Origin of the sequence: Pseudofrankia saprophytica (genome assembly GCF_000235425.2) — a bacterium.
In the GTDB taxonomy this organism is placed as follows: domain Bacteria; phylum Actinomycetota; class Actinomycetes; order Frankiales; family Frankiaceae; genus Pseudofrankia; species Pseudofrankia saprophytica.
In genome coordinates, this window is sequence record NZ_KI912266.1 from 7,758,205 (window position 1) to 7,988,890 (window position 230,686).

The window sequence follows — 230,686 nt, forward strand, 5'->3', positions numbered from 1 at the left end:
GAACGCGGTCGCGCCGGGCGTCGTCGACACCGACCTCGCGCCCTGGCTCGCCGACCCGCAGCTAAGGGAGCGCACGGCCGCCCTGTCGGCCTTCCACCGGATCGGTGAGCCGGTCGACATCGCCGACGTCGTGGCCTTCCTCGCCTCCCCCGACGCACGGTGGATCACCGGTCAGACCATCGACGCGACCGGCGGCACCCTGCTCGGCGTGACCGTTTAGAAACCGAGACGATCATGACCTTGTCGGGTGCGTACGAGCCCAGCCCGTTCCGGCGGATCCGTGACCAGGTCGAGCTCTACGAGGCGACCGACGGGCGTGAGGGCGGCATGCTGGAGGACCGGCCGGTCATCATCCTGACCCACCGGGGCGCGACCACTGGGAAGCTCCGCAAGACGCCGCTGATCAGGATCGAGCACGACGGCGGCTACCTCGTGGTCGCCTCCTACGGCGGCGCGCCCACCCATCCCGTCTGGTACTACAACCTGCTCGCGCACCCGCTCGTCGAGGTGCGCGACGGTGCCATCACCCGCACCATGCACGCGCGCGAGGTATCCGGCGCCGCGAAGACGGAACTGTGGAAGACGGCCGACACGGCCTGGCCGCATTTCCCCGAATACCGCGCCCGCACCGACCGGGAGCTGCCGATGTTCCTCCTGGGCTCCCCCTGAACCCGCACCGCCCTCTCCCTTTCGCCCATGCAGTCTTTCTCCCCGTGCGACCCAGGAGGTCTCCCATGCCGGTTTCCAGCCGTGCCTGGCAACTCGCCGCCCGCCCGATCGGCGAACCCAAACCGACCGACTTCGTGTCCGTCACCACCACGGTCGCCGACCCCGGACCGGGTCACATCCTCGTCCGCAACGACTGGCTGTCCGTCGACCCGTACATGCGCGGGCGCATGGACGAAGGTGAGTCCTACATCCCACAGTTCGAGCTCGGCGAGGCAATGACCGGTCATGCGGTCGGGACCGTTGTCGCCTCCGGAGCCGACAACGTGCCGGTCGGGTCAACCGTGTTGCACTTCCTGGGCTGGCGCGAGTACGCCCTGCTCCCCGCCGCCGTCGAGGTGCTCGATACCCGCCTCGCCCCCGCCCAGGCCTACCTCGGCGCGCTCGGTATGACCGGGCTCACCGCCTACGCCGGCCTCACCCACATCGCCCCGGTCCGACGAGGCGACGTCGTCTTCGTCTCCGCCGCCGCGGGTGCGGTCGGGTCAGTCGCGGGCCAGATCGCCAAGCGCCTTGGCGCCGCCAAGGTCATCGGCTCGGCCGGCGGCCCCGGCAAGGCCCGGCGCCTCGTCGAGGACTTCGGCTACGACATCGGGCTCGACTACCGGGCAGGCGACCTACCCGGCCAGCTCACCAAGGCCGCACCCGAAGGCATCGACGTCTACTTCGACAACGTCGGCGGCGACCACCTCCAAGCCGCGCTCGGCGCGATGAACCTGCACGGGCGCATCGCCCTGTGCGGTGCGATCTCCATCTACAACAGCACCGAACCCCCACCCGGCCCGAGCAACCTGCCGCTCGCCATCGGCAAACGCATCACCCTGCGCGGCATGAACGTCGGCGACCACTACAACATCGCCACCGACTACATCCAACAGGCCACCGACTGGTTGCAAGACGGCTCGCTGCGCACCGAAGAGACCATCGTCGAGGGCATCGATAAAACCGTCGAAGCCTTCCTGTCCATGATGCGCGGCGCTAATACCGGCAAGACACTCGTCCACCTTCCATAGGGTTTTGCCAGGTCGTTGATCGTCTGGATTTGGGGTGCGGGATCTTCGTCTGGTTCGGCGGTCGTTGTGCATCCCTTCCCCGGTAGGGACGACGAATGAGTACGACGACAGACTCCCACGCCGTCAGGTACCACAGGGTGTGGGAACGACGCGTCACCGACCGGAAGATTCCAGGTGAAAAGACCAGCGGACCGCTGTCCTGACGGAAGCCCTGGTGGCCGCATCCTTGGCAGGACGAGCATCCGTGATGCATGTTCTTCCAGCCGCGCTCTCGGCCGAGGACGAGCCGGACCTGTCGTCGGCGCCAGCTGCGTCGTGGCCGACACGTGTCCATCGCTGGTGGCCACGGACCGCTTCGACCGCCCTCCCGCCGCATTGTTCCGCCTTCTCCCCTGTCCGGTTTGGGCCGGGGTTCCGCAGCGCGACGCCGCACGTCGAACGGCGGTGCACGTCAAACAGAAATGTCGTCCGCGTGCGCGAGCGGCTGGTTCGCGGTCTCGCCCGCGAACCGTCCCGCGGGCACGACGATCCGCGAGGCCACATGCTCCGCCTCGGTGGTGGGTACCGGCACGCGGCCGCGCGCCACCCGCACGCAGACCCGGGTCGCGTCGACGAGTACGACGAGGACCAGCAGGGCGAACGTCATCGCCAGGATCCCGTCCACCGTCGAGTTCTGCACGATCCTGTGCATGTCGTCGACGGTCTTGGCGGGCCCCAGAATCCTGCCGTCGTCGAGGGCGGCGGCGTAGCGGTCGCGCTGGGCGAAGAAGCCGAGCCTGGGATCGTCCGAGAAGACCTTCTGCCAGCTCGCGGTGAACGTGACCGCGACATCCCAGGCGAGCGGAATGCCGGTCACCCAGGCCCATCGCGCCCGCCCGCTCTTGATGAGCAGGGTGGTGGCCACCGTCAACGCGATCGCCGCGAGCAGCTGGTTGGCCAGGCCGAACAGCGGGAAAAGCTGGTTGATGCCACCGAGCGGGTCGGTCACCCCAGCCCAGAGGAAGTAGCCCCACGCACCGACCACCAGGGCGCTGCTCAGCCAGACCCCGGGCCACCAGCTCACCCGTCCGATCGGTTTCCAGACGTTCCCGAGCGTGTCCTGCAGCATGAATCGGCCGACCCGGGTGCCGGCGTCCACCGTCGTCAGGATGAACAGCGCCTCGAACATGATCGCGAAGTGATACCAGAACGCGGCAAGCCCGTTGCCGAAGGCGCCGGAGAGGAGGTGGGACATGCCGACGGCGAGCGTTGGCGCCCCTCCGGTCCGGGCAACCAGCGTCGATTCGCCCACCGCCCGGGCCGCGGAGTCGAGCGCGTCCGGCGTGACGGTGAATCCAAGGTGGGCGACCGCGGTCGAGGCCGATGCCGCCGTCGTCCCGACGACCCCGGCGGGCGCATTCATGGCGTAGTAGAGGCCCGGGCTGAGTACCGCCGCGGCGATCAGCGCCATCAGCGCGACGAAGGACTCGGTCAGCATCGCCCCGTAGCCGACCAGCCGGACCTGCGACTCCTTCTGGAGCATCTTCGGTGTGGTTCCGGACGCGACGAGCGAGTGGAATCCGGACAGAGCACCGCAGGCGATGGTGATGAAGAGGAACGGAAACAGGCTGCCGGCGAAGACCGGTCCGTTGCCCCTGGTCGCGAAGGGGCTGATCGCGTCCGCCTGGAGCGCCGGGAGCTCGACGAGAACCCCCACGGCGAGCAGGCCGATGGTGCCGATCTTCATGAATGTGGAGAGGTAGTCGCGCGGCGCGAGCAGCAGCCACACCGGCAGTACCGAGGCGACCAAGCCATAGCCGACCAGGCAGGCGACCAGTGTCTTCGGGCTGAGCGTGAAGGCGGAGGCGAGCCCGGACTCCTGGACCCACCGGCCGCCGACGATGGCCGCGAACAGTGCCGCGACGCCGAGGGCGGTGGCTTCGCCCACCCGCCCGGGCCGCACCAGCCGCACGTAGACGCCCATGAACAGCGCGATCGGGATCGTCATCGCGATCGAGAACGTGCCCCACGGGGAGTGCGCGAGAGCGCTCACCACGACGAGAGCGAGCACCGCCAGCAGAATGATCATAATGGTGAAGACCGCGAGCAGCGCCGCCGTCCCGCCCACCGGGCCGATCTCATCGCGGGCCATCTGGCCAAGACTCTTGCCATCCCGCCGCATCGAGAAGAACAGCGTGACCATGTCCTGCACCGCGCCGGCGAAGATCACGCCGACGACGATCCAGATCGTGCCGGGCAGGTAGCCCATCTGTGCCGCGAGCACCGGACCAACGAGAGGCCCGGCCCCGGCGATGGCGGCGAAGTGGTGACCGAACAGGACTCGCCGGTCGGTCGGCTGGTAGTCGACGCCGTTGTCGAGGCGCTCGGCCGGCGTCGCCCGGCTGTCGTCGACGCGCAGCACCCTGTTCGCCAGGAACCGCGCGTAGAACCGGAAAGCGATCGCGAACGATCCGAGGCCCGCTACCAGTATCCAGGCCGCGGAGACAGACTCGTCCCGGGAAAGCGCGAGCACGGCCCAGCCGATCGCACCGGTCACCGACACCGCGGTCCAGATGATGATCGACCGGAGCCGACGGGCCGCACCGCCGCCGGAGGCGCGGCCAGCGTCGGCCGTGCCGAGGTGGGCGGTCATGCATCGCCCCCGATGACCGAGCCCTCGCGGACCGGACCCGCGGAGACCGAGCCCGCGGGCACCGGACCCGCGGAGACCGAGCCCGCGGGCACCGGACCCGCGGAGACCGAGCCCGCGGAGACCGAGCCCGCGGCAGCCCGGCCGAACAGCTCCGTGAGCCCGATGTCCTGGGGTAGATCGCAGCTGAAGCGCCGAAATCCGAGACGGAACCGGCAATCAACCGCGACATCCCTGCCCAGCAGCCACGGATAGGCGAGCGGGTGAGCCATGGAACTTCCGACCGGATCCGCATCGAGTGAACGAAAGCCGCGATATTTGAGCGCGACGGCCCGTGGCGCCGTGCGCAGCCATGGCTGACCGGTGCAGCCACAGCACAGCCCGAGCGCGGCCCAGTCGAACACGATCACCTCGCCGTCGCGCAGCGCGGCGCACGCCCGCTCGGTGAGCCGAATCATCGAGTGCTTCCCCGCGCCGGGACCTGGTCGTGCAGCCGCCCTCCGGCGACCGTCACCAGCGCCCGGCGCGCGGTCGAAGCATCCAAAACGCCCCGTTCCGGCCTGTCTCCGTGATTTTCGCCGTGGGCCATACAGTCTCCCGTGATCGCGCGGTCGCCCTGTTTATAGCGGGCTGGCCATCCGATCGGTGAATTCCTGTTCGCGACGGTGACGTCGCCGGGAGACTTGTCCCCGCTTGTGGGGGTCCGCGGGAAAGAGAGGCGCCGGTGAATCGTTAGTCCGTGGCCGGAGTGTCCAGGTTGCGGCCAGTGTCGGGATCGAACAGGTGCAGCTGGTGGGTGTCCAGCCAGAGCTCGGCCTGCTGGCCCTCGTGGACCCGGCTGGCCGCGTCGAGCCGGGCGACGATCTGTTCCGCCCCGCTGGAGAGGTCGACGGTGCCGGCGTCGTGGGCCAGCTCCTCGAGGTCGGCGATCCGGGCCCGTCCGCCGGTCACCGTGAAGTAGGCGAAGCTGTCCGAGCCGAGCCGTTCCAGCACGTCCACCGTGGCCGTGAACCGCAGCCCCGGGCGGTCGGTCACCTGCTCCAGCGCGGCGTCCTCGAAGTGCTCGGGCCGCGCTCCGACGATCAGCGACCGATCGCCGGCGGCGCCGCCGTTCCAGGCTTCCAGCAGCCGCCGCTGCCGGTCGTCCGGGGCGATGTTCCCGAACGGGGTGCGCAGCTCGCCCTCCTCGACGGTCGCCGGCACGAAGTTCATCGCCGGCGAGCCGATGAAACCTGCCACGAAGACCGTCGCCGGCCGGCCGTAGAGCTCGGTCGGCGTGCCGACCTGCTGGATCCGCCCGGACCGCAGCACCGCCACCCGGTCGCCGAGCGTCATCGCCTCGGTCTGGTCGTGGGTGACGTACACCGTCGTGGTGCCGAGCTGGTTCTGGAGCCGGGACACCTCGGTGCGCATCTGCACCCGCAGCTTGGCGTCCAGGTTGGACAGCGGCTCGTCCATCAGGAACGCCTTCGGGGAGCGGACGATCGCCCGGCCCATCGCGACCCGCTGCCGCTGCCCGCCGGAAAGCTGCGCCGGCTTGCGGTCAAGGTGCTCGGTGAGGTCGAGCACCCGGGCCGCCTCCTCGACCTTCCGGTCGATCTCCTCCTTCGGCCTCTTCGCCAGCGCCAGCGCGAAGCCCATGTTCTTGCGCACCGACATGTGCGGGTACAACGCGTAGCTCTGGAACACCATGGCGATGTCGCGGTCCTTGGGCGCCAGGTCGTTGACCACCTTGCCACCGATCCGCAGCTCGCCGGAGGTGATGTCCTCCAGGCCGGCGATCATGTTCAGGGTGGTCGACTTCCCGCAGCCGGACGGGCCGACCAGGATGACGAACTCGCCGTCGGCGATGGAGAGGCTCGCGTCGTCCACCGCGAGCTGGCCGTCCGGGTACCGCTTGGTGACGTGGTCGAGAACGATGTCCGCCATGGCCGGGCCTACCCCTTCACCGCGCCGGACGTCAGCCCGGCGACGATCCGACGTTGGAACAGCAGCACGAAGATGATGATCGGGATGGTGATGACGACCGCCGCCGCCGCGATCGAGCCGATCGGCTGGGCGAACTGCGACGCCCCGGTGAAGAACGCGATGGCGGCGGGGACCGTCCGCGACCGCTCCGTCGACGTCAGCGAGATGGCGAACAGGAAGTCGTTCCAGCAGAAGATGAACACCAGGATCGCGGTGGTCACCATGCCCGGCGCGGCCAGCGGGGCGATGACCCGCAGGAATGCCTGCAGCGGGGTGGCGCCGTCGACCTGAGCGGCCTTCTCCAGGTCCCACGGGATCTCCCGGAAGAACGCCGACAACGTGTAGATGGCCAGCGGCAGCGAGAACGTCAGGTACGGGATGATGAGCCCGATCCAGGTGTCGAAGATGCCGATCTGGCGCCAGAGGTTGAACAGCGGGCTGACCAGGGAGATCTGCGGGAACATGGCGATCAGCAGGGCCAGCCCGACGAGCAGCCGCTTGCCCGGGAAGTCGAGCCGGGCGATCGCGTAGGCGGCCATCGACCCGAGCACCACCGCGAGCACGGTGGAGATGATCGCGATTCCGAGGCTGTTCAGCAGCGCCCGGGTGAACAGCGACTCACGGAAGATCCCCCGGTAGTTCTCCAGGGTCCAGTGATGCGGGACGAAGCTGCCGTCGGTGATACTGGCGGGCGTCTTGAAGGACAACGACAGCAGCCACAGCAGCGGCACCAGCGATACCCCGATGATGACGAGGTTCGCGGCCGACCAGCCGACGAGCGCTGAGCGCTGCCCGGACGGCCGGCGGCCGCGCACGGCGGCGCCGGAGGTGCCGGCGGTACCGCCGGCCCCGGCGGGAGCAGAGGCAATGGTGGCCATCAGCGACGGTCCTCCCCACCGGGCGCGGCTGCGCCGAACCCCTTGACGAAAACGAATGCGAGGAGCGCCACGACGAGGAAGATGAGCACCGACAAGGACGACCCGACGCCCAGGTTCAGCGCCGTGAACAGGTTGTCGTAGCCGAGGATCGAGACCGACCGGGTGTCATAGGACCCGCCGGTCAGCACATAGATGCTGTCGAAGATGCGGAACGCGTCCAGCACCCGGAACAGCAGCGCGACGAGAATCGCCGGCTTCATCAGCGGCAGCATTATCCGGGTCAGCCGCTGCCAGGCGCTGGCTCCGTCCATCTTCGCCGCCCGCAGCAGCTCCTCCGGGACCAGCGCCAGGCCGGCGAGCAGCAGCAGCGCCATGAACGGCGTCGTCTTCCACACCTCGGCCAGGATGATCACCGCGATGCCCCAGACCTGCGAGCTCAGTGGGGTGGCGTCGCCGAAAAGGCCGGAGAGGTAGCCGGTGTCCGGCGTCCACGCGTACCGCCAGCCGAACGCGGCGACGACGGTCACGATCCCGTACGGGATGAGGATCACCGTGCGGATCAGCCCGCGACCGACGAGCGCCCGGTGCATGGTCAGCGCGAGCGCCAGGCCGAGCACGAACTGGATGGCCACCGAGATGACCGTGATGATGACGGTCACCGCGAGCGCCTGCCACCACAGCGACGACGAGAGCACGGTCCAGTAGTTCGCCAGCCCCACGAACTTCGAGTCGTCCGGGAACCGCAGGTCATAGCGCCGCAGCGACAGGTAGATCGCGTAGCCGATCGGGTAGGCCGTCACCGCGAGAATGACGATGACCGCAGGTGCGCACAGCGCCCAGCCGAGCCGCCGCTCCGCCCGCGCCCCCGCCGAGAGCGGCGCCTTCCGCGGTTTCGCCGGTGCCGGGTCGCCCGGTGCCTCTGTCACGTTCGTGGTCGCTTCCGCTCCGCTCACAGTCACGGCACCAGTCCCTTCGACTCGATGGCGTCGGAGATCGCGCCGCGCAGGTCGCCGAGCCGGCCGAGGCTCGCGGCCGACGGTGGTGACAAGGTGTGCGCGATCTGCAGCGACACACTCTGGTAGGCCGGCGTCTGCGGCCGGACGCTGGCGTTCTTCAGCGCCTGGTAGATAGCCGCCGCGAACGGGTAGCCACCATCGATGAACTTCTGGTCGGTGTACAGATCTTCGATCGTCGGCGGCAGGCCGCCGTCGACCGCGTCGCGGATCTGGTTGTCCCGCCCGGTCATGCACTCGATGGCCGCGGTCGCCTCGGCGCCGTGCCGGCTGTGGGCGCCGATCGCCAGGTTGTAGCCGCCCACCGTGGTGTGCGAGGGCTGACCGGCGACGAGCGAGGGCCACTGCGTCCAGCCGATCTGCTCCGCGAGCTTCGGGTTGTTCTGCCGCGCAGACGGATAGATGAACGGGTAGTTCAGCTGGAAGGCGGCCGTCCCGGTCTCGAACGCGAGGCGGTTGTCGTCCTCCTTCTGGTTCGACCAGGACGGGTCGGCGGCCGGCGAGTGCGCGAGGGCCCGGATCGCCTCGACCGCCTTTTCCGCCGGCGCGCCGAGCACGACCTTGGTGCCGTCGTCATTGAGGATCTGGCCGCCGGCGGAGGCCACCAGCGAGTTGAACAGGACCGTGTAGCCCTCGTACTGGGCGCCCTGCACCTCGACGTAGTCCGGTTTGCCTTCCGCCGCGAGCTGCTTCGCGTCCGCCAGCATCTCGTCCCAGGTCTTCGGCGGGTTCGGCACCAGGTCCTTGCGATACCAGAGGAGCTGGGCGTTGGTGTTCAGGGGCACGGCGTAAAGCTGGTTGTCCCAGGTACCGGTCTGGACCGCGACCGGCAGCATCCCGTCGGTGAGCCGCCCCGCCTCGGTGGCCGGGAACGGCACGATCCAGCCGGCCTCGGCGAACTCGGCGGTCCAGGTCACGTCCAGCGTGAGGATGTCCATCGAGGAGTCCTCGGCGGCGAGCCGCCGCACCAGCTGTTGGCGCTGCCCGTCCGAGTCGTTCGGCAGCACGTTGGTGCTGATGGTGTACCGGCCGTTCGACGCGGCCGAGCAGTCCGCCGCCGCCTTCGCGAACGAACCGGACGACTCGTTGTACACGTACCAGGTCAGCCGAACCGGGCCTTTACCGCCGCTCCCGTCGCCGGAATCCCCGCAACCGGCCAGCGCGGCCCCGGCGGCCAGCACCAGCGCTCCCACGACGGCCGCCGTAGACCGGCCCTGACGGGCGCCGAAACGCCGGCCAGGTCGACGAGGTCCACGGGGCCGACGGGATTGTCGAATTCTCATGGGCCGTGCTCACCACCCCACGTCGCATTACCAGGGGCGACGCGCGGGCGGAGGCGTTCATGGCCGGATGGTGTCCGTCCATGCCACCGACAACCGGGCCACGTCGTCCCGGATCGTGCATCCACCGGCCAGGTGGCCGACGGTGGCTCCGCCATTCCCAGGCGCATGAACGTGTAAACCCGGCGTCACGGGACTATTTCTAACAGTGTTCCTCTGGTAGCGCTAGGTGTACCGCACAGCCACGGCCGTCCCGGGCCGGCGGATCCCCGCCGCCCCGGGACGGCCGCACGTCGGTGTCGGCGTCGGCGTCGGCGTCGGATGGCGAAATCGGATGGCACAAGCAGTCCCGGCGGTCGGGTCTGGAATGCCGCCACGGCTGGCCGTTTCCGGTCGAGAGGACTCAGCTCCGGCCGGCGGGATGAGTCAGCCGCCGTGGCAGCAGACCTCCAGCTCCATCCCGTCCAGGTCGCGGAAGAACAGTGACCACTCGGACCCGAGCCGCTGGATCTCCCCGGTGTCGGCGCCCAGCTCGCGCAGCCTGTCGCGGGTGGTTTCGAGGGTCTCCAGGGAGTCGACCGCCAGGGCGAAATGGTCGATCGGGCCCCGGCCGCCCGCGCGGCGCCTGTCCCCGAGGATGTCGTCAGCCGGCGCCTCGAAGACGTTGAGCGCGGCACCCCCACCAAGATCGAGGATCACCATGCGCGGATGGTCGTCCCGCGCCGCCATCTCAAACGTCACCTCGGCCCCGAAGGCGTCGACATAGAACTTCACGATCCTGTCCATGTCAGGCGTCATTGTGGCGACGTGGTTGAACCCGGTTGTGATCGGCATCTGTGTCCTCGATTCGGTCTGTACCGGTCTCGATAGCGTCTGCGTGCTCGCTTCACACCGGATCTCAGTATGACGCTAAAACCTCAAGTCACCTTCAGCTCAACTCCGTCGGCGACGCGACGGTGCGACCGCGGGGTCGGGCGATGGACGGCGGGCGGGCCGCCGATGGCGACGGCGGGCGCGGGACGCGCTGTCGTGGCGTCAGCCGAGGGTGGACTCGGTGACCGACGGGCTGCCCGAGCCGAGGAAGAAGATGCCCCGGTAGCCGCGAGTCTCGAAACCCTCACTTGGGTTGTTCCGCAGCGTCGACTTCTCGATCGTGAGAGTTCCGGTGCGGTCGTTGCTGACGAAGAAAACCGCTCCGCCGCCCTCGGCCGCGCGGTTGCCCTCGACGACGCTGCCCGCGATCAGGACGCGGAACAGGTTGCCGTCGGTGTAGATCGCTCCGCCGCTGCCGCCACCCGGCGTGCCGCCGCGAGCCGGGTTCGCGCCGGACCCGATGGCCTCGTTGTCGCGAAACACGCTGTTCAGGACGGTCCACGAGACGCCGATGCTGCTCAGCGCGCCGCCGTTGGAGCAGGACCCGCCGACGAAGGTGCTGGCGACCACGTAGACCGGGCGGTCCTGGAACTGGTCCAGCACCCGGACCGCCGCGCCGCCGAGGTCGGGGCCCGTCTGGTCGCACCGGTTGTCGACGAACGCGGAACGCACGATCCTGAACTGCCCGCCACGAACGAAGATCGCCCCACCGCCGCCGCCCTCCACGTGGTCGCCGGTCGAATTGCCATCGGCGAACGTCAGGTTCTGCACGGTCAGGCTCGGGAGATCCTGGTCGTCGCAGTGCGAGGTGGTCCACCCCTGGGCCTGGTCGCACGTGTTCATGTAGAGAATGCGGTGCCGACCGCCGCCGCTCAGGGTGACCAGGCCTCCGCCGTCGAGGACGACCCGTGGGCTGGCCGCGTTCACCACCTTGGCCGTCGCGGTCATGGTGATGGTGACCGGAGCGGGACCGCAGGCGAAGGTGATGACTCCTCCGGCGGCGACGGCGGCCACCACCGCGTCGGAGGTACAGCTGGCCCGCGTTCCGTTGCCGACCACCCGGGTCGGGTGCGAGGTGTCGACCGCGGCCGCCTCGGCCGGGACGGCCGCCGTCCCGCCGGGATTTCCGACGGCGAGGTTTCCGACGGCGGCGTTTCCGTTTCCGGTGGCCGGATTTCCGGCCACCGGCCCGCCGGGACCCGGCCGGCCGGACGGGTCAGCCGCGGGGGGCGACGAGACCTGAGTGGACGACGAGACCAGCGGAGGGCTCGGGGCCGCGGCCTGCGCCGCGAGAGCCGTCGGAGCGGCCGTCACGCCGGCGGAGAAGGTGACCGCCGGGTCCGCGGTGGCGCCGCCTGAACCGCAGGCACCGACGCAGCCGACCAGCAGGCAGACCAGGACGACGACCGGCCAGGGCGGCGTCCGCGACCTGCCTGCCTTCGTTGCCATGCGCGCACGCTAGTCCGGCGAACGGGACTTCTCGAAGGCTACTTCGATCAACAGATACCCTACCCTAGATTTTCGGCCCTCGGCCGGTGGGCGCCGACGCTCTCGTGTCGTAAGCGGCCTGGGTAGCGGGCGGATGGTGTTTTCGAGGACTCACGAGGCGCGCGGCCGCGGGGATGGCGGATCTCCGAGGGGATGGCAGACCTCGAAGGGCGCGCTGCTGCCGCCCCAGTGCACGACGCGTCCCGACCAGAGCGGGACACAGTCGCCGACGGTCAGAGATCGGATGGCGGTTCCGTCATCGATACCGTTGCCGAAGCACCAGTCGTAATAGACATACGCATCCCTTGTCAGCCCGCCCGCGGCCAGGCGCAGCACTATCCCGGTGTCGCCCCACATGTCCCGCACGCAGGTCTCCGGCGCGTCCGGTCCACCGCCGACCGGCGCGGCCCGGATCGCCGCGAGCAGCGCCGCCGCGCCGGCCCCGCGGAACTGGTGGGAGGCCTGGAGCCCGGGGCTTCCCGCCGGGCGGTGCAGGTCGTACTGGCAGACCGCGATGGTGTCCACGGTGTCCAGCAGAGCCACGTCGAACGGTGCGGGCGGGCGGGCGAACCGGCCGGCCTGGATCGGCGAGCTGACGTCGCAGCCGTAGTGGTCGACAGTGGCCTGGCGGGCCGAGCCGATGATCCGCCCAGCATCGTCGAGGTGCGCGTCGTCCGCCAGGACGAACACCTTCGCCGAGCCAACCGTGCGAACGACGCGGGTCCAGCCGTCGGCGCTCACCCGCCCGTCCGGCGTCTCGTCGACGCCACCCGCCGCGGGGGTGGCGGCGAACCAGACGTGCGGGGCCCAGTGTTCGCGAGGCACCCCGCCGCCGTGCAGATCCAGGTTCTCGCCGCCGGAAACGCAACCGATCAACAGCTCGAACACGTCGCCGCCTCTGGTATCGACGTACGGCTGCTCGGGAAAGGAGGCCGGTTGTCCTCTGTAGGCGCACCAGTCGGCGCCGGGCGCCCGCGCATACCCCCAGGAGGCCGGGACCTGCACAACCATGTCGAGGAACGACTCGAACCGCCATCCCGGATCCGGTCGTGCCATCTCCTGTGGGGATGGTGGGCGCTCGGACCGGGCGGTCTCGCCGCCGTCCGCCCGCCCAACCGCGAACACCGTGCCGCCGACGATCAGCACGATGGCGACCGGTAGCCCCACCATCCAGAGCAGAGCCCGAGGCCCGCCGTGCCGGGCGGCGGCGAGGCGCTGGACCACGGAACGCGGACGCGGCACGCGGATCGGACGAATTCTCATGGCGGCCTCCCCCGCCTTCGACGCGCTGTCGCGAGCTTCGGTTCCAAATTTCAGCCGGCTCGGACGGCGCCGTCACGGCCCGGGGCGGAAGGTGGCAAAGATCCGCCACATCAGGGCCTGCTGGCCGTCCCAGTCGGTCTGCGGCATCCGCCAGCGCAGCGCGTATCCGTGGCCGTTGCGGACGACACCGAGATCCAGGACGTGGATGGTGCGCCCACCCGAGTTGAAGGTGAACTCCCAGATGGCGGCGCTCGCGCCGTTCCCGCCGTCGGCCGGGCGGATGGACAGGAGCCGATAGCCCGGTGACTGCGCCCGGACGCTTCCTTCCAGTGACCGCCAGGCGCCGATGGCGGACGGTCCGGCCGTGGCCTGGGCCTCGACCAACAGCTCCGGATAGCCGCTCGCGGGGGCGAAGACGGTTCGGTCGGCGCCGCGCGGGGAGGTCGACCACTCGCTCGGCACCGCGACCGACCAGCCGGATCCTCCGGAACGCGTGGTGTAGCCCTCCGGCGGCCGCGCCGGGGTGGTACTGGTCGGAATGAGTGCGCCGAGGCTGGTGTCGTAGTCCTGCGCCGGCGCCGCGTTCGTCCGTGGGTCGCCTGAGGCCGCGGAGCCGCCCGCGCTCGAAGGCGGGAGTGACGAGCTCGGTGTCGCCGGTGTCGGCGTCGGCGTCGAGGATGCGATCGGGCCGGACGAGGAAGACACCGGTCTCTGCGATGGCGGGGCCGCGGTGGGCGTGGCGGTGCCGTCGTCGGCGAGCGCCAGGCCCACGGTGGTCCCCACCGCCAGGAGCGCCGCCAGCACCGCCGCCGCGATCACTGACGCCCGTCGGCGCGAGCCGTTTCGCCTTCCATCAAGGGGTACCGGGACGGCGCCAGCGTCGTCTCGTTCGGCGTCGTCCGGTTCGGCGTCGTCCGGTTCGGCGTGGTCGGGTTCGGCGTGGTCGGGTTCGGCGTGGTCAGGTTCGGCGTCACCCGGCTCGGCGTCGGCGGGATCGGTGCCCTGGTCGGGTTCGACGCCCGCGTCGGCATCGGTGCCCGCGCCATGTCCGGCGAGGTCGCCGGGCTCGGCGACGGCGTCGGATTCGGCGGTCGCGTCGGGCTCGGCGGGCACCGCGGGCACGTTCGGTTCAGCAACGGCGTTCGGCTCGGCAACCGCGTTCGGCTCGGCGGTGGCGTCAGCCTCCGGTTCGTCCGCGCTGGCCGCGTCGACCATGTTGACCGTGCCAGCCACGTTCGCCGGGCCGGCGCTGTCGACGTTCGCTCCATGGTCCGCTGCACTGTCGGCCGCCAGGTCCGGTCCGGCGCCATTCGGCTGCCCCGGACGGTGGCTGTCGGCGAGGATCTCCAACCACGGGTCGGACCGGTCGGCCTCGCGGGGACGGGAGGGGCGCCGAGCGAGCGCGGCCCGTCTGGTGTGTCTGCGCCGCCCGCCCGCGGCGGACGCCGCGCCGTCCAGGACCTCGTGAAGATGACCGCGGATCTGCGCGAGCGACGGCCGCCTGTCGGGGTCGGCGTCCAGCATGTGATCGATGACGCCGCGTAGGAAGCCCGCGTGGGTGAACGGGCGCCTGCGGTTCTCCACGACGGCGGTCAGGGTCGCCAGCGCCCCCTTGCCCTCGAACGGGGGCGCGCCTTCGACGGCGGTGAACAGGGTCGCTCCCAGCCCCCAGACGTCGCTGGCGTTCACGGCCCGCGCACCGCGGACACGTTCCGGGGCGATGTAGGCCGGCGAACCGATCAGCGTTCCCGCGTTCGTCAGAGTTGTTTCGCCGTGACTGACCGCGATGCCGAAGTCGGTCAGGCGTGACTGGCCGTCGGCGGTGACCAGGACGTTGCCTGGCTTGACATCACGGTGGATGATGCCGGCGTTGTGAGCGGCCTCGAGCGCGTAGGTCAGGCTGATGCCGATACGGGCGACCCGCTCAGGTGCCAGTCGTCCGGAGTCCGCGATGAGCTGGGACAGCGAGACGCCGTCGATGTACTCCATGACGATCCAGGAACGCCTGTCCGCCTTGAGCACGTCGTAGACCGCCACCAGCCCCGGATGCCGCAGTCGAGCCGCGGCGCGTGCCTCGCGCATCACCCGCTGTTCGGCGAGGTCGAGTTCGGCCGCCGACCCCATGGGCGGTAGCCGAACCTCCTTGATCGCCACCGGGCGGCGCAGCAGAACGTCCTCACCCTCGTGGACGGTGCCGCCACCGCCGCCACCGATCACTCTGCCCAGCCGGTACCGACCGCCCAGATACCCTTCCGTGCCCTGTCCGTCGGGGGCACCGGTGGTCGGCATCGCTTGACCCGCTTTCAGCGATCTTCTTGGGATTTACGGTTCACTTACCCAACGGCACAACGGACAACACGCACGTTACCCAGTCACCGTCGTCGGCATGCGCCGCGCGGAAACGGTGCCCTGGTCGCCGAGACCGTCGCGAACGCGACCCCTCGCCAGGGTCGAACGCGCCCCCTCGCCGGGGTAATGTCTTTCACAGTTCGTCGGGGTACGCCCCGACCGTGACCGTGGAGGACGCCATGCCTGCCCCGGGTTGATACCCGGGTCACCGGCTTCCTTCGGTGTGCCCGGGTTCCGTCTTCGCAACGACCCCGTGATCATGCACACCTCGAACGGAGCACCAGCGTTGTCCGATCCAGACTGGTACCGAACCTTCTTCACCGAACTGCCGAACGAGTTCTGGCGCCGGGCCGCCGCCCCCGCCTGGACCGTCGCCGACGTCGACTTCATCGTGTCCGAGCTCGGGCTGGCTCCCGGCTCGCGGATTCTCGACGCACCGTGCGGCAGCGGCCGGCACAGCCTGCTGCTCGCCGCCCGGGGCCACCGGGTAAGCGGCGTCGACATCTCGACGGAGGCGGTCACACACGCCCGCGCGGCGGCCGCCGCCGCCGGGCTCGACGTCGATTTCACCGTCGACGACATGCGCAACGTTCCACGGACCGGCGCGTTCGACGCGGCCGTGTGCCTGGGCAACAGCTTCGGATACCTCGATCCGGCCGGCACCGCGGAGTTCGTCGCCGCGCTCGCCGGTGCCGTGCGCCCCGGCGGCGGGCTCGTCATCGACTTCAGCGCCACGGCGGAGTCGGTCCTACCGGGCTTCACCGGCGAGCGGGACGTCATGCGGACCGGTGACATCGAGGTCGAGACACGCACCGAGTACGACCTGGCTGAGAGCCGGCTGCTCAGCCAGTACACCTTCCGCCGCGGCAGCCAGGTCCTCGACGCGACGGCAGTGCACCACATCTACACCAGCGGTCAGCTGACCGGATTCCTGCGAGCGGGCGGCTTCACCGTGACCGGCCGGCACGCCGGCCCGGACGGCGCCCCGTACGAGCTGGGCTCTCCTCGCCTGCTCCTCCTCGCCCGCCGCTGACCCACCCCATCGCCGGCCGTGCGGGACACCGTCCCGCACGGCCGGCACCCGGGGCCGTTGCGCCGTGACCGCCAGCCGACATCTGCGCACCGGCGTCTGGACGGACAATTACGATCTCCGACGTGGCAGCGGTCACGGTTAGAACCGGGCGCCGCCCTCGGCGGCGGCCGGTGCCGGCATGGCGGGGCGGCAGCCGGACTCCGGGGGTGTGTTCGCGGGCCAGGCCCGACACCCGGGCCATCGTGGTGGCCGTGCTGGCGTTGTTCGTCGTTACCGCGCTGGCCGCCTGCGGCACCGTGTCGAACCCGGTGCCGGACGTCGCCCGACCGATGGCGGCGCCGAGCGCGCCGGTGCTCGCGGTCCCCGGACCGTCCACCGCGTCGCCGGGGTGCGGGGACCCGACCGCCAGCCTGCGGCCACCGGCCGTCCTTCCGAGCCCTGGCGCGATGCCGCCCGGTTCCTATCTCGAGACGATCGCCAAGCGCGGATATCTGACGGTCGGGGTGCGGCTGGACACGCCGCCATTCGACTCGCTCAATCTCGACACCAATCAGTTCGAAGGCTTCGAGATCGACATCGCGAAGCTGGTCGCGGCGGCCATCTTCGGCCCGGTGGACGTGGACAAGCACGTGAGGTTCCGCGCGCTGACCGCGGCCGAGCGGATCTCCCTGGTGCAGAAGGGGGAGCTCGACCTGACCACCGCGACGATCACCGTCACCTGCGGCCGGCTGGCTCAGGTGGACTTCTCGTCCGTCTACTACCTCACCGCCAAGGCGGTCATCGTCCAGCGCGGGTCGGGTTTCCGCGGGCTGGACGACCTCGGCGGACACCGGGTCTGCGCGGCCAGCGGCACCACGTCGATCCAGCGGGTCGTCGACGCGCCGTCGCACCCCGTCCCCGTACCGGTCGCCAACGCCGCCGAATGCCTGGTGGCGTTGCAGAACGGCTCCGTCGACGCCGCGGTGAACGACGAGATCGTGCTGGCCGGAATGGCCGCGCAGGACCCGGAGACCGAAATCGTCGGCCAGGGGCCCGACGACGTGCCGGTGGCCGCCGCCATAAGCAAGGCGCACCCGGATCTCACCCGGTTCGTCAACGGCGTGCTCGCGGCGGCCACGCGGGACGGCACGTGGACCAGCATCTACAACCAGCGGCTGCTGGCCGAACTGCACCGCCCGGCGCCGGTGCCGCCGGCCACCCGTTACCGGGACTGACGGCCGAGGGCACGGTCGTGTCCGCGCTGCCGCACGAGGGCGGCATGCGGTACCGGGTCGTGGTTCGGGGGGCCGACGGAAAAGGACCTGATCAGGGCACCTCGCCGGCGGCCTACCCGACTCTGTGGGGGCCGGCGGGTGAAACTCCCGCTGGCCACCCGGAATCCGATGCTGGAGATCAGTTTCGGATGGGCAGGATCACCGCCGAGGGGTGGGCCGGGTCGTGGTACACAGATTGATCGGCGGCGCGCAGCGCGGTGGCGGTGGCGTGGGGTTCGCCGGTTCCGGGGTTGCGGGCGTAGCGGGGGAAGGCGCCGCTGGAGACCTGGACCCGGATGCGGTGGCCGCGCTTGAACCGGTACGCCGTCGGCCACAGCCGTACTGACGCACAGGAGATCTGACTGGCGACGGTCAGGCTGGCCAGACCGTCGCAGAGGTTGTGGGAGCGGCCGCGGGGGTCGACGTCACAGAGGCGGACGAAGACGTCCGCGTACGCGAGGCTGGAGCGGAACCAGATCTCGGCGCTGACCTCTCCGATGACCTCGACGTCCTCGTCGAGCGGCGCAGTGGTGTAGGTGAGCACGTCCGGGCGGGCCTCCAGCGCCCTGTTGTCAACGGACCCGCTGTCGCGGGTCATGCGCACCCCGCCGACCGCTGGGGTCGGATCGGCTGGGTCGTAGCGGTAGGTGTCCGCCGCCGATTCACCGGAGGGCTCGGTCGACAGTGCGCCGCCAGGCTGGAGGTGGTATCGCCGTGGTGAGTAGCCCTTCGGCGGCCAGGAGTCGAAGTCGCGCCAGGCACCTTCGCCCATCACGTACAGGCGCACCGGTGCGCGGTCCGGGGACTGCTCGCCGCGCGCATGGGCGAGGCCGAACGTGATGGCCTCCCGCAGCGGCGTGCCGTCGCGGGCCACGTGTACCCAGGGACCGACCGTCAACTGGGCCGGCCGGCCGGCCGCCTGCAGGATCTGGAAGTCACGAAGCTGGCCGGGCAGGAAGATGTCGAACCAGCCGCCGACCGAGCAGACCGGAACGGTCGCGTCGGCCAGCCGGTGCCGGTGGTCGATCCCGGCCCACCGAGGCGCGTCCGGGTCATGGGCGAGGATGTCCTGGAGGTAGTCCGACCGGTGGCCGAGGGCGGCGATGTCGGCGTCGGCGAGCGGAACCGTGGACAGCGCGCGGCGAACCATTCTCGCCCCGAGAAGCTGCCGGACGATCGCCCACCGGCGTTCCTGGCCGGCGACCATGACACCCCAGTTGAACGGCGTCTCCAACGACATTCCGTCCTTCCGCAGGAATTCCAGCGTCAGGGCGGACTCGGTCATCAGCGTGATCATCGCCTTGACCTCGGGCGGGAGACGGTCGGCCACCGCCCACTGCACGTAACCGAGGTAGCTTGCGCCGAAGAGCACGATCGAGCCGGCGAACCAGGGCTGCTTGACCAGCCAGTCCAGCGTCGCCAGGCCGTCATCCCGCTCCTGCCGTAACGGGTCGAACACGCCGCCGGAACCGAACGTGCCCCGCACGCTCTGGATCAGCACCTGAAACCCGCGTTCGGCCAGCGGCCTGGCCATGGCCGAGCCGACTATTCCCCGCCGGCCGTAGGGCGAGCGCAGCAGAGCGATGGGTAAGGACTCGCCCCCAGCACGCGGTGCCCACCGGTCCGCCAGCAGTTCGACCCCGTCCGGCATCGACACCCGAAGATCCCGCTGAACGACCAGGTCCCGGGTAGACGGCGGGGGAAGCTTCAACTGGCGCTGAATGAGACGACTGCTCAGGTTCACTGGCTGCTCCAGGTCATGCGTGGTGGTGGGCCGTTTTTCCCTTTCGCGGGCGCGGTCACGCGGGGAATCGGACGTAGTCGAACTCGACGGGCGTGTTGTTGATCCCATGCTTCGGGGGCGTAAGCCAGCTGGCGAACTGGCCGGGATCGAAGATGGGCCCCATGAGCCCGGACACCTGTGCCATGTCGTCGGCCGTCGGCAGCCAGTCGCCGAGCCGGGCGTGCCAGGCCGCCTCGTCGAGGATCTCGCCGTCCGGCGAGATCCGGTGGCCGACAAACGCGCCGACGGCGCGGTTGAAGCCAATGTGCGGCAGCGTCAGCCGAACGTCGACGCCGGCGTCCGCGAGCGCCGCGTTCCAGCGCCGCACGCCGGTGGCGCAGTCGGCCGCGTATTCATTACGCAGGTCCAGGTTCAAGCCGGTGAGCATCGGCACGGTGCGCGTGGTGAACGCGCCGTCGCGGACCTCCGGCACCTCAAGGATGGCCTCGGTGAGCACGTGGTCGTCGCGGCGGCGGGTCTCCAGCCAGCGGCCCTTGAGCCCGGTGGTGAAGTAGGACGCCACGTTCGACGACGTCTCCGAGCCGAACAGGTCCAGCGACACCGAGTAGTGGAAGTTGATGTACTTCTGGATGACGGACAGCGGGATGCCGCCGTGCCTCCACAGGTCGTCGGTGCCGTGCGCCCGCATCAGCTCAGCGGTCCGCTCCACCACGCGCTGTACGCCGGTGATGCCGACGAACATGTGGTGGGCCTCTTCCCTGAGCATGAACTCGCAGGTGCGGGCGAGCGGGTCGAAGGCGCTTTCCTTCAGCGTGCCGAGCTGGTACTTGCCGTCGCGGTCGGTGAAGTAGGTGAACATGAAGAACGCCAGCCAGTCGGGCGTCGCCTCGTTGAACGCGCCGAGGATGCGCGGCCGGTCGGAGTCACCGGAGTTGCGGCTCAGCAGCGCCTCGGCCTCCTCCCGGCCGTCCCGGCCGAAGTAGGCGTGCAGCAGGTAGACCATCGCCCACAGGTGGCGGCCCTCCTCGACGTTGACCTGCAGCAGGTTGCGCAGGTCGTAGAGGCTGGGCGCGGTCGCCCCCAGGTGGCGCTGCTGCTCGACGGAGGCCGGCTCGGTGTCCCCCTGCACGACGATGAGCCGGCGCAGATCCGAGCGGTACTCGCCGGGAACCTCGTTCCAGACCGGCTCACCCTTGTGCATCCCGAAGCCGATTTTCTTGTCGGGGTCGCTCTCGGCCAGGAAAATACCCCAGCGGTACTGCTCCATCGGCACGTGGTCGAAGTGCGCCCAGCCGTCCCGGCCGACGGCGACGGCGGTGCGCAGGTAGACGTCCCGGGTGGGCAGCGCGGGCCCGAGCCGGCGCCACCAGTCGAGAAACGCCGGCTGCCAGCTTTCCAGCGCCCGCCGCAGGCGGCGGTCGCCGGCGAGGTTGACGTTGTTCGGGATGCGCTGCGTGTAGTCGACCGGGCTGAGCGGCCCGGCGGGCGCCGGCGCGGCACCGACGGCCACGGCCGCGTCGGGAGTGGTCACGATCAGACCCGCTTCCTGTCGTAGTCGGCGCGGCGGCCGGTGCCATAGCGCCCCAGGGCGCCGTTCGGGCCGGCGGCGTTCGGCCGCTGGAAGATCCAGTTCTGCCAGGCGGACAGCCTGCCGAAGATCTTGGTTTCGAAGGTCTCCGGGCCGGCGAACCGCAGGTTGGCCTCCAGGCCCGTGAGCGCGTCTGGGGAGAAGCTGGCGCGTTCGGAGAGCACCAGGCGGATCTCGTCGTCCCAGTCGAGGTCGTCTGGCGTCGCCGTCACGAGACCGGCCCGCGCCGCCTCGGCGGCAGCCAGGTCCGTGCCCGCCGTGGCGAGCGCGCCCTCGAGCGCGGCCGGGTCGCCCCGGAACCGGACGGCCAGCCGGCTGACGCCGGCCGACGTCGGCAGCGGCCCGGCGTTGAAGCCGTCAAGCCGGAGGACAGCGGCGGGTGCCGGGTCGTCATCCTCGGTGAACTCGCCGTCGAGCATGTACTGCCGGTCGGCCGCCAGCGCGAGCTCCAGCAGGCTTCCGACGAAGCAACTACCCGGCTCGACCAGCGCGATCAGGCTGCGCGAGCTGGCGTCCAGGCGGCGAAGTGTCCGCTTCCAGAACTGGATGACCTCGTTGACGAGCCAGTCGTCGCGGTGCGCGAGCAGCAGCTCGTCGACGGCGGCGACCGCCGCCGGGTCGCCCTCGGTGCGCAGCACCCAGGTGCCGACGGACAGCTCGTTGACCCGCAGCCGCAGGACCGCGTCGTCCAACGCGCGGGCGACGGCCAGCGGCCAGCAGCCGGCGCCCTGGGTGTGCACGTCCTCGAGCGAGGCCGGGGTCGCCGCCGGCCCGGTGCCCGGCCCGAGGACGGTCAGGTACGCCGTCGACGACGCCCGGTCGACGACGACCCGCAGGTGGTCGTAGCTGGTCGTGTCCCCGTCGACGGCGCGGCGCAGCGGCGTGAGCCGGATCCCGGCCGCGGCATCCGGCCGGGGCGAGCGGGCGACGGCGGCCTCGACGCGGGCAGCGAGCGCCGCGCCGAACCCACCCGGAGGCACCGCCTCGTCGACGAGGCCCCAGGCGACGGCGCGGGCGCCGCGCACCCCCTCGGCGGTGGTCGCGAAGACGTCGGCGAGGTCGCGGCGCACGGCCCGCTTGTCGACCATCCGGGTCAGCCCGCCGGTGCCGGGCAGCACCCCGAGCAGCGGGACCTCGGGCAGCGAGACCGCCGACGAGCCGTCGTCGACGAGCAGGATCTGCTCGCACGCCAGCGCGAGCTCGTAGCCGCCGCCAGCCGCCGTGCCGTTCAGTGCGGCGAGATAGGTCTGACCCGAGTGCGCGGTCGCGTCCTCCATGCCGTTACGGGTCTCGTTGGTGAACTTGCAGAAGTTCACCTTCCAGGGGTGCGACGACTGGGCGAGCATCCGGATGTTCGCGCCGGCGCAGAACATCCGCTCCTTGCCGCTGGTGACGACGACGACCTTGACCCCGGGGTGCTCGAAACGAAGCCGCTGGGTCGCGTCGTACAGCTCGATGTCGACGCCCAGGTCGTAGCTGTTCATCTTCAGCTCGTAGCCGGGCACGATCCCGCCGTCCGGGTCGACGTTCAGGGCCAGCGTCGCGACCGGCCCGTCGACCGACAGCCGCCAGTGGCGGTACCGGCCGGGCTCGGTGTCGAACGACACCGCCACGGGGCCCGCAAGCTCCGCGGACGGGGTCGCCGCGTCGGTCACGGTCATCCGGCCTCCCAGTTTGCTACACAACTGTGCGCATGATGCACCGATTGTGTAGCCAGTCATCGGGCGGGCGCAAGAGCCCGGTCACGGCCCGCGCCCTCGCCGGCGGCGCTGGAACTGGGGCGGTACCTGGCACGATGGGACGCCCAGAGGAACGAGCCGGCCATGGGAGGTGACGAGATGACCTCGCTGGACGGCCGCGTGGCGCCCACGGAGATCACCCGGCGCCGCGAGGTCGGCACGGCCAGCGCCCGCAGCCTGCTGCTGACCGTGCTCGGCGAGTTCGTGCTGCCGCAGGACGCCCCCGTGTGGACGTCGACGCTCGTCCGGCTGCTCGGCGAGCTGGGGGTCGAGGAGAAGGCGGCCCGTCAGGCGCTCATGCGCCTGGCCGGCGACGGCTGGATCGTCGCCGACCGCCACGGCCGGCGGGCGCGTTGGAGCCTGACACCCGCGGGAGAGCGGCTGCTGGCCGACGGCACCCGGCGGATCTACTCCTTCGCGGCCTCGGTACGCCAGTGGGACGGGACGTGGCTGCTGCTGTCGGTGGACGTGCCCGAGGGGGGGCGCGCCCTGCGCCAGAAGCTGCGTACCCGGCTGGCCTGGGCCGGCTTCGGGCAACTGCCGGGCGGCCTGTGGATCTCGCCGCGGCCCGAGCGGGAGGAGGAGGCGGCGCGGGCGCTGGCCGACCTGGGGCTGGGCGACGCCGCGCTGTCCTTCCGGGCCCGCTCCGGCGCGGTCGGGGCGCCCGACGCGATGGTCCGCCAGGCCTGGGACCTCGAGGAGCTCGCGCACGACTACGACGAGTTCCTGCGCGCCGTTACGTCGCTCGAGCCGGACGGGCCCGGCCAGACGCTCGCCTACCAGGTCCGGCTGGTCCAGGAGTGGCGCCGCTTCCCGCTACGTGACCCCGGCCTGCCGCGCCAGTTCCTGCCGGTCGAGTGGAGCGGCGAGGTGGCGGCCGACCTGTTCCACCGCCGGCACGCCGCCTGGGCCGGCCTTGCCTGGACCGGCTGGCGCGCGCTCGCCGCCGAGTGATCGCGGCGGGTTGTCCCTGGTGGCCACAACCTGCTACACACATCGGAATTTGATCCGTTTACCTGTAGTTCTTTTCCGCCGGCTGCCCTATCCTTTGAGCCGCCATCGTCCGGACGCCCCGTCGCCCTTGCCAAGGAGCGACGCAGGAGGCCAGCGCATGACCACGACGTCCTCACCAGGCCAGTCCGCTCTCGCCGGGACCGCGGGGTTCAACGCCTACGACTGGCTGTTACGCCGGCGCGCCGCCGACGATCCGGCGAGACGGGCCGTCATCGCCGTCGACGCCGCCGGCCGCGCGCGGGAACTCAGCTACGGCGACCTCGACGCCCTGGTCGCCCAGTGCGGGGCCGGGCTCGTCGCCGCCGGCCTGCGCCGCGAGGAGCGCTTCGTCCTGTGCATGGCGGACGGGCCGGAGCTGGTGGCGCTGTTCCTGGCCGGGCTGCGCATCGGCGCGGTCCCGGTGCCCGTCAGCACGATGCTCACCGGCAAGGACCTCGCGACCATCCTCGCCGACAGCCTCGCCCGGCTCCTCGTGGTCAGCGCGGAGTTCGCCGCCACCGCGCACGCGGCCGTGGCCGACCTCTCGGGCGCGGCCACCCCGCCGGTCCGCCTGGTCGTCGCCGGCGGCGCGCCAGCCGCCGCCGCGCCCGGCGCGGCCGCGGCGTCGACCTTCGAGAAGTTCCTCGCCGCGGGCAGCGGTGAGCGGGTGCCGCTCGCCGACACGCGCTACGACAGCCCCGGGTTCTGGCTCTACACGTCCGGCACCACCGGCACGCCGAAAGCGGCGATGCACCGCCACGGGTCGCTGCGCGACACCGTCGACACCTACGCCACCGATGTGCTCGACATCCGGCCCGACGACGTCACCTTCTCCGTCGCCAAGGTCTTCTTCGCCTACGGCCTGGGCAACAGCCTGACCTTCCCGTTCGCTGCCGGGGCGACGACCGTCCTCGCCCACGCGCGGCCGAACCCGACGGCCGTCGCCCGGGTCGTCACCGAGCACCGGCCGACGCTGTTCTTCGCTGGCCCGACGTTCTACGCCGCGCTCCTCGCCGCCGACCTGCCCGCCGACACCTTCGCCAGCGTCCGCCTCGCGGTGAGCGCCGGCGAGGCCTGCCCCGCCGACCTGCTGCGCCGCTTCCAGCGGCGCTTCGGCATCGAGGTCCTCGACGGCATCGGCTCCACCGAGATGCTGCACATCTTCCTGTCCAACCGCCCCGGCCGTGTCCGGCCCGGCACCACCGGAACGCCCGTCGCCGGCTACGACCTGCGCCTCGTCGACAGCGACGGCCGCCACGTCACGCCCGGCGAGCCCGGCCAGCTGATGGTCCGCGGCCGCTCGGCGGCCAGCGGCTACTGGTGCCGCGCCGACATCTCCCGCCAGGTGTTCGAGGGCCCGTGGACCCGAACCGGCGACATATATGTCGAGGACGAGGACGGCTACTACACCTGCCTCGGCCGCACCGGCGACGTCCTGAAGGCGGGCGGCATCTGGGTCTCCCCCGGCGAGGTCGAGGAACGGCTACGGGCCCACCCCGCGGTCGCGCAGGCCGTCGTCGTCGCGGTCACCGACCACGACGGCCTGGAGACCCCGGTCGCCTGCGTCGTCCCGGCCCCCGGCGAGCAGGTCGGCGAGGCCGACCTCGTCGCCTTCTGCCGCGAAGGACTCGCCGCATTCAAGCGCCCCCGCCGCGTGTTCGTCCTCCCTGAGCTCCCCCTCACCGGCACCGGCAAGATCGCCCGCTCCCAGGTCCGCCATCTGGCCACCACCCTGATGACCAACCCGGACGAGCCCACCACGCCCGCCGAGCCGTCCCCGCTCACCACCGCCAACTGACCCGGCGACGTTCCATGAGCGTCCCGCGGGCCGCTTTCCAGTCGAACTACGGGCGCGCTGGCCGACAGCTGACAGCTGACAGCTGACAGCGCGACGTGCCTGCCGTCGCAGTAGCTGTCGCCCGGCGAAGGCACTGCCGTCGACAACACCGTCGTTCCTCATCCCACCTGGGAGCACACGATGACCCACCGATCCGGTCCTGAGATCTCCATCGTCGCGACGCCCCCGGCGACGAGATGGACGATGCGCGGGCAGCATGCGAGGAACCTCCTCGACGGGCTGCCTTCCGTGCGGGCGCGGTATCGGCGGGCGGGCCTGCGCCTGACCGCCTTATCCGCCCTGGCCGCGAGCCTGTTCCTGACTGCCGGATGTGGGAGCGGTGGCGACAACAGCGACGAGAACCCGCCAGCGGACAGCGCCCCGAGCACGGCCGGGGTGCTCGGGCCGGCGGCCCCGGCCCAGGGGACCCCGGTCCGGATCGGAACAATCTCGGACGGCAAGACCCCCTTCGGGGACGTGTCCATCCAGTTCCACGTGGCCGACGCCACCATCAAGTACCTGAACGAGCACCGCTCTGGCATCGCCGGCCGGCCTATTCAACTGGTCACGTGTGAGGCCCAGGCGGACCCGAGCAAGAGCATCGACTGCGCGAACCGCATGATCCAGGAGAACGTCGTCGCCGTCGTCCTGCCCGAGCTGACAGCGATGGATGACGTCTGGAGGACGCTGCACGACGCGAAGATGCCGGTGATGCTCTTCGGCGCGAGCAGCTCGACGCTGCTGGCCGACACCGAGTCGACCTTCACCCTGGGTGATCCGCTGTTCGGCCGGGTGAGCCTGCCCATCCAGCTCGCGAAGGACTCCGGCGCCACCAAGGTGACGGCGATCGTGATCGACGTGCCGGCCGCGCTGAGTCTCTATGACACGATCGCGCCGCCGATATTCGAGGAAGCCGGCATCGGCCTCAAGGTCGTCCGGGTTCCCCCGGGCACCCCCGACATGACGCCCCAGCTGCAGAGCCTGGCCGCCAGCGACCCCGGAGTCGTGCAGATCGTGGGGAACGACGCGTTCTGCATCAGCGCGTTGAACGGTCTGCGGGCGATCGGATTCAACGGCAAGATCACCGCTATCGCGCAGTGCATCACCGACGCGACCCGCCGGGCGGTGCCGGCGGACATGCTCGAGGGGATAGCCGTCGCCGCCGCGACGCCGATCGGAACGGACAACCCGTCGACACGCCTTTACAACGCCGTCGTGGAAACCTACGGCAACGGCATCGACACCAGCTCGGCCGGCGGGGTGAGCATGTTCATCGCGCTCGCCGGCTTCCAGGCGGCGACCGAGGGGATCTCAGGGAGAGACATCACCCCGGAGGCCATCGTCGCTGCAATCAAGGCGATGCCGGAGAAGGAGCTGCCGGGCGCGGGCGGCTTGCGGTTCCGCTGCAACGGCAAGGCCAGCCCGACAGCGCCGGCGATCTGCGTCCGCGGCGGGCTGATCACCACCCTGAACGCCAAGGGCCAGCCCACTGACTATAAGGCGGTCGGTTCCTCTCCCATCGGAGGCTGAGGGGCTCTGTTGTGTTGTCTGGGCGCAGCGGTTGGGCCGACCGGTCAGGCATGATCGCCGCTGGGCGGAGTTCCGGGCCGCGACGCCTGTCGAGGGCGGCGCGCCGGGGCATTAACAGTTTCCCAACTTTGGCACATATGCCGGGCGAAATAGCAGCAGCCAGTAGCATGTGGGACATCTGGGGGCATTCGGGGACCGCGGTCATGACGGCAGATTCCAGAACCGGCTCGGGGGCCGGCCGGTCGTGTGGACGGGCCACCGCCTGAGAACGGCAGAGAGACAGTGGACGACGGCGAACGCGCGCATGGAGCCGGCCCGAAGGATCTCGGTGCCGAGACCGACGCCTTCCTGACCGCGTGGCGGAGCTTTCCGGCCACGTCCCCGCCGTCGCTGGCCGCGCTTCGGCGCCTTGCCGCCCGGCGGCCACCCCCGAGGGCGGCGGCCGATCGCCGTGACGACCGACGTTCCTCACCCGGCGCCGCGCCGCCGTATGCCACGCCGCCGTATGCCACGCCACCGGGCGCCGCACCGCCGGCCCCGGCCCCGGGGCCGGCCGGGGCGCCATCGGGGCGGGCTCGCCCGGCCCAGCCGATGGCGTCGACCCCGCCGAGGCCCGACGACGTGGCCGAACCCGGACCGCCGAACACCTACGCCGCGAACGACGGTGCCACGGTCTTCGTCGGACGGCTCAGCCGGGACGCCCAGTTCCGCGTCCTCGGCCGCCGGGCCGCGGTCCTGGCCGCCGTGCTTCTCCTGGCCGTCGTCGGTTCGGTCACGGCGGCGGCGGTGCTCGTCCGATGAGTCTGAACAACCACCGACAACCCTCTGGGAGAGCGTGTGTCCGAGCAGCCAGTGTCGCCGGCCGAGGTGGCGTGGTTCGCGCAGCGGTGCGACCTGGTCGTCCGCAACGTCGAACGCGTCATCCGCGGCAAGACGGATGTCATCCGGCTGGCTGTGCTCTGCCTCGCCGCCGAGGGTCATCTGCTCATCGATGACGTGCCGGGCGTGGGCAAGACGTCGATCGCGAAGGCGCTGGCGAGGTCGATCGCTGGCACGATGCGCCGGATCCAGTGCACGCCGGACCTGCTGCCGACCGATGTCACCGGCGTCAACATCTGGAATGCCGACACCAGGAAGTTCGAGTTCCAGCCCGGCCCCGTGTTCGCGAACGTCGTACTCGCCGACGAGGTGAACCGGGCGTCACCGAAGACGCAGTCCGCGCTGTTGGAGGTGATGGAGGAACGGCAGGTGACCCTCGACGGAACCGCCTACCCGCTGGAGCGGCCCTTCCTGGTCATCGCCACCCAGAACCCGGTCGAGCACGGCGGCACCTTCGACCTGCCCGAGGCGCAGATCGACCGGTTCATGATGCGCCTCGCGGTCGGCTACCCGAGCCACGAGGCGGAGGTGGACATGCTGGCCAGCCGGTCGGCCGGCCAGTCGGTCGAGGACCTGGCGCCGGTGGTGTCCGCCGCCGATGCGCAGCTGATGACCGCGACGGTGCGGCGCGTCCACATAAGCCGCGACCTGCTCAGCTACGTCGTGACGATCGTGGACGCCACCCGCCGGCGCGGCGAGCTCCGGCTGGGCGCGAGCCCCCGCGGGGGTCTCGCGCTCGTCGTCGCGGCGCAGGCGCACGCGGCGGCCGAGGGACGCGCCTTCGTCATTCCCGACGACGTCAAGACGCTCGCCCCGCATGTTCTCGGGCATCGGCTGCTCCTGCGCCCGGAGGCCGAGCTGAACGGCGTGACCGCCGAGAAGGTGCTCGGCTCGATTCTCGTCGGGATCCCGGTACCCGGCGAACGGCCGGCCTTCCGATGATCACTCGCTCCGGGCTCCTCATGGCCGCGCTCGCGGTGGCCCTGGGTGTCGCCGGCTTCGTCCTGCGCTACCCGGAGTTCGTCGTCATGTCGGCCGCGGCCACGCTGGCGCTCGTCGTCGCCTGCGGCTGGCTGTTCGTGGCCCCGGACGTCGTGATCAATCGTGAGATCCGCCCGGCCGGGGTGGTGGAGGGCGAGCCGGCTTCCGGCGTCCTCACGGTCACCAACGTCTCCGGGCGGCGCTGCCCGCCGCTGCGGGCCGCCGAGCGCGTCGCCGGCACGTCGATCGGCATCGCGCTTCCCAGCCTCGCGGCCGGGGCCGGAACCCAGCGCGGTTACGCGATCCCCACCGGGCGGCGCGGGGTGTTCGAGATCGGCCCGCTGGTCGTCGGCCACAGTGATCCGCTGCGGCTCATCCAGCTGCGCCGGGAGCTGCCCGGGCGCTCGACCCTGCGGGTGCGCCCGCGGGTGCTCGCCGTCGCGCCGCTGCCGACCGGGGGGTCGTTCGAGCTCGACGGGCCGGCGGCGCGTGAGGCACCGCTGGGCGGTGTCGCGTTCCACTCGCTGCGGGAGTACGTGCGCGGCGACGACCGGCGGCTCATTCACTGGAGGTCCTCCGCCAGGGTCGCCAAGCTCATGGTCCGGCAGAACGTCGTGCCCAACGAAATGACCATGATGATCGTGCTGGACACCAGCGCCGCCCCGTACGCCGACGACTTCTTCGAGGACGCGGTGCGGATAACCTCGTCGCTGCTCGCCGCCGGGCTCACCCGGGGCTTCCCGGTCGAGCTGTGGACCACCGGCCGAGGACGCCTCGCGGCCGGCCGGGACAGCGCGGCCGGGGAGGCGATGCTGGACCTGCTCGCCGAGGTGACGCCGCGGGCCGACGACCCTGGCCTGGCCGCGTTGGCGGCCATGGCGCCGGGCACCTCCGGCGTCGCGCTCGGGGTCGTGACGGGTCAGCCGCCGCCGTCGGCGCTGGGCGCCGTGTCGACCGTGCGGCCCCGGTACGCCATGGTCAGCCTCGTCCAGGTCGGTGAGCTGTTCGGCCGGCCGGCGCCGTCGGTGCCCGGGGCGCTCGCGGTCAACGTGCGGACCAGCGACGAGTTCGCGGCCGTCTGGGGTTCGCGGGCGCGCCGATGACCGCGCTGACCACACCGGTCCCGTCCCCCACGCGGACCCAGTCCCCCACGCCGCTCACCACCGGCCGTCGCCTCCGGCCGGGCGACGTGCTCCTGGCCGGGGCGTCGATGCTGCCCGCCGCGGTCGCCCTCGGCGCGCTGTTCGACGGCTACCGCTACCTGGCGCCGCTGGCCGGCGCCGTCGCCGTCGCGGCGGTCGCCGGCGCCGTCGCGGCCCGGCGGCTGGCGACGGTCGAGCTGGTCTGTCTCGTCGGTGCGCTGGGCGGCCTGCTCTACGGCACGGCGGTGACCGCGGGCCGCGTCGACCTGCTGCTGCGGGCGCTGCGCGACGGCTGGCGACCGCTGCTGACCACGGCCGTGCCCGCCGAGCCGAGCGCGCTGCTGCTGGCACCGCTGGGCGCGGTGCTGTGGGTCGCCACGTTCACCGCCGTCGTGCTGGCGGTGCGCTGGCACGGCGCGCTGCTGCCGGCGCTGCCCCCGCTGCTCGTGACGGTCGGGTTCCTGCTGCTGGTCGCCGAGGCCGGGCAGCGCCGGCGGGTCACGCAGCTTGCGCTCACCGGATGCTTCGTGGTGCTCGTGCTCGTGCTCGCGGCGGTGCGCTCGGCGCGCGCGGGGGTGCTCCCCGGCCAGTCCGAGCCGACCGGGGGCGGATGGCGCCCGGGGGCGCAGCCGTCCGGGCATCGGTCCCGGTTGGCCGGGCCGCTGGTGATCGGGCTGCCGGTGGTCGCGACGGTCGCGGTGCTGGCGACGGCGGTCGGCGTCATCGTGCCGATCGACTCCGCCGACCGGTACGACCCCAGGGAACACAGCAGCCCGCCGGTCGACGACGTCGCCCTGCTCAACCCACTCGTGCGGGTGCGCGCGCAGCTGGACACCCCCAAGCCGACGACGCTGTTCACCATCCGGCTGACGCCCCCGGCCGCCGCCTGGCCGCCCGCCGGGCCGGCCACGTCGCCCCGGGTGCGGACGGCCGCCCTCGGCACGTTCGACGGCGCCACCTGGAGCGTCGACGGGAACTTCACCGCGGTCGACAAGGTGCTGCCGGGGCCGGACGAGCCGGTCACGACGACGGTCGCCCGCGCGAAGGTGCACGCCGACGTGACCTTCGACGAGTTCGATGACGCACTGCTGCCCGCGCTCGGCCAGCCGACCGCCATCGACTACGCCACCGCCAGCGGTTCCGGCCCGCGGGCGGGAAGAGGACCGGCGTTCGAGCCGGCGTCGGGAACGCTCGCCCTGCTGTCGCCGCCGCGGGCCGGCGACCGCTTCGACCTGACGGCCGAGGTACCGCAGCCGTCGGACGCGCAGCTGGCCGCGGCCGTCGTCGCGACCGGGCCGGGCGCGGACCGCTACCGGGTGCTGCCGAACCTGCCGGACGACCTGCGGGCCGACCTGCTCGCCACCGCCAGGCGGACGACGGCCGAGGCCGCGACGACGTACGACAAGCTGGTCGCGCTCGCCGCCTTCCTGCGCGACGGCAGCGCGTTCCCCTACGACCTGCACGCGACGCCGGGCCACTCCTACGGCCGGCTCACCCGGCTGCTGGACTCCGCCGACCCGGCGGACCGTCGCGGCTACGCGGAGCAGCGCGCCGCCGCGTTCGCCGTCCTGGCCCGCGCGCTCGGGTTCCCGACCCGGATCAGCGTCGGCTACCTGCTCGACGAGGACGGCCCGAACAACGCCAACAGCGCCGACAGCGCGGCCGACGACGGCACGTTCACGGTCACCGACCACCAGGCACACGCCTGGCCGGAGGTGCTGTTCGCCGGGATCGGCTGGGTCGGGTTCGAGCCGACCGACACGAGCGACCTGTCGAGGGCCGGGTCCCGGCTCACGCCGCCTGCCTCCCCGCCGCGCGGCCAGCAGGGCGACCAGGAGAAGCCGGCGGTCATCGCGCCGACGCAACGCGGCATCACCGTCGACGACGGAGATGACCATGGTGGGCGCCTCGACTGGCCGTTCATCCTGCTCATCGCGCTGGGCGCCCTCGCCCTCGCCGTGCCACTGGCTGTGATCGGCGAGAAGGCCCGGCGCCGGCTGGCGCGGCGGCGGCGCGGCAGCCCGGCCGACCGGGTGCGCGGCGCCTGGTGGGAGGCGCGGGACCGCCTAGGCGAGTTCGGCGTCTCCCGGTCACCGTCACTGACCAGGCGTGAGCTGGTCGGCGCCGTCGCCAGGAACCCGGCCACGGCGCCGGCGGTCGCGGCGCTGCGGCTGCTCGCGGCGCTGGTCGACGAGGCGACGTTCGCCGTGGGCGGCACCGGAGCCGACGATCCCGACCGGGCCTGGGCGCTGGTCGGCGACGTCCGCCGGGAGCTGGGGCGCGCGGCCGGCCGCGCCGGCCGGATGCGGGCGCTCCTCGACCCGCGTCCGCTGTTCGCCGCCCCGGCGGCCGGCGCGGCTGGAACGGCCGGCGCGGGCCTCGCGGGCGTGCCGGGCGCTGGCGCGCCAGGCGCGAGCGCGGCGCCGACGCCGACCGGTCCGGCGATGACGCCCGCCGCCCTCGCGCCGACGCCCGCGAGCCCGTCGGACTTCCTCCTGCACTGGGTCCAGGTGCACGACCAGCAGCGACGCACGATGGTCAACGCCGGCCGGCACGACGACACGCGCGCTGACGCGCGCTGACACGACGGCGGTGCCCGGTGAATGATCACGCCCTCCCGCGTCGGCAGGCGATCCCGCGGCCGTGGCTCCTCTGGCTGCCGCGGATCCTGCTGACGCTGGTGCTCGTCGGCGCGGTCGCCGGGCTCGCGGTCGCCCTCGCGCGGCCGGAGGAGGTCCCAAGGCGGGCGGTCGACCTCGACGACGCGTCGGCGTGGCTGGTGTCGTCGGCCGTGGGCGAGGCGGTGCTCGTCGACGGGATGTCCGGGCAGATCATCGCCCGGGTCGACGTCGGCGGGAACGGGCCGGTGGGCACCCAGGAGGGCACCGACGCGTTCGTCTCGTCGGCCGACGGGACGGTGCGGCGGATCGACGGCACGACCTACCGGGTGGACCTGCCGACGAGCCCGTTCTCGGGCCGCGGCGAGCCGCTGGAGCTGTTCCCCGCGCCGGGCGCGCTGTTCGCCGTCAGCCCGGCGCGGGGGGTCGTCTTCGTCGTCGACCCGCGGACGTTGCGGGTCCGCGCGACCGTCGCCGTCCATGCCACGATCCGCGACGGCGGGGTGCTCGCCGACGCCTGGGGCCGGCTGTGGATCGTCGACGCGGCGACGGGCGACCTGCTGCGGGTGGACGGCGACGGGCGGCAGGCCCGGGTCGGGGCCGTGGACCCGAAGTGGACCAGGCTGATCTCCGTGTCCGGGCGGCCGGTGGCCGTGGACCTGGCGGCCGGGCGGGCCCGCCCGATCGAGGCGGGCGGCGTCACCGGGCCCGGGGTGTGCGTCGACGCCGACAAGGACGGCTCGGTCGTGGTGGCCGGCGCGGGCGCGGCGCCGCCGCCGGGGCAGCTGGGCGCGGACGCGGCCCGCTGGATCTTCCTGGCCAGCCAGCGCAGCGGGCTGCTGTTCCTCAGCGACCTCGCCACCCGGACCTGCGACGACGTGATCGACCTGGGCGTCGCCGGACATCGGCTGGGACAGCCGGTGGAGGCCGCCGGCCTGGTGTTCGTCCCTGACCTCACGGCCAGCCGGGTGATTGTCGTCGACCTCGCCGGGCGGAAGGTCCGGGCCGCCGCGAACGTGCCGGTCAAGCCCGGGCAGCCGTTCGAGCTGCGGCGCGCCGGGTCGGTGATGTTCTTCAACGACTCCGCGGGGAGCATCGCCGGGATCATCCAGCCCAGCGGCACCGTCACCACGGTCGAGAAGTACGGCCCTGCGCCGACGGGCGCCGACGAGCCCGCCGCCGTTCCACCGCCCCCGCCCACGTCCACGTCGCCGACACCCACGCCGTCGACACCGCCGCCGTCCCCGACCGGGCCCGCGACGTCCCCGCCCGCCACGGCCCGGCCCACGCCGCCGAAGACTCCCCCGGTCTCGCCGCCCGCGGCCGCGCCCAGCCCGCCGCCGGTCGTCCCCCCGGTCACGCGGCCGGCGCCACGGGGAACCTCTCCCGAGGCGTCGCGCCCGACGAGGCCGGCGCAGACCACCTCCGCCGCGCCCACCGGACCCCCGGTCGTCGCGCCATCGCCGGCGCCCACCTCGCCACCGCCCAGCGCGCCGCCGGTCGTCGCGACGTCGGCGCCAGCGACGGTCCCGCCGCCAGCGAACCCGCCCACGGCCCGGCTGAACGTGTCGCAGACCAGTGGGCTGGCGCCGCTTCCCGTGCGGCTCGACGCCAGCGGCTCGTCCGCGGCGAACCCGGCGGTGCCGATCGTCAGCTACAACTTCCTGGCGGGTCCCGGCGGTTCGATCACCCAGACGACCGGGGACCAGGCGTCCGCGGTGGTGGACCTGACCTTCGACACGCCAGGCACCTGGCTCGTCATGGTCCGCGTCACCGACGCGGCCGGCAACTCGGCGCAGAGCGCCTCGATCCGGGTAACCGTGAACGGCCCCCCGACGGCCCAGCCATCTCCGACTCCCCCGACGACGCAGCCCCCGACGACGCAGCCGCCGACGACACGTCCACCGACGACAGCGCCGCCGACCACGACGCGCCCGCCGACGACAACTCCACCGGCCACGACGCCTCCGCCGACGACGACTCCACCGCCGGCGACCCACACCGAGGTCACCGGCAACACCGGCTCGCCGACCTTCGCCACCGTGCATTTCGTCGGCCCGAACACCCCGAGGATCGGGGTGAACGTGGCCGTGCAGGTCCGCTGTCGGACGACCGGAGACGCGGTGGAGGACGGGAACACCTGGTTCTATCTGGTCGTGTCCGGGGTGGCGTCCGGCCGGTACGCGCCGGCCGACAACTTCTACAACAACGGCGCGACGTCCGGCCCGCACAACAACGTCTTCGTCGACACGAAGGTCCCGCTCTGCTGAGCCGAAGAGCCCCACGATTCACGTGCTGGCGGTCGCGTAGTACCGAGCCGGCAGGTTCGGTCAGGCGCCCCGGGTTTCACCGTGGCGACCGAGGGCTTCCAGGATCTCGGCGCGGTTCTGGTGGTCGATCGAGGTCGCGCCGCCGCCGGCGATAGCGGCGTCGACCGCCGCCAGCGCCTCGGCGTGCCGGCCGAGGTCGAGCAGGATCGCCGCCCTGACGCTCAGGCCGGTGGCCCGGTTGGTCCGGTCCGGCAGTGAGCCGACTCCCCTACCGGCCTGCTCGATCTCCTGGCCGCGGGCGCAGGCGGCCAGCGCCTCGTCGAGACGGTTCATCAGGTGCAGGACGACCGCCTTGTCGAGGTGGCCGAGCACGAAGTTCGGTTCTGCCCGCAGCGTCTGCTCGCAGATGGCCAGCGCCTCGTCCAGCTGGTCCCGCCGCATGTACAGCCGTTCCAGGTTGAGCAGGGTGCCGAGGTGCGCCGGATCGATCCCGAGGACCTGCCGGTAGGCGTCGGCCGCGTCGTCGGGACGGCCGAGACCGCTCAGCATCAGGCCCTGGTAGAAGTGCGCGTCGATGTAGCGCGGCCGCAGTTCGAGTGCCTCGGTGAACGCGGCGAGCGCATCCCCGTCCCGCCCGGAGCGGGCCAGCTCGTTGCCCCGCTCGACGAGGTCGATCTCGGGCGGGGCGGCCCGGTCCCTGACCTCCGGCCAGTCGGCGGGGTCGAGGAGCGTGCCGAGGCACCGGGGGCACAGCGCCGCGTCGAACCACCGTGCCTTCGCCTGCACGCACTGATAGCAGAACCGGCGTTTGCAGTCGCCGCAGATCATGTGCTGGCCGGCGAACGATCCCGGGTTGGCGCGGGCCACCGGGTTGCCCCCGGGAATCACCGAGACCGAGATCAGCCGGTCGCAGAAATTGGTGGAACAGTAATAGACGGCCACGCTCGCCTCCAGCGGCGCGTCAGGACCACCCACCCGGTGCGGATGCCGCCCGCGCCGATCAACGTGGCAAGACTCGCACGCACCAGAAGTCCCCCACGGCCGGCGTCGGCTGCGCGACAACACGACGCAAGACCGCCTCGTCCACGTCCTGAGCATCGTCCCCGTCCTGGGCGATCTCACCTGACGCTCGCCCGGCACCGGCCCCGGAATTCCCCGATCCTGGAGAAGGTGACGGGAACAATCCCGCACGAAGCGGGACGATAGATGATGGGTGCGTGTGGTCTGGCGATTTCGAGGTGCATCTGACCTGCCCGGCGATGGAAGTGGCGGCGCTCGCGACGTTCGCCGAGCGGCATGGTGCCAAGTTCAGCCACATCGAGCTCGATCAGGGAGCGACCCCTTCGCAGCCGATGCTGACGGTGTTCGGCAGCGGGACCTCAGTCGAGGTCCAGGGGCTGGCCACTCGCTGGCGGGCCCGGCTCGAGGCCGCGGGCCTGCGGGTGCTTCGTCTGAAGATCGAGGCGGCGCCCTGGAATGATGGCGTTCCTGAGTTCGACGCGCAGGCGTCCGCCGATCTGTACTTTGAGCATCACATCAAGGTTCGGCTGCCATCCGGTGACCAGCGGGTGGTGGGCGCGTTGGCCTCGACGGTGCGCGGCCACGGTGCCCGTCCCTCCCGGAACGCCCGCCGGGTCGTTGCCCAGGGCTGCGAGGACAGGTTCGTCACCCAGCGCTGCCGCGGTGTCGGTCGGCGGACCGCGGTTGGCCGGCTCGACGCCCTGCTGGCCGCGGTCCGGGATGGCGGGTTCGAGGTACGGGATGTCTGCACGGAATACGTCGTGTTCGACGACGCGGCGCACCTCGATGCCGGCTGGCTTGAGCGTGAGCTGGTCATCGGCTCGGCCCAGTAGCCGCCGGTTCCCCTCTCGACGCGAGGCGATCAGCTGGCAGCAAGCGCCGCGCCCAGGCGGTTGAGCCAGGATTGGGCGTCGCCGTCGACGTGGGGGTGCTCGGCGCGGAAACGGTCCCAGTCCACCTGGCCGGGCGAGAGCGGTTGGATCACGTCGAGGTGGTCCAGGAGTTCGAGGAGCAGGCCGCAGATGTGAGCGAGCGGCACCTGGCTGTGCTCGGCGAGCAGGACCGCGTCGTAGAGGTCCTTGCCGCGGGCAGGGACGTCGTTGAGCAGCCAGTACACCTTCCAGGCCAGGGAGAGCGCGGGGGTCGCGGCCATCATCCGCGTACCCAACGGCGGGATCTCCACGACGACCGGCTCCTCGACCAGCCGCTCCCCGAACGCCAGGTCGATCTGGAGCACGTCCCGCTCGTCGCCGACGTCGTACGGAAGCAACAGGCGGGTCACCGGCGGCGGGTGGCTCGTTCCGGGCGGCTGGCCCGGCCGTTCCTCCTGGAAGCCGTGGGGCAGTCGCGCCGGTAGCCGTGAACCTGACCGTCGCGGCAGCGTGTCGGCCGGGTACTCGTCAAGGTAGCCGTAGTAGCCGTTGATGTCGTCGACCTCGATCAGGTCCGCGCGCAGACCCGGCACCGGGTCCTCAGCGAGCGCCGCCAGGACGCCGTCCACCAGAGCCTGCTCGCCGATCCGCGCGGTCGGGTGCCCGTCCGCGTCGAGGCCGGGGTGCGTCACGACGAAGTCGATGTCCGCGGGCTCGCGCGCGGGCTCGCCCAGCCAGGCCCTGAGCGCCACGCTGCCCCGCAGCACCAGGTACTGGGCCCAACAGGACGCGGCGAGAACCCGTAACACGTGCGCCACCGCCGCGCGGCGCGCGATCAGCCTGTCGGTCACAACCACGCCGCGATTAGACCATATGTTCGATATCTACTCGACAGCCACCTGGCTCCGTCACCCAGCCGAGGCCGGCGCGAATCACGGAAGGAACCGCCCGGAATGCCGGAACTGGCGGGTTACCCGCTCGTTTGGCGGTCACAGGTCGACGAGCTCGACGGTCACGGTCGCGACGTCACCGGGCTCCAGGGCCTCGGCCTGGCGGACGGCGCGCTTGACAGGCAACACGTAGCCGCGGGTGCTGTCCGGGAAGATCGAGGTCGTCCACGAGCTGCCGCCTACCATGACCCGCACCCGTAGCGACCCGAAGCCGCGACGCAGCCCACCCGCCCGCTCACGGATCTCCTCGGACGCCTCGGCAGGCAGGCTCACGAAGGTCCAGCTGTCCGTACGCCGGGCGTCCCATATCCACAGCTCGCTATCGAAGACGACGACCACCAGCTCAGTGTCACCGCCGAGTCCGACAGTCCACGGCCGTCGGCCGCCAGTTGCCGTCCCGGCGGGTAAATCCGGGCGGCGACAAGGAACACCCGACGGCGACTTCGCCGTTAGTCTCTCCGTCCCACCTGACCAAGCCTCGCCGCCTCAGGGCCGGAAGCTGGCCCGGTATTCCGTCGGAGTGCGGCCGGTCAGCTCCCGGAATGCGGCGTTGAACGCCGACAGGGAGGTGTAGCCGATCGTGTACGCGATCGCGGTTACCGCGGCGTCCCCCGCGGCGAGTTCCTCGATGGCGCGCAACACCCGCATACGACGCAGGACCGCCCGCCAGGTCATGCCCGTCTCCGCCTCGAACCGCCGGGCCAACGTCCGCGGCGCGACGCCCACCTCGTCCGCCAGGTCCTCGAAGCGGACCTCCTCGCCGAGCCGCTCCTCGGTGAGCCGCAAGGCTCGGCGCAGCTCCGGCGATCGCCCCGCCGGCACGACCACCGGACTCGGCTGATCAGCAAGCCGCCAGGTCACCGCGGCGAGCGCGGCGAACAGCGTCTCGCCGTACGCCGTGAGGGGCTCATCGCTCTCGCCCCACGCGCCGCACTCATTCACCAGCGCCCGTGCCAGCGGGCTGAGGTCGAACACCGTCAACGGCGCTGGCGGAACCGGGGCGAAGTCGGTGTCGAACAGCACCGACGCCGTCGTCACCTGCTGCGGGATGCTCACCCGGACCGGCCGGCCCGCCTCGATCAGCGCGGCCCTGGCCGGCGGCAACAACCACGCCTGACCCCGCGCCTCCAGCCGCAGGACGCCGGCGGAGGCGCAGAGCAGGTAGTGGCGGTCGACGCAGAGGTCGCGATCGGGCTCCGGCGCGAACGTCCGGACGAAGCTGTACGCCTTCCGGGTCATCGACGGCCTCGCACGGACCGATCGTAGGAACCCGCCGCTACGCCGGTCAGGCGACCGTCTCCACCAACTCGGCCTGGAATCTCCGGCTGATCGGAACGCCGGTCATCATCGGCCGAAGCACCTCGCCGGAGCGGGCGAATGCCTCCGACCCCAGGTAGCCGCCAAACGACGCCGGGTCGTCCCATTCGTGCACGACGGTGATCCGGGTGTCGTCCTCGCGGGAGGCATAGACCCGGAAGGCGACATTGCCTGGCATGGCGCGGATCTCGTCACGCTCACCGTCGAGCTGGGCGAGGGCGGCCGGCCGATCGGCGGCAGCGGTACTGAAATCGAGGATGGCAATGAGCACCAGAGACCTCCTGGTTCGGGGCGGGTAACCGCCTCGGGCTTGATGCACCCATCTTCAGCCGGTCCCCACCCGCCGACCACGGTCAGCCGGACACGTTCACGCTCCCATCGGACAGGCCCGCTCCGCACCGGCGGCGCGGCGATCACGGTGATCACGGCAGCGCTTCGTCATCTGCCGAGCAGGCCGCGCTCGATCACGTGGACCGCGGCCTCCAGCGTCTGCGTCGGGTGGTTTCTGCCGCCGAACACGTCGAGCAGGGCCATCGCCACGATCGCCTCGGCATGGACGTCACCGAAGCCGCGTGGTTCCAGGAAATGCACGATCTGGCGCCGGCCCCAGTCGAGCGCAGCGGCCGCGTCGGTCCCGAGCGACGCATCGCGGCGTGTCGCGTCGACCCAGATCCGGATGATCCCGGCCTCGGAGGCGTGCATCTTGTTGTATGTGCGCAGCCATGCCCGCAGGTCTGCCGTCGACCAGGCTTTCCCGGACCCGGGTTCGGGCGGCGCGGGGATTGCCGCGAGCGTGCTGGAAAGCGGCTCCATCGCTGTCAGCACGAGAACTCGCGCGAGGTCGGCCTTGTTGGCGAAGTATCGGTAGAAGAGGCCGTGCGAGAGGCCGGCGATCTCGACGACGTCGTCGATCCGCGCGCTGTGATATCCGTGCCTGATAAAGGCCTCGTAGCCGGCGGAGAGCAGCGCGTCATGCGTCGCCCGCGCGGCGCCGACGAGCGCGGAGCGCCGTGTCGATGTCCCGTCGGCCCGGTGGTCGAAGTCGATCGGCGGCGCCGCGACGGCGTCTCGACCGTGCACGTTCACGTCGGGAACGAGCCCGAAGAAGGTGCGGTGGATGATGTCGGCGATCGCGTCGTCGACGCGGGCACGGGGATACGCGTGCGGGGCCGCGTGCCGCAGGATCCTGCCCAGGTAGCAGGCGTGGGCCGTGGCGCCCAGGAGCAGGCCGATCATCGCGTCGGCCCCGCCGGCGGCGGACGCGGCCGCAGGCAGCTTGGACCGGATCCGCGCGATGGTCAGCGCCACCGCGCGGGTGTTCAGCGCTTTGAGGCTCTCCGCCTCCCTGGCCGCGCTCTCGAAGACGTGAAAGACGGCGCCGAAGTGCTCGTAGATGTCCGCGTACTGTGCCACCCAGGCGCGGATCGCCGTCCAGCCGGCGCCATCCGGAGTCAGCGGCCCCATCGCCTCGACGGAGGCGCTGACCTGGTGGGCGACCTGCCCCGCCAGGTGCCAGAGGACGTCCTCCTTGCTGGAGAAGTACTGGTAGAACGTCACGCGCGAGCAGCCGGCGTGCCGGGCGAGGTCGGCGATGGTCGAGGTGTGGTAGCCGCCCTCGCCGAACGCCCGCAACGCGGCGGCCAGGATGCGCTGCCGGGTGCGCTGCCCGCGCTGGCCGACCGCGGGATTACCGGAGAACGGGGCGCGTCGGGCGATCGGCTCCGGCCCGGGCAGTCCCCTGGCCTCGGCGGTGGGTGTCGGCCGCGCGGGCCCGCCCGTCGAGCTGGCCGGATCGCTGATCATGATTTCGCCAGCATCTCAAATCCAGCATCTCCATCGAGGTCCGCCTGCCGGTCGGGGTCTGCTGGTCAGGGTCTGCCGGTCAGCCCCGGGCCGGCCGCATGGTTGCCTGCGATGGCGAACATCCGGCCGGCTCGGTGGCGGCGAGATCGGCGATGCTCCCTGCTCGCGGGACCGTCGTGCTGGTGGGGCCCTCCGCCGTCCACTGCGCGAAGGACCCACCAGCCACACTTCGACCGGCCTCCCGATCGGCCTCTCCGCTCAGGCCGCGGCAGCGAACGGGAGGTTCATGGCCTCGGCCAGGTTGCCGCCCATGACACGAGCGATGTCCTCCGCGGACAGGCCCTCGAGCTCGTCGACGTAGGAGACCGGGTCGGACAGGCCCTCGGCGTGCGGGAAGTCGGACCCGAACACGACGCGGTCGACACCCACGACCTTGATGAGGCCGCGCGGGTCCTCCTCGTGGAACGGGTGAATCCAGATGTTGCGCTTGAACACCGCGAGCGGGTCCTCGTCGAACCGCCTCGGGTTGTGCGCGTAGGCGGTGCCGGCGGCCTCCACGAAGGGCCGAACCCAGCCGGAGCCGTTCTCGACCGGAAGAATGCGCAGCTGGGGGAAACGTGAGAGCAGCCCGTGCCCGATCAGCGAGGCCACCGTGTCGAAGATGCCCCGGCCCTGGGTGTGCATGATCTCGATGAACGCCGACGGTGTGGAGAAGGGAAGGTGCTCACCGTCGGCTCGCCCCTCCCACATGTTGTAGTAGCGGGTCAGACCGTCGTCGGAGGAGTGCAGGCCGACGGTGATGTTCGCCTCGACGACCTTCTCCCAGAACGGGTCGAACTCCGGCAGCGCGAACGACCGGAAGCCCTCGTAGCCGGGAACCGGCGCCGGCCGGATCAGGATGATCTTCGCTCCGCGCTCGAGCACCCACTCCAGTTCCTTGATCGCCTCGCTCACGATCGGCAGCGTGATGACCGGGGTGGCGAAGATGCGGTCCTGGTAGTTGAAGCTCCACTGCTCGTGCATCCACTGGTTCAGCGCGTGGACGACCACGTGGGTGGCCTTCGGGTCCATGCGCAGCCGGTCCTCCAGGAGACTGGCGAGCGTCGGCCACATGAGCGCCCGGTCGATTCCCAGCTCGTTCATGAGGGCCAGCCGCGGCTCCGGCGCGAAGAACGCCTCGGGCGAGCGGATCGGGGCACCCATCAGTTCCCGGGTCGACTTCCCATCCGGATTGCCGTGCTTGAAGAACTCCTCCCAGGCTCCCGGCCGGGCGACGACGTTGAAGGTCGGGTTCGGGATGTACTCGGAGATCACACCCCGAACCGCGATCTTGTCACGCCCGTTGACCTGGACGTATTTGATTAGGCCGTCATATTCCTTGGGAAGAAATCTCGTGAAGGCGTCCACCGTCTCGTACATGTGGTTGTCCGCGTCGAAGACGGGAAAGTCGACGGGGGTTCTGGGCATGACTACCTCCGGTCGCTGGTGGGCCGTCCGGCGGACGTCACTGGGCGGCCGCGCGACAGCTCGTGATCATGCCTGCCTGGCAGCCGACGAGTATCAGCCCCGGTGCGTGACGCCAGACACAGATCGTTCCTAACATCTTCTAACACTGACGTCAACGTTAGTCAGGAGCCGGGACGGCTCGCGACGAGGTCCGCTCGGGTACGGCGCCGTCACAGATGCCGGGGCGAGGGGTCGGATGGCTATCGACTGCCCCAATGGATCGGGTTACGACATAGCCCTCCTCGCGGCTCGCACCAGGCCACTGCCCGGACGACGCGGGCGACGCCCATCCCGCGGCTGACTCCACCGGGGAATCGCCGGGCGAGTTAACCGGGCTGGAGGCGGGGAGGCCTGCGACATGCGCGTCGCGATCGTCGGAGCCACCGGGAACATCGGACACGCCCTGCTCCACACCCTGCTGGCGGATCCGTCCGTCGAGGAAGTCGTCGCGGTCGCCCGGCGCCTGCCCACCGAGCCACTCGGGGCTCGCGTCCGCTGGACGTCGATCGACATCGCGCACCCTGACGCCGCGGCGGCGCTGACCGAGGCCTTCCAGGGCTGCGCGGCCGTGGTCCACCTCGCCTGGCTGATCCAGCCAGTCCGTCGTCCGGACGTGATGCGAGCGACCAATGTCGACGGCAGCGCCCGCGTCTTCGAAGCGGTCCGGGCCGCCTCGGTGCCGACGCTGGTCTACGCCTCCTCCGTCGGTACGTACGCACCGGCGCCCCGGGACGCCCACGGTTCCAAGGCAGGCCGCCTTCTCGCCGAGGACTGGCCGACGACCGGCGTCGTGACCTGCGCCTACAGCGTGCACAAGGCGGCGGTGGAGGACATTCTGGATCGCTTCGAGACGGACTTCCCGCAGTGCCGGGTGGTGCGGATCCGGCCCGGCATCGTGCTCTCCGGGGCCGCCGCCGCCTCGCAGACGCGCTACTTCGCCGGACCGCTGCTGCCCCGCCGCACGCTCGGCCTGCTCCTGCGTGGCCACCGCCAGCCGGACGGGACGGCCGACCCGACGAGCGCCCCGCGCCGGCCGGCGGCCCGATGGTCCACGGGCTGGCGACGCCCCGGCCGGCTGCCGGTGGTCCGGCGGTCAGCGGGCTGGAGTTCCAGGTCGTGCACACCGACGACGTCGCGGCCGCGTTCGCCGCCGCGATCAGGGCGGACGCGCGCGGTCCGATCAACGTGGCCGCGGGCCCGGTCGTGGACCCACGCTCACTGCCGAACATGGTGGGCGGTCAACCGATACCGGTGCCGGCAAGGCTGGTCCGCGGCCTGGTCCAACTGGCCTTCCGGGGTCGCCTCATCCCCATCGACGAGGGGTGGATCGACCTTGCTCTCGCGGTCCCGCTGATGGACACCAGCCGGGCCCATGAGCTGCTCGGCTGGCGGCCCGCGCACGAGGCCGGGTCCATCCTGCGCGAGTGGCTGACCGGCGCCGCGGCCGGAACGGGCCGAGCCACCCCGGTGCTTCGCCCCGTCAACCGGCCAGGCGACCAGGTCGCGGGCGCCGCCCGCGCCATCCGTGGGGACTCCGCCGGCCGGGTATGACGCCGCGCGCCGCGGAGTGGAGTTCCCGCCGACGGGAGCCACCATGTGCGGCGTCGCGCCGAGTTGGCTGACGATCTGCTCTGGGCATCGCGTTTATGGTGACCGCCCTGTCGGGTAAGTGGCCGAACAACTGAAGGTGGGGCCCCGGCCCAAGGCCAGCCCGGGGAGAACTGTGGGACTGGTGTGATCGCATGCGAGGGCCGAGCACGCCGGGTCGACGGGATAGACCAAGGCGACCACCTGTGTCTGGCGTACTTCGACGACACCGAGCAACGCCGGGTGGTCACCGCATATGTGCGGGCCGGCCTGGGGCGCGGAGAGCGGGTCCTGTACTTCGCTGACGAGCGCGCCCCGCGTGAGGTCCTGGGGTGGCTGCGCGAGGACGGTGTCGATACGGCGGCGGTCCTCGCCACCGGCCAGCTGTCCGTGGCCACCGCCGCCACCAGCTACCTTGCCTCCGGGGCGTTCGACGCCCTGGCGATGGTGCGGGCGCTGCGCAGCGAGGTGAACGACTCGTTGTCAGCCGGCTTCGCCGGCGTTCGGGTCAGCGGCGAGATGGGCTGGGCACTGCGTGACGTGCCTGGCGCTGACCAGCTGGGCACCTACGAGACCGCGGTGAACGCGGCGTTCTCCGGCCAGTCGGCTTCGGCGGTCTGTCAGTACGACGCGCGCCAGTTCAGCGCCGCCGCATTGGAGGACCTGCAGCGGCGCCATCCGGCAGCGGTGGAGCTCACGCCGCTGCACCTGAGCAGCCGGTTGCGCATCGTGCCGGCCTTTCGCTGCGGACGTCGGACGCTGCGGGTGGTGGGCACGGTGGACCACAACACCGTCGACGCGCTGGCCGGGGCGCTCGAGGCCGTCCTGACCTGGCCGGAAGACATCTGGGTGGACATGGGCGAGCTGGAGTTCATCGACCTGGCTGGGCTGCGGGCGCTGAGTCATGCCGCGGGGCGGCTGCCGGCGGGACGGCAGATGCACGTGATGAACCTGGCGCCACTGCTGTGCCGCGTGGTCGAGCTGGTCGGCTTCAACAACATCCCCTCCCTGACCGTCACCCCTCGAGACGCCACGTGACGAGCACCGCCGAGCCATGTCCTCCGTCGGAGCGCCACCGAGGTCTGATCCACCGGGCGCTGATCTACGGCAGCGACGCGGAGTTCCTCGCCGCGACGGCGCCGTTCTGTCTCGACGGCATCGACCAGGGCGATTCGCTGCTGGTCGTCACCTCGGCCGTCAACATCGACCTGCTACGGCAGGCGCTGCGCGACGCCGCCAGCGAGGTCGAGTTCGTCGCCGCCGAGGAGTGGTACGACACACCGGGGGGTGCCCTGGGTGCCTGCCATCGGGTTGTCGATCGCTATGCCGCGACGGTTGGTCGCCGGCGGATGCGCTTGATCGGCGAGCCGATCTGGCACGGCAGGGACGCGGTGGAGACCGCGGAGTGGACGCGCTACGAATCGGCGATCAACCTCGCGTTCGCCGCCTACCCGGCGTCGGTCCTCTGCGGGTATGACAGCCGGCTGCTGCCCGAGACCGTGGTCGCCGACGCGCGGCGTACTCATCCGGAACTGGCCTTCGGGACGTCGGCGCACTCCAGCCCCGAGTACGCCGACCCGACGGACGTGTCCGGTCCCTGGACACGGCGGCTCGCGCCCTTGCCCGTCGACGGTGACGAGGCCGTGCTGGACTTCGGCACCGACCTGGCCACGGTGCGGGACTTCGTCACGGCGACCGCGACCGCCCTGGGCGTTTCCCCCGACGGAATCGAACGGCTGGTGTTCAGCGTCAACGAGGTCGCCACCAACGCCCTTCAGCACGGCGGCCAGGGACGGCTGACGATGCGGCTTGTCGGACGCCGTCTGGTCTGCGACATCACGAACCCCAGCCATCGCGCCACCGACTGGTTCCTGGGCTACCGTCCACCCGGTCCCGGTCAGGAACGCGGCTACGGCCTGTGGGCGGTCAGGCAGCTGTGCCACCTGATGGAGATCGACACCCACGACGGACACACCACCGTGCGCCTGCACCTCGAAATCTGACGGCGGCCATCGGACGCGCGAACATTCGACTTCATGGGAGATGGAGATCGCCACCGGCGCGCTCAGTCTTTTCATGAAGGCAGACGACCGAAGGTCGCCTCGGCTATAAAACCTCCGCGAGGACCAGTCAGGACTTGTCGGACCGCTCCGAGTCCGAGCGGGAACGGCGGCCGCGCGTGCCGACATCGGCAGGCCGGCGATGAATGCCCTCGAGGGCCGCGGCACGGTCGTCGGCCACGCTTTGAGCGATGAGATCGAGAGTGCGAGAACGGGTGTTGTCGTCGAGTCCGTCCACCAGGCTGTCCAGGAAACTCACGTTTCACTCGCTTTCATTCTGCAACGCGATGCTTTGGTCGGGTACCCCGATCCCCGCCGACAACCCACCCGCGCCAGCGACGTGACGTGCATCACATCTTGACGCCGATAGCCCGCCTGGCCTTCCTCGACGAGCTGATCACGACGGGTTGAGAACGACCTTGACGCGGTCGTCCGCCTTCGAGGGATCGACGCAGGACCCACGGCTCCCGCGATGGCGCCAGCCCATGCGGGCCGAGCGGAAACGCGGGCTCCGACGATTCACCGGCGCACGGGCGGGAAGGCGATCCGCTGGACGGCGTAACCCAGCCGACGACGGAGGATCGCCATGAAGATCGGGTACAAGCTGGCGACCGAGGCCTTTGGCCCGGCCGAGATCATCCGGCAGACGGTCGCCGCCGAGCAGGCCGGTTTCGACTTCGTCGAGCTGTCCGACCACTTCCACCCGTGGCTGGACAACCAGGGCCACTCGGCCTTCACCTGGACGCTGCTGGGGGCCATGGCCGAGCGCACGGATCGAATAGGGCTCGCGACCGGCGTGACCTGCCCGACGATCCGCTACCACCCGGCGGTGATCGCGCAGGCGGCGGCGACCGTCACGCTGCTGTCCGACGGCCGGTTCACCCTCGGCCTCGGCTCCGGGGAGCGGCTCAACGAGCACGTCGTCGGCCGTGGGTTCCCGGCCGTGGCCACCCGCCACGCGATGCTGCGAGAAGCCGTCGAGATCATTCGGCTGCTCTGGGAGGGCGGCTACCGCTCCTACGACGGCCGCCACCTCCAGCTCGAGGACGCCCGGGTCTTCGACCTGCCCGACTCCCCGCCGCCGATCGCGATCGCGGCCAGCGGCGGCCCGTCAGCCCGGCTGGCGGCCGACTGCGGCGACGGACTGTTCGCCACCGAGGCCGAACCGGAGATCGTCGGCGAGTTCCACCGGGCTGGGGGCACCGGCCCCCGCTACGCCGAGGTGCCCGTGGCGTACGGCCCCGACGAGCACGCCGCCGCCGAGACGGCCCTGTCCACCACCCGGTGGGCGCTCACCGGCTGGAAGGTCATGAGTGAGCTGCCCAACCCCGTCAACTTCGCCGCCGCCACCACGACGGTCACCGAGGACGACATCACCGACCGGTTCGCCTGCGGACCCGACCCGGCCCGCCATCTGGGGGTCGCCCAGCAGTTCGTCGACGCCGGCTTCGACCACCTGGCCCTCATGAACGCCGGACCCGACCCCGACGGCTTCCTCGACTTCTTCACCTACACCCTGTCGGCGCCGCTGCGCGCCCTCACCCCGTCCGCGCAGGCGGCCTGAGGAGGCGGCCGTGGTCGTACCCGCGCGGGCCTGACCGCACGGGCGTGACCGCAGGAACGAAACGGTATGCGCCGACGGCTGGCCATGATCATCCGACGTGCCCCGCCGAGGACCGGCCGCCGGCTTCGTAGACTGCGGGAGACCTGTCACCGGCTGATGAGGGCCCCTGCCGTGCGTGCGCTGCTGCTAGAGAACGTCCACCCGGACGCCGCGACGATCCTCGAGGCCGCCGGCGCGGAGGTCGAGACGATCGACCGGGCGCTCGACCATCGGGCGCTGGTCGCGGCCCTGGCGGGCGTGCAGCTGTTGGGGATCAGGTCGAAGACCGAGGTCACCGAGGCGGTGTTCGACGAGGCGCCGGACCTGCTCGCCATCGGCGCGTTCTGCATCGGTACCAACCAGGTGGATCTCGGCGCCGCGCGCGAGCGAGGCGTCGCCGTGTTCAACGCTCCTTTCTCCAACACCCGCAGCGTGGTCGAGCTCGCGCTCGCGGAGATCATCGCGCTGACGCGGCGGTTGACCCCCAAGAACACCGCCATGCATGCGGGCGTGTGGGACAAGTCGGCCGAGGCGGCCCACGAGGTCCGCGGCCGGCGCCTCGGCATCGTCGGCTACGGCAACATCGGCGCGCAGCTGTCGGTGCTGGCCGAGGCGCTCGGCATGAGCGTGTACTTCTACGACACCGCCGACAAGCTGGCGCTCGGCAATGCCCGCCGCTGCGCCAGCCTCGACGACCTGCTGGCGGTCGCGGACGTCGTGACCCTGCACGTGGACGGACGCGCCGGCAACAGCGGGATGTTCGGCGCCGAGCAGTTCGCCCGCATGCGGCCTGGCAGCCTCTTCCTCAACCTCTCGCGCGGCTTCGTCGTGGACCATGGCGCACTGCGCACGCAGGTGGAGAGCGGGCGGCTGGCCGGCGCGGCGATCGACGTCTTCCCGCATGAGCCGGCCGGGCGCGGCGACGAGTTCCGCTCCGAGCTGCGAGACCTGCCGAACGTGATCCTCACGCCGCACATCGCCGGCTCGACCGAGGAGGCCCAGCAGGACATCGGCCGCTACGTCGCGGGCAAGCTGCGGGACTACCAGCTCGACGGCGGCACGGCCATGAGCGTCAACCTGCCGCACCTCTCGCTGCCGCCGCGGCCGGGCGGGCGCCGGATCGCCCATCTGCATCGCAACGTGCCGGGCGTGCTCGCGAAGATCAACAGCCTGCTCGCCGAGCACAAGGTCAACATCGACGGCCAGCTCCTCGACACCCGTGGCGAGTACGGGTATGTCCTGACCGACATCGCCGTCGACTACCCGGCGGCCGTACTCGGCTCGCTGGCCGCGATGCCAGAGACCGTCCGGGTAAGGCTGCTGGGATGAGCGCGCCGACCAGCGGGCTGACGCCGGCTGGTGGCGTGGCGGCAACCTCCGACGCGGCGATCCCCGACGGGAAGCCGGGTTCCGACTGGGCGTCGACGCCGGCCTCGGCCCTGGCGGCGGAGCTGCGCGCCGCGGTCGGTGCCGCCCATCTGCTCACCGACGCCTCCGTCGTCGCCTCCTTCGAGTCCGACTGGACCGGTCGGTTCCACGGCCGCGCTCGTTGCGTGGTCCGGCCCGCCGACACGACCGAGGTGGCCGAGGTGATGGCCGCCGCGGCGCGGGCGAAGGTGCCCGTCTGCGTCCAGGGCGGCAACACCGGGCTGGTCGGCGGGAGTGTGCCCGTCGACGGCGCGATCCTGCTCAGCACGGCCCGGTTGACGGCTCTCGAACCGGTGGAGTCGGTCTCCGGCCAGGTCACCGTGGGTGCGGGCGTCACCCTGGCCGCACTGCAACGGCACGTCCGCGCCGAGGGCTACGACTTCGGGGTCGATTTCGCGGCGCGGGACTCGGCCACCCTCGGCGGTCTGGTCGCCACCAACGCTGGCGGCGAGCGGGTGCTGCGTTACGGCACGACCCGGGCGCAGGTGCTCGGGATCGAGGCGGTACTCGCCAACGGTTCGATCATCAGCCGTCTCAGTGGGCTCCCGAAGGACAACACGGGCTATCACGCGATGTCGCTGCTCACCGGCAGCGAAGGCACGCTGGGGATCATCACCCGGCTTCGCCTGCGGCTCGTTCCCCTCCTGACCGACCGGGCGGTGGCCCTGGTCGCCGTGGACGACATCGCCGCCGCGCTGTCGCTCGTCCGGTCGGTGCGCAACCGGATGCCGTCGCTGGAGGCCGCCGAGCTGTTCTTCGCCGACGGCCTCGCGCTGGTCCGCGACAAGACCGGCCTCTCGGCCCCGTTCGCCGAGACCTACCCGGCCTACCTGGTCCTCGAGTGCGCCGGCCGGACCGACCCGACCGAGGACCTGCTCGAGGCGCTGGCGGACAGCGATGCCGTCAGGGATGCGACCGTCGCCTCCGACACGCGCGGCCGGCACCTGCTGTGGGCCTACCGCGAGGCGCACACCGAGTCGATCAACGCCGCCGGTGTCCCGGTGAAGCTCGACGTGGCGGTGCCGCTGACGGCGCTGGCCGAGACGGTGGCTTCGCTTCCGGCGACGATATCGGCGGCCTGCCCGACCGCGCGGCCGATCCTGTTCGGGCACATCAACGAGGGAAACCTGCACGTCAACGTGCTCGACGCGACCAGCGAGGCCGAGGCCGTGACGGACGCGGTGCTGCGGCTCGTCGCGGCGCACGGCGGGAGCATCAGCGCCGAGCACGGCGTCGGTCGGGCCAAGCGCGCGTGGCTGGGGCTGTCCCGGTCACCTCAGGAGATCGCGATGATGCGCGCGGTCAAGCGCGGACTCGACCCTGACGGGCTGCTCAACCCGGGCGTCCTGCTCGATCCAGCCTGACACGGTCGGGACGGCCCCAGCCACGGCGGCTCAGGGGGACCAGCGTATGGTTGGCGCGACAGTGGATCGCTGGCGCAGCGTCGACCCGTTGGAGACATGATTTTTCTAGCGGAGCGAGCTCCAGTCCTCCACGGCCCGGCCGCCCCTGAGACGGGACCCGGCGAGGCGGCAGCGCAGGCGGACGCCCGGCTTCCCAAGCCCACGATGATCGCCAGACACGGGCTGCCTCATCTCATCGAGGCGACGGTCGTACCCGCGGTCCTTTTTCTTGTCGTCCTGCACTTCTTCAACTTCACCTTGGCGGCGTTGGCCGCGTTGGTGTGGGAGTACGCCGCGGTGAGCCGGCGGGTGGCCACCAAGCGGCGCATCCCGGCGCTGCTGGTGCTGTCCTCGGTCGGGCTGACCGTGCGCACCGTGGTAGCGGTCATAAGCGGCAGCGCCTTCGTCTACTTTCTTCAGCCTGTCATCGTCGCCGGAATCGTGGGACTGATGTTCCTGCTGTCCGCTCTCTCCCCGCGGCCCCTCGTTCACCGGCTGGCGCGCGACTTCTGCCCGCTGCCTCCCGGCGTGACGGCCCGGCCCGGCGTGCGCAGGCTGTTCCTCGGGCTCACCCTCCTGTGGGCGGCGGTGAACCTCGGGAACTCCGCCTTCACGTACTGGTTGTTGACATCCCAGACGACCGAGGTCTTCGTCGCGGTCCGCGGGATCACCGGCACCGCCCTGCCCGTCGCGGCCACGTTGGTCACCGTCGCCTGGTCGTGGCGGGTCGCTGGCCGAGAAGGTCTCCGGGCGGCCCGCGCGGCCTGACGTCTGACGTCTGACGGAGGCTGCCCCGCGGGTAAGCCCCGCCGGCCGGCGGCCGATGCGCATCGGGTCGGCCCGGTCGCACGGCGGCGACCGGGCCGACCCGACGGCGGCGAGATCCGATCAGCTCCAGGGAATCCAGGCGGTCCGCACGTGGCCGTTGCCGTGGCTGTCGCTGGGCTGGAAGTAGGAAAACATCAGCTTACTGGACGTGCTCGACTCCGGATGGCCGATGTAGGCCCGGCACAAACCTCCGTCGCCGGTGGTGCTGTTACACGGGACGGCCGCGGTGAATCTCGGCGTAAACGGCCCGGTTGGGCTGCTCGACGAGAACACCGTGATGTTCCCGCCGATATCGTCCTGCTCGATCGCGACGAACGGGGACCCGGAGAACGCTGGATAGCGGTGGACATCGAAGCTGGCCGGAGTGATCGGAGTGAAGCCACCGGAGGTGGCGGCCAGTGTGCTGAAGGTGTAGTTACGGGGGTCCAGCCAGCGATGACCACCGCTCCGATTGCTCGCGTTGTACGCCGCGAACGGTGTACTACCCAACGTGACCTTCGCGACCTGGGCGGTCCCAGCGGAGCAGTCACCGAAGACGGAGCTGGTGCACAGACCGGTGTAGAAGTACAGCGAGCCGTTGTAGACCACCGGTGAGCCCAGGGTGCGGTTGTCCGCCAGCGGGCTGCCGGTGAAGATCCCGTTGCCGCCGACCGGGCTGTCGTTGCTGAAGGTGTTCGTCGTGTAGTCGTAGTCGACGATACGGAACGCGAGCGGCCTCGTGTTGCTTCCGTCCAGGCACATCAGCACGTACGGAATGATGAGAAGCGGATTCGGCGAGGACGTCGGGATCGACGCTGTTCCGCTGGCCCAGGCGGCGAGGGTACCGCCGCAGGAGAACCCCGACGGGTTCGGGATGAACTGGACCACGTTGTTGCCCGAGGCGTCCGTGAAATCGCCGAACAGCGACTGGTTCGGCGCGGTGAAGGCCTGCGCGGTACCCGCGGTCGTCCCCCAGACCCGCTGGCCGGTCGGGCTGACCGCGGTGTCACAGAACAGCCACAGCACGCCGATCGTGTTCGCCTGCGGGACACCGGTGAACCCGCAGTCCCGGGAGATCTCGTAGCCCTTGTTCACCTCGAGCGAGGACACGACCTGGCCGATGTCATTGACGGCCCGGGTGGCCGCCGCCGCCGGCGCGGCGGCGCCCACGGTGTACGCCAGAATGACCGATAATGCTGCGCTGATCATAGATAAGATGGAGCCGATAAACTGTCGGCGCGGGCGCACTGCACGCATGGTGCGTCTCCTCGACGGTCGACCGCGACGCGAAAGCGCCGCGCGGGGCTGGACGCCCACCTCGATGGCACTGGTTGCGAAGACAATCGATGGAGCAAGCTCCCGATGATTGACGCGACAAGTTCCCGCAAGGTCAGGCGTCGCGCCTTCCATAATTGGAGGTCGTCGCATCGAAAATGGGGCACGCCGTTCGTCGTGGACCTTAGCATGCCCACCCCTGCGCAATCTATCGAAGCCGATCAACCTCCGCCTCGACAAGGCGGTCGGACAATCTCGGATGACAAACCCGAGGTCAGCGGACCGGAAGGTTTGCCGTCAAGATCTCCATCTTCCGTCACGATCGGCCGAGCTGAGCCCGTTCACCTCCCGGCCTCGGGCACGATGGCGTCATGACTGCCTACTGGATCAGCGTGTACAAGGAGATCGTCGACGAGGGCAAGGTCGCGGCGTACGCCGAGCTGGCCGGTCCGGCCCTGCGTGCCGCCGGCGGCACCTTCGTCGCCCGCGGCCTTCCCGAGTTGACCTACGAGGCCGGGGAGAAGACCCGCACCGTGCTCATCGCCTTCGACTCGGTCGAGGCCGCCCGGGCCGCGCATGACAGCGCCGCCTACCAGGAAGCCCTCGCCGCCCTCGACGGCGGCGCCGTTCGTGACCTGCGCATCGTGCCCGGCCTGTAGGGCCTCGTCGCATCTGGTGTCTCCCCCGACGTGCGCGCGCACGGATGGCGAACCGACGCCTGGCCGGAGTTGTTCGGGCGCGTCCTGACGGTGACGGTGCCGCGGCCGATGAGTGCGCCCTCGCTCCTCGGCCCGGTGCCGCGTCCGCCTGCTCGCCTGCTGGCCGCAGGCGCCGCCGGGGAGATGTCCTACGGTCCTACGGGAGCGACGGAAGACGGAGGACACCATGGGTCACCTGGACAGCGCCGGTCGCTACCTCATCGACGACGAGGACCGTCGCCGGTTCGCGCGCGACGGGTTCGTCCACCTGGCCGGCGTGCTCACCGACGGCGAGGTCGCCGAGATCGAGGTCACCTACGACCGGTTCCTTCGCCGCGAGATCGACGTCGAGGGCAAGGACTTCTGCGACATGGCCGGCGACTATGGACGGGACCCGTCGGAGTACTCGATCGTGAACGTGATGCTGCCCCGTCGGTACTTTCCCGGCTGGCAGGGCAACGTGTACGAGCGGCGGACCGCGGACATCGCCCGGCAGCTCTGCGGCGACGGGATGACGATCGACTACGACCAGCTCCTCGCCAAGCAGCCGCACAAGACCGACGCCGTGTTCGCCTGGCACCAGGACATGGCCTACTGGCCAGCGACCGAGGACCGCCGCACGGCCACGTTCTGGCTCGCCGTCGACGACTCGACCATCGACAACGGCTGCATGCGGTTCGTCCCGGCCACCACCCACGAGACGCACCTGCGGCCACATGCCCCCGTGTACGGCGGGCGCGGCGAGTCCCATGCCCTGGGCACCGAGCTGCGGCCCGACGACGAGGTGATGGTCAGGCCGATCGCGCGCGGCGACTGCACCGTGCACAACGAGCGGGTGATGCATGGCTCGGGCGGCAACCACACCGACGGATTCCGCCGGGCCTACATCCTCGCCTACCGCTCCGAGGCCACCGTGAACATCGAACGGCAGCTCGGCTTCACCCACAGCCACAACGACAAGGCCGACGTCCTCAACGCGGTCGGCGTCGCGGGCGAGACCAACCGAGACGCCTGAGGCCAGGTCACCACGGGACACCGGACGCCGGAAACCGGACGCCGGACCGCGATGCGACGGCCCTAGACCAGTGCGTACACCTCGGCGGGGTCGGCGCCGAGCGCCGCCTTGGCATCGACGGACTCCTGGTCCGCGAGCACCTCCAGCGCGCCGGCCTGGAGGCCGTCGAGTGCCGCCCGCACGACGTCGGCGGGGTCGTTCTTGGGGATGTCCCAGCCGGCCATCATGTCGGTGTCCGTCGAGCTCAGGAAAAGGCCGGTGACGAGGGTGCCCTGCGCCGCGAGCTCCAGGCGCACGCCGTTGGTCAGGCTCCAGGCCGCCGCCTTCGACGCGGCGTAGGCATTGGCGCCGTCGTACGAGAGCCAGGCTAGGCGTGACAGCACGTTGAGGATCGCGCCGCCGCCACCTGCCGCGAGGATCGGCGCGAAGGCGCGGACCATCGCGAGCGGCCCGTAGAAGTTGGTGTCGAGCTCCTGGCGGATACGCGCGAGGTCGCCGGTGACGAGGTTCGTGGCGGTCGAGACGCCGGCGTTGTTGACGAGGAGCGTGACGTCGGGGGCAGCCGCGGCGACGGCGGCGACCGACGCCGGGTCGGTGACGTCCAGGCGCAGGACATGCGCCTCGGGCACGTCGACCGTCTCGGGGACGCGGGCGGTCGCGTAGACCTTGGCCGCCCCGCGCTCCAGGAGCTGCAGCGCGAACTGGCGGCCGAGGCCGCGGTTGGCGCCGGTGATCAGAGCGGTGCTTCCAGTGATATCCACGACGGTCACGCTAAGCGGGCTGGATGCGGCTGTGGATGCGTATCAGCGTCAGATCCATATCAGCCTGCGTCAGACCAGTATGCTTCATGGCATCGACATCCTCTCCGAGATGCTTGCGGTATCCGGTGTCCGCGGGGTCCTCGGCGCCCGGATCGAGGCTGGCGCCGACTGGGGCTGGTGGGCGGCGCCCAGCGCCGGCGCGGCGTTCCACGCCGTCACGGCGGGCACCGCCTGGCTGGCCCGGCGCGGTGAGCCAGCGCGTCAGCTCCTGCCGGGCGACGTGCTGCTGCTCCCCCGCGGCACGGAACATGCCCTGGGCAGCGACCCCGCGGCGGTGGCACGCGCGGCGGCCGGCCGGCCCGACGGCTACGAGCAGACGGGACCGGGGACGGTCCGCATCGGCGCCGGCCCGGTCCGGACCCATGTCCTGTGCGCGCACTACGAGCACGACCCGGCGTCGTCGAGCCAGCCCTTCGCGCTGCTTCCCGAGGTCGTGCACATCGGCGCACAGGCCGGCGGGTCCGGGCTGGAGGACACCGTCCAGCTACTCGGGCACGAGCTGGCCCGGTCGGGGCAGGTCGCGACGGCGCTGGTGCTGGACCGTCTCGTCGACATCCTGCTCGTCCAGCTGCTGCGGGCATGGCTCGCCGGCGATCCCGAAGGCACGCAGCCCTCGGTGCTGGGCGCGTTGCACGACCCGCTGGTCGGCGCCGCGGTCACCGCGTTGCACCGCGACCCGGCCCGCGCCTGGACCACCGAGGCGCTCGCCCGCGAGGTGGCGGTGTCACGCGCGACGCTCACCCGGCGCTTCCGGGCGGTGACCGGTGACACGCCCGGGGCCTACCTGACCCGGTGGCGGCTCGACCTCGCGGCCCGGCGCCTGCGGGACGGCGACGAGGGCCTCGAGGCGGTCGCGCACTCGGTCGGCTACACGTCCGTCTACGCGTTCAGCCGTGCCTTCCGCCGCGCCCGCGCCATGCCGCCGGGCCACTATCGCGTCGCGGCGCGGCAGGGCCAGCGCAGCCAGGCCTGACGCCGTACGCGGCGACCGCGGCGACCGCGGCCGCCGCGCCCACCCGGAGCGCGGCCCCATCAGTGCCGCTTCCGTCAGGGCCTGCCCGGGTCCGAGACCGCGGATCGGCCCAGCCTCCCGACGGGATGTCCCGTCAGCGGTTCCGGCCCGTCGGGAGGCTGAGTGACTCATATCTCAGGGCACGGCTTTCTCAGGGCACGGCAACCTTCTCGAACGGCACCGCCTGACCATGGTCCATGTCCCGGTCCAGATCACTCGGCTTGCGTAGGACCACCAGGCGGTATCGGACCGCGCCGAGGGCCGAGAGCAGAAAGAGAAGGAGCGTGGAGCGGATCGGGACATGTCCACGGCCGGTGACGGCGCGAGCGATGCCGGTCGAGAGCAGATAGAGGTAGGTGGGCAGGGTGAGTTTGGTGACGTCCTCGTTCCGTTCGAGCACGAGCCCGGCCTTGTCGGCCATTGCCTGATAGTCGCCGTCCGACCACTTCGATTGCCGGCCGTATCCCTTGGCGACCTGGTCCTCGAGCCAGCGGCTGACAGCGCTGTCAGCGCCGTCCGGGTCACCGTTGTCCGCGGGCACGAAGTCGGACAGGGAAATCCGCCCGCCGGGCTTCAGGACCCGCTGCGCCTCCCTGAGGAAGGTGAGCCGGGACGGGAAATGAAAGATGCACTCGACCGCGAGAACCGCATCGAACGCGGCGGAGGGCAGCGGGAGCGCGCAGCCGTCCGCACAGATGAACTGGGTCCGGGTGGACTGGGCCCGGGTGGACTGGGCCCGGGTGAGCTGCCGATGATCGATGTTCACACCGACCAGTCGCGCCGCCGGCAACCGTTCCGACAATCGCCCCAGCGTTCCCCCGAAGCCGCAGCCGACATCCAGGACGGCCATGCCATCGGAGATCAGCGCCCCGCCAGCGACCGTGTCATCGAGCCGCTCCTGGGCGGCGACGACATTCCGCCCTCGAATTCTTGTACCGCGCAGCCGTGGCCACAGCCCCCAGTGTATGTGCCGCGAGAAGGCATCCGCCGTCCGATCACCTTGGTCATGGGTATCGAGAAGTACGTCTATATAGGGCAGTTCCACATCCACACCATATACTGAGGTTTGGCATCGAGCAAAATGCCGCGGACAGGCCCGGCAAAATATCTGCCCGGCTACCTGACGTTACCGTAGATGGCGAGTTCGATTGGCCGCGGAACGGCCGACCTAGTATTTAGGACGCTCCCGCCGCGACCGGCTCGCGTATCTACGAAAAAATTGACGCCTCCTCGCGCAGGAAACCGCCGATGCGCCGACGGCTGGATTACAGGGCCGTCGGCGCGGCGATAGACCGACCGCCGGATCGTCGCGTCCGAGACGGCGGTAGCTGGTCAGCGGGCGTCGATCGGCGAGCAGCAGTTGCCGGCCCGCACGATCCTGGCACTTCGACCGCCGACCAACCGTCCGGCATCCCGTCTGAAACGGTCCGCTCGTCGCATGTACTTTGTCTAACACAGACAGCCCGGATCTTTTACCCTCGATCGGGTGTAATCTCGCGATCGGATTTGGTATAGAATTCGCCGCGGGTACGGTTCAGCCCAAGGCAGGATGCCGACCGGCGGTGTCGTTCCTGGTCCGTAAATTCCGGAGCAGGGCGTGGCAGCGCGTGCACTCGGGCGCCGTCGACCCGGAACCGCTCCCCACCCTCACCGGCGTCCGTGCGGCACGGCGTTGGTCACGAGCTCGCTGGTCAGCAGCAGGACCAGGTCGGCCAGCTCGTCATCGACCCCCAGCCGGCGCAGGACCGGGCCGAGGCGAACCCTCGCCTGGCCCGGGCATATGAGGCACCACCCGAGCCTGTCTGGCCGGTCGACCGGGTGGCGCGGAGGTCGAGTCCATAGCGCGGTGGTGGCGGCGACGGTGCCAGGTGTGAGGGTCGGGTGGGCGTCGGGGTCGGGTGGCCGTGGGGGTGATGTCGACGGGCGGCGCTTGAAATCTGCTCTGGCTGATGCATAATTTGTGGCACGGGTGGGGTAGATAGTCGACCGAGAGGAACCACGCGGGAGGTCAGGAGGTGAGGACGATGGCGGTGCTCCTCCCGACAGCTCGAGGCGGCGACTGGCGGCCGCCATGCGCGAGGGAACTGCGCACCATCCGAAGGCGTGCGCGGCGTCGGCCCGGAGTCCGGCGCGCGACGCGGCCGTGACATCCCGTCCGGCCGCCACTGCCTACACCCGTCGCGACCCGCGGCGGTTCGCAAGATCAGAGATCCATTGTTCGTCATGTGGTTGGAGGTTTGTAGCAATGCTGCTGCGATTCGATCCGTTCCATGACTTCGACCGTCTGGCCAGCGAGGCGCTCGGAGCGGCCCGGACGCCGCGGATGATGCCCATGGACTGCTACCGGTCCGGCGACGCGTACTTCCTGCACTTCGACCTGCCGGGTGTCGACCCGGACTCGGTCGACGTCACCGCGGAGAACGGCACCCTGACCGTCCGCGCAAGCCGGAGCCGGCTGGCTCCCGAAGACGCCCAGTACCTGATCTCGGAACGAGGCACGGGCACCTACAACCGGCAGATCATCCTCGGCGACGGGCTGAGCCTGGACAACATCGCCGCGCATTACCGCGACGGCGTGTTGACCGTGATGATCCCGGTCGCCGAACACGCCAAGCCCCGGCGCATCGAGATCGGCCGCGACACGACCGACCACAAGGTCCTCGAGCCATGACGGCGCGCCCCAGACAGACCGCATGACGGTCGGCGGCCGGTGGGCTGACAGCCCACCGGCCGCTGGGCGTAGGAGGGGTGGCATATGACTCGGCACGGCAAAATCGACGACACCAGCTACCCGGCCTTCAGCATGGGTGCGGCCGCCGACCTGATCGGCGTCGAACCCTCCTTCCTACGCGCGCTCGGCCAGGAAGGACTGCTGAGTCCGCACCGTTCCGACGGCGGGCACCGGCGCTACTCCCGCGCCGACCTCGATCTGGCCGTCCGCGCTCGGGCGGTCGTCGACGAGGGCCTCACCGTCGCCGCCGCCTGCAGGATCGTGCTGCTCGAGCACCAGCTCGCCCAGACCCGCGCCGAACTCACCGCACTACGACGCCACAGCAAGCGCCCCGAGAACGGCACCCCACCGCCGCCCACCGGACCCGATCAGAGCTGACAGGGAGCCGACACCCCGGTCAGTACGCGGATGTGGGTCGCGAAGCGTGGACGAGAAGATCCTTCAGGGCCGGCGCAGGGCGCCGGAGTCCAGGCGCGATCCCGCCTGAGGACCCATCTGGAGCATGCCGCCGTCGACGGCTTGCAAGCTGCCGGTCGGGTCATGCGAGCAGGTTTTCGAGGTCGCCGTGGTCGAGACGGTGACAGGCTGGCATCGCGCCGAGTTCACACACGGCCAGCACCCGCTCGGGATCGGCGGCGTGCACGCGGCGCAGTCGGCGACGCCTTCGCCCGCGTTGATCGCGCGGTGTAGTTCGGCAAGCTCTGGCATCCCACGGGAGCCCACACGGAGCCGTGAATGCTCGGCATCCGAGCCGGCGAGGCGACCACCAGACCGGACACCGAACTGGCACACTCGACCCCGGTCGAGACCGGGTTTCACCTTCAGGCTCGGCCGGCAATCGTTGTCGCGCACGGAAAGCCGTCCGCTCATCCCAGGATCCTTACCTTCTCCGCGCATCCCCCTGTCCGGATGTCGTCGGCGCCGCCATCACCGTCATGGCGACAAGGAAAGCAGGTCGATCTTGATCGATTACTGGACACATACGGCATATCTCGATGTCTATGGGCAAATTCTTGCCGGCGGGGCGGGACCGCCGGAACTGCGGGACCGGCTCCTTACCGCGATCAAGTCCGATCCAGGGTCGGCGACGCTCGGGGCCCTGGTCGACCACCTGGTCTGGCACGCTGACGACGACGCGGAGCTCGGCCTGGTCAGGCAGGCATCCGACCTCTGGTCGCGGGCATTGACGATCTACGGCCAGGTTTCGGCGGCCCGCGACGACGTCGAGGCGGCACTGCTCTCGCCAGGAGACCCGGCCTCCCCGGCACGCTTCAATCAGGCAACCGCACAGCTCGTCGCGCTGAAGAACGGCCTGGGGACCTTGCAGGCCCAGATCACGGCGCTGCACGCGGCGCTCGCGCCGATACCGCACCTGCGTCGTCCGCACCCGCGCCAGGAGTCCCGGGACATCGCTTCCTGGCCTTTCGCGGATCGGTTCCTGGCCCGCCGCACCGCCGCCTTCCTACAGAAGCTGCTCTCCGGGGCGACGGACGACGGATCCACCGCGTTCGCCGCCGGCGCGGTCTCCTCCTACCTCGGCAACGCCGCCGGGTCGGCCTACCTGGGAGCCGTGGTCGGCGGGCCGCGCCGCCTGCACCGGGTACGGGACCGGCTGGCCAGGAACACGGTCGGGGCCTGGATCTCGGTCAACCGGGGGCAGCCCTCGCTCACCGAACTGGCCGAGCTCGTCTCGCTCGGCGCCGAACGCGGCGCCGAGACGATCCCTGGGCCCACCCGCCAGTGTCTGGAAGCGGCGCTCGCGGCGGCATACCCGGGCCTGCCGCCCGCGGGGGACCTCGATACCGGTCTGCGGCGGATGGCCGAGCACCTTCGCCTGCTCGACACGTTCGGGCTGCCTCCACTGCCGAGGCCGCTGCCGCCGGCGCTGGCCGCGACCCTCACCCTGGTCCCCGGCAGCCCGGGCGGCGGGGTGAAGGTGCAGTCCTACGGCGACGACCCCAACGGGCCAACCAGCTCGACCACCACGCCGACCACCAGTGACAAGCAGACCGCCGCGGGGAACATCTGCCTGGCGATCCTCGTGCTCCTGGTGGCGTTGCTGGTAGCCGGCCTCATCATCTGCATCGGGCTGCTGGCGGAGGAGGGCAAGTGCACCCCCGAACGTGTCTGGGAAAAGCTCACCGGCGGCGGTGGGCATCCGCCCCAGGTGGCGGTGACGGCCCAGACCCTGGTGACCGTCGCCCAGAACGGCGCCGGCGCCGAGCTGGTCCGGGAGTTCGCCAAGGCACAGGGAGCGCTCTTCCAGGGGCTCCTGCAGGCGCGGACCTTCCTCGCCACGATCGGACTGATCTACCCGACCGGCGGCCAGCTAGGCACACCGTTGTTCGCGCAGTTCACCTCCACCCCGAGCACCGCGCAGAACGGCTGGCCTCGCCGGTCGCCTCCCGACGAGTTCGACTCCTACATCTACGCGCCGACGAGCCCGGTGGAACAGCCGTCCTCGTCGGCGCCGCTGCCTCCTGGTAAGGACCCCGGCTATCTGCTCGACGCCGTCCCCAGCTGGATCAAGGAGCTGACCCACGACATCTTCGGTGAGCCACCCAGCATCGATCTGGACGCCGATCGTGGTCTGCTCCACCGTTGTTGGGACGTGGCACCCGGTACTCGCATCGACGACCAGCCGCTGTCGGTCCACCTACTCGGTTTCCACGAGATCTGAGGGATGACGTGCCGGAACACGAGAACATTGACGAAGCCAAGCCCTGGCTGGTGATTCCCTATTTCGCCGGCGACCTCGGCCGGCAGGGAATCGAACGGGCCCCTCTGCCCCCGCCGGCCCTCGGATGGCTGTGCGAAGGCATCCGGGTCAACGGCGGTCCCTTGCGGGTGTACAACCCGGGCGAGCCGACGACCGTCACCGTGGACGTCCGCAACTACGGCGGCGGCGCCGCGGAAACGCTGGCCACAGTGACCGTGTGGTGGACGGACCCGACGGCGGGCTTCAGCTCGGCCAAGTGGTTCGGCGAGGAGATGGCGCTCGTCGCGTCGAAGGGCGGGAGCGCGACGGCGACCGTCACCGGGGTGATCCCGGTGACGGCTCCGGCCCACGTGTGCCTGCTCGCGAGCGTGGAGGCGGCGTTCGACGACAACCTGCCCGCCACCATCGCGCCCGGCGTCGACCGGCACTGGGCCCAGCTGAACATCGACGCGGTGAAGGCTCCGGGCGGGGCCTTCAGGACGCCCTTCGCCATCGGCAACCCCGGATACACGCGGATCCGTACGCACGTCAGCGCGCGGCTGCTGTCCCCGGAAAGGTCAGTGGCCGCAGCCAAGACCCTGGGGGTGGCGCCCTTCCACCCGAAGACGGTCGAGCTGAAACTGTCGGCGCGACGCGGCGAGGCCCGTCTGGAACACCTGGACGGCGCGGTCGCGGTCGATCTCGCCCCAGGACGCTCCGCCACGCTGGAACTCGCCGGCCACCTAAGTCCGCCGCCCGAGCCGGGCACAGCCGCGCTGATCGAGATCGTGCAGTACGCACCGCACGATCCGGACACGGTCGTCGGATCCCTGGCCGTGGCCGTGACCGGCGGCTGATCCCGGCCGGCGCGCGGCCAGGGGGCAGGCCGGTCTTCCGCGTCCGCGACGTCCCTCAGCCTCGTCCGCGGGCGCTGTCGCACGGGTCGATGTCGCGGAGTTGCCAGGCCCGCGTGTCCAGGGCAGCCGACCTTCAGTCCGTGACTCGACTGGGCTGGTACCGCAGAGCGACCGCCCCCGACCGGAACTCCTGGCGCTCGACGAGCTTCAGCTCGAGCCGCTCGCTCAGGCCGGCGAACAACGTCGGGCCGTGACCCGCCACGACGGGCTGCACGACGAACTCGTACTCATCGATCAATCCCAGATCCGCCAAGGCCAGCGGGAGGGTCACGCCTCCCACGAACAGGCCCGTGCCAGGCTCCCGCTTGAGCTGCGCGACGGCTTTCCCCAGGTCACCCCGCACGAGCTCGGCGTTCCAATCGACCCGGTCCAGGGTGCCCGACACGACGTACTTCTTCGCCCCGTCGATCGTCTGGGCGAAGGGGACCATCCAATCGGCCATCCAGTCAGGCCACGTTCCCGCCGCCGGCCGCCGCCACGCCTCCTCCATCATCTCGTAGGTCACCCGGCCGAAGAGAAGCGCATCGGCCCGTTCCAGACTCGCGGCCCAATAGCGATGCGACTCCTCGTCCGGGGTCATCCCCACCCGGTGGTCGCAGCAGCCGTCGAGGGTGACGTTGATCGAATATCGGAGCGGTCTCATCGGTTGCTCTCCCTTGCTGCGGTCACAGGCATCTGGCGGACCGTAATCAGACCGGCGCCGCCGCCATTTCTCATCGGTCCCTCGTTCGGAACCGCTCGGAGGGCGCGTGCCTTCGAGGCCGAGCCCCGCGACCTTGTTGAACGGTGAGTCCTGCTCGGCGAAGCTCGCGACGCCGCCGGCGACGTGGATCACGAAGCCGGCGGTGTCGGCCCGTCCGCGGCGGGCGGCGCCCGCCGCGGACGGGCCGCGGGTTCGGTCACGGTGCACCTGAAGTCGGCCGCCCGTGACACGCTTATATCTCTTGCTAGGCATATAACCTTCGGGGTATGTTCAGGGCGTGGAGGCAGTGTTCTCGATCGTCGCGGAGCCCAGCCGGCGGCGCATCCTCGACGCGCTACGGACCGGCGAGCGGTCGGTCGGGGACCTCGTCGCCGCACTGGGCATGAGCCAGCCCGCGACGTCGAAACAGCTGCGGGTCCTGCGTGACGCCGGCCTCGTATCCAGCCGGATCGACGCGCAGCGCCGGGTCTACCGGATCGAGCCGGCACCCCTGCGCGCCCTCGACGACTGGCTCGCCCCCTACCGCGCCCTGTGGGCCGACAGCCTCGACGCCCTCGAACGTCACCTGGACGAGGCGGCCCAAGCCGAAAACCAGGACGGCCCGCACCGAGACACCACGGCCAACGGCCACTGAGCACTCAGGGAGGACCGCATGGCGACGACCACCGACCGGCTGGGAACGCTCGAACGCGTCGGAGACCGCGCCCGGCTGCGCTACGAACGGCTGCTGCGCCACCCCCGCGAGCGGGTATGGCGCGCACTGACCGACCCGGAGGACCTGCGAGCCTGGTTCCCCACCGGCATCGTCGGCGACCGGGCGACCGGCGCCGCACTGACGTTCCCGTTCCCCGACCAGGACCTCCCCGCCATGACCGGCGAGATGCTGCGGTTCGAGCCGCCAGCGGTACTGGAGCTGCGCTGGGGTCCGGACGACATCCTGCGCTTCGAGCTCGCCACCGCCGCCGACGACGCCGGCGGCACCGGCTGGTGCGCGCTGACGCTCGTCGCCGAGTTCACCCCGCTGGGCAAGGCCGCCCGAGACGGCGCCGGCTGGCACGAATGCCTCGACCTGCTCGCCACCCACCTCGCCGGCGGCGAGCCCTGGGCACCGGGCCAGCGCTGGGCCCCCATCGCCGCCCGCTACCGCGCCGCGTTCGGCCCCGAAGCCTCCGAGCTCGGACCGCCTGACGGCTGGAAGGAACCCACCGAACCGCGCTGACGGCACACCCATCCGGAAGCCGCAGGTCAGCCTGCGAGCATCCTCTCGAGGCCCAGCGGGTCGGTGAGGTAGACCGAGCCCGCGCCGGCAGCGGCGTCATCGGGCCAGATCACCGTCTGCCCGGCGGCGACGCCGGCGACGATCCGTTCCGCGACCACTCGCGGCGGCGCCTTGACGGCATCGACCCCGGCGAGCATGTCCGTGTCGATACCGCCGGGGTAGGCGCCGACGACCTCGACGCCAGTGCCGCGTAGTTCCGCCCGCAGGGACTGGGTGATCGAATGCGCGGCCGCCTTCGACGCGCAGTAGCCCGCCATTCCAGCCACCGGCGCGAGCGCGATCAAGGTCAGTACGTTGACGATCGCGCCCGGCGCGTTCTCGGTCAGGACGGGCACGAAGGCCTGGCTCACCCGCAGCAGTCCGATCTGGTTGGTCAGCACGTCACGCTGAAACAGGTCCAGATCACCGTCGAGGGCCCCGCCGAATCCGAGAACTCCGGCGTTGTTGATCAGCAGGGTGACATCGGTCGCGGCCTTGGCCGCGGCGTCCACGCTCGAGGAGTCGGTGACATCCAGCGCCAGGACGTTGACCCGCGGGTCGGTGCTCACAGCCGACGTGATGGCGCGGGGGTCCCGCGCGGTGGCGTAGACCTTGCTCGCGCCCGCGTCGAGGAGCTCGCCGACCAGACGAGCGCCGAGGCCCCGGCTCGCGCCGGTCACCAGGGCAATGCTGCCGTTGACGTTCATGTGTCGCCTTCCGGTTGCGATCTGGAACAGATCAACCGTATGGCGCGCAAGGTGAGCTATCGATGCCGGGAAGTCTCAGATTCTTGTCTGATCGTCGCACAGATCAGGGGGTGAGAGGCCTATCGGTAGGCTGCGGGAATGGATCTGCTCGGTGACGTGCTGCGCGTCGCCGGTGTGCGCGGGACGGTCGCCGCGACGGTCCACGCCGGCGATCCGTGGGGACTGCGGCTGTTCCGGATCTCGGCGGCGGCCTTCCATGCCGTCACCGCCGGCACAGCCTGGCTGCGCCTTCCCGGGCAACCGCCCCTACGGCTCATGCCCGGGGATGTCGTTCTCCTGCCCACCGGGTCCGAACACGGCCTGGCCGGCGACCCGGACGGTCCGCTGGAACCGTTCGACCACGCCGTGTCGAAAGCGGCGCTCGCCAGCGATGGTCGCCTGGACGTCGGGACCCTGCCGGCGCGGACCAGAATCCTGTGTGCCTCCTACCGGCACGACCCCGCCGTCACCACCCCGCTGTTCACCCTGCTGCCCGAGGTGGTCCACATACCCGCCGGGACACCCGGCGCCGGGCCGCTCGCCGACACCCTCCGCCTGCTGTCAGGCGAACTCACCGAACCAGGCCCGGCCGCCACGACGCTGCTCGACCGGCTCGTGGACGTCCTGCTCATCCAGGTGCTGCGGGCGTGGCTGCGCGCCGCGCCCACCACACCATCGATCTCCTGGCTACGCGCGCTGAACGACCCCACGATCAGCGCGGCGCTCACCGCTCTGCACTCCGACCCCGGCCGCGCCTGGACACTGACCTCGCTCGCCGACCACGTCGCCGTCTCCCGCGCCACCCTCGCGCGCCGCTTCCCCGCGCTCGTCGGCGAGACCCCGGCCGCGTACCTGACCCGATGGCGGATGGACCTCGCGGCCCGCGCGCTGCGCGACACCGACGACCCGATCGGGGTCATCGCCCACGCCGTCGGCTACACCTCCGAGTACGCGTTCTCCCGCGCCTTCTCCCGCGACCGTGCCATCCCTCCCGGGCGCTACCGCGCCCAGAGCCGAACTCGACCCGCCGCTGGGGCTGACGGATCCGGGGACGCGTCTGCTGTCACCCGCGCAGCGGGTCGCGGGCGAAGGCCGTCATCCCCGCGTCGAAGGTGACCGCCGCCTGGTAACCGAGCAGATCGCGGGCGCGGTCGGAGGACGCGACGATGTGCCGGACGTCGCCGGCCCGGTACTGCCCGGTGACAACGGGCATCGGTCCGCCGAAGGCACGGGCCAGCGCGCTCGCCATCTCGCCGACGGTGTGGGGCTGTCCGGAGCCGACGTTGACCGGCACGAGCCGGCCGGGTGCGCCGTCGTGCCGGAGCGCCGCCACGTTGGCGTCGGCGACGTCACGGACGTGGACGAAGTCGCGCAGCTGGCCGCCGTCCTCGTAGACCCTCGGTGGCCCGCCCCGCTCCAGTGCGCTGCGGAAGATCGACGCGACCCCGGCATAGAACGTGTCCCGCGGCATCCGCGGGCCGTAGACGTTGTGGTACCGCAGCGCCATCACGGTGCCGCCAGTGGCGGTGGCCCAGGCGGCGGCGAGGTGTTCCTGGGCGACCTTGGTGGCCGCGTAGACGTTGCGCGGGTCCAGCGGCGCGCCCTCGGTGACGGGCGTCGAGTCCAGCGGCCGGCCGCAGCGGGGGCAGGGTGGCTCGAACCCGCCGTTCTCCAGGTCGGCGGGCCGTCGGGGACCGGGACGGACGGGCCCGTCCGCGGCGCAGCGGTAGCCGCCCTCGCCGTAGACGACCATCGAGCTGGCCAGCACGAGCCGCCCGAGGCCGCGGCGGGCCATCGCGGCGAGCAGGACCGCGGTACCGAGGTCGTTGTGGGTGGCGTAGGCGGGCAGGTCGTCGAGGTCGACGCCGAGGCCGACCATGGCCGCCTGGTGGCAGACGGCGTCCACCCCGTCGAGCGCCGACCCGACCGTCGCCCGGTCGGTGACGTCTCCGACGATGAGCTCGGCGGCGTCGTTGAGGGCTGGTTTCGTGCGGTGCACGGCCGGCAGCAGGGCGTCGAGCACCCGGACGGAATGACCCGTGTTGACCAGTGCGTCGACGATGTGGGAACCGATGAAGCCGGCGCCGCCGGTGACGAGGACCTGCATGTCCGCGACGCTAGCGGCGCGGGCGCCCGATGGATCTTACGAGTCGCGGAAGCCCGCTCCTCCTGGGAGGTTCAGGCGGCGGGAAGGGCGACGACGAAGCGGCAGCCGTCGTGCTGGTTGTGGACGGTGACGTCCCCGCCATGCGCCTCCACGATGCCCCGGACGATCGCCAGCCCGATGCCGGACCGCACCCGGGGCTGATGTGGATGATCGCCCCCGTCGCCGGGAGTACGCGCGGTCTCCCCGCGGAAGCCGAGGTCGAAGAGGCGCGGCAGGTCCTCGGTGGGGATGCCGCCGCACCGGTCGGCGACCGCGACGATCGCCCGGCTGTCGTCGGCCGCTCCCGCTCCCGCTCCGTCGCCGCGCGAGGCGCCGCCCGTCCGTTCGACCTGGACCTCGACGGTGCCGTCGTCGGGGGTGTGGCGGATGGCGTTGATCAGCAGGTTGATCAGCGCGCGGCTGACCTGGGTGGCATCCACGTCGACGTAGACGGCGTCGTCGGTGCTGCCGGTGACGACGACCCGCCTGGCGCGGGCGATGGGATCGACGACGGCGACGGCGTCGGACACGATGTCGGCGAGGCAGACCTTCTCCAGGGTCAGTTCGAGCGCGCCGGCCTGGAGCCGGGCGAGCTCGAACAGGTCGTCGACCATGCCGGTCAGCCGTTCGGCGTCGGCGAGCATCTGCCGGTGGTAACGCTCCGTAGTTCCAACATCCGTGACCAGGCCGTCCGCGAGCGCCTCCGCCGTGGCCCGGATCCCGGCGAGCGGGGTACGCAGGTCGTGGCTGATCCAGGCCACCAGTTCGCGCCGGCTGGCTTCCAGCGCGCGTTCACGGTCGCGCGACGCCACCAGACGTACGTGTGTCGCGTCGAGCGTGCCCGCCAGGGCGGTCAGCTCGACGGTCGGGAGCCGGCCGGCCCGCTGGTAGGCCGGGTCACCCAGCGTGCCCGCCGCGCGGGTCAGCGAACCGGTGGCCGCGACGACCGGCCGACCAAGGCGCACCGCGGCGGCGGTCGCGACCACCGCGGAGACCGCCACGACGATCAGCACGACCCGCAGGTCATGGTGCGAGAGGAACATGGCGCGGGCGGTACCGGCCACGCCGGCCGCGACAGCGAGGATCGGAACGACGCTCAGCACGACCGCGGTGGCCCACAGCGGGCGTGCGCGCAGCAGGCGAAGCAGCGGCACACCGGTCAGTGCGGCCACCGCCGAGCAGGCGAGGGCGATCCCGACGACCTGCAGGTCCGCGCTCATGCCAGCGCCTCCGTTCTGGCCGACCAGCCGGACCTACTCATCGGCGGCGCGGGACCGGCCCAGAGAATCCGAGTGGTGCGCGGCCGGCGGGTCGTATCGGTATCCGACGCCCCACACGGTGACCAGCAGCCGCGGGGCCGTCGGGTCGTCCTCGATCTTCTCCCGCAGCCGGCGGATGTGCACCGTGACGGTCGACGGGTCGCCGTAGGTCCAACCCCACACCTGTTCCAGCAGCTCCGCGCGGGTGAGGGCGCGGCCGGGGTGGCGGAGCAGGAACACCAGCAGGTCGAACTCGCGCACGGTGAGCCCGAGCGAGCCGCCGTGCCGGGTCGCGGTGCGGGCGGCGGCGTCGACGACGAGGGCGCCGGCACGCAGAATGCCGGAGCCGGCCGGCGGCGGCTCGCTCGCCCGGCGCAGCACGGACCGCACCCGCAACGTGAGCTCCCGCGGTGAGAACGGCTTGGTCACGTAATCGTCCGCGCCGCACTCGAGCCCGGCGATGCGGTCGGTCTCCTCACCGCGCGCCGTCAGCATGATCACCGGGATGGGGCCCCGCTCCCGCAGCCGGCGACACACCTCGATGCCGTCAAGACCGGGGAGCATCAGGTCCAGGACGACCAGGTCCGGAGCGGCCGCCTCGACCATCCGCAACGCGGCCGGCCCGTCCGCGGCCCGGTCGACGTCGAACCCGGCATTGCGCAGATACCGGTCGACGACCTCGGCCACAGTGGCGTCGTCATCGACCACCAGGACACGAGCCACGTCGCCACCATAGAGCGCGGATACCGCCCGCGAGCGACACCGGAACTGCCGTCACGGATTCGTAAGAAGACCCGCGCCGGCTCCGCCGAGACAGTCGCCCACCAGCGGATTTCCTTGTTTGGTAAGGGTCGACGACGGCCGACTGTCACTAGAGTCGCGATCATGCTCACGCAAAGTCACCAGGGGCCGGTCTCGGTGGACGTCGTGCTCCCCTGCCTGAACGAGGCCGAGGCGCTGCCCTGGGTCCTCGAACGGATACCGCCCGGATATCGAGCCGTCGTCGCCGACAACGGCTCCCGCGATGGTTCCCCACAGCTCGCCCGTGAGCGGGGCGCCGTTGTCGTCGACGTGCCGCGGCGCGGCTATGGGGCGGCCGTGCACGCCGGCCTGCTCGCGGCGGACGCCGACGTGGTCTGTGTCTGCGACGCCGACGCGTCCCTGGACCCCGCGCAGCTTCCCGGCCTCGTGGCCGAGCTGACGGCCGGGCGCGCCGACCTCGTCCTGGGCCGCCGCCGGCCGACGTCCGCCCGGGCCTGGCCGCCGCATGCCCGGCTCGGCAACGCGGTGGTCGCCCAGCGGCTGCGCCGTCGCGGCGTCCCGGTCCGCGACCTCGGGCCGATGCGGGCCGCCCGCCGAGCCGAGCTGCTACGCCTGCCGATCACGGACCGCCGCTTCGGCTACCCGCTGGAGCTGCTGCTGCGCGCAGAGCAGGCGGGCTGGCGCATCGTCGAGAGGGACGTCGACTACCACCCCCGGGTCGGGCGGTCGAAGGTGACCGGAACACCACTCGGCACGGCCCGCACCGTACGGGACATGACGGCCGCGCTGGCGGCGCTGCGATGACCGCGCGGTGGCCCGAGGAGCCGCCTGTCGCGGTGACTCTGCTGGTGGTGGCGAAGGAACCGGTCCCCGGCCGGGTCAAGACCAGGCTGACGCCGCCGTTCACCCCGGCGCAGGCCGCCGCCGTGGCCGAGGCGGCCATCGCGGACACGTTGACGGCGGTCAGCCGACTGACCCGGCTTCCCGGTATCGGGCCGGTCCGGGCCGTCCTGGTGCTCGACGGCGCCGTCGGCCCCTGGCTACGCGTGCCGATCGAGGCAATCCCGCAGGCCCGGGGACCGTTCGACACCCGGCTCGCCGCCGCCTTCGACGCCGCCGCCGGCCCAACGCTTCTGATCGGGATGGACACCCCACAGGTGACACCCACCCTGCTCGCCGACGCCTGCCGCGCGCTGGCCCGCACAGACGCGGTGTTCGGCCCCGCCGCCGATGGCGGGTGGTGGGCGCTCGGCCTACGCCGCCCGGACGGCCGCCTGCTGCGCGGCATCGCCACCTCCCAACCTGACACCGGAGCCCGACAGCTCGAACGGCTGACCCAGGCCGGCCTGCGCGTCACGACGCTGCCGGTCCTGCGGGACGTCGACACCGCGGCCGACGCCGACGCGGTCGCGCGGCTCGCCCCCGATGGCCGGTTCGCCGCCGCCGTGCGGACCATCGGGAACGATGCGGCCCGGACCGGCGCGGCCCGCCCGCTGGTCGGGCGATGACGACGGCCGCCGCCGCGGGGCCGCCGGCGACCGTCGGGCTCGGTGACCGGGCCGGGCAGTGGACCCCGCCGGTCATGGAGGGCAGCGCGCCGACGGCGCTGTACGAGGCGGCGCTGCGCTCCGCCGACGGCCGGCTGTGGGTACGCCACCCCGATGGGCGGCGCGAGCCGTTGCCGGTGCCCAGCTGGCGTGGCGGGCTCGTCGCGGGCGACGCGTCCCTGCTGCGGCGCTGCGCAGGTCCGACCCTCGACGTCGGCTGCGGCCCCGGGCGGCTGACCGCCGCGCTCTGCGCCCGCCGCGTGCCGACGCTCGGCGTCGACGTCGCGCCCTTCGCGGTACGCCTCGCCCGCCGGGCCGGCGCGCCAGCGCTGTGCCGCGACGTCTTCGGCCCGCTGCCGGCGGAGGGACGCTGGTCGACGCTGGTGCTGGCCGACGGCAACATCGGCATCGGCGGGGACCCGGGCCGGCTGCTGACCCGCGCCGCCGAGCTGCTCGGCCCGGCCGGCCGGGTACTCGTCGAGCTGCGGCCGCACCCGTCCCCGGCCGGCCGACGGCTGGTCCGCCTGGAGGGGCCGGACGGACAGGTGTCGCGATCGTTCCCCTGGGCGTTCGTCGCCGCCTGCGAGGTCGTCGGCTACGCCTCGGCCGCCGGGCTGCGCGTCACGCAGACCTGGCGCGGCGGCGGCCGGCACTTCGCGGCGCTGGGCCGGTCATGAACCCTCGGTGACCCGCCGCCCCGGCTGATCAGCGGCCGGCGGGTGGTCCGCGCCGCGGGACGGGTCGGCGCGGACCACCCGCGTGCGACGCGCCCGCATCGCCCGGACGGCGATCACGACCGCGGCGCCGGCCCACACGGCGCCGAGGACGATCGCCAGGTTCCGCCCGTAGGGCAGCGGGTTCACCGTCGGGTTGTCGGGCGAGCCGCCGTAGCCGCGCCAGAGAGGCAGGGACGCGAGCGCGACGGTCGCGCTGACCAGGAGCGCGCCCTGCGCGACCGCCCGGTACGGCGCGCGCACGAACCGGGTGAGCAGCAGCCCCATGATGGCCGTGACCGGGACGGCGACCAGGTCGTGCACCAGGACTGCGCCGATCAGCCACCGGGCCGCCTGTGGCGGGTGGGTGGCCCGCGTCATCGTCAGCAGCCCGTGGACGCCGTATCCGATCACGGCCAGGCCGACGACTACGAGCACGCCACGCAGGACCGCGGCGAGGGTCGCCTTCACAGCATCACCACCCGGTGCACCCACTTGGTCTGCAGCACGCCGGGCCGGTTGGGGGCGATGAGCCGGGCCGGGTATCCGTGGTCGATGTCGAGCTTGGCGCCGTTCAGCCCCGTGGCGAGCAGCGTCAGCGGGTCGCGGGCGTGCGGGGGGTTCACCTCGCTGGCGCGGTAGCCGCCGCGCACCTCGAGCGACTCGACCCGGACCGTCGCGTCGGGCGGGACGCCCGCGGCGTCGAGCAGGTCCCGCAGCCGCGGACCATGCCAGGTCGCGTCGGCGGCCCACCCCTCCACGCAGGTGATCGGCAGCTTGGACGTGTGGTGGTCGAATGCCAGCAACTCGTCGAGGCCGAGAGAGAACGGGCGCGGGCCGACGACGTCCAGTCGGTAGCCCGGGTCGCGGGCGAGGGCGACGACCCGCGCCGCGGCCGCGGTCCGGTTGACCGGCAGCCGCTGCGGGCCGGCGTCGGGCCGCCGGGGCGCGAGCAGGTCGAGCCGGGCCAGCCCGGGCACGAACTGGCCGGCGCTGGTGAGGGTGATGACGCCGGCGGCGGTGCCGACCGCGATCCCGAGGCCACGCCGGGACAGTCCCTCCCCCGGCGGTTCCGGCTTGCTGACCCGGTCCGCGAGCGGCGCGCGGCCGGCCCGGCCCGGGCCGACGTTCGCCCGCACCACCGCGAGCTTCGCGGCGACGTGCACCAGCAGCGCGCCGATCGTGATCCAGGCGACCCAGTAATGGGTGACGGTGAAGAAGAACCGGAAGCGGTACCACTGCGCGATGTTCGCTATTCCGGTGGCCAGCTGGAACAGGGCACCCGCGATGAGCGGCACGATCGTCACCCGTTCCAGCGCATGGGCCGCCGAACGCACCGGCGGCCATTCCCACAGCCGCGGATACACCGTCCACAGCTTTACCAGCAACAGCGGAACACTCGCCAGCCCGGTGGCCACGTGCAGACCCTGGGTCAGCCGGTACAACCAGACCGGACGGGCCGGCCAGTCCAGCCACGACGGCGGATGCTGCATGAAATGCGAAAACAGACCCGTCAGGAAACACACCCCGAACGCGATCCCGAGCCAGATGCCGAGCAGCGCGGCCACCCGCGGATCGTGCAGGCGGCTCGGGAAAGCGCCCTCGCGCAGCGGGCCCCGCCGTAGGAAAGCGGGTGGATGCGGGAATCGTCTGGTCAGCGCGCGCACTCACGCACCGTAGGTCTCCTAGACCGGGCATAACGAGTCGCGAAGCCTTACGGAACGGAGAAACCCGGCCCCGGCCTGCCCGCGGCGCCCGGATTGGCTGCCACGCTCGCTACATGCCGACCGCCGTCACCACCTCCCAGAGCCAGCGCGTTCCCGCGCCGCCGGCGACGCGGTCGGGGCCGTGGCGCGGGCGGCGCTCGGCGGCGCTGGTCGGGGCCGGCGTCGGGCTCGCGGGCCTGTTCGCCGTCCAGGTGGTCGTGCTGCGCCAGCCGGGCTACCTGGTCAGCCGTCCCGCCCTGCTGTACCTGACGATGCTGTGGTGGGCGCTCGCTCTGATCACGGCCACCCTGCTCGTGCTGGCCGCGCCCCGCCGGCTCGCGCTTGTCCTGCTGCTCGCCGCCACCGTCGCGATCCCCACCGTGGCCCTCACGCACGGCCCGCGGCTGTCCGACGATCTCTACCGCTACGCCTGGGACGGCAGGGTGCAGGCCGCCGGCATCGACCCCTACCGCTACGGTCCGCTCGACCCCGAGCTCACCGGAGTCCGGGACGGCTGGCTGTTCCCCGACTCGGCCGGCTGCACCGCCGACCACCCCCGCCCGCACTGCACCCGGCTGAACTACCCCCGGGCGCACACCATCTACCCGCCGGTGGCGCAGGCCTACTTCACCGCGGTCCACGTCCTGCCCGGGCCCCCACGCGAGCACAAGCTGCAGCTCTATGCGTCGCTCACCTCGCTGGCCCTGGTCGGCCTCCTCATGGCGATGCTGGCGGCGCGGGGCCGGGACCCGCGCCTCGCCGCCTTCTACGCGCTGACGCCGCTCGCCGGCGTCGACATCGGCTCCGACGCGCACGTCGATGTCCTCGGCGCGCTGCTCGCGCTCGGCGCCATCGCCGTCCTGACCTCGAGTGGGTCCCGGGAGGACGCGGCACCGTCCGCGGCCACGCCGTCCTCCGCGCCCGCGCCGCTGCCCCGGCGGCGGGCGTGGCTGGCGGGCGCGCTGCTCGGCGCGGCCGTGGCGGTCAAGCTCTACCCGGTGCTGCTGCTGCCCGCGCTGGTGGGGCGCGGCCGCCGCCTCCGGCCCGTCAGCCTGCTGTGCGCGGCCGGCGCGGTCGTCGGGTTGAGCTACCTCCCCCACGTCCTGGCGGTGGGAACGGGCGTCCTCGGCTTCCTCCCGCAGTACCTCAACGTCGAGGGATACGACCAGGGCAGCCGGTTCCTGCTGCTCGCCGGGCTCGGCCTGCACGGCAGCGCAGCCAAGGCCGTCGCGGCCGGCGTTCTCGCCACGGTCACCGTCGCGGTGCTGCGGGCCGACCCGGATCGCGTGCCGGTCGAACGGGCCGCGCTGTGGCTCGTCGGCGCCGCCTTCCTGACCGCCACGCCGGCCCAGCCCTGGTACGGCGTCCTGCTGGCCGTCCTCGCCGTCGTCGCCGGCAGGCCGGAATGGCTCGCCGTGGCGGCCGCCGGCCATTCCCTGTACATCTCGCTGTTCACCGACCTGCCCGGCGACGCCTGGACGCTGCGGGTCAGCTCCTACGCCGTCGCCGCGGCCATCGTGCTCGCCGCCACCGTCGCCCGTTCCGCCCGGCGCCGGACATGCCAAGATCGGCCGTCGACCCAGCAGCGGGGCCCGACCCGGCCAGACCCGGTCGCGCGACTCCCGGACGGGAGCGGCGATGGGTCACCTGGCCGGTCTCACCCTGCGAGCGGGAACGGTGAGTCTGTGGCCGGGCCCGGCCCCGCCTAGGCTCCGGTTCGTGGAAGCATGATCATGATGTGGCCTACGCCGGGGGACGCCGGGCGGGCCGCGCGAGGCGCGTTTCCGAAACCGTCAGTAGACCAGGACGGTCGTGCCGATCGCGGCATTGGCGGAGGACCAGAACCAGTCCATCGCCGCGTTGGTCACCCGGATACAGCCGTGGGAGGCCGCCCGGGCCGGCACCGACGCATAGCCGTGGATGGCGATGCCGTCGGTGTGGAAGTACTTCGGCCGGTAGAGGTCGCCGAGGCTGCCGTGGTCGACCCCGTCCACCTGCCGGTAGATGTGCCAGGTACCCGGCGGGGTGTCGGCCAGGTACTGGACACCGTCGTGGTAGTAGATCTCCTCCGTGCCGCTGGAGGTGTTGAAGATGGTCTCCACCTGGCCGTCGCGCACGACCATCAGCAACTGCCTGCCCTTGTCCACCTCCAGGACCAGACCCTGCGTGCTGCGTCCCGCTGGCCGTGTGCCGCGGTCGATCGCGGCTCGGGTGGCCGGGCCGACCATCCCGTCCAGCTCTATTCCCGCGGCCTTCTGCACGGCGAGCACCGCCTGCTGGGTGAGCTGCCCGAACGTCCCGTCCGCGGTTCCCAGCCAGTAGCCGGCCGCCGACAGCTGATGCTGCAGTAGCTCGATCTCCGGTCCGGTCGCGCCCGGCCGCAGGACCGGCACACCGCTTGGCGACGGCGGGACAGGCTGGGACGCAGACGGCTGAGCCGTCGAGCCGGGCTCCGTGGTCCGCGGCGAACTCGGCGTGTCCGTTGGGAATCCCGGGCCACCCGAAGCCGACGGGAAGCCCGAAGCCGACGGGGAGAGAGATGTCGGCGGCACCGACGATGCCTCGCCGTCCGGGCCGCATGCCACCGCCAACGGCGCGCCGACCAGCAGCGACAGGAGCATCATCCAGCGCGCGATCCGGGGTCGACAGATGGCAGACATATACACCATTTGACCACGAGCCGGTCGCGCAACCTGGTTTCGGCCAGCCGCGGGACGCCGCAGATGCTCACCGCGTTACCTGCTGTCATGAGGCGTCGGGGCCCCACAGGTCGGTGTGGTGGGCTTGGACGAGAGCGTGGATACGGGTGAGGACGTCGTCGGCGGACCACGGGCCGAGGCGGCGTCCGTCGCGCAGGCGCAGGGCCATCTGGCCGTCGGCGGCTTCCTTGGCGCCGACGACCCCCTGGTAGGGGACCAGGCGAGCCTCCCGGATGCGCGCGCCCAGACTGCCACGTTCCGGGCCGGCGACCTCGGCGCGCAGCCCCAGGTCGAGGCAGCGTCTGGCCAGGGCCGAGGCGTTCGGCGCCTCGGCCTCGGAGATCGGGAGAATCACCAGCTGGGTGGGGGCGAGCCAGGCGGGGAACGCCCCGCCGTGCTGCTCGACGAGATGCGCGATCGCCCGTTCCACGCTGCCGATGACGCTGCGGTGGACCATGACCGGCCGGTGCTTGGCACCGTCCGCGCCGACGTAGTGCAGGTCGAACCGCTCGGGCTGGTGGAAGTCGACCTGGACGGTGGACAGGGTGGACTCCCTGCCGGCGCTGTCGGTGACCTGGACGTCGATCTTCGGTCCGTAGAAGGCAGCCTCTCCCTCAGCGGCCTCGTAGCGCAGTCCGACGCGATCCAGGACCTCAGCCAGCAGCGCGGTGGAGCGCCGCCACAGCTCGGGCGCCGCGACGTACTTGCCGCCTGGGCCCGGGAGGGAGAGCCGGTAGCGGGTCGCAACGATGCCCAACGCCTGGTACGCCCGGCGGATCATCTCCAGCGCCGCGCATGCTTCGTCGGCGACCTGTTCCAGGGTGCAGAAGATGTGCGCGTCGTTGAGCTGGATGGCCCGCACGCGGGTCAGGCCGCCAAGTACGCCCGACAGCTCCGAGCGGTACATGCCGCCCAGCTCGGCGATCCGCAGAGGCAGCTCGCGGTAGCTGTGGGAACTGGAACGGTAGATCACCGCGTGATGTGGGCACAGACTCGGCCGTAGGACGACCTGCTCACCTCCCAGATCCATGGGCGGGAACATGTCCTCGCTGTAGTGCGACCAGTGCCCGGAAATCTCGTACAACTCCCGCTTGCCAAGCACCGGTGAGTACACGTGCCGGTAGCCCGCCCGCCGCTCCTGGTCGCGGATGTACTCCTCCAAGGTGTGCCGTACGGTCGCGCCGTCGGGCAGCCAGTACGGCAGCCCCGCGCCGATCAACGGATCGGTGCCGAACAGGCCCAGCTCACGGCCGAGCTTGCGGTGGTCATGCATGGTGGTCTCCTCGCGGATCGCGGGCGAGTGACCACAAGCAGAAGCCCCGGGGCACTCGCCCCGGGGCTTCGCATTACGACAACTGTCAGCGCGCCGGGACACACTCCGGCGTCGTCGTCACAGCGGCGCGCTTCATGCCGACCACGGTAGCAGAGACAGGGTGGCTGTCCCACCCGCTTGTTCCGCCGACCCGCCCGTTCGCGGACCCGGGAAACACCGTCGACGGAACGGTCCCGCGGCGGCGGTGAGCGTTGAGCTGCCACGCCCCGTGTCGGCCATCAGATAGCTCTCGTGTCTGCCTTTGACGGCATGAATCGCCACCCGTAGCGTGCGCGGCATGGACCCGTGGACGCCGGATCCGGCCGAAAACCGTTCATGGGCAGACAGGGGGTACGAGTCGGAGAACTCAGCCGACCCGGACGCTGAGTACGACGACGCGGAGTACGACACGGCGTCCGAGGGGCAGAACCCGCCCCCCTCGGACACGAGGCGCGAGTGGCAGGACGCGCCTCGCCCGGTCAGGCGCCACCGAAGCCGCAGGTCGCGGAAGTTCATCACGCTCGTGACGACCGTGGCCGTGGTCCTCCTGGTCGGCGTCACCGCGACCATCGTGAGCGTGGTCGCGCCAGGCAAGAAGAGCCATCCCGTCGTCGGGTTCGTGCCGACGGGGGCCTCCCCCGAGCAGGACGGCGAGCAGATCACCACCGCGTTCCTGAATGCGTGGGGGGCCGGCAGCCTCGGGTTGGCGGCCAGCTACACCGACAGCCCGCAGGCCGCCGAGGCGGCGCTCGCCGCGTACCGTGCGGGCCTCCATCTCGGGACGCTGAGCGGCTCGCCCACCGGCGCCACACAGCTGACCGGCAGTGTGCCTACAGACAGCGCGCCGCCCGAGTCCCCGTCGACGCCGCGGGTCAAGGTCACCATCGCGGTGAACGCCCTGGTCGCGGCCGCGGCAGGCACCGGGACGATCAGTGGTTCCTGGAGCTACCACTCGTCGCTGGTCGCCTACCAGAAGCCGGACTCGCCAGCGTGGTCCATCGCGTGGGCACCTGCCAACCTCGCGCCGAACCTCACCGCGACCACCCACCTCGCCGCCGTCCCGGTGGCGCCGAAGGCGACATCCGTCCTCGACTCCAGCGGCAACAGCCTCACCTCGTATCAGGACCCGGGCCTGAACACGATCGCGGGAGTACTGAAGGACAGCCCACCCAAGGACCTGGGGCAACCGGGACTCGCCGTCGAGATCCAGTCCGCCGACGGCACACCGGTCAAGGGCACCCAGGCAGCAATCACCGCGCCGGTCGACGCCACTCTGGCCACTACCATCAACCCCAAGGCGGAGCAGGCCGCGCGCAGCGCCGTCGCGGAGCACCCGCAAAGTTCGATCGTCGCCATCCAGCCGTCCACCGGCCAGATCCTGGCTATCGCCAACAACGCCGGCTACAACGACTTCGCGCTCACCGCCGCGGTGGCACCAGGCTCGACCGCTAAGATCATCTCGGCCGCGGCGCTGATCACCCACGGGGTCCTCACCGCGAGCACCCCGGTCGCCTGCCCAGCCGTCTACACGGTGCAGGGCATCAGCTACCACAACGACAAGGACGAGTCCGAGCCGGCGTCGACGCCTTTCTCCTACGACTTCGCCCAGTCCTGCAACAACGCGTTCAGCCAGTGGTGGCAGCAGGAGAGCGACGGCCGCCTCGCCTCGGTGGCCAAGGAGTACTTCGGCCTCAACCAGCCCTGGGACATCGGCCTCGGCGAACCCGCCACCTACTACAAGCAGTCGCCAAGCGCGAGCGGCTCCGAGCTGGCCCAGAACATGTTCGGCCAGGGCCACATCACCGCGTCTCCGCTCGCGATCGCCTCAGTCGCGGCCACCGTCGCGGCCGGGACCTTCAAGCAGCCCATCCTGCTGCCCGGAGCCTCGCAGATCGCCGCGACGCCCCTGCCCGCCAGCGTCGACGCGCAGCTGAAGACCATGATGCGCGATGTGGTCACCGAGGGCACGGCCGCCGGGCTCGGGTTCGGCCCGACCGTCTACGCCAAGACGGGGACCGCGGACGTCGACAACCAGGGGCAGCCCAACAGCTGGTTCGTGGCCTTCGACCCAGCCCGGGACGTCGCCGTCGCCTGCCTTGTCCTCAACGCAGGGTACGGCGCCCAGTTCGCCGCCCCGGAAGTTCAGCACTTCCTGGCCAGCTACTAGGCGCTGAGCGAGCACGTTGATCGTCGCCACCGCGGTCACCGCGGCTCAGGTGTGATGCGCGGGCGGGCGAGGTTGATCGACATGGAGTCGTCGTAGTGCTGCCAGCGGCCTCGGCCGTGCCGTTTGGCGCTGTACATGGCCGTGTCGGCCGCACGCACGAGTTCATCGGCGTTGGAGGCCATCGGTCCGGTCGTTGCGATGCCGATGCTGGCGGTCACCGTGATGCCCTGTCTGCCGCTGCTCCGGAGCGCCGCGACGCCGGTGATGATCCGGTCGGCGATGGCTTCGACCGCCGCGCTGGACGTGACGTTCCTGCAGAGCACGGCGAACTCGTCACCGGCGAGGCGGGCGACGGTGTCGTCGGGACGGACCACCCGCCGCAGCAGCGCGGCGACCTCGCGAAGCAGGTCGTCGCCGGCCTGATGGCCGAGGGTGTCGTTCACACTCTTGAACCCGTCGAGATCGATGAAGAGGAATCCGACCGGCGCACGCTCATGGCGCGACTCGGTGATCAGCTGGCCGAGCCGCTCGAAGATCGCCGCTCTGTTGGGCAGCTCCGTCAGGGCGTCATGCAGGGCGCGGTGGCGGGCGTCGGAGGCCATCGTCCGCTCCAGCTCGGCGGCACGGGCGATGGTCGTCGCGGCTGTGATCTGGGTTGCCGCGAGGGTGAGGAAGGTGCGGTAGTCGTCGTCCACCGGCAGTCGGTCGCTGATTCCGGTGACGAGCAACCCGAGCTGTGGGGCGCCACCTCCCTCCATGAGCGGGATGACGATCGCCGACTCCGACGGCGGGGCCGCGGAGGTCCGGCGCAGTGAGAGACGTTCCAGGACCTGGCTGACGACCGCGGTCCGACCGGTCGCCAAGGGGTCCATGAGCTCGGGGACGGCGCCGAGGTCGAGGCCGCCAGGATGGTCGACGGCCTGCGACGCCGGGGCCAGTCCGCTGCTCGCGGCGACGGTCATCGCCCGCGGGGTCCCCGGGTCGGGCACCGCGATCAGGCAGTAGGGAATGTCCGCCGGGTATCGGCCGAGGACCTGCGCGGCCTCGGCGAAGGCCTCCCCCGGGCTCCGTCTGCTTGCCGTGGTGCTGGCGAGATCGCGCAGGCAGGACAGCCGGCGCGTGCCGAGTACCTGCCGGGTGGTCTCCTGCGTCGCGGTCAGCACTCCGACGACGTCGGCGCCGGGGTGCCGGCGGATGGGACCGAAGGAGAAGGTGAAGTAACACTCCTCCAGAAATCCGTGCCGGTTGAGCAGGAGAAGACAGTCCTTCGACCAGGTGGCGCCGTTGCCGGCCAGCACCCGGTCCAGCATCGGAACATAGTCGTCCTCAAGTTCCGGAAATGCCTCCCGGAACGGAACACCGAGACACGGGTGTTTTTGACCAATGTGGGTAATGAGCGCGTCGTTGTAGACCTGGGAAAAATCCTTTCCCCAGAGGACCTCCAACGCGAACCGGGACTCGAGGCATATGCTGACGGCCGTGCGCAGAGTGGGGCACCATTCGCGCACCGGACCAAGCGCCGTCGCGGACCAGTCCATGTCGGCCATCAGCCGGCCCACGACGCCACCGGCCGCGAACACCCGATCCATCTCGTCCACAGCACCGCCTTGGCGACCCAAAGAATCGGCGGCACCACCCGGCGTGACCCGCACGTTTGGCGGTTGTGTTCGAGGTGCCCCAGTGCCCCCCATTGGTCCATGTCCCAGAACTCATACCGCCGATCACAGCGGCGGCGATCCACCTGTGCCGCGGCAGTCCGCCGCGACCGCCACAGGAGGCCGGCCCTTTACTTCCCCTGACATGTCCCGTCCAAACTGGATGGGGCCGATATCAGAATCGCCCATCGCACCACCAGCCTCGTTTAGCGGACATCCGGCCGCCAGGGGCTCGAACCCAATGCCGCGGATTAAGAGGGGTAGAACGCTCGTTCGGTCACCGCTCGACGGAGGCTTGGGCGTGGTGGTTGTGGCTGATCCGGGTGAGGGCGGTCTCCGCCACGATGGCCGCCGCGTTCCACGCCATAACCCAGAGCACCGCGGCGACGACGAGTTGCGTCCAACCTGGCTTGGGGACCAAACCTCGACGGCGCAGGGCGCGCATTAGCAGGTAGAGCCAGGGCCCGAGGAGTGCCCAGACCCAGGGCGCCGGGGCCCAGCCGGCCGCTTGAAGCTGGCGGGTGTCGACGACCCCGAGAGCCAGGGAGGCCAGCCAGCCGGCCAGGACTCCGAGGAACGGGCTGATCGCGACGAACACGATGTTGTGGGAGGCCACGGCGGCGATCACTACCACGACGCCGATGACGGGTGTGCACGCGATCGCCCAGGGAAGCACCGGGCTCGTCGGCGCGCCCGGCAGGAACCTGGCGGGCGGGTAGCCATACGCGGGATGGCCCGGTGCGGGGTGCCCCGGTGGCGGTGGGTAGCTCGCGGGCTGGCCGAAGCGCGGGCCGGCCTGCGTGGTCGGTGCTTCCTGGGCGGCACTCCACACCCGGCCGTCCGACCAGCGGCGCAGCGACGGGTTGCTCGGATCTGGGTACCAACCCGGGGGTGTCGTCATTTGCCTACATAGTGGTGCGCCTCGACGCCACCGGCCAGTCCCAGCGACGTACCGCTCTTCGGCAGCGCCTTTTCATTACTGATCCGAATTCCCCGGCTGTGGATGAGCGGCAGGGCCCTCCCGGGACTCGTCGCAGGGGGCCTGTTGCATCGACCGTCGACACCATGCCGTCATGATCCTTGATGTGCTGTTCGACCAGCTCAGCGCCCCTGACCGTCCAGTTGCACCCCACAGGCCCGCGGCGACTGGGCGGCTGGCCGTGAACGGCTCGCGGCGCGGGTGGCGATGATCGCCGAGCAGGGCCTGTCTGGGCAGGTGGCGTACGTGCGGGCGCACCTGGCCGAGCTGGTGCTGGGCGCCGGCGACCCGGCCCGGGCGCAGCGCCTGCTGGACGCGACGTTGGCTGATCTCGCGGCGCAGCCGGCACCGTCGGTGCAGGCCTGGTGCCTGCTGCTGCGCGCGGACGCCCGCCTGCGGCTGGTCGGCCCGGACGACGCCGCGGACGATGTCGCCGCCGCCCGCCGGGAGGGCGCCGCCTGCGGCAACCTCTGGCAGCAGGCCCTCGCCGACCACATCGCCGGCCGCATCGCCCAGGCCCGCGGCGACCTGAACCAGGCGGCGGCGCTGCTGCGACGGGCTCTGGTCCTGCGCGTGGAGGCCGGCTACCGGCCCGACGCCGCCGACTCGCTCGAAGCGCTGGCCAGCGTCCACGCCGCGCGCCGGGAGGACGCCGCGGCGGCACGCCTGCTCGCCGCCGCCGCGGCCGTGTGGGACGAGATCGGATGGTGCCGCCGTCCCGTAGACCAGGCGGACCACGAGGCCGGCGAGCGGACCGTGCGGGACCGGCTGGGGGACGACGCTGTAGCGGCGACGCTCGCCGAGGCCAGGGCCGCAGGCGCGGACGCGTCGCTGGCCGCGGCGGCCACCGCAGCCAACCGCACCCCCGCACACCGCACGCCGCACACTCCCGAAGGCTGGGACGGCCTCACACCGCTCGAGCGCGACGTCGTGCGGCTGGTCGCACAGGGGCTGTCCAACCCGGAGATCGCGCGGCGCCTGTTCATGGCCCGCGCCACAGTGAAGGTGCACCTGACGCACGTGTTCGCCAAGCTCGGCATCGCCAGCCGCGCCGAACTCGCGGCCGAAGCCGGCCGCCGCGAACACCTCGGCACCTCCTCGTAGGCCCGCCTACCGCGCCGTCCCGGCCAACCCGACCGCGCCTGATGCGAGCCGAAGCCCGCGACGCCGGACAGGCCGCGGGCGCTGTTCTCCGAGGGCTGCGCCAACCGCGCGACGCCATCGCAGGCCGCGAGCTCAGGATGGCCTGCCAGACGCCGCCAGCGGCCTGGGTAGCCAGGTGGCCATGCATGTGGCCGACGACCGGCCGTCCTGTGGATATAGCCAGGTGACGTATACATCCGGCGGCCGGTCATGCGGCACGCTGACGGCGAACCTTGGCTGCCGTGGCCCGCTCGCCGACCGAACCACTCCGTGAAACTCCGCCTTGGCGTTGACATTCCTGCGGTTTCGGGGAGCAGCCGACAGGGCTGACGGCCGTCCAGAGCGCATGGCCAGGTCGAAGGGACGACATCCGGCCTTTCCACGGCATAGCACGGAGGGTTTGTTCATGAATCCCACCCCGCCCATGAATGAGAGTCGCCTGCCCAGAGGACGCCTGGCGGATGTGCGGAACGACGCCGCCGACGGGCGGGCGTCCAGCATTCCCCTGGATAACTGAGGAGAACCTGACGTGGAACTTGGGGCGGGCCCTGCGGGCCCGATAGACGGCAGGGGCTGGCGCCGCCGCGCCAGGCGACTGGCGCTGCTGGCCGCCGCGACGTTGTGCCTGACGGCGGGCGGGATCGCGTCCGCCAGCCAGGCGAGCGCCGACACGGCGGTATCCGGGCCACCGAGCGGTATTTTCAGACTCCACGCCACTTTTCGCACCGTGGATACCTGTCTCGACGACCCGCGCAACAGCACCGGAACCGACAACGTCATCTACGGGGTTACGACCTGCAACGGCACCGCCGCCCAGAATTTCTACCTGATTCCTGGTGCCAGTCCCGGCCTGTATCGCATCAGGCATGGCGGGGCCATCAGATGCCTCGTGCCAGACATCCACAACCCCAGTGTCATCGTCCAGCACGACTGCGAGGCCAACGGTCCTCTGTCGGATTTCGACTGGCAGTATGACTTTACCGTCATCGACACCCAGGTCTATGAACTGCGCAACATATATTATGGGGAATGTCTTGCGGTAAGTCACGCCGACTATCCACGAGTTACGCTGGCTCCGTGCACTTCCGCCATACTGAACGATGCGCTCTGGTTCGCCACGGCGCCCTAGGCAGTCACCACCGAAAGTGAGACAGAGCCGATCTTGAAACGGGCCCCCAGTCCCGCCGCCCGCGACCGGCGAGTCGGCGGCCCCGGCGGAAGAAGTCGACGGCGTCGGCGACGGAGTGCGACTTGTCCCAGGTGAGGAACGCCCCGAAGGGCGCGTTCCAGAACCCGTCCTCGGTGGGCGGCGGTGGCGCCGGCGGGCCGACGTAGAGGTAGGGCTGGGCGACGTACTCGTCGCCGGGCGACGCGCCATAGTTGATGTGGCACTGTTGCATCGAGCCAAGCCTGGCGATCTTGGCTGTGAATTTTCCTGCGACCGGACGCTCAAGTGGCCGCGTAGTCCGGCCTCGCACGGCGCTTGCGGCGTCTGCTTGGCCTCTGTGAGGTGTCCAGACAGGAAGACTCGCGGTGAAGATCGCTGGGCTTCGCTCGATGCAACAATGCCGTCGGTGGTTCGGTTGGCGGTCAGCGGCCCTAGTGACGCAGGCCGTGCAGCCCGGCCGGCTGGCCCGTCCGATCCTCGACTGGGTTGGTTGAGCTGCACCCCTGGCAGCCTCGCTGTTGGCAGGTGGCCGAGCCGGTTGCTGGAGGGAACAGCCGGTTCGCAGTTTCAGCCAGCTGTGCTACCTGTGCGGCAGTCAGCCGTGGCTTGCGGCGCAACACATGGGGCACGACCTCACGCAGCCCCAGGAGGGTCACTCCGTCGATGGTGCCGTCCCGCCAGAGCACGTCGGCGTCGACCGCCACGAGAATCGGCTCCACGGCCGGCGGAGGCGACAGGACGGAGAGGTGGTGGGCGACCTCGGCGGCGAGCGCGGCGGTGGTGGCGAGTACTCCCCGCAGCGGAAGCGAATCCAACCAGGCGCCGTCGCGGCGGTAACGCACCTCGCCACCTCCATCCTGGTCGGTCACCACCTGCACACCGGACGGGCCGATAACGAGATGGTGAAGAACCAGGGTGGCTCCGGGCACCGTACGGTCGTGGAGCACCACGTGACCCGACCGCACCAACTGCCCGAGTACGCGGGCGGTGCGCCGTTGCGCCTCCGTCGCTCGCCGCCACCCCTCGATCTCCGGCACTGTCGCATAGAACCGCCGAGCGCCGTCCAGCATCCCCGTCACCGCGACCAGGCCACCGACGACCAACGCGGCCGGCAATGGGGCTTGTAGCCCGCTTGCAAACAGCAGGCCCATGAGCATCCCGGACGTGGCGGCCACCACGGCCGTCGCCGTGATCACGTATGTGTGACGGTCCCGACGCTCGGCCTTATACGCGACCTTCTCCCGCAGGTACGCCTCGTACGCCGACCCGCCTGGGGTGCCGCCGGGTTCCGCGGTCCGGCGCTGGCGCATTCTGCTGCCGGCTGCGTTCTGTCGCACCCCATCACACAGGGGTTGGACGGCCGCCGATCCAGGCCCGTGGATGGCATCACCGACACTGACCTCGTCCTTGCGCTTCCCCACTGCATCGGCCATGCAGGGAGCATGGCCCGACCGCGCTCGGCTACATCAGCGTCGTGAGCCGCCGGGGCAGCGGACAATAGGTCCTGCCGGCCAAGGTCGGATGGCCCGAATCCACATCGACAGAATCAGCTTCCGCTCCTCCTTTGCGGGAAGCGCACGCCGGGCGACCGACGGGTACGGCGTGAGCCAGTGGTCTTCGTCGCTCATCGGCTGTGCACGGAGCGGGCCGCCGATCGGATCATCCTGATGGACGAGGGCGGGGTGCGGGCGATCGGCACCGGCGACGAAGTGCTGCACATCGACGAGCTCCACGCCCTGCTCACACAGGGCCAGCTCCTCGCCGGCCCGCCCTGGACGGGCGCGGCGCACGCCTGACCAGGCCTGGTCCGCGCGGCGCCGATCCGGCCGCCCAGCGGGTACGGCCGGCCGGAGACCGGACATCGTGGCGGTGCGGCCACCGCCGCGATGTCCGTCCACCGGCCCGCAGCCAGCGCGGGCAGGGCATTCGCCGGGGTGGCCGAACGTGTCGACGCGGTCTCCGACCTGTGTTCGACTCTGTTCGGCGTGATCACGGCGTGGTCGGGGCTTTGCAGGGGGATGACGTGTCGAGGACGATCGATCCGTCAGGTCGTTGGCGCAGCACGCCGTGTTGGAACCACTGCACGGTGTCGTCACCGCAGGCCAGCACGTTTGACGTCGGGAAGCCCAACCGGCTCGTCGGACCGCCGAAATCGCCCTCGTAGACGCGCCAGAACGGCGGGGTAACCCACACGCAGGCCGCAGCGTTCGGCGCACGAATCATGGCGTTCGCGCCGGGCAGCGCCCCGCCGGGAAGGTGGATGACCCGGCCGCCGTTCACCTCCTCCACGGGCCTGTCCATGACCCCCCGTTGCACGGTGATGGTGTATCCGTCCAGGACATCGGTCAGGCACCGGAGATCATCGGGGAGCAGGGCGAATGCGTGGGCTGGGTCCGGTGCGACGATCGCCGCGTCCCGGCCGCTCGGCGTTCTGAACTGTTGCTGTGCGCCGCCACCGACGGCCACGACGTTGTTCGTCGCGCAGCCGAGCGTCGCCTGGCCTCCGGCCAGGTCATAGGCGTTGCGAATCGACCGGGTATAGGCGGGGATGCCGAAGCCGGGCGCGCTGGCACACGCCAGTGCCGCACTCGCGCTGATTTCTGGGCTTCCCTCGGAAGCCGGTAGCACCGGCTTGGTCACGGACTGGCCGGTCTCGGGGCTCCGCTGAGCAGCGGGAATCGTCGGGACGTCGTCGGTCCAGATGGGAAGGCAGGCCAGCGTTACCGCCACGGCCACCGCTGTGAGAATCGCCGCCGCCGGTCGCCAGCCGGGTAGACGGCGGGCGACCTGCCGGCCGCCGAACGCGGAATTTTCCGGATTCTCTCGCCGAGCCACAGCGAGGAGCGCGACACGCCCTCCCTGCTGCAGGCCGTTGCAAAGCTCCTCGGCGACGGTTCCCCAGTACAGCCGGGCAGACTGCCGTCCGTCGCCCATGGGTAGGTCGATCACGGGCAGACCGGCCCGTTGCAGCAGGCCACGGGCCGCGGGCAACGAGCCGTAACTGGCCGCGAGCGCCGCGATCTCCAGCTCGGAAAGCTGCTCCGTGAAGTCCGCCGTCGAGGCGCTATCCATGTCTCGCCGATTCCGCGCCGCAGCGCGCCGCCAGATCACTACTACCCGAACGTGACGATGCCGACGACATCGGTAAGCCCTGTCGGCGTGTCCGCCGCGATCCGCGGTGCGGCTCCGAAGGGATACACGGCACCGGTTTCGTCGGCCAGCCAGTAGCCGTCGCCGAATGCGGTCGGCGCGAGCCCGACCACCTTGGCGACGGGAGGATGCTCGCCGAGCGAGCCGTAGAACTTCACTGCGGCCGGGTCGGTGGTGTTCGTTGGATACGAGAAGACGCCACCGTCGCCGGCGACGAGCCAGTACCCCGACCGGCTGTCCACGGCGGCGATTCCGGTGACGTCCTCGTTCAGCCGACCTGTCACGGTCTCGTACTGCGTCGCGTCGCCGAATGCGTGCGCGCTGCCCTGGGTGTCCGCGATCCAGTACCCCCGGCCCGACATGGTCGACACGATTCCCGCCGCCGGGCCTGTGTGCCGGACCGCGGCGAGCGTTCCGAACACGGGGGCGCTCCCGCGGCCGAGCACGTCACCGTCATCGGTGAGCAACCACATCCCGGGCGGGCGGTCGTCGTCCTCGGCAAGCCCAACGATGCCGGCCGCTATGACGGGACGACGGGCTACCGGGCCCGACAGGCGCAGAGCATCCCCGAACGGCAGGAGTTCGCCGCCACGGGTGACAAGCCAGTAGCCTTCGGCCGTCGCTGTCGGCACCAGCGCGACGATCTCGGCACCGCTGTCCGCCGACGAACCCAAGTGGGGCGCGGCCCCGCACGACATCACCGCACCGCCGGCGGTGACGAGCCAGTATCCGGCGCCGCGGGCGCTCGTGCTGACCTCCGTCGCAGCCGACTCGCTCGCCTGCGGCGTTGAGGTGGTCGATGGGGTGGTCGCCGCGGTGGCGTCCACGTCCGGGGACGATTCGGCTGTAGGACCGCCGGACGCCTCCGCCCCGTCCCCGGGCGACTGGCCCACCGCCCAGCGGATCGCGAAGAAGGCCATCGCGCCGACTCCGGCGGTCAGCAGCGCGCGTCGCCCCGCCCGGGCGGCGGGCTCGAGCCGGTAGCGACGGCCGGCGAGCCAGAGCGTCGCGCCGACAATGAACGCGGCGGCCAACACGCTGGCAAATACCTCGGCAATCATCGGTGAATTACTCCCGCAGCCCGAGAAGCCACGTCCGGGCCATCACGGCGACCGGTATTGCCGGCGTTGCGCGCACCGCCGGCGACCGCGGCGAGGTGTCGTGCCACCCAGGCCGTCATAGCGCTCCATCGCCGCCCGAAAAGTCCATGCCGCACCCGTACCACTAGTGGAACGCCGAACGGCCATGGTCGGTTGCGCCGCCATGCCCGTGACCTGCGATTTTGAGCTCCGCGTGACCCGATGACCGTTTTAGACCGAATCGATTCCGGCAGCGCAGGCGCGGGACTGTTGCAGCTGGCCATCGAGCTGGTCTGCGCCGCGAGCCGGCATGATCGTGTAGTGGCTCGAGATGTCGTGCGCCCACCGGTCCCGGCGTCGGAGTTCGTCGGGTTCCGGTTCCCGCCGGAGGTCATCACGCTGGCGGTTCGCTGGTACTTGCGACTTGCGTTGTCGTATAGGGACGTCGAGGAGCTACTGGCCCAACGTGGCCTCGACGTTGATCACGTCACGATCTTCCGGTGGGTGCAACGGTTCACGCCGCTACTGGTCGTGGCGGCCCGGCCGCGCCGCCACGGCCCAGGCGACAGATGGCATGTCGACGAGACCTACATCAAGATCGCCGGTCGGTGGCGGTACCTGTACCGTGCCGTTGACCAGCACGGCCAGGTCATCGACGCACTCGCCAGCGAACGACGCGACCAGGTCGCGGCCCGTCGGTTCTTCCACCAGGCATTGGCCCACGGCCGTCGACCGGTCGAGGTCACCACCGATAGGGCACCGGTCTACCCGCGAGTCCTCGATGAGCTGCTGCCCGCGGCCTGTCACGTCGATGCCCGGTGGGAGAACAACCGCATCGAGTCCGACCACAGCAGACTCAAAGCCCGGCTGCGACCGATGCGCGGGCTGAAACGCCTACGGTCCGCCCAGACGATCAGCACAGGGCACGCGCTCGTCCAGAACATCGGCCGCGGCCACTACGAACTCGGAACCGACGTCGAACCCCGGCGCCGACTTGCCGCAGCGTTCACCGAGCTCTCCCACGCCATCTGATCACCAGGCCAGTAGCGGCTCGGCATGCCCGACTCCTCACGATGCAACAGTCCCGCTTGGCTCACGTCCATGGCTGCCGGCCTACCGGACGACCCGCCTATTAAGAGACAGCCCTATTAAATGCCAGAACATGCCGAATGATGACGGAAAATGTTTGTACCGCCACGGTTCTCGAATTCCTTGTCGGAGCTTTCCGATATCGGCCCTCGATCCGTGCCGGTCGGTGTCGGGGCGTCCACGCCCACCTCACGCCCACAACGATCATGGCCAGCGCGGGGCTGCCCCATCCGCCGCGTGCGCACATCAGGAACAGCGGCAGCCGACCACACGCGGTCTGCGCCCTCCCCTACGCGACATCGCCTGGCAGCTCGATCAGACGCATCACCCACCTCGCCAGCCTCCTCCACGAATATCAACAAGCCGCGGCTCGGGCACTGACCAGAGAAATCGCATACTTGCACCCCTCGGAGCCGCGCCGGCTTGCCCTGCCCACCGATGACACGATCATGCCCGACTGGCCTGCCAGCCTTGCCCCCCAGCCAATGCGACCGTGCGGGGCTGATCGAAGCCCAGCCGCGACGACGGGGTGCCCACCAATCCGCCTCCCGACCACAGACGGCGAGTCGACGCGACTAGTGATAGGGTTGGCTCCGTTGCAGTTAAGGTTCCTCGAACGTACCGACGCCCGCGGATTCTGGCAGCGGGCGTTTGTCGTGTTCCGGCCAGTTCGGCAGTGGGAGCGATCGCACCGCAGCACCCCGGCCCGCGCCAGGCGGTCCCGGTTCAACTCCCACGAAGGAGAAGCACATGGCTCAGGGCACCGTTAAGTGGTTCAACGGCGAAAAAGGCTTCGGTTTCATCGCGCAGGACGGCGGCGGTCCGGACGTTTTCGTTCACTACTCGGCGATCGACAGCGCGGGTTTCCGCAGCCTGGACGAGAACCAGCGGGTGGAGTTTGACGTCACGCAGGGCCAAAAGGGCCCCCAGGCGGAGCACGTCCGCCCGGTCTGACGCACACCTCTGACGTCTGCGCCTCGAGCGCCTCGAGCGCCTCGAGCGCCTCGGCGTTGATCTTATCGTAAAAACCTGAACAGCTGTGCGGGTTGGTATCCGACCCGCACAGCTGTCCCTGCGTCCGTGCTGTCGGTTTTGCCGCGTCGCGGACGATGAACCCTATGGGTGTGGGGTGCAGGTGGACGGTCAGGGGCGCCGAGCTTGGTCGGGTGACCCGGGGGCGCGATCCCCCGGGCAGCCCCCAACCCACGACCCCGCCACCGTCACCCCACCGGGCGGTTCGATCCACCACCGCAAGATCCTCGGAGGCGTCATCAACGAGTACCACCGCGCCGCCTGACCGAGCTGCAAAACCGCAGGCCAAGCCCCCGAATCGGGTTCTGGCGCCCTACAGGCGTGCGCCGGCGCGTTCGGCTGGCGCTCGCCGCGCTCGCGGAGGTGGGGGCGCTGCAATCGCGGCCGCCCGCCGGTGCTCGCTGTCGCCTTCGCCGAGGTGCGGGCCGGTAAACCACTCAGGTGCCCTCGGGAGCAAGTCATCGCTCGGCGTCGGGGAAATCGGCCTGCTGAACGAGCAACGCGACCTGCACGCGGTTGGCGGCTTGCAGCTTGTCCAGCAGTCGGGACACGTAGGCCTTCACGGTGGCGGTGCTCATGTAGGCGATGTGGGCGACCTCCGCGTTGGACAGGCCTTTGCCGAGCGCGAGCGCGACCTCGAACTCTCGCTCGGTGAGAGCGGAGAGTCGGGCACGGGCGGCGTCCCGAGCGCTGGTGCCGGCGCGGGCGCCGGCGAGGTCCATCAGGCGTCGGGTGACCGACGGCGAGAGCATCGGGTCGCCGTTGGCGACCCTCTCGATGGCGTGGACGATGTCGGCCGGTGGGGTGTCCTTAAGCAGGAACCCGGCGGCTCCGGCTGCCAGCGCCGCGAATACCTCCTCGTCGGCGTCGAAGGTGGTGAGCACGAGCACCTTCGGGGGTTGCGGCATGGCGTGCAATGCGCGCGTCGCGGCGATGCCGCCGACCCGGCACATGCGAAGGTCCATCAGTACGACGTCCGGACGTAGCGAAGCCACGGCAGCCACCACCTCGTCTCCGTCGGCGGCTTCGCCCTGCACCTCGATGCCTGGCGCGGCTCGGAGCATGAAGGTCAGTCCGCTGCGGACCAAGGCGTCGTCGTCGACGATCAACACGCGGATGGTCATGTCGTTCCCTGTTCCGTGGTGGCGCACGGCAGCCAGGCGCGGACCTGGTAGCCGTCGTCGGCGACCGGTTGGTACTCGATCCGGCCGCCGCTGAGGCTCACGCGTTCCCGGAGCCCGGTGAGCCCGGTCCCGGAGCCCGGTGGCGCCGCGCCCGTGGGGGTGACGGGGGAGGCGTGGTTGCGGACCGACAGCTCGATGCCGTCGTCGGTGTCGTGCATCTCGATGCGGACCCGCGCTTGTGGGGCGTGTTTGCGAACGTTCGTGAGGGCTTCCTGCACGACTCGGTAGAGGGCGCCGCCGGTCGAGGTGGGGCTGTGCTCGACGTGCTGGAGCACTCGCGGCGACACCGTGCAGGAGATCTCGAGCCCGGCGCTGCGGGACTCCTCCAGCAGGGCTGGCAGGTCGGCCAGTGTGGGTTGGGGCAGCTGTCCTGCGAGTGTGGTCGCCCGTAGGAGGTTGATGACCTGGCGCAGTTCGTTCAGCGCCTCGTGGCTGTTGCTGCGGATGATCGCCGCTATGGTGACGACCTCCTCGGCCGAGGCGCCGCGGTGGTACTCCAGGGCGCCGGCGTGCACGGCCAGGAGCGAGAGGCGATGCGCCAGGACGTCGTGCATCTCGCGGGCGATCCGTTCGCGTTCCGCGCGTCGGGCGGCCGCGGCGCGTTCGATGGCCCGGTACTCGGCGTCGCGCACCTGTCGGCGCATGGAGTCCAGGAGCTGACGGCGCGCCCGGACGAACATCCCCCAGCCGGTGACCGCGAACGTTGCCAGCGCGCCGACGGTGAAGGCGCGGACGGCGTGCGGAACCGGGTACAGCGCCAGCGCGGGCACGATGCTGATTACGGCCAGGGCGCCGACCGCGACCGCGGTACGCCAGTGCCGGTGCTCCGCGACGGTGAACGCACAGATAAGTCCGATCCCGCCGGCCAGCGTGGACACGACGCCGATCGCGATGGCCGCCGCGGCGAACGCCACCGGGCGGCGGCGCCGCCAGATCCAGATCCCGGCGAAGCAGCCCGCACCCAGGAGCACGTCCGCCGCCCGCAGGGCGACCGGGCGATCGGTGCCGCCGTAGAGGACGTTTTGCTCACTGGTCAGGCCGACCGCCAGGGCCGCGACGGCCAGCCCGGCGTTGATCGCTGCCTCTCGTCGCGGGGCTGTGCTCACCCGGTCAATGTATGAGTCTCGGGTGGACGGGATCGGAGTAGTGGACGACCATCGACCGAAGTCGACGCCCCGACGTCGAAGTGTCGACCGAAGGACACCCGGAAGCGCCGCCTGGCCGCAGCGGCCGGGCTGCCGTCCTTGGCACGGTCGTAGCCATGACCACTACTGACCGCTTCGCCTTTGCCGCTGCGGACCGGAAACTCACCGGCACGTGCGCCCTGCTGGTGTGCACCCTGTCGCTGGTGATGGTGCCGCTGTACTTCGTGTACTCCGGGCCTCCCCCTGCGAGCAACGTGTTGGTCCGGGCCCTGATCACAGTCGTGGTCTTCACGCTTTTCCTGGTCTTCACGACCGGACTGAGGCGGGTGCTCGGCCGTGGCGCCGGACTCGCCGGTGAGATCGCGTGTACGTCCGGTCTCGTGTACGCCGTGATGACCATGGTCGCCGCCTCGCTCGAGTCCGGTGTCGCGCTCGAGTACCCCGACGGGTCCAAGGACCCCACCATCGACGGCCCCCTCGCCAACGGGATGGCGCTGCTGCACGGCCCGATCGCCCGTCTGCTGGTCGCCACGTTCTTGATCGCGCTGGCCGGCGCCGTGCATCGCACGCATTCCCTGCCGCGTCGGATCCGCAACGGGTCGGTCCTGCTTGCCGTGGTCAACCTCGCCTTCGTGCCCTCGCTGTTCTTCGGCATGGACCCGGCGAACTTCTACGCCGCCAACGGCTGGGGAAGCACCGCCAGCATCGGCGCCGTGAACATGTTGTGGACCGGTGCGATCGGTGCCGCGATCCTGCGCCAAGGGCACGCCCCTGCCGACATTCGCGGCCGCGCGCACACCGCCATGTCCGCCGGCTGATCGCGGCCGACCGGTGCCATCGACAGCCCAACGGCATTCGACGGCCGACGCGCACACATCACACCGCCGACACGACAAAGAGAAGACGTATATGGGAAACCAGACGAAACCAACGCGTTCGAGCAAGCCGGTCTGGGCGATCGCGTTGTCCACATCCGGGCCGCGGGGACCCGCCGTGGCGATGAGGCGTGCGCCGTCGCGGACCGAAAGTATCGCTCGGCGCAGGCTCCGGGCATTCCAGGCCAGGAAATCTCGCCACTCCTCACCCTCGGCCGGGATCCGGTCGGTGTGCCAGCACTCGAGGACCTCCGCCGCCACCTCGGCCAGAAGCGCGTCCTTCTCGCCGGAGACCGTATGCCCAGCCATGCTTATCGCTGATTACTTTCCTTTCCGGCTGCAACGGAACCCGACTCGGAGGAACCCATGAGCGACGAGACTGCGTGGAGCGCGGTGGTGGTGAAGAAGTCCCGTGCGCTGTTGGACGGATCGAACCTGTACCGGCGAGTGACGATCCGGCACGACGGCGGACACGAGGAGAAGATCCGAGTCAGCCGTGCCATCTGGAAGCAGGTCAAGGCCGGCGACCGGATGGTCAAGGAGACGGGACAGGACCCGCGTCCCGTGTGACGCCGGCGGAGTCACCACGCCGTGTCCTGGCCACCACGTGGTGAGGACCAGCAGCCGGCCCGGCGCGTGTCCGCGAGCTCGCGGACGCCGCCGACGGCGACACCTACGTCTTCGGCGGCTCTCAGACCGTGGCCGCGCTCGGCGCAGCCGGACTGATCGACGAGTACCAGGTCTTCATCCACCCCGTGCTGCTCGGGACGGGCCGACCGCTATACCCGCAGCTGCCCGCTCGAGCTCAGATGGTGCTCGTCGATTCACGTGTCTTCGACGGCAGCGTCGTCGGTTCTCGGTACGCCCGCAACCAGCAGGAGTCTCCATGACTGAATCAAGCCGGCTGCGCACGACGGTTCAGGGGTGAGGCCGCCACAAGGCGCGGCGCGACCAACTTCCCGCAAGGAGACACCATGACTGCCACGTACACCTTCGACATCTTCTCCACGCTCGACGGCTTCGCCAACCACAACGGCGACTGGGGCGGCTACTGGGGCAAGCAGGGCCCCGAATTCCTCGCGCATCGCGCCGCTGCCTACCGCGACCCGCTGCGCATGGTGCTCGGGGCCAAAACCTACTCGTCGAACGCGCCGTTCCTTAACGCGGGCTTCGACCGCAGCCTGTTCGACGGGTGGATCACGCGCATGTTCGACTCCCCCGTCACGGTGCTCTCCAGCCGGCTGACCGAGCCGCTCGAGTGGCCGGACACGACCATCGAGTCCGGCGATCCTGTCGAGGTGGTCACGCGCCTCAAGGCCGAATCCGAGGTGCCGCTGCGCTCCCACGGCAGCCTGACGCTCAACCGGGCGCTGCTGAACGCCGGCCTGATCGACACCATCGAGGTGACGGTCTTCCCAGTGATCTCCGGGACGACCGGCGTGGACCGGATCTTCGACGGTGCGGACGACTTCGACCTCGAGCTGCTCGAGGCCCGGACCTTCGACGGCCACACGCAGGTGCTGACCTATCAGCCGACCCGGCACAGTCGATCGGCGACGGGGCGGCGTTGAGCCATGCCGGGATCCGCGCGCGAACGCCTTCGCCGAACGCTGGGTGCGCACCATCCGCGCCGAGCGCCTCGACTGGGCCTTGATCTGGAACCGGCGCCACGCCCAACAGGTCCTGTCGATCTACGTCGAGCACTACAACACCGCCCGACCCCACCGCGGCCTCGACCTCGACATCCCCCGACCTGCGGACCCCATCCGGCGATCCGGGCGGCCCGATCAGGCGCATCGACCGCCTCGACGGCCTCCTCCACGAATATCAACGAGCCGCCTGACGGCCGACGCCAAGTACAGGCGCGTGGTTTACCAAGGAGGCATGGGGAGCGCTTGGCCTACGGCGGCGCCTTGGGCGAGGTCGCAGTCCAGCGCTCGGATCGCGTCCAGCTCGGAGGGCGTGTTGACGCCTCGTGCGGCTACGTCCAAGTGCAGTAGGTGTGCGAAGCACACGACGCCGGCGAGTACCGCCGCGGTGGCGTCGCTGTGATCTACGCCGTGTACGTACTGCTCGCTGAGGCTGACGCCGTGAAGCCCAGATGGCAGCTGGCCTGCGGCCATTGCTCGCAGCGGTGTGGTCTCGGTGAAGTCGAGGCGGACCGCGACGCCGGCGTCGGCGAGTTGATCGATGGCGGTGTCGATCTCCCGGCGGTCCTGTGCCCTGAGCTTGTCGGGGATCACGATGCAGAGAGTGAGGCCGTGTCCCGCGGCCGGCGCCGATCCGGTGGTTCGCGCGATGATTCTCTTGCGCAGAGCGGGGTCGCCGAAGCTGCGGGCGGAGAGCCGAATCCACATCTCCCTGGGTGATGTCTTGCGGCTCTCGTCCTGCTGTTTGTCGCCTCTGATCGTGAGGGTCGACGCGGTCATCGGCGTCTGCGCACCCGCGGCGTCGTGCGCATAGCGGATCGCGCTGTCAACGAGCCAGAGGTCGAGGTCGCTGGAGAGTCCTGCGTCGACTGCGATCGGTTCGATGTCTTCGGGTGCCAGCGCACGCCGGGCTGGATGAGGCCAGCAGGGGATCGCCTCCACCGCGACGATCGGGCCGACCTGGCGGGCGATCGGCAGGAACCGCAGGACAAGTCGCCGCTCGCACAGCGCATGTTGTAAGGCGGTGACGTTGCGCAGTCGGGCGGCGTGTACAGCGCGGACTGGTTCGTCGTAACGGACGAGGCATCCGCCGCCTTGCCGCTTGGCTTCGTACATCGCCACGTCGGCGGCAGTGATCAGCCTTTCGGCGTCGGTGAGGCCGGGGCCGGACAGCGCGGCGCCGACGCTCGCGCTCACGTTGACCGGCCGGCGCAGTTCGACGGTGGGCTCGAGAGCCTGGATGACCCGCTCCCCGATGGATTGCAGGTCATCCAGGCTGCCGACGCCCTCGCACAAGACGGCGAATTCGTCGCCCGCGAGCCGGCCGGCGACATCCCCGGGCCGCACCGCGCGGCGGAGCCGGGTGGCGACGGTCGTGAGTAGCTTGTCGCCGGCCTGATGCCCGAGTGTGTCGTTGACCGCTTTGAAGCCGTCGAGATCGACGAACAGGACGCCGGTCCGGGTCTGGTTTCGCCCGGTCCGGCTCAGGCTGCGTCGTAGTGCGTCGAGCAGCGCCGCCCGGTTGGGCAGTCCGGTCAGGGGGTCGTGCAGGGAGCGGAACTGTGCGTCCTGCTCCATGCGGATCCGCAGTACCGCCGATCCGAGGATCGCGGACACGGAGCGGATGAAGGCGGCGTCATCAGAGGTCCGTCGACGCCCGGCTCCACGGAGGCAGATCGTCGCAACCGGCTCGTCTGCGGGTCCTACCGGCACCCGCATGACGGTGCAGGAACGCTCTGTCGCCGGCATCGTGGCGCCGCTATCTGAGAGGACCTGACCCTGCAGTCCGACGTCGTAGTTCAGGTGGGCTGGGATCGTCGGGCTGTATGGGGCCGATGGGTCGGTGCCGACGCCCACGCCTGCGGAATCGTCCGAAGCAGCCCATGCGCCGGGGTGCCGATCCGGCGCGGGCCGACCGCGCACGATCATCACCTCGGCACTGATCTGCTCGGTGAGGGTCCGGGTTCCCCGATCCCACAGCACGTCCTCATCGGCGACTTCCAAAGCCTGCTGCGCAAGATCCGCGAGTGCCGTCTGGCGACTGGTACGGACTCGTAGTTCCGCGCTCGCGCGTTCGTGCTCGGTGACGTCGCTGGCGACGCCCGCGACCGACGGACGCTGCGCCGCGGCACCGGGCAGCGGAACAAGATGGACGTCATACCAGTGTCCACCCGCCGCCAGGACCTCATGGACACGCTCGCCCCGCAGCGACCGACGCACCATTGCCAGCACAGCCGGATGGTCACGGAACGCGGTGAAGACGCTGGAGCCGGTCACCTGTCTAAGCCTTGCTGCAGGCAACTGGTGGGCAGCGCCGCCGCTGGTGAGCACCCGCCCGTCGTGGTCGAGAAGGAAGACCGAGACCGGCGTGTTGTCCAAAACAAGCTGAAGCTGACGATGCGTCGAGACAAGCTCCGTTATGTCCTGAATCTGGCTGAGAAAGCAGCGGTCGCCGTCGATGGTTACCTTGCTCCCGAAGGCTAGGACATGGGTGATCTGGCCGTCGGGCCGGACGAAACGGACCGTGCGCTGCCGCCAGTCGAGGCGTCCGGCCAGAACATCCCCTGGGTCGATAGCACGCAGTTCTTCGACTTGCATCGGGTCGACGAGTTCGTGCCAATTCCTGCCAACGACTTCGCGGGCATCTCGGCCCAACAACTGGCAGGCGAACTCGTTGACCCGTCGCACCCTGCCATCGTCGATACTAGTCAGGGTCAGACCCATCCGGAGAAGGTCGAACAAGTCGGAGAAACCCAGCCCGCCGCGAGGTTCGCTCTCCGACACCGCTCGCTACACCCCCATGACCATCAGCGCGGGGACGCGGCCGGGCACCGTCGGCCACGTCGCCGCCGTTCGCCCATCACTCGTACCCGACACCTCGCTCACCAACCTGATAGCCAGCAGACCGAGCGGGCAGGGGCACTGTTGCATTGAGCCAAGGCAGCCGGTCTTGACCGTAGATCTTCTTGCGATCAAGTCGCCCAGTGGCTCGACCGGCTGCTCTCCGGGGCCCCGCCGACTCTCCTCAAGGCCTCAAGACCGAAAGATTTACGGCCGAGATCACTCGACTTGGCTCAATGCAACAGTGCCCGCCAGCGCCTTGGACTCGGCGCGCTGGTCGGCAACAATACGGGCTTCATCTTCGCGCGCTTCGGACACGATCTGTGCTGCACGGGCGAGCGCGGCGTCGGCGAACGTCTCGGCGTCGACGCGCAGTTGTTCGGCTTCCTGCCGGGTTTCCCGGGCGGCGCTGAGGATCTCCGCAGCTTGGAACTCGGCGTTGCGAACTTCGAGTTCGGCAGTGTGCCGGGCGATTGCCACGATCTCTTCGGCATGATGCCGTGCCGCGTCGACCACGAGGGCAGACTCCCAGCTCAAGGCAGGTGGCCGAGTTCTGGAACCCCATAGGGTCAGCGCGGGAGGACGGCGAGAAGGCCGGTCCGGCCGTCGGGGAGCAGGGTGGTGATATGACCGGCGGCGATCCCGGTGGCGAGAACCGTGCCGCCGGTCGGCCAGACGGCCAGCGCGGCCGGGGCGGCCAACGCCGCCCGGCCGCGGTCGACCGCGGCCGGCGGGGTCGTGACGCCGCCGCCCGGCCCGGCGTGGAGTGGCAGGGTCACGACCCGGCCGGTCATGGGGTCCGCGACGAGCACCAGGCCGTCGGGCAGGACGACGAGTGACGTGGGCGCCCGCAGCCGCGACGCGGCGGAGCTCGGGCTGGCCGCGGGCTGGTATCGGCCGCCCGCCAGCGGGGTGATCTGCCCAGATGGCGCGACGGCTCGCACGCGGCCGTTGCCTGTGTCGGCGACGAGGACTCGCCCGTCGCGCAGCGCGGCCACGCCGGCCGGTCGCAGTAGCCGGGCGCGGACGGCCGCGCCGCCGTCACCGGCGTCCCCCGGCTGCCCGGTGCCGGCCAGGCGCCGGGCCTCGCTCGCGCCCGGGCGGCCGGGGTCGGTCGGCTGGGCGAGGGTGAGCCGCAGGACGCGGTGGTTGCCGGTGTCGGCGACCAGCAGACGGCCCTCGGGATCGAGCGCGACGGCGCGGGGTCCGCGCAGCACGAGCTCGGCGGGACTGAGCTCGGTCCAGCCGGCAGGCTCGGCGCGGACCGGCCCGGAGTGGTGGCGACCGGCGGTGAGCTGCCCACTGCTGGCTCCGGCGACCGTCTCGACAAGATCGGCTGCCGCATCCACTCGGCGGATCAAGCCATTGCCGCTGTCCGCGACATAGAGCGCACCGTCGGGACCGCACCCGAGGCCGTACGGGGTGTCGACCCGGGAGTGCCGCCCGGACCCCACCTCGCCGGAGTACCCGGCCTCGCCGGTGCCGAGGACGGGCACCGCGGGGCCGTCGGGATCGACGCGCAGGACGAGGTGACGGGTGGGCACGCTGACGTAGACCGTGCCGTCCGGCCCGACGGCGATTCCGTGCGCGCCGGGCACGGCGACCGGGGTCGGCTCGGCGCGTCGCCGGCCGGGAATCCGCGACACGCTGGTAGGACCAGTCGTCGTCCCATCCAGCCCGAGGTGCCGGCCGTCGGGCAGCAGCGCCACGAACCGGGCGGCGGGCGGCCGCGTCGCGACCGGAGCGTGGGGCGGCGGCACCGGGACGGCGGCGGGTGCCCGGGCCGTGGGGGCCGTGGGGACTGCCGGAGCGGACTGCGCCGAGGGAAGGAGCGGGGTCGACGGGGCAGGGGCAGGCGCCTTGGCGGCCCGGCCGCGGAAACGGCGGCCGGCCGGCGCGGCGGGTGGCGGCCGGTCGGGCGGCGAGCTGATCACGGTGCCGGCGTCGGCCACGACGGTCCATGGCGCGGTCGCGGTCCCGTCCGGCGCGAGCGCCGGAAGGGCGACGGCTGTCGGCGGCGGTGCTGGAGCAGGAACGGCTGTCGAGGAGTCGGCCGGGGGCCGGTCGCCGGCGGGCGGCCCCAGCTGGCGGCCGCGCAGCTGTTCGTCGATGTAGACCGGCACGGCGCAGCGAGCCACCCAGTCGGGGCCGTAAAGGTGGGCGGCCGCGGCGAAGAGCGCGACCGCGAACTCGCGGCCAGTCTGGTAACGCCCGGCCGGATCCTTGTGCAGCGCGCGCAGGACGACCTCGGCGATCGGGTCCGGCACCCGGCCGGTGAGCGGCGGGGGCGCGAGCTCGCGGTGGGCGTGATGCAGCTGTTCGAGGGCGCCGCGGAACGGCGGCGCCCCGGTGAGAATCTCGTAGAGGGTGATCCCCAGGGCGTAGACGTCGGCCGCGGGGGTGATCGGCGAGCCGTCGAGCTGTTCCGGCGGGGCGTAGACCGGGGTTGCGATGTTGGTGGCAGGGCTGAGCTCGTCGCCGAGGATCTTGGCGACGCCGAAGTCGGCGACCTTGACCGTGCCGTCGGCGGCGACCAGCACGTTCTGCGGTTTGATGTCGCGGTGCACGATGCGCCGGGCGTGCGCGGCCCCGAGTGCGGCGCCGATCGCCACCCCTGCGGCGCAGGCGTCGAGGATCGACCGGCTGCTGGCCTGGCCGAAGTAGCGGCCCAGGGTGCCGTCGAGCCGCTCCATGACGAGCAGGTGCAGCTCGCCGTCGGTCTCGTAGTTGTAGACCTCGACCAGGTGCGGGTGGCGCAGGCTGGTCAGCATCCGGGCTTCCGCGCGCAGCCGGGCGGCCAGGTCGGCCCGGGCTGCCGGGGTCAGGCCGGGGCGGGCGGTGTCGATCCGCTTGATGGCGACGCGCTGGTCGATGTCGCGGTGACGACCGCCGAGGACGATGCCGAAGCCGCCGCTCCCGAGCACCTCGGTGATCTCGTAGACCCCGTGGAGGAGCGCTTCCTCGCGTTCGAACGCCACCGCGACCTCGGCTGTCGGCTAGCTGGTGGACGCCGGCGCCCGGCCGCACGGCGCGCGGTAGGGAACGTCGTCCAGGTAGGTTTCCCATTCCTGCTCGGTGACGGGGTCGCCGATGTTGGCGCACAGGCGCTCAACGTTGCGTTCGATGTTGAGATCGACGAGCACCGTGTAGGGATCAACTCCGGGGAAGGCGAAGGCGGCCATGAGGTAGTCGCCCGCGCCCTGGAACGCGCCCGTGAGGATGACCCCGGCCAGCGTGGGGAACGACAGGAACCATTGGGGGCTGCGTGGCTGGGACACGTCCCAGATCCGGGTCTGCAGCGAACCGCCGGCGACGAGGCGCCGCCCGTCCGCGCTGAAGGCGAGCACGTTGGCCCCCGAAGCCTGCCTGGTGGTGGTGCCGACGACCCGCGGCCTGGCCGGGTCGGACACGTCGACCAGCCGGATCTGGCCGTCCTCACCGCCCAGCGCGACGATGTGGCCATCGGGGCGGAACACCGGCGGCGAGACGAGCTCGTCGCCGAGGTTGAGCGTGCCCTCGGGGCCGCCGGTGAGATTCCCGGCCACCGGCCACACCTTGAGGGTCTGGTCGTTGCTGGTCGCCGCGAGCCGCGTCCCGTCCGGGCTGAAGGCCACCTGCGCCGCCCCGGTTGGTTTGAAGGCATTGGGCTGCGTGCCCAGCATCGTCGGAGCCCGGGGATTCGTGATGTCCCACAGTTCCACCCCGCCGAAGTCGCCGATCGCCAGGCGGCGCCCGTCGGCGTTGACGGCGACGCTGACCGTCTGGTCCACCTCCCGCGGCAGGACAGCCAGGGGGGCGATCGTCGGTGGCGGCTTGGTCGGGTCATAGCGCGGCCAGCCGGCGATCGCCCGGTCGGACACGTCCCAGATACTGATCTTGTCGCTGGTGTTGACGGCGAGGATCCCCCCAGAGAGCGAGAGGCTGGCGCCCGCGACGGCGTACGGCTCGTCAGGAAGATCGAGCGTCACGGCTGCCCGCAACCGCTGGTCCGGCGGGAGGCCAGCCTTGATCACGTCGTCGTGGACGAACAGATCGCGCAGTTCGGTGATGGTGATCGTGGAGCTGGCGGAGCGGGGAAGAATCGCCACGGGCGTGGTCCGTCGGAACGTGGGCGACGGCGTCGAGTGGAGCCAGCGCAGCGCCCCGTCGGAGCCGCTGACGACGATCCAGGACCGGTCGGTTGGATCGACCGCGAGCGACCAGGGCGTGGCCCGCAGGCCTATCTCCTCGAGCGTGCTGGACGCGTCGTCCGTGTTGTCGCCGGCCGTCTGGACGCCGATCGGGAGGGTGGCGACCTCGTTGGCGGCGGACGCGACGGCGAGCACGTGCGGCGAGAGGTAGGTGACCGCGGTCAGCTGGGAGTCCAGCGTCGTCTGCCGTCCGATGCGGGTCGCCGTGCCGTTCTTGACGGCGTACCGGATGAGCGCGTCGTAGATGGTCTCGACCACGAGTTCGTCGCCGGCCGGGCTGAACGCGAGCGCCCGGATCTGCGTGGTCTGCGCGAGGTCTTCCCGCGGGGTGTAGAGCACCTGGGGCAGGCCCGGTGCCGCCGGGTTGGTGACGTGCCAGAGCAGCGCACGGCCGTCCTCACCGCCGGTCGCCAGCAGGGTGCCGTCCGGGCTGAAGGCAACGGCGCGTACCGAGGCGCCGGCGTCCAGCGCGCCGGCGATCCGTGGCGCGCCGGGAACCGACACGTCGAAGAGCGCGACCGCGTTCCCGTAGCCACCGGCGGCGAGCAGGTCGGCCTTCGGGCTGAAGGCCAGTCCGAACACGCCGCCGGCGGCGAGCGGCGCCGGCAGCAGCGTGTCCCGAACCCGGGGCGCCGCTCGGTTCGTCACGTCATAGATCCGCACCTCGCCGTTCGAGGTACCGACGGCCATCAGGCGCCCGCTGCGGTCGAACGTCACCGCCTTGACGGCATGTGCCTGCGTCGCGGTGCCCTGGCGCAGCGGCGCGCCCACCGGCCGTGCCGCGGCCGAGGTGCCGACGGTGACGTCCCACAGCTTGACGACGCCGTCGTCGGAGCCGCTGGCTACCGTCCGGCCGTCCGGGTTCCACGCGACCGTCCCGATCGAGCCCTGGTGCGCGTGCAACAGCCGGGACGGAGTCTGGGCACCGAGGACCGCGGTCCGCGCCTCCGGCGTGTCGGCGATGCGCTCCGCGACGAGCGCCATCTGCGCGCCGACCTCCGAGTTGTCGCCGGAGATGCTGTCGGCGATGTCGGCGACGTGGGCCGACGAGGCCCTGTTCTCCGCAGCTGTCGCGCTGTTCTTCGCGGCTGTCGCCCCCGCGCGGCTGACGAACGCGACGGTGGTCATGCCGGCGGCGACGAGGGCGACGGCGGTGAGCGCGGCGACCAGCGCCAGCAGCCGACGTGTCCGCCGGCGCATCTGGTCGGCTTCGGCCCGCTCGCGGGCGACGGAGGCGTCGTAGTAGTCGGCCGCCGGGCTCGGCAGCGGCCGGCGGCGCCCGCCAGGCTCGGCCCACTCCCGGGCCGCGGCGAGCCGCTGGCCGCGCAGCAGCAGCGCCGGGTCACGACCGTTGTCCTCCCAGTCCTGGCCGCCGTCATCGAGCCGCTGCCGGACCAACGCCCCCGCCCGGTCCAGTTCCAGCCACTCCCGCAACCGCGGCCACGCCCGCAGCAACGCCTCATGGGTGATCTGCACCCGGTCCTCGTCGGCCTCCACCAACCGCAGCTCACCGATCAACTGGTCGAGAACCCCGGCCGCCCCCGGCGCCTGCACCTCGGCCAGCAACGCCGCCCGCTGCCGTGGCCGCCGGGTCGTCTCCCCCAGCTCACCCACCCGCACCAGCCCGAGCAGCAACGCCCGTGCGCTCTCCTGCGCCGCCGCGTCCAATCCGGTGAACCAGTCGTCGGCGGTCTTCGTCAACGCCCCGGCCAGCCGACCCACCCGCCGGTAGGCGTCGACGGTGAGCGTCCCGGAGGCACGGAGCTCCCAGGTTGCCCGCAGCGCGTGCGCGAGCAGCGGCAACGACCCGGAGCCGGACCCGGCCATGCTCTCGTCGAAGAGGTCGTCGAGGACCAGCTCGACCAGGGCCGGCTCGACGGCCAGGCCAACCGCGCCCGCCGGGCGGACGACCACTTCCCGGATGTCCTCGGGCCGCATCGGACCGATGACCACCTGCCCCCGGGCCAGCGCCTGCGCGAGCAGCGGATGGTCCACACACGGCAGGTAGAAATCACCCCGCACGGTGATCAACACGACGGCCGGCCCGGGTCTGCCGTCCGGCCCCGGCGTCGCCAGCGACACCAGCGCCTCGATGAACGCCGCCCGCTCCCCCTCATCGGCACAGAGGGTGAACGTCTCCTCGAACTGGTCGACCGCCACGACAAGGCGCCGGACCACGGCCGCGCCGCCGATGGTCGGCTCCACCGGCGTGGACGTGAGGTCCAGCGAGGTCATGGCCGGGCCGCGCAGCGCGCGGTGGGCCAGCAACTCGCCGACGAGACTGGCGAAGCGCGCCGGCTCGTCGCGGACGGTCTGCAGGATCGCGCCGCTCAGTCCAGGGGCCGAGATCTCCTCGAGCACCCGGGTAGTCAGCACTGCCAGCGGGTGGTATCCGGGAGTGAGTACCACCTGGACATGATCCGCGGACAGGCCGGGCAGCTCGCCCCGACGCAGCGCCGGCAGTACGCCGGCCCGCAGCACCGAAGACTTCCCAGCCCCCGAGGCGCCGACCAGCACCAGCGGCCCGGCGTCCACCGGCCGGAACCGAAGCGCGCCGAGCACATCGTCGACGGTCTCCGACCGGCCGAAGAAGAACTGCCGGGAGTCGGCGTCGAACGACGCCAGGCCCGGGTAGGGGGAGCGCGCCCCGGCGCCGGTCGTGGCCAGACCCGAGGCTGCCGGGACCGGACCGCTGGCCCCGCGGTCGGGCAGCACCACCGTCGGCTCGGCCCTGGCCGGGTCGGTCGGGGTCAGCCTCGCGATGTTGCGCGCGATCGGCGTGTCCGCCGCACTGCCTGCCAGGTATGCCGCGCGCACCCCGTCGGTCGGGTCGAGCAAGGTCTGGGTCGCCGCCAGAACGCCGCCGACCGTAAGCGATTCGGGGCCGTTCGGGTCGCCGCTCGCCAGCAGTCGGCCCAGGCCGGCGACCGCGGGTGGGAGGGGGCCCGCGGCGAACACCGGCTCCGCCTCACTCACCGCGACCAGGAGCTCCAGCCCGCCGTCCTGACGGGCAGCCGCTGTGAGGAGCGCGTCCGCGACATCGTGGCCGGCGCCGTTCGCGCGCCAGCCGTCGACGAACACGACCCGATGCCGGGCCGGGGACGCCGCGACGAGCGCGAGCAACTGGCTGAAACGCAGCGCGCCCGCCTGGCCGCCCGCAGTCGGGTCACCGACCAGCAGCGGCTCCCCACCCGAGGCGCCGAGCAGACCCAGCCAGCAGACCAGCAGCAGCTCCGTGGGGACAGTACCGGCGCGGGTCAGCGCCAGCGCGACGTCGACTGCGGCACGCGGCCCGTCGAGGATCTCCACCCGGCTATCGACCAGGCCGCCGGGGCCGGTCAGATACCGACGCAAAGCATCCGCGCCGCGCCGCGCGACCGCCGCGCCCCCGTTGCCGACCCCACCATCCGGGCAGATGATCAAGCCGAAGGAATCTGCCGGCAAGCCTGCCGACGCGAGTTGATCTGACATTCCCACCCTCGGACCTGTGCATCCCTGTTATATCGCGGCGAACATCAACGCCACAAACCTGGAGCCGACCGCGCTGCATGCAGATCCTACTGTGTGGGCGCACAATAAACCGCCGATGACCTGGTGCGGTGAAGCCGGTCCAGACCCGGAATTGTTGTCAGTTTCAAAGAAGCGGTAAAGACGCGAGGAGAAAGTCGCGTAGCTGACAGCGCACCGGCACCGTGCGGAATCTGAACGCACGGGTGCGGGCGCTTTTCAGCGGCCGACGCGCGACGGTACCGCCGACCTGTCCGCCGGGCGACACCGCCGGAATCCCAGCGCCGGATCGCGCGGCCGTATACTCCCCCTCCCACGGAGGCGCACCGGCTTCTTCCGGCACGGTTGCGTTCGCCGGGCGGAGCGGCTGGGGTGACCGGTCGGGCATGATCGACTGAGGCGCCGTCGTCGTGTTCGTCTGCCAGTCCGACCACCGACCGCGTCCGACGTACGGGCGGTCCTCGACGCGGCGAACGAACAGCGCAACGCGGCCCGGTGGTCGATCGCACTGGCGCAGCAGCCAAAACCCCAGGTCAGCGCCCACGATCGAATATCGGGCACCCACAGGGTGCCGATCAGGGTGCACAACCCAAGACAGTGGGCCTGGTCAGCGAGCGCGGTCTCGACCTGGCCCGCGAGCAGGTGCTGCTGGAGGCGGGCGAGGACCTGGTGAGCCTCGGCGACCCGCAGGCTGGCGCTCAGCGGCGTGAGATCGGACCACTCGAGCACGCTGGCCTTGTGGACGGTGGGGCGGTGCCGTCCTCACGGCGTCGGGCGTTGGGCAGCCGTCTTCCCCTGGCGCTGCGCGGTCGCGGTCGTCAGCTGGGCAGGAAGTCTGTGCGGTGGGTTTCGATCCAGGAGCGGAAAGATCGGGCGGGGTGACCGGTGATTCGTTCAACTGTGTTGGTGACCGGGGCGGTCTGGCCGATGCTGGCCGCGGCGACGTCGAGCAGGGTTTCCACAATCGGGCGGGGCATTCGACCCTGCTCGCGTTCGAGTGCCTGGTCGCGGGTCAGATCGTCGACGGGGAGCTCGACGCCGAGCACGTCGCCGATGGTCGCGACCGCCTCCCGCAGGCGCAACGGCTGCGGTCCGGTGAGGATCTGCATCCGGGCGCGGAAAGTGTCGCGGGTGAGCAGGTCCGCCGCGACCTGTGCGATGTCGTCGGGATGAATCGGCGTGACGGAGGCGTCCCCGAAAGCCATCGCGACTCGGCCGGTGGTACGGATCTGGTCGGCCCAGTCGCGCTGGGCGTTGGTCGCGAGCCAGCTCGGGTAGAGCACGGTGTGTTGCAGGCCGGAGCTGGCGACGGCCCGCTCGACCGCGCGGTGGACCAGCCCGATGGGCCGGGCGAACTCGCCGGCCTCGTAGGCCGACGGCGAGGACAGCAGCACCAGGTAGCGCACGCCGGCCTTCGCGGCCGCTTCCAGGAAGCCGTCGATAGGGCCGCGGACCGGATAGAGGAAGACGGCCTCGACGCCGCGCAGCGCGTCCGCCGCGGCCGGCCCTGGGTCGGTGAGGTCGAGTTCGGCCGCCTCGGCGCCGGCGGGTAGCCGTAGGGTCGTGGCGTCGCGGGCAGAGCCCCGAACCGGCCGTCCGGCCGTAGCCAGGGCGGTGAGCAGGCGCGATCCGACGTTCCCGCGCGCGCCGGTGACAAGGATGGTCACGACACTCCAGAGTGAGTCGACGAGACAGGGATATTGCCTTTGCTAGCAAAGCATCTTTGCATGCAAAGCAAAATATGGCGAGGAGGGTGATGTCAACCCAGCCCGGGCGCGGGGGCGAACTTGATGTGGACGAGGCCGTCCGTGCGCTGTTGCTGCTGATGCCGCAGCTGATCGGGCGGGCGAAGCGGACGCCGCCGCCAGCCGAGCTGGCCGGGTTGGCCCTCGGCCCGCGGCACCTGTCGCTGCTGTCTTACCTGCTGTTCGACGGGCCCATGACCGTCAATGAGCTGGCTGCGCGGCTGGAGGTGGCGCCGACGACGGTCAGCCTCATGACTGCCGACCTCGGCCGGGGCGGGGTCGTGGAACGTCGCGAGGACCCCGACGACCGCCGGCGACGGATCGTGAGCATCACCGACGCCGGCCGACCGGCGATCGAGGGATGGCTCGGCCCAGGCGCCGCCGCCTGGCGGGAGGCCCTCGGGCCCCTGACCTCGGCCGAGCGCCAGCTGGTCGTCGACACCCTGCGCGCCTACGAACGCGCCGCCAGCGAGCGGTCCTCACCCGCAAGCTAAACGCGCGTCCACCGTCCCCTGCCGGCCGGTGGCCGGTCGGGACGGTCGACATTGAATTTCGACACGGCTTGTCGACGCCTCGCAAGGGGTCTATGGGTAACCGTCGGGTGGTGTCGACAGACGACCGTTTGCCGACAAGATCGAAAGATGCATCTGGCTACTGGGTGCTGGTCGGGCAGGCGTTCCGGTACGGCTCGTCGGCCAGGTAGCGGGTTCATTCCTGCTCGTCCAGGCCCCGGCCGGCGCGTTGGCAGCCCACCTGGACAGCGGCGTTCCACAGGTCTTGGAGCACGCCAACGTCCCACAGCCACGCGGTGCCGTCGTCGCTGCCGGAGGCCAGCAGGCCGCAAGATCTCGCGTGGTCGTCACCGGCGCCCAAGTAGTGCCGTTCTGGGGTGGGGCGGGGTGGGATGATGTTCGCCTGCGCGACGGGTCGTACCGTTCGGGTGGGCTCGGGCTACCGGGGGGTGCCGCGTGAGCGAGAGTTTGTCGGCTGGAGAGATCACCGCGTTTGCTGAAGTCTTCGCTGATCCGGTCTCGGCGCGAGAGGTGCTGGAGGCAGCCGGGTTGTCCCGGAGTCGCCATCCGTCGTGGGATTCGGACGCGCGTGGGTACTGGTCTGGGGTATCGCGTCTCCTGACGTTCGGCGCGCTAGTCGATGGGCGGGGCGCCTTGCTGGCTGTGGCACATGCATTGTTCCCGGCAAATCTAGTGTTCGCGTCGGGTTCGGGAGATGGTCTGGCCGGTGGCGGCGAAGTGGTTCTGCCGGTGTGGGAAGTGCCATGGCCGCGTAACCCGAACTTCGTCGGCAGAGGGGAGGAACTGGAGGGGTTGCGGCGCCGCCTGACTGGGGTCGGGTCCGCTTCGGTGCTGCCGCAGGCGCTACACGGTCTGGGCGGGGTCGGCAAAACGCAGCTCGCGGTGGAGTACGCCTACCGGTGGCGGGACGAGTACGACGTGGTGTGGTGGGTGGCCGCCGAGCAGCCGGGTGAACTAATAGCGGGGCTCGCGGAGCTCGCGGGTGCTCTGGGTGTGGCGGTGGTGGGCGCGGCGGCCGAGTCGGCCTCGAGGGCAGTGGGGCTACTGAAAGCGCGGCAGGTGGCTCGCCAGTGGTTGGTAGTGGTCGACAACGCGGGGGCGCCGTCGGGTCTGCATGGTTTGCTGGGCGCGGCCGGGGCTGGCGGGCACGTTCTGGTGACCTCGCGGGATCCCGACTGGGCGGGGCTGGCGGCGGCGGTCGCGGTCGACGTGCTGCCGCGTGCCGACGCGGTGGGTCTTCTGCGTCGCCGGGCGTCGCGGCTGACCGAACCGGAGGCGGACACCGTGGCGGAGCTTCTCGGGGATCTTCCGCTGGCGGTGGAGCAGGCGGGGGCATGGCTGGGCCAGACGTCGATGACGGTGGCCGACTACTGCGGGCTGGTGACCGAGCGGGCTCGGGAGATCCTCGCGGAGGGTACGCCCGTGGGCTACCCGTTGCCAGTCGCGGCGACGTGGACAGTGGCGGTGGACCGATTGGACGATCCGGCGGCGGTGTGGCTGCTGCGGCTCTGGGCGTACTGCGGGCCGGAACCGATCCCGCCAAGCCTGGTCGTCCGAGAGGTAGCCGCGCTGCTACCAGCGCCGTTGGAGGCGGTGGTGACGGACCCAGTCCGGTTCGGACGGCTGGTGCGGAAAGTGACCGCGCTCGGGCTGGTTCGTCTCACCACCGACGGGGTGGTGGTACACCGTCTGGTGCAGGCGGTGCTGCGCAATCACACCCCGCAACACGACCGGGAGGCGGTACGGCGGACCGTGCATCGGCTGCTGGCCGCGGCCGACCCCGGCTCCCCGGACCATCCGGACTGCTGGGCGCGATACGCGGCGCTGCGTCCCCACGTTTCCGCCACAGGTATGGCGGACAGCGGCGACGAGGTGTGCCGGCGTCTGGTGTGGCGGCTGGCCTGGTACCTGAACGCCGCCGGCGACTACCCGACCAGCCTCGCCCTCGCCGGCGAAACTCACTCCCGCTGGCGTGTCCGCCTTGGAGAGGACCACCCAGACACGCTGACCGTGGCCGCCCACCTCGCTGCCACGGCGCGGGCTATGGGTGATTACCCGGCCGCCCGCAGCCTCGAGGAAATGGTCTTGTCCCGGCGTCGGGAGATTCTTGGTGAGAATCATCCGGATACGCTGACGGCGGCCGCCAGCCTCGCCGCCACGCTTTGGGCTATGGGTGACTACCCAGCCGCCCGCAGCCTCGAGGAGATCGTTTTATCCCGGCGTCGGGAGATTCTTGGTGAGAATCATCCGGACACGCTAACAGCGGCCGCCAGCCTCGCCGCCACAGTACGGGCCATGGGTGAATACGCCGCCGCCCGGAAGCTGTTCGAGAGCGTGCTGGCCCGGCGCCGGGAGATCCTCGGCGAGGACCACCCGGCCACGCTAACCGTGGCCGCCAACCTCGCTGCCACAGTACGGGCCATGGGTGAATACGCCGCCGCCCGGAGCCTGGAAGAAATGGTCTTGGCCCGAAGCCGAGAGATCCTCGGGGAGGACCACCCGGACACGCTAACGGCGGCCGCTAACCTCGCTGCCACGCTTTGGGCTATGGGTGACTACCCAGCCGCCCGCAGCCTCGAGGAAACGGTCTTGACCCGAAGCCGAGAGATCCTCGGCGAGGACCACCCGGACACGCTAACAGCGGCCGCCAGCCTCGCCGCCACAGTACGGGCCATGGGTGAATACGCCGCCGCCCGGGAACTGTTCGAGAGCGTGCTGGCCCGGCGCCGGGAGATCCTCGGCGAGGACCACCCGGCCACGGTCGCGGTTCGTCGTGCCCTCACTAACCCTCTAATGACCCGCCAGTTCGACGAGTGACCACAGACGGTCTCGCCCCTGGCAGGCCAGGCGGATCGGGCTGCCCGGTGCGGCGGTCACGGACCAGGCGGCTATCTCAGAGCGGGGGGTGGGCGTCGATGTTGCCGCTGCGGATGACGAGCAGGTCTGGGCGGGTGGGGTAGAACGGGGTGGAGCGTCGTTCGATCTCGGGAATGCGGTCTGCGGGCCAGCGGGTGGTGAGTTGGGACCTGTGGGGTGCGGAAAGTCAGCCTGGACCCGTGAGCTGGGCCGATGCGCCGGGCCGGCCGTCGGCATGATGGTCACCTATGTCCGTACACCTGCTCTACCTGATCTTCGCTCGGGTGTGTGGCTGGCTCGTCCTGCTCAGCCGGTCGTCCGCCTCGAAGGACATCGAACTGCTCGTGCTTCGCCACGAGGCCGCGGTACTGCGCCGTACCCAGCCATCGCCGAGATGGGACTGGGCCGACCGGACCCTGCTCGCCGCCCTGATCCGGCTCCTGCCGCGAAGGCTTCGACTGCACCGGCTGATCACCCCTGGCACGGTTCCACGATGGCATCGACGCCTGGTCACCAGGAAGTGGACCTACGCGCACCGGACCGGACGACCGCCGCTCGCCCCGGAGATCGCCGCGCTGATCGAACGGCTCGCGACCGAGAACCGAACCTGGGGGTACAGGCGGATCCAAGGCGGGCTTTGTTGCGTTGGCGGGACACAGCGGTCGAGCCATCCGCTCAGGCATGATCGAGTAGTGCATCGTCGGCGTGTACAAGCTGTCGTCCCGGCCTCGGAGTTTGCCGGGTTCCGCTTCCGCCAGAGGTGATCGTTCTGGGCGTCCGCTGGTACCTGCGGTTCGCCCTGTCGTGCCGCGACGTCGAGGAACTGTTGGCCGAACGCGGCCTCGACGTCGATCACGTCACGATCTTCCGGTGGGTGCAGCGGTTCACGCCGCTGTTGATCGACGCGGCCCGGCCGTGCCGCCACAGCCCGAGCGACAGGTGGTTCACCGATGAGACGTATGTGAAGGTCGCCGGGCGCTGGACGTACGTGTACCGGGCGATCGACCAGTTCGGCCAGGTCATCGACGTCCTCGCCTCCGAAAGACGCGATCTGGCGGCGGCGCGCCGGTTCTTCACCCGGGCACTGGCACACGGGTGGCGGCCGGTCGAGGTGACCACCGACCGAGCCGCCGCCTACCCGCGAGTCCTCGACGAGCAGCTCCCCGCCGCCCACCACGTGGATGCCCGGTACGCGAACAACAAGGTCGAAGCCGATCACGGCCGGCTCAAGGCCCGGCTGCGGCCGATGCGAGGGCTCAAACGGCTACGCTCCGCCCTAGCGATCGGCGCCGGGCACGCCTTCGCCCAGAATCTCCGCCGCCGCCACGACGAACTCGGTACCGACGCCGAAACCCATCACCGACTCGCAACAGCGTTCACCGAACTCGCCCTGGCTCTGTGACCACGCAACCAGCCCGCCCGAGCCTTACCCCGGACCAGCTCAATGCAACAGAGCCCGGCGAGGTCCCTGAGCGTCGGCCCGGCACGGCCGACGCGCAGGATCGGGGTGACATCACGGTCACGACCGCTGCGGAGGACCATGGCGTGTCGCTGTCCCGCTGGCCGGCCTCGACCGACCACTACCAGCCGGTGGTTGTCGATGAGTCGTTCGATGTACGGCTGGTTCAGGGCGACGCCCTGCCCGAGGCCGCCGATCGCCCCGGCTCCGACTAGCTACCGGGTGTCGTGGCGCAGTAGGCCGTGTTGATAGGCGAAGATGACGGCCTGAACCCGGTCGCGTAGGTCGAGTTTGGCGAGAATGCGGGTGATATGAGTCTTGACGGTCGCCTCGGATAGCACCAGGCGCTGCGCGATCTCCGCATTGTTCAGCCCGGCCGCGATCTCGAGGAGCACTTCCCGCTCCCGCCGGGTGAGCGCGTCCGTCGGGTCGGCTTCCGTTGTGGCTTCGTCGCCGAGGCGCAGGCTGGCCGCGTGCTGGTTGAGAAGTTCTCTGGTGACCCGGGGAGAGACAACCGCGTCGCCGGCGGCGATGGCCCGCACGGCGTCGAGGAGTTCCTCCGGGCGCACGTCCTTGAGGAGGAATCCGCTTGCGCCGGCCCTGAGCGCGGCGAACGCGTATTCGTCGAGGTCGAACGTGGTTAGGACCAGGACCCGGCTGGCGGTCGCGTCCGCGCAGATCCGGCGGGTGGCCGCCACGCCGTCCGTGCCGGGCATCCGGATGTCCATGAGCACGACATCCGGCGCGAGCTCCTTGGTGATGGTCACCCCGGTGGCCCCGTCACCGGCCTCGCCGACCACCTGGATGTCGGGGCTGGCGTTGAGCAGCATCCGGAAACCCATCCGTATCAGCGGCTGGTCGTCCACGAGGACGACGGTGATGGTCACGCCGCCGCCCGGTCCAGTCGCATGGTGGCGCGCAGCTCCCAGCCGCGCGGCCATGCAGGCCCCCAGGTCAGGCTGCCGTCGTACAGGGTGACGCGTTCGACCATGCCCCGCAGCCCGTGGCCGCCGGGCGTCGTCCCGACCGCCCGCGGCACCCCGTCGTCGCGGACCGTGATGCCCACCTCGTCGGGCTGCCAGCACAGCTCGACGTCGACGTGGGTCGCGTGCACGGCGTGCTTGATGACGTTCGTGACGCTCTCCTGGACGAGACGGAAGATGGTGGCCTCGGCCGTGTCCAGCAGCTGGGGCGGGGTGCCTGTCGTGACGAGCCGGATGGGAAGCCCGGTGGCGCGAATGTCGTCAAGCAGTTTCTCCAGCTGGTCCAGCCGAGGCAGCGGCGCCAGGTCGATGACGGGGGGCGCGCCCGACGGGGTCGGCTCTCGCAGGACGCCGAGTAGTCGGCGGACCTCGGTGAGCGCCTGGCGACTGGTGGTCGCCACCTGTTCCATGGCGGTGTTCGCCTCGCCGTGGTCGGTCCCGTTGACGGCGACGGCGGCGTCCGCCAGCCGGATCACCACGGACAGACTGTGCGCGATGACATCGTGCATCTCCCGGGCAATGCGAGTCCGTTCGGCGACCGCGGCGAGCTGCGCCTGCTGGTCACGCTCCAGCTCCGCCCGCCGCGCCCGGTCCTCCAGCGAAATCTGGTATCGACGGCGGTTGCGCACGGTCGTGCCGAGAAAGAACGCCGCGGCGACGATGCTGTTGAGGAACACCAGGGAGCCGACCAGGCTTCCGCCGAGCGGCCTGAGCTGGATCGACGCGACGACGACGACGGATTCGACCAGCACCGCGCTCGCCGCCCGGAAGCGATCTCTTCCGTGCGTGCCGATCGTGTAGACCGCGACGAGCAGCGCGTAGGCCGCCGTCAGATGCACCCGGGTCAGGTCCTGGACGACGACCAACGCGGCGATGACGGTGAACACCGCCAATGGGTGGCGCCGACGCAGGAGCAGCGGCATGATCAGCGCCTGTGCCAGCAGCCAGGCCCACCAGGGAAATCGGTGCTGGACCCAGTCGGCGATGGTGTCGAGCTCGAGGAACCCCAGGATGGCGACGTCGGTGAGCCACGGCCACCGTCTCTGCGCGGTCGCCCACCACCTCGCCCCGCCGTCCATCCGAAACCCCTTCTGAGTCGGCCCTAGCGGGCGACCATCCGCCGGCACGTCAGACCGCCGCCGAGCAGCCTATGCGTCGCGCTTGCGCAGCAGCAGGGCTGCCGTGACGGACGCGACGACCATCCATACACAGAGTGTGACGAACCCAGCTCCCGCAGACAGAGAGTTGTCATACGGGTGCATCGCGTAGGCAGCGTTGCCGGCGTTGGTCGGCAGGAACGGCAGGAGCTCGTTTTGCCAGCTCTGCGGGAGCACCGCTCCCAGAACAGGAAGCACCAGAAGCAGCCCGAGGACGGCGGCGATGCCCCCAGCGGTCGAGCGGACGATGAAGCCGACCGCGCCTGCGAACACAGTGATCGACATGAGGTAGAACGCGGAACCGAGCAACGATCTCACGGCGTCCGAGCCGTCCAGCGCGCCGTGCGAGCCCAGCAGCGCCTTGCCGACCAGCAGCGCCACGATGCCACCGGCGACACTGACCGCCACCGAGAGCGCCCCCGCCACGACGAGCTTGGCCGCCAGCATCTTGAGCCGGCGCGGAACGGCCGACAACGAGGACCGGATCATCCCGGTGGAGTACTCACCGGTCACCAGCAGCACACCGAGGACCGAGATAATCATCTGGGCGAGCGCGACGCCGGTGAGGCTGGTGTCGACGGCGCTGAACGTGGCCCGGTTCGCGGCGCTCATAGAACCCCAGTGGGCGGCGCCGACCGCGGCGGCGATCGCCCCGATCCCGACCATCCCGATGACGGTCGCGACGAGCACGTACCACGTCGAACGCAGCGTCGATATTTTCACCCATTCCGAATGAATGACGTGCTGGATCCGGACAGGCTTGACGGGAACGGGCCTCCCGACTCTTCCGGTGATGGTCTGAGCGGTCACTTCTTTGCCTTTCGGTGAGCCGGGAGGCGAACGCCGATGCGCCGAGCTCTGGCATGCTGAGCGTTGGTGTTCTGCGCACCGGCGTGAAAGTCCGTGGCGTCGGCTGTGAGCCTCAGGAAGACTTCCTCAAGAGTTTCTCGCCGGGGTGTCAGCTCGTCGAGGACCAGGCCGAGGCTGGCCGCGGTCTTGCCGATCTGGTGCGAGGTGAGCCCGGCGATCTCAAGCACCTGGCGCTCGCTCGACGTCACCGTCACGCCCGGCCCGGCGACGGCCTGGCGCAGCCGTTCGGCGTCCGCGGTACGGACCAGCACATCGTCGGTCGCGGCCGCGCGGTGCATCTCCTCCATGGACATGTCGGCCAGCAGCCGGCCGCGGCCCACGATGATCAGATGGTCGGCGGTCAGCTCCATCTCGCTCATGAGGTGGCTCGACAGCAGCACCGTGCGGCCCTCCTTCGCGAGGTCGCGCAGCAGGCTCCGAACCCAGCGCACGCCCTCGGGGTCGAGCCCGTTGACCGGCTCGTCGAGCATGATCACGGCGGGATCGGCGAGCAGCGCGGAGGCGATGCCGAGCCGTTGGCCCATGCCCAGCGAGAACGCTCCGGCGCGCTTGTGCGCGACCTCGCTCAAGCCGACCTGGTCGATCACCTCCGAGACCCGCCAATCCGGGATGGCGTGTGTCGCGGCCAGCGCCCGGAGGTGGTTGTAGGCGGACCGTGAGGTGTGCACGGCCCGTGCCTCCAACAGCGCGCCGAGCTGCTTCAGCGGCGTTGGGTGCTCGACGTAGGGCCGGCCGTTGACCGTCACGGTGCCGGACGTGGGGTGGTCCAACCCGAGGATGAGGCGCATCGTCGTCGACTTCCCGGCGCCGTTCGGCCCGAGGAAGCCGGTGACTCGGCCTGGCCGGGCGGTGAACGAGAGGTTATCGACGACCATCTTCTCGCCATACCGTTTACTTAGCCCGCTGGCTTCGATCACCGAATCCTCCGCTGCCTGTCTTCGCATCCGTCTTTTTCGTGCGGCTGCTCCATTAACGCCCAGCCGCGACAGACCCCGCGTGGTCCGGAGGGCTGATTTCCTGCGGCCGCGTACGACTTCCGATGTACCTGCTCAGGGCAGGATCGACACGCCAGCGCTGGACAAGCTCGTATGCAGCTCTAGCCGTTGGAGCGTGGTCTGCTCGGGAACGTCGAAGCCGAGCGTGCCGTTGATGAGCCGGGGCTCACCGGTCTCCAGATCGTCTCGCCGGGCTCGTACAAGCGTGCCGCGAAGTCGGCCGTGTGCCGGCCGCCCGCCGAGTCGAAGCCGTACTGGTCGGAGCTCCGCAGCTGCGGGGCGGCGGAGTCGACGTCGCGGGCTGTCACGGCGACGAGACAGAACTGGCCGTTGGGACGCCAGGCCAGGAAGCCCTCGCCGAGTTGCGTTACCCCGCACTCGACCTTGTCCACCGTGAATTCCAGCGGCCCGTCCTGGAAGGCGCCGGCCGGCGCTGTCGCGCTCGGCGCCGCGCCGGCCGGCGTGAGCCTCGGGCTGGCCGACGGGCTCGCCGCTTCCCTGGTGGGCGCGTTCGAGGGCCGGCCGCCCAGCGCGATGGCGGACAGCCAGCAGGCCGCCATCGCCAGCACCAGCAGAGCGCCCACCAGCGCGCGGCGACGCCAACGTCGCCTGTCCGGTCCGACAGGCGGGGCGGGCAGCGCAGGCTCGGGCTTCTGAACTTCTCCGCACGCCGTACGACTGCCGCTGTACAGCGCACGCGGTAGCGGTCCGGGACCGGCGCGAGCAACACGTTGGGCCTGCTGGAAGAACTGCTCCCGAGAACAGGTGGGCAGTCTCCGGCAAGACTCCGAGATCGGCTTCAGCGCGCCCTGGCCCGGCCGGATCGTCCGCTGGTCCAGGAACACCGCATACTGGTCGCCCGGCCGGGCCCGCGTTCCGAAGGTCCAGGTCACCGCAAGCGGCAGCGTCGATACCGTCGACGAGGCGTTCAGGCTGTTGATGTGCAGCTGACTCCCGCCGTGGACAAGGCCGGAGACCCGGCAACCGGTCAGGGCCCACCGCGGCCAGGCGTCGCGACTCGGTGATCATCGATCACGGCCGGGGCTACGAAGGCCCAGCCCGAGCAGTGCTCACCTCGCATCAGCACGACCGGCGGCCACTCGGTGCGGGATCCGGGTTCGCGCGGCCGGCGCGTGCGCTTCGGCCAGTCAGTCCGGCAACCGTGCCGGAGCGGCCGGCTGCCGGCAGGGCGCTGCTAGGCCGCCCGCGAGGAACTCGACCAGATCGCCGAGGAGGTCCCGGACCGACGCCTGCGCCGTATCCGTGCGCATGCTGATCTGGTAGCGGGACAGCGTGTGGACGGTCGTCGTCATCACGAGCATCCAGCGTTCGTCCAGAACGGGCCGTTCATGTCCGGGCAGTAGCTCGTACAGCAGGCTCGTGAACGCCTCGACCGTGGTCGGGGAGACCACTCCCTCGAGGCCGGCGTACCCGCCGCGCTCCACGATGTAGCGTGAGAGGAACCCGAGGTAGTGATTGTCCTCCTCGACGTGACCGGCCAGCGACCGGACGAACGCGTCGACGAGGTCGTGAACCTGCGGCTTCCCGTCGCCGGCCAGCAGATCGGCGAGTGCCCTGACTCGACTCGCCTCGCTCGCCGCGGCGCGGTACGAGGTGATCTCGCGTAGCAGGCTTTCGCGATCACCAAAGTAGTACTGGACCGCGGCGTTGTTCCGCTGGCCTGCGGCGACAGCCACGTCGCGCAACGGGACCATCGCGATTCCGTGCTCGGCAAACAACCGCTCGGCCGTCTCCAGTAGCACCTGGCGGGTCGCGGAGCCCTTGGCGTTGAGCCGGTCTCGGCCGCCCGGCCGTCTCTCCCCCGAGATCGGACCGCTCGAGATTCGACGTCGAGGTTCTGGCATCGCACATTCCCAGACAGTTGAACGGACGACTCGGCGCGGCCGCAGCGTATCAGGCCGCCATTTGCCGACGATGTTCAGACGCTCTTCGCCCGGCGACGAGCACCAGGCCCCCTCGACTGCCGCGCGGGTTCTGGGGCGGCGCCCGGCGCCCCTAGAGTACCGCCTGCCGCGACCGGCGGGCGCACCTGGCGTCGGCCGATCCGTGCGCCACCGTGCTCTTAAAGCTCGACGCTTAAGAGTTGTTGACACTCCGATCGGCGGCGCCTAAGGTCCATCTCATCGGGTCAGCGCCACCAGCGGCATCTGTTTCCGGCCGATACCAGCCCCGCTCGGCGGGCCGAGCCGAAACGCCCCGCCGTGCACGGACAGCACCCTCGACCCCGCCATATATGATCTTGATGACCGCCTGGAGTCGGCCTGAACGCATGACGTGGACGCGCTTCGATCGAATCGAGGTCTCATTTTCCGGCCCCATTTCCGGGCATATCCGCACAGCTGGATTTGGTTTCTCGGAAAAGAGAATCTGGCGTGCGACCGATTGCCGCCGCGCCGCCAGGAAGGCGACCGACGTCGACGCCCGGCTCGGCCGGGCAGCGTTTCCCGTCCAGACGACAGCAACGGAGCGAAACATGGGAAGCATCTACTTCGAGGCGGTCCTCGATATCCCCGCCGAGCTGGTGTGGGACTTCGTGGATCGCTACACCCGCTCCGAGGTCCATGTCTTCTCAGCCTGCGTGGCCGAGCGGCGGGAGGGCGAGTACCGCGTTGTCACGATCCCCGGCGGGGAGGAGGTGTGGGAGCGCAACCTCACCGTGGACCCGGTACGCCGCCGGGCGTCGTACACCGTGCCCGCGCTGAGTGGCGCCGAGTACCACCATGCGGAGATGCGGGTCGACGCCGTCGGTACTCGGTCGGCCCGGCTGACCTGGGTTACCGACTACCTGCCGCACCGGCTCGTCGACGAGCGGGCGGAGGTCTACCAGGTGATGTTCGAAGAGCTGGTCGCGGCCGTCACCTCGCACGCCACCAGTCAGGCCGGGGCCGGGTCCTCCTGACGGTCGGGGCGCCCGCGGCCGCGGGCGCCCCGGGACCAAACCGATAGATCGTTCACTTTGGCAGCCGTCGACCGTAACCCAGACGCTAATGGCAACCGCCCGAGGCTCGACTAGAGGTCAGACGAGCCTCAGGCACACCCGGCCACCGGTGGAGAACGCATTTCCACATCGACGCTCCATGCCCGATTCGGCTCTCCCATGCCGGGGTCCGACACGACTCCCGCGACACTCGGGCCATCCGCCGCCAGGAGTACCCAGTGAATGTTGATGATCTCATTCTTGTGAGTGTCGACGATCATGTCGTCGAACCGGCTCATCTTTTCCGCGGCCGGTTGCCCCGGAAATATTCGGACAAGGCGCCGCTTTTCGTCCGCCGCGACGACGGCACGATGGCCTGGCGCTACGAGGGCCTGGAGATCCCGAACGTCGCGCTCAACGCGGTGGCCGGCCGCCCGATGGACGAGTACGGCCGGGAGCCGACCACGATCGAGGAGATCCGGTCCGGCTGCTATGACATCGGCGCCCGGGTGCTCGACATGAACGCCAACGGCGTGCTCGCATCGATGTGCTTCCCGTCGTTCCCGCGGTTCTGTGGCCAGCTGTTCGCCGAGGCCGGCTCGGACCGCGACCAGGCTGCGGCGATGGTGCGTGCCTACAACGACTGGCATGTCGACGAGTGGGCTGGGACCTATCCGGGCCGGATCCTTCCGCTGGGCCTGCCGATGATGTGGGACGCACAGGCCTCGGCCGAGGAGGTCCGCCGGCTCGCTCACAAGGGCTGCCACGCGGTTACGTTCTCCTCCAACCCGCACGCTCTCGGCCTGCCCAGCCTCTACACCGACTACTGGGACCCGTTCTTCGCCGCCTGCGAGGAGGAGGGAACGGTCGTCTGCATGCATCTGGGCTCGTCCTCCACGGTGCCCACGACCTCGCCGGACGCCCCTATCGAGTGCGTCTACTCGCTATCCCCCGTCAACCTGATCGAGGCGGCGGCAGACCTCGTCTGGAGCCCGCTGTTCCGGAAGTTCCCCGCGCTGCGGGTTGCGCTCTCCGAGGGCGGCATCGGCTGGATCCCCTACTTCACCGAGCGCATCGACTACATCTACCGGCATACCCGGCACTGGTCGGGGATGGACCTGCGCGACGCGCTCCCGTCCGAGATCTTCAACGAGCATGTCATCCTCTGCTTCATCGACGACCGCGTCGGCGTCGAGAACCGACACCATCTGAACCTCGACAACATCACCTGGGAGTGCGACTACCCGCACTCGGACACCACCTGGCCGCACTCACCCGAGCGCGCCATGGAATACCTCGGCGGCCTAGCCGACGACGAGATCAACAAGATCACCCACCTGAACGCGCTGCGCCACTTCGGATTCGACGCGTTCTCCCACGTTCCGCGCGACCGGGCGACCGTCGGCGCGCTGCGGGAGCAGGCCGCCGGCTGGGACGTCAGCATAAGGTCGACCAGGCAGCTGCGGGCCGGCGCCCGGAGCGGGTTCTAGTGCGCGAGGTCCTGCGCGGCGTCAAGGTGGTCGAGGTCGCGCAGTGGTGGCTCGCGCCGTCCGCCGCGACGCTGCTCGCCGAGTGGGGCGCCGATGTCGTCAAGATCGAGCACCCGCTGCACGGTGACCCCCTGCGCGGTCTGACGACCTCGGGCATCCTGCCCGGCGAGTTCGGGATCAACTTCATGTTCGAGCAGGCGAACCACAACAAGCGCAGCTTCGGGGTCGACCTGGCCCAGCCGGAGGGGCGCGAGCTGCTGGATGGCCTTATCCGCGAGGCGGACGTCTTCGTGACGAGCTTCCTCCCGCAGGTCCGCAAGCGCCTACGGCTCGACGTCGATGACGTGCGCGCGACCAACCCTGGCATCATCTACGCCCGGGCGCACGGCGCTGGCGACCGCGGAGCGGAGCGCGAACGCGGCGGTTACGACTCAGCGCTGTTCTGGGCACGCGGCGGGATCGCGCATCACCTCACGCCGCCGGGCGCGACGGCGCCCGTCGGACCGCGCCCGTCGTTCGGCGACGGGATCAGCGGCCTGTCGCTGGCGGGCGCGATCGCCGCGGCGCTGTTCGGCCGGGAGCGGAACGGTGAGCCGTCGGTCATCGACGTGTCTCTGCTAGGTACCGCCGCCTGGGTGATGGGACCGGACATCGGCGCCGCGGCGCTCACCGGTGACGGCCTGCCGCCACTGCGCCGGCAGGAGGCGGTCAACCCACTCAGTAGCTGTTTCCAGACGGCCGACGGGCGCTGGATCTGGTTCGCCATGCTGCAGGCCAACCGCTACTGGCCCGAGTTCTGCGCATGCCTGGACCGGCCCGACCTGGCCGAGGACAGCCGTTTCATCACGGCTTCGGACCGGGCGGCCAACGTCGGGGCGTGCATGGCCGAGCTGGACGAGGTGTTCGCCTCCCGTCCGCTGCACGAGTGGCGCGCGCGCCTCGACGGCCTGACCGGCGTCTGGGCGGTCGTGCAGTCGGCCTCGGAGCTGCTCGACGATCCGCAGATCGTGGCGAACGGCTATCTCCCGGAGGTCGACTACGGATCGGCCCGGCATCGGCTCGTCGCTGGTCCGGCCCAGTTCGACGAGCAGCCGCCGAGCCTCTCGCCGGCGCCCGCGGCCGGGGAGCACACCGACGAGATCCTGGCGGCGCTCGGTGCCGACTGGGATCGCGTCGTGCACCTCAAGATCAAGGGCGTTGTCAACTGACGTGCCGTGCGCAGACGGCCGGTCCACGGCGGAGGTGACAGCGATGCCAGGTCCAGCCCTGCCTGCCGGGCGACGCAGGAGGGCGCCCGGCCCGCCGGCGGCGGCGCCTTCGGCCACTTATCGAACTCCTAGCGAAGGAGTCATGTGACGTGACACAGCAGACGGCGGTCGGTTCCGGGGCCGCTCGCCCGGTCCCGCGGCCCGACGAGATCTCGCGCTTCTTCTGGGAAGGGGCGGCAGCCGGCCGGCTTGTTTTACAGCGGTGCGTGGCGTGCCGGAAACTACAGTATCCGCCGGACGTGTGCTGCCTGCGCTGCCAGTCCGAGAAGCTCGAGCACACCGACGTCAGCGGTAGGGGCTTCCTTTACTCGTACGCGGTCGTCGCCCGCCCGCTGCACACGGGCTTCGTCGGCGCGGTTCCCTACGTCGTCGCGCTCGTCGAGCTCGTCGAACAGGCCGGCCTGCGGCTGGTCGCCAACTTGGTGGACGTGCCGGAATCAGCACCGCTGACCTGCGGGCTGCCGGTCGAGGTCGTCTTCGAATGGCGTCTCACAGTCTCCCTGCCGCAGTTCCGGCTCGCGACGGCGGCCCGGTGAGCTCGCTGGCTCGTGACGTCGCGGTCGTCGGTGTCGGATACTCCGGGCTGTCGAGGGCTGGCGAGCCGGAGCCTGCGTCGCTGCTGCTGGGCGCGGTGACCAGCGCTCTGGCCGACGCGGGGCTCACCAGCGCGGACGTCGACGGCATCTTCGAGTACAAGTTCGGGCCGGAGTCCCCCGGCGCCCAGGACGCCGCCCGGATGCTGGGCATCCCCGATCTCGCCGCGTTCGCCGACATCATGCCGACGAACCCGTCCGGCCTGGGCGGCGTGCTCGCCGGCGTCATGGCCGTCGCGTCGGGTGCCTGCGAGACGGCCCTGGTCTTCCGGTGCCTGACTAAAGCGGCCGGGCACACCGGCGGGGTCGCCGACGGGCCGCGGGAGATTCCCGGCCGCAACCAGTTCCTCACCCCTTACGGATATCTTGGCGGCATCCTCGTCGAGATGGCGCTGAAGAAGCGGCGCTGGCTGGCCGAGTACGGCCGGTCGGAGGCGGACTTCGGGCACATCGCGGTCAACGCCCGGCGGTGGTCGGCGCTCAACCCGCGGGCGGTGCTTCGTGAGCCGATCACCATGGATGACTACCTGTCGTCGCGGGCCGTCGTCGAGCCACTGCGCCTGCTGGACTGCGACTACCCGATCAACGGCACGGTCGCCACGGTCATCACCACCGCCGAACGGGCCGCGGACCTACGCCAGACCCCGGTGCTCATCGACGCGATGTCGTACGGAACCGGGCGCGGCGCGGACTGGACGTTCCACACCGACTACCTCTACGGCGGCACCTTCGACTGTGCGCACCGCCTCTGGCAGCGTTCGTCGGTCACGCTCGACGACGTCGACGTCGCCCAGGTCTACGACGGCTTCACATCGGTGACGCTGTCCTGGCTCGAGGCGCTCGGCGTCTGCGGCCGCGGCGAGTTCGGCGAGTGGATCGGCGACGGCTCACGCGTCGGGCCGGGCGGCGACTTTCCAATGAACACCGCCGGGGGCCAGCTCGCCGAGGGACGGCTGCACGGGGTCAGCTTCCTCAACGAGGCGGTGCTGCAGCTGCGCGGGCAGTGCGGCGAGCGGCAGGTGCCGGACGCCAAGGTCGCAGTCGTGGCCAGCGGCCTCTACCTCCAGTGCGGAGCCATGATTCTCACCCGCGGGTGACCGGGCGGAGCTGGGACCTAGGCCTTCCCTGCCTGGAGCGGAGTCACCACCGCCGGTCGGGCAGGTGTGACCGGCGGACACGTCGAGCGGCTCGGCCAGCCGGGACCGCGTAAGGAGGATCTGCATGGACGTGGCGGGCAAAATCGCGGTCGTGACCGGTTCGGGAAACGGCATCGGCGAGGCGATCGCGCGACGGCTGGCCGCCGACGGCGCCCAGGTCGTCGTCACCGACATCGAGCCCGAGAGCGTCGAGCGGGTGGCCAGCGAGATCGGGACCGTCGGCCTCGCCACGGACCTGAAGTCGGAGGCCAACGTCAAGGCCGTCGCACAACTCGCGCGCGACACCTACGGGCGCATCGACATCTGGCACTCGAACGCCGGCATCGCGGGCCCGCCGCCGCCGGACAGCCTCCAGAATGACGGCCTCTGGAACACCATGTGGCAGCTGCACGTGCTGGCCCACCTCTACGCCGCCCGCGAGGTACTGCCCGAGATGGTCGCGCGTGGGGACGGCTACCTGCTCCAGACGGCGTCCTCCGTCGCGCTGTCCACCCAGCCGGAGAAGGCGGAGTACGCGGTCACCAAGCACGCCGCGCTCGCGCTGTCGGAATGGCTGGCCGTCCGCTACCGGCCCCAGGGCGTGAAGGTCTCGTGCTTCTGCCCGGGCGCGATGCTGACCCGCATGCTGGCCGAGAGCGGCTTTCCCGAGGACCACCCGGTGATGAAGATGGCGCTCACGCCGGAGCAGGTCGCGGAGGTTGTCGTACGCGGCCTGGCGGACGAGCGGTTCCTCATTCTGACCGATCCCGCGGACGCCCAGTCGCTGGTCGACAAGGGGACCGACTACGACGAGTGGGTGGCGCGCCTCTCCCGCCCCATCCGCTAGGTCCGGGCGTCACCGGGGAAACCGAGGCGGGGATCGCGGCCGCGATCCCCGCCGGTCCCGGCTCCGAGCGCGCGGCTCATCCCGCGTGTCTCATCCAGGGGATGGCGTAACCGCGTCACCGCGCCGTGGTCAGGCCGAGTCCGGCAAGCGCCGCGGTCAGGCCGCCGGCCACCGTCCACCAGATCCCCACGCGCAGCGGACCAACGAACTGGTCGACGACGGCGGACGCCGCGCCACGCAGATCGCCGTCGGACACGTTGCTCACCATGAGCGATCGGCCCACCGTCAGCAGCAGCGCGAGAGCACCGGCCGTGAGCATCACCGCGACGCCCACGACGATCAGCATCCTGAGACGGTTGACCGCGCAGACGACCGCGCCAGCCAGGACGACAACGGTGAGCAGGGGCAGCCCGACGGCCGCGCGAGCCAGCCACAGCGCGGCCTCGCGGGCCCGCCCGATCCCGGGGATGGACCCGACAGTCATTTTCACCGAGATCTCGTCCAGCTGATCGCTGGCCAGCCCCAGGCCGGACAGCTGCTGCGCGACAGCCACGATGACCGGGCTCAGTTCAAGGGTCAGCGTGCCGTCTCCACCGACCGAGAGGATGCTGCCGGGCCTGCCCTTGAGCGCGGCCACCAGCTGCGCGTGCGCCGTCCTGTTGATATCTATCCAGACCGTTCTGAACGCGCCACTTTTCACGAAGCTCAGAACAACCTGGTAGCTCACCTTCTCGACGCCGGTTCCGAGAATCTCGGAAATGGTACCGCGCGACTTCCCGTCTTTTTCCTGGCCGATCTGCTCGCCCAGAGCCCTGGATACCTGGTGGGCAATAGCCTCCTGCACATCGGTGTTACTCGCCAGCGGTGCGATGCTCTTCACATACTGGTTGGTGTTGAGGATCTCGCCGTCCAGCCAGCGCGCGCCGAGCGACACGGCACACAGGAAGCAACCCAGGAGACAGAGTATGACGGCGCCGATTCGCCGGCCCAGGCCGCGGCGCTTGGGCGCGGCGCCGTTGCGGTCCTCCACGGGTGCGGCGGCCGGCCGGTCGGGGTGCGTCAGTGGCAACGGAAGGGGTCTGATCTTCAGCGGGACCGTTTCTGCATCCCGCGGCCTGCTGTCGACCGTCGTAACCGGCGGCCTCACTGTCGGGCGCTGATCGTCGACGTCGGCCACTCTGGTTCCTCTCTCACGGGTACACCCGCGTCTTCGTGGCCGTAGGTCGAGTGGTCGAACGAGGTCGAGATCCAGGTACGCACCACGCGGGCCACGAAGAAAAGGAATCCTGGGATCTCACCCGATCCGCATTGACCTGACCGCTCCCGGTCCCGAGAAAAACTCGTTTTGACCAGGCCATTAACGCCCACCGGCAGTGAGGCGTACATCAGACCGCGGGCTGATCTATTGTGGGAGCGTAAGACCAGCGCTGTAGGCGTCCTGGCGGTTCAGCCACGGCGCTGGTCAGTCGTCGATCCACGGTGCCGCGGAGCCACCGATCCAGCGGCCGCCACGGATACGCGTGGTCGGCGATGGCCGATCAGTTATCCGTCCGGCGAGGTCGAAGACCGCGGGGATCTCGAAGGCGGCCGGCTCCGGCTTCAACTGCCGCGGCAGCACCGCCCCGGCGCGGACTGTGTGGGTGACGCCGTCGGCCGGCGGCCCGTCGGTCGTCAGATGGGACGGGACAGGTAGGAGCCCGACGGAACCGCCGCCAGGAACTCGGTCAGCAGATCATCGCCGCCGCCGTGGCCTGCTCCGACGACAGCGCGCGGCGATCGGAGCCGGGCCTTCCTCACGCGTGACCGCGCCGGCCGTGATCCCTTCTTACGGCGAGGCGGCCGGGCGGCGTGGCGTTGGGGCGCGAGTATCCGTGGTCAGAAGTTGATGACTCCTCGTTGGTAGATGAAGTCGATCGAGGCGAACTGCTCTCCGAGCCGTTTCAGGGACTGGTCCACGAGCACGATGGTCACCGAGTGGTATTCGCGGTTGTCGCCGATCGGGTTCGCCCGAGGAATGCTGTCCAGGACCAGCGCGGGGCTTTTCGTGACCCACACCTTCGCCTGTCTGAGGAACTGCTCGCGGGAGCAGGTGGGTAGGTTTCGGCAGGACTCCGGGACGAGCTTCAGCACGTTCTGGCCCGGCCGGATGGTTGGCTGGTCCAGGAATACCGCGAACTGGTCGCCCGGCCGCGCCAGGTTCCCCGCGGTCCACGTGATCTTCATGGGCAGTTCCGACACCGTCGACGAGGCGCCCGGGCTGGTGATGCGGATCTGCCCGGCGGTGAAGACCAGACCGGTGACGCGGCAGCCGGTGAGGACACCGGCCGCCACGACCAGCGCGAGAGCCAGGGCGGAAGCCCTGATGCGCGACCGCGCGTTCCGGTGGATATCTGTCTGCTGTCGTGCCGTCATGCCGTCGCACTCCCGCGCCTGGAGGTCGTGTCGCGCTGCGTCGCCGTCGGGCGGATCCGCCCTTGCGTCGGGTTTCGTGTTCATCTAGACGGTCGGGGCGATCGCCGTGGAGGGCTGCTCGGAGGCGGTCTCGACCGCGGCCGGTCGGGGTACCGACGACGAACGGTGGAGCACGGTCGCGCTGGCCCCGAGATAGGCGTCTATCACGAGCGGATCGGCTTGGACCTCGTCCGGTGATCCGTCCGCGATCACCGTTCCGACATCCATGACGACGACCCGGTCAGCCATGCCCATGATGAGCGGGATGTCGTGCTCGATGACCAGCATGGTCAGGTCTAGTTCGTCCTTGAGCCGGCGAAGGAGGACGCCGAGCGCTTCGGTCTCGCGCTGGGCGACGCCGGAGGACGGCTCGTCCAACAGCAGCAGCGTCGGCGCCAGGGCGATCATGCAGGCCAGCTCGGTGATCCGCCGAGTGCCGGTCGACAGTTCCTGGATCTGCTTGGCCCGGTAGGACCCGAGCCCCATGATGTCCACCAGGTCGCTCGCTCGTCGGGCCTTCTCCTTTTCCGTCCCGGGCAGGCCGAGGACCGAGAGCGAGAAGCTGGTGGCCAGGCGCGGCTCGAACGCGAGTCGTACCGTCTCGGCGACGGTGAGCGTCGGGAACAGGGCGGCGTCCTGGAAGGAGCGGATGAGTCCCAGCCTGCCCCGCCGCTCGGGGCTTAGCGAGGACACGTCGTCGCCGTTGAAGTGGACCTGGCCCTGGTTCGGGCGGGTGAATCCGCTGATCAGCTCGAAGGTGGTCGTCTTGCCGGCACCGTTGGGGCCGATGAGGCCGACCACCTCTCCCTGGTGGACCGAGAGCGAGACGTCCCGCACGGCGGCGATGCCGCCGAAGCTCTTCCGTAGGCCGCGGACGTCCAGCAGCGCGGTGTGCGGCCTGGCCGGGGCCTGGCGAGGTTCCACGACCACGGCGAGTCTGCCGGCGCGCGCGCTCTCGGAGAGGATCGGCTTCTCGGTGTCGATGTCGAGGCCGTGGCGGGCCGCGGCCCACCGGACGTAGCGCGTTCGCAGCGGTTCGAGTCCCTGCGCGATGCCGCCCGGAAGGTAGAGGATGAGGATCAGCCAGCCGAGGTCGGTCGCGGCGATGCCCGCCGCGTCCAACGGGAGGAAGCGCGGCAGGCCGATGACGTAGAACGCGCCGATCAGCGGTCCGATCAGGAGTCCGACTCCACCAATGACCGTCATGGCGACGGTATCGATGCTCGCCTGCACCGAGAACGTGGACGCGTCGACGCTGCTCAGCAGGTGTCCGTAGATGGCACCGCCGAAGCCGGCGATGAATCCGGCCAGCGCGAACCCCTGGATCTTGAGCCGGGTGACCCGCACGGTGAAGGCGCGCGCGTTGCTCTCGTTGTCCCTGACCGCGAGCAGAGCCCGTCCGAAGGCCAGGCGGCGGACGTTCCAGGCGATCAGCAGCACGATGAGGAAGGCCGCGAGCGCCACGTAGTAGTAGGACCGGCCCGTGTCGAGGGCCTTCCCGAACACGGCGGGGCGCTCTGGTCGCGTCCCGCCGCCGAGCGCCCAGTTCTGTTCCAGTCCCCAGCCGTTTGCCATGAGGGCGAAGCCGAGTGTGGTGACGGTCAGCATGAGGCCCTTGAGCCGGAGCGCGGGAATCCCGATGGCCAGGGATATCGCGGCTCCGCCGAGGGCGGCGATGATCAGGGCCAGGGGGAAGGGCACGCTCGAGTCGAGGTGGAATGACACGACGGCGCCGACGCCGGCCACCGCGAACTGGCCCAGGCTTAGCTGGCCGCTCAGTCCCGTTCCGATGCCGACCGACACGCCCACGATGGCATACGCGATCACCGTCGAGAGGGAGACCGCGCTCGCGTTCGACACCAGCAGGGGGAGGAGCAGCGCCACCACCAGGCCAATCCCGGTGAGTCCCCAGCGGAAGCCTCTGACCTCGGGCAGCCGGGCGACCCTGGCCGGAAGTGGCTTCCAGGACGCGACCGAAGCCCAGCTGCCCTTTTCCTCTGCCCGTCCGCGCGCGCTTCGCTGGCTCAGGAGGACGACGAGGATCAGGACGTAGAACACCAGGTCGGGCAGGCCGTCGGAGTTGGGGTAGTTGAACAGGACGACCTGCTGCACGACTCCGATGAGGACGCCGGCGCCGAAGGCGATCGGCAGGCTGTACATCCGGGCGATGACGCCGGCGGTGAGCGCCCGCAGCAGCAGCGGCGGCCCGAAATCAGTGGACGAGGAGAATCCGGAGGCGGGAATCACCAGCAGCGCGGTCAGCGCGGACAGGACACCGGCCATGACCCAGGACAGGCTGGACATGTTCTGGGTCGAGATACCGGCCAGCCTGGCCGATTCCGGGTTCGCGGACGAGCATCGGATAGCGAGCCCGAAGCGGCTGTAACGCAGGAAGAGGGTGAGCGCCGCCACCGTCGCGGGACCGAGGATGAGCATGGCCGTGTAGGCCTCGTCGATACGCAGGTCGCCCAGGTTGATCACCGGCATTCCGGGAGGGCTTGGCAGGGTCACCCCGCTGAAGGCGCTGGAGTCCACCACCGAGGCGACCTCGGTCAGGAACGCGCCGACGCCCAGTGTCGCGACGATGCTCATGACCGGAGTGGTGTTCCGTAGACGGCGTATGACCACGAGCTCGGTTGCCCCCGCGGCCAGGCCGCCGGCCGCCAGTCCAGGGATCAGCGCCACATAGTAGGGCACATGGTATTTGTGGGTGAGCAGGCTCAGGACCGCGACGCCGAAGGCACCCATCTGGCCGTGCGCGAAGTTGATGATGCGGCTCGTCCGGTAGATGAGGACCAGGCCCACGGCCAGGAGGCCGAACGTCAGTCCGGAGAGCATGCCGAGCACGACAGCCGACAGCGGCAGGTGGAACCCGTGGACCGCTACGTCCGGCAGTGCAGAGATCGATGTCATGCGCCGTTCCCGCCTTGAGAGGCTGCTCCGAGGAACACCGCGCGGAGCAGGTCGTCACGGGCCAGCAGATCCGCCGAGGACCCGTCGAACCGGACCTGGCCCTTCTCCATGAAGTACGCGTGGTCCACGACACTCAGCGCGAGTGAGATGGACTGCTCGACCAGCACTACCGCGGTGCCTGCCGCATTGATCTGGCGAACCATGTCCAGGAGCCGGTCGACGACGATCGGCGCCAGCCCGAGCGACAGCTCGTCGATCAGCAGCAGCTGTGGTTTCAGGATGAAAGCCTTCGAGAGTGCCAGCATCTGTTGCTCGCCGCCGGACAGCGTCAGCGCCGGCTGGTTACGTCGCTCAGCCAGCCTCGGGAACATCTCGAAACATTCGTCGATGGCCGCGTCGAGGCGTTTCCTGTCCCGGCCCAGGCTGAAACCCAGACCTCGCAGGTTTTCGGCCACGGTCAGCGGGCCGAATACGGCCCGGCCGCCCGGTATCTGGGTGATCCCACGGCTGACCCGCTTCTCGGCGTCGACATAGGTGATGTCGTGGCCTCGTAGTCGCACGGAGCCGGCGCTGGGCATTCCGAGGCCGGAGATCACCTTCAGCAGGCTCGACTTCCCCGCGCCGTTGACGCCGAGCAGGGCGAGCATCTCGCCGTCGCGCACGGTGAAGTCGACCGCGAAGAGCACCTGGAGCTGGTCGTACGAGAAGTCGATCCCGCGGCACGCGAGCAGGGGTGCTTTCTGCCGGCCGTTGAGGGCCAGATCGCGAACCCCCTCGTCCTCGAGGATCTCGCCGACGACCGAGTCCAGGTCTCCGGTCACGCTCTTCGCGCTGCGTCCCAGCAGGGCGGCGGCGCCCAGCGCGGGCACGACCAGCGCGGCGATCGCCGCGGCGGCCGAGTATCGGGACTCGATGTCGCCGAGGAGGATGGTGCCGCCCTCACCGCCGACCAGCCCGAAGTAGATCGCCCCCAGCGACACGGCGATCGACCTGGCCCGTGGCCGGACGATCGACATCATGACCAGGCTCAGCGCCGCGACGGCGACGGCCTCGGAGGCGAACACGATGGAGAAGCCGGCGAGGCTCACCCAAAGGACGGGGATCACGGCGAGGACGAGGCCGCCCGCGAGGAACACCAGCGCCCAGGCGACCATCCTGACCAACCGGGCTGGTTCCCGCTGCCAGATCTTCTCTCCTCGACGCGCGTAGTACCACAGCGCTGGCAGCGCCAGAAGCCAGCTCGCGGCGAAGAAGGTCGCGCGCTGGGAGGTCGTCAGGCTGAACTGTTCCTTCAGCCAGAACCCCTGGTAGGTGACGACCGGGTTGACCGCCACCCCCAGCACGGCCCACACCGACAGCAGCCTCCGCACGGTGCGGATCGTCCACACCCGCCGCAGCGCCTCCCAGAACGTCAGCTCGGTGGCGTCCTCCCGACCCGACTGCGGCCCGGACCGGTCGGCCCGCATCAAAGTGGCCACCTGGTCGGAGTCGTGGCGTCCGTAGCCGGGCTCGCGAAGGCGCAGGCCAACGAGTGATGCCGCGAGGAAGACGACGCCGGCCACCAACAGGACGCCGCGCCAGGACAGCCCCACCGGTCCGGCCAGGATCGCGACCAGGGCCGGGCCGAGAATCGCGCCGATGACGCCGGCGCCGCGGTGGAAGCTCAGCGCCCGCAACCGCACCGCGGGCGGATACGCATCCATGATCATCGGACGGTGGGCGGAGTAGACCACCGCGGCCCCGGCCCCCGAGCTGCCGATCACGGCCGTCATCGCAGGCACCCACGTCACGACGCTGCCCAGTACCAGCGACGGGCCATACTGGAATCCCAGGTTCTTGGAGATCATGATGCGCTGGCTGCGCTTGTAGAAGATCGCCGCGAACTGCAGGGCCGTCAGCCCGACGAAGGTCTGGCGCTGGGTCGCCAGCATGGCGTAGGTGCTGGCGTCGACGCCCAGCGAGCTGCTGATGTCGGGGCCGAGCGCGGTGACCAGGTACGCCGTCGCCTCGTCGAGCGCCGCGAACAGGCTCAGCGCGATCAGCAGATACCAGCCGGCACCTGAAGCGGTGATGTCGGCTCCCAGGGGCCGGACCCGCCCGGCCTCACCGCTGGCTCCGGCGATGAGTAGACGTCTTCCCTCGGCTCGCCGTTGGTGCACCTGAGCGATGACGCCCGACATGACGTCGGGCGTGTCGCCGTCCGGTGCCGAGTCCGCGGCGGCGGTGGCGTGCTCGGTGTGGGCCGCGCTCACGACGCCTGCGTCGCCCGTCATCATGCCCAGGCTCCGCGCGGCGCCGACGGCGCCGGGCGGAAGCCGGCCTTGGCGGTCCAGGACGATGGCACCGGGCCAAGTGGGGCGGTGCCTAAGGACCAGCTGTTGCTCATTAGATCTCTCCCGGACGCTCTGTCGCTGCTGGGTGTCGCGGGCATCAGCACGGCGGCGGTCGCCAGCCCGGAACGGGCCGGACGACCGCCGCCGCCCTGCTGTGCTAACTGGTTGCCGTGAACGCGCTGGCCGGTAGTGGCCCACCGCTGTACTGGAAGCACGTGCAGCTGGGCGTGTACTTCAGGAGCTTGGCGACGGTGACGCCGTCGCGGCGGCCGCCGGAGTAGTCGGGCGGTCCGAGCAGCTCCGCGCTCGGGATGCTCTTCGCCTTCCCAAGTCCCGTCATGGCGTCCTGAGGCGTGAGCTTTCCACCCGCGTTCACCCCTGCCGTGAAGACCAAGAGCTGGTCGCACATGTTCCAGAAGAAATGGGCCTGTGACGGGCTCGCGCCCGAGGCCTCCATGATCTTGTTGCACAGGGCGCCCGTGGTGTTGATCGGCGGGTTGACCGTGTCGGCTGACGGGTACCAGCCGACCGCCATCGCGTTCGCGTACCGGACTTCCTGGTCCGGGTCGGTCTTGTTCCCGGCGTACGCCCGCTGCGCGGGCAGCTCATTGGTCGTGAAGCCCAGCTTCGGGAAGTACTTCTGGGTCGACGCGCCCTGGGTGAACGGCCGCAGCGTGCCGCCCTGGGTATCCAGGAACAGGACGTGGTCGATCCCCTGCTGCTTGAAGCGAAGTACGGCGCTGCTGATCGCCTGCTGAGTGGGGCCGATGTCGTTGACTCCCGACGTGGGCTTCACCAGCTGCTGGTCGGTGATCGTGAGGCCGTGGCTGGCGAGCGCGGGCTTCAGCGACTCGTCGATGGCGCGCGTGAACGGATCGGTGTTGTAGCCCACGAGGCCGATCTTGGAGTTCTGCCCGAAGAAGCCGCCCTGGAACAGGCTGTTCACCTGGAGAGCCGCCGCCCGGTTGAGGCTGAGTGCGCCCGCGGTGGCGTACAGCGGGTGCTGTTCGAAGTAGGTGTCGTCCGCGGCGAGGCTTCCGCCGGCGGCGTCAAAGGCGATGACGTTCGCGGACTGCAGGCAGGAGACGATGGTGTCGGTGTGGTTCGGCAGGTCCATCACGGCGAACACGTGATGGTCCTGAGTGAACTGGGTGCACATCTCCTGCTCAGAGGAGTCGCCCGCGGCCCTGGTCGCGTCGAGCGGGTAGAACACCGGCTGGATCTTGCGGCCTAACAGCCCGCCGTGGTTGTTCACATAGTCGGCGAGCGCCCGGTAGTAGGCCTTCGTCTCCTCATCTGTGGGTGCCGCCGCGCCACTCGACCCCAGCGAGCCGCCCAGAAGCTTGGCTAACGCCTGGAGGTTGGAGGGGAAGGGCATGCCGATCTCGATGGGCGCACCCGAGGCCGCCGACGCGGTCCCGCCCGAGCCCGAGGAGGCGTTCCCGGACGAGCCGCAGGCGGTCATGGTCACCGCGGCTGCCACCGCGATGGCGAGCGCGCCGGCCTGCCGGCCACGCATTCGTCGGGACCTCGGCCTCCGGGTACCGCTCCCGACGGGAGACCGGCGGACCGGGCCGCGCCATCGGCCAAGGCGCCTCTTGGCCTCGCCATTGTTGCCCTGATCAGCCATTTCGCTCCGTCCTCGCGTCGAAGACCTCTGTCAATGTGATGCCGGACACTACAAGTGAGAACTCACTCGGTCAAGAAGCGCCGGAACTCCATGATCGAAACTGCGAGAGGATTCATCCGGCGAACGTCGCATCGCAACCGTGGGCACCGGCGGTGTTACAGCAAGTGCCAATGGCCAAGCTAAGAAATCGTCGTGACGCTCTCCGGCGCCAAGTTACCCGCGAGCACCTCTCGTAACAGTGGGTAGCGATGTGCTGCACCCCTAGCTGGCAGGGGGCGACGTGGTCTACGTCAGTCCTCCCCCGCGCCATCGGGATGCGGCTTCGCGGGGTCCATCAGGTGGATGACACCTCCTCGACCGAGTGAGTTCTCACTTGTAGTGTCGGGTGTCGTGGACAGATCGGGCAAGCCATGTCGCGCGAGTCAGGGTTGTCCGTCACCGTGCTGACCACTGCCGAACAGATCGCGTTGAGCAGCGGTGGCGGCATGTGGACGACCAAGGCGGTCGGGCCGGTGCCATCGCTGTTGCTGGTCGACGGGCCTAACGGACTGCGTGTGTCGACCTCCGAGACGGATGTGCTGGGTGGGCCGACGAGACCCGCGACCTGCTTTCCGCCGGCCGTAGGACTGGCGCAGACCTGGGACACCGACCTGGTCGGCCGAGTCGGACGGGCGCTGGGCCGCGAAGCCCGCGTAGCTGGGGTCGACGTTCTTCTGGGCCCCGGGGTCAACATCAAACGAGATCCGCGAGCTGGCCGTAACTTCGAGTACTACTCCGAAGACCCCCTGCTCACAGGCATGCTGGGCGCGGCGTATGTGGGCGGCGTGCAGAGCCAGGGTGTGGGCTGCGCCCTGAAGCACTTTGCCGCCTACAACGCGGAGCACGACCGGATGCGTCAGAGTTCGGAGGTCGATCCGCGGACCCTGCACGAGATCTACCTGCGGGCGTTCGAGCGGATCGTGCGGGCCGCGCACCCGTGGCTGGTCATGTGTTCGTACAACCGCCTCAACGGGACGCCCGTCGCGCAGCATCACGGACTACTCACCGAAGTCCTGCGTGACCAGTGGGGATTCGACGGCGTGGTGGTGAGTGACTGGGGAGCGGTCACCGACCGGATCGCCTCCCTCGAGGCTGGTCTCGACCTGGCAATGCCCGGCAGTGGCGGCGCTGCGGACGCGCGGGTCTCCACGGCGGTGCGCGAGGGGCGTCTCGCGCCGGCTGTGGTCGCCCGGGCCGCGGGCCGGGTGGCCGAGCTCGCGGGGAAGGCGAAGGCGGCCGGCGCGCGTGGCGACTATGACGAGGTCGTTGACTACGACGATCATCACCGCCTCGCGAGGGAGGTGGCCGGACGCGGCATCGTCCTTCTGCGCAACGAGGGCGATCTGCTGCCCTTGCCCGGCCACCGGCCGATCGCGGTGATCGGGCAACTCGCCGTCCGTCCTCGTTTTCAGGGTGGCGGCAGCTCGCACGTCAACCCGACCCGCGTCGACCTTCCGCTCGACGAGCTATGCCGTCTCACCCGCGCCGACGTCGCCTACAGCCCCGGATACGCCCTCGACGGCGGTGGCGACACGCGCACCCTGCGGGCCGAGGCGGCGGGCCAGGCCGCGAGGTCCGACACTGCCGTCGTGTTCCTCGGGCTGGGCGTCGAACACGAGGCGGAGGGCGGGGACCGCGGCGACCTCGATCTGCCGATCGACCAGATCGAACTGCTGCGGGCCGTCAGCGCCGCGCAGCCGCGGACTGTCGTCGTGCTGATGCACGGCGGCCTGGCCCGCCTGGCTCCGGTCGTGGCCTGCGCGCCGGCGGTGCTCGACGCGGCGTTGACGGGCCAGGCCGCCGGCGGTGCCGTCGCCGACGTGCTGCTGGGACGGGTCAATCCCTCAGGAAGGCTGACCGAGACGGTCCCGGCCCGGCTGTCGGATGTGCCGGCGTTCCTAAACTTCCCCGGTTCCGATCAGACGGTGCTCTACGGCGAGCGCCACTACGTCGGATACCGGTGGTACGACGCGCGGGACCTGAGCGTGACGTTTCCCTTCGGCCACGGACTGTCTTACACGACGTTCGACTACAGCGACCTCGTTCTCACCGCCGCCACGGACGGGATCACGGTCTCGGTCACGGTCACGAACACCGGTGCCAGGGCAGGCCGAGAGGTGCTTCAGGTCTATGCCGGCCCACTGGTCTCGCGCGTGGACCGCGCCCCTCACGAGCTGGGTGCCTTCGCCTGCGTCGACCTGGACGTTGGGGAGTCCCGCAGGGTCGAGACGCGGGTCGACCGGGCCGACCTTGCCTACTGGGACGTCCGGGTCGACCGCTGGGTGGTCGAGTCCGGGGACTATGAGGTCGCCGTCGGCGCGTCGAGCCGTGACCTGAGACTGGCCGGGCGGGTCATGGTCGAGGGCGACTCGGTGACGACTGTCCTGACCAGCGAGTCCACCCTGGCCGAGGCACTGGCCCATCCGACGGCCGGCCCGGTGGTGCGCCGTCTGGTCGAGCAGGTGTTCGGCGGCCACGGGGCTGACGGGTCTGGCATGGGAGTCGATCTGATGAAGTACATCGCGTCGATACCGATCGGGCGCCTCGCCAGTGCCAGCGGAGACGATGCTCGTGACGGGGGCCTGCGTGCGCGGATCCTCGCCGCGATCGGCGCCGACGGGGCGCCCAAGTGATCAGGGGCCGGGCACCACGGGCGCCGCCGTCCAGCCATGCCGAGAATCACGGCCGCTGGCGGACCGGATCGGTCAGGAGTCGTCCGAGTCCGACCGGCGGATGCCGTGCAGCATCAACGCGACAATCTCGGGCGCCTGCAGCGGTCGCTGGAAGAAGAGCGGGCTCGATCCAGTCATCGTCAGGACCAGGAACGCCTGACTGGCGACCGCGGGATCCAGGCGCAGATCATCTCTGGACGGTTCGAACAGCGCCGGCAGTATCTCCCGCGCGATGAAGTCACCCGAATAGCGCTGGGGAAGCCGACCTCGGACCTCCTCAAGCTGCAGTGTGCCCGCGAACTCCCACAGCGTCGCCATCAGACCGGTGAGGATCGTCGCCGCCTGAGTCAGCCTGTCCTCCAGGGGAAGCGACCGGTCGATCCGCGACAACCGCTCCAGCGCGGGGGCGGGGTCGAGCGCGGCCCGAAGAGTCGCCAGCAGGATTTCTTCCTTGTTCTTGAAGACGCTGAAGACCGTCCCGTCGGACACACCGGCGGCGGCGACGATCTCCTTGGTCGTCAGAGTCCAGCCTCGTTCCCGCAGGAGCGGAATGGTTGTCTTGATGATGGCGGCACGCCGGTCCTCCGGCGTCTTCGGGCTGGCCCTGCGCCTGCCGGAGGCAGCGGATTCGTATGAGTGCTGACTCATTCGCGTGAGTGTACTGCCGCCAACGACCCACGCCGTTCATGATCCCACCCTCGCGCGCCCCGGTGGGGCGCAGCGCGGACCGCCGCCAGCGCCACGACTGGGGCGGGAGCGCGCCCGACAGGCCGGCGCCGGCACGGCCTGCCTGCCAGGCCGTCAACGGCCCGGGTCGGCATCGGCTGAGTGGGACGGACAAGGCCTGGTTGACCGAGTGAGTTCTCACTCGTAACCTACGGACGACCTTCCCCAATTCACGCCGAGGTTTGGAGAGACGCCGGTGGACGAGTGGATCATCTCGGTGGACGACCATCTGATCGAGCCGCCGAACGTCTGGACGGATCGGCTACCCGCCAGGTACCGCGACACCGGCCCCCGGTGGATCAGCGACGAGCACGGGGAGTCGTGGCTGTTCGAGGACACCAGGCGAATCGCCCTGGACGCCATGGGCACCGGTGGGGCCATCTGGCCGAAGGAAAACCGGCCACCGATGTTCACTCCGCTGTCCTGGAGCGACGTCGCGCCGGCGTGCTACGACCCCAAGGCCCGCGTCGAGGCCATGAACACCGACCGCGAGCTGGCGGCGTTGTGCTTCCCCAACATGGCTGGCTTCGCCGGAAGCCTCTTCCAGCGCGCGAAGGACAAGGACCTGGCGTTCCTGTGCATCCAGGCCTACAACGACTGGTATCTCGACGAGTGGGTGGCCGCCTACCCCGGCCGGTTCATCGGCCTGGGCCTGGTGCCCTTCTGGGACGGCAACCTCGCCGCGGCCGAGGCGGAGCGGGTCATCGCGAAGGGCGCCAGAGCACTCTCGATCAGCCAGGCACCCGACAAGATCGGCTTCCCGCCGGTCATCGACCCGCACTGGGATCCCCTCTTCTCGGTGATGAACGACGCGCGCCTGTCGCTGTGCATGCACCTCGGCAGCGGCATGAGCCCGGCCGAGGAAGACTCCAGCGCCGACTGGACGACGCGCATGCGGGAGGCGATCAAGAACAACGACCTCACCGAGGTCGCCAAGCGCGCCGGCGTCAGCACCGAAGAAATGAACCGGAAGCGAAAAATGCTCCCAGGCACCAGCACCTCGCTCCTCGGCGCGCGCATGGGCTCGGCGAGCCTGAACGACTGGCTGGAGAGCGACAACTTCGAGCGATACCCGAACCTCAAGCTCGTGCTGTCCGAGAACGGCGTCGGCTGGATCCCCTCCGTGCTCTCCCTCGCCGACTGGACAGAGACGCTGAACCGAACGGCCGAGCCCAAGGAGGGGCCGCTGCCGAGCGACATCTTCCGGCAGCACATCTTCGGCTGCTTCATCCACGAACCGATTACGCCGAAGCTCATCGACGAGATCGGCGCCGACAACATCATGGTGGAGACCGACTTCCCCCACACCGCGACCAACTGGCCACACTCCCTCGACCGCGTCCGTGAGTGCATCGCCGGCCTGCCCGCCGACATACAGCACAAGATCATTCGCGGAAACGCCGAGCGGGTCTTCGACTTCATCCCGTCGGAGCCTCCGGCGCTGCTGGCCTAGCGTGAGCCTCGGCCGAGGCCGGGATCGAAATGGCGAGGAAAACCCGGTGAATCAGACACCCGCCAAGATCGTCTGCTTCTCACACCTGGGGATAACGGTCACGGACATCTCCGCCTCGGTCGACTTCTACACCAGGATCCTCGGCCTCGTCCGCCGGTTCACGGACGAGCGGGACGGATGGACCCGCGTCGGGCTAGAGGTAAACGGCACGATGGTCGAGCTGTTCAGTCCCCACGTCAGCGCGGATCTCTGGCACAGCATTGATCCCTTCTACCCGAAGGATCTCGGCCGGCCCAAGATCGCGCTGACCGTCGCCGACGCCGCGGCGACCTATCAGAGTCTGATCGAGGCGGGCATCACCCCGCTGTGTCCTGTCACCACCACCCGCGTCTCGGCGTTCTTCTTCATCGCAGACCCAGACGGGACTCCCATCCAACTGCAGGAGTTCCTCGACGGTCAGCAGCGCGTGGCCGAACTGTTCGCATAGCTCGACGCCACGCCGCCGAGCACAGATCGACTCCGTCCTGCCGTCTGAGCCCTGAGCCCAGGCGGCAAAACCTCGAACTAACGCCCAGCGCGGCGGGCCTCGTTCGTCCAGATCTCCGCACAGGCCACGCTCAATGGCGCCGGACCGATACCTCGCCCCTTGATCAACATTTTGCGGGAGCCCCGTCGGGCGGGGCTTCGGCCAATATCTCACCGAGGGTGGCCCCACCGCCGCTATGCGGCCGAGGTGAGCGATGCTCGACGCTGTGTCTCGGTCCGGACCTCGGCGACAAGCGCTCGTGCGGTGCGGGCGCTGACCTTGAGCCGCTTGCGCAGGACTTCTGCAGAGATGGAGCGGTGGTGCTGTTCCCAGTGCGCGGCGTCCGCTGCGCGGGCAAGGTCCAGCAGTTCCTCGTCCAGGGGCCGAACAGCACGGCTTCGGGCCGGCACACGAGGCGTGTCTCCCAGCACCCGTGCCGCAGGATGGTCCACGGCGGTCCCTAGGACCGCATCGATTCTGTGGCTGGCGGAATCGACGCTGTGTCAGTCGCGCGGTCCTCGATAACTTTCATGTCTCGTAGCAGGCTTGGCCCGACCTCTGCCCAGCCGATCAGGAAGAGGGGGCCGACGGCGTCGAATACGGCCTTGCCGTAGTTGCCTGGATGAGAGGATCGGCGATGTTCAGGGCGAGGGTGACGACGCCGGCGAAGACCATCAGCCTGTGGGGTGCAACTGGACGGTCAGAGGCGCCGATCTGGGCAAATGACGCATCAGGGATCATGACGGCATGGTGTCGACGGTCGTGTTCCTGCTGATCCGGAGGCTGCTCGGCGTGGCCGGTCTCGGGGGCCGTCCTGATGAGAAGGACGTCGAGATCGCCGTCCTTCGCCACCAACTGGTGGTGCTGCGTCGCCACGTCGCCCGGCCGCGGTACGCCCCGTCCGATCGGATGCTGCTGGCCACCCTGGCTTAGCTCCTGCCCCGTCCGCGCTGGTCGGCGTTCCTCGTCACCCCCGCCACCCTGCTGCGTTGGCACCGCGAGCTGGTCCGCAGACGGTGGACCCAGCCACAGCAGCATCGCGGTCGCCGGCTTGAGGACGCGACGATGCAGTTGGTCCTCCGCTTGGCCCGGGAGAACCCGCGCTGGGGCTACCTGCGCATCGTCGGGAATGCCGCAAGCTGCAGGTCCAGGTATCCGCCGCCTCGGTTCGCGCTCTCCTGCGCCGCCACGGCCTGGGCCCGGCACCCCGCCGCGGCGCCGGGCCGAGCTGGTCACAGTTCCTGCGCGCCCAGGCCCGTGGCGTGCTGGCCTGCGACTTCCTCACAGTCGACACCGTCACACTGGCCCGGCTATACGTGCTGTTCTTCGTCGAGCTCGATCGCCGCCACGTCTGGCTCGCCGGCGTCACCGAACACCCCACCGCCACCTGGGTCACCCAGCAGGCCAGAAACCTCACCTACCAGCTCGGCGACGGCGGGCCGTACACGTTCCTGATCCGCGACCGGGACACCAAGTTCGTCGCCGGCTTCGACGACGTCTTCACCGACGAGAGCATCCGGATCCTCAAGACACCCGTCCAGGCACCACGCGCGAACGCCTTCGCCGAACGCTGGGTCCGCACCGTCCGCGCCGAATGCCTCGATTGGATCCTCATCTGGAACCGGCGCCACGCCGAACACATCCTGTCGATCTATGTCGAGCACTACAACACCGCACGACCCCACCGCGGCCTCGAGCTCGACATCCCCGATCGGCCAGCCTCAGTCGGCGATCCAAGCGGCTCGATCAGACGCATCGACCGCCTCGATGGCCTCCTCCACGAATACCAACGAGCCGCCTGATCAAGCTCCTGGCCAGCGGAACCGCATACTTGCACCCTTCAGGAGACGGGCTTCCAGAGAGGGAGTCATGCGAATCCTGGTTTCGTGGAAGGTGTGATCTCGGGCGGGTGGCCGAGCGCCCGCTCGGAGCGCGCTCGCCACCTTCAAAGAGCAGGGCGGACGCGCTCCGCATCGGGTCAGATCGATTTCAGGACTCGGACCCGGTCGGTGATGGCACGCCGCGCGACGTCGGAGTTGAAGGCGATGGAGTCGAACTCGTGTGGGGCACCGGGGTGCAGGTGGAACTCCACCGGCACGCCGGCCCGGCTGAGCTTGGTCGCGTAGGCGGTGTCCTCGTCGCGGAAGACGTCGATCTGGCCGACCTCGATGTAGGCCGGTGGCAGGTCGGTCGCGTCTTCGATCCGGGCCGGGGCCGCCGTGGCGGGGACGTCCGGCCCGCCGGCCGCGTCGCCGAGCAGCGCGGGCCACGCGGTTGCGCTGTCGTCGTAGGACCACAGGGCGAAGGGCGCAATGTACGGGTCCGGTGTCCTGGTGCGGTCGTCCAGCATCGGCATGAGCAGGATCTGGCGGGCGATCTTCGGCCCGCCACGCTCGCGCGTGAGGATTGTCAGCGCCGCCGCCATGCCGCCTCCGGCGCTGTCGCCCATCACGCCGATTCGGTCGGGGTCGACGCCCAGCTCTGCGGCGTGATCGTGCAGCCAGCGCAGCGCGGCGTAGGCGTCATCGAGTGGTGTCGGGAAGGGGTGCTCCGGCGCGCGGCGGTACTCGACCGACAGCATCGGCACGCCGCTGGCGGAGACGTATCGGGATACCGGCCCGTCGAACAGGTCGATGTGGCCGAAGATGTAGCCGCCGCCGTGGAAGAACAGCACGGCGGAACCAGGCGTTGCGCCGTCCTTGACGTACCAGCGCATCTGGATCTGGGCGCCGTCGTCGGCAGTCGCGTAGTGATCGCTCGTCGTGACGTCGGGTGGGAGTGGCTGGGCCGTCCCCGCGGCGCCGATGATCGGCTCCCAGACGTCGCGACGAGCGGCGATGTCGCCTACTGGCGGCGGGGTGAAACCCGCCATCGGGGCCAGCGCCTCGGCGATCTCGGGGTCAAAGGTGAGGGACATGACAGGTCCTTTTCGAGTGTTGTTGTCGCCCGCGGACGGGTGGGTCAGGCAGGAAGGACGATGACCTTGCCCGAAAGGGTCCCCGCGGCGGCCCGGACGTGGACGGACGCCAGGTCCTTCAGCGGGACGCGCTCGGCGACATCGACGGTCAGTTCGCCGCGGTCCACGCGCGCGACGAGTTCCGATAGTTGCTTGGCGTCGCTGCGGACGAAGAGGTCGACGGCCCGCACGCCGCGCTCGTCGTCGGCTGGGGCGGGCATCCACACGGTGGTGCTGACCACGACGCCGCCGTCGCGGACCAAGGCCGCCAGCGCGCTGAACTCGGCGGGGTCGATCGGGGCGAGGTTGAGCAGGACGTCGACCGGCTCGGTCACCGCGGTGGTCGCCGCGGTGGTGGTGTGGTCGATGACCTCGTCGGCACCCGCCGCCTGGACGTGCTCGCTGCTGCGGGGGCTTGCGGTGGCGATCACGTAGGCGTCGGCTGCCTTGGCCAGCTGTACCGCGTAGCCGCCCACGGCGCCGCCCGCGCCACTGATCAGGATCCGCTGCCCGGTCTTCAGCTCGGCGTGGTCGAAGAGTGCCTGCCAGGCGGTGAGACCGACCAGGGGTAGCGCGGCCGCGTCGGCGAGCGGGATGCTTGTCGGAGCCGGCGCCAGGCTCTCGACGGGCGCGAGGACGTACTGCGCCGAGGCGCCGTCATCGACGAACGGTAGAAAGCCGACGACCTGCTCACCGACCTTGAGGCCGCTGACGCCCTCGCCGAGTGCGTCGATCGTTCCCGCGACGTCCAGGCCGAGGGTATGCGGCAAGGTCAGAGGCATCGGGCCCTGCATGAAACCCGCGCGGATATTGCCATCGACCCCGTTGAACGTCGTCGCGGCGACGCGTACTCGCACCTGACCCGTGCTCGGCACCGGCCGGTCGACGTCCTCATAGCGCAGGACGTCGGGGGCGCCGTACTCGTGGAATCGAACTGCCTTCATGGGGAGTGCCTCGCTCTCGATGAAACCTGTGCTTCTCAACTTGAGATGCTGGGCGGGGGGCTGCTGGCCAAGGTGCTGCCCGGTCAGACCGAGGTCCTGCGTCGCCAGCTCTTTCAGCCGCTGTCGCGCGGGGACACGGAGGCGTTGGCTGACGTGCTGTCGCCGGTGCGCGACCACATGCGTTCGGCGGCGCTTCGCCGTCGGCGATGACACCCCCGTCCTACGTCGCGGGCGGGAGCAGGACCTCCATGCCGTACTCCGGCGCGAGTGCTACGGCTCGCCGCAGTCGCACCTCGCGTTCGGCGTTGCTGAGCGACGGGGCCGGGGAGGTGCGGGTTGGGACGAGATCACCGAACTCGGCAAAGTACCGTTCCAGGCCCGCTGGCGCGACGGTACAGAGCAGTCGGGCAGGGACCCGGGCCGCATTGCGGAACGCGTGGGCGGCATTGGCCGGGATGTTGGCTGATTCGCCTGCCTTCAGCCAGATAGGCGGAAGGTCACGCACGCGTACCTCCACCGAGCCCTCGAGGACTCGGAAGCACTCCTCGAAGTCGTGACGGTGCGGCGGAGGTCCACCGCCCGGCGGGATGAGCATGTCCAGCATCGCGAAGCGGCCGGCGGTCTGCTCGCCGGAGAACAGCACGGTGTAGGTGTCCCCGACGACGGCCAGGTGCGTCAGCGCGGGGTCCTCGGGCCGCGCGATCTCCACCTTTCGCACGACGTCATCCTCGGGGGGCGGCGTCACGACACATCTCTCATGTCGATCTCGGCGAGCCTCAGCCGGCCCGTCGACGCAGGCGTCGAACCTCGCGTCTGCGCCAGTTCTGCGATGTCCACCCGGGCCTCTCCTCCCCGTCTTCTGTTCCGGACGAAATCGTCCGGATAGCGGTAACGCTACTTCTGCGACCTGCCACGCCGCAAGCCGCTGCGATGATGTGATCCGTGTCGCCCCCCGCCTCCCGCCAGACTCGTAAGGACGCGCTCCGTAACCGCGATCGGGTCCTCGACGCCGCGACCGAGCTGGTGCGGAGCGACGGGGAGAAGGTGCCGATGGCCAAGATCGCCGAACGTGCGGGCGTCGGGGTCGGGACCCTCTACCGCCACTTCGCCACCCGCGAGGAGTTGCTCGGCGCGCTCGTCCACCGCTCGTTCGGCCTTGCCGTCGACAACGCGCGGGCGGCCGCTGCTCACCCGGGCTCCGCGCTGGACGGCATCCGGCTGTTCTTCCTGGCCACCCTGCGCGATCGCGAGCGCTTCGTCCTGCCCTTGCACGGCGGCCCGCCGGTCTTCACACCTGCCACCCGCAAGCGACAGGCGGACGTTCGCACCGCACTGCGCGGGCTCCTCGAACGCGGCAAAGCCGCCAGGGAACTGCGCGCAGACCTGACCCCCGAAGACCTGATCGTGGCAACCTCGCTGCTGTCCCGACCGCTGCCGGGGACCGGCGACTGGGACGACCTGGCCCGTCGACAGATCGACCTGATGATCAATGGCCTCGGCCCCGGTCCACCTATGGACAAGGGGCAATCGTCCTGACGGTCGCCCGCTTCGGCTCGGGGATCAGCTTGGGCTGATGAGGACGCGGGCGATCGGTCGTCGCGCAAGTCAATGGCGCCGCCGTTGGTCTGAGCAGCTTTATCGCGGACCGACGCCGAGACTGGTCGCTCAGGGTGCAATGATGCCCAGGTGGACAACGGGGGTCCATCTGATGAGCAGCGCCGCGAGCACCACCAGCCGGCTGGCGACACACTCCTGCCGGATGAACTGGTCGTGCTGCTCGCTCGCCTCTTCCCGGATCGGGTTGGAGCAGGCCAGCTGCTCGAGCGCGCGGGTGTGACAGTCGAGCTCCATCCATCCTGGCATGTTTCCAGCCCGCTCGAATTCTGGCGCGAGGCCGCTCGGCTGCTACGAGCCGGGATCGTCCCGAACGGGCCCCGGCGCCTCCTCGAGGCCGCAGTCGCCGAAAGGCCGGAACAACACTTGCTGCGGGACGCGGCGGAGCAGAGTGGAGCGACTCCGCCGGGCCGCTCGGACTTCGGTCCTGTGTCAGGTGAGGTCGAGCATTTCGAAGCGACTCAGGAACTGTCGCGATCTCTCCTCGAGGTCCTCCTCGGCCGGCTGAGCACCGTGGACCTGACAAGCCACTGGGTGGTAAGCCTCGAAGACCACTGGTCCGAGAGCCGCTACGTCGAGCTTGCGGTCAGCTCCGACCGGGACCCAACGTGGGGCGCGGCCACTCTCGACACCGCGCTCGAGCGGCACGACGAGCCGTTGACAGTTCTGGAGGGCGAGGCTGGATCCGGCAAGAGCGTGTCCTTGCGCGAAGTCGCCCGACGACGCTATGACGAAGCGCTCCGAAACGCAGCCCTGCCTGCCATCCTCCCGATTTATGTGAACCTGCGGGAGCTGGCCGCAGGCCAGGCTCTGGTAGATTCCTCGGCCGTCGAGTCCTGCGCTATGGACCAGCTAGCAGCGGGCTGTGAAGGTGACCTGAGGAAGTTCGCTGAGGCAGAGTTCCGACGCAGATCATCCAGCGGTGGCCTGTTCTTCATCTTCGACTCGTTCGACGAGATCGCAGGATTACTGGACGGAGATCTCCAGGAAGGTTCCGACAAGTACAGCAGAGCAATACAGATGTTCCTCGCGAAGTATCCACGATGTCGTGCAGTAATTGCGGCGAGAGAAGTCGAGGGGCCACATATTCGCGGCGTCCCGCACCTCTCCATCCTTCCGATGGACGACTCTCGCAGGCGGCTACTAATCCGCCGCTCGGGGCGAGGGGCGGAATTTGTCAGTGCCCTTCTGAAAGAAGTATCCGCGGCGGACCCACGAATCCGCCGGCTGGCCGGGAATCCGACTTTCCTCGCCCTCTTGTGTCTCCACGCAGAGAGGCACGGAACGCTGCCTGCGGGCGCCTACCGAGTAGTTCAGGAGTTTGTGCGCCTGCGCGCACACAAGGAAGCCGCTAAGCTTCAGCGAATATTCGGGACGACGGCTGACGAGTTACTCGACGACGCGGCGACACTCGCGTATGTCATGTCGTCCTCACCGGAGGCGGGGTTGAACCCACCGCTGGACGTGCTAGGTCATGAGTACGCCGCGCTGGGACACGGCACGGCCGCCGATGTCACCGTGATTACTGAAGCGCTGGTACACCTAGGCCTCGCGGTCCTCGCGCCAGACCAGGGAGGGGAACCCGGGCGCAAGCGGTTCTCATTCCGAGACAGAAGCCTCCAGGGGTATTTCTCCACCGCTTATGTCGAGAAACATGTCGGCTCTGTTGACCCGGGCGTCATGGTTCGCCGAGCCATCTGGCACGACACCGCAGTCTTCCTCCTTGAATCGGCGTCGGTGGCGGCGCCACGACTGGTCACCGAGATCGGGCTCATCCTGTCCTCCGCATCGACGTCAACCAGCAAGTCGCAAAGCGTCACGAAAAGGCAGCCAGGTGACGTCGCGGCCGATCACAGTCCAGCCGAACACGGGATCGATCATTCGCGGCTGGCCGAGGGGCTGCGCGCGATCAAGATACTCGACGAGAGCAGAATCCCCGCGAAGCTGCTACCAGCTGTCCTGGTGCGGGACGCGACGCGGCTACTGTGCGCTCTGTGGGCAACAGGAAACCTGCTGGAGCGCAGGCAAGCCCTGCAGGTCGTCGGTGCCTGGTGCCCCACGGACGGCGCCGTCCGCCTGATCGGTGACGGCCTCCGCAGCGGCAGCGAGGTCCTCCGGGAGATCGCCTTCCAACGCGCCGGGTACCTCCAGCCAGTCCCGCCGGACATTAGAACGGCTATCCGCCGCTCGGTGACGACTCTCGGTGCCGAAAGACGGCTCCGCGCGGGACTCTCAGAACTCACGCCGCGGCTCCGGCGCCTCGGCGACCCGGCCGACTTCACCGTGGTCGATAGCTGGGGCCGCGCATTGTCCTGGATTCTGCCCATCGCGCTGCTGGCCGCGGCGGTGCCGTCTCACGACACGCAGCCCACCAGGCTGAGCGTGCGGCTGCTGGTGACAGCCCTCCTGGTGATACTTCTCCAGGCAATCCGCGGGAGTCCTCCGCTGTCATGGTGGCCAAACCGATCGGTGACGGCGAGGGTCCTAGCCACAAGATTCGCGTCGAACAGACCGCCAACGGTGACCCTCTGGTCCAGCTACCTTCTGCTCGGCGCCTGCACGACCGGGCTGACTTTCGCTGGCGCGACCACCCCTGTCTCGGGCGTGATCTCGGCGGCGGCCGTCGGCTATATCGTTGCCCTGACCCCCTGCCTTCTCCTGGTCCTGGCCGCCGACGCCCGCCCGGCGTGGTACGCGTTCGTCCTGCCCTGGATCGTGCTGGGGCACGCACGGCTGTTCAGGTCGCAGTCGATGGCCTGGATCGGCACAGCGTCAGCCGGCGCCGCGCTGACTCTTCTGTCGGTCGTCCTTCCGCGGAAATATCTGACACCCGACCACACGGCAATCTCGGCGCTCGCGATCGGCTCCGCTCTCACATACCTGCTCCTCATTCGCCCGCTGCTACGGTTCGTCGTCGATCAGCAGGATCGCCAGAAGATCAGGCCGGCGAATCTGGCGCCTCTCCGGTCGGCCTCAGACCTTCTCGATCTCCTTTCCTGCCTGCACTCCGCCACACACTGCGTCACGGCGCTTTCAACCGTTCGTGAGCGGATGATTCTGCAGCCGGTGGCCGAGAACGTCGCCGTCGTGGCGGACCTCCTGGATCTGGTGAGGAACGCGCACATCCAGGGCCGTAAAGCGTGGTCGTTCTGGACGACTCGTTCGAAGGATCAGCCAGTCGGCCGCTCGCCGGCTTCTAGCACCTGGGCCGGATCGCGGCGCGGGCGCCGCTGCCTGCGACGCCTCGGTAAGGACGCCCTCCCAGCCCTTGACGAGCTCGTGCGGCTTTACGACGAGCTCAGCGCCACGCCGCAGACAGCTAGCCGCGTTCCATGGCTATCCCCCGTAACACCGGGAGACCATCGCCGCCCAAGAAGCTCGGTCCGGCAACGGCCATTGATGTTTGGAGTTCAAAGAGTTCGTCAGACCTTCGGCGGCTCCCAGCGGGAGACCGACGAACGTCATCACGGGGGGCGTAGTGAACGATAGCGACGACCAGCAGCCGGGCGCCACAGAGGCGGCCCACCTTCCGGATCCCGACCAGCAGGCTGAATCCAGCGCCGCCGAGCATGGGCGTGACCTCACCGCGGGTAGTACCGACGGCGCAGCATCCACCAGCGGCGACCCGGACGAAGCGGAACCGGCTAACGAGGAGCGGCCACCCGACGACGGGGAACCGGCCGCACCACCCGAGCCAGGCAGTAGGCCACAGCCACAGCCACAGGCGCGGTCGGGAGACCGCACCGAACCCTCGCCTCCGCCCAGACCGATCAACTCCCGGTCACGGCTCCAAGCCGCCCTAGCAGCCGCAGCGATCGTGTTGGTCGCGGTGACCTTCCTGGCGACTCGCGCTGCCTATGTCAACCGCGAGGCGGCGAGCCTCAGCACGCCGACCGCGGAGACCCTGCCGACCATTCCGCCGCCGCCCGTGCTGGACGGCACCACTACTGATCCTGCCGCCGCCTCGCCAACCGAGACACCGGCGGATCCCGGAACACCCAGCCCCACCCCGTCGCCAGAGCCATCACTGCCCTACGAGGAAACGGTGACTCTCAAAGTCGATGATCTTCTGAACAGCCAGATCGATCTCGATGCCAGGCCTCCGGCCCCGGTCTGGACCATACTGTCGTCTCCACGCGGAACCGATCTCTATCTCAGCCTCAACGAGGGTCCGCGCCCGTTTCTGGCTTCCCGTGCGACCGGCACGGTCATGACCCTGTGGGATGGTCCCAACGAACCAGACCTGCCGGGCTGCTTCCAACAGGCTCTCCAGCACGGCATTCGGGAGTTCATCGATCCCAAGCCTGGCCAGCGCGTGTGCCTTGTTACCGAATGCCAGACGCTTGGATACCTGGCAGTGGACAACGCCGACCGTGCCCAGGTGACTTTCCGTTTCATCGTGCTTGATCGGCGCACCGGCGATTGCGAGGACACCGGCGATGCCGGAATCACGAAGCTGTAGCAGAAGTGCTGGCGTGGCGGCGCCCGATGCCATCCCGAACAAGCGAGCCCAGAAGCCCGCGAGGGGGTCGCACGGCCGGTGGCGGCTGGCACTCGCCGCCGGCGGGATCGCGCTCACGATCGTGGCCTCGCTGCTCACGGCCGCCTGTGACACGGGGAGCCGGGCGGCCGAGCCTGTGGGCGCTGGTACCACGACGCTCGCGCCATCGGTCGAATGCGCTGTGCCCACACCACCTCTGCCCGATATCAGGGTCGAGTTTGCCCAACACGCGGGCCTGGGCCTCGGCGCCTTCTATTTTTTCATCTTCCGCCCGGTAAGCACGGGCCACGTGAACAAGCTGACAGTCGCCTTCGCCCCGCCGGCAGCATTCTTTTCCTATTATCATCTTCGCGAGGCCAACCGCCTCGCCCGGATGGACCCGCGCCTGTGCAGAGTGGTCAGCCAGCTGGTCGAGGTGTTCCGTGCCGTATTCGCGCGCGCTGAAGCCCACGCGCTGGATCCGCCCGACATGGAGAAACTCCAGGGCTGGTTCGAGGTGCTGAAATCCGCCGCGGTAAACGCCGGTGCAAGTTTTCAGAGACTACCGGTTTCAGCCGAGGACATATGCGCGATACCCGGACTCCCGGTCCCTTGCAGACCAGCACCCCTAAGCCTCTTCGGAACTGACAGTCCGAACCCGCCCGTCCCCTCTTGACCGTGAGGACCACATCCGCCGCTGAGGACTTGTCCTCAGCGGCGGGTGTGGATGACATGGTAGGGGTCTGTTGCACCGGTCGGGGCCGTGGTGTCCGCGGGGTCCACGGCATGATCGGATGATGGTTCGCTGCGGTCCTCGTCCGCCGGTCCCGGTCTCGGAGTTCACCGGGTTCCGGTTCCCGCCCGAGGTGATCGTTCTGGCTGTCCGCTGGTACCTGAGGTTCGCGCTGTCCTATCGGGACATCGAAGAGTTGCTGGCCGAACGAGGCATCGAGGTTGACCACGTGACTGTGTACCGATGGGCGCAGCGGTTCACGCCGTTGCTGGTCGAGGCGGCCCGGCCGTGCCGGCACCGTCCGGGCAGTAGGTGGTTCGTCGACGAGACGTAATGGGAAGGTCGCGGGTCGCTGGACGTACCTGTATCGTGCGATCGACCAGTTCGGCCAGGTGGGGCTGTTGCACTGGCCGGGTCGTGGCCTCCGCGAGGTGACGGCATGATCGGATGATGGCTCGTCGCCGTCCTCCTCCGTTGGTCCCGGCCTCGGAGTTCACCGGGTACCGATTCCCGCCCGAGGTGATCGTTCTGGCGGTTCGCTGGTACTTGAGGTTCGCGTTGTCGTACCGGGATGTCGAAGAGCTGCTGGCCGAACGCGGCGTTGAGGTTGATCACGTGACCGTGTACAGGTGGGTGCAACGGTTCACCCCACTGCTGGTCGACGCCGCCCGGCCGCGCCGCCACAGCCCGGGTGACAGGTGGTTCGTCGACGAGACCTACATCAAGATCGCAGGTCGATGGCGGTACCTGTATCGAGCCGTTGACCAGCGCGGACAGGTCATCGACGTACTCGCCAGCGAACGGCGTGACCAGCTCGCGGCCCGCCGCTTCTTCCGCCAAGCCCTGGCCCACGGCCGCCGGCCGGTCGAGGTCACCACCGACAAGGCGCCGGTCTATCCGCGGGTCCTTGATGAGCTGCTGCCCGACGCCTGCCACGTCGACGCACGGTGGGAGAACAACCGGATCGAGTCCGACCACAGCAGACTCAAGGCGCGGCTACGGCCGATGCGCGGGCTGAAACGGCTGCGCTCGGCTCAGACGATCAGCACAGGGCACGCGCTGATCCAGAACATCCGCCGCGGCCACTACGAACTCGCCACCGACGCCGATCCACGGCAGCGGCTATCAGTCGCGTTCACTGAGCTCGCCCACGCCATCTGATCACCAGGCGCCGTGGCTCCGCTTGTCCCGGCTCCTCGCAACGCAACAGACAGTGAGGATGTTGGTGAGCCCCGCGCCGGTCGGTCTGACCCGGCAACAGACTGACTGCGGGTCCTGGACGGGATCTGTCGGCCGTGCCGGCGCGGGGCTCGTGTGCACTCACCGGACGGGCGGGTGACCTTATAGGAGCCTGGCCAGAGGCCCCTTCACTGTCTTGTCCGTCGCCCGGCTGGTGCGTGCCGCCCTGTCGGTCGAGGTGATGGCGAAGGGACGGCTGGCGCCCACGATGGCACAGCAGACTGATGAGGTCACGGGTGGTGTCGACACCCACAAGGACAGTCACACGGCGGCGGCTCTCGATAGCGCCGGGCGGCTTCTCGGTGTGGAACAGTTCCCCGCGACCGGGGCGGGTTACGGCCGGCTGCTCGACTGGCTGCGTGGCTTCGGCGCCGTTGGGAAGGTCGGCGTCGAGGGGACCGGGGTATACGGCGCCGGGCTGGCCCGGCATCTGGCGGCGGCCGGTGTCGCGGTCGTCGAGATCGACCGGCCGGACCGCAAGGCCCGGCGCTGGCAGGGCAAGTCCGACCCGGTCGACGCCGAGGCCGCGGCCCGCGCGGCGCTGGCGGGCCGGCGGACCGGGAAGCCGAAGGACCGCACCGGCCAGGTCGAGGCACTGCGTGCTCTGCGGGTGGCCCGTCGTGGCGCGGTCGAGGGCCGCGCTGACGCGCAGCGCCAGATGAAGGCACTGGTCGTGACCGCACCCGAGCAGGTACGTGCCGAACTGTCCGCCCTGACCGCCACGCGCCTTGTGGAGGTCTGCGCCAGCGCCGACATCGCGGTCGCACACGCCGGCGACCCCGCGGTCGCTGTTCGGCTTGCACTGCGCAGCCTTGCGCGCCGCCATCAGCGGTTGTCCGTCGAGATCCGCGACCTCGACACAGTCATCAACCGGCTCGTGGTCACGATCAGCCCAAAACTGCTCGAGGTCCAAGGCGTCGGCCCGGACACCGCCGGCCAGCTGCTCGTCACCATGGGAGCCAACCCCGACCGGATGCGCTCAGAGGCCGCGTTCGCAATGCTCTGCGGCGTCGCCCCGCTACCCGCGTCCTCAGGCCGGACCCATCGCTACCGACTCAACCGCGGTGGCGACCGCCAGGCGAACGCCGCGCTCTACCGGGTCGTGCTCTCCCGCCTGCGCTGGGACGCGAGAACCCGTGCCTACGTCGAGCGCCGCACCAAGGAGGGCAAGAGCAAGAAAGAGATCATCCGCTGCCTCAAGCGCTACGTCGCCCGGGAACTCTACGCGATCCTCACCACCCTACGAGAACCAAACGATCTTCCAGTGATCACTTGACATCCATAGGAGCATCCCCTCCGAACTAATTTATCGATCTTCGGAGATTCCCGCGGTAGGAATATGAGCCCGGCGTCGTACTGGGTGTGTGCCAGACCAGAGTCCGATCGCAGCGTTCGGTCCTTCGGGACGGTGGTCGAGGTGGAGGACTTGCCGCTCATTGCTCGGCTAACGCGAAGCGATGGGATCCCCGTGCGGCACGATGAGGGAATTCCGGGGTGCTGTGGGAGTGATCGTTCGGTGTTCGTTCACCAGGACCGGTAGCGATCAGCGGCGGGGGAACCTGGTGACCCAGCGGCGCTGCCAGGGGGTCTCGACCGCTCGGGGATGGTGGTGTTGCCGGGTCCAGGCGGTGGCGTCGGCGGGGTCCAGTCCGGCCAGGACGGCGAGGCAGGCGATGACAGTGCCGGTGCGGCCGACTCCGCCTCCGCATGCGACCTCGACTGCCGCGCCGGACTGTGCCTGTTCGTGGAGCGCCCGGATGTGCCGGACGGCTTGGTCGTGGTCGCGGGGCAGGAGGAAATCGGGCCAGTCGATCCACGTGCGCGGCCAGGGAAGTGTGGCGTCGTGTCGGTGGCGCAGGCGACGGGATCCCAGATAGAGGCCGAAGTCGGGCGATTCGCCGTCTGGCGCCGGACGGCGCAGGCCGCGGCCGCGGACCCAGGAGCCGTCGGGGAGTTGGAATGCGCCGACGAGGGGCGGAGTGCTCACCGCGCCATGCCCGTGATCTGTCGGCGGGCGCGGTGGTTTGCCACGTTGAGGCGGTTGCCGCACCGGTCGGGCATGCAGTAGCGGCGCTGTCCAGCTCGGCTGATGTCGACGAACACTCCCCGGCAGTCCGGGGCCTGGCAGGCGCGGAATCGTTCGTGTCCGAGCGTCCGGATGACTCCAAGGAGACCAGCACCCACGAGTGCGGCCAGCTCGTCAACGAGCGACGCGCCTGCCACGGTGGGGATGTGCCACTGCCAGCGGTTGGCGGCGTCGCGCTGCAACGTCGGGGCGAGACCGGCCCGCCTGAGTAGCACGGTCGCGCCAGCGACCGCGTGATCCTCGGTCGCGGTCTCCAGGACGCCACGCACCTCGCGGCGCAGAAAATGCACCCGACGGACCTCGTCGGCCGTGGGCGGGAAGCTGTCCGCCCCGGCGGCGCCCCGGTGGAGACCGTGCTCGGCCAGGAAGGCCGCGAGGGCGTCCGGGTCCGGAAGGGCCTCGCCCTCGATAGTCCGCACTGTGGGCGAGGTGTTGACCAGGTCCGTTGCGACCGTCGCCCCCACCGTGTAGTCGACCAGGGGCAGCCGCATCGCCGACCCTCCGATCATGGTAACTGGCATAAGGCGACTATACCACTTACGCGCCTGGGATGGAGGAGGGATCCGTCGGTGCGGTCCGCTTGATCGCCCGGTCGACTCGAGGCAGGACGAGAGCGGGTGGATGATGGTCGCGGCGGACCAGTTGACCGCCGCGGCGGCCCAGTAGGTCGACCGGGTGATCGAAGCGGTGCCGAGCCGGGTCTCCGTGGTCATGGCCCAGTCCATGGGCGTCACCGCGGTGCTGCGGTGGCTCGTGGCCGACGTGAACCGGGACGTCGACGCGATTGTTCTCGTCTCCCGTGCTACCGGGCGGACTCCATGGGGTCCGGACTTTCGGTACTGGAGCGGCTGAGCCTGGACATCCAGCACGCCTCACGCGCGGTGGTGCGAAGCATGTACGGGGAGCGGGTCAAGAACGTCGATCCGGAGATCCTCGACCATATCGCCGGGAAGTTCTACGACCGTGCGGGCCCTCAGGCGATGATGGCCGTGCCACGGCGCGGGCGGAGCGGGCGAGCGGGGCCGTCACGGCCGGAGGATGCGAGGGCTCGGAGGGTGGTGAGGGCGCATGCCCGCCGAGCGGGCACGCACCGCTCCTCCTTGGGCCGGCCGGGTCACTCGGCCACCGTGAAGTAGGCGGCAGGATCAAGGGAGTTGAGTGCGATCCAGCGCTGCGCCGTCGCCTCGGCGGGCGCCTGGCCGCCGCCCGCCGAAGTGCGGAAGAAGCCCTGCACGTCGAGAGCGATGCGGGGATCGCCGTCGATGCGCCGCGCCATGTCGTAGTAGACGGCCAGCTCATGGACGCACCGCGGAGTGGCGGCCGGGCAGGAGCAGTCGACGCTGTCGAGGACCGGTGCGGGCGGATGGCCCGCGTCGGCGATCGCGCGGTACAGATCGTCAGTGAGCAGGGGCTGGATGCTGCTCAGCTGTCGGGAGATCTCGGCCGTCGCCCCCGTGGACATCGGCGCGACCTCGATCGTGACCACCGAGGTGCCGCGGCCGCGGTGCACGACGGCGCGCACGGTCCGGCCGTCGAACGTGATCTGCACCTTCCCGTCGCGCGCCATGCGCCGCGCGCTCGGCAGTTGGGGATAGAGACGGGTCTGGCGCAACGACTCGGCGAACCGGACCCAGTCCATGCCCCACTTCGTGTAACCGTAGTCGTGGTCGGCCATCGTCAGTTGACTCGCTTCCGGCGCAGGACCTCGATGAGACGGTCGTCGTCCAGGCGGGTCAGCTCGGCGACGCTGGACATGTCGGCGATGTCCGACAGCGCGGACTTGTGGTTGTGCATGGCCGCGATGTGCTCCTCGACGGTGGTCCCGGTGGTCAGGGTGGTGACGGTGACCGTGCGGGTCTGACCGATCCGGTGGACCCGGTCGGACGCCTGGGCCTCCACGGCCGGGTTCCACCACCGGTCGAAGTGGATGACGTCGGCCGCGCGCGTGAGCGTGAGCCCGGTGCCCCCGGCCTTCAGGCTGAGGACGAGCACCTTCGGACCGTCGTCGGACTGGAACCGGCGGACGATGTCGGCCCGTTGCTCCTGGTTCAGGCCGCCGTGGAAGAACGGCGTACTGACCCCGAACTGTTCGGCGAAGTGCCGGACCAGCAGCTCACCGGTCTGCCGGTACTGGGTGAAGACGAGGGTCGGAGAGTCGTTCTCCAGGTTGTTGGCCACGATGTCGGTGCACAGGTCGAGCTTGCCCGACCTGCCCGACAGCTCCCCGAAGTCGTCCGTGATCAGGCCCGGATGGTTGCAGACCTGCTTGAGCGAGGTCAGGACCGCAAGCACCTTGGTCTGCCGCTGGGTGCCACCGCCGAAGCCGTCGTCGATGACCTGCTCCAGCAGCCGGTCGTACAGCCGCTCCTGCTCCTCGGTGAGGTCGCAGATGAGATCCGCGTGGATCTTGGGCGGGAGCGACCTCGCGACCTGGGACTTCTTCCGCATCAGCACGACCGGCTCGATGGCCCCGCGCAGCCGGGCGGAAGCGGCCAGGGAGCCGTCCGAGATCGGCCGCACGAAGCGACGGCGGAACTGCGTCCGGTTCCCGAACAGGTACGGTGCGACCAGATTGAGCAGGGCCCACAGCTCGTCGAGGTGATTCTCGACGGGCGTCCCGGTCAGGGCGATCCGCGCGTCGGCCGCGATGGTGCGCGCGGCCTTCGACACCTGCGTACGGGGGTTCTTCAGGCTCTGCGCCTCGTCGAAGACCACGGTGCTCCACTGGATCCCCGCCAGGGCCGGGCTGTGCGTGCGCAGCGTGGGGTAGCCGGTGAGCACCACCGTGCCGTTGTCCACCTCGGGTAGCGGCCCGCCGCGCCAGATCGTAGCCCGCAGGCCAGGTGCGAACCGCGCGATCTCGTGTGCCCAGTTCCCCACCAACGACGTGGGACAGACCACCAGTTGCGGCCCCTCTCGGCCCGTCCGGCGACACAGCCGATGGTCTGTAGGGTCTTGCCGAGTCCCATCTCGTCGGCCAGCACCGCGCCGCCGTGCGTCTCGATGGTCTCGCGCAGCCAGCTCACCCCGCGCACCTGATACGGGCGCAGCTTGGCGGTGAGCGCCGCGCGCATCTCGGCCTCCACCGAGGTGGTGCGGCGGAAGACGCCGCCCGCGTGTTCCGCCGTCGTGACGGCGACACCCGTGGCGTCGGGGACCGCGTGCGCGGCGATCGGCAGAGCCGACTCGCTGCCCGCGATCCACGACCGCCAGACGTCCACCGACCGGCCGGGCGAGTCGAGGGGCACGGCCACGAGCCGGTCCGGCTCGATCAGCACGCAATCGACGTCGGACACCTTGAGCCTGCCGAGGTCCGGCGTCGGCACAACCAGGGGAGCGGTCTCGACGTCACCGACCGCCGGGGCCGCCCCCACGGTGCCGTCGGACCAGGTCCACAGGGCGAACATGTGCCGGTCGGGCAGGTATGTGGCCTGACTGTCCGACCGCGCCTCGGGGGGTTTCTGCCTGGTTCCCATGGCGTCAGCGGGTGCCCACGTCGGCGCCCTCGCGGGCGGTCAGGTCCTCGGCCCCAGCCCGGGGGGCCGTCTCGTCCGCGGTCGGGCCGCCGTCCCGCGCGGGCTCCGGCGCGCCCCCGGCAGTCAGCCCACGGACCGGGTCCGCGAGGGTCTCCAGGGTGGTGCTCAGGACAGTGTTGTCCAGCCAGATCAGCAGTGAACACACCATGAGAACGGCAAGAATCAACTGCTGCCTGGACTTCGGCAACGTGGATGTAGTCATGAAGACCTTCGGACGCGGTCTGGAAAAGCTGACGAGCGGACCGTAGACAACCATCGGGCGTGTGTCAATTCCCGGGCGGCCGGTAACGGTCGGCGATTTTCCGGCGCCCCCGAGGGCATGCCGCCAAGTGCTCTGTCAATTCTTGAAGATGTGAGCGGACCGACGGTTTAGTGCGCCCCGTGGGCATGGCGCCAAGCGCCGTGTCAATTTCTGATCCTGTTTTTTGACTTCGCGCGAATTCCGTGCCCTCACCTTGTGTTCTGCCTCTGCTCTGCGCCCTGTCCCGCCCCGTGTCCCGCGTCGTGCGCGGCACCGGGAGCAGGAGGGGATGGGCGCCAGCGCCTGTGCGGGCCGCTGGCAGATCGAGGAGGACAATGAGATCAACAAACGGCTCGTCGGCCTCGACTCCTACCAGATGCGCAAGTGGACTCCGTGGCACCGGCACGTCACCGCCTGCATGCTCGCCACCGCGTTCCTCGCCGTCCAACGCGCCGCCTTCCCCGACCCCGACCAGGACCCCGAGCCGGAACAGCTCGCCACCTGGGAAAAGACCAGAGGACCAGCGAGAGCGGGGCCACTGGCTGATCCCCGGACCACCGCTGCGGCCCACGGCCCACTCCATCCGCCACTGCCTGGCCGCCGTCCATCTCAACCCGCGCCACACCGCCGAGACGATCAGCTCCTGCGAACTGTGGCGACGCTGGGTGAGTCGCCGAGGGGAGTCTCACCCCTCGGCGCTCGTAGATCCGGACGTGAGACTCTCGCCTCATCCGGCTCCCGTCATCCAGCCTTCGGCCGCAGTCCGAGCTGCCAGTGGGCGAACAGCCCTGGGTCGCGTCGTGCGACCTGTCCCAGGAGTCTGCGTGCCCGTCGCCAGCTGCGGTGCAGCCGTTTGTACTTCCGCATGGCCCACCGGGCAAGGTGGTCGTTGAGGTAGGAGAAGACCCGGACCAGCTCGGACCTACGGAAGCGTCCGTAATAGTTGATCCAGCCCTGGATAACAGCGTTGACCGTCTGTGCCAGGTCGAGGAGAGTCTGCCCGGAACGAAGATGTAACCGCCAGCGGCGCATCTCCTGCCGCATCCGTTTGGCGGCATAATCTGAGACCGCGGGCGAGAAGGCGACGAAACCCATACCCCGACTGTTAACTGCCAGCCGTGGCCGGAACGTGTACCCGAGGAAATCGAACCGCTCATGCTCGTAAGAACCTGAACGGTACGTGCTCTTGCAGTACACGATACGGGTCTTGGTCTCGTTGAGTTCCAAGCCCACATCCGCCAGCCGAGCCGCGATCGCGTCCCGAACGTATTGCGCCTGCCGGCCGGTCCGGCAGTGCACGATAACATCGTCACTGTAACGCTCGAAGGGCACACTCGGATGCTCCCGGGTCATCCAGGCGTCGAACGCATAGTGCAGAAAAATGTTCGCGAGCAACGGTGAGATCGCAGAGCCCTGAGGACTTCCGCGATCGCGTTCGACCAGCGTTCCGTCCGGCTGCCGCAACGGGGCAACCAGCCACCGCCGCACATACAGCAGGATCCAGCGCTGGTCGGTGTGGCGTTCCACCGCACGAAGCAGCAGATCGTGGTCGATGCTGTCGAAGAACGACCGGATGTCGAGATCAATGACCCAGTCACTGCGCCAGCAGCGTTCACGGCACACCCCGACAGCATCGAGCGCCGACCGGTTCGGCCGGTACCCGTACGAGTCCTGATGGAAGATTGGTTCCACCGCTGGCTCCAGGTACATCACCGCCACGGTCTGCGCCACCCGGTCCGTCACCGTGGGCACGCCGAGAACCCTGACCCCATCACCACCCCGTTTGGGGATCTCCACAGCGCGTACCGGCGACGGGAAATAACATCCCGACGACATCCGGTTCCACAGCCGATACAGGTTCCCTTTCAGGTCCTGCTCGAACTGGGCAATCGACTGTTCGTCGACGCCCGCCGCCCCCTTGTTCGCCTTGACTCTCTTCCACGCCTCCCACACCGCATGCTTGGAAATAGCAAATGGCTTCGACCCGCGAGGTGCATCAACTACCACCGGCTCCTCCCACCATCAGACCATGACGGTTGACCGGCCCGCGGGCCTGGACAACCCGCCCCCTTCGCTCCCCCCGCATTACCAGGGTTCACCACTACTACGAGGCGGTCCGCCCCCGTTCTCCAACGACTCGGTACTCTCCCCTCGCGGCATCCACCGCTTGAAGTTCTCCCTCCCACGACCTCGACCAGAGGCCGCAGCGCTGGAGCGACAGGTTCACACGTTCCGCACGAGAGCCCAGACCAGGCTCGCGCCGCCTCCATGCCGGGCACCATCCGGGCAGCACGCAGGCAGCCCCCGAACTCATCCCAGAGCACAAGCACGACCCTGGTTTCGATGCCATCATATTTCTTTCGACACGTCATCAGCGGTTCGCTTTCGCTCGCCTTCCTGGCCCACACCTGACGCACTCACCGGCACGCCTTTTCCGCAGCGCTCAGCACCCCGGCCCTTAACCGACGCACCCTGCGGTGGTTTGCGGCCAGCCCCTGCATGGCCGACCACGGAGGATCCACCTCCATCTCCCGCACAGCACCGCTCCAGAACGGTCTCCGTCTACATCGGAGCCCTCCTTCGTGTTCGTGTCGCACTGCTTGCCGAAAAGTACATTCGGGCTGATCGGGACGGTCGCGGCCGATCCTGGGCCCTCCCGGTGCCTGGTGCCCGTCGGGGGCGGTGACTGCGGGAGGATCCCGCTTCGTGGTGCTTCGACTGACCTACCTCGGTGTCACGAACGTGTTCGCGCTGCTGCGCCTGCTGCCTCGCAGTGATCGTGACAAGGATGTCGAAATCCTCACATTGCGGCACCAGATCGCCGTGCTGCAGCGCCAGCTCGACGGCCAGCGGATCCGGTTCCAGCCCACCGACCGTGCGCTGCTGGCGGCACTCCTGCACGCGTTGCCCCGGCCAACGCTGCGCGGCCTGCACCTGCTGGCGCGTCCGGAGACCGTCCTTCGCTGGCATCGCAACCTGATCGCCCGCCACCACGCCGCCATCTCCCGCCCCCAGCGGCGCGGACGGCCTCGCACCGTGCGCTCGATCCGCGCCCTGGTGCTGCGCCTGGCCCGCGAGAACACCGGCTGGGGCTATCGGCGGATACACGGCGAGCTGGTCGTCCTCGGCGTCACAATCGCCCCGTCGACGGTCTGGGAGATCCTGCACCAGGCAGGCATCGACCCCGCACCCGCGCGGACCGCCACCACGTGGGCCGACTTCCTGCGCTCCCAGGCCAACGCGATCCTCGCCGTCGACTTCCTCGAGACGCAGACACTCACCGGCACGCGTCTGTACATCCTCGCGGTGATCGAACACGCCACCCGGCGCATCCGGATCCAGGGCGCCACCGCGCACCCCACCGCCGCCTGGGTAACCCAAGCAGCCCGTAACCTCGCGATGGACCTCCACGATGCCGGGTCGACCGCGTGGTACCTCATCCGCGACCGCGACGGCAAATACCCCGCTCTGTTCGACGCGATCCTCGCCGACGCAGGGATCACGGTCGTACTCAGTGGTGTCCGAGCCCCTCGGATGAACACGATCATGGAACGATGGGTCCGGACCTGCCGCCGAGAACTCCTCGACCGAACCCTGATCTACAACCAGCGCCACCTCCTACACGCCCTCCGCGCATACGAGGCTTTTTACAACACGCACAGGCCCCATCAGGGCATCGCTTACAACACGCACAGGCCCCATCAGGGCATCGCGAACGCCAGACCCCTGAACCCGCTGCCCGAACCGATCACCGACCCCGACCGGCTCACCCACCTCGACATCCGCCGGCGCGATCGCCTGGCCGGCATCCTGCACGAGTACGAACATGCCGCCTGACCAGCCCGGACGCGTTTATCGGCAGGTACAACGTCAGCAACCACATGCAGATCATCGCCCGCAACGTCGGCCTGTGCGCCACCCTGTCCACGGACGCACCGGCGGGGTCCCTGACGGTCGACGTCGGGCGCCGCCACACGGCCCCCGAGCGGACGTGGACGGTCTACCGCGACCGCGAACCGATCGGCCAGGTCACCGTGACCCGATGCGCCCGCCGCCGCGGCTCGGGCGCGACGCTCACCTTGTCCACCAGGCTCGGCCTCGACCTACGCAAGGGCGACGAACTCGGCGAGGACCTCCTGTCCCGACGCCGGCTGCACGACCTGCGGCACTCCTCCGCGTCCATCCAGCTCGACCAGGGCATCGACATCACCCTGGTCTCCAAACGGCTCGGCCACTCGTCCACGACGATCACCGGCACCCTGTATGCCCACCTGCTGCGATCCACTGGCCAACGGGCCGCCGAAACGGTGGCGAACGCGATCCCACGCCACGCGCAAGATCACGCCCACATCGCGCCCACAACGATCACCAACGAAAAAGACCGGCTCTAGGCCGGTCAGTTCCTGCAGGTCACGGGCCTGCAAACGGGTGCGCCGCCAGGGACTTGAACCCCGAACCCGCGGATTAAGAGAAGAGGGCGGGTCGTCCGCCGACGTCCGCAGCGGTCCGTGCGCGCTGCCCGTCCAACTGATCGATACCGTCGGCGTCCGCCACCGTCCAGCCCTCCTTGTCAGTCTCGGGTGAGACACCTGCTGGGTGCGGGTTGGCTACGGGGGGCGTGATCGGAGATCCTTGTGTTCGTGGAGTCAGAGTCGGCGGAGCGTCCGAGCGGGTCCTCGCCGCGGCGTGATCCGGCGCCGCGTCCGTCGCGGCGGGTGTTCAGCGCGGCGTACAAGTTGCGGATCATCGCCGAGTACGAGAACGCCCCGCACGGAGAGAAAGGCGCGATCCTGCGCCGGGAGGGTTTGTTCTCCTCGCATGTGGTGGAGTGGACCCGGGCCCGTGACGCGGGTGCCCTGGGAGGAACAAACACCGCGGCTCGCGGTCCGGAGAAGAAGCCCGGAAAATCGGCGGAGCAGATCGAGTTGGAGAAACTGCGCAGGGAGAACGAGCGGTTGAAATCCCGGCTCGCGACGACCGAGACCGCGCTGGATATCATGGGAAAAGCACACGCGCTCTTGGCTTGAGATTTAACCATCTCATGATCGAGTTCGGGTTGGGTTGGCGATCTACTGGACAGCTGGCACCCTTCACGTGATCGTGTCTCTTTACTGAGACCAATCCGAGTCGCGTGAAGGTCGTAGAGGTGAGTTTGCTGCGCGAGAACGCCAATGTTGAATTGTTTTTCGCATTGACCCGTTTCCGTGATGGGTTCTACGACTGCCTGGACGCTCGGGCCGACACGCTCTTCGAGCTGACGGACGCGGTGATCTGCACTGAAGCTCCGGTGACCTCCCTGGTCGAGTTGTCACTTGCTTCGGTATTCCGCCGCGGCCACGGAGCCCTGTATGACGCGTTGGCGCAAGGCGCCATCGACGAGGAACGGCTGCGGGATCTGCTGGCCGACCAGCTCCCACCCGACAGCCCACCGATCTTCGGTGTGGACGTGACGACCTTCCCCAGGCCGAACGCCGAGTGCTCACCCGACCGGGGCCTGCACTACGCGCCGTGCCGCTGCGACGGCGACCGCAAGGTCGTACCGGGCTGGGAGTTCCAGTGGGTGACCGCCCTGGAATGGGGCCGCTCCTCGTGGACGCTGCCGGTCGACGCCCGCCGCCTGCCGCAGGGAGCCTGCCCGGTGACCGCCACCGCCGAGCAGATCCGCGACCTCACCCGACGGCTGGGCACCCAGCCCCCGACACCACAGCCCGCACCGATGTTCGTGCTGGACCAGGGATACGCAGCCGCCGCACTGACCCACGCCCTGGGAGACCTTCCGGTCCAGACCCTCGTAAGGATCGCCGGCGACCGTGTCTTCTACGACGGTCGGCCCGGCCCCCGCAAACCCGGCCCCGGCCGCAACGGCATCCACGGCCAGCGGTTCGCCCTCGCCGCGCCGATGAACCTGCGCCGCCCCGACCAGATGCTGATCGTGCCCGACACGACCAACTACGGCCGGGTCGAGGTCCGGGCCTGGCAGCGCATGCACCAGAGGGTGGCACGCTCGGGCTACTTCGCCCGCCTGGGAGACGAGCTGTTCACCCGGCTACCCATCATCGAGGGCACCGTCCTGGAAGTGCGGGTGGAACGTCTGCCCGACGGCCGCAGCCCGCACCGCACCATGTGGCTGTGGCACTCCGGCCCCCATGCACCCGACCTGGACGTGTGCTGGCGGGCCTACCTGCGCCGCTTCGACATGGAACACACCTTCAAGATGATGAAGTCCCAGCTCGGATGGACCGCGGCACGGCTACGCCATCCTGAGCAGGCCGTCCGCTGGACCTGGCTGCTCATCGCCGCCTACACCCAACTCCGCCTCGCCCGTGACCTGGCCAACGACCTGCGTCGCCCCTGGGAACGACGGCCCCGCCCAGGCAAGCCGCTCACCCCCTACCGGGTCCGCCGCGCATTTCGACATCTGCGCGACCGGCTGGGCACCCCGACGCGTCTACCGAAAACCAGCCACCCCGGCCCAGGACGTCCACCCGGAGGCAGAAACACCCCAGCCCGACGCCACCGTCTCGGCTCAGAAATGCGCAAAACAGACATACCCGCGAAGCCGGGAGGCAAGAAGAAAGGTTAAATCTCAAGCTTGGAACAGATCTCCGAGAGCGCGGACACCGAACGGCCGTAGACCAGGTTTTGACCGGTGCTTTCGACCAGCTGCGCGCCGCGGGGGTGCCGGTGAACCGGGCCTGCGTCTACACGGGCCGGTCGAGAGCGACGCACTACCGTCAAGCCGCGCCGGGCGGACGGCGCCATGGGCCGTGGCTGGCGCGGACTCCGTCGCCGGGGACGTTGACCGACGTCGAACGCGCCCAGGTGCTGGCGGTCCTGGCGAGCCCGGCCTACCAGGACCTGGCGATCCCGCAGGTCTGGGCGCGGGAACTCGACGCTGGCCGGTACTGGTGCTCGCTGTCGACGATGTACCGCATCGCGCGTGCGGCCGGGCAGACCCGGGAACGTCGCGCGCTGGCGACCCACCCGCCGCGGGTCCGCCCCGAGCTGACCGCGACCGGCCCCGACCAGGTCTGGTCGTGGGACATCACCGCGTTGAAAGGACCCGAGAAAGGAGTCTGGTACAGGCTCTACGTCGTGCTCGACATCTACTCCCGGTACGTTACCGGCTGGCTGGTGGCCGCCGGCGAGGATGCCGTGGTCGCGAAGGACTTCCTCGCCGCCGCCATTGCCCGGAACGGAGCCCCGCCCCGGGCGATCCATGCGGACCGCGGTGGGGTGATGGTTTCGAAGCCGGTATCCGAACTCCTTGTCAACCTTCATGTCCACCGGTCTCATTCCCGGCCACGGACCTCGAACGACAACCCCTATTCCGAAGCGCAGTTCAAGACTCTCAAGTACAGCTACGACTTCCCCGACCGGTTCGGGTCGCTCGCCGACGCACGGACCTTCTGCGAGGGGTTCTTCACCGCCTACAACCACGACCACCGCCACTCCGGGATCGGGTTCCACACCCCGGCCTCGGTCCACTTCGGCACCGCCGACCAGGTCCAGACCCACCGCCAGGCCACCCTCGACCGCGCCCACGCAGCGCACCCCGAGCGGTTCGCCCGCCGGCCACGGCCACCCCGGCTACCCGAGACCGTGTGGATCAACCAGCCAGTTCCCAGCCAACCGAGCAACGACCAACTGTCTCATTTGACTTGACATCTACCGCAGGGCCGTCCACTGGCTCGGGTACACGCTTGGGTGTAGTACCCATGTGGCTGCCTCCGTGCAGTCCGGAGTGGAGTCCACCCGACACACCCGAGATCAGCGTGACACCCGAAGCCCTCGCCGCATAACCTGCACCCAGGATCGCGGGATGTCACCCTCCGTACACCACGCCGCTGGACGTGACCCAGTCCGGATCGGCTTCCCGACAGCTATCCCAATGCCTGATCACTCGCCCACATCGACTCCGGCGCCGCCCCCGCTACCTGCTCCCCGACCGTATCCATGACAACGTGAAGCATCGCGACAAGCTCGCGGCTGGGAACATCATCTCGATCATCGCTCGCCGCGGTTGGCACATGGTTCCGGCCTGGGAAAGCACCGCTGGCCGGTGGAGCGGACGCTCGGCCGTGGGAACGTGGAGGCGACATCCACAAGGCCTTCCTCAGCCTGGCCTGCTCGATCATCTGCCTGTGAAACTCTACCGGACCTTCTGGAAACGAGGTCTGAGCGGCGAGCGCGCCCCGTCCACGCGTCTGTGGCGGTCCGCGATGTACTCCCACCCAGTTGATCGCTACCGATGGTGTCCACCAACGTCCGACGCCGTCCCCCGGCTCCGTTACGCACAGGGAGTCGTGGCGCTCGCCCGCAGTGAACAGCCGACCGATGTCCCTGTGGCTATGCCGTCCCTGCCTGCTCGTGCGGGCGAGGCGAAGGCGTCACGGTCCCAAACCCTCACGTAACGGCTGCTTCCGACCTTGTCTCCGCTCCTCACGGCGATGGCAGCCATGTCCTCGGCTGGGCCCGAGGCACCCTCTCGAAAGCTGCGCGGACAAGTCGGCCAGAGAAGCCTTTCTTCAAGCAACTGGTGTCAGATGCCGAACAGCACCGACGCGGGTGCATGAGAGGTTGATGAGCGCTTCGTAGGTGGTACGCTACGCGCACGTGCTGGCGATCTCACCGGAGCGGGGGCCATGCGATCGAAGCCGAACACCTCTTGGCGACCGTCGGCGACGACACCCCGACCGCCGCCGTGACCTGCCCGTTCGTCCTCCCACCTAGGACGCACGCCAGCACGGTCCGCGTCCGCGTCGCCGACGCCTGCGACGTCTTTGGCCGACGCACGCCGCTCCTCAGCGGACAGCACGGTCGGCACGGCGGCAGACCTAGGCACGCTCCCATTTCACGATCCACGAAAGAACTGACGACTCAGGACACTAGCCAGTAGCACCGAGGAGCCTTACCGCCATGATCTCCCGGGGCCATCTTCCAGGGCTGGTGAGGACCGAAGTGCCTGTTAGCTCGGCGACATGGGCGCAAGCGAGCTCAACGCCCGTCACATGGACCGCCATGGAGCATCGGGGCGCTTAAGGAGATGGCGACCACGAAGCTCAACCGGAAGCACCTAATCATTACGGCCCTCGTCACAATCGGTTTGATCTCCATCGTCATCCGAGCCGTGCGCGAAGCGGATTACAGCTTGGTTGACGCCGCTTACGGGCTTGCCTATGAGGCCCTCCCGACCGCCCTGTTTTACGTTCTCACCGACAGTCTCATCGGACGCTTCGAGACTCGCCAGCAACGGCGTCTCGATGCGCTTCGCCGACTGCGCGGCGCCCCATCCGACTCCAATGCCGCCCTACTGGACGACATCGCTGTGGGTAACGAACTGCGACTCGCGGATATGATAGGCGCGCAGCTTGAAGGCATTGAAATTAGAGGGAAGCGCATTCCCGAGGGCCGGATTGATGGCGCCAACGCCGACCGATGCCACATCATCGACTGTCGGGTGGCAAACCTATCGGCTAGGGGCGCTTCCCTCCGCCTGGCGGTCTTCGATCAATCTAGCTTCACAGCGTCCTCATTCCACGAGGCAGATCTTAGCGGCGCACTCTTTGCCAGCTGCAATCTCCAGGGACGAGACTACTTCCGCGGCGCATCGATGGCCGATGTCCGGTTCGTTGACTGCTCGTTCGGTCCGGGAGTTCTCGAGCATGTCCCGACAGTAGGGCCCAAGTTCATCAGGTGCACTGGTGCGGCCAGTGGCTAGAAGAGCAGGAATACTTTGCCTCGGAGCGCTCAACGAAGATGAGGTCCATGTCGGTACGGTTCCACGAATCCTAATCGAATTGCTTGCAGACAGCGGAGTTAAATACGCGCCCTACGGGGAGATCGTGCTTCCCGATGAGCTCGCCGAACGAGTTCGATCGCACCTAACAAGTCCTGCGCACTCGCATCTCGGCGGTGCTGCTTTCAATGTCGCCCGCATCCTAGCCTCGCTGATTCCTGAGGTCAGAATCGGCTTCGCAGGAGTCGCAGGGAGGACGCGTGGCGGTGGGCATCCACACGCAGCCTGCCTGGAGCACCTGGGTGTTGATACCGAGTTCTTGCGGCTCAGCGAGCATGAGCCGGCACGATCGATTGGTTTCACCGCTGACGGCGACCGAACACTCCTCACATCGGTCGGAACCAGCAGCGAGGTCTCCGAGTACCTAGTGAGCCGCGAGAGTGACCTTCCACCCTACATTTCCTCCTTCGAGTTCATCCATATCTCGTCCATCTTGGACCCCGAGGTTCCCGAGCTTGTCGCAACCGCTATTGAGCGCGCCATCTCGTTATCCGACCAGTTGGTCGTATCGCTTGACCCCGGGCACTACTGGGCTGTCGACCTTGCTCCAGCCGCCGAGCGCCTGATCGGCTGCGCAAACGTGCTCCATCTCAATGCACGGCAGTTGTCTGCGCTAGGAGGACAACTACGCGTCGAAGATGAGCCGGTCGTCGCGGATCGGATCCTCCGACTGATGCGGACCGGCGTTCGGTACCTAGTGGTCCGGCGGCACGACTCCGCTTCCATCTTCTTCCAGGATCACAGCGGCGACACTTACGTAAGTACCGTGCCCTCTGATACGGTACCCGCCGCCGATATAATGGATGCTTCTGGTGCCGGCGCTACGTTTACAGCCGGATTCCTTGCCTTCCTCGCTTCTCCGCTCCTTCGCGCAATCGCAGGCGCCCGCCTTGGATCTGCACTTGCCGGAGCGAAAGTCCGCCAACTAGGCCCGCTTGACGGCGCATCTCTGGTCGAAGCGGCAGAACAAGTTGCGGGTAGGGTGGGCAAAGTCTTGAACCAGAACAGGTCGCCCAAGCAGGAGGTGTCAGGCTGATGGCCGACGCGTCCAGGGTCAGACCATTCGAGATTTTCGAGCAGAGAATCATGCTCTCGCTGGGACCGCTCCACGCTAACCGGTACTGCACGTACAACTGTCCGTTCTGCTACGTCCATGTTGACTACGATTCATATTGGTCGATGACGCCCCAGCAGATTTCCGCCTGGGTATCAAGGCAAGATCCGCGAGAGTTCGACATAATCTACATCTCCGGCGATACCGACTCCTTTGCCCCGCCGCGTGAAGCAGAGGCCGTGCGCCTCGTCGAGTTGTTGTCTCAGTTCAACGTCGACCTCCTCTTTACCACACGTGCAATCCTAAGCGATGATGCACTTTCAAGACTCGTAGCGATCAGTTCGGTGCTTAACCAGTCAGGAAAGTCGCTGTTTGGCTGCTGCAGCGTCGCCCAGTACACGCTCCCGTCACTCGAACCAAGACCAATTGCGCCACCCAGCGCACGGATCGCGCAACTGCGGCAATTTCGGGAGAGCGGAATTGTATCGGTCTTGGCCATGCGTCCGTTTCTTCCAAATGTTCCTCTTTCCGACTATAGGACGATTCTCGATGAGGCCGACGGCGTCGTCGATGTAGTGCTGGGCGAGCATTGGTACGCAGACAGTCGGGGGGAACTCGAAGCTCGTGTGGTGGCCGCCGCGGGCCCTTTCACGCGTGACGATACACAGACGTCGTCGGGCGGAATGCCGTTCGACAGCAACGAACATGTCTGGCGAATCTACGAAATGCCCAGGTCGGAACGATTCGTGGCCGAGGAATGTTCACGCAGGGGGATCCCATTCTTTATGCGGAGCCGCCCCGCAATTGAGTGGTGGAGAGGGAGGCGATAAGCCTTGGTGGGATCCTTGCCGAGGCCCAAGCGGGTGCGACTCCTCTGCGCACCAGAAGACCGGCCGTGGACCAGCAGATTGGCGACCCTCATCGAGGCTCTGCCGGAACCCGTCATGGTGGAAATCGCGGCCGCCGGCGAGCATGCGTCCTCAGGCACGACATGCGTCATTCTGATATGGAGCCATGTCACGGAGCGCAATGCCGCTGTGTTCCGCGAGATCAACGACTGGGATCGGAACGGTACGCCAATTCACATTCTTCGCGCGGAGGGTGTGCCAGTTTTGGCTTTCCTCAATGATCTCGCATCTACGGTGTCAGTGTACACGGACGAGGCAGAGCTATCGCGCTGGATTCGGGTTGAGGTTCTAGACCTCGGACCAGACGAGGGCGATGGGCCGCGGACTGAAGTGGTCGTTCGTTTCCAAGACGCCGCTGACCGTTACCGTCAAGCGCTCTCAGATCGTTTGTCATTAGCCACGGTGGTCGGTCGGCGTGACAAGGAACGACTCGATTCCTTGTACCTTCAGCTGTACATAGCAGATGCCGATCTGTCGTACCCGTCGACTGATCGAAGCCTAGTGGAGGTCCTGACGGAGACGCACGGCGGCCGGCTTTTCGTGGTCGGACCGGCCGGCGCAGGAAAGTCGACGATGCTCGACTACGCCGCATTGCGTCTTGCGAAGGACGACCTCGGAGCCGCCCGGCTGCCCCTGCTCCTCAGAGCGGCGGACCTCGTCAGTTCTGCGTACTCATCCGTGACCGATTACATTCAGCTCGTGATCAAGGGCGTGGTCCCGCGTTATGGAAAGCAGGCCAGCTATGTCATTTCAAACTCAGAGGACTTCGGCGGTCAGGGTACGGTCCTCCTCGTCGATGGTGTGGACGAACTCCGCCGTGAGCATCGGCCGCGACTGCGCCAGTTGCTCCGGCAATTCGAAATACAGTTTCCGGACGCGACTATCGTGCTCGCAGCCCGGCCGAGCGGCTACGATCGCTCGCTTTGGTTTGACTACAACATCTACGAACTGCGACCGCTGTCGGACGAGCAGGTGTCTGACTATGTCCGGCGGTTCGCTACTGCTGCGGCCCGCGACCAGTTGCTGTCGCTCCTGGCCAACTCCGAGAGAATCAGAGAGCTGGCTAGAACCCCATTCATGCTGGCGTTGATTACGTCATTCGAGGGTGACGCCGGAGCCCTGCCGATCCGGCGAGCTTTGCTAATCCGCGCGTGTGTCAACTCGTTGCTGTCCAGGCGACCATTGAGCGACACCGCTGGCCTATCGAACAGCGACCTTGCGTCGTGCCTGCGGAGCCTCGGCATGCGGCTGTTCAAACTTTCGTCGGCTGGCGGACACAGGGAGGTCGAGGTTCTGTTCGCCCTGGAACAGTATCTGGGCGAGCGTCCCCAGTCGGCCACTCGGTCGGGCCGCGCCTCGCTGAGGGATCGCGCAGTCCTCATTCTCGATGAGGTCATTGATCGTACTGGGTTGCTTCAGCGTGACGGCGACATCATTGACTTCGTCCACCGTTCGATATGGGAGTACTTCGTAGCGCTGGCGCTCGTCGATGAATCCTTGGAAGCCTTGGCCGGCGTCGCCGCGATCCCGGCCTATGAAGAGCCAATCCGTTTGATGGTTGGCCTGCTCGACCACGATGGGGCTGTCACTCGGCTAAGAGCGGTTTGGCGCGTCAACCGCGGCCTCGCCCTCCGTAGTGCAGGAGAGTCGCCATACGACCTTGACGAGGTCGTCGGGCAGCTAATTCGAGATCTTCAGGACGGAGACGCTGCGGAACTCGTGCGTAGCCTGAAGGTTAGTCTCGCGGACCGCACTACGTTGGATGCGGGTGAGAGAACGATCACCGATACCCTCGGGGTCCTACTTCCGCACACACGGTCGTGCGAGACGCTCTGGGAGGGGCTGACAGCGCTCGTCGCGATCAGGCGGCGGCGGCCCGAGGCAGGCGCGCTTCTGGAACAAATCTTCGATACCAACGGTAGCGGGCAACGTCGGGAGCAACTGCTGAACGCCACTGGGATTGAGTTCGTGGCCGTACCAGGTGGTTCGTTCACGATGGGTTCCGATGCGCCAGGGCGGTCCGTCGACGAGCGGCCCAGCCACGGTGTCGAGGTTTCCTCGTTCAATATTACGACGATCACGACGCCGAATGCCGCTCGTGCGCTGTTTCCGTTCAACATCGGTCTGGTGGATGACCCCCGGTCGCCAACGACTCAGCACCCAATCGTGGGTGTCACGTGGTATGAGGCATCGATATTCGCCATGTGGTTTGGCGGCAGGCTTCCCACGGAGGCAGAGTGGGAATACGCCTGTCGCGCAGGCGGTCACGATGATGCGGTGCTGTCGGCCGAGAACTCGATCCCCTCGTATGCTTGGTTTGCCGGCAACGCTGGGAACACCACGCACGTGCCCGGTCAATTGCTCTCCAACTCGCTTGGCCTTTTCGATGTGCTAGGAAACGTGAGGGAGTGGTGCTCAGACTGGTTCGGCCCTGGGTACTATCAGGAGTGCGCCGAGGTGGGGATCGTGAAAGATCCGGAAGGACCTGCTGACGGCATTCAGAAGGTTCTGCGTGGAGGTTGTTTCGATTGGAACACGGCTAACCTCGTTCCAACCTACAGAAATTCCAACTTGCCTAACAACCGCGGCTTTCAGAATGGTTTCCGACTAGTTTGGGGCCTTCCGATCTGGCTTGTAGAGCACTAGGCGAAGTCCCGAGAAAGGAATGCAAGAAATAATGTCAGAGTCACCATTCAAGGTCGGTATCGTTGGGACGGGAGTCGGTATTCGTACCCACTTCCCAGGTTTCGCTGCCGTGCCTGGTGTCGAAATTGTCGGTGTCGTCGGTTCCAACCCGCAACGGGCTGCGGAGTTGCTCTCGAATGCGGGCTTGCCGAGTCAACTCGCGTGTTCCCTCGACGAGCTCATCGCCTCGGGCCCAGACCTGGTTGCGGTCACCACGCCGCCGGCCGAACGAGGAACGTTGGTGGGCGCGCTCAGCCGCAGTTCGTGTGCATTGCTCGTCGAGAAACCCGTCGCTCGGGACGCGGACGAGGCGTCGAGGATCTACCAGAGTATTCTGGGGAGCAGCCGACCCGTGTTCCACGGTGTCCAGCTTCGGGGTCTCCCTGCCTTTCAGTATGTGCGGGGGATTGTCCAGGATGGGTTGATCGGAAGGGCTTTCTCGGTGCGACTGCGGGAGCGGACATCTGCGTTCCGAGCAGATAGCGTTGCGGACTGGGTAGGAGCACGGTCTAAGGGAGGTGGAGAGCGACTCGCTATGGGACCGCACTTGCTTGACCTCGGCGTGTTTGTGTCCGGCCACAAGTTTGACGACGTGCCCCGCCCATTTGGATCAGGGCCACACTTCGGAACTGCCGTAACGCCGCGTGGCACATGGATTTCAGCGCTTGCCGACCGCAAGGATGCCGCGGACGAAGCGTTCGGGTGCGGACTCTTCGTCGGCGGCTGCTGGTCTGAACTCTTCTGCACAGGGGCCGGTGCAGGTCCGCGCCTCCTGGAGTTCGATATCGAGGGCACGGAAGGTTTGATCCAGTTCTCCTTCGTCGACGGTCGTGGACGGCTGGACGTCTTCACCGACGCTGAGGAGTGGCATTACCACCTTTCTGAGGGCGGAAATCTCGTTCAGGCGAGCGGCTCCGAACCACCGAAACTGAATCCTTCGCTGTTCAGAGTCGCTTTCCCGTCATACGCTAATGAGATCGTCGCCACACTGCGCGGCGTTTCTGTAGGCCCCAATTTGGCGACGCTGCGTGACGGCATCGACACGCTGGCAATTCTTGACGCGCTCGGGAGGTAGCAATCATGGGATTGTTTGGGAAAGATCGAACACTCAGCCCTGAGCTGAGTTTGCGCGTATCCACGATTGTTCGTTCGGCGTCTATTGCGTCGCTAGCGACGGTGGGCGGGGAGGGCCCGTCAATCTGCGCGGTGTTCTATGTATACCTAGGCGACGGCAGGTTCGGATTCAAGAGCCGGCGAGCGAGTGAACACATGAGGAACGTGGCCCGCAGCCCGAGCGCCTCGCTCCTCGTCGTCAGCCCGGAGAGTACGTACGCGGCCAAGTTTGGTATCCAGATTCGGGGCCAGGTCCGGGCATGCGCCGACGTCGAAGAGATGGCTCAGGTGATCACGCTTTATAGCAGTGCATTTGAAGGCGCCGGCAAGAAGCTCTCTGACCCGGAGACAATGCTCTTGACCTCGACTGAAAGCACGTTCTTTGTCTTCCAGGCTGAGAGGGTGAAGCTCATAGACGAAAGCCCTAGTGCCAACCGCACAACAACCGAGTACGCCAGTTTCCCCGTCGGATGAAGTCTTCCGAGTCGGCGTCGCATTTCGAAACGGAAGAATGGGCAGCTGGAATTGGCCGACCCCTCGGAGTTAGAATTTCTCAGACGGCTGAACGCGGACGTCTTCGAGTGGTACAAACTCGCCGACTCGAAGGCGCAATTCTTGTTGGCGCTGGACGGCGTGTTCATCACGGTCCTGGGATCGGTATTGTTGGGCGCAAACGCGGGCACGGCTGGTGGGATAAATCTGACGTCGTCTGATATTGTCTTCGCATCTGTCGTTGCTATTGGCGTGATCTCGTCAATAGGCTGCGCTCTGGCATGCCTCTTCTCTCGAATGCGAAATGCGAGAATTGGGAGCCTCTTGCGGGGATTTGGTGTTGATGTCGCCGACATCAGTACCTACTCGCCTCGCGTGGCATGGTGGTTTGGAATGATCGCGGTACTTGAGCCGACTCTCGCTGTGGAATATCTGCGTCGAGCGGACGGACCTTTCGAATCCGAGGCGTTGGCGCAACAGATCGTAATCTTGTCGAAGAACGTTTTACATAAGCACCGATGGGTGAATAGAGGTTGGGTGGCGACTGGTGTTGGGCTCGTCGCCCTACTTTGCGCATTTGCCAGTCATTTTGTGACATCGCTTAGGTAATGTGCCTATGTTCTTTTGTTGGTAAATGGAGGTATGCCTGCGCCGGCCGTCCTGCGGAGTGTGCTGTCCGGCTCGGAGCGGAGGTGTCGGAGGCCTGGGCGCGTCCGCCCAGCCGAAGTAGTCGTCGCGGATCAGGTAGTCGGTGAACCCGTCGCGCAAACCCAGGTCCTTGATCGCCTTCGACGAGCGCGACTGGACCGGGGTGTACCAGGCCCGGGGTCCGTACGGTGACCACGTGCGGGCGGCCCGCCAGTGGTTCCCCGTCACGTCGGTATCCTTGTGCGACAGGTTGACCGGTGTCTCGTGTCTCGTCCGCGCATAGCACCGGCTCGGCGCCAGCGCCGCTTTCATCGCCGCGTCGAACCCGGCGGCGGCCAACTGTTCGGCGAGCTGGGCGTTCGCGCGGGCGACGAACCCGGACGACACTGCCTCCCGCAGCAGCCCGTCGGCCAGCCCCGCGGCCCGCTCGACGGGCACGTTGCCCCCCGAGGCCGGCAGCACCGCCACGCCGTTCAGGTTCGGCCCATAGGCACACGACCTGGCCGGGCGAACGGCGCTTCGGTGGTGGTTACCTTCCCGCAGCAGCAGCAGCACCGCCGCGGCAGCACTTGGTGCACCTTCTCCAGCAGCGCCGGCAGCACGTCCCACACCTGCGCCCAGCCCTCGCCCAGCGGCCAACCCCGATCAAGCAACGGCCCCGGCGTGTCACCTCAACATCCGCCCAACTCAGCAGCCCCGCCAGCCCAACCCGTGAGTGGACACTCTATTCGGCGCTGATGATGAACCGGATTGGCAGGGGCATGGACGCCTGGATACGTCCGCGACCGTTCACGACGGTACGCTTTGGCTTCACCGTAGTTCCGATTTGATGCGGACCGGTCGACGCGCCGGCGAGCACGGCGCGCCAGCGCCGCGCGCAGCCGCCGCGCGGCGCCACCGGCAATCTACGCTTGATCCTAAATCGGACGATTCGGCAGTTGGCGCGCTGCTGCGCGGACTCGCGTGCCGACAGGCCACCGGAGTCGGGCCGTCGGGTCTACTCGGACACGACCACACACGGTCCGTTGTCGGGCGGAGGGCTGGCGAACGACCCCATCGATCGGCGCGGGAATGGGTCCCAGAGCGCGTTTGTCGAGCGCGTCGCCGTCATCCTGGTGCCATGTATTCCCGTGGCTGGTGGCGGTGACGTACAACGTCGTCATGGTGCGGGGAGTTGTGAGACGGGCTGGCCGCCGAGTATGCCGCTGGCGAGTGGGCTACGCGCTCGTCCTACTCTTGGCCGCCGGGGGGCTGGTCACCCTGTGGATCATCGCTCCTGTTCTTTATTTGCACACCGGCGGCGCCAAGGCTGACGCCCGTACCGCCGCCGCGGCGACTACCCGGCTGGGGATCATGACTCTCGCTGCTGGACTGATCGCTTTTGCCGGGGTGACACTTAACCTCCGCGAGACCCGCCAAGCCAACGAACTCACCCGGAAACGGGACCGGGACACCCATCTGCGGGAGCTGGACGAACAACGCACCAGCCGCTACACCCAGGCGATCACCCAGCTCGGCTCGGTCACCCTGGACATCCGCCTCGGCGGCATCTACGCCCTCGCACGCCTCGCCAAGGACTCCCCTGACGACCAGCCCACGGTCGTCGAGGTGCTCTCCGCGTTCGTGCGCACCCGCAGCACCGATCCAGGCCTGCGCCCACTCCCGCCCGCCGACGGGCAGGACCCGCCGCCGCGGCCGGCGCCGGACATCCGTACCGCCGTCCAGATCCTCGCCCGCCTCCCCGGGCTCGATGACGTCCCCCGCGCCGACCTGGATGGCGCCGACCTCGCCGGTCCCGCCAGCCTCGCCCGCCTCGTCCTCACGAACGCCGATCTTCGCAACGTCGTGCTAAGCGGGGCGGACCTCACCGGTGCCAGGCTGGATGGGGCGAACCTCACCGGCGCCACGCTGGGTGCGAACCTCGCCTACGCCCGGCTGGAAGGCGCGAACCTCACCGGCGCCTCGCTATATGGGGCGAACCTCACCGGCGCCAGGCTGGATGGGGCGAACCTCACCGGCGCCTCGCTATATGGGGCGAACCTCACCGGTGCCAGGCTGGATGGGGCGAACCTCACCGGCGCCGATCTGAACCGGGCGAGCCTCAGGGTTGCCAAGCTGCACGGCGCAAACCTCACCGACGCCGAGTTGGGACGGACGAACCTCACCGACACCGAGTTGCACGGCGCGGACCTCAGCGGCGTCCGCCGACTGATGCAGGGGCAGGTGGACGTGGCACTCGGGGACGAGCGGACGCGACTGCCAGAGGAGCCGGACAAGATCGTGCGGCCGGCGGGGTGGCCGCCGCCGGCCCCGGAGGAAGAGGTCTGACGGGCGGGCGGGACCCCCTGGGTGTTCGGATGTTCGACCAGCCGGCGAACCTTCCTTTGGACCACCAGGTAGCCGGTCCGGAGCATGAAGGCCCGCCGTTCCACATCAGATCGACCGTCGGCCATGACCTGGGACGAAAACATCAAACATCAGGCGGAGCTGGACAGCCAGGGCTGTTGCGCTACCGCGACGGATGCCGCCCGGTGAACGCGACCTCGTGGCGGCTGGTCCACCGGTAGGTGTGGCCCTCGCGGCGGAGTTCGAGCAGATGTACGCCGGTGACTGGGACCTCGACCAGTGGGACCTCGCGTCGGAGCGTGGCCAACCTTCGAACGACCTCGGCGGCCGGTGGAGTGGCGTTGCAGTAGGTGACGCTGATGTGGGGCTTGAAGCGGGCTGGCTCGGCGGGGACCTGGTCGGCGCCGAGCTCGGCGGCGATGGACTCGCGGAGACGATCGCGGACCTCGGCGACCGGACGCCAGGGGGCAGCCCGGAGGAACGTGCCGCCGGGATAGGCGGCGATCGGGCCAACGGTCAGCGTGAACGGCTCGATGTCCGCCGTGCGGGCGGTGGCCTGCTCGCCGATGCGGGCGGCGGTGCTGGGGTCGACCTCGTCGGGGAAACCGACGCCTTGGACGGTCATGTGGATGCCGTCCGCGGGGACCGGGTCGAGGTAGTCCAGATCGGCCAATGCCTTCTGATGCGCGGCGACGTGGTCGCGGAGGGCCTGGTCGTCGAAGACGACGTACCACGTCAGGTAGTTGCGGCCGGGGCGGTGACCCGGACGCCAGTACCAGTGGTCGGCCATCCGTTCCGTGTGTTGGAAGGCTTCCCAGTCCTCGGCGTCGACTTGGTCCTCGTGAGGGTGCGGCACTCCGTCAGGCTATGGCCGGCGTGAGTCAGGCGTTGGGGGCACGCCATGCGGCAACAGAGTCGGCGACCTCGGCGATTTCGGGGACGCTCGACCAGGGGGCGGCGCTGGTGACCAAGTCCTGGGCGCGGCGGGCCACGATCTGCGAATTGAGGTTGGCGCCGACGGTCAGGGCCTCGGAGACCAGGGCTCCGGCGCGGTCGGGCTCGGCAGTGCGGCCGACGAGGTAGGTCATGCTGGCGTCCACCAGCGTCAGGGCGTGGCTGGCGGCGGAGTTCGACCGGGCGAAGATGGGAATGGCCTGGTCGGTGAACTCACGGACGCGGTCGACGGCGCCCAACGCGAGATAGGCGCTGGCGGCGTTGCCGGCCAGACGCGCGGCGCCGAACGGCTCGAACGACAGGAAGTAGCCGACCGGGTCGACGTCGTCGGCCTGGGCGTGGGCGGTAAGCGCGCGGCTTACGGCGTCGTCCACGCCGCGACGGTCACCCAGCTTCCCGAGAGTGCGCGCTTCGCCGCTGATCGCAAGGCGGATGGACGCGGGACCGCCCGCGGCGTAGCGCTGCCCGTCACGGGCGTAGTCCAGGGCCTGCTTGTACCGGCCCGCGTAGTAGGCGACGAAGCTTTGGGTCCCGCGCACCCACGCGGCGAGGTCGCGATGGCCGGCGGCCTGGGCCAGGCTCATGGCCTCGTTGCAGTAGGCGCGGGCGAGCAACTCGTTGCCGAGGTCGAACGCGAGGTAGCCGAGCAGGCCGGACAGCTTGCCGGCCACGACGTACAGCTCGCCGCGGTAGCGCGGGTGCTGGTGGCCGTTCATCAGCTCGGCGACGTAACGGCGCTGGCGCAGCGCGGTCGGGTAGACGGAGCTGGCGTCGGATGCCTCGTAGCGGCGGCCGATCAGGTCCACGCTCATGTCCAGCTGCTCGACCGCGGCATCGTCGACGTTCGACGCGGCGAACAGCTGCATGCGGTGGGTGACCTCGTCCAGCTCGTCATCGGCGGCCAGGACCACGCTGGCGGCGGTCGCGGCGAGAACCGTCCGCCGGTCCGGGCCGGTGCGCTCGGCTACTGGCGGTTCGCTGGTCGTTGCCGGCTCGGCGAGTCCGAGCAGGGCGCGGGGAATGTCGAGGCCACGCGCGAACCGCTCGTACATATCCAGGCTGGTGACCTGGCGCTTTCCCCGCAGGATGTGCGAGATGTGCGACTGCGGGACTTCGCAGGCGGTGGCGATCTGTGTTTGGGTCGCGCCGGTCCACCGCTGGTAGATCCTCAGGACAGCGCCGATATCCCTGCTGGCCAGGGCTTGTGTGACGTCGGGGCGCTGCCAGAATCCGGGCGGGGTGACGGGGCGGGGGCTGCGTGGGGTCATGTGCGCGGGCCTTCCGTGCGGGCGGCGGTTCCCTACCGTGTCGGTGGCGGCACTATGCGGAAGTGTAGCCACGGTTCGTATACGTCCGTAGCTCTTTCCGATGCGCACTGATCGCGGAAAGGCTCCGGCCAACCCCGCCGCGCGGTCAACGGCGCCCGATGCGGCGGGGTGACCTGGGCCGGTGAGCGGATCGGAGAGCGACAGATGGTGCAGGACCTGGCGGACGACGCGGAGCAGGGTGGCGGGCTCGATGTGGCGACAGACGGCGGGGATGTGTCCCCATGGAAGAGTGCTTCGCCGGGGGTGGTGGCCACGCCATGGGCAGGGGACGACTGGGCGCTCGTGGTCGGGACGGGCTCGGATCTGGCGGAGCTGTGCGCCCAGATCGCGAAGCTTCCGGCAGGCCTGGAGTTCGTCGAGGCGTTCGGCGACGTCGACCTGGTCCTCGTGTACCGGCCGGCCCAGCAGGCGCCAACCCGGCGGGAGCTACTCGGCGCGCTCGTGGACCAGGTGGTCGAGCACGGCGGGATGCTCGTCGGGCCGGTCGGTCCGGGTGGGCTGTCGGCGGGCGAGCGGTTCATGACCTCGGCGGAACGGGTCGCGTTCGCGGCCGGGCAGGCCGACGCGCTCGGCGCGATGCGCCGCGCGCTGACCGGGATGGGGAAACCACGAACCGACGCGCACGGCATACCGGCGGTGTCGTAGGCGACCGACTCCAGACGGCTGGTGGGCTGGACCTGGCGGGCTGACGTCCGCGGGTCCGGCCCTCGTCATTTCCCGGGCCGTGGGCTCGCCGGTGCCTACGCCGGGGCGAGGTGGCGCGCGATCTGCTCGACGTGACGCTCGATGCGCAGCACGGCGGCGAGGATCTGCGCGGCAGTCTCCGCGGACGTGGGGTCGTCGGCGGGTGGCTCGGCGAGCAGGACACGCAACAAGCGGTCGTCGGGCCAGCCGAGGGCGCGGCAGATGGCGGTCAGGGTGGCGTTCTGGACGCGGCGGCCGGTCGCGCCGCGTTGGAGCGCGCGCACGGTCGAGACAGAGACACCGGCGGCGTTGGCAAGCTCCTGCTGACCGATCCGGCGGGCGGCCATGCGCCGGTTGAGCGCGTCGGCGACTGCCGCCCAGTCCTCGCCGTCGACCGGTCCGCGGGCGGTGTGCGGCCTGGCCGATAGGTTGTCCGTCGTCCCCATGGATCAAGCAAACTCGCCCTTTGGCTCGAAAGCAAACAGCGCCTGGCGGGTGATCGTGGTTTATACCCTGGCGTCATACACAGGCGCATAGCAGGTTGGCGAGCGGTTCATGGCGCGCGCATCGTTAACGCACCCCCAAAGTGTCCGGATGGTCCGGATGCGCGGGTAGGAGGTGTGGCGCGGTGGCGATTCCTCGTCGGATTCCGGTGGCGTTCGGAGACGTGTTCCCGAACGGTGCCTACGTGCTGGGTGTGGAGCCCTCGAACGACTTCGAAAAGGTCCAGGCGGGTGCGCACGACACGCAGGAGCGTGACCCGCACTCGGGTCTGCTCGTGTGGGCGGTGCGGGTCCTGGATGCGGACCCGGCGGCGCGGACGGCGGAACTGAAGGTGAAGATCGCGGCCGAGGTCGCGCCGGTGCCGCCGGACCCCGTTCCGGGGACGCCGTTTCGGCCGGTGGAGCTGGTCGGGGTGCAGGTCATCCCGTGGCTGGACCTGAACGGCCAGCGGCCGAAGCTGATGTTCGCGCTGCGGGCGTCTGGCATGCGGCCGGCGTCGCCGCTGCCGGCCCGTCAGAACCCGGGAGCGGCGGCGTGAGCGGCGACCGCGTGTCCTCGATGACACGGCTGTCGGCGGATCTCACCGTCGGCGGCGGCGCGGTCATCGACCTGCACACCTACCCGCACCGATCTCCAATCCTGTCCCTGCATATGGGCGCGGTGTCAGTCACGATCGCCTTCCCGACCGGCGACCTCGGCGAGGCGCCGATGCGGTTCGTGCGCGAGTTCGCGGACGCTGCCGCGCGGTTCACCGAGGACTGCGAACGCTTCGCCACGACTAAGCGCAACACGCCGGGCGGCTCGGCGCCCGGTCCGGTCTCGGCGGAGATTCCGCCGGCCTCACGCGCGGTCTGAGCGCGCTTTCTCGCGGGCTTCCCGGGGCGCCGGGCCGATAGCCGTCCGGCGCTCCGGGGCCTGCCCGCCTTTCTCTTTCGTGTTTCTGCCCCTGGCTTTGCCGTGCCGTGAAACGGGTGGTGCTTTGTCATGCCGAGAATCAACGGGGATCGTCCGGTCCCGTCGCTGCCGGCGCGGCACGACAAAATCCGGGTCCCGCTATGGGTGCTGCTCGTAGGCCTGGCGGCCCGGCTCGTGGGCCGGCTGGTCCTCCTGCTGATGCGGCACCCGATCGCGGTTGCCGTGTTGGTCGTGCTGACCGCGTTCTACCGGGCAACGGGTCTGCTCGGCCTCGGCACGTTGGCCGCCGCGGTCGTGCTCGTGTCCATGGCCTGGCGGCTGGCCCATCGGTCGTCGTTCAACCAGGCGGCCTGGTGGGCCTGGGGCCGGCTGCGGCTCGTGTTCGTCTACCGGCGGCGGTGGCGGGCGGCGACGGTGCATTGCGGCCTGGCGATCCGGATCCCTGCGTCGAACGCGGAGCGGGTGACCTTCGACGAGTACTTCCCGCGCATCCGAGCGTTCCGCACCTCTCGCCCCGTCGAGTCCCTGCGGGTGGAACTGCTTCCCGGCCAGACCCCGCAGACCTGGGCAGAGCAGGCGGAGGCGCTGCGCCACGTCTACCGGACGCGGGCGTGCCGGGTCCGTGCGGAGCGGGTCGGTTTCGTCTGGGTCGACTTCTACCGCCGCGATTCGCTCGGTCGCACTGTGGCGCCGTACCCGGTCGACGGTCCGGACGCGCCGGGCGCCGGGCTCGAGAACCTGGTCGTTGGCCGGCGGGAGGACGGCCGGCCGTGGCTGCTGCAGCTGCGCGGCTCGCACGTCCTGGTGGCCGGCGCCACCGGGTCGGGCAAGGGCTCGGTGCTGTGGTCGCTGATCCGCGCACTTGGCCCGGCGGTGCGGGACGGCCTCGTCGAGCTGTGGGTGTGTGATCCCAAGGGCGGGATGGAGATGGCGGCCGGCGCACCGCTGTTCGCCCGGTTCGCCTACGACCTGCCCTCCATCGCGGACCTGCTCGACGACGCGGTGACGCGGATGCAGGCGCGGGCTGACGTGCTGCGCGGGGTGACTCGGCTGCACGAGCCGACCCGGGATGAGCCGCTGATCGTCGTGGTCGTCGACGAGATCGCCGCGCTGACCGCGTATGTCACCGACCGGGACTTGAAACGGCGGCTGTCGGCCTCCCTGCCGCTCCTGCTGTCGCAGGGCCGCGCGCCTGGCGTCGTCGTGGTCGCGGCCGTCCAAGATCCGCGCAAGGAGACGTTGCCGTTCCGGGACCTGTTCCCGGTCCGGGTCGCGCTGCGGCTGGTCGAGGCCGATCAGGTCGACCTTGTCCTCGGCGACGGCGCGCACGACAAGGGCGCGCGCTGCGAGGACATCGGCACCGATCAGCAGGGCACGGGCTATGTCGCCGAGGACGGCGGTGCCGAACCGGTCCGCGTCCGCGCCTCGTTCCCGGATGACGCGGAGATCCGCCGCACCGTCGACCGCTACCGGCTGCCCGCCGCGGGGCCGGTTCTTGCGCTGCCCGCGCCGTCGACAGCGCCGGACCTCGTCGATCTCCTGCGGCTGCGCGGCGCCCGGGCCGTTGACGATCTCAGCCCGCCGGTTCGGCCTCGGCGGCGGACGTGGCCGTGGCGCAGGGCGGCCGGCGCGCGACCCGGCCCGCATCCCGAAACGGGCGGCTGGGTGCCTGACCTCGCCGAGTACGGCAACCCCTGGGGCGACCAGTGACCACCCCCGGCCCGGACGGCGCGACGCCCGGCGAGCAGGAACCGCGGCCCGGTTCCCGGCTCGCCCGGCTACGGATGCCGCTCGCGCGCCATGTCGTCGAGGCGGTCGCGGTCGAGGAAGGCGTGTGCGTGCGGCCGATCGCGCTGCGCCGGGTCGACCTCGACACCGGCGAGACGACGATCATCCCCGCACCCTGCGGCGCCACCCTCGCCAGCAAATGCCCGCCCTGCGCCGAGCGGGCGCGGCGACTACGGATGGCGCAGTGCAAGACCGGCTGGCACCTCGACGACGAACCCCTCCCGCCACCAGACCCGCCCGACGACGACGCCAAACAACTCGCCCGGCTGCGCGCGGACCTCGAAGCGATCCGGGCCGAGGCGGAGCAGGCAGGCGACCTGGCCGGCGTCGCCGATGCCGACCAGGTGATCGGTCACGTCGACGAAGCCCTCGCCGACCTCGGCGTCCGCGGCAAGGCCGCACCGGACGATCGGACGCGGCCGCGGCGGAGCAGGTCGACGAAACGGCGTCAGGACGTCGCCGACCTGCCTCGGCTCCCGGTCGACAAGCGCACTGTCGGGCGGACGTATGTGGCGGCGGATGGCACGGCCTGGCGGCCGTCGATGTTCCTCACGCTCACCTGCGACACCTATGGCAAGGTCCTCGGCGACGGAACCCCGGTAGACCCGGACGGCTACGACTACCGGCGGGCGGCCCGCGACGCGATCCACTTCCCGAAACTCGTCGATCGGTTCTGGCAGAACCTGCGCCGCGCGGTCGGCTGGGACGTCCAGTACTTCGCCGTCCTGGAGCCACAGCGGCGGCTCGCGCCGCACCTGCACGCCGCGTTCCGCGGAACGGTTCCCCGGGTCGTGCTGCGTCAGGTCGCGGCGGCGACCTATCACCAGGTGTGGTGGCCGCCCACCGACGCGCCGGTCTACGCGCCCGATGGCCCAGGGCTGCCGGTGTGGGACGAGCAGGCGGCCGGCTACGTCGACCCGGCGACCAAGGCAGCGTTGACGTCGTGGGATGAGGCGCTCGACGCCATCGGCCCGGACGATCAACCCGCGCACGTCGTCAGGTTCGGACCACAGATCCAGGCCGACGGCGTCACGTCGAACAGCGCCACGGCCGGACGGCTGATCGGCTACCTGACCAAGTACCTCACCAAGTCGCTGGACGCCTGCCACGCCGTCGACACCGACCGGCAGCGCGCGCACGTCGACCGGCTCGCCGCGGCGCTGCGCTACGAACCGTGCTCGCCCACCTGCGCCAACTGGCTCCTACACGGCATCGCGCCACGCAACGCCCGGCCCGGCCTCGTCCCCGGCCGATGCAAGGGCAAGGCACACCGGCGCGAAACGCTCGGCTTCGGCGGCCGCCGCGTCCTGGTCTCCCGCAAATGGTCCGGCAAGACGCTGTCCGACCACAAAGCCGACCGGGTCGACTTCGTCCGGGCTCAGCTCGAAGCCCTCGGCCACCGACCCGACGCAGGCAGTCCAGCCGAGCAGACGACCGGCGACCCGGCCGGCGCGCCGCGCGTCTCCTGGGAACTGATCCGGCCCGGCGACCCGAACGCGCCACGACGCGAACACCTGATCATCCACGCGATCGCCAACCGGCAACGCTGGCACGCCCAGCTGGCGAACCCCACGACGACCGGGCCACCCGCCGGCGGCAGCGCGCTGCCAGACGTGGCCTGACCTGGCCTCCCTCGACTCCCGCGACAGGAGGAACGACGTGACCAAGCTCCTGCTCACCCCCGTCGAGGCGGCCGAACTGCTCGGCCTCGGACGCTCGACCGTCTATGAACTCCTCACCGCCGGCAACCTCGAATCGGTCCAGATTGGGCGGGCTCGCCGCATCCCACACGCCGCGCTGCTCGCCTACATCGACCGACTCCGCGACGAGCAGAACGGCGCCGCGGCATGAAACCGGCAGCGTGCAAGCAGGCGCGCGGACCACCTCGGCGACCTGGCGGACGGCGCCGGAGTTCGTCCCGCTCTCGGCAACTCCCGCGTCCGGCAACACGGAACACGGATCGAAAGGCGGCCCCGGTAGGTGCGGCAACACCCACCGGGACCTGAGGCGCACCCCTTGAACACCGCAAGGAGCAACACCCTGATGGACATCTTTCCGTTTGACGACGCCACGCCGTGGCGCACCCCCGAAACCGGCCCGGCCCTCGTCTACGTCCGCGCCACGCCCGACGGCGACCGGGAGCTGACGATCCGGCCCGGCGCCGACGCCATCGACCTCGTGGCCGCGCTCGCGACGCTCCCGCCTGGCGTGATCTTCCTGGAGCACTTCGGCGACGTCGACGCGGTCCTCGTCTTCCGGCAGAACCCCGCCGGACCGCCGGAGCTGGACGGCATCCCACTCTTCCCGCCATCCCCGCTGGTCCCGGCCGGCGCGGCGCGCGGCTGAGCCACCGGGGTACCTCCCGCTCCCCACTTCTTTCCCGGTTCTCTGCTGGCGCTTCACACCGTCGGGGGGCCGGACGGGTCCAGGGTCGGCCGAAGGCCGATCGCGCAGCGACGCGCAGCGCCCTGGATGCGGCCGGACCCCCGACGGACCCTCCCCGCGCCAGAGAACCGAACGCCACCGGAACCGGAAGACCGCATTCCTTGCCCTCGTCCCTCTCATAGAAGGAGCACAACCCAGATGGCGCGTTCGATCTCTCCGCAACCGTCGGACGAAGGTTCCGGCAGCTCCCGACCCGCGGGCGACCCGGTCGACGGCACGCCGTCCGGCGAGGCCAAGCCCGCGCGGAAGAAGGGGGCCAGCGACAAGAAGAAGTCCCGGCGGGCGCACGGCGACGGCGGCCTGTTCCAGCGGTCCAGCGATGGCCTGTGGGTCGGCCGCGTCGACCTCGGTTGGAAGGACGGCAAGCGCGTCCGCAAGACCGTCTATGCCAAGACGCAGGCTGAGTGCCGCACGAAGCTGGAGAAGCTGAAGCGGGCCGCCGAACTCGGCGTCAACGTCACGGCGGAGCGGCGCACGGTTGAGAAGTGGCTCGCCGAGTGGCTGACCATCAAGGCGGCCGACGGCACCCGGCCGTCGACTTTGCGCTCGTACCGCTGGCTGATCGCGTCGCACATCGTCCCGGCGATCGGCCGTATCCAGCTGGACAAGCTCACCCCGCTCGACGTGCGCCGGCTCGTCGCGGCGGCGAAGGCGGCCGGGCTCGCCCCGACGAGCGTCCGCCATGTTCACGGGCTGATCCGCAACGCGCTGTCGGAAGCGGAACGGCTGGACCTGGTGCCGCGCAACGTCGCCAAGGCGGTCAGGGCGCCGTCCGCGCCGCACGCGCAGGTTCGAGCGCTGCGCCCCGAGGAAGCGCGCCGGCTTGTCGAGGTGCTGCGCAGCGATCGGCTCGAAGCTGTCTTCGCGTGCGGGCTCATGCTCGGCCTGCGGCGCGCGGAGATCCTCGGCCTGCGCTGGGACGACGTCGACCTCGACGGCGCTGTGCTGCACGTCCGGCACGGCCTCCAGCGGGTCGACGGCAAGCTCGCCTTCGTCCCGACGAAGACCGAACGGTCGCGGCGCCGGCTGCCCATCCCGCCGCGGCTCGTCGAGATCCTGCGCCGTCACCGTGCGGCACAGCGAGCCGAACGAACCGGCCGCGGCGATGCCTGGAAGGAAACCGGCCTCGTTTTCACGACGACTATCGGCACGGCGCTGGAGCCGAGAAACGTCAACCGCCATTTCGACCGGATCCGCAAGGAAGCGGGCCTTCCGTGGCTGCGGCTGCATGACCTCCGCCACGCATTCGCGACCATGCTTTAACTAGGCAATGTTGCATCTGATGCAACATTCGGCAGTTTCTGTGATCGCCCGCGAGCGGGAGTTTCTGTGCCAGTGGGGTTTCTTCGCGCGGGCTGACGACATGGGCGACATGCCGTCTGACCTGCTGTGATCACTCCTTCGATGCATTCGATGACAGATTGCGGCGTCTGGTGACGTTGCGTTCGGTGCCGCGATGTGGCGGCTGGCGCAACGCGTAGGGAGACGCTGATATGCGGTCGAGGACCGCGGGCACGGCGGCGCTGGCGCTCGTGGACGGCGCGACGCCGCTGCGGGCGGAGCCGGTGCTGTTCGACGAGATGCTGGCAGGTTTCCGCCGCCAGCAGGTCAGCCGCCGGCTGAGCTCGTCGCTGATCGACGGCCGGGAACGGGTGGTGCGCCGTTTCCAGGCGGCCAGCGGCAGCTGGCCGTGGACGTGGACGCCGGCGCAGCTGGAGGGCTGGGTCGCCGCCGGTGGCTGGGCGCACTCGACGGTGCGCAACTACCAGGGCGCGGTCGGAATGTTCTGTGACTACGCGTGCGACCCGCGGTATGGCTGGGTCGCCGAGTGCGAGCAGCGGGTCGGCCTGGCGCCGAGCCGGATCTGCCACGACGAGAACATGGCGACGCACGTCGCCGACCACGAGGGCCGCCCGGAGCGGCGGCCGCTGACGCGCGCCGAGCTGCAGGCGTTCTTCGACGCGGCCGACGACTGGGTCGAGCAGTTGGCGGGCAGCCGGCGCAAGGGCTGGCTGCAGGCGTTCCGCGACGCGGCGATGTTCAAGGTGATCTACGGCTGGGGGCTGCGCCGGGCGGAGGCGGTCCATCTTGACCTCGCCGACTTCTCGACGAACCCGGCCGCGCGGCAGCTGGGCTCGCTGGGTGTCTGCCATGTCCGGTTCGGCAAGGCGATGCGGGGCGGTCCGCCGCGGCGCCGCGCGGTCGCGACGGTGTTCCCGTGGGCGGCCGGGGTGCTCGAGGAGTACCTGACGGTGGTCCGCCCCCAGTTCCCGGGGTCGGCCGGCCCAGCGGTCTGGCTGACCGAGCGCGGGAACCGGATCTCGACCCGGTCGGTGGACGACCGGTTCGCCCGGTGGCGGGCCGCGGCGGGGCTTCCCGCCGATCTGTCCGTGCACTGTCTGAGGCATTCGTACGTTTCGCACCTGATCGAGGATGGGGTCGATCCGTTGTTCGTCCAGCAGCAGGTCGGCCATTCGTGGGCCTCGACGACCGCGACCTACACCACCGTCGGTGCGGACGCGAAGAACCGGATGCTTACCGCGGCGCTCGCGGCGGTCCTGCACGCCGTGGCCGGGACGGAGGACCGGTGAGCGCGCAGGTCGGCTACTACTGGCATCTGCGGAAGCTGATGGCCGAGCGTGGGCTGTTCGCGACGACGGCGCTGGTCCCGCTGCTCGCCGAGCGGGGTGTCCGGCTTTCGCGCGAGCAGGTCTACCGGCTGGTGACCGGCGTCCCGGAGCGGCTGTCGCTGGTGACGCTCGCCGCGCTCTGCGACATCCTCGGCTGCGCGCCCACAGACCTCGTCGAGCCCTACCGGGGCCGGCCCCGGCGCGCCGCCGACCCCGGTGCGTCCGCGGCACTGGCGGACACGGCACCGTCGGACACGACGGCACCGGCCACGACGGCGCCGCGGGCGGTGTCCTCGCCGGTCGTGATGCCGTTGCGGCCCCGGCGCGCCGAGATCACCGCCGTCCCCGGCCCGGGGACCGGGTCATGACCGGCCCCTGGGCGTCTCGGCTCGAGAAGGTGGCGGCCCGCCGGGTGGCGGTGACCGCGGCGGTGGCGGCCGCCGACCCGGCCCTACCGGCCGACGTGATCGCCGCGGCGGTGGGCGCGGTCAGCGGCGCGAGCCTGCGGCACCTGGCCGACGCGCTGGCCACGGACCCGGCCGCGCTGAGCGTCGGCGCGCCACCGGCGGTCGGACGGCTCGTCGAGACGCTGATCGCGGTCGGTGGCGCGCTGCCGGTGCCGACATGCGCGCGCTGCGGCGCGACCGGCCGTCCGCTGACCCGCCAGGGCGACGGGCAGGGGCTGTGCTCGCGCTGCCACAACCGGGCCCGGGCAACCGCCTGCGTGCGCTGCGGGATCGTCAAACCGGTAGCCGGCCGCGACCCGCAGGGCCAGCCGGTCTGCGCGCGCTGCGCGGACCGGGTCCAACGCCGCTGCGGTGTGTGCGGCACGGTGCGCCGGATCGCGCGGCGCGCGCACGACGGCCAGCCCGACATCTGCGTGAACTGCTTCACGCTCCCGGAGGCGGTCTGCTCGGTCTGCGGGCGGCGGCGGCCCTGCGCGTTCGCCAGCAGCGACGCCCCGCTCTGTCAGAGGTGCACGCCACGGCGCGCGCTGCCGTGCGCCCGCTGCGGCGCCACCCGGCCACCGGCCGTCCGCTGGCCCGAGGGGCCGGTCTGCGACCCGTGCTACACGGCGGCGCTGCGCCACCGCGGCACCTGCGCGTCCTGCGGCCAGACCCGCCGCCTCGTCCATCCCCCCGGCGTCGACGCCACGACCTGCGCCGACTGCACCGGTCTGCCGGTCACCCACCGCTGCGTCGACTGCGGCCTCGAGGACAAGCTCTTCGACGCCGGCCGCTGCGCGACCTGCTCCCTGCGACGCCGCACGACCGTGCTGCTCGCCGCCGACGACGGGCAGGTCCCGGCCCACCTCGCCGCCGTGGCCGAGGCGATCTGCGCGACCCCGAACCCCTACACCGCGTTGAACTGGCTGCGCACCGGCGCGGCCAGCGCGCTGCTCGCCGACCTGGCCGCCGGCCGGCTGCCAACCAGCCACGAGGCGCTCGACGCCCATCCCCGCCGCGGCGCAGCCGACTACCTGCGCACCCTGCTGGTCGCCCACCAGCTACTCCCGGCACGCGACGAGGCACTCGCCCGCGCCGAACAGCGCCTGGCCCGCCGGCTCGCAGACGTCGAACCACCCGAACACCGACGTGTCGCAACCGCCTACGCCACCTGGCGGGTCCTGCGCCGCCTGCGCCGCCGCGCGGAACACTCCCGCGGCCCCCGGACGGTGACCGCCCGCGCCACGCAACTCGTCCACGTCACGATCGCGTTCCTCGCCTGGCTGCACGACCACGGCACCACCCTGGCCGAGCTCGACCAGCACACCGTCGACCTCTGGCTGACCAGCGGCGCCCCGTCCGCCCACGACGTCGGCGACTTCCTCGCCTGGACCGCCGGGCGCGGCCACACCCGAGCGCTGACGGTCCCCGCCCGCCCCCGACCAACCGGCCCGGCCACCAGCGAGGACGAGCGGACCGCGCTGCTCGCCCGGCTCCTGCACGACGACACCGTCGAACTGACCGACCGAGTCGCCGGTGCACTGCTGCTCCTCTACGGCCAACAACTCTCCCGCATCGCCGCGCTCACGACCAGCCAGGTCCACCAGTCGGGCGACACCGTGCACCTGCAGATCGGCACCGAACGCATCCACCTGCCCAAGCCGCTCGCCAGCCTGGTCCCGCGGCTACGCGACGAAGGCCGTCCCCACGTCGGCGTCGGCTCACCCGCCACGACCGGCTGGCTGTTCCCAGGCCTGCTCCCCGGACAACCGATCACCCCCGCCCGGCTCGGGGAGCGTCTGCGCAAGCTCGGGGTCTCCGCGGTCGCCGGTCGCCGCGCCGCGATAACCCAGCTCGCCGCCGAACTCCCCACCGCCGTCCTGGCCGACATGCTCTCGATGCACCCGACCACCGCCGCCCGCTGGACCGCTCAGGCTGGGGGCACCTGGCACCACTACGCCGCTGAACTCGTCCGTGACCGTGACTACCAGCCCTGACGAATAGCTACCAGTCGATCTTCTCCCATGGCGCTACTCAACACCCCTGGAACATTGCTGCCTACCGGTTTCACCGAAGGCGTCCCGGCCCGCACCGTGATGGAGCTGCTCGGCCACTCGACGATCCAGCTCACCATGAACACCTACACCCACGTCATGCCCGAGACCCAGCGGGACGCGGTCGCCAAGCTTGACCGGTGGTTCGACGGCCACCAGGACCAGGGCGACGAGCACGACCAAGACGACACGGATCAGACCGACGACGAGACGGCGTGACCAACCTCGCGCACGACCACGGCGCCCTGGGCCACCTCGCCCGGGGCGTCGTTCGTCTCCCGGAACCCCTGGGGTACAGACTTGGGTACAGAACGCAAAAACAGGCGGTGACTTTGCGTCATACCGCCTGCTTGCTACGGGTGCGCCGCCAGGGACTTGAACCCCGAACCCGCGGATTAAGAGTCCGCTGCTCTGCCAATTGAGCTAGCGGCGCATGTTCCTCGGTCTTGCTTCTTGGTGCGATGTTGCCGTCAGGCACGTTTCCGTGTCGACGTGGACGACTGTACCAGCTCCCGGGGCGGGTGGGTGGGCCGGGACACCCGTCCCCTGCGCCAGTCCCGCCTCCTCGCGGCAGCGCCCACGCTCGATCAGGACGACTGGCGTGGTGGCGTCCAGCGTGGCGGCGGCAGGACGCAGGAGCGATCGAGGCGGACAGCCGAGGCGTCAGCATATATTGACGGCCTCTTCCCGTCAGCATATGTTGACGACATGTCGATCGTCGATCCGGGCACCGAGCTCGACGCCGGTCTCGGTGATGCCACGAAGACGGCCGATCCCGATCTGGGGCTGCGGGCCGTGGCCCGGCTGCGCCGGCTCGTGGAGCAGTTGGAGGCCGAGCAGGTCGCCGCGGCCCGGCGGGCGGGCTGGTCCTGGCGGGAGATCGCTACCCGGCTCGGCGTCACGAAACAGACCGTGCACCGCAAGTACCACCGGGCTGTCGAGACCTCCGTCGAGACCGCTGGAGACCTCTGACGAGGGCCGCTGACGAGAGCTGAGGAGGGCGCATGTTCGACGGTGACCACCCGGATCTGGGTCGATCGGTAGGCCGGGCACAGGCACTGGCCCGCGGCCTTGGGCATGATCGCGTCGGAAGCGAACACCTCCTGGTGGCGCTCGCGACGGGCGACGGCCGCGACAGCGACGGCAGTCACGGCACCGTCGCGGCAGCACTGGGCAGGCATGGAGCGACGGCGGCCGCGGTATGGGAGGCACTCCTCGCGGCCGCACCCGGTGGTGCCGGAATGGCCGCCGACCGAGACACCCTGGCTGTTCTCGGCGTGGACGTCGACCGGCTTCTTCGTTTCGCCGGCGCGCGGTCGCTGGATCGACCACCCCGGCGCGAACCGCTGCTCCCCCTGGGAGCCGCCGCGGCGAGGCGGCGATGCGCCCAGCTGAGTCCACCGCTGGGCCTGGACGCACAGGCGGCCTATGAGGCGTCGCTTCGCCTGGCGCTTGCCCGCCGTGAACGCGCGCACCGACCCGAGCACCTTGCCCTCGCGCTCGGCGTCCTCGACCCGGGCGTCGCCTGGGTGCTCGACCGCGCGGGCGTGGACAGGCACGCCCTTGTCACCGATCTGGCGGCCAGCTTCCCGCCGCCGCGCCGCAACCCGGTGCTGCGCTCGGAACGCCGGCTCGGGCGCCAATCTCGCTGCCGTGACCTCATCCGGAGATATGAGCGCACCACGGGACGCACCGCCACGGCCGGCGACGCCCTCGCCGTGCTCGTCGCTGGCTAACCGTCGCCACGGAACGGCGGTTCACGCGCGGCGGACGTGGCCTCGGCGTGTACCCGCGGAGAATGGTGGGGCATGACCGACGACCGCGCGGAACCCGAGCGCGAGGAACCCAGGGAGGACGATGAGCCGGCACCGCTTCCTTGACCACCCCGGGCCGATCCCGTTGGCGCACCGGGGCGGGGCTGGGCCGTGGCCGGAGAACTCCTGGCCGGCGTTCGAGAACGCCGTAGCGCTCGGGTACCGCTACCTGGAGACCGACGTCCGGGTGACCCGCGACGGGACGGCCATGGTCCTGCACGACTCGACCCTGGAGCGGGTGGCGGCCCGGCCGGGCCGGCTCGCCGACCTGCCCTGGGCCGAGGCCAGCCGGATCCGCCTGCGCCGTCCACCCGCTCCCGCTACCTCCGAGATGCCGTCCTCGTCGCCATCGGCGGCCAGCCAAGCCGTGTCCCATTCCCCTTTCGGTCCTCCCTCCGACGGCTCGGCGGTGGACAGCCCTCACGCCGGCGACCCGCCTGGCGACCCGGTTGGCAACCCAACTGGCAATCCAGGCGCCGCTGTCATCGGTGGCGCCGAGGCCCGTTCCGGGAGCAGCTGGGCAGGCTCGGATGAAGACGAAGGGGAGCCGATCCCGCGGCTGGACGAACTCCTGGACCGTTGGCCAGACATCCGGCTGAACCTGGACGTCAAGGAGCCGGCCGCGCTCGAGCCGACGCTCGCGGCGCTGCGTCGGGCGAATGCGCTGGACCGGGTCTGTGTCACCTCGTTCGACGACGCGGTCGCCCGCGAGGCGCGCCGGCTGGCCGGGCCGGGGTTGTGCGTCGGGGCGGGGATGTCCGCGATCGCCATGGCCCGCCTGTGCAGCGTGCTCCCCCCATGGCTGAGCGCCGCCAGAAGAGGCTGGCGGCGACCCGCAGGCGGCGGCCTTCACCTGAACGGCGACCGTGACCGCGACGGCCACGGCAGCGACCACAACCACAGCCACGGCCACGGTGGCCACGACGGTGGCCATGGTCACGGCCGTGGCGTGGGCCGGGCCGGATCTCGGGCGAACGGCGTGCTGGACGCCGGGGCAGGCCACGGCACCCCGCCCGGTGATGTGGGCGCGGGTGACCGCACCTGGGCCGCCGCTGGTCACCGTGGCGACGGCTCAGGCGGCCCCGGGTCAGGGGGTTCCGGGTCAAGGGGTTCCGCGTCGAACGGCTACAGGGTGAACGGCTACAGGGCGGACGGCGACGCGACCTCGATACCGGCGCAGGCCTCCGGGGCGGCGAACGGACAGCCGCGGCGACCTCGCGGTCTGATCGGGCGCGACGTCGTGCAGGTGCCGGTGGCGTTCCGGGCGCTCCCGGTGTGCGACGCGCGGTTCGTGCGTTACATGAACACGCTCGGTCTGCCGGTCCACGTCTGGACGGTCAACGACGAGGCGACGATGTCGATGCTGCTCGAGCTCGGCGTCGACGGCATCATCACCGACCGCCCGGAGCTGCTGCGCGACGTTCTGCGCCGCCACAACCTGTGGTCGGCCGCCTGACCTGACATCGCGCTGCCAGACCCGCCGACGCCGGCGCACGCCGGGGCAGGCCGGGGCAGGCCGGGGCGCTCGTTCACCGGGCGGCGGCGGCATTCGCCAGCAGGACCGCCGTCACCAGTACCGCTGCCAGCAGAACCGCCGTCAGCCCAGCCAGCACCGTCAGCCCAGCCGGGACGTCGTCAGTCAGCCCGACCATCGCGTCAGCCAGCCGGGCCGCCGTCAGCATCGCCGGCGCTGTCACCATCGCCACCGCCGTGGCCGTGGCCGTGGCCGCCATCGTCGTTCCGCTCGGTGGCGAGGGAGGCCGCGATGCCGTCGAAGAGCCAGGTCAGGCCGTCGGCGAAACGACGGTCGGCGGCGGCGGTCTCGGCCTCGTGGGCGTGGATCACCGAATCGATCCCGAAGGCGGCGATGTGCGGGTACTCGCCCGTCTCGACCAGCCGGCGTAGATAGCCCTCGGCCGCCCGGAGCCACGAGACGGGCTGGACGCCACCGCCGGCCGTCCTCGCGCCGCCGGCCGTCCTCGCGTCGTCAGCCGCGCCGCCGGCGGCGTTGTCGGCCGCCTCGTCGGCTTGGAACTTCCGCAGGCCAGCCAGTTCGCGGACGACCTGGCCGATCGTGTACGTATCCACGGCGACCAGGATTGCGATCTTCTGATCCCGGTCGACGTCCAGCCCGGAGAGGGCGGCGAGCGACTGATCGAAATGACGCAGCGCGTTCGGGCCGATCACGGCGTGCCTGTGGACCACCGACAGCATCCACGGATGGCGGCGCGCCGCGGCGCGGGTGTGATGAGCAATCATGCGCATCGCCTCCCGCCAGTCCGCCGGCAGTTCACCGGGAACCACCACCGCCGCGGCCGCCTCGTTGACCATCAGGTCGATCAGGTCCTGTTTGCGGGAGAAATGCGAGTACAGGCTCATAGGCCGAGCCCGAAGCGCTCCGGCCACCCGTCGGATGGAGACCGCGTCGATGCCCTCGGCGTCCGCGATCGCCATCGCGGCGGCGACGATCGCCTCCCTCGTCAGCGCGGACGAGCGTTCGGCGCGCCGAGGGCGCAGCCACAGCGCCTCCAACGCCTCGGGATCGTCACCGGGCGCCAGGTCCGAACGGTCCGATCCCGGCGGAACCCCCGGCCCACCGGGATAGGCGGGAGTATCCGGGGTCGCCGGCCCGCGGCGGGGACGGCCTGGCCAGCTCAACAGGCCGAAGGCATCTCCCGCGCCCGCGTGTCGCCCTTCCACCGCGCCCGCGGCCCCGGCGGCACCAGGCTGACCGGCGGGCGTGACGTGCCCAGGCTCGTCGCCCGAGGCCGGGTCACCGAACGGGGCCGGCCCGGCGGCGGCGACCTTCGGCGCGCGGGGCGTGTCCGCGTGGCCTCGCATCGCCCCAGGATACGGAGCTGATTGAACCGTGTCCGGACTCTGAGATCTCCTGGCCACACGCGGGAGCGGCGGCGCAAGGATGTAGCGCAGGGATATGGCGCAGGCGTATGCGGAGCGGCGGAGAACCCGCCGGCTCCACGACTCGATACGCCGTATCGGAGGCGATACGCTGTATCGGCCGGCCGTGGGTGGTCATCCCCGAGGCCGGCCGACAACACCTACCTCGCGCCACGACCGGGCACCCACCACTCCTACGGAGAGGCCGATGAGCTCGTCATCCCCCGCGGCACCTCGAAGCTCCCGGATCGCCGATCCGGAAGGAACCTCGGCCACATCCGCGCCGGTCGGCTCCGGAGCTGGAGCTGGAGCTGGCGTCGGCGCGAAGAGCGACAAGCTCGACCCGGCGCTGGTCCGGCTCGCCCTCGTCATCCTGGTCGGCGTCGTCGCCGTGCAACTGGACGCGACGATCACCTCGGTCGCGATCCAGACCCTCGGCAAAGAGTTCGACGTAGGCGTCTCGACGATCCAGTGGGTCTCCACCGGCTACCTGCTGGCGCTGGCGATGGTGATCCCGCTGACCGGCTGGTCGGTCGAGCGGTTCGGCGGCAAGCGGATGTGGATCATGTCGCTGGGCATGTTCCTGGCCGGCTCGGCGCTGTGCGGCGTCGCCTGGTCGGCGAGCAGCCTGATCGGTTTCCGGGTGCTGCAGGGCCTGGGCGGCGGTCTGCTGCTGCCGCTGATGCAGACGATCCTGGCGCAGGCGGCCGGCCCCGCTCAGCTGCCGAAGGTGATGGCGGCGGTCTCCATCCCGGCGGTCGTGACTCCGGTACTCGGCCCGGTACTCGGCGGCCTGATCGTCGACAACATCAGCTGGCGCTGGATCTTCTTCATCAACATCCCGGTCTGCCTGATCGCGATCTTCCTTGCGCAGCGTGTTCGGCCTGCCGACACCCGGGCCGGCGAACGCCATCCGCTCGACCTCGTGGGTCTGGCGCTGCTCTCCCCCGGCCTGGCCGTCGCCGTCTACGGCTTCTCGGAGGCTGGCAGCAAGGGCAACTTCGCCAACGCGCACGTGCTGGTCCCGATGCTGATCGGCCTGGCGCTGCTCGCCGCCTTCGCCGTGCACGCGCTGCGCACCAAGGTCGAGCCGATCATCGACCTGCGGCTGCTACGCAACCCGGCGTTCCTCGGCTCGACCACCCTGATGTTCCTGTTCGGCATGTCGCTGTTCGGCGCCATGTTCCTGACGCCCCTCTTCGAGCAGATCGCCCGCGGTCGGGACGCGACCGGCGCCGGGCTGCTGCTCGCGCCGCAGGGCCTCGGCCTGGGAATCGGGATGATCGCGGTCGCCCCGCGGGCGAACAGGATCTCCCCGCGGGTGATGGTGATCTCCGGTCTCGCGCTGACCGTGCTCGGCTCGGTCGCCTATACCCAGGCCGGCCGCGGCCCGAGCGAGTGGCTGCTCGGGTTCTCACTCGCTATCCGGGGTGTCGGCATGGCCGTGACGATGATCCCGGTGATGACCGCGACCTACCACGGGCTGCGTCACGACCAGATCCCCCGGGCGACCACGGCGTCACGGATCCTGCAGCAGATCGGCGGCTCGATCGGGACCGCGGTGCTGGCCGTCGTCCTCGCTACCCAGATCCGCGGGCACGCGGGTCCCGGCGCCTCGATCGCGGTGGCGGGCGGCTCGGGGGACGGGCCGATCCCCAGCTGGGTCGGCGACGCGTTCGGGACGACGTTCTGGCTGCCGGTGATCTTCATGGTGGTCTCGGTGCCGGCGGCCTTCCTGCTGCCCAGGCGCCTCGCCGGCTCCGAGGCCGCCGCGACCGGGCCCTCGGCGACGACCGGGCCCTCGGCGACGACCGAGGCCGCCGGCGTCGGCGCGGCCGTGTCCGTGTCCGTGTCCACGGATGGCGTCGAGATCGTGACCGCCGCTCCCAGCGTGGCGGCGGGCACGCCGGAGGTCGTCGCGATCGAGGAGAACGCGAACGGGCAGGAGCCGTTGTCGTCGCCGGTCCCACGATCGGCCAACGATCAGGCCCAGGGCGCCGCGGTGTTCGACTAGCGCGGTGTTCGACTAGCGCGGTGGTTGCTCGCGAGGCGGCCCGGCGCGGGGACGAGGGTCTTCCTGGAAGCCCTCATCCCCGCGCCCTGCCGTCAGCGCGGGGCCATCCGGATGGCGCCGTCGAGACGGATGACCTCGCCGTTGAGCATCGGGTTGGCGACGATGTGCTCGACCAGGGCGGCGTACTCGTCCGGGTCGCCGAGCCGGCTGGGGTGCGGGGTCTGCTTGCCGAGGGAGTCCTGCGCCTCCTGCGGCAGGCTCGCGAGCAGCGGCGTCGCGAACAGGCCGGGCGCGATCGTGACGACGCGGATCAGCTTGTCGGCGAGGTCGCGGGCGATCGGCAGCGTCATGCCGACGATGCCGCCCTTGGAGGCGGAGTAGGCCGCCTGACCGATCTGTCCGTCGAACGCGGCGACCGACGCCGTGTTGACGATGACGCCCCGCTCGCCACCGGGCAGCGGCTCGGTCCGCGCGATCCGCTCCGCGCCGAGGCGGAGCACGTTGAACGTGCCGATCAGGTTGACGCCGACGACCTTGGCGAACAGGTCCAGCGAGTGGACGCCCGCCCGGCCAAGGACCCGGGCCGGCGGGCCGATCCCCGCGCAGCTCACCACCACGCGCAGCGCCCCCAGCTCCTCGGCCACGTCGAGGGCCGCGGCGACCGCGCCCTCGTCGGTGACGTCGGCCGCGGCGAACCGGGCCCGCTCGCCTAGCTCCGCGGCGGCCCGCTCACCGGCGCTGGTCGGCAGGTCGAGCAGCACCACGCTCGCCCCGGCCTTGGTCAGCCGCGTCGCCGTCGCGAGCCCAAGGCCCGAGGCACCGCCGGTGACGACGGCTACCGCACCCGCTATCTCCACGTGTCCTGCCCCTCCACGTCCGCGTTCTCCCGATGGGTCGACGCACGCTTGTGTCGACACACGTTCGCGTCCATCCTAATGAGCATTCACTCACAAATGCGTCGGCTCACGCCTGCGCCGGCGCGTCGGTCTCGGCCCCGGCCCCGGCCCCGGCCCCCGCGCCAGCAGCATCATCAGCACCAGCACCAGACGCGGGCTTCTCGCCAAGCCAGTCGGCCAGGACCTCGTCGGTGTCGGCGCCCTTGAGGCGCGGCGGCGTCGGGGTACCGGGGATGGTGCGCGAGAACCGCGGCGCCGGGGCCGGCTGCTCGACGCCGTCCACCGTGACCAGCGTGCCGCGGGCGGCCAGGTGCGGATGGGATCCCGCCTCAGCCCAGGTCAGCACCGGGGTGACGCAGGCATCGGTGCCGTCGAAGACAGCCGCCCACTCGTCTCGGGTCTTCGACAGGAAGGTCCCCGTGAACCGGGCGCGCAGCTCCGGCCAGCCCGCACGGTCGTTCTGGCCGGGCAGGCCGGCGTCGGCGAGCCCGAGGCCGGCAAGCAGGGCGGCGTAGAACTGCGGCTCGATCGCGCCCACCGCGACGTACCGGCCGTCCGCGCAGACGTACGTGTCGTAGTACGGCGCTCCGCCGTCGAGGACGTTGACCCCGCGCACGTCGGACCAGAACCCGCTGCCACGCCAGGCCCACATCATCTGGGCCAGCACGCTCGCGCCGTCGACCATCGCCGAGTCCACCACCTGGCCGGCGCCGGACCGCTCCCGCTCCCAGAGCGCGGCGAGGATGCCGGTGAGCAGGAACATCGAGCCGCCACCGAAGTCACCGACGAGGTTGAGCGGCACTGCCGGCTTGCCGTCCTTCGGCCCGATCGCGTGCAGGACACCGGTGATGGAGATGTAGTTCAGGTCGTGACCAGCGGTGTGTGCCCACGGGCCGTCCTGGCCCCAGCCGGTCATCCGGCCATAGACCAGCCGCGGGTTGCGCGCCAGGCACGCGTCGGGGCCGATTCCGAGCCGCTCGGCCACCCCCGGCCGGTAGCCCTCGATGAGCACGTCGGCCCGCTCGACGAGCGCGAGCAGCCGGTCCCTGCCCGCGGGGTCCTTGAGGTCGACGACGATCGAACGCCGGCCGCGCAGGAGCTGGTCACCGGCCTCCGGCGCGCCCGCCACGCCGCCGCCGCCGGGCCGGTCCACCCGGACCACGTCGGCGCCGAGGTCGGCGAGCACCATCGCGGCGTGCGGCCCCGGCCCGATCCCGGCGAGCTCCACCACCCGCAGCCCGGCCAGCGGCCCCGTCGACGTCGCGGCCCCTCCCGGCGCCATCGCCCCAACGCCTGGTTCCATCGGCTCGTCACTCCCTCTTCGGACAGCTCGCTGTGCGGACGGCGCGCGGCGGCCACGGACCGCGCCCATGCCCGTCACCCGGCTGCGTGGACGTGCGTGGACGTGCTGACTCTCACCGGGTGGCGGATCCTCTGCGCTGAACCGCTCTCGGCGTCGACCTGGAACCCATTTCGGCGACCGCAGACCGGTCTACCGCTGCGACCCCGCCGCGTCCACCGATCGATCGGCCCTCACCGGCTGCCCGAGCCGCCCGAGCCGCCCGAGCGTGGCACCTGATCGACTGTCTGGACACCACCATCGGCCACGGACTGTGTCGCGGGTCGGTAACCGTGGCCGTTGGTGGTGTCCATGGAGTCGACCATCGGCCACGCTTCGCCCTGGCGAGGGTCAGGTGTACGGCTCGTCGCGCTCGGCTCGCTCCGCCAGCGACGACGGCGGGGCGAAGCGGCCGCCGTGACGGGCCGCGAGCACGCGGGCCCGGGCGACGAAGCCGGCCGCACCGCCTGGATAGCCGTCGATGTAACGGAGGGCCCCGCCGGTCCAGGCGGGGAACCCGGCTCCGGTCAGCGAGGCGACGTTCGCCGCCGCCGCCGAGCCGACCACGCCCTCGTCGAGGCAGCCGACGGCCCGCAGCGCCACGGCGAACAGCAGCCGTTCCTTCAGCTCCTCGAAGGCGACCCCGGCCGGGTTCCCGGCCGAGAACTCCGCGCCAGCGCCGGTGCCGCCGTCCGCGCCGAAGTGCTCCCACAGCCCCTTCCACAGGCCCGTGCGCCGGCCGTCGACGTACTCGTAGAACCCACCCCCGGAAGCGCGGCCAGACCGGCCGAACTCCTCGGTCATCCGGTCGAGCACGGCGAGCCCGCCGTCGTCCCGTTCCGTGGCGACGGCCGACCCACTCGCCCCCGCGCCCGCCGGCGCATCGGCGTCGGCGGTGGTGGCGGCGGCGTCGACCCCGGCCCCCCGAGCCTCGGCGGCCGCGACGCGGGCGGTGGCGAGCGCGAGCTCATCGCACAGCCGCAGTGGCGACGAGCGGAAGCCTGCCTGCACGCCCGCCTGCTCGACGGACGGCGCGGGCAGGCCCTCGCCCACCATCGCGGCCGCCTCGGCGAGGTACCCGCCGAGCAGGCGGTCGACGAACGCCTTCGGCGCCTCGAACCGGGCCCGGCCGCCCGGCCCGTCGGCCGAGGCCGCCCCTTCGGCGACGACCCGGCCCATGTCCACGAAGAACGCCTGGACGAGGTTCCGCGCGGCCTGGCTGGTCACCAGTTCGGCGAAGTAGCGCGACTCGACGACGCACGCGGTGTCGACGTCGAGCTGAGCGCCCTCGACCGCGGCCGCGAGGATCGCCGGGCCCGCTACCTGGGCCGCGCCGGGGGCCTGGCGGCGCAGGTTCGCGGTCAGCGAGGCGAGCGCGACGGCGAGCGCCGGGCTCCCCGGGGTGCCACCGGGGATCTGGTAGCCCGGGACGTCCCAGCGTGCCACCGGCGCCGGCTTCGCCAGGATCCAGGCCTTCGCCGCCGGCACCAGCTCGTCCCGCGCGGTGACCAGCCCGTCGACGAGTCCGAGGGCGCGGGCGCGCGCCGCGCTGTACCGCTGGCCCTGCAGCAGGACGTTGACCAGCGCGTTCAGCACCCCGAGCAGGCGGACCGCCCGGACCACCCCGCCGCCGGACGGCATGAGGCCAAGCGTCGCCTCGGGCAGGCCGAGCTGCGTGCCGGGCGCGTCCAGGGCGATCCGGTGGTGGCAGGCAAGCGCGATCTCCAGCCCGCCGCCGAGCGCCGCGCCGCCGAGCGCGGCGACCACCGGCCGGCCGAGCGTCTCCAGCCGGCGCAGGGGGTCCTTGCCCGCGGAGGCCAGCTCGAAGGCGGCCCGCGGGTCGGTCAGGTCGGTCAGCTCGCGCAGATCGGCTCCGGTGGCGAAGGTCGGCTTCGCCGACGTCACCACCACGCCGGTGAGCGTCGCGCGTTCGCGTTCCAGCCGCTCGACGACGGTGCCGAGCGAGCTTCGGAAGGCCGCGTTGGTGGTGTTCGCCGGTTGGTCCGCGTCGTCCAGCGTCAGCACGACGATCCCAGCCGCGTCCCGCTCCCACTGGATCACCCCGATCCGTTCGGGCTCGCCCGCCGGCGCGCCGCTCCCCGGGGCTTCGTCCTTCGGCGAGCCGGGCGCGGGTCGCGGCCCGGGCGGGGGCTCGGACGGGGGCGGTACCGGTGGACGCGCCGCCACGGGCGCGGGCGCCACCTCGGCGGCCGGCGAGGCTTCGGCGGCCGGCGGCGCTTCGGCGGCCGGCGAGGCTTCGGCGGCCGGCGGCGCTTCGGCGGCCGGCGGCGCTTCGGCGGCCGGCGAGGCTTCGGCGGCCGGCGGCGCTTCGGCGGCCGGCGGCGCTTCGGCGGCCGGCGGCGCTTCGGACGTCAGCGCCGTCTCGGCGGCCGGCGAGGCTTCGGACGTCAGCGCCGTCTCGGACGTCAGCGCGGTCGCGGGCGCTGGCGACGGCTCGGGCATCGGCGTCGTCTCCGGGTCGGAAGGCCGCGGGCGGCGGCGAGGTGGGCGGCGAAGGCCTGGGCGGCGGAACGGGCTGGTACGGAACGGGTTGGTACGGCAGCGACTGGCACGAAGGCCGCCAGTACGCAACGGCTGGTACGGACGAGCGGAGAAGGCGGACGGAGAAGCGGACGGAGAAAGGATGGACGAGGCAAGGAGGCGCGTCGCCACCGGCCCTGATCCAGGAGACCGTCAGACCCGCTCCAGCAGCGTCGCCACCCCCATCCCGGCACCCGCGCTGACGCTGACGACCGCTCGGCGCGCGCCGCGGCGCTCCAGCTCGTCGACCGCCGTGATGACGAGTCTCGCGCCGGTGGCGCCGAGCGGGTGACCCAGGGCGACCGCGCCGCCGTTGACGTTGAGCTTCTCGTCGGGGATGGCCAGGTTCCGCTGGTAGGCGAGCGCGGCGGCCGCGTAGGCCTCGTCCGTCTCGAACAGGTCGACGTCGTCGACACCCAGCCCGGCGCGGGCGAGCAGCGCGCGGGTCGCCGCCGTCGCGCCGCCGAGCGCGAGCGTCGGGTCGGACCCCGCCGCCAGGACGTCCACGACCCGCGCCCGCGGCGTCAGCCCCAGGTCGTCGCCGGCCCGCTCATCGCCGACGAGGACGAGCGCCGCGCCGTCCGCCGGCCCCGCCGAGCTCCCCGCCGTGTGTGCGTGGTCGACGCGTTCGAGCCAGTGGTAGGCGCGGGTCGCCACCGCGTCGAAGCCCGCCTGCTCGCCGGCCTGGGCGAACGCCGCCGGCAGCCCCGCCAGGTGGCCGGCGGCCGCGGTCAGCCGGGACTGCTCGACGGGGGTGCCCGCCGCGACCGGCCCGACACGCTCGTCGTGGTCGAGGACGAGCAGGCCGTGGTCGTGGACGGCGGTGACCGAGCGGGTGAGGCGGCCTTCGGCCCACGCGTCCGCGGCCAGCCGGCGCGACCGCAGCGCGTAGGCGTCCAGATCCGCGCGGGTGAGGCCCATCAGGGTGGCCAGAAGATCGGCCGAGACGCCGGCGGGGACGAAGCCGGTCTGGTGACTCGTCGCCGGGTCGCTCGCCAGCGGGCCGGTGTCCGCGCCCGCCGGTACCCGGGACATCGACTCGACGCCGCCGGCGAGCAGGAGATCGTCCCAGCCGGCTCGCACCCGCGCCGCGGCCAGCGCGACCGCGTCCAGTCCCGAGGCGCCGAGCCGGCTGACGACGGCCCCGCAGACGGTGTCCGGCAGGCCGGCGACCAGGGCCGCGGCTCTGGCCAGGTCCCCGGCCTGGTCACGAGCCGGGCTCGCGGTGCCGAGGATCAGGTCGCGAAGCCGGTCGACGTCCAGCGTCGGGTTCCGCTTGCGCAGCTCGTCCACCAGGCCGGCCACCAGCGAGACCGGCTTCACCCCCCGCAGCGCGCCGCCCGGCCGCCCGCGCCCCCAGGGCGTGCGTACCGCGTCGTAGAGGAAGGCCTCGCCCGTCACTGTCCCAGCCAAGCCGGCCACCCCACCCTGGTCAACCCGCCCATCCCGCCATGGTCACCCCTGTATCCCAGCAGCCCACACCGGGCTCACCGCGAGGTGGTCACACCGACGAACCTGGCGACGCCTCGACGGAACGGAACGCGCGGACGGGTGGACGGACTGGGCGGACGGGCGGGGCGGACGGGCGGGCCGCCCGCCGAGGCGGCAGGAACCTGGCTAAGCCGACCCGGCGGAGACTCCGGTGGCGGAGGCGGTGGCGAGGTCCTCGAGGAAGGCGATGGTGTGGGCGGCGGTGGCGCGCCAGCTCGTCTCGGTGAGGACCTGATGGCCACCGGGGACCGCGACCAGGCGAGCGCGCGAGGCCGTGCGGGTCGTCATCCGGACCACCTGCAGGGGGCTGACCTCGTCGTCGACGCCGTGCACGAGCAGGATCGGCAGGTCGGGCAGGGCCCGCGGCGGCGGGTCGGACGGGACCTCGCCGGCGACCGGGCGGTAGAGCAGCGGCAGGCCGAGCAGCACGAGCGCGTCGGCGCGCAGCGCCGGCGAGCCGGCGACGGCGAGCGCCCGTAGCGCGCCGGTGTCCGAGCCGACCAGCGCGAACGGCCGCCCCGGGACCCGGCACTCACCGAGGGCGAGGGTGCTGTCCTCTCCTGGCCCGAGGTAGGTCACCTCGTAGCCGTCGAGCGCGAGGCGGAACCCCAGCGGCTCGAAGAGCTCGGCGGACTCGCCGCGGCCCGGGAGCACGACGACGGCGCCGCGCGGGTCGCGCTCCGGTTCGGCGCTCGGCCAGATCCGGGCGTCCCGGCCGCGGGGCTGGCCTGGTGTCTCGTGCTGCCCGGTCCTTGGCGCCGCGGCATCGGTCCACGCTCGCGACTCGGGCGGACGGGCCGACGGCACGGCCGGAATGAGCGTTGGGCTCATCGAAAACTCCTGGTTTCTGGCCGGCATCATTGCCGGCCGTCATGCCGTGGCGCGTGGCGGGTGCGAGGCCACGCCCACGAGTGGTCTTACGACACAGACGACGGCGGACGGTACCGCGCCCGTCGCGGTCGGACGCGACGGGGGGACCTGTTCACGTTGCGCTTCCGAAACCTGGCCGACGGCACAGCGGAATGGCATCGGAGCGAACTCCGAGCGAAAACGGGCCGTGGGCATCGGGACGGCCCTGCCGGACGACGAGCGTGTCGGAGAACGGCTCATGGACGAATCTGACGCCCATCCGGGCGCGGCGAGCGCCAAGTGTCGGGAAGGCGTCGTCCTGACCGCGAGGCTGGTTGGTGCCCTGTCGGGAACGCGCTGGTTGACGGCGTCGAGGGCGCGAGCAGATCTACCCGCCGGCCGACTCGGGTTAGGAGGGCCGCCGTACCGGGCTGCTCGCCGGACAGCGAGCTGGACACGGCCGCGACGGCGTGACGGCGGCCGTGCGGCGGCCAGACAACGGTCGGGCGTGTTCGGAGAACATGACGCTATGTTCACCGGATCAGTAGAGATTGTCAACCGGCGAGGCGCCGCCAGAGACCTCGCCAACACGGAAACGAAACATCGCAGATACATAGTGGCACGGCGATGACTGCCCGGGTACGGCGGGCGGTCAGCCGGGTACGGCAGGCGGTCAGCCGAGCACGCCGTGCGCGATCGCCAGGCCGTAGCGGCGGGCCCCGCTGGAGTACTCCGCGCAGACGCCGGCCGGCAGCACGGGGCGCGGGCAGAAGTGCACGCCATCGGGAGCCCGCACCACGACCCGGCCGTCCGGCCCGCAGGACTCCCCCGGGTCGCAGGGCAGCGTGGTCGTGAACCGGCCGTGGTCGGAGACGGCCAGGCCGGCGTGGATCACCCCGGTGTGCGGCGTCGTACTCGCGATCTGCTCCCAGACCCGGTCGAGCGCGGTCCGCCCGCCGGCGTCGACGAGCTCGCCGCGGCGCGGCGGCGCGTCGACGATGCGTACCTCGACGCCGTCGGAGGTCAGCTGGTCGACCATCGTCGTCACGTCCGTCTGGTAGCCGGCGAGGAAGTCACGGCCGTTCATGCAGGACGGCCGATTGCCGGAGAAGGCGATCACCGCGATCGTCGGGCGGAAGTCCCGGATCGTGGTCGGCACGTCGCCAAGCCAGTTGCACGGCGCGGTGCCGCTCCACATCTTCATCAGGATGGCGTGCGCGCCGGCGTGGGCCGCCGCCGCCCGGAAGTCCTCCTGCGCCTCGACCATCAGCGAGTCGCCGTACACGACGATTCGTGGATCCTCCGGCAGGTAGCCGCGCAGGATGACGCCGCCCGCGAGCGTGGCGACGACCACCGCGAGGATCACGGCGACCCGCCACGACCAGCCCCGGCCCTCGGGCGCGTTCCCGGCCGGCTCGCCGCGCCGGCGCCGCGTGGCTCGCCGCGCCTCCGGCTCCCCGCCGTCCAACCGCTCGAGCGGGTCGGCCCGCGGGTCGAGCACGGCGAGCCCCGGCGAGGTGCCCGCGGCGCCGGACGCGCCGGACCGGTCGGAGCGGTCGGAGCGGTCGGAGCGGTCGGGTGAGCCGGACAGGTAGGGCTGGTCGGACGGACCGGGCGGCGGGACTCGCCCGGCTCGCTCGGACTGCGCGGTGGACATGGCGCTCCTTGTCCGTAAGGAAATGCTTTGTCTCCCTTACGGACGCACGACACCCTGGACGCGTTGACGTGTCCGTGGTCTTTTATGCCACATTGGGTGCCATGGCTCGTCAGGAGTAGCCAGCCGGCGACCTGGCGGTCAGCGTCGGCACCGGGTCAATACGGATCCATGCCCTTGAGCACGCCGCAGAACTGACGCAGATGTTCCTTCTGCCGGTCGGTCAGCGGCCGTGGGTCGAAATGCATGATTTCGTTACGGATCCGCCGGACCTCGTCCAGGTCATGAAGAAACTGGTGGTGGTCGACCGTCGCCCAGCTGAGCTTCGCCCACTGCCCGGGCGTACGCAGCAGCTTGAGGTACTCCCCGAACATCAGGTTGCTGACGCTAGTCGCGTCCGGGTTGACCGCCCGCAGGTCCTCGATGCCGAACCTGGGCCCGAGGCAGCGGCGCAGCCGCCGCTCGATCTCGCCGATCAGGAAGTACGGGTGCGCGAGGCGGTCGTACGCGGTCGCGAGATCGGCGGTCGTGACGATGCCGCAGACCCGGCCGTCGCGCCAGACGATCACGAACCCGCGCTCGGTGATCCTGGGCAGCGTCGCCAGCAGGTCGTCCGTCACCTGGACGCTCTCCACGTCCGGGTCGGTCGCGTTCTCGAGGGTGTGCTGCCGGCGCGAGCCCTGCATGGTCGCGATCGAACGCCACGTCACGGCCCCGCGCAGGTTCGACGACCCGTCCAGGACCAGCACCTGCGAGTAGCCCCGCTTCAGCATGAGCGTGGTCACCCTGGCCAGGGGCGTGCCCGAGGGAACGCTGGACACGCCGCCCTTCGCGCTCGGCAGGTGGCCGACCTTCATCGCGACCCAGGGCGCGGCGCCATCCGCGTCGGCGCCCGGCTGCCCGGACGCCACGCCCTTCCTGCGCCGACGTGCGCGCCTGCGCCCACCGTCGGGCGGCGTGCCGTCGAGCTGCCCCGGCCGCGGCGGTTGCCCGGGCTGCCCCGGCCGCGGCGGCGGCTGCTGTGGCGGCTGCTGCGGCTGCGGCTGCGGCTGCGGCTGCCCCGAAGGTACGGGCCGCTCCGGCGGTGCCGGCCGTCCCGGCGCCGAGGGGTCCCCGGCGTCCGCGGTGCTCCTGGCCGGGGCCTCGGCCGGCGCGGCCTCGACGGCGTCGCGCTCGTCGTCTGCCGGGTCGAGGCCGGGCTCGTCGTCGGCCGGGTCGGAGCCGGGCTCCTCGGCGGCCCGTGCGCCGGGCTCCGGCAGCGGCACGACGCGCACGACCGTGGTCAGCGGCCCGCGGGCGAAGTCCGGCCAGGTGGTGAGCCCGGCGGCCGCCAGATCGCGGCTGATCCGGGGCACCGCGATGTCGTCGCGGACCCGCTGGCCCCACCTCGCCAGAAGCTGGCCGATCGTGAGCGAGGCGTCCCGCAGCGCCCGGATGTCGTCGGCGTCCACCGCGCGCCTCAGACGCCGGTCGGGATCGGACCGTCGGCCAGGGCCGCCGCCGAGGAGCGCACCGCGCGCTTGCCCATCGCGTCGTCGACCAGGTCGAGCAGCCGGGCCGTGCGGTCGGCGTAGAAGGCGTCGAAGTCGGCGGCGCGCAGCAGCGCCGGATCGATCAGGTGGGTGGCGACCCGGTCGTCGAGCCAGTCCGCGGGGGCGCCCGCCTCCCTGGCCAGCACGTCGAGGTACGCGGCCGGCGCGCGGGTACCCATCCGCTGGCCGGCCTGGTAGGACAGGGCGGTCTTGTTGACGATGCTGCCCATCCGGGCGTCCCGGCGCCCGGCCCGCTGGAACCAGGACTTCGGGAAGACCATTCGGATGTCGACGTCGCGGCCGACGGCGCTCTCGCCGTCGATCGGCGCCTCGGTGAAGTACCAGTCGTAGGCGCCCTGTTTGACCAACAGCGCGTACAGGCCCTTGTAGGCGGCGCTGCTGCGGGTCGTCAGGGTGGCCAGCCGCTGCTCGTGGAAGGTCGCCTCGACGATGGTGTCCGGCTCGGGGCTGTCGGTGGTGATCCAGGCGGCCAGCTGCTCGACGTCGCGCGGGAAGCGGCTCTCGAACGTCCCGCTGTACAGCTCGCCGAGCACGCCGCACCAGTACCAGCGAGCCAGCCGTTCGCGTACCCGCGGCCTGTCGGCCTGGTCGCCGAGGATCACCCGGATCGCGGCCAGCGGGATGAGCTGGGTGCGGTACGGCAGGAACCTCGACTGGAACACGCACTGCTCGCGCAGGAACGCGCCGGTCCAGTCGAACGCGTCGGCGACCCGGCCGGCCCATTCCCGGTAGTCCGGCAGCGGCAGGTCGAGCAGGTCGCGCCGCTTGCAGCCGACGGCCGGCGCGGTGCCCGGCCCCACCGTGCCGGCGGCGCGGCCGGCGAGCCAGTCACGTTTGCGCAGGTAGGTGACGACGAGGGCGACGGCCTGCAGGAAGTCGATGTTCTCCAGGTCGGCGAGCATCTCGTGCTTCTCGGCCAGCGCGGCGTGGATCCGCGCCCAGTCGGAGGCGAGGTGGAAGTCCTCGCCGGCCTCCTGGAAGTAGCCGCTGTCGCCGGCGTACATCGCGGTGAGCAGCTCGAAGACGTTGAGGACGACGCCGCCGGTGTTCACCTTCTCGAAGACCGCGCACACCGCGACCTTGTCCGTCGTCTTCGGCAGCCTGATCATCGGCACCTGGAAGCCGGTGACCCGGTGCAGGACCCGCTTCTCGAACGCCGACCAGCGGTCCCAGTTCTCGTCGCCGGGCCGGGACCGCACGAAGACCCGCTGCCAGGCCACCACCTTGTCGTTGTCGAAGGCGATGTTCAGCGGGAACAGGCCAGCCGCGCACTCGGCCTCGGTCGTGGTGAGGTCGAGCCTGACCCTGCGGCCGAAGTCCTCCTTGAGGACCTTCGTCGCCGGCACCGACAGGATCGCCTCCTCCCGGTCGGCGGCCGGGTCGGTCGCGTGGTCGATGTCGACGTAGTACCAGCGCTCGACCGGCCTGTGCTGGGAGTCCTCGGTGTCGACCGGCCGGTCGGACAGCAGCGCCTGGTAGAGCGAGGTGAGCCGCTGCTGGCCGTCCAGCAGCAGCTGCTCGGGCTCCACGGCGGGCGTCGCGGGCGGCGTGCCGTGCAGGGCCCGGGTGCGAAACCGGGTCACGCCACCGGTCTCCAGCGTCATCACGACGCCGAGCGGATAGTCCAGCGTCACCGTGGCCAGCAGCGAGCGGATCCGGTCGTCGTCCCACTTCCAGGACCGCTGGAACTCGGGGAGCTGGACCTTGCCCTCGGCGACGAGAACCAGCAGCTCACCGAGCCTGATGTTGTCGAGCGCCACGATTCCCCTTTGTCCGCCCCGCCCGCGCCGCCCCGCCGCGTCACCCCGTTCGCGTCGCCCGCCCCCGCCGTTCGCCGGCAGGCCGACGAACGGCGCACCGCGCCGGAAAAGGGCGCGCCAACCATACCGAAGCGGAACGAAGCGGAACGGACCGGCCGATCGCGCGCGTGTCCGATCTGTCCGGGCGCGTGGCCGCGCGAGCCCGCCGCCCAGCCCAGCCCGGTTCGGTCCCGCTCAGCGCCGCGGCGCGGGGCCGTCATCGGCGAGCTGGTGGGCGTAGAGGTGGGCATAGGCGCCGTCGCGGGCGAGCAGCTCCTCATGGGTGCCGGACTCGACGACCTCACCATGGGCCAGGACGTGGATCGCGTCGGCGTCGACGACCGTGGAGAGCCGGTGGGCGATCACGACGCGGGTCCGGCCGGCGCCGAGCCGGGCGAGCGCCTCCTGCACGACCTGCTCGGTCACCGAGTCCAGCTGGGAGGTCGCCTCGTCGAGGACCAGCAGCGACGGGTCGGCGAGCAGCACCCGGGCGAGCGCCACCCGCTGGCGCTCGCCGCCGGAGAGCTGGTAGCCGCGGGCGCCCACGACCGTGTCCAGCCGCTTCGGCAGCTTGTCCAGCAGCGGCCCGAGGCCAGCGTCCAGCGCCGCCGCCTCGGTCGCCGCGTCGTCGGCGGCGATCCGGCCATAGCGGATGTTCACGCCGATCGTGTCGTGGAACATGAACGGGTCCTGCGGGACGACGCCGACGATCGAGCGCAGCCGGCGCCAGTCCATCGTCGCGAGGTCCTCGCCGTCGCAGCGGATGTGGCCACGGGTCGGGAGGTAGATGCCGGCGAGCAGGGCGCCGAGCGTGCTCTTGCCCGCGCCGCTCGACCCGACGATCGCCGTCTTCGCGCCCGCGGCGGCCACCAGGCTCAGGCCACGCAGCGCCCACTCCTGCTCGTCCGGCGCCGCCAGTCCCCGCGCCGCCCCTCCCTCAGCCGCGCGCCGCGCCCGGGCGGCCTCGGCGAGCTCCCGCTCCTCCCGCGCCGCGGCCGCGGCCTCCTCGCCCTGGACGTCCCACCAGCGCCGGCCGAGCTCGCGCCCGGCGGCCGACCAGTCCGCGCTCGGGTCTCGTTCGTATCGGAACCACAGGTCCTCGATCCGGATCTCGGGCGCGCTCTGGCCCGGCCGCGCGGGCCCCGACGGATCGACCGGCTCCGCCGGTTCGGCCGGTCGCGCCGGCCGGGCCCGCTCGGGCCGAGCCTGCCGGGGCACGGCCGTGACGGGCGGGCGGTCGTCCGGCGTCGCCACCGGCAGGTCACGGACGTCCGGGGAGACGTCCAGCAGGCCGAACACCCGCTCGAAGGCGACGCCCGCGTCGAGCAGGTCGGAACGGCTCTCGGCGAGCCCGGTCACCGGCCGGTAGGCGTAGAGCAGCGCGCTCGCGAACGCGAGCAGCGTCCCGATCGTCGCCCGTCCCGAGCTCACCAGCCACGAGCCGAAGCCGACGACGATGACCACCGCGACCGCCGCCCCGGCCGACGACATCAGACCGGCGACGGCGTTCACCCGGTTGCGCCGCTGCGCCGTCCGGCGCATGTCGGCGGCGATCTCGGCGTATCTCGCCGACTCGTGCCCGGTCCGGCCGAACAGCCGGATGTGCAGCGCGCCGGAGATGCCGATGGTGTCCCCGATCTGCCCGAAGTGCTTCACCCGCAGCCTGATGAGCTCCACGGACAGGCGACGTCCCTCCCGGCGCCCGACGGCCAGCAGCGCGAACACTCCAGGCGCGAGCAGCAGTGACACCGCGGCGAGCCGCCAGTCGAGGATCGCGATGGTCGCGACGCCGACGACCGCGCTGATCCCGGTGGTCACCGCGCGCGGCAGCACCATCGCCACCGACGACTCGATCTCGGCGGTGTCCTGGCCGAACAGGGCGAACAGGTCGCCCTGGCGCTGCCCGGGGAAGAAGGCGAACGGCACCCGCAGCAGGTGGTCGTGCACCGCCTGCCCGGCCCGCTGCCCGACGAGCTCGCCGAGCCCGGAGCTGAGCACCCGGGAGACGGCGGTCGTCGTGGCCTGGAGCAGGGCGACGACGAGCAGCGCCGCGACGGACGCGACCAGCGCCGACCGCCCCCGCGGGGCCGTGAGACCGGCGTCGATCAGGTGGCGCAGGATGAACGGCGCGACGGCGAACGACAGGGCGCCCGCCAGGTCGAGCGCGACGATCCCGACGAGCCGGGGACCGGCGTCCTCGAAGAACCGCACGCTGCGCCGCGCCGCCACGCTCCCGGTCAGCCGCCCGAGCAGCCAGGCCGTGAACCACGGGACCAGGGGCACGCGCCGGGAGCCCACCGGCCCCGCCCGCGCCACCGTGGCCGCCGTTGCCGTGGCCGCCGTTGCCGGCGCGTCCCACTCCGCGCGCTCGTCCTCCGTCACTGGAACCGCCCCCGAAACGTGGCTCACCTGACGACACCGGCACGGTAACCCACAGGTGCGACAAATCTCGCGCCGCGCGATCACCAGCCGTGAGATCAGGATGCGCCGCGCGACCGGGCCAACGCGGTGAGATCGGTAGATCGGTAGATCTGGAGATCTGGAGATCTGGAGAGCTGGAGAGCTGGAGCTGGGCGGCCCGGCGTAGATCGGGGGCCGAGATCAGGACTCGAGGCGGGCCAGGACGGGCGGGAGGTCGCCGGTGTGCAGGACGGTCAGCGAGCGGGTGGCCCGCGTCAGGGCGACGTAGAGGTCCGCGAGGCCCCTGGTCGGCCCGGCGAGCAGCGCCGACGGCTCGACGAGCAGGACGGCGTCGAACTCCAGCCCCTTGCTGTCGGCGACGGTCAGCACCGCCACCCGCGCGTCCAGGACCTCCGCGCCGTCGCCGGCACCCGGGCCGGACCCGGCCGCGCCGAGGAGCTCCGGCGCGACCCGGCACAGCGCGCCGCGCACCGAACCGACCGTCTCCGGCGGGCAGATCACCGCGATCCGGCCCTCGCCGATGATCCCGGCCGTCCGGATGGTCTCGGCGGCCACCGCGTTCGCGAGCCCGTCGAGCGAGGCCACCCGCACGGCCAGCGGCGGCTCACCGGCCGACCGGACCGACTCCGGCGCCGCGGCCGCCGACCCGCTCGCGGCCAGCACGTCCGCGGCGACGTCCATGATCTCTCGCGGGGTGCGGTAGTTCACCGTCAGCCGCTCGACCCGGAACCGATCGCCCACGTGCGGCGTGAGGATCTGCGCCCACGTCGCGGGCGCGCCGGGGCGCGCCGCCTGGGCGAGGTCACCGACCAGGGTCGCGCTGCGCGCCGGGCAGCGCCGCCACAGCAGCCGCCACAGCATCGGCGAGACCTCCTGCGCCTCGTCGACGATGAGGTGGCCGAACGCCCACTCCCGGTCGGTCGCGCCCTGCTCGGCGGCGCTCGCGCGCCGGCGCGGCCCTCGCCACCGGTCGGCCACGGTGTCCGCGTCGAGCTCGCCGGCGAGTCCCAGCATCTCCAGCACGTCCTCGGCGTAGCGGCGCTCGGCCGCCCGCTCCCTGGCCGCGCGCGCCTCGGCCGCCTCCCTGCTGCCCTCGTCCGGGTCGCCGAGCAGCTCGGCCGCCTCGTCGAGCAGCGCCACGTCGGCGATCGTCCAGACCCGCCCGCCTCCTCGACCGGCCCGACCGGCCCGACCGTCGCGGCGGTCGTCGCGGTCGCGGTCGTGGCCGGCGCCGGTCGCGCCGCCGGGCGCGGGAGCCTCGTCCGCTTCGAGCGCGCTGAACAGATCTTCGTGGCGGGCGGCTGCCTGCCGACGGACGCCCTGCAGCAGGTCACGCTCGGCCGGGGTCAGGATCCGCGCGGCGGACCTGGCGAGCAGGTCACGGTCGGTGTAGAGGCTCTCAAGCAGCTGGACGGGGGTGAGCCGGGGCCACAGGTCGCCGAGCGCCCGCCGCACGGCCGGGTCCGCCCACAGCCCCTCGCGGACGTCGGCGCGTTCGTCGTCGTCGAGCAACCCACCGGAGATCTGGCGCACGACCTGGCCGGTGAGCTCGTCGAGCAGCTCGCGCAGGAACACCCGGCGGGCGCCGTTGTGCGGGCGGCGGCTGCGCCGCGCCCTGGTCCGCGCGCGGGCCACGGTGTCCCGGTCGAGGCGCAGCGTCCGGTCATCGTCGTGGACGATCTCGATCGTCCGCCGCGGCAGCCGCTGGTGCTCCCGGACCGCGGCGGCGAGCACGGCCGCCATCCGCTCGTCGCCCTTGAGGCTCCCGAGCGCCACCGGGTCGGTCGTGGTCGCGGCGACGCCGGGGAAGAGCCGGCCCGGGGTCGCGAACACCACCCCGGTCTCGCCGAGCGAGGGCAGCACCTGGTCGATGTAGCGCAGGAACACCGGGCTGGGACCGACGATCAGCACGCCGGAGCGCTCCAGCCTGGCCCGCTCGGAGTAGAGCAGGTAGGCAGCCCGGTGCAGCGCCACCGCGGTCTTGCCGGTGCCCGGGCCGCCGTCGACGACCAGCACCGAGCGGGCGTCGGCCCGGATGACGCGGTCCTGCTCGGCCTGGAGCGTGGCGATGATGTCGCCCATCCGGCCGGTGCGTGGCGCGGACAGCGCTTCAAGCAGCATCGTGTCGCCGGTCGGCCGGTCGGCCTCGGCGGCGCTCTCGGTCCCGAAGGCGCCCTCGGTCCCGACGCGCGCCGCGCCCGCTGTTCCCGCCTCGCTCGCGGCACCGGCGGGGGGCACGGCGCTCTCGGGACCGACGGACAGCAGGTCGTCCGCGACGCCCGTCACCTCGCGGCCCTTGGTGCGCAGGTGGCGCCGGCGGACCAGGCCGCGCGGCTCGGCGAGCGTCGCCTGGTAGAAGGCGGTCGCGACGGGCGCGCGCCAGTCGACCAGGATCGGCTCCTGCTCGGCGTCGGAGAGCCCGATCCGGCCGATGTAGGTGCGCGTCCCGTCGACGCGGTGCATCGCGCCGAAGCACAGCCGGCCCTCGGCGGCCTCCAGCCTGGCCAGCCGCTCGGCGTGGGTCGCGGCGAACACGTCCCGCTCGACGACCGCCTGCGGCGTCCCGGTGCCGACGTCCAGCAGCACCTGCCGCAGCTGGGCACGGGTCAGGTCGCTGACCTCGTCGAGGCGCGCGTAGAGCAGATCGACGTAGGCCTGCTCGCGGACGAGCCGCGGGTCACGGGTCGGGGACACTGCGCTCCTCCGCGAAACGAACCGGCACAAAAGGGTACATAGCCGATCTGATGTCCTTATCGGCCGGGCCGCTGGGAAACGGCCTCCCACCGACCTGCCCCACCTCGCGCGACGCTGAATCCGCGCGTTCGGCGCAGGCACGGCTTGGCGGACAGATCACGGACCAGCCGGGTCGGCACCACCGCCGATCCGGCTGGAACCCACGGGAGACCCCGGCCCAGCTACAACCAGAACACAGAAGCCTAGCGGGCTGCGCAATCTTCCCGGCGATCTGCCGCACCCGGACCGGCGTGGTCGAGACCAACGCCACGGCTGCCGGGCAGCGCGGGTCTCCCGCGCGGCGCCGTCAACAGTGCGCGGCGCCGTCAACAGTGCGTCGCGGCGTCAACGGTGCGCGGCGGCGTCGATCACCTGGTCGATGTCGTGCTCCAGGCGGCCGCGGACCAACGCGGCGACCAGCAGCGGGAAGTCCTCCCGCTCGACCAGCTCGAGCAGGCGGCGCGGGTCGCCGGGCAGGCCGAGATCCCGGGCGGTCTGGCGGGTGCGGGCGTCGACGTACGGGACGAGCTCGTCCCAGCCGGCCTGCGCCTCGCGCAGGAAGATGTCGGCGCCGACCGGCCCGATCCCCTTGATCTGCACGAGCAGCGTGTGCTCCCGGCCGGCGTGGTAGTCAGCCGCGTCCCGCACGCCCCGGACGTCGCCGTCGTAGGTGTCGAGCAGGTAGTGGCACGCATCGCCGAGGACGCGGGCCGTGCTCTCGTCGTATCGGGCGTAGCCGTGCTCGTGGAGCACGCGGACCCGCTGCTCCCACGTGGTGTCGGCCATCGCGGCGGGGTTCGTCCACCCTTCCGCGAACATCGCCTTCGACGCCTCCAGCGCCGCCGATGACCGAATCCGCGCGCTGGCCAGCGACGCGAAGACCAGCAGCCGGAACATCGCCTCCGCGGTGTCGGCGGCGACGTCGGCCTCGATGTCCTCGGCGAACGTTCGACCGTGCCGGGTCATCAACTCGGCCAGGACGTCCATCGGATCGGCTCCAGCCATTTCCACGAACTACCCACGGCCACGTCGAGTCACTCAGCACACGCACCACGGTGAGCCGCTACCGGCGCGCGTGGGTCGCTCTGCAAGGATTTCGCACGACGATGTTCCCCACCGTGACAGGCCGAAGGTCCGGTCGGGTTCGGTAGCGCGAGAGGGTTGATCACGGGTGGGACCGGCGTGCTGACTCCGTTAGGCCCGACGGACCGCCGCGCGGTGGGCAACTACCGGCTGTGCGGCCGGCTGGGCACCGGCGGGATGGGGACCGTCTTCCTGGGTGTGGACGACGACAGCCGGCCGGCCGCGGTGAAGGTCATCCGCTCCGATCTGCTCGACGAGCCACAGTTCCGCGAACGCTTCAGCCGGGAGGTCACGGCCGCGCGCCGGGTACGCGGCACCCGCGTCGCCCAGGTGCTCGACGCCGACCCGGACGCCGACGAGCCGTGGATGGCCACCGAGTACGTCGAGGGCACCGACCTGCTCACCGCGGTCACCCAGCACGGCCCGCTGCGCGGAGCGAACCTGACCACGCTCGCCACCGGGCTCGCCGAGGGCCTGGTCGCCATACACGCCGCCGGCGTCGTACACCGCGACCTGAAACCCGCGAACATCCTGCTCGCCCGGGAAGGCCCGAAGATCATCGACTTCGGGCTCGCCAGGGCCGACGACCTCACCGCCAACACCAGCAGCGGAAGCGTCATCGGCACCGTCGCGTGGATGGCGCCCGAACAGCTCAACGGCGACCCCGCCACGACCGCGACCGACATCTTCAACTGGGGGATGTGCGTCGCGTTCGCCGCCCGCGGCCACCACCCGTTCGAGGCACAGACCCCGGCCGCCACCGCGATGCGGATCCTGTCCAACCCACCGGGCCTGGACGGCGTGCCGGCCGACCTGCTGCCGATGGTCACCGCCGCCCTCGACAGCGACCCAGGCCGCAGACCCGGCGCCATCAGACTTCTCGCCGCTCTTGCCGCCCCACAGCAGGCGTGCCCCACAGCCGCGGGCGCGACCCGCCCACCGCTCGCGGACTGGATCCCTCCGGCCGCGATGCCACCGCGAGGCGCGCCCGAGGACCCGGCCAGCGCGCCGGCCTCCCGCGGGTCGGCCACGCCGGTCGCGATGGCCTCGGACACGAGGGACGGCGGCGCCCACGCGGCTGGTTTGCAGCAGACACCGCCCACCGCGCCCACGGCCGGTGCCTGGCCGCGGTCCGTGGCTGAAGCCGACGCGGCCGCGCCAGTCGCCGACTGGGACGACGCGGCACAAGCCCTTCGCCAGCCGGCCCGAGAACCCGCGGCCGTCAGCCAGGACGACACGCACGACCTCGCCGCACCCGACGGCCCCACAGCGGGCGGGCCTGGCGCCGCCGCGCGCCGCCCGCCCCGTCGACGGCGGCTGCCGCTCCTGCTCGCGCTGCTGGCGGTCCTTCTGCTGGCCAGCACCGCGCTCATCCATTCGCTGTTGCGCGACGACCACCGGGACGAAACCGCGGGAGGCTCACCTCGCGCGGCCGGCGCCGGCAGGGGCAGCACGGCCGGCGCCGCGCCCGACACGCGCCTGGCAAGCGCGGTCGGCACGGTCGGCTCCGACCCCGCGCCGGGGGCCAGCGACGGGCCAGGCGCGCCGGGCGCTACCGGCTCCGCCGCGTCCCTTGCCGGGACGGACGGCCCGGCGGCCGGCGTCGACCCGGCGACGTTGCCCCGCGCCGCCACCACCGGGCGACCGCTCGACGAGACCGCGGCCAGCAGGACCACCGTCCTGGGCAACGACGGCGCCGCCGTACTCGCCTACCGGGGCCCGTCGACGGGTGGCCTGTTCGGCGGCCAGCGCGGCACCGTGCCCAACGGCTCACCCGTCGACATCTACTGCGGCCTGTACGCCCAGCAGGTCAGCGGGACCACGAGCACCTCGCGGCTGTGGGTCTACACCGACTCCGGCTGGATCCCGGCCGGCTACATCCAGACCGGCAGCCCAGCGCCCGTCAGCCCGCCCGCCTGCATCGCGACGGTCGGCTCACCGACGCCGGGTTCGAACGCCCCCCAACCGGACACCGGGCCATTCCCACTCACCCAGGACGTGTCCATACTCCGGGTCGTCGGGCAGAGCGACTCCAGCCTGACCAGCGGGCGGCTGCGCAACGCCGAGCCGATCGGGCAGTTGCACGGTGGCGACCTCGTCGTACTTCGCTGCCAGGCACGCGTGAAGGACACGGGCGAGGTCTGGGACCAGATGGCCTCCGGTGGCTGGATCCAGCACGCCTACGTCTACAGCGGCACCTCAGACTCCCCCGCCCCCGCCTGCTGACCGGCCCGCCGAGCCAGCCTCACCATCGGGCTTACGGCCTTGGCCGGACGGTCTTGCGTAGCACCGCGCCGACCTGGCCGCGATACACCCACCGCAGTGGGCCACCATTAGCACACTTGGGCCTCTCTGGGAGGATTCCACGGGACGATGGGCCCTACCGTGACAAGTCGAAGGTCCGGTCGGGTTCGGTAGCGCGAGAGGGTTGATCACGGGTGGGACCGGCGTGCTGACTCCGTTGGGCCCCGCGGACCGCCGCGTCGTGGGCAGCTACCGGCTGCGTGGACGGCTGGGCGCCGGCGGGATGGGGACCGTGTTCCTCGGCGTGGACCCGGATGGGCAGCCGGCCGCGGTGAAGGTCATCCGCTCCGATCTGCTCGACGAGCCGCAGTTCCGCGAACGCTTCAGCCGGGAGATCACGGCCGCGCGCCGGGTACGCGGCACCCGCGTCGCCCAGGTGCTCGACGCCGATCCGGACGCCGACGAGCCGTGGATGGCCACCGAGTACGTCGAGGGCGTCAACCTGCTCACCGCCGTCGCCCGGCACGGCGCGCTGAGCGGGCCGAACCTGACCGCGCTGGCCACCGGGCTCGCCGAGGGCCTGGTCGCGGTGCACGCCGCCGGCGTCGTGCACCGCGACCTGAAGCCCGCGAACATCCTGCTCACCTGGGAAGGCCCGAAGATCATCGACTTCGGGCTCGCCAGGGCCGACGACCTCACCGGCAACACCAGCGGCGGAAGCGTGATCGGCACCGTCGCGTGGATGGCGCCCGAACAGCTCAACGGCGACCCGGCCACGACCGCGACCGACATCTTCAACTGGGGGATGTGCGTCGCGTTCGCCGCCCGCGGCGAACACCCGTTCGACGCGCAGACGCCGGCCGCGACCGCGATGCGGATCCTGTCCAACCCACCGGGCCTGGACGGCGTGCCGGCCGACCTGCTGCCGATGGTCACCGCCGCTCTGGACCGCGACCCGAACCGACGGCCCGGCGCCATTCGGCTCCTCGCCACCATCAACGACCAGCCGAAGGCCAGGCCGACCGGAGTGGGCGCGCCGGCCCGCGGACCGGTCGCGGGTGCGGTCCCTCCGGCCGCGGCGCCGGCGCCCGACGCGCCGCCCGCCACGGCCCGCACGGCTGACACCACGGAGAGCGGTGGCCCGGGCGGCACAGCCCGCGCGGTCGGCCTGGCCGGCGCGGTCGGCATCGTCGGCGCGGCAGGCATGGCGGGCGCGGCCGGCGCGGCCCGCCTGATGGGCACGGCCGGCCTGACCCGCACAGCCGGCACGGTTGGCAGCGCCGGCACGGTGGGCGGTGCTGGCACGGTGGGCGCGCTGGCCGACGGTGGGTCGACCGCGCCGGTCGCGACGACCATCGACGCGGCGGATGCCGGCGTGGCCGCGCCGGTCGTCCTGGCTGACCGGGACGACGAGGACGCGGCCCCGCGCCAGCCGGGCGGTGAGCCGACGGGCGGCCTGGACGGCGAGCACGATCTGATCCCCTTGGACGGCCCCGTCGACGGCGGACCGGGCGCCGCCGAGCGTCATCGCCGCCGGCGTCGCCCCCGACGCCGGCTGCTGGTCCTGCTGGCGCTGCTCGCGGTCCTGCTGCTGGCCAGCACCGCTCTCGTCCATTCCCTGTTGAGCGGCAGCGACCGGGGTGATACCGCGGGTGGCTCGTCGCGCCCGGCGGGCGGCGGCGCCCGCGCGGGTAACGGGGGCCAGGCGACCGCCCCCGGTGCCGACGGCGCGGCCGCGGCCGGAGCGGGAGCCGGGACCGGGCCTGGAGCCGGGACTGGAACTGGAGCCGGAGGCGGGGCTGGCGACCCGTCCGGGGGGCCGAGCGCCTCGGCGGGGCCGGGCGTCACCGGCTCCGCTTCGCCCCTCCCCGGCGAAGCCGGACCGTCGGGCGGGCCGCCCGCGGCGACGTTGCCGCGCGCCACGACCACCGGGCGGCCGCTCGACGAGGCCGCGGCCAGCAGGACCACGGTCCAGGGCGACGGCGGCGCCGCGGTGGCGGCCTACCGGGGCCCGTCGACGGGCGGTCTGTTCGGCGGCCAGCGCGGCACCGTGCCCAACGGCTCACCCGTCGACATCTACTGCGGCCTGTACGCCCAGCAGGTCAGCGGGACCACGAGCACCTCGCGGCTGTGGGTCTACACCGACTCCGGCTGGATCCCAGCCGGCTACATCCAGAGCGGCAGTTCGGAGCCCCTCAGCCCGCCGGCCTGCGTCGGGACGGTCAGCTCGCCGAAACTGGGTTCGAACCCCCCTCGGTCGGACACCGGGCCGTTCCCGCTCACGCAGGAGGTGTCGGTGCTGGGGGTCGTCGGACAGGTGGTCTCCGGCCTGACCGGCGCGCTGCTGGGCCAGGCCGACCCGATCGGCCGACTGCTCAGCGGCGACCTCGTCGTGCTGCGTTGCCAGGCGCGCGCGGCGGACACGGGCGAGATCTGGGACCAGTTGACCTCGGGCGGTTGGATCCAGCACGCCTACGTCTACAGCGGCACCTCCGGTTCCCCGGCGCCCGCCTGCTGACCGCTCCAGGTCCCGGCTTCGCCGCCCGGACGTCCTTCTCCTCATCCGCTTCCCCATCCGCATCCCACGGTCCTGGGTAATGGCCCCCAAGCCTGGGTCGCCAGGCCGGTCGGAGTGACCATCACGGTGACTTCGGCCCTTGATGGGGACGACCCGGCCGAGGTGGGGTAGGGGGAGGGAAGGATGGGCTCGGAGGCAAGGACGGGCCCGGGCGCGGGGTGCCGTCGTCGGACGAGGAGACGACCATGGTCACGCAGGGCACGACACTCTCGGTCGAGCAGGTGTACGGGGCGGTCGAGGCCGCGGGCCTGGCGCCGTCGATCCACAACACCCAGCCCTGGAGATGGCGGTTCCGCGACGAGACGCTGGAACTGTTCGCCGACCTGTCCCGGGCCGTGCCCGTCATCGACCCGGACCATCGCCAGCTGCTGGTCAGCTGCGGGGCGGCGTTGCTGAACGGCTGGGTGTCGCTGCGCGCCGCGGGCCTGGACGTCGAGGTCGGCGAGCTCCCCGACGGCCCCGACCTCGCCACCGGGCGGCTGGCCACACTGACGATCATCGGTCATCGCCCGCCGACCGAGGACGAGACCCGGCTCGCCGCCGCCATCACCCGCCGGCACACCGACCGCCGCCCGTTCACCCCGGCCGCCCTGCCCGCGGGCGAGGTCCGCACGCTACGCCGGGCCGCCGAGGCGGAGGGCTGCTGGCTCGCGTCGCTGACCGGCGAGGACGCCCGCCTGGAGCTCTCGGTGCTGCTGGGCCGGGCCGACTGGATCGAGCACAACGACCCCGCCTACCGGGCCGAGCTAGCCTCCTGGGTCCGCGACGACCCCGAGGCCACCGACGGCATCCCGCGCCCGGCAGCGCTGTCGAGCGCCCAGCCACGGCCCACGGAGTTCCCCGTGCGCGACTTCACCGGCGGCACCAGCGAACAGGGTGGTGGTACGGGTGGCGCAGGCGGCGAGCCGGCCAGCGCGGACGAGGCCGGCGAGCGGATGCGGACCGCCCGGGTCGAGCACCCCAACGCGCTGGTCCTCGGCACCGACGCGGACGGCCCGGCGGACCGGCTGCGCGCCGGCCGGGCACTGGGCCGGGTGCTCCTGACGGCCACCGCCGAGGGCCTCGCGACGTCCCCGCTCGGCCAGGCCGTCGACATCGAGGCGACTCGCGCGCTGGTCCGCGCCGCGACCGGCGGCACCGGCCACACTCAGATGATCATGCGTGTCGGCTACCCCGACACGTCCGCTCCCCCGTGGGCCCCCACCAGGCGCCGACCCGTGTCGGACGTCCTCGAGCACCTCACCGGCGCCTGACGAGACGTTCGACCCGTGCCCGCGCGCGGGCACGGGCACATCCTGTCCGACGTCACGGGGAATCCTGTCAGACACCAGAGCCACGACCAGCACCGTTTCGTGACCCTCACGTCTGACAGGACGCCCGGGATCCCCCAAAGGACAGGGAGGAGTCGCGTGGACGGGGATCCGCCTGGCGATCGACGGGGCAGACGTCGCCTGAGGCAGCACCAGCCTGCGAAGATCCGCCGCAAGCGGCTGGCTACTGGTATGACCAGCCGGTCCAGCGGGTCACGGTGACCACGATGGCTGGGCCGGCGGGCGGATGGTCGCGATATTGGTGGTAGCGCTCGGCGAGCGCGCTGGCCGCCACCGCGTGCGCGGGATCGGGTGGCTCGACGACGCGGGCGGTCCCGGCGGCCCGCGCCCACCACAACCGGCTCCAGTCGTCGTCATACTCGTCGGCGAGCAGGCTGACGCGCTCATCGCGGGCGATGTCGTCGAGCCGGCGCAGCCGGGTGGTCCGCTTCGGCTTGTGGTCGACGGCGGTGACGACCGTCCCGAGGCCACCTGCCACGAAGCCGTGGCCCGGTGCCAGCCCGGCCAGCACGGCGAACGTGACAGGGACGAGCCGGGGCGTGCCGTCGGGCGCGATGGTGGCCAACCGAGCGACTCTGGCGGCGGCGAACCGTGCCCGCGCCTCGTCCTCGGAGAGGTTCACGACCCTCCCCCAGTCCCCGGCCAGACCCGACGCCATCCTCACACGCCCGCGTCATTCCACCCACTCGGCGCCGAACCACTCGGCGATCGCCCCACTCAGCGATCGCCCCACTCAGCGTCCCGCCACCCGGCGATCGCACCACCCGGCGATCGCGCGCCCACCAGGCGTTGATCGCCGTCCGCGCCCTCCCGCGGTCACGATCCGTCCCTGTCGACGACCACCGAAGGGCCGAAACGGCGATCAACGCCCAGCGGGACACCACCTACCGGACCCCGCCCAGACGGCTTCCGCCGGAAGTTACCGGTCGGTATACTTACCGAGCGGTATCGACCTCTACCGACCGAACCCAGCTGGGGGATCGACCGAGATGAGCGGCTTCAGCCTCGACCTCTCCGACGAGCAGCGCGAGCTGCGCGACTGGGCGCACGGCTTCGCCGCGGACGTGGTGCGCCCGGCCGCGTCCGAGTGGGACGAACGAGAAGAGACCCCCTGGCCCGTCATCCAGGAGGCCGCCAAGATTGGCCTCTACGGTTTCGAGTCGATCGCGACGATGTTCGCCGACGAGACCGGACTGTCGCTGCCGGTGGTGTGCGAGGAACTGTTCTGGGGCGACGCCGGCATCGGCATGGCGTTGATGGGCACGGGGCTGGCCGCCGCCGCGATCTCGTCGGCCGGAACCGTCGAGCAGCTGCTCGAGTGGGTTCCCCAGTGCTACGGCGACGCCGCCGATCCGAAGGTCGGCGCGTTCTGCGTCTCCGAACCCGGCGCCGGCTCCGACGTCTCCTCGCTGCGCACCCGTGCCCGGTACGACGAGGCCAAGGACGAGTGGGTGATCAACGGCCAGAAGGCCTGGATCACCAACGGCGGCATCGCCAACATCCACGTCGTCGTCGCCTCCGTCGACCCGGCGCTGAAGTCCCGCGGCCAGGCCACCTTCGTCATCCCGCCGAACACCCCCGGCCTCGAGGGCAACAAGAAGATCAAGAAGCTCGGCCTGCGCGCCTCGCACACCGCCGATGTCTTCCTCGACGAGGTACGGATTCCCGGCAGCTGCCTGCTCGGCGGCAAGGACAAGCTCGACGCCCGCCTCGCCAAGGCCCGGGAGGGCACCAGCTCCAAGGGCCAGGCCGCGATGGCGACGTTCGAGCGGACCAGGCCCACCGTCGGCGCCCAGGCGATCGGCATCGCCCGCGCCGCCTACGAGTACGCGCTCGAGTACGCCAAGACCCGGGAGGCCTTCGGCCGGGCCATCATCGAGAACCAGGCGATCGCGTTCGCGCTGGCCGACATGCGCATGGAGATCGACGCCGCCCGCCTGCTCATCTGGCGGGCCGCCTGGATGGGCAAGCAGAACAGGACGTTCGAGGCCGGTGAGGGCTCGATGTCGAAGCTCAAGGCCGGCGAGGTCGCCGTAGCGGTCACCGAGAAGGCCGTCCAGATCCTCGGCGGCGCCGGCTACAGCCGCGACCACCCCGTCGAGCGCATGTACCGCGACTCCAAGATCTACACCATCTTCGAGGGCACGAGCGAAATCCAGCGCCTGGTGATCGCCCGCGCCATCTCTGGCGTGCACATTCGCTGATCGCCAGTTAGCGGTCACTCACCGCCCCGCGTCGTGGTCGTGCGACCTCATCCATTCCTCATCCACGTCGATCTTGAGAGCGCGATCCGCTCCAGCCGCGCGCCCCTGCTTCCCGTCCTGACCCAGATCTCCGGCTCGGGAGGCGTGCGGGCGTCGGCGCCGCCGACGTATCAGTTGCCCGCTGACCCGCTCGCCCGGAAACTCACGGCAGCCACCGCGATCGATGATCCGAGCAGCCGGGCGCAAGGGGACGGCTCGGGCACCTACCGAAGGCGCCGGCCGTTCCACGCCTGGCAACGACCACCAGCCTGCGGGCCTCGCGGCGTCCGATGACCGCGCGTCTCCTGGATGGCTCGGATCCGATCAGCTTTCCCATTTCTGGACGTCTGCGGAGGAGCGGGTTCGCGTCCGCGGCGGCTGTGCTGGCTGGGTGACCAGCTCGTTGTTCTGGGGTGTCGAGGACAGGTAGGTCGCGGGCGTTCTGGATCTGGTCCCAGGCTGTTTCCGGGTGGGTGCCGGCCAGGATGAGGATGACGGCGACGAGCAGGGTGGAGCGGCCGACGCCTGCGCGGCAGTGGATCGCGAGGTGTGCGCCGCGTTGGACCTCGTCGGTGTTCAGTTCGGCCAGTACGATGATCTTCGTGAAAAGTAAGGACGCCGACGAGTGGTTGGCCTGCGCGACGTTGCAAGCCGCGCTCGGCGTCAAGGTCGTGCGCAACGACGACCAGTCCCCGCAGCCCCGCAGGTCCCGCCAGCCCCGGCCCAACGGGCGACACGACCTGACCATCACGTATGCCGATGGGCGACGCGCGGCCGTCGAGGTCGTGTCCACACGGGACGAGACGGCAATGGGATTCTCAGCGGCGTCAACCAGCTACACAACCGTCTCCCGCCTGACCCGAACATGGGTCCTCGTAGTGAGCCCAGAGGCACGGATCAAAGACCTCAAGCGAGAGGCGCCGGCAGCGTTGGCCCGCCTTGAGGAGAACGGCACTACGTCGCTGGAAGGCCGAGGAATATCCGACCGGCGACCCCAGGAACTGCGACGCCTCCGCGTAGTGTCGTGCGTATCCACCCCACCCGCCGAAGGAAACAAGGCTGGCTTCTACCTCGTCCAGGACTTCACAGCAGGTTGGAGCGGGGGCAGCAGTGACCACGGCGATCTCGTGGTACAGAGGTGCAACGAGCTGTTGGCCTCCGCCGAGAAGGCCGACGTCCCGAGGAAGCTACTCGCGTCCGGCCTGTCCGAAAGACACGCGGTAGTGGTGGTCACCTTCGACTGGCTGGACTCGCTCGGCTCGATTGAGTCGGGGGCGCTGCCGAGGATCGCACCGACGCTGCCCAAGGGCGTGGATCGCCTCTGGCTGGTGATCCCACGGGAGCCAGGACCGATCCGCGCTATCTACTGGCTCGGTGATGGCCGGTGGCGCGACGTCGTCCTAACCGAGGAGCAGCTTGAAGCCCCTCGCGGGCTGTTTTCAGGGTAAGTCGGTCGAGGCCGAGAACGATTAGGGATTGACAGGGTTCTTGCCCGTGGAAGGACGCATGGGCTCAGCGACCAGGAGATTATGAGAAAGCTCCACCGGGAGTCCTCTGCAGCTGTTTCGGTGTCGTTGGATGCCGTCCGAAGCCGTTTTCTCCTGCGCCGTATGAGGTTTTCGAACACCATACGATCGGGCGGCCGTCGCTCGTGTCGTCTGGTGCCGGGGTGGATCGTTCACTGCCGTGCAGTTCGTCTCCGGTCTGTCCCCGAACGAGGGCGGGGTTCTGGTAACTGAACGTCATGCGCCATCGGGCCAGCCGTTCTGGACTATGTGGTTGGTGCGCCGTCATCTGACTGCTCGCGGAGTTCGGCCAGGTTTGCTTCGCTGTCTCTGGTAAGGCCGTGGGAAGGTCCGAGGAGGCGAGCGGCGTCGGTGATGAGCATCTGCCACATCTCCATGGCGCGGGTGGGCTCGCCGCATTCGGCGGTCCATATGGCGACCTCGAAGCGGCTGCGGAGTGCGACGAAGTGTGTCTCGCCCAGGTCGGCATGTGCGATGGACTCGACCTCTTGAGCGATTCGGAGCGCTGCAGTTGGCTGGCCGGTGCCGCCTGTCCGCCGGGCGACGTCGAGGCGGGCTCGAAGCGTCTGGGGATCACGCTCACCGAAGGCCGTGGACGTATCTGCGGCGACCTTCTCGGTGAGTACCAGGGCGGTTCCGGCGTCGCCCTGTGCTGCATAGCCCTCTGTGTCAGTCTCGGGTGAGACACCTGCTGGAGGCGAGTTGGCTGCAGGGGGCGTGATCGGAGATCCTTGTGCTCGTGGAGTCAGAGTCCCCCGAAGGGCCGGGTGGGTCGTCGCGGCGTGATCCGGCGCCGCGTCCGTCGCGGCGGGTGTTCAGTGCGGCGTACAAGCTGCGGATTCTTGCGGAGTATGAGAACGCGCCGCATGGCGAGAAAGGCGCGGTGCTGCGTCGGGAGGGGTTGTTCTCGTCGCATGTGATCGAGTGGGCGCGGGCGCGTGACGCGGGCGTATTGAGTGCGAGACCCGAGGTGGCGCGCGGTTCGGAGAAGAAATCGGCGAAGTCGGCGGAGCAGGTCGAGTTGGAGAAGCTCCGTCGGGAGAACGAGCGGTTGAAGTCCCGGCTCGCGACGACCGAGACCGCGCTGGATATCATGGGAAAAGCACACGCGCTCTTGGCTTGAGATTTAACCATCTCATGATCGAGTTCGGGTTGGGTTGGCGATCTACTGGACAGCTGGCACCCTTCACGTGATCGTGTCTCTTTACTGAGACCAATCCGAGTCGCGTGAAGGTCGTAGAGGTGAGTTTGCTGCGCGAGAACGCCAATGTTGAATTGTTTTTCGCATTGACCCGTTTCCGTGATGGGTTCTACGACTGCCTGGACGCTCGGGCCGACACGCTCTTCGAGCTGACGGACGCGGTGATCTGCACTGAAGCTCCGGTGACCTCCCTGGTCGAGTTGTCACTTGCTTCGGTATTCCGCCGCGGCCACGGAGCCCTGTATGACGCGTTGGCGCAAGGCGCCATCGACGAGGAACGGCTGCGGGATCTGCTGGCCGACCAGCTCCCACCCGACAGCCCACCGATCTTCGGTGTGGACGTGACGACCTTCCCCAGGCCGAACGCCGAGTGCTCACCCGACCGGGGCCTGCACTACGCGCCGTGCCGCTGCGACGGCGACCGCAAGGTCGTACCGGGCTGGGAGTTCCAGTGGGTGACCGCCCTGGAATGGGGCCGCTCCTCGTGGACGCTGCCGGTCGACGCCCGCCGCCTGCCGCAGGGAGCCTGCCCGGTGACCGCCACCGCCGAGCAGATCCGCGACCTCACCCGACGGCTGGGCACCCAGCCCCCGACACCACAGCCCGCACCGATGTTCGTGCTGGACCAGGGATACGCAGCCGCCGCACTGACCCACGCCCTGGGAGACCTTCCGGTCCAGACCCTCGTAAGGATCGCCGGCGACCGTGTCTTCTACGACGGTCGGCCCGGCCCCCGCAAACCCGGCCCCGGCCGCAACGGCATCCACGGCCAGCGGTTCGCCCTCGCCGCGCCGATGAACCTGCGCCGCCCCGACCAGATGCTGATCGTGCCCGACACGACCAACTACGGCCGGGTCGAGGTCCGGGCCTGGCAGCGCATGCACCAGAGGGTGGCACGCTCGGGCTACTTCGCCCGCCTGGGAGACGAGCTGTTCACCCGGCTACCCATCATCGAGGGCACCGTCCTGGAAGTGCGGGTGGAACGTCTGCCCGACGGCCGCAGCCCGCACCGCACCATGTGGCTGTGGCACTCCGGCCCCCATGCACCCGACCTGGACGTGTGCTGGCGGGCCTACCTGCGCCGCTTCGACATGGAACACACCTTCAAGATGATGAAGTCCCAGCTCGGATGGACCGCGGCACGGCTACGCCATCCTGAGCAGGCCGTCCGCTGGACCTGGCTGCTCATCGCCGCCTACACCCAACTCCGCCTCGCCCGTGACCTGGCCAACGACCTGCGTCGCCCCTGGGAACGACGGCCCCGCCCAGGCAAGCCGCTCACCCCCTACCGGGTCCGCCGCGCATTTCGACATCTGCGCGACCGGCTGGGCACCCCGACGCGTCTACCGAAAACCAGCCACCCCGGCCCAGGACGTCCACCCGGAGGCAGAAACACCCCAGCCCGACGCCACCGTCTCGGCTCAGAAATGCGCAAAACAGACATACCCGCGAAGCCGGGAGGCAAGAAGAAAGGTTAAATCTCAAGCTTGGAACAGATCTCCGAGAGCGCGGACAACGAGAGGCCGTAGACCGTCTGCTCGGCGAGGCCTTTGACGAGCTTCGGTTGGCGGGGGTTCCGGTGAAGCGGGCGTGTGCCTTGGCGGGCCGATCGCGGGCGACGCATTATCGGCACGCCGCGCCGGGCGGGCCTCGGCACGGACCGTGGCTTCCGCGGACCGCGCCGCCGGCGGCGCTGCGCGACGCCGAACGTGCGCAGGTGCTGGGCGTGCTGAACAGCTCGGCGTACGCGGATCTTGCGATCCCGCAGGTCTGGGCCCGGGAGCTGGACGCGGGCCGGTACTGGTGCTCGCTGTCGACGATGTACCGGATCGCCCGCTCTGCAGGCCAGAGCAGGGAACGCCGCGCCCAGGCGTCGCATCCGCCGCGGGTCCGTCCCGAGCTGGCCGCAACCGGACCAGGCGAGGTGTGGACCTGGGACATCACCGCGCTGAAAGGACCGGTGAAAGGAACCTGGTACAAGCTCTACGTCATCCTCGATATCTACTCCCGGTATGTGACCGGTTGGCTCGTCGCGGCCGCCGAGGACGCCGTCGTCGCGAAGGACTTCCTTGCCGACGCGATCGCGCGCAACGGTATCCCGCCCGTGGCGATCCACGCCGACCGCGGCGGCGCGATGGTCTCGAAACCCGTATCCGAGCTCCTCGTCGACCTGGGCGTCGCCCGGTCGCATTCCCGGCCACGGACCTCGAACGACAACCCCTACTCGGAGGCCCAGTTCAAAACTCTCAAATACAGCTACGACTTTCCCGACAGGTTCGGCTCGCTCGCCGACGCGCGGTCATTCTGTGACGGGTTCTTTACCGCCTACAACCATGACCATCGCCACTCCGGGATCGGGTTCCACACCCCAGCCTCGGTCCACTTCGGGACCGCCGACCAGGTTCGGACCCACCGGCAGGCCACCCTCGACGCCGCCCACGCGGCGCACCCCGAGCGGTTCGCCCGCCGACCCAGGCCGCCGCGGCTACCCGACACCGTCTGGATCAACAAGCCAGTTCCAAGCCAACCAACCGAAGATCCACTGTCTCATTTGACTTGACATCTACCGTAGAGGGCGGCGAGATTGCCGCGGACATCGATGGTGAGTCTGTCCTGGTCGCCCCACCTGTCGGCGGATTCCGCCTCAAGCTCGCGGAGAAGCTGTATTGCGCCAGCCTGGTCGCCCGCTGCGTCAGTCCAGATCGCGATCTCGAAACGGCTGGATGCGGACATGAAGTCGTCGTCGCCGAATTCTCGCTGGTAGCCGGCGTTCGCGTCGCGGGCGATCTGCAATGCGCGCTGTGGGTCGCCGGACTCTCCGGCCCAGCGGGCCAGGTTTAGCTGGCTGTCCAGACTGATGCGGTGGGCCGGACCGAAGAGCGCGGTCGCTTCGACTGCTTGCTCTTCGGCAAGCCGAAGCGCCTCGTCAACGTGGCCGGCGTTCCCGGTCCACCACGCGAGCTCATAGCGAAGGTTATGGAGTTCGGCGCGGTCGAGCCGAGATGGGCTGCGCCGTGCCTCCTCGACAGCGGTGCGCAACACGTCGATGGCCTGATCTTCCTGGAATGAGTAGCCGAGGCAGCGAGCGAGGCCGGCGGCCGCAGGCAGGTGACCGCCATCGACGGCCTGGCGAAACGCGAGGGCTGCGAAGCCTACGCGTCCCCGCCCCCAGGCGGCCCTTCCGATGCCCGCCGCGTCGTCGGGACCGGCCCAGCGCAGCAGCCTCGTCCACGTGGTCTCGGGGACCGGACCCGCCTGCTGGTCGAGGTCCACCGCATCCAAGAGATAGTCGAACGCGCTGTAGCGGTCGGTGCCGTCGCTGGCGAGCAGGCTCGCGGTGGCAAGGATCGTCTCCAGGGCCCACGCGACGGCCTGCTCCCAAGGCTCGGGACGCAGGCGTGCACCGCCATGTTCCGCCAGGTAGTCCTCGTGGAGCTCCTGCAGTACCGCCAGCGGTACCCCGGCGCTGCATCCGGCCCGTCTGGCGTCCACGGCCGCCGCGACGAGCGCGGCACCACGCGGGTGCGTCCCTGGGGCCCATCCGTTCAGCCATCGAGCGAGCAGGTCCGGACCTGCTGCCAGATACTCCGCCACTCCATACCGGTCGGCGTGCGCCAGCGCCGAGGCGATCTCCGGGTCATCCCTGATCTGTGCGGCGCGAGCGAGCTCCGTGGACGTCCACGCCCGGGCCAGCCGAATCTCGGTCACAAGACCAAGAACCTCCCGGCCGGCGACCGCTTCCTCATTGCCGCCCCGGTTCATCGAGGACTCCGCCCGCCCGCGAAACCGGGCGTGCTCCTGAGCCCGCATCGTGGCCAACACCACCCGATCCGCAGCGATCTGACCTGTCTGATCGGACCGGGGCCCGGGTTGGCCGAGAAGTTCATGCAGGTGGTGGACGGACAGACCTCCCGAGCCTAGGTAGCGTT

Annotated in this window: 194 protein-coding genes, 1 tRNA gene and 8 pseudogenes (2 of these 203 running past the window's edge); 111 read left to right on the forward strand and 92 right to left on the reverse strand. The window is 70.4% G+C overall.

Features of this window, described 5'->3' with window-relative positions; translation table 11 throughout:
* From FRCN3DRAFT_RS0232735 to FRCN3DRAFT_RS0232745, 3 genes are all read left to right on the forward strand, one after another.
* Positions 1–220, forward strand: partial view of an SDR family oxidoreductase gene (locus tag FRCN3DRAFT_RS0232735; RefSeq protein WP_007507953.1) — the end only. 554 nt of this gene lie to the left of the window's left edge; only the last 220 of its 774 coding nucleotides appear in the window; its start codon lies beyond the left edge, outside the window; the stop codon is at positions 218–220.
* 14 nt (positions 221–234) lie between these two features.
* Positions 235–669, forward strand: coding sequence for a nitroreductase family deazaflavin-dependent oxidoreductase (locus tag FRCN3DRAFT_RS0232740; RefSeq protein ID WP_007507951.1), 435 nt, complete (start codon positions 235–237; stop codon positions 667–669).
* 65 nt (positions 670–734) lie between these two features.
* Positions 735–1,739, forward strand: a complete 1,005-nt coding sequence (locus tag FRCN3DRAFT_RS0232745) for an NADP-dependent oxidoreductase (protein ID WP_007507948.1) — start codon at positions 735–737, stop codon at positions 1,737–1,739.
* A 451-nt stretch (positions 1,740–2,190) separates the two neighbouring features.
* Here the strand turns inward: FRCN3DRAFT_RS0232745 and FRCN3DRAFT_RS0232750 are convergent, their stop codons facing one another.
* From FRCN3DRAFT_RS0232750 to FRCN3DRAFT_RS0232795, 10 genes are all read right to left on the reverse strand, one after another.
* Positions 2,191–4,371, reverse strand: coding sequence for a carbon starvation CstA family protein (locus FRCN3DRAFT_RS0232750; protein WP_007507946.1), 2,181 nt, complete (start codon positions 4,369–4,371; stop codon positions 2,191–2,193).
* Complete coding sequence (locus tag FRCN3DRAFT_RS47330; RefSeq protein WP_007507944.1) at positions 4,368–4,826, reverse strand: hypothetical protein; 459 nt, start codon at positions 4,824–4,826, stop codon at positions 4,368–4,370. Before FRCN3DRAFT_RS47330 ends, FRCN3DRAFT_RS0232750 begins: the two co-directional genes overlap by 4 nt.
* Positions 4,827–5,100: 274 nt before the next feature.
* Positions 5,101–6,297 (reverse strand): ABC transporter ATP-binding protein, encoded by a 1,197-nt coding sequence (locus tag FRCN3DRAFT_RS0232760; protein WP_007507942.1) that lies wholly within the window; start codon positions 6,295–6,297, stop codon positions 5,101–5,103.
* Positions 6,298–6,305: 8 nt separating this feature from the next.
* On the reverse strand, positions 6,306–7,214 hold the full coding sequence (locus FRCN3DRAFT_RS0232765; RefSeq protein WP_007507940.1) for a carbohydrate ABC transporter permease: 909 nt from the start codon (positions 7,212–7,214) through the stop codon (positions 6,306–6,308).
* Positions 7,214–8,140, reverse strand: coding sequence for a carbohydrate ABC transporter permease (locus FRCN3DRAFT_RS0232770; RefSeq protein WP_035930523.1), 927 nt, complete (start codon positions 8,138–8,140; stop codon positions 7,214–7,216). Before FRCN3DRAFT_RS0232770 ends, FRCN3DRAFT_RS0232765 begins: the two co-directional genes overlap by 1 nt.
* A 29-nt stretch (positions 8,141–8,169) precedes the next feature.
* Complete coding sequence (locus FRCN3DRAFT_RS0232775; protein WP_027141147.1) at positions 8,170–9,420, reverse strand: ABC transporter substrate-binding protein; 1,251 nt, start codon at positions 9,418–9,420, stop codon at positions 8,170–8,172.
* A gap of 513 nt (positions 9,421–9,933) precedes the next feature.
* Positions 9,934–10,341 carry a VOC family protein gene (locus FRCN3DRAFT_RS0232780; protein ID WP_007507934.1) on the reverse strand — a complete coding sequence of 136 codons (408 nt, stop codon included), beginning with the start codon at positions 10,339–10,341 and terminating at the stop codon, positions 9,934–9,936.
* A gap of 201 nt (positions 10,342–10,542) precedes the next feature.
* A complete protein-coding gene (locus FRCN3DRAFT_RS0232785; protein ID WP_007507932.1) occupies positions 10,543–11,829 on the reverse strand; it encodes a hypothetical protein in 1,287 nt (428 codons plus the stop codon).
* Positions 11,830–11,979: 150 nt separating this feature from the next.
* Positions 11,980–13,131: a hypothetical protein gene (locus tag FRCN3DRAFT_RS0232790; protein ID WP_007507930.1), complete on the reverse strand. Its 1,152-nt coding sequence runs from the start codon at positions 13,129–13,131 to the stop codon at positions 11,980–11,982.
* A gap of 72 nt (positions 13,132–13,203) precedes the next feature.
* Complete coding sequence (locus FRCN3DRAFT_RS0232795; RefSeq protein WP_007507928.1) at positions 13,204–15,420, reverse strand: protein kinase domain-containing protein; 2,217 nt, start codon at positions 15,418–15,420, stop codon at positions 13,204–13,206.
* A gap of 346 nt (positions 15,421–15,766) precedes the next feature.
* On the opposite strand from FRCN3DRAFT_RS0232795, the gene FRCN3DRAFT_RS0232800 reads away from it, so the two are divergent.
* The gene (locus tag FRCN3DRAFT_RS0232800) at positions 15,767–16,513 is read left to right on the forward strand and encodes an SAM-dependent methyltransferase (protein ID WP_007507926.1); all 747 of its coding nucleotides are present in this window, start codon (positions 15,767–15,769) and stop codon (positions 16,511–16,513) included.
* Positions 16,514–16,764: 251 nt separating this feature from the next.
* On the forward strand, positions 16,765–17,727 hold the full coding sequence (locus FRCN3DRAFT_RS0232805) for a glutamate ABC transporter substrate-binding protein (protein ID WP_157845283.1): 963 nt from the start codon (positions 16,765–16,767) through the stop codon (positions 17,725–17,727).
* Positions 17,728–17,905: 178 nt separating this feature from the next.
* Here the strand turns inward: FRCN3DRAFT_RS0232805 and FRCN3DRAFT_RS0232810 are convergent, their stop codons facing one another.
* The 3 genes from FRCN3DRAFT_RS0232810 to boxC all read right to left on the reverse strand — a co-directional run bounded on the left by FRCN3DRAFT_RS0232810 (position 17,906) and on the right by boxC (position 22,759).
* On the reverse strand, positions 17,906–19,417 hold the full coding sequence (locus FRCN3DRAFT_RS0232810) for a CocE/NonD family hydrolase (RefSeq protein WP_232794334.1): 1,512 nt from the start codon (positions 19,415–19,417) through the stop codon (positions 17,906–17,908).
* Positions 19,418–19,565: 148 nt separating this feature from the next.
* Positions 19,566–21,041, reverse strand: coding sequence for a benzoyl-CoA 2,3-epoxidase subunit BoxB (gene boxB, locus FRCN3DRAFT_RS0232815; RefSeq protein ID WP_007507919.1), 1,476 nt, complete (start codon positions 21,039–21,041; stop codon positions 19,566–19,568).
* Positions 21,042–21,043: 2 nt separating this feature from the next.
* Positions 21,044–22,759, reverse strand: a complete 1,716-nt coding sequence (boxC, locus tag FRCN3DRAFT_RS0232820; protein WP_007507917.1) for a 2,3-epoxybenzoyl-CoA dihydrolase — start codon at positions 22,757–22,759, stop codon at positions 21,044–21,046.
* A 162-nt stretch (positions 22,760–22,921) separates the two neighbouring features.
* Here boxC and FRCN3DRAFT_RS0232825 point away from each other — a divergent pair, with 162 nt between their 5' ends.
* From FRCN3DRAFT_RS0232825 to FRCN3DRAFT_RS0232860, 8 genes are all read left to right on the forward strand, one after another.
* The gene (locus FRCN3DRAFT_RS0232825) at positions 22,922–23,791 is read left to right on the forward strand and encodes a PaaX family transcriptional regulator (RefSeq protein ID WP_051466439.1); all 870 of its coding nucleotides are present in this window, start codon (positions 22,922–22,924) and stop codon (positions 23,789–23,791) included.
* A gap of 157 nt (positions 23,792–23,948) precedes the next feature.
* Complete coding sequence (locus FRCN3DRAFT_RS0232830; RefSeq protein WP_007507913.1) at positions 23,949–25,628, forward strand: benzoate-CoA ligase family protein; 1,680 nt, start codon at positions 23,949–23,951, stop codon at positions 25,626–25,628.
* 180 nt (positions 25,629–25,808) lie between these two features.
* Entirely contained in the window at positions 25,809–27,197 is a 1,389-nt protein-coding gene (locus tag FRCN3DRAFT_RS0232835) for an ABC transporter substrate-binding protein (RefSeq protein WP_007507911.1), read from the forward strand.
* Positions 27,198–27,818: 621 nt separating this feature from the next.
* Positions 27,819–27,998, forward strand: coding sequence for a hypothetical protein (locus FRCN3DRAFT_RS54465; RefSeq protein WP_007507909.1), 180 nt, complete (start codon positions 27,819–27,821; stop codon positions 27,996–27,998).
* Between the two features lie 36 nt (positions 27,999–28,034).
* Positions 28,035–29,018 carry an AAA family ATPase gene (locus tag FRCN3DRAFT_RS0232845; protein WP_007507907.1) on the forward strand — a complete coding sequence of 328 codons (984 nt, stop codon included), beginning with the start codon at positions 28,035–28,037 and terminating at the stop codon, positions 29,016–29,018.
* Positions 29,015–30,160 carry a DUF58 domain-containing protein gene (locus FRCN3DRAFT_RS0232850; RefSeq protein ID WP_007507904.1) on the forward strand — a complete coding sequence of 382 codons (1,146 nt, stop codon included), beginning with the start codon at positions 29,015–29,017 and terminating at the stop codon, positions 30,158–30,160. Before FRCN3DRAFT_RS0232845 ends, FRCN3DRAFT_RS0232850 begins: the two co-directional genes overlap by 4 nt.
* Positions 30,157–32,781, forward strand: coding sequence for a transglutaminase TgpA family protein (locus FRCN3DRAFT_RS47335; RefSeq protein ID WP_007507902.1), 2,625 nt, complete (start codon positions 30,157–30,159; stop codon positions 32,779–32,781). Before FRCN3DRAFT_RS0232850 ends, FRCN3DRAFT_RS47335 begins: the two co-directional genes overlap by 4 nt.
* Positions 32,782–32,798: 17 nt before the next feature.
* The gene (locus tag FRCN3DRAFT_RS0232860; protein WP_007507899.1) at positions 32,799–35,087 is read left to right on the forward strand and encodes a PKD domain-containing protein; all 2,289 of its coding nucleotides are present in this window, start codon (positions 32,799–32,801) and stop codon (positions 35,085–35,087) included.
* A 60-nt stretch (positions 35,088–35,147) separates the two neighbouring features.
* On the opposite strand, the gene FRCN3DRAFT_RS0232865 is transcribed toward FRCN3DRAFT_RS0232860, so the two are convergent.
* Positions 35,148–36,062 carry a tetratricopeptide repeat protein gene (locus FRCN3DRAFT_RS0232865; RefSeq protein WP_027141150.1) on the reverse strand — a complete coding sequence of 305 codons (915 nt, stop codon included), beginning with the start codon at positions 36,060–36,062 and terminating at the stop codon, positions 35,148–35,150.
* A gap of 242 nt (positions 36,063–36,304) precedes the next feature.
* Between FRCN3DRAFT_RS0232865 and FRCN3DRAFT_RS47340 the strand changes: the two genes are divergently transcribed.
* Complete coding sequence (locus FRCN3DRAFT_RS47340) at positions 36,305–36,940, forward strand: hypothetical protein (protein ID WP_035925481.1); 636 nt, start codon at positions 36,305–36,307, stop codon at positions 36,938–36,940.
* Positions 36,941–36,969: 29 nt separating this feature from the next.
* Here FRCN3DRAFT_RS47340 and FRCN3DRAFT_RS0232875 read toward each other — a convergent pair whose 3' ends face one another.
* From FRCN3DRAFT_RS0232875 to FRCN3DRAFT_RS0232900, 6 genes are all read right to left on the reverse strand, one after another.
* A complete protein-coding gene (locus FRCN3DRAFT_RS0232875; RefSeq protein ID WP_007507893.1) occupies positions 36,970–37,836 on the reverse strand; it encodes a nucleotidyl transferase AbiEii/AbiGii toxin family protein in 867 nt (288 codons plus the stop codon).
* 132 nt (positions 37,837–37,968) lie between these two features.
* On the reverse strand, positions 37,969–38,268 hold the full coding sequence (locus FRCN3DRAFT_RS0232880; RefSeq protein ID WP_007507891.1) for a DUF1905 domain-containing protein: 300 nt from the start codon (positions 38,266–38,268) through the stop codon (positions 37,969–37,971).
* Positions 38,269–38,415: 147 nt separating this feature from the next.
* A complete protein-coding gene (locus FRCN3DRAFT_RS0232885) occupies positions 38,416–39,168 on the reverse strand; it encodes an AraC family transcriptional regulator (protein ID WP_007507889.1) in 753 nt (250 codons plus the stop codon).
* Between the two features lie 46 nt (positions 39,169–39,214).
* Positions 39,215–39,517 carry a putative quinol monooxygenase gene (locus tag FRCN3DRAFT_RS0232890; protein ID WP_007507887.1) on the reverse strand — a complete coding sequence of 101 codons (303 nt, stop codon included), beginning with the start codon at positions 39,515–39,517 and terminating at the stop codon, positions 39,215–39,217.
* 167 nt (positions 39,518–39,684) lie between these two features.
* Complete coding sequence (locus FRCN3DRAFT_RS0232895; protein WP_007507885.1) at positions 39,685–41,049, reverse strand: TetR/AcrR family transcriptional regulator; 1,365 nt, start codon at positions 41,047–41,049, stop codon at positions 39,685–39,687.
* Between the two features lie 258 nt (positions 41,050–41,307).
* The gene (locus tag FRCN3DRAFT_RS0232900) at positions 41,308–42,516 is read right to left on the reverse strand and encodes an amidohydrolase family protein (protein ID WP_007507883.1); all 1,209 of its coding nucleotides are present in this window, start codon (positions 42,514–42,516) and stop codon (positions 41,308–41,310) included.
* 397 nt (positions 42,517–42,913) lie between these two features.
* Here FRCN3DRAFT_RS0232900 and FRCN3DRAFT_RS53600 point away from each other — a divergent pair, with 397 nt between their 5' ends.
* The 4 genes from FRCN3DRAFT_RS53600 (at position 42,914) to FRCN3DRAFT_RS0232915 (ending at position 46,145) form a co-directional block, all read left to right on the forward strand.
* The gene (locus FRCN3DRAFT_RS53600; RefSeq protein ID WP_051466442.1) at positions 42,914–43,909 is read left to right on the forward strand and encodes an NAD-dependent epimerase/dehydratase family protein; all 996 of its coding nucleotides are present in this window, start codon (positions 42,914–42,916) and stop codon (positions 43,907–43,909) included.
* Positions 43,909–44,106 (forward strand): hypothetical protein, encoded by a 198-nt coding sequence (locus tag FRCN3DRAFT_RS50070; RefSeq protein ID WP_051466444.1) that lies wholly within the window; start codon positions 43,909–43,911, stop codon positions 44,104–44,106. The genes FRCN3DRAFT_RS53600 and FRCN3DRAFT_RS50070 overlap by 1 nt, the downstream gene beginning before the upstream one ends.
* A 183-nt stretch (positions 44,107–44,289) precedes the next feature.
* Positions 44,290–45,180 (forward strand): MEDS domain-containing protein, encoded by an 891-nt coding sequence (locus FRCN3DRAFT_RS0232910; RefSeq protein ID WP_007507880.1) that lies wholly within the window; start codon positions 44,290–44,292, stop codon positions 45,178–45,180.
* A complete protein-coding gene (locus FRCN3DRAFT_RS0232915) occupies positions 45,177–46,145 on the forward strand; it encodes a sensor histidine kinase (protein WP_007507878.1) in 969 nt (322 codons plus the stop codon). Before FRCN3DRAFT_RS0232910 ends, FRCN3DRAFT_RS0232915 begins: the two co-directional genes overlap by 4 nt.
* A 127-nt stretch (positions 46,146–46,272) precedes the next feature.
* On the opposite strand, the gene FRCN3DRAFT_RS0232920 is transcribed toward FRCN3DRAFT_RS0232915, so the two are convergent.
* A complete protein-coding gene (locus tag FRCN3DRAFT_RS0232920; RefSeq protein ID WP_007507875.1) occupies positions 46,273–46,461 on the reverse strand; it encodes a hypothetical protein in 189 nt (62 codons plus the stop codon).
* 327 nt (positions 46,462–46,788) lie between these two features.
* Between FRCN3DRAFT_RS0232920 and FRCN3DRAFT_RS0232925 the strand changes: the two genes are divergently transcribed.
* From FRCN3DRAFT_RS0232925 to FRCN3DRAFT_RS0232940, 4 genes are all read left to right on the forward strand, one after another.
* Positions 46,789–47,766, forward strand: coding sequence for a TIGR03557 family F420-dependent LLM class oxidoreductase (locus FRCN3DRAFT_RS0232925; protein ID WP_007507873.1), 978 nt, complete (start codon positions 46,789–46,791; stop codon positions 47,764–47,766).
* A 171-nt stretch (positions 47,767–47,937) separates the two neighbouring features.
* Entirely contained in the window at positions 47,938–49,134 is a 1,197-nt protein-coding gene (gene serA / locus FRCN3DRAFT_RS0232930; protein WP_007507871.1) for a phosphoglycerate dehydrogenase, read from the forward strand.
* Positions 49,131–50,597 (forward strand): FAD-binding oxidoreductase, encoded by a 1,467-nt coding sequence (locus FRCN3DRAFT_RS0232935; RefSeq protein WP_007507869.1) that lies wholly within the window; start codon positions 49,131–49,133, stop codon positions 50,595–50,597. Before serA ends, FRCN3DRAFT_RS0232935 begins: the two co-directional genes overlap by 4 nt.
* A gap of 204 nt (positions 50,598–50,801) precedes the next feature.
* Positions 50,802–51,404, forward strand: a complete 603-nt coding sequence (locus tag FRCN3DRAFT_RS0232940; RefSeq protein ID WP_035925485.1) for a VC0807 family protein — start codon at positions 50,802–50,804, stop codon at positions 51,402–51,404.
* Positions 51,405–51,524: 120 nt separating this feature from the next.
* Here FRCN3DRAFT_RS0232940 and FRCN3DRAFT_RS0232945 read toward each other — a convergent pair whose 3' ends face one another.
* A complete protein-coding gene (locus tag FRCN3DRAFT_RS0232945) occupies positions 51,525–52,700 on the reverse strand; it encodes a hypothetical protein (protein ID WP_007507865.1) in 1,176 nt (391 codons plus the stop codon).
* Positions 52,701–53,089: 389 nt separating this feature from the next.
* Between FRCN3DRAFT_RS0232945 and FRCN3DRAFT_RS0232950 the strand changes: the two genes are divergently transcribed.
* Together FRCN3DRAFT_RS0232950 and FRCN3DRAFT_RS0232955 are read left to right on the forward strand one after the other, a co-directional pair.
* Positions 53,090–53,377, forward strand: coding sequence for a DUF1330 domain-containing protein (locus FRCN3DRAFT_RS0232950; RefSeq protein WP_007507862.1), 288 nt, complete (start codon positions 53,090–53,092; stop codon positions 53,375–53,377).
* Between the two features lie 226 nt (positions 53,378–53,603).
* Positions 53,604–54,431 (forward strand): phytanoyl-CoA dioxygenase family protein, encoded by an 828-nt coding sequence (locus FRCN3DRAFT_RS0232955; RefSeq protein ID WP_007507861.1) that lies wholly within the window; start codon positions 53,604–53,606, stop codon positions 54,429–54,431.
* Positions 54,432–54,493: 62 nt separating this feature from the next.
* On the opposite strand, the gene FRCN3DRAFT_RS0232960 is transcribed toward FRCN3DRAFT_RS0232955, so the two are convergent.
* Positions 54,494–55,192 (reverse strand): SDR family oxidoreductase, encoded by a 699-nt coding sequence (locus FRCN3DRAFT_RS0232960; RefSeq protein ID WP_027141153.1) that lies wholly within the window; start codon positions 55,190–55,192, stop codon positions 54,494–54,496.
* A gap of 91 nt (positions 55,193–55,283) precedes the next feature.
* On the opposite strand from FRCN3DRAFT_RS0232960, the gene FRCN3DRAFT_RS0232965 reads away from it, so the two are divergent.
* Entirely contained in the window at positions 55,284–56,225 is a 942-nt protein-coding gene (locus tag FRCN3DRAFT_RS0232965) for an AraC family transcriptional regulator (protein WP_035930554.1), read from the forward strand.
* Positions 56,226–56,415: 190 nt separating this feature from the next.
* Here the strand turns inward: FRCN3DRAFT_RS0232965 and FRCN3DRAFT_RS47355 are convergent, their stop codons facing one another.
* Complete coding sequence (locus FRCN3DRAFT_RS47355) at positions 56,416–57,315, reverse strand: class I SAM-dependent methyltransferase (RefSeq protein ID WP_232794225.1); 900 nt, start codon at positions 57,313–57,315, stop codon at positions 56,416–56,418.
* A 1,194-nt stretch (positions 57,316–58,509) separates the two neighbouring features.
* Here FRCN3DRAFT_RS47355 and FRCN3DRAFT_RS0232980 point away from each other — a divergent pair.
* On the forward strand, positions 58,510–58,935 hold the full coding sequence (locus FRCN3DRAFT_RS0232980) for an Hsp20/alpha crystallin family protein (RefSeq protein ID WP_007507854.1): 426 nt from the start codon (positions 58,510–58,512) through the stop codon (positions 58,933–58,935).
* Positions 58,936–59,019: 84 nt separating this feature from the next.
* Positions 59,020–59,373, forward strand: coding sequence for a MerR family transcriptional regulator (locus FRCN3DRAFT_RS0232985; RefSeq protein ID WP_007507853.1), 354 nt, complete (start codon positions 59,020–59,022; stop codon positions 59,371–59,373).
* A gap of 63 nt (positions 59,374–59,436) precedes the next feature.
* Here the strand turns inward: FRCN3DRAFT_RS0232985 and FRCN3DRAFT_RS58325 are convergent, their stop codons facing one another.
* On the reverse strand, positions 59,437–59,865 hold the full coding sequence (locus tag FRCN3DRAFT_RS58325; RefSeq protein WP_007507852.1) for a hypothetical protein: 429 nt from the start codon (positions 59,863–59,865) through the stop codon (positions 59,437–59,439).
* 91 nt (positions 59,866–59,956) lie between these two features.
* Between FRCN3DRAFT_RS58325 and FRCN3DRAFT_RS0232995 the strand changes: the two genes are divergently transcribed.
* Both FRCN3DRAFT_RS0232995 and FRCN3DRAFT_RS0233000 read left to right on the forward strand, forming a co-directional pair.
* The gene (locus FRCN3DRAFT_RS0232995) at positions 59,957–61,675 is read left to right on the forward strand and encodes a hypothetical protein (RefSeq protein ID WP_007507851.1); all 1,719 of its coding nucleotides are present in this window, start codon (positions 59,957–59,959) and stop codon (positions 61,673–61,675) included.
* Between the two features lie 8 nt (positions 61,676–61,683).
* On the forward strand, positions 61,684–62,550 hold the full coding sequence (locus FRCN3DRAFT_RS0233000; protein WP_007507850.1) for a hypothetical protein: 867 nt from the start codon (positions 61,684–61,686) through the stop codon (positions 62,548–62,550).
* A 133-nt stretch (positions 62,551–62,683) separates the two neighbouring features.
* On the opposite strand, the gene FRCN3DRAFT_RS0233005 is transcribed toward FRCN3DRAFT_RS0233000, so the two are convergent.
* On the reverse strand, positions 62,684–63,445 hold the full coding sequence (locus tag FRCN3DRAFT_RS0233005; RefSeq protein ID WP_232794226.1) for a dihydrofolate reductase family protein: 762 nt from the start codon (positions 63,443–63,445) through the stop codon (positions 62,684–62,686).
* A gap of 145 nt (positions 63,446–63,590) precedes the next feature.
* Between FRCN3DRAFT_RS0233005 and FRCN3DRAFT_RS0233010 the strand changes: the two genes are divergently transcribed.
* The gene (locus tag FRCN3DRAFT_RS0233010; RefSeq protein WP_027141156.1) at positions 63,591–63,947 is read left to right on the forward strand and encodes an ArsR/SmtB family transcription factor; all 357 of its coding nucleotides are present in this window, start codon (positions 63,591–63,593) and stop codon (positions 63,945–63,947) included.
* Between the two features lie 18 nt (positions 63,948–63,965).
* Entirely contained in the window at positions 63,966–64,532 is a 567-nt protein-coding gene (locus FRCN3DRAFT_RS47360; protein ID WP_007507847.1) for an SRPBCC family protein, read from the forward strand.
* Positions 64,533–64,558: 26 nt separating this feature from the next.
* Here the strand turns inward: FRCN3DRAFT_RS47360 and FRCN3DRAFT_RS0233020 are convergent, their stop codons facing one another.
* A complete protein-coding gene (locus tag FRCN3DRAFT_RS0233020) occupies positions 64,559–65,278 on the reverse strand; it encodes an SDR family NAD(P)-dependent oxidoreductase (protein WP_007507846.1) in 720 nt (239 codons plus the stop codon).
* A 138-nt stretch (positions 65,279–65,416) separates the two neighbouring features.
* Between FRCN3DRAFT_RS0233020 and FRCN3DRAFT_RS47365 the strand changes: the two genes are divergently transcribed.
* The gene (locus FRCN3DRAFT_RS47365; protein ID WP_007507845.1) at positions 65,417–66,433 is read left to right on the forward strand and encodes an AraC family transcriptional regulator; all 1,017 of its coding nucleotides are present in this window, start codon (positions 65,417–65,419) and stop codon (positions 66,431–66,433) included.
* Here FRCN3DRAFT_RS47365 and FRCN3DRAFT_RS0233030 read toward each other — a convergent pair.
* The 3 genes from FRCN3DRAFT_RS0233030 to FRCN3DRAFT_RS0233040 all read right to left on the reverse strand — a co-directional run bounded on the left by FRCN3DRAFT_RS0233030 (position 66,381) and on the right by FRCN3DRAFT_RS0233040 (position 69,445).
* Positions 66,381–67,424 (reverse strand): NAD-dependent epimerase/dehydratase family protein, encoded by a 1,044-nt coding sequence (locus FRCN3DRAFT_RS0233030; RefSeq protein WP_007507844.1) that lies wholly within the window; start codon positions 67,422–67,424, stop codon positions 66,381–66,383. The two genes, FRCN3DRAFT_RS47365 and FRCN3DRAFT_RS0233030, sit on opposite strands and share 53 nt — an antisense overlap.
* A gap of 71 nt (positions 67,425–67,495) precedes the next feature.
* Positions 67,496–68,683, reverse strand: coding sequence for a sensor histidine kinase (locus FRCN3DRAFT_RS0233035; protein ID WP_007507843.1), 1,188 nt, complete (start codon positions 68,681–68,683; stop codon positions 67,496–67,498).
* A 33-nt stretch (positions 68,684–68,716) separates the two neighbouring features.
* A complete protein-coding gene (locus tag FRCN3DRAFT_RS0233040; RefSeq protein WP_007507842.1) occupies positions 68,717–69,445 on the reverse strand; it encodes a response regulator transcription factor in 729 nt (242 codons plus the stop codon).
* 162 nt (positions 69,446–69,607) lie between these two features.
* Between FRCN3DRAFT_RS0233040 and FRCN3DRAFT_RS0233045 the strand changes: the two genes are divergently transcribed.
* From FRCN3DRAFT_RS0233045 to FRCN3DRAFT_RS55535, 3 genes are read left to right on the forward strand one after another with little or no spacing between them, the layout of a single operon-like run.
* Positions 69,608–70,288, forward strand: a complete 681-nt coding sequence (locus FRCN3DRAFT_RS0233045) for a glycosyltransferase family 2 protein (RefSeq protein ID WP_007507841.1) — start codon at positions 69,608–69,610, stop codon at positions 70,286–70,288.
* Complete coding sequence (locus FRCN3DRAFT_RS0233050; protein WP_007507840.1) at positions 70,285–70,992, forward strand: TIGR04282 family arsenosugar biosynthesis glycosyltransferase; 708 nt, start codon at positions 70,285–70,287, stop codon at positions 70,990–70,992. The genes FRCN3DRAFT_RS0233045 and FRCN3DRAFT_RS0233050 overlap by 4 nt, the downstream gene beginning before the upstream one ends.
* Complete coding sequence (locus FRCN3DRAFT_RS55535) at positions 70,989–71,708, forward strand: methyltransferase domain-containing protein (protein ID WP_007507838.1); 720 nt, start codon at positions 70,989–70,991, stop codon at positions 71,706–71,708. The genes FRCN3DRAFT_RS0233050 and FRCN3DRAFT_RS55535 overlap by 4 nt, the downstream gene beginning before the upstream one ends.
* Here the strand turns inward: FRCN3DRAFT_RS55535 and FRCN3DRAFT_RS0233060 are convergent.
* The gene (locus FRCN3DRAFT_RS0233060) at positions 71,703–72,215 is read right to left on the reverse strand and encodes a hypothetical protein (RefSeq protein ID WP_007507837.1); all 513 of its coding nucleotides are present in this window, start codon (positions 72,213–72,215) and stop codon (positions 71,703–71,705) included. The genes FRCN3DRAFT_RS55535 and FRCN3DRAFT_RS0233060 overlap by 6 nt on opposite strands.
* Complete coding sequence (locus FRCN3DRAFT_RS0233065) at positions 72,212–73,411, reverse strand: molybdopterin-dependent oxidoreductase (protein WP_007507836.1); 1,200 nt, start codon at positions 73,409–73,411, stop codon at positions 72,212–72,214. The genes FRCN3DRAFT_RS0233060 and FRCN3DRAFT_RS0233065 overlap by 4 nt, the downstream gene beginning before the upstream one ends.
* Before the next feature lie 113 nt (positions 73,412–73,524).
* Between FRCN3DRAFT_RS0233065 and FRCN3DRAFT_RS0233070 the strand changes: the two genes are divergently transcribed.
* On the forward strand, positions 73,525–75,159 hold the full coding sequence (locus FRCN3DRAFT_RS0233070; protein WP_007507835.1) for a glycosyltransferase 87 family protein: 1,635 nt from the start codon (positions 73,525–73,527) through the stop codon (positions 75,157–75,159).
* Positions 75,160–75,243: 84 nt separating this feature from the next.
* On the opposite strand, the gene FRCN3DRAFT_RS0233075 is transcribed toward FRCN3DRAFT_RS0233070, so the two are convergent.
* Both FRCN3DRAFT_RS0233075 and thrS read right to left on the reverse strand, forming a co-directional pair.
* Positions 75,244–75,843: a L,D-transpeptidase family protein gene (locus FRCN3DRAFT_RS0233075; RefSeq protein ID WP_232794227.1), complete on the reverse strand. Its 600-nt coding sequence runs from the start codon at positions 75,841–75,843 to the stop codon at positions 75,244–75,246.
* A gap of 352 nt (positions 75,844–76,195) precedes the next feature.
* On the reverse strand, positions 76,196–77,524 hold the full coding sequence (thrS, locus tag FRCN3DRAFT_RS0233080; protein ID WP_335341714.1) for a threonine--tRNA ligase: 1,329 nt from the start codon (positions 77,522–77,524) through the stop codon (positions 76,196–76,198).
* Positions 77,525–77,984: 460 nt separating this feature from the next.
* On the opposite strand from thrS, the gene FRCN3DRAFT_RS0233085 reads away from it, so the two are divergent.
* Complete coding sequence (locus FRCN3DRAFT_RS0233085) at positions 77,985–79,628, forward strand: penicillin-binding transpeptidase domain-containing protein (protein ID WP_232794228.1); 1,644 nt, start codon at positions 77,985–77,987, stop codon at positions 79,626–79,628.
* Between the two features lie 35 nt (positions 79,629–79,663).
* Here FRCN3DRAFT_RS0233085 and FRCN3DRAFT_RS0233090 read toward each other — a convergent pair whose 3' ends face one another.
* Both FRCN3DRAFT_RS0233090 and FRCN3DRAFT_RS50075 read right to left on the reverse strand, forming a co-directional pair.
* Positions 79,664–81,217: a GGDEF domain-containing protein gene (locus FRCN3DRAFT_RS0233090; RefSeq protein WP_063630320.1), complete on the reverse strand. Its 1,554-nt coding sequence runs from the start codon at positions 81,215–81,217 to the stop codon at positions 79,664–79,666.
* Positions 81,218–81,560: 343 nt separating this feature from the next.
* The gene (locus FRCN3DRAFT_RS50075) at positions 81,561–82,184 is read right to left on the reverse strand and encodes a DUF2510 domain-containing protein (RefSeq protein WP_007507830.1); all 624 of its coding nucleotides are present in this window, start codon (positions 82,182–82,184) and stop codon (positions 81,561–81,563) included.
* A gap of 285 nt (positions 82,185–82,469) precedes the next feature.
* Between FRCN3DRAFT_RS50075 and FRCN3DRAFT_RS56730 the strand changes: the two genes are divergently transcribed.
* Both FRCN3DRAFT_RS56730 and FRCN3DRAFT_RS0233105 read left to right on the forward strand, forming a co-directional pair.
* On the forward strand, positions 82,470–83,366 hold the full coding sequence (locus FRCN3DRAFT_RS56730) for a helix-turn-helix transcriptional regulator (RefSeq protein WP_007507829.1): 897 nt from the start codon (positions 82,470–82,472) through the stop codon (positions 83,364–83,366).
* 568 nt (positions 83,367–83,934) lie between these two features.
* Entirely contained in the window at positions 83,935–84,534 is a 600-nt protein-coding gene (locus FRCN3DRAFT_RS0233105; RefSeq protein WP_007507826.1) for an RICIN domain-containing protein, read from the forward strand.
* A gap of 4 nt (positions 84,535–84,538) precedes the next feature.
* On the opposite strand, the gene FRCN3DRAFT_RS0233110 is transcribed toward FRCN3DRAFT_RS0233105, so the two are convergent.
* Both FRCN3DRAFT_RS0233110 and FRCN3DRAFT_RS50080 read right to left on the reverse strand, forming a co-directional pair.
* Positions 84,539–84,805, reverse strand: coding sequence for a hypothetical protein (locus FRCN3DRAFT_RS0233110; protein ID WP_007507825.1), 267 nt, complete (start codon positions 84,803–84,805; stop codon positions 84,539–84,541).
* A gap of 199 nt (positions 84,806–85,004) precedes the next feature.
* Positions 85,005–86,006, reverse strand: coding sequence for a hypothetical protein (locus FRCN3DRAFT_RS50080; RefSeq protein ID WP_007507824.1), 1,002 nt, complete (start codon positions 86,004–86,006; stop codon positions 85,005–85,007).
* Positions 86,007–86,183: 177 nt separating this feature from the next.
* Here FRCN3DRAFT_RS50080 and FRCN3DRAFT_RS0233120 point away from each other — a divergent pair, with 177 nt between their 5' ends.
* On the forward strand, positions 86,184–86,369 hold the full coding sequence (locus FRCN3DRAFT_RS0233120; RefSeq protein WP_007507823.1) for a hypothetical protein: 186 nt from the start codon (positions 86,184–86,186) through the stop codon (positions 86,367–86,369).
* A gap of 193 nt (positions 86,370–86,562) precedes the next feature.
* On the opposite strand, the gene FRCN3DRAFT_RS0233125 is transcribed toward FRCN3DRAFT_RS0233120, so the two are convergent.
* Together FRCN3DRAFT_RS0233125 and FRCN3DRAFT_RS0233130 are read right to left on the reverse strand one after the other, a co-directional pair.
* Positions 86,563–87,645, reverse strand: coding sequence for an effector-associated domain EAD1-containing protein (locus tag FRCN3DRAFT_RS0233125; RefSeq protein ID WP_007507822.1), 1,083 nt, complete (start codon positions 87,643–87,645; stop codon positions 86,563–86,565).
* Positions 87,646–87,686: 41 nt separating this feature from the next.
* Positions 87,687–88,784 carry a hypothetical protein gene (locus FRCN3DRAFT_RS0233130; RefSeq protein ID WP_007507821.1) on the reverse strand — a complete coding sequence of 366 codons (1,098 nt, stop codon included), beginning with the start codon at positions 88,782–88,784 and terminating at the stop codon, positions 87,687–87,689.
* A 339-nt stretch (positions 88,785–89,123) separates the two neighbouring features.
* Here FRCN3DRAFT_RS0233130 and FRCN3DRAFT_RS0233135 point away from each other — a divergent pair, with 339 nt between their 5' ends.
* Positions 89,124–89,834 (forward strand): IS6 family transposase, encoded by a 711-nt coding sequence (locus FRCN3DRAFT_RS0233135; RefSeq protein WP_051467358.1) that lies wholly within the window; start codon positions 89,124–89,126, stop codon positions 89,832–89,834.
* Positions 89,835–90,641: 807 nt separating this feature from the next.
* Positions 90,642–90,845, forward strand: a complete 204-nt coding sequence (locus FRCN3DRAFT_RS0233140; protein ID WP_007507818.1) for a cold-shock protein — start codon at positions 90,642–90,644, stop codon at positions 90,843–90,845.
* Between the two features lie 536 nt (positions 90,846–91,381).
* Here FRCN3DRAFT_RS0233140 and FRCN3DRAFT_RS0233145 read toward each other — a convergent pair.
* Entirely contained in the window at positions 91,382–92,035 is a 654-nt protein-coding gene (locus FRCN3DRAFT_RS0233145) for a response regulator transcription factor (protein ID WP_232794336.1), read from the reverse strand.
* 8 nt (positions 92,036–92,043) lie between these two features.
* Positions 92,044–93,213 carry a sensor histidine kinase gene (locus FRCN3DRAFT_RS47380; RefSeq protein WP_007507816.1) on the reverse strand — a complete coding sequence of 390 codons (1,170 nt, stop codon included), beginning with the start codon at positions 93,211–93,213 and terminating at the stop codon, positions 92,044–92,046.
* Between the two features lie 155 nt (positions 93,214–93,368).
* Here FRCN3DRAFT_RS47380 and FRCN3DRAFT_RS56735 point away from each other — a divergent pair, with 155 nt between their 5' ends.
* The gene (locus tag FRCN3DRAFT_RS56735; RefSeq protein WP_007507815.1) at positions 93,369–94,070 is read left to right on the forward strand and encodes a hypothetical protein; all 702 of its coding nucleotides are present in this window, start codon (positions 93,369–93,371) and stop codon (positions 94,068–94,070) included.
* Between the two features lie 168 nt (positions 94,071–94,238).
* Here the strand turns inward: FRCN3DRAFT_RS56735 and FRCN3DRAFT_RS57980 are convergent.
* Positions 94,239–94,436: pseudogene (locus tag FRCN3DRAFT_RS57980) on the reverse strand (TetR/AcrR family transcriptional regulator C-terminal domain-containing protein); the annotation flags it as partial.
* A 57-nt stretch (positions 94,437–94,493) separates the two neighbouring features.
* On the opposite strand from FRCN3DRAFT_RS57980, the gene FRCN3DRAFT_RS0233160 reads away from it, so the two are divergent.
* From FRCN3DRAFT_RS0233160 to FRCN3DRAFT_RS56740, 4 genes and pseudogenes are all read left to right on the forward strand, one after another.
* On the forward strand, positions 94,494–94,697 hold the full coding sequence (locus tag FRCN3DRAFT_RS0233160; RefSeq protein WP_007507814.1) for a DUF7489 domain-containing protein: 204 nt from the start codon (positions 94,494–94,496) through the stop codon (positions 94,695–94,697).
* Between the two features lie 77 nt (positions 94,698–94,774).
* Positions 94,775–95,017, forward strand: a pseudogene (locus FRCN3DRAFT_RS0233165) (dihydrofolate reductase family protein); the annotation flags it as partial.
* Between the two features lie 84 nt (positions 95,018–95,101).
* On the forward strand, positions 95,102–95,698 hold the full coding sequence (locus FRCN3DRAFT_RS0233170; RefSeq protein ID WP_007507812.1) for a dihydrofolate reductase family protein: 597 nt from the start codon (positions 95,102–95,104) through the stop codon (positions 95,696–95,698).
* A 43-nt stretch (positions 95,699–95,741) separates the two neighbouring features.
* A pseudogene (locus tag FRCN3DRAFT_RS56740) lies at positions 95,742–95,804 on the forward strand (integrase core domain-containing protein); the annotation flags it as partial.
* Positions 95,805–95,998: 194 nt separating this feature from the next.
* On the opposite strand, the gene FRCN3DRAFT_RS0233175 reads toward FRCN3DRAFT_RS56740, so the two are convergent.
* From FRCN3DRAFT_RS0233175 to FRCN3DRAFT_RS0233200, 5 genes are all read right to left on the reverse strand, one after another.
* Positions 95,999–98,560, reverse strand: a complete 2,562-nt coding sequence (locus FRCN3DRAFT_RS0233175; protein WP_007507811.1) for a sensor domain-containing protein — start codon at positions 98,558–98,560, stop codon at positions 95,999–96,001.
* A gap of 276 nt (positions 98,561–98,836) precedes the next feature.
* Positions 98,837–99,133: a hypothetical protein gene (locus tag FRCN3DRAFT_RS0233185; protein ID WP_007507810.1), complete on the reverse strand. Its 297-nt coding sequence runs from the start codon at positions 99,131–99,133 to the stop codon at positions 98,837–98,839.
* Positions 99,134–99,186: 53 nt separating this feature from the next.
* Positions 99,187–101,595 (reverse strand): serine/threonine-protein kinase, encoded by a 2,409-nt coding sequence (locus tag FRCN3DRAFT_RS0233190; protein WP_007507809.1) that lies wholly within the window; start codon positions 101,593–101,595, stop codon positions 99,187–99,189.
* Between the two features lie 18 nt (positions 101,596–101,613).
* Complete coding sequence (locus tag FRCN3DRAFT_RS0233195) at positions 101,614–106,230, reverse strand: nSTAND1 domain-containing NTPase (RefSeq protein WP_232794229.1); 4,617 nt, start codon at positions 106,228–106,230, stop codon at positions 101,614–101,616.
* Positions 106,231–107,132: 902 nt separating this feature from the next.
* Positions 107,133–107,981, reverse strand: coding sequence for an NAD(P)H-binding protein (locus FRCN3DRAFT_RS0233200; RefSeq protein ID WP_007507807.1), 849 nt, complete (start codon positions 107,979–107,981; stop codon positions 107,133–107,135).
* Positions 107,982–108,070: 89 nt separating this feature from the next.
* Here FRCN3DRAFT_RS0233200 and FRCN3DRAFT_RS0233205 point away from each other — a divergent pair, with 89 nt between their 5' ends.
* From FRCN3DRAFT_RS0233205 to FRCN3DRAFT_RS57255, 4 genes and pseudogenes are all read left to right on the forward strand, one after another.
* Entirely contained in the window at positions 108,071–108,553 is a 483-nt protein-coding gene (locus FRCN3DRAFT_RS0233205) for a MarR family winged helix-turn-helix transcriptional regulator (RefSeq protein WP_007507806.1), read from the forward strand.
* Positions 108,554–109,027: 474 nt separating this feature from the next.
* Positions 109,028–111,409: an FxSxx-COOH system tetratricopeptide repeat protein gene (fxsT, locus tag FRCN3DRAFT_RS47390; protein WP_106410325.1), complete on the forward strand. Its 2,382-nt coding sequence runs from the start codon at positions 109,028–109,030 to the stop codon at positions 111,407–111,409.
* Positions 111,410–112,140: 731 nt separating this feature from the next.
* Positions 112,141–112,850 (forward strand): annotated as a pseudogene (locus FRCN3DRAFT_RS0233225) (IS6 family transposase).
* A gap of 143 nt (positions 112,851–112,993) precedes the next feature.
* Positions 112,994–113,122 carry a hypothetical protein gene (locus FRCN3DRAFT_RS57255; RefSeq protein WP_269799843.1) on the forward strand — a complete coding sequence of 43 codons (129 nt, stop codon included), beginning with the start codon at positions 112,994–112,996 and terminating at the stop codon, positions 113,120–113,122.
* On the opposite strand, the gene FRCN3DRAFT_RS0233235 is transcribed toward FRCN3DRAFT_RS57255, so the two are convergent.
* The 6 genes from FRCN3DRAFT_RS0233235 to FRCN3DRAFT_RS50090 form a co-directional block, all read right to left on the reverse strand.
* On the reverse strand, positions 113,123–113,794 hold the full coding sequence (locus tag FRCN3DRAFT_RS0233235) for a response regulator (protein ID WP_027141161.1): 672 nt from the start codon (positions 113,792–113,794) through the stop codon (positions 113,123–113,125).
* Positions 113,791–114,969, reverse strand: coding sequence for a sensor histidine kinase (locus tag FRCN3DRAFT_RS47400; RefSeq protein WP_007507800.1), 1,179 nt, complete (start codon positions 114,967–114,969; stop codon positions 113,791–113,793). The genes FRCN3DRAFT_RS0233235 and FRCN3DRAFT_RS47400 overlap by 4 nt, the downstream gene beginning before the upstream one ends.
* A gap of 69 nt (positions 114,970–115,038) precedes the next feature.
* Positions 115,039–115,857, reverse strand: a complete 819-nt coding sequence (locus tag FRCN3DRAFT_RS47405) for an ABC transporter permease (protein ID WP_007507798.1) — start codon at positions 115,855–115,857, stop codon at positions 115,039–115,041.
* On the reverse strand, positions 115,854–116,834 hold the full coding sequence (locus FRCN3DRAFT_RS0233250; protein ID WP_007507796.1) for an ABC transporter ATP-binding protein: 981 nt from the start codon (positions 116,832–116,834) through the stop codon (positions 115,854–115,856). Before FRCN3DRAFT_RS0233250 ends, FRCN3DRAFT_RS47405 begins: the two co-directional genes overlap by 4 nt.
* A 179-nt stretch (positions 116,835–117,013) precedes the next feature.
* On the reverse strand, positions 117,014–117,496 hold the full coding sequence (locus tag FRCN3DRAFT_RS0233255; protein WP_027141162.1) for a DUF4352 domain-containing protein: 483 nt from the start codon (positions 117,494–117,496) through the stop codon (positions 117,014–117,016).
* Between the two features lie 564 nt (positions 117,497–118,060).
* Positions 118,061–118,777: a TetR/AcrR family transcriptional regulator gene (locus FRCN3DRAFT_RS50090; protein ID WP_007507791.1), complete on the reverse strand. Its 717-nt coding sequence runs from the start codon at positions 118,775–118,777 to the stop codon at positions 118,061–118,063.
* Positions 118,778–119,406: 629 nt separating this feature from the next.
* On the opposite strand from FRCN3DRAFT_RS50090, the gene FRCN3DRAFT_RS0233270 reads away from it, so the two are divergent.
* The 6 genes from FRCN3DRAFT_RS0233270 (at position 119,407) to FRCN3DRAFT_RS0233295 (ending at position 125,184) form a co-directional block, all read left to right on the forward strand.
* Positions 119,407–119,832 (forward strand): SRPBCC family protein, encoded by a 426-nt coding sequence (locus FRCN3DRAFT_RS0233270; RefSeq protein WP_007507789.1) that lies wholly within the window; start codon positions 119,407–119,409, stop codon positions 119,830–119,832.
* 257 nt (positions 119,833–120,089) lie between these two features.
* Entirely contained in the window at positions 120,090–121,340 is a 1,251-nt protein-coding gene (locus FRCN3DRAFT_RS0233275; protein ID WP_007507787.1) for an amidohydrolase family protein, read from the forward strand.
* A complete protein-coding gene (locus FRCN3DRAFT_RS0233280; protein WP_007507786.1) occupies positions 121,340–122,548 on the forward strand; it encodes a CaiB/BaiF CoA transferase family protein in 1,209 nt (402 codons plus the stop codon). Before FRCN3DRAFT_RS0233275 ends, FRCN3DRAFT_RS0233280 begins: the two co-directional genes overlap by 1 nt.
* Before the next feature lie 149 nt (positions 122,549–122,697).
* On the forward strand, positions 122,698–123,144 hold the full coding sequence (locus FRCN3DRAFT_RS0233285) for a Zn-ribbon domain-containing OB-fold protein (protein WP_007507784.1): 447 nt from the start codon (positions 122,698–122,700) through the stop codon (positions 123,142–123,144).
* A complete protein-coding gene (locus tag FRCN3DRAFT_RS0233290; RefSeq protein WP_027141163.1) occupies positions 123,141–124,298 on the forward strand; it encodes a thiolase C-terminal domain-containing protein in 1,158 nt (385 codons plus the stop codon). The genes FRCN3DRAFT_RS0233285 and FRCN3DRAFT_RS0233290 overlap by 4 nt, the downstream gene beginning before the upstream one ends.
* Before the next feature lie 124 nt (positions 124,299–124,422).
* Entirely contained in the window at positions 124,423–125,184 is a 762-nt protein-coding gene (locus FRCN3DRAFT_RS0233295; protein ID WP_007507781.1) for an SDR family oxidoreductase, read from the forward strand.
* Between the two features lie 115 nt (positions 125,185–125,299).
* Here the strand turns inward: FRCN3DRAFT_RS0233295 and FRCN3DRAFT_RS0233300 are convergent, their stop codons facing one another.
* From FRCN3DRAFT_RS0233300 to FRCN3DRAFT_RS0233330, 5 genes are all read right to left on the reverse strand, one after another.
* A complete protein-coding gene (locus FRCN3DRAFT_RS0233300; RefSeq protein WP_007507779.1) occupies positions 125,300–126,361 on the reverse strand; it encodes a hypothetical protein in 1,062 nt (353 codons plus the stop codon).
* Between the two features lie 698 nt (positions 126,362–127,059).
* Positions 127,060–127,596, reverse strand: a complete 537-nt coding sequence (locus FRCN3DRAFT_RS0233315; RefSeq protein WP_007507777.1) for a hypothetical protein — start codon at positions 127,594–127,596, stop codon at positions 127,060–127,062.
* A gap of 84 nt (positions 127,597–127,680) precedes the next feature.
* Entirely contained in the window at positions 127,681–130,548 is a 2,868-nt protein-coding gene (locus FRCN3DRAFT_RS0233320) for an ABC transporter permease subunit (RefSeq protein WP_007507775.1), read from the reverse strand.
* Positions 130,545–133,079 (reverse strand): MFS transporter, encoded by a 2,535-nt coding sequence (locus FRCN3DRAFT_RS0233325; protein ID WP_157845285.1) that lies wholly within the window; start codon positions 133,077–133,079, stop codon positions 130,545–130,547. Before FRCN3DRAFT_RS0233325 ends, FRCN3DRAFT_RS0233320 begins: the two co-directional genes overlap by 4 nt.
* The gene (locus tag FRCN3DRAFT_RS0233330) at positions 133,039–134,400 is read right to left on the reverse strand and encodes an ABC transporter substrate-binding protein (RefSeq protein WP_007507773.1); all 1,362 of its coding nucleotides are present in this window, start codon (positions 134,398–134,400) and stop codon (positions 133,039–133,041) included. Before FRCN3DRAFT_RS0233330 ends, FRCN3DRAFT_RS0233325 begins: the two co-directional genes overlap by 41 nt.
* A gap of 521 nt (positions 134,401–134,921) precedes the next feature.
* Here FRCN3DRAFT_RS0233330 and FRCN3DRAFT_RS0233335 point away from each other — a divergent pair.
* Entirely contained in the window at positions 134,922–137,183 is a 2,262-nt protein-coding gene (locus tag FRCN3DRAFT_RS0233335) for a glycoside hydrolase family 3 C-terminal domain-containing protein (RefSeq protein ID WP_007507771.1), read from the forward strand.
* A gap of 72 nt (positions 137,184–137,255) precedes the next feature.
* Here FRCN3DRAFT_RS0233335 and FRCN3DRAFT_RS50095 read toward each other — a convergent pair whose 3' ends face one another.
* Positions 137,256–137,870, reverse strand: coding sequence for a TetR/AcrR family transcriptional regulator (locus tag FRCN3DRAFT_RS50095; RefSeq protein ID WP_007507769.1), 615 nt, complete (start codon positions 137,868–137,870; stop codon positions 137,256–137,258).
* A gap of 274 nt (positions 137,871–138,144) precedes the next feature.
* Here FRCN3DRAFT_RS50095 and FRCN3DRAFT_RS0233345 point away from each other — a divergent pair, with 274 nt between their 5' ends.
* Together FRCN3DRAFT_RS0233345 and FRCN3DRAFT_RS0233350 are read left to right on the forward strand one after the other, a co-directional pair.
* A complete protein-coding gene (locus FRCN3DRAFT_RS0233345) occupies positions 138,145–139,401 on the forward strand; it encodes an amidohydrolase family protein (protein WP_007507767.1) in 1,257 nt (418 codons plus the stop codon).
* Positions 139,402–139,447: 46 nt separating this feature from the next.
* Positions 139,448–139,888: a VOC family protein gene (locus FRCN3DRAFT_RS0233350; protein WP_007507766.1), complete on the forward strand. Its 441-nt coding sequence runs from the start codon at positions 139,448–139,450 to the stop codon at positions 139,886–139,888.
* Between the two features lie 609 nt (positions 139,889–140,497).
* Here the strand turns inward: FRCN3DRAFT_RS0233350 and FRCN3DRAFT_RS55550 are convergent.
* On the reverse strand, positions 140,498–140,668 hold the full coding sequence (locus FRCN3DRAFT_RS55550) for a hypothetical protein (protein WP_198536192.1): 171 nt from the start codon (positions 140,666–140,668) through the stop codon (positions 140,498–140,500).
* A gap of 6 nt (positions 140,669–140,674) precedes the next feature.
* Between FRCN3DRAFT_RS55550 and FRCN3DRAFT_RS55555 the strand changes: the two genes are divergently transcribed.
* Together FRCN3DRAFT_RS55555 and FRCN3DRAFT_RS47420 are read left to right on the forward strand one after the other, a co-directional pair.
* A complete protein-coding gene (locus tag FRCN3DRAFT_RS55555; protein WP_007507764.1) occupies positions 140,675–140,860 on the forward strand; it encodes a hypothetical protein in 186 nt (61 codons plus the stop codon).
* A 329-nt stretch (positions 140,861–141,189) separates the two neighbouring features.
* Positions 141,190–141,729: an integrase core domain-containing protein gene (locus FRCN3DRAFT_RS47420; RefSeq protein WP_007507762.1), complete on the forward strand. Its 540-nt coding sequence runs from the start codon at positions 141,190–141,192 to the stop codon at positions 141,727–141,729.
* A 176-nt stretch (positions 141,730–141,905) separates the two neighbouring features.
* Here the strand turns inward: FRCN3DRAFT_RS47420 and FRCN3DRAFT_RS0233365 are convergent, their stop codons facing one another.
* Both FRCN3DRAFT_RS0233365 and FRCN3DRAFT_RS0233370 read right to left on the reverse strand, forming a co-directional pair.
* A complete protein-coding gene (locus tag FRCN3DRAFT_RS0233365) occupies positions 141,906–142,844 on the reverse strand; it encodes an alpha/beta hydrolase (RefSeq protein WP_007507761.1) in 939 nt (312 codons plus the stop codon).
* 44 nt (positions 142,845–142,888) lie between these two features.
* On the reverse strand, positions 142,889–143,827 hold the full coding sequence (locus FRCN3DRAFT_RS0233370; RefSeq protein WP_007507759.1) for an NADP-dependent oxidoreductase: 939 nt from the start codon (positions 143,825–143,827) through the stop codon (positions 142,889–142,891).
* 45 nt (positions 143,828–143,872) lie between these two features.
* Here FRCN3DRAFT_RS0233370 and FRCN3DRAFT_RS52130 point away from each other — a divergent pair, with 45 nt between their 5' ends.
* Complete coding sequence (locus tag FRCN3DRAFT_RS52130; RefSeq protein ID WP_007507757.1) at positions 143,873–144,037, forward strand: hypothetical protein; 165 nt, start codon at positions 143,873–143,875, stop codon at positions 144,035–144,037.
* A gap of 10 nt (positions 144,038–144,047) precedes the next feature.
* Here the strand turns inward: FRCN3DRAFT_RS52130 and FRCN3DRAFT_RS0233380 are convergent, their stop codons facing one another.
* Complete coding sequence (locus FRCN3DRAFT_RS0233380; protein ID WP_198536062.1) at positions 144,048–144,545, reverse strand: cupin domain-containing protein; 498 nt, start codon at positions 144,543–144,545, stop codon at positions 144,048–144,050.
* A 224-nt stretch (positions 144,546–144,769) separates the two neighbouring features.
* On the opposite strand from FRCN3DRAFT_RS0233380, the gene FRCN3DRAFT_RS0233385 reads away from it, so the two are divergent.
* Positions 144,770–145,363, forward strand: coding sequence for a TetR/AcrR family transcriptional regulator (locus FRCN3DRAFT_RS0233385; protein WP_007507754.1), 594 nt, complete (start codon positions 144,770–144,772; stop codon positions 145,361–145,363).
* Positions 145,364–145,492: 129 nt separating this feature from the next.
* Here FRCN3DRAFT_RS0233385 and FRCN3DRAFT_RS0233390 read toward each other — a convergent pair whose 3' ends face one another.
* Positions 145,493–145,678 carry a hypothetical protein gene (locus tag FRCN3DRAFT_RS0233390; protein ID WP_027141167.1) on the reverse strand — a complete coding sequence of 62 codons (186 nt, stop codon included), beginning with the start codon at positions 145,676–145,678 and terminating at the stop codon, positions 145,493–145,495.
* On the opposite strand from FRCN3DRAFT_RS0233390, the pseudogene FRCN3DRAFT_RS57985 reads away from it, so the two are divergent.
* The 7 genes and pseudogenes from FRCN3DRAFT_RS57985 to FRCN3DRAFT_RS0233415 form a co-directional block, all read left to right on the forward strand.
* Positions 145,598–145,771 (forward strand): annotated as a pseudogene (locus FRCN3DRAFT_RS57985) (effector-associated domain EAD1-containing protein); the annotation flags it as partial. The gene FRCN3DRAFT_RS0233390 and the pseudogene FRCN3DRAFT_RS57985 sit on opposite strands and share 81 nt — an antisense overlap.
* Before the next feature lie 99 nt (positions 145,772–145,870).
* Complete coding sequence (locus tag FRCN3DRAFT_RS0233395; protein ID WP_007507750.1) at positions 145,871–148,930, forward strand: NACHT domain-containing protein; 3,060 nt, start codon at positions 145,871–145,873, stop codon at positions 148,928–148,930.
* Between the two features lie 340 nt (positions 148,931–149,270).
* Complete coding sequence (locus FRCN3DRAFT_RS0233400) at positions 149,271–149,903, forward strand: hypothetical protein (protein ID WP_131803382.1); 633 nt, start codon at positions 149,271–149,273, stop codon at positions 149,901–149,903.
* Between the two features lie 13 nt (positions 149,904–149,916).
* Positions 149,917–150,597, forward strand: a complete 681-nt coding sequence (locus FRCN3DRAFT_RS54470) for a hypothetical protein (protein WP_157845286.1) — start codon at positions 149,917–149,919, stop codon at positions 150,595–150,597.
* Between the two features lie 118 nt (positions 150,598–150,715).
* Positions 150,716–151,049: pseudogene (locus FRCN3DRAFT_RS47430) on the forward strand (IS6 family transposase); the annotation flags it as partial.
* Positions 151,050–151,104: 55 nt separating this feature from the next.
* Positions 151,105–151,815: an IS6 family transposase gene (locus FRCN3DRAFT_RS0233410; protein WP_027141170.1), complete on the forward strand. Its 711-nt coding sequence runs from the start codon at positions 151,105–151,107 to the stop codon at positions 151,813–151,815.
* A gap of 259 nt (positions 151,816–152,074) precedes the next feature.
* Positions 152,075–153,169, forward strand: a complete 1,095-nt coding sequence (locus tag FRCN3DRAFT_RS0233415; RefSeq protein ID WP_106410567.1) for an IS110 family RNA-guided transposase — start codon at positions 152,075–152,077, stop codon at positions 153,167–153,169.
* 267 nt (positions 153,170–153,436) lie between these two features.
* Here FRCN3DRAFT_RS0233415 and FRCN3DRAFT_RS0233420 read toward each other — a convergent pair whose 3' ends face one another.
* Both FRCN3DRAFT_RS0233420 and FRCN3DRAFT_RS0233425 read right to left on the reverse strand, forming a co-directional pair.
* Positions 153,437–153,880, reverse strand: coding sequence for a phosphatase domain-containing protein (locus tag FRCN3DRAFT_RS0233420; protein WP_007507741.1), 444 nt, complete (start codon positions 153,878–153,880; stop codon positions 153,437–153,439).
* Complete coding sequence (locus FRCN3DRAFT_RS0233425) at positions 153,877–154,500, reverse strand: CGNR zinc finger domain-containing protein (RefSeq protein ID WP_198536063.1); 624 nt, start codon at positions 154,498–154,500, stop codon at positions 153,877–153,879. Before FRCN3DRAFT_RS0233425 ends, FRCN3DRAFT_RS0233420 begins: the two co-directional genes overlap by 4 nt.
* 154 nt (positions 154,501–154,654) lie before the next feature.
* On the opposite strand from FRCN3DRAFT_RS0233425, the gene FRCN3DRAFT_RS54475 reads away from it, so the two are divergent.
* On the forward strand, positions 154,655–154,831 hold the full coding sequence (locus FRCN3DRAFT_RS54475) for a hypothetical protein (RefSeq protein ID WP_007507732.1): 177 nt from the start codon (positions 154,655–154,657) through the stop codon (positions 154,829–154,831).
* Between the two features lie 262 nt (positions 154,832–155,093).
* Here FRCN3DRAFT_RS54475 and FRCN3DRAFT_RS0233435 read toward each other — a convergent pair whose 3' ends face one another.
* The 5 genes and pseudogenes from FRCN3DRAFT_RS0233435 to ltrA all read right to left on the reverse strand — a co-directional run bounded on the left by FRCN3DRAFT_RS0233435 (position 155,094) and on the right by ltrA (position 159,763).
* Entirely contained in the window at positions 155,094–155,654 is a 561-nt protein-coding gene (locus tag FRCN3DRAFT_RS0233435) for a hypothetical protein (RefSeq protein ID WP_007507728.1), read from the reverse strand.
* Positions 155,655–155,656: 2 nt separating this feature from the next.
* Positions 155,657–156,271, reverse strand: coding sequence for a DEAD/DEAH box helicase (locus tag FRCN3DRAFT_RS58330; protein WP_342435766.1), 615 nt, complete (start codon positions 156,269–156,271; stop codon positions 155,657–155,659).
* A 9-nt stretch (positions 156,272–156,280) separates the two neighbouring features.
* A pseudogene (locus FRCN3DRAFT_RS58335) lies at positions 156,281–157,455 on the reverse strand (DEAD/DEAH box helicase); the annotation flags it as partial.
* Positions 157,456–157,459: 4 nt separating this feature from the next.
* Complete coding sequence (locus FRCN3DRAFT_RS55570) at positions 157,460–157,717, reverse strand: hypothetical protein (protein ID WP_007507724.1); 258 nt, start codon at positions 157,715–157,717, stop codon at positions 157,460–157,462.
* Between the two features lie 780 nt (positions 157,718–158,497).
* Positions 158,498–159,763, reverse strand: a complete 1,266-nt coding sequence (gene ltrA, locus FRCN3DRAFT_RS0233450; RefSeq protein WP_007507722.1) for a group II intron reverse transcriptase/maturase — start codon at positions 159,761–159,763, stop codon at positions 158,498–158,500.
* 699 nt (positions 159,764–160,462) lie between these two features.
* Here ltrA and FRCN3DRAFT_RS0233455 point away from each other — a divergent pair.
* The 12 genes from FRCN3DRAFT_RS0233455 to FRCN3DRAFT_RS58340 all read left to right on the forward strand — a co-directional run bounded on the left by FRCN3DRAFT_RS0233455 (position 160,463) and on the right by FRCN3DRAFT_RS58340 (position 174,416).
* On the forward strand, positions 160,463–161,593 hold the full coding sequence (locus FRCN3DRAFT_RS0233455; RefSeq protein WP_007507720.1) for an integrase core domain-containing protein: 1,131 nt from the start codon (positions 160,463–160,465) through the stop codon (positions 161,591–161,593).
* Between the two features lie 44 nt (positions 161,594–161,637).
* The gene (locus FRCN3DRAFT_RS0233460; RefSeq protein WP_007507718.1) at positions 161,638–162,147 is read left to right on the forward strand and encodes a tyrosine-type recombinase/integrase; all 510 of its coding nucleotides are present in this window, start codon (positions 161,638–161,640) and stop codon (positions 162,145–162,147) included.
* Positions 162,148–162,396: 249 nt separating this feature from the next.
* Positions 162,397–162,783, forward strand: coding sequence for a hypothetical protein (locus tag FRCN3DRAFT_RS58000; RefSeq protein WP_051466859.1), 387 nt, complete (start codon positions 162,397–162,399; stop codon positions 162,781–162,783).
* Between the two features lie 119 nt (positions 162,784–162,902).
* Entirely contained in the window at positions 162,903–164,339 is a 1,437-nt protein-coding gene (locus FRCN3DRAFT_RS47440; RefSeq protein WP_007507715.1) for an NF041680 family putative transposase, read from the forward strand.
* A 215-nt stretch (positions 164,340–164,554) separates the two neighbouring features.
* Entirely contained in the window at positions 164,555–165,421 is an 867-nt protein-coding gene (locus FRCN3DRAFT_RS0233475; protein WP_198536066.1) for a DDE-type integrase/transposase/recombinase, read from the forward strand.
* Between the two features lie 1,381 nt (positions 165,422–166,802).
* A complete protein-coding gene (locus tag FRCN3DRAFT_RS0233485) occupies positions 166,803–167,477 on the forward strand; it encodes a pentapeptide repeat-containing protein (RefSeq protein WP_007507711.1) in 675 nt (224 codons plus the stop codon).
* A 79-nt stretch (positions 167,478–167,556) separates the two neighbouring features.
* Positions 167,557–168,591, forward strand: coding sequence for a PfkB family carbohydrate kinase (locus tag FRCN3DRAFT_RS52135; RefSeq protein WP_198536067.1), 1,035 nt, complete (start codon positions 167,557–167,559; stop codon positions 168,589–168,591).
* Positions 168,591–169,439 (forward strand): radical SAM family protein, encoded by an 849-nt coding sequence (locus FRCN3DRAFT_RS54480; RefSeq protein ID WP_007507708.1) that lies wholly within the window; start codon positions 168,591–168,593, stop codon positions 169,437–169,439. Before FRCN3DRAFT_RS52135 ends, FRCN3DRAFT_RS54480 begins: the two co-directional genes overlap by 1 nt.
* A gap of 78 nt (positions 169,440–169,517) precedes the next feature.
* A complete protein-coding gene (locus tag FRCN3DRAFT_RS0233490; RefSeq protein ID WP_084174296.1) occupies positions 169,518–172,163 on the forward strand; it encodes an SUMF1/EgtB/PvdO family nonheme iron enzyme in 2,646 nt (881 codons plus the stop codon).
* A gap of 31 nt (positions 172,164–172,194) precedes the next feature.
* Positions 172,195–173,277, forward strand: coding sequence for a Gfo/Idh/MocA family protein (locus FRCN3DRAFT_RS52140; RefSeq protein ID WP_157845288.1), 1,083 nt, complete (start codon positions 172,195–172,197; stop codon positions 173,275–173,277).
* A 5-nt stretch (positions 173,278–173,282) separates the two neighbouring features.
* The gene (locus FRCN3DRAFT_RS52145; protein WP_007507702.1) at positions 173,283–173,789 is read left to right on the forward strand and encodes a pyridoxamine 5'-phosphate oxidase family protein; all 507 of its coding nucleotides are present in this window, start codon (positions 173,283–173,285) and stop codon (positions 173,787–173,789) included.
* A 51-nt stretch (positions 173,790–173,840) separates the two neighbouring features.
* Complete coding sequence (locus tag FRCN3DRAFT_RS58340; protein ID WP_483414353.1) at positions 173,841–174,416, forward strand: Pycsar system effector family protein; 576 nt, start codon at positions 173,841–173,843, stop codon at positions 174,414–174,416.
* A 108-nt stretch (positions 174,417–174,524) separates the two neighbouring features.
* Here FRCN3DRAFT_RS58340 and FRCN3DRAFT_RS0233500 read toward each other — a convergent pair.
* Positions 174,525–175,087 (reverse strand): annotated as a pseudogene (locus FRCN3DRAFT_RS0233500) (IS66 family transposase); the annotation flags it as partial.
* 604 nt (positions 175,088–175,691) lie between these two features.
* Here FRCN3DRAFT_RS0233500 and FRCN3DRAFT_RS0233505 point away from each other — a divergent pair.
* Positions 175,692–176,783: a pentapeptide repeat-containing protein gene (locus FRCN3DRAFT_RS0233505; protein WP_232794233.1), complete on the forward strand. Its 1,092-nt coding sequence runs from the start codon at positions 175,692–175,694 to the stop codon at positions 176,781–176,783.
* A gap of 181 nt (positions 176,784–176,964) precedes the next feature.
* Here FRCN3DRAFT_RS0233505 and FRCN3DRAFT_RS0233510 read toward each other — a convergent pair whose 3' ends face one another.
* Positions 176,965–177,657 carry a 2'-5' RNA ligase family protein gene (locus FRCN3DRAFT_RS0233510; protein WP_007507697.1) on the reverse strand — a complete coding sequence of 231 codons (693 nt, stop codon included), beginning with the start codon at positions 177,655–177,657 and terminating at the stop codon, positions 176,965–176,967.
* Positions 177,658–177,682: 25 nt separating this feature from the next.
* Positions 177,683–179,023, reverse strand: a complete 1,341-nt coding sequence (locus FRCN3DRAFT_RS0233515; protein ID WP_007507695.1) for an NsdA family TPR-like regulatory protein — start codon at positions 179,021–179,023, stop codon at positions 177,683–177,685.
* A 204-nt stretch (positions 179,024–179,227) separates the two neighbouring features.
* Between FRCN3DRAFT_RS0233515 and FRCN3DRAFT_RS0233520 the strand changes: the two genes are divergently transcribed.
* Positions 179,228–179,728 (forward strand): hypothetical protein, encoded by a 501-nt coding sequence (locus FRCN3DRAFT_RS0233520; RefSeq protein ID WP_007507693.1) that lies wholly within the window; start codon positions 179,228–179,230, stop codon positions 179,726–179,728.
* Positions 179,729–179,823: 95 nt separating this feature from the next.
* Here the strand turns inward: FRCN3DRAFT_RS0233520 and FRCN3DRAFT_RS0233525 are convergent, their stop codons facing one another.
* Positions 179,824–180,213: a helix-turn-helix domain-containing protein gene (locus FRCN3DRAFT_RS0233525; RefSeq protein WP_007507691.1), complete on the reverse strand. Its 390-nt coding sequence runs from the start codon at positions 180,211–180,213 to the stop codon at positions 179,824–179,826.
* 182 nt (positions 180,214–180,395) lie between these two features.
* Here FRCN3DRAFT_RS0233525 and FRCN3DRAFT_RS0233530 point away from each other — a divergent pair, with 182 nt between their 5' ends.
* The 11 genes from FRCN3DRAFT_RS0233530 to FRCN3DRAFT_RS47455 all read left to right on the forward strand — a co-directional run bounded on the left by FRCN3DRAFT_RS0233530 (position 180,396) and on the right by FRCN3DRAFT_RS47455 (position 190,768).
* Complete coding sequence (locus FRCN3DRAFT_RS0233530; protein ID WP_007507690.1) at positions 180,396–180,809, forward strand: hypothetical protein; 414 nt, start codon at positions 180,396–180,398, stop codon at positions 180,807–180,809.
* The gene (locus FRCN3DRAFT_RS0233535; protein ID WP_007507688.1) at positions 180,806–181,126 is read left to right on the forward strand and encodes a hypothetical protein; all 321 of its coding nucleotides are present in this window, start codon (positions 180,806–180,808) and stop codon (positions 181,124–181,126) included. The genes FRCN3DRAFT_RS0233530 and FRCN3DRAFT_RS0233535 overlap by 4 nt, the downstream gene beginning before the upstream one ends.
* Before the next feature lie 129 nt (positions 181,127–181,255).
* Positions 181,256–182,896, forward strand: a complete 1,641-nt coding sequence (locus tag FRCN3DRAFT_RS0233540; RefSeq protein ID WP_007507686.1) for an FtsK/SpoIIIE domain-containing protein — start codon at positions 181,256–181,258, stop codon at positions 182,894–182,896.
* Positions 182,893–184,596, forward strand: coding sequence for a replication initiator (locus tag FRCN3DRAFT_RS0233545; protein WP_007507685.1), 1,704 nt, complete (start codon positions 182,893–182,895; stop codon positions 184,594–184,596). Before FRCN3DRAFT_RS0233540 ends, FRCN3DRAFT_RS0233545 begins: the two co-directional genes overlap by 4 nt.
* 37 nt (positions 184,597–184,633) lie before the next feature.
* Positions 184,634–184,825, forward strand: coding sequence for a helix-turn-helix domain-containing protein (locus FRCN3DRAFT_RS0233550; protein WP_007507683.1), 192 nt, complete (start codon positions 184,634–184,636; stop codon positions 184,823–184,825).
* 192 nt (positions 184,826–185,017) lie between these two features.
* Positions 185,018–185,320, forward strand: coding sequence for a hypothetical protein (locus tag FRCN3DRAFT_RS0233555; protein ID WP_007507682.1), 303 nt, complete (start codon positions 185,018–185,020; stop codon positions 185,318–185,320).
* 126 nt (positions 185,321–185,446) lie between these two features.
* Positions 185,447–186,682 (forward strand): site-specific integrase, encoded by a 1,236-nt coding sequence (locus tag FRCN3DRAFT_RS0233560; RefSeq protein WP_106410327.1) that lies wholly within the window; start codon positions 185,447–185,449, stop codon positions 186,680–186,682.
* A gap of 230 nt (positions 186,683–186,912) precedes the next feature.
* Positions 186,913–188,010, forward strand: coding sequence for a tyrosine-type recombinase/integrase (locus FRCN3DRAFT_RS47445; protein ID WP_007507678.1), 1,098 nt, complete (start codon positions 186,913–186,915; stop codon positions 188,008–188,010).
* On the forward strand, positions 188,007–188,417 hold the full coding sequence (locus FRCN3DRAFT_RS50790; protein ID WP_007507677.1) for a helix-turn-helix domain-containing protein: 411 nt from the start codon (positions 188,007–188,009) through the stop codon (positions 188,415–188,417). Before FRCN3DRAFT_RS47445 ends, FRCN3DRAFT_RS50790 begins: the two co-directional genes overlap by 4 nt.
* On the forward strand, positions 188,414–190,492 hold the full coding sequence (locus FRCN3DRAFT_RS0233580; RefSeq protein WP_007507675.1) for a site-specific integrase: 2,079 nt from the start codon (positions 188,414–188,416) through the stop codon (positions 190,490–190,492). Before FRCN3DRAFT_RS50790 ends, FRCN3DRAFT_RS0233580 begins: the two co-directional genes overlap by 4 nt.
* A gap of 27 nt (positions 190,493–190,519) precedes the next feature.
* Complete coding sequence (locus FRCN3DRAFT_RS47455; RefSeq protein ID WP_007519937.1) at positions 190,520–190,768, forward strand: tyrosine-type recombinase/integrase; 249 nt, start codon at positions 190,520–190,522, stop codon at positions 190,766–190,768.
* A 141-nt stretch (positions 190,769–190,909) separates the two neighbouring features.
* Here the strand turns inward: FRCN3DRAFT_RS47455 and FRCN3DRAFT_RS0233590 are convergent.
* Positions 190,910–190,982, reverse strand: a tRNA-Lys gene (locus FRCN3DRAFT_RS0233590).
* Between the two features lie 275 nt (positions 190,983–191,257).
* On the opposite strand from FRCN3DRAFT_RS0233590, the gene FRCN3DRAFT_RS0233595 reads away from it, so the two are divergent.
* The 3 genes from FRCN3DRAFT_RS0233595 (at position 191,258) to FRCN3DRAFT_RS53630 (ending at position 193,819) form a co-directional block, all read left to right on the forward strand.
* Positions 191,258–191,521, forward strand: a complete 264-nt coding sequence (locus tag FRCN3DRAFT_RS0233595) for a sigma factor-like helix-turn-helix DNA-binding protein (protein WP_007519941.1) — start codon at positions 191,258–191,260, stop codon at positions 191,519–191,521.
* A 32-nt stretch (positions 191,522–191,553) separates the two neighbouring features.
* Complete coding sequence (locus FRCN3DRAFT_RS0233600) at positions 191,554–192,285, forward strand: Clp protease N-terminal domain-containing protein (protein WP_007519943.1); 732 nt, start codon at positions 191,554–191,556, stop codon at positions 192,283–192,285.
* Positions 192,286–192,406: 121 nt separating this feature from the next.
* On the forward strand, positions 192,407–193,819 hold the full coding sequence (locus FRCN3DRAFT_RS53630) for a glycerophosphodiester phosphodiesterase family protein (protein WP_007519944.1): 1,413 nt from the start codon (positions 192,407–192,409) through the stop codon (positions 193,817–193,819).
* A 73-nt stretch (positions 193,820–193,892) separates the two neighbouring features.
* Here the strand turns inward: FRCN3DRAFT_RS53630 and FRCN3DRAFT_RS54485 are convergent, their stop codons facing one another.
* Positions 193,893–194,045, reverse strand: coding sequence for a hypothetical protein (locus tag FRCN3DRAFT_RS54485; protein ID WP_198536069.1), 153 nt, complete (start codon positions 194,043–194,045; stop codon positions 193,893–193,895).
* On the reverse strand, positions 194,020–195,204 hold the full coding sequence (locus tag FRCN3DRAFT_RS50110) for a TetR/AcrR family transcriptional regulator C-terminal domain-containing protein (RefSeq protein WP_007519946.1): 1,185 nt from the start codon (positions 195,202–195,204) through the stop codon (positions 194,020–194,022). Before FRCN3DRAFT_RS50110 ends, FRCN3DRAFT_RS54485 begins: the two co-directional genes overlap by 26 nt.
* A 265-nt stretch (positions 195,205–195,469) precedes the next feature.
* Here FRCN3DRAFT_RS50110 and FRCN3DRAFT_RS0233620 point away from each other — a divergent pair, with 265 nt between their 5' ends.
* The gene (locus FRCN3DRAFT_RS0233620) at positions 195,470–197,275 is read left to right on the forward strand and encodes a DHA2 family efflux MFS transporter permease subunit (RefSeq protein ID WP_007519947.1); all 1,806 of its coding nucleotides are present in this window, start codon (positions 195,470–195,472) and stop codon (positions 197,273–197,275) included.
* Between the two features lie 92 nt (positions 197,276–197,367).
* Here the strand turns inward: FRCN3DRAFT_RS0233620 and FRCN3DRAFT_RS0233625 are convergent, their stop codons facing one another.
* From FRCN3DRAFT_RS0233625 to FRCN3DRAFT_RS0233685, 11 genes are all read right to left on the reverse strand, one after another.
* Positions 197,368–198,132 (reverse strand): 3-hydroxyacyl-CoA dehydrogenase, encoded by a 765-nt coding sequence (locus FRCN3DRAFT_RS0233625; RefSeq protein WP_007519948.1) that lies wholly within the window; start codon positions 198,130–198,132, stop codon positions 197,368–197,370.
* A 106-nt stretch (positions 198,133–198,238) separates the two neighbouring features.
* Positions 198,239–199,474, reverse strand: coding sequence for a CaiB/BaiF CoA transferase family protein (locus FRCN3DRAFT_RS47475; protein WP_007519949.1), 1,236 nt, complete (start codon positions 199,472–199,474; stop codon positions 198,239–198,241).
* 387 nt (positions 199,475–199,861) lie between these two features.
* A complete protein-coding gene (locus FRCN3DRAFT_RS0233640; RefSeq protein WP_051466455.1) occupies positions 199,862–201,973 on the reverse strand; it encodes an enoyl-CoA hydratase-related protein in 2,112 nt (703 codons plus the stop codon).
* A 231-nt stretch (positions 201,974–202,204) separates the two neighbouring features.
* Positions 202,205–203,473: an acetyl-CoA C-acyltransferase gene (locus FRCN3DRAFT_RS0233645; protein WP_007520452.1), complete on the reverse strand. Its 1,269-nt coding sequence runs from the start codon at positions 203,471–203,473 to the stop codon at positions 202,205–202,207.
* 195 nt (positions 203,474–203,668) lie between these two features.
* A complete protein-coding gene (locus tag FRCN3DRAFT_RS0233650) occupies positions 203,669–204,373 on the reverse strand; it encodes an alpha/beta hydrolase (RefSeq protein WP_007520451.1) in 705 nt (234 codons plus the stop codon).
* Positions 204,374–205,064: 691 nt separating this feature from the next.
* On the reverse strand, positions 205,065–206,048 hold the full coding sequence (locus tag FRCN3DRAFT_RS47480; RefSeq protein WP_007520449.1) for a DUF459 domain-containing protein: 984 nt from the start codon (positions 206,046–206,048) through the stop codon (positions 205,065–205,067).
* A gap of 155 nt (positions 206,049–206,203) precedes the next feature.
* A complete protein-coding gene (locus FRCN3DRAFT_RS50115; protein WP_051466457.1) occupies positions 206,204–207,496 on the reverse strand; it encodes a CBS domain-containing protein in 1,293 nt (430 codons plus the stop codon).
* An 8-nt stretch (positions 207,497–207,504) separates the two neighbouring features.
* Positions 207,505–209,358, reverse strand: a complete 1,854-nt coding sequence (locus FRCN3DRAFT_RS0233670) for a DUF262 domain-containing protein (RefSeq protein ID WP_007519817.1) — start codon at positions 209,356–209,358, stop codon at positions 207,505–207,507.
* Between the two features lie 234 nt (positions 209,359–209,592).
* Positions 209,593–211,779 carry an ABC transporter ATP-binding protein gene (locus FRCN3DRAFT_RS57260; RefSeq protein ID WP_007519819.1) on the reverse strand — a complete coding sequence of 729 codons (2,187 nt, stop codon included), beginning with the start codon at positions 211,777–211,779 and terminating at the stop codon, positions 209,593–209,595.
* Between the two features lie 219 nt (positions 211,780–211,998).
* Complete coding sequence (locus FRCN3DRAFT_RS0233680; protein WP_007519828.1) at positions 211,999–214,512, reverse strand: HelD family protein; 2,514 nt, start codon at positions 214,510–214,512, stop codon at positions 211,999–212,001.
* 384 nt (positions 214,513–214,896) lie between these two features.
* Positions 214,897–215,538 (reverse strand): HhH-GDP family DNA glycosylase, encoded by a 642-nt coding sequence (locus FRCN3DRAFT_RS0233685; RefSeq protein WP_007519830.1) that lies wholly within the window; start codon positions 215,536–215,538, stop codon positions 214,897–214,899.
* 195 nt (positions 215,539–215,733) lie between these two features.
* On the opposite strand from FRCN3DRAFT_RS0233685, the gene FRCN3DRAFT_RS56765 reads away from it, so the two are divergent.
* The 3 genes from FRCN3DRAFT_RS56765 (at position 215,734) to FRCN3DRAFT_RS0233700 (ending at position 221,709) form a co-directional block, all read left to right on the forward strand.
* On the forward strand, positions 215,734–217,860 hold the full coding sequence (locus FRCN3DRAFT_RS56765) for a serine/threonine-protein kinase (protein ID WP_007519832.1): 2,127 nt from the start codon (positions 215,734–215,736) through the stop codon (positions 217,858–217,860).
* Positions 217,861–218,083: 223 nt separating this feature from the next.
* On the forward strand, positions 218,084–220,396 hold the full coding sequence (locus FRCN3DRAFT_RS50125; protein ID WP_131803661.1) for a serine/threonine-protein kinase: 2,313 nt from the start codon (positions 218,084–218,086) through the stop codon (positions 220,394–220,396).
* A gap of 245 nt (positions 220,397–220,641) precedes the next feature.
* A complete protein-coding gene (locus FRCN3DRAFT_RS0233700; RefSeq protein ID WP_007513755.1) occupies positions 220,642–221,709 on the forward strand; it encodes an Acg family FMN-binding oxidoreductase in 1,068 nt (355 codons plus the stop codon).
* 241 nt (positions 221,710–221,950) lie between these two features.
* Here FRCN3DRAFT_RS0233700 and FRCN3DRAFT_RS0233705 read toward each other — a convergent pair whose 3' ends face one another.
* On the reverse strand, positions 221,951–222,409 hold the full coding sequence (locus FRCN3DRAFT_RS0233705) for a TIGR03668 family PPOX class F420-dependent oxidoreductase (RefSeq protein WP_027141177.1): 459 nt from the start codon (positions 222,407–222,409) through the stop codon (positions 221,951–221,953).
* Between the two features lie 367 nt (positions 222,410–222,776).
* On the opposite strand from FRCN3DRAFT_RS0233705, the gene FRCN3DRAFT_RS0233710 reads away from it, so the two are divergent.
* The 7 genes from FRCN3DRAFT_RS0233710 to FRCN3DRAFT_RS0233735 all read left to right on the forward strand — a co-directional run bounded on the left by FRCN3DRAFT_RS0233710 (position 222,777) and on the right by FRCN3DRAFT_RS0233735 (position 229,317).
* Positions 222,777–223,991, forward strand: a complete 1,215-nt coding sequence (locus FRCN3DRAFT_RS0233710) for an acyl-CoA dehydrogenase family protein (RefSeq protein WP_007513753.1) — start codon at positions 222,777–222,779, stop codon at positions 223,989–223,991.
* 508 nt (positions 223,992–224,499) lie between these two features.
* Entirely contained in the window at positions 224,500–224,643 is a 144-nt protein-coding gene (locus tag FRCN3DRAFT_RS55575; RefSeq protein ID WP_198536070.1) for a hypothetical protein, read from the forward strand.
* Positions 224,633–225,478, forward strand: coding sequence for a hypothetical protein (locus FRCN3DRAFT_RS0233715; protein WP_131803660.1), 846 nt, complete (start codon positions 224,633–224,635; stop codon positions 225,476–225,478). The genes FRCN3DRAFT_RS55575 and FRCN3DRAFT_RS0233715 overlap by 11 nt, the downstream gene beginning before the upstream one ends.
* Positions 225,479–225,876: 398 nt before the next feature.
* Complete coding sequence (locus FRCN3DRAFT_RS0233720; protein WP_131803659.1) at positions 225,877–226,239, forward strand: hypothetical protein; 363 nt, start codon at positions 225,877–225,879, stop codon at positions 226,237–226,239.
* Between the two features lie 56 nt (positions 226,240–226,295).
* Entirely contained in the window at positions 226,296–226,679 is a 384-nt protein-coding gene (locus FRCN3DRAFT_RS58005) for a hypothetical protein (protein ID WP_051467369.1), read from the forward strand.
* 119 nt (positions 226,680–226,798) lie between these two features.
* Positions 226,799–228,235: an NF041680 family putative transposase gene (locus tag FRCN3DRAFT_RS47505; RefSeq protein ID WP_007507715.1), complete on the forward strand. Its 1,437-nt coding sequence runs from the start codon at positions 226,799–226,801 to the stop codon at positions 228,233–228,235.
* A gap of 56 nt (positions 228,236–228,291) precedes the next feature.
* The gene (locus FRCN3DRAFT_RS0233735) at positions 228,292–229,317 is read left to right on the forward strand and encodes a DDE-type integrase/transposase/recombinase (RefSeq protein ID WP_157845314.1); all 1,026 of its coding nucleotides are present in this window, start codon (positions 228,292–228,294) and stop codon (positions 229,315–229,317) included.
* On the opposite strand, the gene FRCN3DRAFT_RS50130 is transcribed toward FRCN3DRAFT_RS0233735, so the two are convergent.
* A protein-coding gene (locus FRCN3DRAFT_RS50130; protein ID WP_007513748.1) for a tetratricopeptide repeat protein crosses the window boundary here: on the reverse strand, positions 229,305–230,686 show its 3' portion. Its footprint extends 544 nt past the window's final position; only the last 1,382 of its 1,926 coding nucleotides appear in the window; its start codon lies beyond the right edge, outside the window; it ends in the stop codon at positions 229,305–229,307. The genes FRCN3DRAFT_RS0233735 and FRCN3DRAFT_RS50130 overlap by 13 nt on opposite strands.

Coding starts and splice junctions, on each gene's coding strand:
- FRCN3DRAFT_RS0232740 (WP_007507951.1), top strand. CDS start 235: ATGACCTTGTCGGGTGCGTACGAGCCCAGCCCGTTCCGGCGGATCCGT.
- FRCN3DRAFT_RS0232745 (WP_007507948.1), top strand. CDS start 735: ATGCCGGTTTCCAGCCGTGCCTGGCAACTCGCCGCCCGCCCGATCGGC.
- FRCN3DRAFT_RS0232750 (WP_007507946.1), bottom strand. CDS start 4,371: ATGACCGCCCACCTCGGCACGGCCGACGCTGGCCGCGCCTCCGGCGGC.
- FRCN3DRAFT_RS47330 (WP_007507944.1), bottom strand. CDS start 4,826: ATGATTCGGCTCACCGAGCGGGCGTGCGCCGCGCTGCGCGACGGCGAG.
- FRCN3DRAFT_RS0232760 (WP_007507942.1), bottom strand. CDS start 6,297: ATGGCGGACATCGTTCTCGACCACGTCACCAAGCGGTACCCGGACGGC.
- FRCN3DRAFT_RS0232765 (WP_007507940.1), bottom strand. CDS start 7,214: ATGGCCACCATTGCCTCTGCTCCCGCCGGGGCCGGCGGTACCGCCGGC.
- FRCN3DRAFT_RS0232780 (WP_007507934.1), bottom strand. CDS start 10,341: ATGCCGATCACAACCGGGTTCAACCACGTCGCCACAATGACGCCTGAC.
- FRCN3DRAFT_RS0232785 (WP_007507932.1), bottom strand. CDS start 11,829: ATGGCAACGAAGGCAGGCAGGTCGCGGACGCCGCCCTGGCCGGTCGTC.
- FRCN3DRAFT_RS0232790 (WP_007507930.1), bottom strand. CDS start 13,131: ATGAGAATTCGTCCGATCCGCGTGCCGCGTCCGCGTTCCGTGGTCCAG.
- FRCN3DRAFT_RS0232795 (WP_007507928.1), bottom strand. CDS start 15,420: ATGCCGACCACCGGTGCCCCCGACGGACAGGGCACGGAAGGGTATCTG.
- FRCN3DRAFT_RS0232810 (WP_232794334.1), bottom strand. CDS start 19,417: ATGCCGGACGGGGTCGAACTGCTGGCGGACCGGTGGGCACCGCGTGCT.
- boxC (WP_007507917.1), bottom strand. CDS start 22,759: ATGACCGTGACCGACGCGGCGACCCCGTCCGCGGAGCTTGCGGGCCCC.
- FRCN3DRAFT_RS0232825 (WP_051466439.1), top strand. CDS start 22,922: ATGGGAGGTGACGAGATGACCTCGCTGGACGGCCGCGTGGCGCCCACG.
- FRCN3DRAFT_RS0232830 (WP_007507913.1), top strand. CDS start 23,949: ATGACCACGACGTCCTCACCAGGCCAGTCCGCTCTCGCCGGGACCGCG.
- FRCN3DRAFT_RS0232835 (WP_007507911.1), top strand. CDS start 25,809: ATGACCCACCGATCCGGTCCTGAGATCTCCATCGTCGCGACGCCCCCG.
- FRCN3DRAFT_RS0232850 (WP_007507904.1), top strand. CDS start 29,015: ATGATCACTCGCTCCGGGCTCCTCATGGCCGCGCTCGCGGTGGCCCTG.
- FRCN3DRAFT_RS47335 (WP_007507902.1), top strand. CDS start 30,157: ATGACCGCGCTGACCACACCGGTCCCGTCCCCCACGCGGACCCAGTCC.
- FRCN3DRAFT_RS0232885 (WP_007507889.1), bottom strand. CDS start 39,168: ATGACCCGGAAGGCGTACAGCTTCGTCCGGACGTTCGCGCCGGAGCCC.
- FRCN3DRAFT_RS0232895 (WP_007507885.1), bottom strand. CDS start 41,049: ATGATCAGCGATCCGGCCAGCTCGACGGGCGGGCCCGCGCGGCCGACA.
- FRCN3DRAFT_RS0232900 (WP_007507883.1), bottom strand. CDS start 42,516: ATGCCCAGAACCCCCGTCGACTTTCCCGTCTTCGACGCGGACAACCAC.
- FRCN3DRAFT_RS53600 (WP_051466442.1), top strand. CDS start 42,914: ATGCGCGTCGCGATCGTCGGAGCCACCGGGAACATCGGACACGCCCTG.
- FRCN3DRAFT_RS50070 (WP_051466444.1), top strand. CDS start 43,909: ATGGACACCAGCCGGGCCCATGAGCTGCTCGGCTGGCGGCCCGCGCAC.
- FRCN3DRAFT_RS0232925 (WP_007507873.1), top strand. CDS start 46,789: ATGAAGATCGGGTACAAGCTGGCGACCGAGGCCTTTGGCCCGGCCGAG.
- FRCN3DRAFT_RS0232935 (WP_007507869.1), top strand. CDS start 49,131: ATGAGCGCGCCGACCAGCGGGCTGACGCCGGCTGGTGGCGTGGCGGCA.
- FRCN3DRAFT_RS0232940 (WP_035925485.1), top strand. CDS start 50,802: ATGATCGCCAGACACGGGCTGCCTCATCTCATCGAGGCGACGGTCGTA.
- FRCN3DRAFT_RS0232945 (WP_007507865.1), bottom strand. CDS start 52,700: ATGCGTGCAGTGCGCCCGCGCCGACAGTTTATCGGCTCCATCTTATCT.
- FRCN3DRAFT_RS0232950 (WP_007507862.1), top strand. CDS start 53,090: ATGACTGCCTACTGGATCAGCGTGTACAAGGAGATCGTCGACGAGGGC.
- FRCN3DRAFT_RS0232955 (WP_007507861.1), top strand. CDS start 53,604: ATGGGTCACCTGGACAGCGCCGGTCGCTACCTCATCGACGACGAGGAC.
- FRCN3DRAFT_RS0232980 (WP_007507854.1), top strand. CDS start 58,510: ATGCTGCTGCGATTCGATCCGTTCCATGACTTCGACCGTCTGGCCAGC.
- FRCN3DRAFT_RS0232985 (WP_007507853.1), top strand. CDS start 59,020: ATGACTCGGCACGGCAAAATCGACGACACCAGCTACCCGGCCTTCAGC.
- FRCN3DRAFT_RS58325 (WP_007507852.1), bottom strand. CDS start 59,865: ATGAGCGGACGGCTTTCCGTGCGCGACAACGATTGCCGGCCGAGCCTG.
- FRCN3DRAFT_RS47360 (WP_007507847.1), top strand. CDS start 63,966: ATGGCGACGACCACCGACCGGCTGGGAACGCTCGAACGCGTCGGAGAC.
- FRCN3DRAFT_RS0233020 (WP_007507846.1), bottom strand. CDS start 65,278: ATGAACGTCAACGGCAGCATTGCCCTGGTGACCGGCGCGAGCCGGGGC.
- FRCN3DRAFT_RS47365 (WP_007507845.1), top strand. CDS start 65,417: ATGGATCTGCTCGGTGACGTGCTGCGCGTCGCCGGTGTGCGCGGGACG.
- FRCN3DRAFT_RS0233030 (WP_007507844.1), bottom strand. CDS start 67,424: ATGCAGGTCCTCGTCACCGGCGGCGCCGGCTTCATCGGTTCCCACATC.
- FRCN3DRAFT_RS0233035 (WP_007507843.1), bottom strand. CDS start 68,683: ATGAGCGCGGACCTGCAGGTCGTCGGGATCGCCCTCGCCTGCTCGGCG.
- FRCN3DRAFT_RS0233045 (WP_007507841.1), top strand. CDS start 69,608: ATGCTCACGCAAAGTCACCAGGGGCCGGTCTCGGTGGACGTCGTGCTC.
- FRCN3DRAFT_RS0233050 (WP_007507840.1), top strand. CDS start 70,285: ATGACCGCGCGGTGGCCCGAGGAGCCGCCTGTCGCGGTGACTCTGCTG.
- FRCN3DRAFT_RS55535 (WP_007507838.1), top strand. CDS start 70,989: ATGACGACGGCCGCCGCCGCGGGGCCGCCGGCGACCGTCGGGCTCGGT.
- FRCN3DRAFT_RS0233070 (WP_007507835.1), top strand. CDS start 73,525: ATGCCGACCGCCGTCACCACCTCCCAGAGCCAGCGCGTTCCCGCGCCG.
- FRCN3DRAFT_RS0233090 (WP_063630320.1), bottom strand. CDS start 81,217: ATGGATCGGGTGTTCGCGGCCGGTGGCGTCGTGGGCCGGCTGATGGCC.
- FRCN3DRAFT_RS50075 (WP_007507830.1), bottom strand. CDS start 82,184: ATGACGACACCCCCGGGTTGGTACCCAGATCCGAGCAACCCGTCGCTG.
- FRCN3DRAFT_RS56730 (WP_007507829.1), top strand. CDS start 82,470: ATGATCGCCGAGCAGGGCCTGTCTGGGCAGGTGGCGTACGTGCGGGCG.
- FRCN3DRAFT_RS0233110 (WP_007507825.1), bottom strand. CDS start 84,805: ATGCAACAGTGCCACATCAACTATGGCGCGTCGCCCGGCGACGAGTAC.
- FRCN3DRAFT_RS50080 (WP_007507824.1), bottom strand. CDS start 86,006: ATGGCCGATGCAGTGGGGAAGCGCAAGGACGAGGTCAGTGTCGGTGAT.
- FRCN3DRAFT_RS0233125 (WP_007507822.1), bottom strand. CDS start 87,645: ATGGATAGCGCCTCGACGGCGGACTTCACGGAGCAGCTTTCCGAGCTG.
- FRCN3DRAFT_RS0233130 (WP_007507821.1), bottom strand. CDS start 88,784: ATGATTGCCGAGGTATTTGCCAGCGTGTTGGCCGCCGCGTTCATTGTC.
- FRCN3DRAFT_RS0233140 (WP_007507818.1), top strand. CDS start 90,642: ATGGCTCAGGGCACCGTTAAGTGGTTCAACGGCGAAAAAGGCTTCGGT.
- FRCN3DRAFT_RS56735 (WP_007507815.1), top strand. CDS start 93,369: ATGACCACTACTGACCGCTTCGCCTTTGCCGCTGCGGACCGGAAACTC.
- FRCN3DRAFT_RS0233160 (WP_007507814.1), top strand. CDS start 94,494: ATGAGCGACGAGACTGCGTGGAGCGCGGTGGTGGTGAAGAAGTCCCGT.
- FRCN3DRAFT_RS0233170 (WP_007507812.1), top strand. CDS start 95,102: ATGACTGCCACGTACACCTTCGACATCTTCTCCACGCTCGACGGCTTC.
- FRCN3DRAFT_RS0233205 (WP_007507806.1), top strand. CDS start 108,071: ATGTCAACCCAGCCCGGGCGCGGGGGCGAACTTGATGTGGACGAGGCC.
- FRCN3DRAFT_RS47400 (WP_007507800.1), bottom strand. CDS start 114,969: ATGGACGGCGGGGCGAGGTGGTGGGCGACCGCGCAGAGACGGTGGCCG.
- FRCN3DRAFT_RS50090 (WP_007507791.1), bottom strand. CDS start 118,777: ATGCCAGAACCTCGACGTCGAATCTCGAGCGGTCCGATCTCGGGGGAG.
- FRCN3DRAFT_RS0233270 (WP_007507789.1), top strand. CDS start 119,407: ATGGGAAGCATCTACTTCGAGGCGGTCCTCGATATCCCCGCCGAGCTG.
- FRCN3DRAFT_RS0233295 (WP_007507781.1), top strand. CDS start 124,423: ATGGACGTGGCGGGCAAAATCGCGGTCGTGACCGGTTCGGGAAACGGC.
- FRCN3DRAFT_RS0233315 (WP_007507777.1), bottom strand. CDS start 127,596: ATGACGGCACGACAGCAGACAGATATCCACCGGAACGCGCGGTCGCGC.
- FRCN3DRAFT_RS0233320 (WP_007507775.1), bottom strand. CDS start 130,548: ATGACATCGATCTCTGCACTGCCGGACGTAGCGGTCCACGGGTTCCAC.
- FRCN3DRAFT_RS0233330 (WP_007507773.1), bottom strand. CDS start 134,400: ATGCGTGGCCGGCAGGCCGGCGCGCTCGCCATCGCGGTGGCAGCCGCG.
- FRCN3DRAFT_RS0233335 (WP_007507771.1), top strand. CDS start 134,922: ATGTCGCGCGAGTCAGGGTTGTCCGTCACCGTGCTGACCACTGCCGAA.
- FRCN3DRAFT_RS50095 (WP_007507769.1), bottom strand. CDS start 137,870: ATGAGTCAGCACTCATACGAATCCGCTGCCTCCGGCAGGCGCAGGGCC.
- FRCN3DRAFT_RS55550 (WP_198536192.1), bottom strand. CDS start 140,668: ATGATCCCTGATGCGTCATTTGCCCAGATCGGCGCCTCTGACCGTCCA.
- FRCN3DRAFT_RS55555 (WP_007507764.1), top strand. CDS start 140,675: ATGGTGTCGACGGTCGTGTTCCTGCTGATCCGGAGGCTGCTCGGCGTG.
- FRCN3DRAFT_RS0233365 (WP_007507761.1), bottom strand. CDS start 142,844: ATGTCCCTCACCTTTGACCCCGAGATCGCCGAGGCGCTGGCCCCGATG.
- FRCN3DRAFT_RS0233370 (WP_007507759.1), bottom strand. CDS start 143,827: ATGAAGGCAGTTCGATTCCACGAGTACGGCGCCCCCGACGTCCTGCGC.
- FRCN3DRAFT_RS52130 (WP_007507757.1), top strand. CDS start 143,873: ATGCTGGGCGGGGGGCTGCTGGCCAAGGTGCTGCCCGGTCAGACCGAG.
- FRCN3DRAFT_RS0233390 (WP_027141167.1), bottom strand. CDS start 145,678: ATGGAGCTCGACTGTCACACCCGCGCGCTCGAGCAGCTGGCCTGCTCC.
- FRCN3DRAFT_RS0233410 (WP_027141170.1), top strand. CDS start 151,105: ATGGCTCGTCGCCGTCCTCCTCCGTTGGTCCCGGCCTCGGAGTTCACC.
- FRCN3DRAFT_RS0233415 (WP_106410567.1), top strand. CDS start 152,075: ATGGCGAAGGGACGGCTGGCGCCCACGATGGCACAGCAGACTGATGAG.
- FRCN3DRAFT_RS0233425 (WP_198536063.1), bottom strand. CDS start 154,500: ATGCCAGTTACCATGATCGGAGGGTCGGCGATGCGGCTGCCCCTGGTC.
- FRCN3DRAFT_RS0233435 (WP_007507728.1), bottom strand. CDS start 155,654: ATGGCCGACCACGACTACGGTTACACGAAGTGGGGCATGGACTGGGTC.
- FRCN3DRAFT_RS55570 (WP_007507724.1), bottom strand. CDS start 157,717: ATGACTACATCCACGTTGCCGAAGTCCAGGCAGCAGTTGATTCTTGCC.
- FRCN3DRAFT_RS0233460 (WP_007507718.1), top strand. CDS start 161,638: ATGCAGATCATCGCCCGCAACGTCGGCCTGTGCGCCACCCTGTCCACG.
- FRCN3DRAFT_RS0233485 (WP_007507711.1), top strand. CDS start 166,803: ATGGCGACCACGAAGCTCAACCGGAAGCACCTAATCATTACGGCCCTC.
- FRCN3DRAFT_RS54480 (WP_007507708.1), top strand. CDS start 168,591: ATGGCCGACGCGTCCAGGGTCAGACCATTCGAGATTTTCGAGCAGAGA.
- FRCN3DRAFT_RS52140 (WP_157845288.1), top strand. CDS start 172,195: ATGTCAGAGTCACCATTCAAGGTCGGTATCGTTGGGACGGGAGTCGGT.
- FRCN3DRAFT_RS52145 (WP_007507702.1), top strand. CDS start 173,283: ATGGGATTGTTTGGGAAAGATCGAACACTCAGCCCTGAGCTGAGTTTG.
- FRCN3DRAFT_RS0233515 (WP_007507695.1), bottom strand. CDS start 179,023: ATGACCCCACGCAGCCCCCGCCCCGTCACCCCGCCCGGATTCTGGCAG.
- FRCN3DRAFT_RS0233520 (WP_007507693.1), top strand. CDS start 179,228: ATGGTGCAGGACCTGGCGGACGACGCGGAGCAGGGTGGCGGGCTCGAT.
- FRCN3DRAFT_RS0233525 (WP_007507691.1), bottom strand. CDS start 180,213: ATGGGGACGACGGACAACCTATCGGCCAGGCCGCACACCGCCCGCGGA.
- FRCN3DRAFT_RS0233540 (WP_007507686.1), top strand. CDS start 181,256: ATGCCGAGAATCAACGGGGATCGTCCGGTCCCGTCGCTGCCGGCGCGG.
- FRCN3DRAFT_RS0233555 (WP_007507682.1), top strand. CDS start 185,018: ATGGACATCTTTCCGTTTGACGACGCCACGCCGTGGCGCACCCCCGAA.
- FRCN3DRAFT_RS0233560 (WP_106410327.1), top strand. CDS start 185,447: ATGCGGCCGGACCCCCGACGGACCCTCCCCGCGCCAGAGAACCGAACG.
- FRCN3DRAFT_RS47445 (WP_007507678.1), top strand. CDS start 186,913: ATGCGGTCGAGGACCGCGGGCACGGCGGCGCTGGCGCTCGTGGACGGC.
- FRCN3DRAFT_RS0233580 (WP_007507675.1), top strand. CDS start 188,414: ATGACCGGCCCCTGGGCGTCTCGGCTCGAGAAGGTGGCGGCCCGCCGG.
- FRCN3DRAFT_RS47455 (WP_007519937.1), top strand. CDS start 190,520: ATGGCGCTACTCAACACCCCTGGAACATTGCTGCCTACCGGTTTCACC.
- FRCN3DRAFT_RS0233595 (WP_007519941.1), top strand. CDS start 191,258: ATGTCGATCGTCGATCCGGGCACCGAGCTCGACGCCGGTCTCGGTGAT.
- FRCN3DRAFT_RS0233600 (WP_007519943.1), top strand. CDS start 191,554: ATGTTCGACGGTGACCACCCGGATCTGGGTCGATCGGTAGGCCGGGCA.
- FRCN3DRAFT_RS53630 (WP_007519944.1), top strand. CDS start 192,407: ATGAGCCGGCACCGCTTCCTTGACCACCCCGGGCCGATCCCGTTGGCG.
- FRCN3DRAFT_RS54485 (WP_198536069.1), bottom strand. CDS start 194,045: ATGCTGACGGCGGCCCGGCTGGCTGACGCGATGGTCGGGCTGACTGAC.
- FRCN3DRAFT_RS50110 (WP_007519946.1), bottom strand. CDS start 195,204: ATGCGAGGCCACGCGGACACGCCCCGCGCGCCGAAGGTCGCCGCCGCC.
- FRCN3DRAFT_RS0233620 (WP_007519947.1), top strand. CDS start 195,470: ATGAGCTCGTCATCCCCCGCGGCACCTCGAAGCTCCCGGATCGCCGAT.
- FRCN3DRAFT_RS47475 (WP_007519949.1), bottom strand. CDS start 199,474: ATGGAACCAGGCGTTGGGGCGATGGCGCCGGGAGGGGCCGCGACGTCG.
- FRCN3DRAFT_RS0233640 (WP_051466455.1), bottom strand. CDS start 201,973: ATGCCCGAGCCGTCGCCAGCGCCCGCGACCGCGCTGACGTCCGAGACG.
- FRCN3DRAFT_RS0233650 (WP_007520451.1), bottom strand. CDS start 204,373: ATGAGCCCAACGCTCATTCCGGCCGTGCCGTCGGCCCGTCCGCCCGAG.
- FRCN3DRAFT_RS47480 (WP_007520449.1), bottom strand. CDS start 206,048: ATGTCCACCGCGCAGTCCGAGCGAGCCGGGCGAGTCCCGCCGCCCGGT.
- FRCN3DRAFT_RS0233685 (WP_007519830.1), bottom strand. CDS start 215,538: ATGGACGTCCTGGCCGAGTTGATGACCCGGCACGGTCGAACGTTCGCC.
- FRCN3DRAFT_RS0233700 (WP_007513755.1), top strand. CDS start 220,642: ATGGTCACGCAGGGCACGACACTCTCGGTCGAGCAGGTGTACGGGGCG.
- FRCN3DRAFT_RS0233710 (WP_007513753.1), top strand. CDS start 222,777: ATGAGCGGCTTCAGCCTCGACCTCTCCGACGAGCAGCGCGAGCTGCGC.